Annotated in this window: 207 protein-coding genes and 1 pseudogene (2 of these 208 running past the window's edge); 113 read left to right on the plus strand and 95 right to left on the minus strand. The window is 67.5% G+C overall.

All coding sequences use genetic code 11. From position 1 onward, the window contains the following. Window positions 1-639, plus strand: the 3' portion of a protein-coding gene (locus AC07PZ_RS08995) for a hypothetical protein (RefSeq protein ID WP_495294710.1). 282 nt of this gene lie to the left of the window's left edge; the window shows 639 of its 921 coding nt (coding positions 283-921); the start codon falls outside the window, past its left edge; the stop codon is at window positions 637-639. An 18-nt stretch (window positions 640-657) separates the two neighbouring features. On the opposite strand, the gene AC07PZ_RS09000 is transcribed toward AC07PZ_RS08995, so the two are convergent. Beyond that, window positions 658-1,581 (minus strand): YihY/virulence factor BrkB family protein, encoded by a 924-nt coding sequence (locus tag AC07PZ_RS09000; RefSeq protein WP_495294711.1) that lies wholly within the window; start codon window positions 1,579-1,581, stop codon window positions 658-660. Window positions 1,582-1,667: 86 nt separating this feature from the next. Between AC07PZ_RS09000 and AC07PZ_RS09005 the strand changes: the two genes are divergently transcribed. The 4 genes from AC07PZ_RS09005 (at window position 1,668) to AC07PZ_RS09020 (ending at window position 4,167) form a co-directional block, all read left to right on the plus strand. Then, window positions 1,668-2,258: a chromate transporter gene (locus AC07PZ_RS09005; RefSeq protein ID WP_495294712.1), complete on the plus strand. Its 591-nt coding sequence runs from the start codon at window positions 1,668-1,670 to the stop codon at window positions 2,256-2,258. After that, window positions 2,255-2,854 carry a chromate transporter gene (locus AC07PZ_RS09010; RefSeq protein ID WP_495294713.1) on the plus strand — a complete coding sequence of 200 codons (600 nt, stop codon included), beginning with the start codon at window positions 2,255-2,257 and terminating at the stop codon, window positions 2,852-2,854. The genes AC07PZ_RS09005 and AC07PZ_RS09010 overlap by 4 nt, the downstream gene beginning before the upstream one ends. A gap of 28 nt (window positions 2,855-2,882) precedes the next feature. Beyond that, entirely contained in the window at window positions 2,883-3,851 is a 969-nt protein-coding gene (locus AC07PZ_RS09015; protein WP_495294714.1) for an aldo/keto reductase, read from the plus strand. 142 nt (window positions 3,852-3,993) lie between these two features. Next, window positions 3,994-4,167: a hypothetical protein gene (locus AC07PZ_RS09020; RefSeq protein ID WP_495294715.1), complete on the plus strand. Its 174-nt coding sequence runs from the start codon at window positions 3,994-3,996 to the stop codon at window positions 4,165-4,167. 31 nt (window positions 4,168-4,198) lie between these two features. On the opposite strand, the gene AC07PZ_RS09025 is transcribed toward AC07PZ_RS09020, so the two are convergent. Then, window positions 4,199-4,975 (minus strand): helix-turn-helix domain-containing protein, encoded by a 777-nt coding sequence (locus AC07PZ_RS09025; RefSeq protein ID WP_495294716.1) that lies wholly within the window; start codon window positions 4,973-4,975, stop codon window positions 4,199-4,201. 68 nt (window positions 4,976-5,043) lie between these two features. Between AC07PZ_RS09025 and AC07PZ_RS09030 the strand changes: the two genes are divergently transcribed. Next, entirely contained in the window at window positions 5,044-5,526 is a 483-nt protein-coding gene (locus AC07PZ_RS09030; protein WP_495294717.1) for a DUF3237 domain-containing protein, read from the plus strand. 58 nt (window positions 5,527-5,584) lie between these two features. Further along, window positions 5,585-6,580 (plus strand): Bug family tripartite tricarboxylate transporter substrate binding protein, encoded by a 996-nt coding sequence (locus tag AC07PZ_RS09035; RefSeq protein WP_495294718.1) that lies wholly within the window; start codon window positions 5,585-5,587, stop codon window positions 6,578-6,580. A gap of 36 nt (window positions 6,581-6,616) precedes the next feature. Here the strand turns inward: AC07PZ_RS09035 and AC07PZ_RS09040 are convergent, their stop codons facing one another. After that, entirely contained in the window at window positions 6,617-7,762 is a 1,146-nt protein-coding gene (locus tag AC07PZ_RS09040) for a JmjC domain-containing protein (protein ID WP_495294719.1), read from the minus strand. Window positions 7,763-7,776: 14 nt separating this feature from the next. Between AC07PZ_RS09040 and AC07PZ_RS09045 the strand changes: the two genes are divergently transcribed. After that, entirely contained in the window at window positions 7,777-8,301 is a 525-nt protein-coding gene (locus AC07PZ_RS09045) for an FKBP-type peptidyl-prolyl cis-trans isomerase (protein WP_495294720.1), read from the plus strand. Between the two features lie 121 nt (window positions 8,302-8,422). Here the strand turns inward: AC07PZ_RS09045 and AC07PZ_RS09050 are convergent, their stop codons facing one another. From AC07PZ_RS09050 to coaBC, 4 genes are all read right to left on the minus strand, one after another. Then, entirely contained in the window at window positions 8,423-8,914 is a 492-nt protein-coding gene (locus AC07PZ_RS09050; protein WP_495294721.1) for an outer membrane lipoprotein, read from the minus strand. A gap of 199 nt (window positions 8,915-9,113) precedes the next feature. Next, on the minus strand, window positions 9,114-9,560 hold the full coding sequence (gene dut, locus AC07PZ_RS09055; protein WP_495294722.1) for a dUTP diphosphatase: 447 nt from the start codon (window positions 9,558-9,560) through the stop codon (window positions 9,114-9,116). Next, window positions 9,557-9,898, minus strand: coding sequence for a hypothetical protein (locus AC07PZ_RS09060; RefSeq protein ID WP_495294723.1), 342 nt, complete (start codon window positions 9,896-9,898; stop codon window positions 9,557-9,559). The genes dut and AC07PZ_RS09060 overlap by 4 nt, the downstream gene beginning before the upstream one ends. Next, on the minus strand, window positions 9,895-11,121 hold the full coding sequence (coaBC, locus tag AC07PZ_RS09065; RefSeq protein ID WP_495294724.1) for a bifunctional phosphopantothenoylcysteine decarboxylase/phosphopantothenate--cysteine ligase CoaBC: 1,227 nt from the start codon (window positions 11,119-11,121) through the stop codon (window positions 9,895-9,897). The genes AC07PZ_RS09060 and coaBC overlap by 4 nt, the downstream gene beginning before the upstream one ends. 179 nt (window positions 11,122-11,300) lie before the next feature. On the opposite strand from coaBC, the gene pyrG reads away from it, so the two are divergent. The 8 genes from pyrG to AC07PZ_RS09105 all read left to right on the plus strand — a co-directional run bounded on the left by pyrG (window position 11,301) and on the right by AC07PZ_RS09105 (window position 18,238). Further along, window positions 11,301-12,971 carry a CTP synthase gene (gene pyrG / locus AC07PZ_RS09070; protein WP_495294725.1) on the plus strand — a complete coding sequence of 557 codons (1,671 nt, stop codon included), beginning with the start codon at window positions 11,301-11,303 and terminating at the stop codon, window positions 12,969-12,971. A 37-nt stretch (window positions 12,972-13,008) separates the two neighbouring features. Next, window positions 13,009-13,866: a 3-deoxy-8-phosphooctulonate synthase gene (gene kdsA, locus AC07PZ_RS09075; RefSeq protein ID WP_495294726.1), complete on the plus strand. Its 858-nt coding sequence runs from the start codon at window positions 13,009-13,011 to the stop codon at window positions 13,864-13,866. Then, window positions 13,860-14,150 carry a DUF1330 domain-containing protein gene (locus tag AC07PZ_RS09080; protein ID WP_495295155.1) on the plus strand — a complete coding sequence of 97 codons (291 nt, stop codon included), beginning with the start codon at window positions 13,860-13,862 and terminating at the stop codon, window positions 14,148-14,150. Before kdsA ends, AC07PZ_RS09080 begins: the two co-directional genes overlap by 7 nt. Before the next feature lie 29 nt (window positions 14,151-14,179). Next, entirely contained in the window at window positions 14,180-15,463 is a 1,284-nt protein-coding gene (gene eno / locus AC07PZ_RS09085) for a phosphopyruvate hydratase (protein ID WP_495294727.1), read from the plus strand. A 5-nt stretch (window positions 15,464-15,468) separates the two neighbouring features. Next, window positions 15,469-15,744, plus strand: a complete 276-nt coding sequence (ftsB, locus tag AC07PZ_RS09090; RefSeq protein ID WP_495294728.1) for a cell division protein FtsB — start codon at window positions 15,469-15,471, stop codon at window positions 15,742-15,744. 208 nt (window positions 15,745-15,952) lie between these two features. Next, window positions 15,953-16,570, plus strand: coding sequence for a nicotinamide riboside transporter PnuC (gene pnuC / locus AC07PZ_RS09095; RefSeq protein ID WP_495295156.1), 618 nt, complete (start codon window positions 15,953-15,955; stop codon window positions 16,568-16,570). Then, window positions 16,567-17,244, plus strand: a complete 678-nt coding sequence (locus AC07PZ_RS09100) for an AAA family ATPase (protein ID WP_495294729.1) — start codon at window positions 16,567-16,569, stop codon at window positions 17,242-17,244. Before pnuC ends, AC07PZ_RS09100 begins: the two co-directional genes overlap by 4 nt. A 16-nt stretch (window positions 17,245-17,260) precedes the next feature. After that, window positions 17,261-18,238, plus strand: a complete 978-nt coding sequence (locus AC07PZ_RS09105; RefSeq protein ID WP_495294730.1) for a hypothetical protein — start codon at window positions 17,261-17,263, stop codon at window positions 18,236-18,238. A gap of 22 nt (window positions 18,239-18,260) precedes the next feature. Here AC07PZ_RS09105 and hslO read toward each other — a convergent pair whose 3' ends face one another. Both hslO and AC07PZ_RS09115 read right to left on the minus strand, forming a co-directional pair. Beyond that, the gene (hslO, locus tag AC07PZ_RS09110; protein WP_495294731.1) at window positions 18,261-19,259 is read right to left on the minus strand and encodes an Hsp33 family molecular chaperone HslO; all 999 of its coding nucleotides are present in this window, start codon (window positions 19,257-19,259) and stop codon (window positions 18,261-18,263) included. Between the two features lie 79 nt (window positions 19,260-19,338). Next, the gene (locus tag AC07PZ_RS09115; protein ID WP_495294732.1) at window positions 19,339-19,860 is read right to left on the minus strand and encodes a gamma carbonic anhydrase family protein; all 522 of its coding nucleotides are present in this window, start codon (window positions 19,858-19,860) and stop codon (window positions 19,339-19,341) included. A 51-nt stretch (window positions 19,861-19,911) separates the two neighbouring features. On the opposite strand from AC07PZ_RS09115, the gene AC07PZ_RS09120 reads away from it, so the two are divergent. Then, window positions 19,912-20,715: a ferritin-like domain-containing protein gene (locus AC07PZ_RS09120; protein ID WP_495294733.1), complete on the plus strand. Its 804-nt coding sequence runs from the start codon at window positions 19,912-19,914 to the stop codon at window positions 20,713-20,715. Between the two features lie 30 nt (window positions 20,716-20,745). Here the strand turns inward: AC07PZ_RS09120 and AC07PZ_RS09125 are convergent, their stop codons facing one another. The 8 genes from AC07PZ_RS09125 to AC07PZ_RS09160 form a co-directional block, all read right to left on the minus strand. Beyond that, entirely contained in the window at window positions 20,746-21,216 is a 471-nt protein-coding gene (locus tag AC07PZ_RS09125) for a MaoC family dehydratase (protein WP_495294734.1), read from the minus strand. Between the two features lie 81 nt (window positions 21,217-21,297). Continuing rightward, window positions 21,298-22,428, minus strand: a complete 1,131-nt coding sequence (locus AC07PZ_RS09130) for a thiolase family protein (protein WP_495294735.1) — start codon at window positions 22,426-22,428, stop codon at window positions 21,298-21,300. Window positions 22,429-22,534: 106 nt separating this feature from the next. Further along, the gene (locus AC07PZ_RS09135) at window positions 22,535-23,128 is read right to left on the minus strand and encodes a TetR/AcrR family transcriptional regulator (RefSeq protein ID WP_495294736.1); all 594 of its coding nucleotides are present in this window, start codon (window positions 23,126-23,128) and stop codon (window positions 22,535-22,537) included. A gap of 68 nt (window positions 23,129-23,196) precedes the next feature. Further along, entirely contained in the window at window positions 23,197-24,180 is a 984-nt protein-coding gene (locus tag AC07PZ_RS09140; RefSeq protein WP_495294737.1) for a Bug family tripartite tricarboxylate transporter substrate binding protein, read from the minus strand. Between the two features lie 34 nt (window positions 24,181-24,214). After that, complete coding sequence (locus tag AC07PZ_RS09145) at window positions 24,215-24,988, minus strand: DUF72 domain-containing protein (protein WP_495294738.1); 774 nt, start codon at window positions 24,986-24,988, stop codon at window positions 24,215-24,217. Then, window positions 24,963-25,877, minus strand: a complete 915-nt coding sequence (gene xerD / locus AC07PZ_RS09150; protein WP_495294739.1) for a site-specific tyrosine recombinase XerD — start codon at window positions 25,875-25,877, stop codon at window positions 24,963-24,965. The genes AC07PZ_RS09145 and xerD overlap by 26 nt, the downstream gene beginning before the upstream one ends. A 107-nt stretch (window positions 25,878-25,984) precedes the next feature. Continuing rightward, window positions 25,985-26,959: a tripartite tricarboxylate transporter substrate binding protein BugE gene (locus AC07PZ_RS09155; protein ID WP_495294740.1), complete on the minus strand. Its 975-nt coding sequence runs from the start codon at window positions 26,957-26,959 to the stop codon at window positions 25,985-25,987. Window positions 26,960-27,014: 55 nt separating this feature from the next. Then, on the minus strand, window positions 27,015-27,560 hold the full coding sequence (locus tag AC07PZ_RS09160; protein WP_495294741.1) for a MarR family winged helix-turn-helix transcriptional regulator: 546 nt from the start codon (window positions 27,558-27,560) through the stop codon (window positions 27,015-27,017). A 212-nt stretch (window positions 27,561-27,772) separates the two neighbouring features. Between AC07PZ_RS09160 and AC07PZ_RS09165 the strand changes: the two genes are divergently transcribed. Both AC07PZ_RS09165 and AC07PZ_RS09170 read left to right on the plus strand, forming a co-directional pair. Next, window positions 27,773-27,985 (plus strand): hypothetical protein, encoded by a 213-nt coding sequence (locus AC07PZ_RS09165; RefSeq protein WP_495294742.1) that lies wholly within the window; start codon window positions 27,773-27,775, stop codon window positions 27,983-27,985. Window positions 27,986-28,062: 77 nt separating this feature from the next. Beyond that, window positions 28,063-28,425 (plus strand): hypothetical protein, encoded by a 363-nt coding sequence (locus AC07PZ_RS09170; RefSeq protein WP_495294743.1) that lies wholly within the window; start codon window positions 28,063-28,065, stop codon window positions 28,423-28,425. Between the two features lie 18 nt (window positions 28,426-28,443). On the opposite strand, the gene AC07PZ_RS09175 is transcribed toward AC07PZ_RS09170, so the two are convergent. After that, window positions 28,444-31,578, minus strand: a complete 3,135-nt coding sequence (locus AC07PZ_RS09175) for an EAL domain-containing protein (RefSeq protein ID WP_495294744.1) — start codon at window positions 31,576-31,578, stop codon at window positions 28,444-28,446. 241 nt (window positions 31,579-31,819) lie between these two features. Here AC07PZ_RS09175 and mutS point away from each other — a divergent pair, with 241 nt between their 5' ends. Genes mutS through AC07PZ_RS09190 form a run of 3 tightly spaced genes read left to right on the plus strand, consistent with a single transcriptional unit; the run spans window position 31,820 to window position 36,078 of the window. Beyond that, window positions 31,820-34,411, plus strand: a complete 2,592-nt coding sequence (mutS, locus tag AC07PZ_RS09180) for a DNA mismatch repair protein MutS (RefSeq protein ID WP_495295157.1) — start codon at window positions 31,820-31,822, stop codon at window positions 34,409-34,411. A gap of 9 nt (window positions 34,412-34,420) precedes the next feature. After that, window positions 34,421-35,260: a proteasome-type protease gene (locus AC07PZ_RS09185; RefSeq protein ID WP_495294745.1), complete on the plus strand. Its 840-nt coding sequence runs from the start codon at window positions 34,421-34,423 to the stop codon at window positions 35,258-35,260. An 11-nt stretch (window positions 35,261-35,271) separates the two neighbouring features. Next, window positions 35,272-36,078, plus strand: coding sequence for an alpha/beta fold hydrolase (locus tag AC07PZ_RS09190; RefSeq protein ID WP_495294746.1), 807 nt, complete (start codon window positions 35,272-35,274; stop codon window positions 36,076-36,078). 76 nt (window positions 36,079-36,154) lie between these two features. On the opposite strand, the gene AC07PZ_RS09195 is transcribed toward AC07PZ_RS09190, so the two are convergent. The 5 genes from AC07PZ_RS09195 to AC07PZ_RS09215 form a co-directional block, all read right to left on the minus strand. Next, window positions 36,155-36,979: an undecaprenyl-diphosphate phosphatase gene (locus tag AC07PZ_RS09195; RefSeq protein WP_495294747.1), complete on the minus strand. Its 825-nt coding sequence runs from the start codon at window positions 36,977-36,979 to the stop codon at window positions 36,155-36,157. Between the two features lie 113 nt (window positions 36,980-37,092). Continuing rightward, window positions 37,093-38,544, minus strand: coding sequence for an efflux transporter outer membrane subunit (locus tag AC07PZ_RS09200; protein WP_495294748.1), 1,452 nt, complete (start codon window positions 38,542-38,544; stop codon window positions 37,093-37,095). Between the two features lie 11 nt (window positions 38,545-38,555). Continuing rightward, on the minus strand, window positions 38,556-41,750 hold the full coding sequence (locus AC07PZ_RS09205; RefSeq protein WP_495294749.1) for an efflux RND transporter permease subunit: 3,195 nt from the start codon (window positions 41,748-41,750) through the stop codon (window positions 38,556-38,558). Then, on the minus strand, window positions 41,747-44,839 hold the full coding sequence (locus AC07PZ_RS09210; protein ID WP_495294750.1) for an efflux RND transporter permease subunit: 3,093 nt from the start codon (window positions 44,837-44,839) through the stop codon (window positions 41,747-41,749). The genes AC07PZ_RS09205 and AC07PZ_RS09210 overlap by 4 nt, the downstream gene beginning before the upstream one ends. Continuing rightward, window positions 44,836-46,614, minus strand: a complete 1,779-nt coding sequence (locus tag AC07PZ_RS09215; protein ID WP_495294751.1) for an efflux RND transporter periplasmic adaptor subunit — start codon at window positions 46,612-46,614, stop codon at window positions 44,836-44,838. The genes AC07PZ_RS09210 and AC07PZ_RS09215 overlap by 4 nt, the downstream gene beginning before the upstream one ends. A gap of 303 nt (window positions 46,615-46,917) precedes the next feature. Here AC07PZ_RS09215 and AC07PZ_RS09220 point away from each other — a divergent pair, with 303 nt between their 5' ends. The 6 genes from AC07PZ_RS09220 to AC07PZ_RS09245 are packed head-to-tail and all read left to right on the plus strand — an operon-like array spanning window position 46,918 to window position 51,743. After that, the gene (locus AC07PZ_RS09220; RefSeq protein ID WP_495294752.1) at window positions 46,918-47,439 is read left to right on the plus strand and encodes a DUF6622 family protein; all 522 of its coding nucleotides are present in this window, start codon (window positions 46,918-46,920) and stop codon (window positions 47,437-47,439) included. A 39-nt stretch (window positions 47,440-47,478) separates the two neighbouring features. Further along, window positions 47,479-47,766 (plus strand): 2TM domain-containing protein, encoded by a 288-nt coding sequence (locus AC07PZ_RS09225; protein ID WP_495294753.1) that lies wholly within the window; start codon window positions 47,479-47,481, stop codon window positions 47,764-47,766. Beyond that, complete coding sequence (locus AC07PZ_RS09230; RefSeq protein WP_495294754.1) at window positions 47,763-48,803, plus strand: alpha/beta hydrolase family protein; 1,041 nt, start codon at window positions 47,763-47,765, stop codon at window positions 48,801-48,803. Before AC07PZ_RS09225 ends, AC07PZ_RS09230 begins: the two co-directional genes overlap by 4 nt. Continuing rightward, a complete protein-coding gene (locus tag AC07PZ_RS09235) occupies window positions 48,800-49,759 on the plus strand; it encodes a sterol desaturase family protein (protein ID WP_495294755.1) in 960 nt (319 codons plus the stop codon). Before AC07PZ_RS09230 ends, AC07PZ_RS09235 begins: the two co-directional genes overlap by 4 nt. Beyond that, a complete protein-coding gene (locus tag AC07PZ_RS09240) occupies window positions 49,756-50,808 on the plus strand; it encodes a sensor histidine kinase (protein WP_495294756.1) in 1,053 nt (350 codons plus the stop codon). Before AC07PZ_RS09235 ends, AC07PZ_RS09240 begins: the two co-directional genes overlap by 4 nt. An 11-nt stretch (window positions 50,809-50,819) precedes the next feature. Further along, on the plus strand, window positions 50,820-51,743 hold the full coding sequence (locus AC07PZ_RS09245; protein WP_495294757.1) for a LytR/AlgR family response regulator transcription factor: 924 nt from the start codon (window positions 50,820-50,822) through the stop codon (window positions 51,741-51,743). A 127-nt stretch (window positions 51,744-51,870) separates the two neighbouring features. Here the strand turns inward: AC07PZ_RS09245 and AC07PZ_RS09250 are convergent, their stop codons facing one another. After that, window positions 51,871-52,221, minus strand: a complete 351-nt coding sequence (locus AC07PZ_RS09250) for a hypothetical protein (RefSeq protein WP_495294758.1) — start codon at window positions 52,219-52,221, stop codon at window positions 51,871-51,873. A 134-nt stretch (window positions 52,222-52,355) separates the two neighbouring features. On the opposite strand from AC07PZ_RS09250, the gene AC07PZ_RS09255 reads away from it, so the two are divergent. Genes AC07PZ_RS09255 through AC07PZ_RS09265 form a run of 3 tightly spaced genes read left to right on the plus strand, consistent with a single transcriptional unit; the run spans window position 52,356 to window position 55,959 of the window. Continuing rightward, entirely contained in the window at window positions 52,356-54,206 is a 1,851-nt protein-coding gene (locus tag AC07PZ_RS09255) for a glutamine--tRNA ligase/YqeY domain fusion protein (RefSeq protein ID WP_495294759.1), read from the plus strand. A 23-nt stretch (window positions 54,207-54,229) separates the two neighbouring features. Continuing rightward, on the plus strand, window positions 54,230-55,273 hold the full coding sequence (locus tag AC07PZ_RS09260; protein WP_495294760.1) for a GmrSD restriction endonuclease domain-containing protein: 1,044 nt from the start codon (window positions 54,230-54,232) through the stop codon (window positions 55,271-55,273). Beyond that, window positions 55,273-55,959 (plus strand): MAE_28990/MAE_18760 family HEPN-like nuclease, encoded by a 687-nt coding sequence (locus AC07PZ_RS09265; protein ID WP_495294761.1) that lies wholly within the window; start codon window positions 55,273-55,275, stop codon window positions 55,957-55,959. Before AC07PZ_RS09260 ends, AC07PZ_RS09265 begins: the two co-directional genes overlap by 1 nt. Window positions 55,960-56,204: 245 nt before the next feature. Here the strand turns inward: AC07PZ_RS09265 and AC07PZ_RS09270 are convergent, their stop codons facing one another. Then, window positions 56,205-56,876, minus strand: coding sequence for an SDR family NAD(P)-dependent oxidoreductase (locus tag AC07PZ_RS09270; protein WP_495294762.1), 672 nt, complete (start codon window positions 56,874-56,876; stop codon window positions 56,205-56,207). Window positions 56,877-56,939: 63 nt separating this feature from the next. On the opposite strand from AC07PZ_RS09270, the pseudogene AC07PZ_RS09275 reads away from it, so the two are divergent. The 4 genes and pseudogenes from AC07PZ_RS09275 to pdxR all read left to right on the plus strand — a co-directional run. Beyond that, window positions 56,940-57,274, plus strand: a pseudogene (locus AC07PZ_RS09275) (IS481-like element IS481 family transposase); the annotation flags it as partial. A 148-nt stretch (window positions 57,275-57,422) separates the two neighbouring features. Then, on the plus strand, window positions 57,423-63,185 hold the full coding sequence (locus AC07PZ_RS09280; protein ID WP_495294763.1) for an autotransporter-associated beta strand repeat-containing protein: 5,763 nt from the start codon (window positions 57,423-57,425) through the stop codon (window positions 63,183-63,185). Between the two features lie 219 nt (window positions 63,186-63,404). Continuing rightward, the gene (locus AC07PZ_RS09285) at window positions 63,405-63,773 is read left to right on the plus strand and encodes a hydroxyisourate hydrolase (RefSeq protein ID WP_495294764.1); all 369 of its coding nucleotides are present in this window, start codon (window positions 63,405-63,407) and stop codon (window positions 63,771-63,773) included. A 33-nt stretch (window positions 63,774-63,806) separates the two neighbouring features. Next, window positions 63,807-65,210 carry a MocR-like pyridoxine biosynthesis transcription factor PdxR gene (gene pdxR / locus AC07PZ_RS09290; RefSeq protein ID WP_495294765.1) on the plus strand — a complete coding sequence of 468 codons (1,404 nt, stop codon included), beginning with the start codon at window positions 63,807-63,809 and terminating at the stop codon, window positions 65,208-65,210. Between the two features lie 27 nt (window positions 65,211-65,237). On the opposite strand, the gene AC07PZ_RS09295 is transcribed toward pdxR, so the two are convergent. From AC07PZ_RS09295 to AC07PZ_RS09310, 4 genes are all read right to left on the minus strand, one after another. Beyond that, window positions 65,238-65,708, minus strand: coding sequence for a carboxymuconolactone decarboxylase family protein (locus tag AC07PZ_RS09295; RefSeq protein WP_495294766.1), 471 nt, complete (start codon window positions 65,706-65,708; stop codon window positions 65,238-65,240). 81 nt (window positions 65,709-65,789) lie between these two features. Further along, window positions 65,790-66,428, minus strand: coding sequence for an FMN-dependent NADH-azoreductase (locus AC07PZ_RS09300; RefSeq protein WP_495294767.1), 639 nt, complete (start codon window positions 66,426-66,428; stop codon window positions 65,790-65,792). Continuing rightward, the gene (locus AC07PZ_RS09305) at window positions 66,425-66,904 is read right to left on the minus strand and encodes a GNAT family N-acetyltransferase (protein ID WP_495294768.1); all 480 of its coding nucleotides are present in this window, start codon (window positions 66,902-66,904) and stop codon (window positions 66,425-66,427) included. The genes AC07PZ_RS09300 and AC07PZ_RS09305 overlap by 4 nt, the downstream gene beginning before the upstream one ends. 140 nt (window positions 66,905-67,044) lie before the next feature. Then, window positions 67,045-68,082, minus strand: a complete 1,038-nt coding sequence (locus AC07PZ_RS09310; RefSeq protein ID WP_495294769.1) for a GlxA family transcriptional regulator — start codon at window positions 68,080-68,082, stop codon at window positions 67,045-67,047. Window positions 68,083-68,156: 74 nt separating this feature from the next. Between AC07PZ_RS09310 and AC07PZ_RS09315 the strand changes: the two genes are divergently transcribed. Further along, the gene (locus AC07PZ_RS09315) at window positions 68,157-68,909 is read left to right on the plus strand and encodes an SDR family oxidoreductase (RefSeq protein ID WP_495294770.1); all 753 of its coding nucleotides are present in this window, start codon (window positions 68,157-68,159) and stop codon (window positions 68,907-68,909) included. Between the two features lie 181 nt (window positions 68,910-69,090). After that, window positions 69,091-70,233, plus strand: a complete 1,143-nt coding sequence (locus tag AC07PZ_RS09320) for an MFS transporter (RefSeq protein ID WP_495294771.1) — start codon at window positions 69,091-69,093, stop codon at window positions 70,231-70,233. Window positions 70,234-70,279: 46 nt separating this feature from the next. On the opposite strand, the gene AC07PZ_RS09325 is transcribed toward AC07PZ_RS09320, so the two are convergent. The 5 genes from AC07PZ_RS09325 to AC07PZ_RS09345 are packed head-to-tail and all read right to left on the minus strand — an operon-like array spanning window position 70,280 to window position 76,106. Beyond that, entirely contained in the window at window positions 70,280-72,019 is a 1,740-nt protein-coding gene (locus AC07PZ_RS09325; protein WP_495294772.1) for an acetyl/propionyl/methylcrotonyl-CoA carboxylase subunit alpha, read from the minus strand. Next, the gene (locus AC07PZ_RS09330; RefSeq protein WP_495294773.1) at window positions 72,019-73,614 is read right to left on the minus strand and encodes a 5-oxoprolinase subunit B/C family protein; all 1,596 of its coding nucleotides are present in this window, start codon (window positions 73,612-73,614) and stop codon (window positions 72,019-72,021) included. The genes AC07PZ_RS09325 and AC07PZ_RS09330 overlap by 1 nt, the downstream gene beginning before the upstream one ends. Then, on the minus strand, window positions 73,614-74,393 hold the full coding sequence (locus tag AC07PZ_RS09335) for a LamB/YcsF family protein (protein ID WP_495294774.1): 780 nt from the start codon (window positions 74,391-74,393) through the stop codon (window positions 73,614-73,616). The genes AC07PZ_RS09330 and AC07PZ_RS09335 overlap by 1 nt, the downstream gene beginning before the upstream one ends. 7 nt (window positions 74,394-74,400) lie before the next feature. Next, complete coding sequence (locus tag AC07PZ_RS09340; RefSeq protein WP_495294775.1) at window positions 74,401-75,357, minus strand: DUF979 domain-containing protein; 957 nt, start codon at window positions 75,355-75,357, stop codon at window positions 74,401-74,403. Window positions 75,358-75,359: 2 nt separating this feature from the next. Continuing rightward, the gene (locus AC07PZ_RS09345) at window positions 75,360-76,106 is read right to left on the minus strand and encodes a DUF969 domain-containing protein (RefSeq protein WP_495294776.1); all 747 of its coding nucleotides are present in this window, start codon (window positions 76,104-76,106) and stop codon (window positions 75,360-75,362) included. Window positions 76,107-76,322: 216 nt separating this feature from the next. Here AC07PZ_RS09345 and AC07PZ_RS09350 point away from each other — a divergent pair, with 216 nt between their 5' ends. After that, complete coding sequence (locus tag AC07PZ_RS09350; protein WP_495294777.1) at window positions 76,323-77,009, plus strand: GntR family transcriptional regulator; 687 nt, start codon at window positions 76,323-76,325, stop codon at window positions 77,007-77,009. A 5-nt stretch (window positions 77,010-77,014) separates the two neighbouring features. Further along, the gene (locus tag AC07PZ_RS09355; protein ID WP_495294778.1) at window positions 77,015-77,908 is read left to right on the plus strand and encodes a peptidoglycan DD-metalloendopeptidase family protein; all 894 of its coding nucleotides are present in this window, start codon (window positions 77,015-77,017) and stop codon (window positions 77,906-77,908) included. On the opposite strand, the gene AC07PZ_RS09360 is transcribed toward AC07PZ_RS09355, so the two are convergent. Both AC07PZ_RS09360 and AC07PZ_RS09365 read right to left on the minus strand, forming a co-directional pair. Continuing rightward, window positions 77,895-78,299 (minus strand): DoxX family protein, encoded by a 405-nt coding sequence (locus tag AC07PZ_RS09360; RefSeq protein ID WP_495294779.1) that lies wholly within the window; start codon window positions 78,297-78,299, stop codon window positions 77,895-77,897. The genes AC07PZ_RS09355 and AC07PZ_RS09360 overlap by 14 nt on opposite strands. 5 nt (window positions 78,300-78,304) lie before the next feature. Continuing rightward, entirely contained in the window at window positions 78,305-79,540 is a 1,236-nt protein-coding gene (locus AC07PZ_RS09365; RefSeq protein WP_495294780.1) for an MFS transporter, read from the minus strand. 101 nt (window positions 79,541-79,641) lie between these two features. On the opposite strand from AC07PZ_RS09365, the gene AC07PZ_RS09370 reads away from it, so the two are divergent. Further along, a complete protein-coding gene (locus tag AC07PZ_RS09370; protein ID WP_495294781.1) occupies window positions 79,642-80,595 on the plus strand; it encodes a LysR family transcriptional regulator in 954 nt (317 codons plus the stop codon). 18 nt (window positions 80,596-80,613) lie between these two features. Here AC07PZ_RS09370 and AC07PZ_RS09375 read toward each other — a convergent pair whose 3' ends face one another. The 8 genes from AC07PZ_RS09375 to AC07PZ_RS09410 all read right to left on the minus strand — a co-directional run bounded on the left by AC07PZ_RS09375 (window position 80,614) and on the right by AC07PZ_RS09410 (window position 92,818). Continuing rightward, the gene (locus tag AC07PZ_RS09375) at window positions 80,614-82,167 is read right to left on the minus strand and encodes a sugar ABC transporter ATP-binding protein (RefSeq protein WP_495294782.1); all 1,554 of its coding nucleotides are present in this window, start codon (window positions 82,165-82,167) and stop codon (window positions 80,614-80,616) included. Continuing rightward, the gene (locus AC07PZ_RS09380; RefSeq protein ID WP_495294783.1) at window positions 82,164-83,279 is read right to left on the minus strand and encodes a strictosidine synthase; all 1,116 of its coding nucleotides are present in this window, start codon (window positions 83,277-83,279) and stop codon (window positions 82,164-82,166) included. The genes AC07PZ_RS09375 and AC07PZ_RS09380 overlap by 4 nt, the downstream gene beginning before the upstream one ends. Continuing rightward, entirely contained in the window at window positions 83,279-85,393 is a 2,115-nt protein-coding gene (locus tag AC07PZ_RS09385) for an ABC transporter permease (RefSeq protein ID WP_495294784.1), read from the minus strand. The genes AC07PZ_RS09380 and AC07PZ_RS09385 overlap by 1 nt, the downstream gene beginning before the upstream one ends. Window positions 85,394-85,415: 22 nt before the next feature. Further along, window positions 85,416-86,429, minus strand: coding sequence for a sugar ABC transporter substrate-binding protein (locus AC07PZ_RS09390; protein WP_495294785.1), 1,014 nt, complete (start codon window positions 86,427-86,429; stop codon window positions 85,416-85,418). 69 nt (window positions 86,430-86,498) lie between these two features. Continuing rightward, on the minus strand, window positions 86,499-87,470 hold the full coding sequence (locus tag AC07PZ_RS09395; RefSeq protein WP_495294786.1) for an ABC transporter permease: 972 nt from the start codon (window positions 87,468-87,470) through the stop codon (window positions 86,499-86,501). Window positions 87,471-87,483: 13 nt separating this feature from the next. Continuing rightward, a complete protein-coding gene (locus tag AC07PZ_RS09400) occupies window positions 87,484-89,763 on the minus strand; it encodes an AMP-binding protein (RefSeq protein ID WP_495294787.1) in 2,280 nt (759 codons plus the stop codon). Window positions 89,764-90,027: 264 nt separating this feature from the next. After that, window positions 90,028-91,827, minus strand: coding sequence for an FUSC family protein (locus AC07PZ_RS09405; RefSeq protein ID WP_495294788.1), 1,800 nt, complete (start codon window positions 91,825-91,827; stop codon window positions 90,028-90,030). 55 nt (window positions 91,828-91,882) lie between these two features. Then, on the minus strand, window positions 91,883-92,818 hold the full coding sequence (locus tag AC07PZ_RS09410; RefSeq protein WP_495294789.1) for a M14 family metallopeptidase: 936 nt from the start codon (window positions 92,816-92,818) through the stop codon (window positions 91,883-91,885). Window positions 92,819-92,991: 173 nt separating this feature from the next. Here AC07PZ_RS09410 and AC07PZ_RS09415 point away from each other — a divergent pair, with 173 nt between their 5' ends. Next, window positions 92,992-93,201 carry a hypothetical protein gene (locus AC07PZ_RS09415; protein ID WP_495294790.1) on the plus strand — a complete coding sequence of 70 codons (210 nt, stop codon included), beginning with the start codon at window positions 92,992-92,994 and terminating at the stop codon, window positions 93,199-93,201. A gap of 39 nt (window positions 93,202-93,240) precedes the next feature. Here the strand turns inward: AC07PZ_RS09415 and AC07PZ_RS09420 are convergent, their stop codons facing one another. The 4 genes from AC07PZ_RS09420 to AC07PZ_RS09435 all read right to left on the minus strand — a co-directional run bounded on the left by AC07PZ_RS09420 (window position 93,241) and on the right by AC07PZ_RS09435 (window position 98,071). Continuing rightward, window positions 93,241-93,963 carry an ABC transporter ATP-binding protein gene (locus tag AC07PZ_RS09420; RefSeq protein WP_495294791.1) on the minus strand — a complete coding sequence of 241 codons (723 nt, stop codon included), beginning with the start codon at window positions 93,961-93,963 and terminating at the stop codon, window positions 93,241-93,243. Window positions 93,964-93,978: 15 nt separating this feature from the next. Further along, the gene (locus AC07PZ_RS09425; RefSeq protein ID WP_495294792.1) at window positions 93,979-95,931 is read right to left on the minus strand and encodes a branched-chain amino acid ABC transporter ATP-binding protein/permease; all 1,953 of its coding nucleotides are present in this window, start codon (window positions 95,929-95,931) and stop codon (window positions 93,979-93,981) included. Between the two features lie 25 nt (window positions 95,932-95,956). Further along, entirely contained in the window at window positions 95,957-96,832 is an 876-nt protein-coding gene (locus AC07PZ_RS09430) for a branched-chain amino acid ABC transporter permease (protein WP_495294793.1), read from the minus strand. Window positions 96,833-96,931: 99 nt separating this feature from the next. Next, a complete protein-coding gene (locus AC07PZ_RS09435; protein ID WP_495295158.1) occupies window positions 96,932-98,071 on the minus strand; it encodes an ABC transporter substrate-binding protein in 1,140 nt (379 codons plus the stop codon). Between the two features lie 254 nt (window positions 98,072-98,325). Here AC07PZ_RS09435 and AC07PZ_RS09440 point away from each other — a divergent pair, with 254 nt between their 5' ends. Both AC07PZ_RS09440 and AC07PZ_RS09445 read left to right on the plus strand, forming a co-directional pair. Next, a complete protein-coding gene (locus tag AC07PZ_RS09440) occupies window positions 98,326-99,681 on the plus strand; it encodes a cache domain-containing protein (protein WP_495294794.1) in 1,356 nt (451 codons plus the stop codon). A 14-nt stretch (window positions 99,682-99,695) separates the two neighbouring features. Continuing rightward, window positions 99,696-100,334 (plus strand): response regulator, encoded by a 639-nt coding sequence (locus AC07PZ_RS09445; RefSeq protein WP_495294795.1) that lies wholly within the window; start codon window positions 99,696-99,698, stop codon window positions 100,332-100,334. Between the two features lie 40 nt (window positions 100,335-100,374). On the opposite strand, the gene ylqF is transcribed toward AC07PZ_RS09445, so the two are convergent. Beyond that, on the minus strand, window positions 100,375-101,337 hold the full coding sequence (ylqF, locus tag AC07PZ_RS09450; RefSeq protein WP_495294796.1) for a ribosome biogenesis GTPase YlqF: 963 nt from the start codon (window positions 101,335-101,337) through the stop codon (window positions 100,375-100,377). Window positions 101,338-101,485: 148 nt separating this feature from the next. On the opposite strand from ylqF, the gene AC07PZ_RS09455 reads away from it, so the two are divergent. Beyond that, entirely contained in the window at window positions 101,486-101,914 is a 429-nt protein-coding gene (locus tag AC07PZ_RS09455; RefSeq protein WP_495294797.1) for a CBS domain-containing protein, read from the plus strand. Window positions 101,915-101,942: 28 nt separating this feature from the next. On the opposite strand, the gene AC07PZ_RS09460 is transcribed toward AC07PZ_RS09455, so the two are convergent. Next, window positions 101,943-102,806 (minus strand): D-amino acid aminotransferase, encoded by an 864-nt coding sequence (locus AC07PZ_RS09460; RefSeq protein WP_495294798.1) that lies wholly within the window; start codon window positions 102,804-102,806, stop codon window positions 101,943-101,945. Between the two features lie 42 nt (window positions 102,807-102,848). Between AC07PZ_RS09460 and AC07PZ_RS09465 the strand changes: the two genes are divergently transcribed. After that, window positions 102,849-103,307 carry an HPF/RaiA family ribosome-associated protein gene (locus AC07PZ_RS09465; RefSeq protein ID WP_495294799.1) on the plus strand — a complete coding sequence of 153 codons (459 nt, stop codon included), beginning with the start codon at window positions 102,849-102,851 and terminating at the stop codon, window positions 103,305-103,307. Between the two features lie 50 nt (window positions 103,308-103,357). Further along, window positions 103,358-105,676, plus strand: coding sequence for a hypothetical protein (locus tag AC07PZ_RS09470; protein ID WP_495294800.1), 2,319 nt, complete (start codon window positions 103,358-103,360; stop codon window positions 105,674-105,676). Between the two features lie 21 nt (window positions 105,677-105,697). Here the strand turns inward: AC07PZ_RS09470 and AC07PZ_RS09475 are convergent, their stop codons facing one another. The 4 genes from AC07PZ_RS09475 to AC07PZ_RS09490 form a co-directional block, all read right to left on the minus strand. Beyond that, window positions 105,698-106,624, minus strand: coding sequence for an SDR family NAD(P)-dependent oxidoreductase (locus AC07PZ_RS09475; RefSeq protein WP_495294801.1), 927 nt, complete (start codon window positions 106,622-106,624; stop codon window positions 105,698-105,700). Between the two features lie 82 nt (window positions 106,625-106,706). Then, a complete protein-coding gene (locus AC07PZ_RS09480) occupies window positions 106,707-107,084 on the minus strand; it encodes a response regulator (RefSeq protein WP_495295159.1) in 378 nt (125 codons plus the stop codon). A gap of 156 nt (window positions 107,085-107,240) precedes the next feature. Next, the gene (gene gshA, locus AC07PZ_RS09485) at window positions 107,241-108,800 is read right to left on the minus strand and encodes a glutamate--cysteine ligase (protein WP_495294802.1); all 1,560 of its coding nucleotides are present in this window, start codon (window positions 108,798-108,800) and stop codon (window positions 107,241-107,243) included. A gap of 109 nt (window positions 108,801-108,909) precedes the next feature. Next, window positions 108,910-109,572 (minus strand): alpha/beta hydrolase, encoded by a 663-nt coding sequence (locus AC07PZ_RS09490; protein WP_495294803.1) that lies wholly within the window; start codon window positions 109,570-109,572, stop codon window positions 108,910-108,912. Window positions 109,573-109,707: 135 nt separating this feature from the next. On the opposite strand from AC07PZ_RS09490, the gene AC07PZ_RS09495 reads away from it, so the two are divergent. Beyond that, on the plus strand, window positions 109,708-110,076 hold the full coding sequence (locus AC07PZ_RS09495) for a hypothetical protein (RefSeq protein ID WP_495294804.1): 369 nt from the start codon (window positions 109,708-109,710) through the stop codon (window positions 110,074-110,076). A gap of 40 nt (window positions 110,077-110,116) precedes the next feature. On the opposite strand, the gene AC07PZ_RS09500 is transcribed toward AC07PZ_RS09495, so the two are convergent. Further along, window positions 110,117-111,007, minus strand: a complete 891-nt coding sequence (locus tag AC07PZ_RS09500) for a LysR substrate-binding domain-containing protein (protein ID WP_495294805.1) — start codon at window positions 111,005-111,007, stop codon at window positions 110,117-110,119. Window positions 111,008-111,116: 109 nt separating this feature from the next. Here AC07PZ_RS09500 and AC07PZ_RS09505 point away from each other — a divergent pair, with 109 nt between their 5' ends. From AC07PZ_RS09505 to AC07PZ_RS09520, 4 genes are all read left to right on the plus strand, one after another. Beyond that, complete coding sequence (locus AC07PZ_RS09505) at window positions 111,117-112,427, plus strand: MFS transporter (RefSeq protein ID WP_495294806.1); 1,311 nt, start codon at window positions 111,117-111,119, stop codon at window positions 112,425-112,427. Window positions 112,428-112,455: 28 nt separating this feature from the next. Continuing rightward, window positions 112,456-113,550 carry a M14 family metallopeptidase gene (locus AC07PZ_RS09510; protein ID WP_495294807.1) on the plus strand — a complete coding sequence of 365 codons (1,095 nt, stop codon included), beginning with the start codon at window positions 112,456-112,458 and terminating at the stop codon, window positions 113,548-113,550. 37 nt (window positions 113,551-113,587) lie between these two features. After that, on the plus strand, window positions 113,588-113,806 hold the full coding sequence (locus AC07PZ_RS09515) for a hypothetical protein (RefSeq protein WP_495294808.1): 219 nt from the start codon (window positions 113,588-113,590) through the stop codon (window positions 113,804-113,806). 183 nt (window positions 113,807-113,989) lie between these two features. Beyond that, a complete protein-coding gene (locus AC07PZ_RS09520; protein ID WP_495294809.1) occupies window positions 113,990-116,179 on the plus strand; it encodes a bifunctional diguanylate cyclase/phosphodiesterase in 2,190 nt (729 codons plus the stop codon). On the opposite strand, the gene AC07PZ_RS09525 is transcribed toward AC07PZ_RS09520, so the two are convergent. Together AC07PZ_RS09525 and AC07PZ_RS09530 are read right to left on the minus strand one after the other, a co-directional pair. Then, entirely contained in the window at window positions 116,154-117,059 is a 906-nt protein-coding gene (locus AC07PZ_RS09525; protein WP_495294810.1) for a DUF808 domain-containing protein, read from the minus strand. The genes AC07PZ_RS09520 and AC07PZ_RS09525 overlap by 26 nt on opposite strands. Before the next feature lie 137 nt (window positions 117,060-117,196). After that, window positions 117,197-117,715, minus strand: coding sequence for a GNAT family N-acetyltransferase (locus AC07PZ_RS09530; protein ID WP_495294811.1), 519 nt, complete (start codon window positions 117,713-117,715; stop codon window positions 117,197-117,199). 88 nt (window positions 117,716-117,803) lie between these two features. Here AC07PZ_RS09530 and AC07PZ_RS09535 point away from each other — a divergent pair, with 88 nt between their 5' ends. The 4 genes from AC07PZ_RS09535 to AC07PZ_RS09550 all read left to right on the plus strand — a co-directional run bounded on the left by AC07PZ_RS09535 (window position 117,804) and on the right by AC07PZ_RS09550 (window position 119,351). Then, entirely contained in the window at window positions 117,804-117,950 is a 147-nt protein-coding gene (locus AC07PZ_RS09535; RefSeq protein ID WP_495294812.1) for a hypothetical protein, read from the plus strand. Continuing rightward, on the plus strand, window positions 117,950-118,216 hold the full coding sequence (locus tag AC07PZ_RS09540) for a VF530 family protein (RefSeq protein ID WP_495294813.1): 267 nt from the start codon (window positions 117,950-117,952) through the stop codon (window positions 118,214-118,216). Before AC07PZ_RS09535 ends, AC07PZ_RS09540 begins: the two co-directional genes overlap by 1 nt. Next, window positions 118,213-118,509 carry a 2Fe-2S iron-sulfur cluster-binding protein gene (locus tag AC07PZ_RS09545; RefSeq protein WP_495294814.1) on the plus strand — a complete coding sequence of 99 codons (297 nt, stop codon included), beginning with the start codon at window positions 118,213-118,215 and terminating at the stop codon, window positions 118,507-118,509. Before AC07PZ_RS09540 ends, AC07PZ_RS09545 begins: the two co-directional genes overlap by 4 nt. 170 nt (window positions 118,510-118,679) lie before the next feature. After that, complete coding sequence (locus tag AC07PZ_RS09550) at window positions 118,680-119,351, plus strand: hypothetical protein (RefSeq protein WP_495294815.1); 672 nt, start codon at window positions 118,680-118,682, stop codon at window positions 119,349-119,351. On the opposite strand, the gene AC07PZ_RS09555 is transcribed toward AC07PZ_RS09550, so the two are convergent. Further along, window positions 119,348-120,565 (minus strand): MFS transporter, encoded by a 1,218-nt coding sequence (locus AC07PZ_RS09555; protein ID WP_495295160.1) that lies wholly within the window; start codon window positions 120,563-120,565, stop codon window positions 119,348-119,350. The two genes, AC07PZ_RS09550 and AC07PZ_RS09555, sit on opposite strands and share 4 nt — an antisense overlap. Window positions 120,566-120,658: 93 nt before the next feature. Here AC07PZ_RS09555 and AC07PZ_RS09560 point away from each other — a divergent pair, with 93 nt between their 5' ends. Continuing rightward, on the plus strand, window positions 120,659-121,303 hold the full coding sequence (locus tag AC07PZ_RS09560) for an RluA family pseudouridine synthase (protein WP_495294816.1): 645 nt from the start codon (window positions 120,659-120,661) through the stop codon (window positions 121,301-121,303). Window positions 121,304-121,354: 51 nt separating this feature from the next. Here the strand turns inward: AC07PZ_RS09560 and AC07PZ_RS09565 are convergent, their stop codons facing one another. The 5 genes from AC07PZ_RS09565 to egtB form a co-directional block, all read right to left on the minus strand. Continuing rightward, window positions 121,355-121,795 (minus strand): universal stress protein, encoded by a 441-nt coding sequence (locus AC07PZ_RS09565; RefSeq protein ID WP_495294817.1) that lies wholly within the window; start codon window positions 121,793-121,795, stop codon window positions 121,355-121,357. A 108-nt stretch (window positions 121,796-121,903) separates the two neighbouring features. Next, window positions 121,904-122,650: a 2OG-Fe dioxygenase family protein gene (locus tag AC07PZ_RS09570; RefSeq protein WP_495294818.1), complete on the minus strand. Its 747-nt coding sequence runs from the start codon at window positions 122,648-122,650 to the stop codon at window positions 121,904-121,906. Beyond that, on the minus strand, window positions 122,647-122,928 hold the full coding sequence (locus tag AC07PZ_RS09575; RefSeq protein WP_495294819.1) for a DUF427 domain-containing protein: 282 nt from the start codon (window positions 122,926-122,928) through the stop codon (window positions 122,647-122,649). Before AC07PZ_RS09575 ends, AC07PZ_RS09570 begins: the two co-directional genes overlap by 4 nt. Window positions 122,929-122,969: 41 nt before the next feature. Next, window positions 122,970-123,956, minus strand: a complete 987-nt coding sequence (egtD, locus tag AC07PZ_RS09580) for an L-histidine N(alpha)-methyltransferase (protein WP_495294820.1) — start codon at window positions 123,954-123,956, stop codon at window positions 122,970-122,972. Next, window positions 123,956-125,206: an ergothioneine biosynthesis protein EgtB gene (gene egtB, locus AC07PZ_RS09585; protein WP_495294821.1), complete on the minus strand. Its 1,251-nt coding sequence runs from the start codon at window positions 125,204-125,206 to the stop codon at window positions 123,956-123,958. Before egtB ends, egtD begins: the two co-directional genes overlap by 1 nt. A gap of 140 nt (window positions 125,207-125,346) precedes the next feature. Between egtB and AC07PZ_RS09590 the strand changes: the two genes are divergently transcribed. Then, a complete protein-coding gene (locus tag AC07PZ_RS09590) occupies window positions 125,347-126,696 on the plus strand; it encodes an NAD(P)/FAD-dependent oxidoreductase (RefSeq protein ID WP_495294822.1) in 1,350 nt (449 codons plus the stop codon). A 134-nt stretch (window positions 126,697-126,830) separates the two neighbouring features. On the opposite strand, the gene AC07PZ_RS09595 is transcribed toward AC07PZ_RS09590, so the two are convergent. After that, entirely contained in the window at window positions 126,831-128,516 is a 1,686-nt protein-coding gene (locus AC07PZ_RS09595; protein ID WP_495294823.1) for a long-chain fatty acid--CoA ligase, read from the minus strand. A 188-nt stretch (window positions 128,517-128,704) separates the two neighbouring features. On the opposite strand from AC07PZ_RS09595, the gene AC07PZ_RS09600 reads away from it, so the two are divergent. From AC07PZ_RS09600 to AC07PZ_RS09675, 16 genes are all read left to right on the plus strand, one after another. Further along, on the plus strand, window positions 128,705-129,508 hold the full coding sequence (locus AC07PZ_RS09600) for a GntR family transcriptional regulator (protein ID WP_495294824.1): 804 nt from the start codon (window positions 128,705-128,707) through the stop codon (window positions 129,506-129,508). Next, a complete protein-coding gene (locus AC07PZ_RS09605) occupies window positions 129,505-130,296 on the plus strand; it encodes a transporter substrate-binding domain-containing protein (RefSeq protein WP_495294825.1) in 792 nt (263 codons plus the stop codon). The genes AC07PZ_RS09600 and AC07PZ_RS09605 overlap by 4 nt, the downstream gene beginning before the upstream one ends. Before the next feature lie 18 nt (window positions 130,297-130,314). Next, complete coding sequence (locus AC07PZ_RS09610) at window positions 130,315-130,971, plus strand: amino acid ABC transporter permease (RefSeq protein WP_495294826.1); 657 nt, start codon at window positions 130,315-130,317, stop codon at window positions 130,969-130,971. A 9-nt stretch (window positions 130,972-130,980) separates the two neighbouring features. Continuing rightward, window positions 130,981-131,634 (plus strand): amino acid ABC transporter permease, encoded by a 654-nt coding sequence (locus tag AC07PZ_RS09615; RefSeq protein WP_495294827.1) that lies wholly within the window; start codon window positions 130,981-130,983, stop codon window positions 131,632-131,634. After that, window positions 131,618-132,397, plus strand: coding sequence for an amino acid ABC transporter ATP-binding protein (locus AC07PZ_RS09620; protein WP_495294828.1), 780 nt, complete (start codon window positions 131,618-131,620; stop codon window positions 132,395-132,397). Before AC07PZ_RS09615 ends, AC07PZ_RS09620 begins: the two co-directional genes overlap by 17 nt. Window positions 132,398-132,605: 208 nt before the next feature. Beyond that, window positions 132,606-133,067, plus strand: coding sequence for a P-loop nucleotide/nucleoside kinase family protein (locus tag AC07PZ_RS09625; protein ID WP_495295161.1), 462 nt, complete (start codon window positions 132,606-132,608; stop codon window positions 133,065-133,067). Window positions 133,068-133,100: 33 nt separating this feature from the next. Further along, window positions 133,101-133,598 carry a GNAT family N-acetyltransferase gene (locus AC07PZ_RS09630; RefSeq protein WP_495294829.1) on the plus strand — a complete coding sequence of 166 codons (498 nt, stop codon included), beginning with the start codon at window positions 133,101-133,103 and terminating at the stop codon, window positions 133,596-133,598. A gap of 19 nt (window positions 133,599-133,617) precedes the next feature. After that, window positions 133,618-134,511 carry a LysR family transcriptional regulator gene (locus AC07PZ_RS09635; protein ID WP_495294830.1) on the plus strand — a complete coding sequence of 298 codons (894 nt, stop codon included), beginning with the start codon at window positions 133,618-133,620 and terminating at the stop codon, window positions 134,509-134,511. 115 nt (window positions 134,512-134,626) lie between these two features. Next, the gene (locus tag AC07PZ_RS09640; RefSeq protein WP_495294831.1) at window positions 134,627-135,595 is read left to right on the plus strand and encodes a Bug family tripartite tricarboxylate transporter substrate binding protein; all 969 of its coding nucleotides are present in this window, start codon (window positions 134,627-134,629) and stop codon (window positions 135,593-135,595) included. Window positions 135,596-135,597: 2 nt separating this feature from the next. Then, the gene (locus AC07PZ_RS09645; protein ID WP_495294832.1) at window positions 135,598-136,566 is read left to right on the plus strand and encodes a M14 family metallopeptidase; all 969 of its coding nucleotides are present in this window, start codon (window positions 135,598-135,600) and stop codon (window positions 136,564-136,566) included. 35 nt (window positions 136,567-136,601) lie between these two features. Further along, entirely contained in the window at window positions 136,602-137,183 is a 582-nt protein-coding gene (locus AC07PZ_RS09650) for a YceB family lipoprotein (RefSeq protein ID WP_495294833.1), read from the plus strand. Continuing rightward, the gene (locus AC07PZ_RS09655) at window positions 137,180-138,196 is read left to right on the plus strand and encodes a glycerophosphodiester phosphodiesterase (protein WP_495294834.1); all 1,017 of its coding nucleotides are present in this window, start codon (window positions 137,180-137,182) and stop codon (window positions 138,194-138,196) included. Before AC07PZ_RS09650 ends, AC07PZ_RS09655 begins: the two co-directional genes overlap by 4 nt. A 42-nt stretch (window positions 138,197-138,238) precedes the next feature. Beyond that, window positions 138,239-138,682 (plus strand): hypothetical protein, encoded by a 444-nt coding sequence (locus AC07PZ_RS09660; RefSeq protein WP_495294835.1) that lies wholly within the window; start codon window positions 138,239-138,241, stop codon window positions 138,680-138,682. A gap of 77 nt (window positions 138,683-138,759) precedes the next feature. Continuing rightward, window positions 138,760-140,247, plus strand: a complete 1,488-nt coding sequence (locus AC07PZ_RS09665; protein ID WP_495294836.1) for a TolC family protein — start codon at window positions 138,760-138,762, stop codon at window positions 140,245-140,247. Further along, window positions 140,247-141,653 carry a multicopper oxidase family protein gene (locus tag AC07PZ_RS09670; RefSeq protein WP_495294837.1) on the plus strand — a complete coding sequence of 469 codons (1,407 nt, stop codon included), beginning with the start codon at window positions 140,247-140,249 and terminating at the stop codon, window positions 141,651-141,653. Before AC07PZ_RS09665 ends, AC07PZ_RS09670 begins: the two co-directional genes overlap by 1 nt. Before the next feature lie 36 nt (window positions 141,654-141,689). Next, complete coding sequence (locus AC07PZ_RS09675) at window positions 141,690-141,986, plus strand: copper-binding protein (protein WP_495294838.1); 297 nt, start codon at window positions 141,690-141,692, stop codon at window positions 141,984-141,986. Between the two features lie 3 nt (window positions 141,987-141,989). Here the strand turns inward: AC07PZ_RS09675 and AC07PZ_RS09680 are convergent, their stop codons facing one another. Beyond that, complete coding sequence (locus tag AC07PZ_RS09680) at window positions 141,990-143,432, minus strand: NAD(P)/FAD-dependent oxidoreductase (RefSeq protein WP_495294839.1); 1,443 nt, start codon at window positions 143,430-143,432, stop codon at window positions 141,990-141,992. Here AC07PZ_RS09680 and AC07PZ_RS09685 point away from each other — a divergent pair. Then, window positions 143,353-144,405 (plus strand): P1 family peptidase, encoded by a 1,053-nt coding sequence (locus tag AC07PZ_RS09685; protein ID WP_495294840.1) that lies wholly within the window; start codon window positions 143,353-143,355, stop codon window positions 144,403-144,405. The two genes, AC07PZ_RS09680 and AC07PZ_RS09685, sit on opposite strands and share 80 nt — an antisense overlap. A gap of 16 nt (window positions 144,406-144,421) precedes the next feature. Beyond that, window positions 144,422-145,798, plus strand: coding sequence for a TAXI family TRAP transporter solute-binding subunit (locus tag AC07PZ_RS09690; RefSeq protein ID WP_495294841.1), 1,377 nt, complete (start codon window positions 144,422-144,424; stop codon window positions 145,796-145,798). Window positions 145,799-145,805: 7 nt separating this feature from the next. Here AC07PZ_RS09690 and ettA read toward each other — a convergent pair whose 3' ends face one another. Then, a complete protein-coding gene (ettA, locus tag AC07PZ_RS09695; RefSeq protein WP_495294842.1) occupies window positions 145,806-147,467 on the minus strand; it encodes an energy-dependent translational throttle protein EttA in 1,662 nt (553 codons plus the stop codon). A gap of 333 nt (window positions 147,468-147,800) precedes the next feature. Between ettA and AC07PZ_RS09700 the strand changes: the two genes are divergently transcribed. Beyond that, a complete protein-coding gene (locus AC07PZ_RS09700; RefSeq protein ID WP_495294843.1) occupies window positions 147,801-149,612 on the plus strand; it encodes a DEAD/DEAH box helicase in 1,812 nt (603 codons plus the stop codon). A 70-nt stretch (window positions 149,613-149,682) separates the two neighbouring features. Here AC07PZ_RS09700 and AC07PZ_RS09705 read toward each other — a convergent pair whose 3' ends face one another. From AC07PZ_RS09705 to AC07PZ_RS09720, 4 genes are all read right to left on the minus strand, one after another. Continuing rightward, the gene (locus AC07PZ_RS09705) at window positions 149,683-150,057 is read right to left on the minus strand and encodes a DUF2845 domain-containing protein (RefSeq protein ID WP_495294844.1); all 375 of its coding nucleotides are present in this window, start codon (window positions 150,055-150,057) and stop codon (window positions 149,683-149,685) included. Between the two features lie 64 nt (window positions 150,058-150,121). Further along, window positions 150,122-151,501 (minus strand): L-serine ammonia-lyase, encoded by a 1,380-nt coding sequence (locus AC07PZ_RS09710; RefSeq protein WP_495295162.1) that lies wholly within the window; start codon window positions 151,499-151,501, stop codon window positions 150,122-150,124. Window positions 151,502-151,509: 8 nt separating this feature from the next. Continuing rightward, complete coding sequence (locus AC07PZ_RS09715) at window positions 151,510-152,676, minus strand: M20 aminoacylase family protein (RefSeq protein WP_495294845.1); 1,167 nt, start codon at window positions 152,674-152,676, stop codon at window positions 151,510-151,512. Window positions 152,677-152,819: 143 nt separating this feature from the next. Beyond that, complete coding sequence (locus tag AC07PZ_RS09720; RefSeq protein WP_495294846.1) at window positions 152,820-154,163, minus strand: DUF3100 domain-containing protein; 1,344 nt, start codon at window positions 154,161-154,163, stop codon at window positions 152,820-152,822. A 127-nt stretch (window positions 154,164-154,290) separates the two neighbouring features. Between AC07PZ_RS09720 and AC07PZ_RS09725 the strand changes: the two genes are divergently transcribed. Further along, window positions 154,291-155,208 (plus strand): LysR family transcriptional regulator, encoded by a 918-nt coding sequence (locus AC07PZ_RS09725; RefSeq protein WP_495294847.1) that lies wholly within the window; start codon window positions 154,291-154,293, stop codon window positions 155,206-155,208. Between the two features lie 77 nt (window positions 155,209-155,285). Continuing rightward, complete coding sequence (locus tag AC07PZ_RS09730; protein ID WP_495294848.1) at window positions 155,286-156,026, plus strand: aldolase; 741 nt, start codon at window positions 155,286-155,288, stop codon at window positions 156,024-156,026. 36 nt (window positions 156,027-156,062) lie between these two features. Here AC07PZ_RS09730 and AC07PZ_RS09735 read toward each other — a convergent pair whose 3' ends face one another. The 4 genes from AC07PZ_RS09735 to AC07PZ_RS09750 all read right to left on the minus strand — a co-directional run bounded on the left by AC07PZ_RS09735 (window position 156,063) and on the right by AC07PZ_RS09750 (window position 160,130). Then, window positions 156,063-156,761 (minus strand): SDR family oxidoreductase, encoded by a 699-nt coding sequence (locus AC07PZ_RS09735; protein WP_495294849.1) that lies wholly within the window; start codon window positions 156,759-156,761, stop codon window positions 156,063-156,065. Window positions 156,762-156,801: 40 nt separating this feature from the next. Beyond that, the gene (locus AC07PZ_RS09740) at window positions 156,802-158,265 is read right to left on the minus strand and encodes an MATE family efflux transporter (RefSeq protein ID WP_495294850.1); all 1,464 of its coding nucleotides are present in this window, start codon (window positions 158,263-158,265) and stop codon (window positions 156,802-156,804) included. Between the two features lie 25 nt (window positions 158,266-158,290). Further along, window positions 158,291-159,607, minus strand: coding sequence for an MFS transporter (locus AC07PZ_RS09745; protein ID WP_495294851.1), 1,317 nt, complete (start codon window positions 159,605-159,607; stop codon window positions 158,291-158,293). Window positions 159,608-159,674: 67 nt separating this feature from the next. Then, window positions 159,675-160,130, minus strand: a complete 456-nt coding sequence (locus AC07PZ_RS09750; RefSeq protein WP_495294852.1) for a MarR family winged helix-turn-helix transcriptional regulator — start codon at window positions 160,128-160,130, stop codon at window positions 159,675-159,677. Between the two features lie 65 nt (window positions 160,131-160,195). On the opposite strand from AC07PZ_RS09750, the gene AC07PZ_RS09755 reads away from it, so the two are divergent. The 4 genes from AC07PZ_RS09755 to AC07PZ_RS09770 all read left to right on the plus strand — a co-directional run bounded on the left by AC07PZ_RS09755 (window position 160,196) and on the right by AC07PZ_RS09770 (window position 164,452). Next, a complete protein-coding gene (locus AC07PZ_RS09755) occupies window positions 160,196-160,741 on the plus strand; it encodes a PaaI family thioesterase (RefSeq protein WP_495294853.1) in 546 nt (181 codons plus the stop codon). A gap of 156 nt (window positions 160,742-160,897) precedes the next feature. Next, a complete protein-coding gene (locus AC07PZ_RS09760; protein WP_495294854.1) occupies window positions 160,898-161,959 on the plus strand; it encodes a Fe(3+) ABC transporter substrate-binding protein in 1,062 nt (353 codons plus the stop codon). Window positions 161,960-162,095: 136 nt separating this feature from the next. Further along, window positions 162,096-163,769: an ABC transporter permease gene (locus AC07PZ_RS09765; RefSeq protein ID WP_495294855.1), complete on the plus strand. Its 1,674-nt coding sequence runs from the start codon at window positions 162,096-162,098 to the stop codon at window positions 163,767-163,769. Next, entirely contained in the window at window positions 163,766-164,452 is a 687-nt protein-coding gene (locus AC07PZ_RS09770) for an ABC transporter ATP-binding protein (RefSeq protein ID WP_495294856.1), read from the plus strand. Before AC07PZ_RS09765 ends, AC07PZ_RS09770 begins: the two co-directional genes overlap by 4 nt. 48 nt (window positions 164,453-164,500) lie before the next feature. Here the strand turns inward: AC07PZ_RS09770 and AC07PZ_RS09775 are convergent, their stop codons facing one another. Beyond that, window positions 164,501-165,430 (minus strand): LysR family transcriptional regulator, encoded by a 930-nt coding sequence (locus AC07PZ_RS09775; protein ID WP_495294857.1) that lies wholly within the window; start codon window positions 165,428-165,430, stop codon window positions 164,501-164,503. Window positions 165,431-165,637: 207 nt separating this feature from the next. Here AC07PZ_RS09775 and AC07PZ_RS09780 point away from each other — a divergent pair, with 207 nt between their 5' ends. After that, window positions 165,638-166,804, plus strand: coding sequence for a mandelate racemase/muconate lactonizing enzyme family protein (locus tag AC07PZ_RS09780; protein ID WP_495294858.1), 1,167 nt, complete (start codon window positions 165,638-165,640; stop codon window positions 166,802-166,804). Between the two features lie 65 nt (window positions 166,805-166,869). Next, entirely contained in the window at window positions 166,870-167,283 is a 414-nt protein-coding gene (gene gloA / locus AC07PZ_RS09785) for a lactoylglutathione lyase (RefSeq protein WP_495294859.1), read from the plus strand. Between the two features lie 27 nt (window positions 167,284-167,310). Here gloA and AC07PZ_RS09790 read toward each other — a convergent pair whose 3' ends face one another. The 13 genes from AC07PZ_RS09790 to AC07PZ_RS09850 form a co-directional block, all read right to left on the minus strand. Beyond that, the gene (locus tag AC07PZ_RS09790) at window positions 167,311-169,464 is read right to left on the minus strand and encodes a hypothetical protein (protein ID WP_495294860.1); all 2,154 of its coding nucleotides are present in this window, start codon (window positions 169,462-169,464) and stop codon (window positions 167,311-167,313) included. 6 nt (window positions 169,465-169,470) lie between these two features. Then, a complete protein-coding gene (locus tag AC07PZ_RS09795) occupies window positions 169,471-170,154 on the minus strand; it encodes a hypothetical protein (RefSeq protein WP_495294861.1) in 684 nt (227 codons plus the stop codon). A 149-nt stretch (window positions 170,155-170,303) separates the two neighbouring features. Next, a complete protein-coding gene (locus AC07PZ_RS09800; protein WP_495294862.1) occupies window positions 170,304-171,059 on the minus strand; it encodes a hypothetical protein in 756 nt (251 codons plus the stop codon). A gap of 7 nt (window positions 171,060-171,066) precedes the next feature. Continuing rightward, complete coding sequence (locus AC07PZ_RS09805) at window positions 171,067-171,831, minus strand: hypothetical protein (protein ID WP_495294863.1); 765 nt, start codon at window positions 171,829-171,831, stop codon at window positions 171,067-171,069. 257 nt (window positions 171,832-172,088) lie between these two features. Next, a complete protein-coding gene (locus AC07PZ_RS09810) occupies window positions 172,089-172,901 on the minus strand; it encodes a hypothetical protein (protein WP_495294864.1) in 813 nt (270 codons plus the stop codon). 20 nt (window positions 172,902-172,921) lie between these two features. Further along, window positions 172,922-174,292: an HlyD family type I secretion periplasmic adaptor subunit gene (locus AC07PZ_RS09815; RefSeq protein WP_495294865.1), complete on the minus strand. Its 1,371-nt coding sequence runs from the start codon at window positions 174,290-174,292 to the stop codon at window positions 172,922-172,924. Then, a complete protein-coding gene (locus AC07PZ_RS09820) occupies window positions 174,289-175,557 on the minus strand; it encodes an ATP-binding cassette domain-containing protein (RefSeq protein WP_495294866.1) in 1,269 nt (422 codons plus the stop codon). The genes AC07PZ_RS09815 and AC07PZ_RS09820 overlap by 4 nt, the downstream gene beginning before the upstream one ends. After that, entirely contained in the window at window positions 175,554-176,087 is a 534-nt protein-coding gene (locus AC07PZ_RS09825) for a hypothetical protein (RefSeq protein WP_495294867.1), read from the minus strand. The genes AC07PZ_RS09820 and AC07PZ_RS09825 overlap by 4 nt, the downstream gene beginning before the upstream one ends. Before the next feature lie 186 nt (window positions 176,088-176,273). Beyond that, complete coding sequence (locus AC07PZ_RS09830; protein ID WP_495294868.1) at window positions 176,274-176,999, minus strand: haloacid dehalogenase type II; 726 nt, start codon at window positions 176,997-176,999, stop codon at window positions 176,274-176,276. A 2-nt stretch (window positions 177,000-177,001) separates the two neighbouring features. Beyond that, a complete protein-coding gene (locus AC07PZ_RS09835) occupies window positions 177,002-177,643 on the minus strand; it encodes a bifunctional 4-hydroxy-2-oxoglutarate aldolase/2-dehydro-3-deoxy-phosphogluconate aldolase (protein WP_495294869.1) in 642 nt (213 codons plus the stop codon). Continuing rightward, a complete protein-coding gene (edd, locus tag AC07PZ_RS09840; RefSeq protein WP_495294870.1) occupies window positions 177,634-179,463 on the minus strand; it encodes a phosphogluconate dehydratase in 1,830 nt (609 codons plus the stop codon). Before edd ends, AC07PZ_RS09835 begins: the two co-directional genes overlap by 10 nt. Before the next feature lie 96 nt (window positions 179,464-179,559). Continuing rightward, window positions 179,560-180,849 (minus strand): MFS transporter, encoded by a 1,290-nt coding sequence (locus AC07PZ_RS09845; RefSeq protein ID WP_495294871.1) that lies wholly within the window; start codon window positions 180,847-180,849, stop codon window positions 179,560-179,562. Between the two features lie 59 nt (window positions 180,850-180,908). Next, window positions 180,909-181,424 (minus strand): gluconokinase, encoded by a 516-nt coding sequence (locus tag AC07PZ_RS09850; protein WP_495294872.1) that lies wholly within the window; start codon window positions 181,422-181,424, stop codon window positions 180,909-180,911. Between the two features lie 175 nt (window positions 181,425-181,599). Here AC07PZ_RS09850 and gntR point away from each other — a divergent pair, with 175 nt between their 5' ends. Further along, window positions 181,600-182,628, plus strand: a complete 1,029-nt coding sequence (gene gntR, locus AC07PZ_RS09855) for an HTH-type transcriptional regulator GntR (RefSeq protein ID WP_495294873.1) — start codon at window positions 181,600-181,602, stop codon at window positions 182,626-182,628. Between the two features lie 24 nt (window positions 182,629-182,652). Here the strand turns inward: gntR and AC07PZ_RS09860 are convergent, their stop codons facing one another. After that, entirely contained in the window at window positions 182,653-183,243 is a 591-nt protein-coding gene (locus AC07PZ_RS09860) for an OmpA family protein (RefSeq protein WP_495294874.1), read from the minus strand. 62 nt (window positions 183,244-183,305) lie between these two features. On the opposite strand from AC07PZ_RS09860, the gene AC07PZ_RS09865 reads away from it, so the two are divergent. Together AC07PZ_RS09865 and AC07PZ_RS09870 are read left to right on the plus strand one after the other, a co-directional pair. After that, entirely contained in the window at window positions 183,306-183,992 is a 687-nt protein-coding gene (locus tag AC07PZ_RS09865; RefSeq protein WP_495294875.1) for a gamma-glutamylcyclotransferase, read from the plus strand. After that, on the plus strand, window positions 183,989-184,534 hold the full coding sequence (locus tag AC07PZ_RS09870; RefSeq protein ID WP_495294876.1) for a superoxide dismutase family protein: 546 nt from the start codon (window positions 183,989-183,991) through the stop codon (window positions 184,532-184,534). The genes AC07PZ_RS09865 and AC07PZ_RS09870 overlap by 4 nt, the downstream gene beginning before the upstream one ends. Here the strand turns inward: AC07PZ_RS09870 and AC07PZ_RS09875 are convergent. After that, the gene (locus AC07PZ_RS09875; RefSeq protein WP_495294877.1) at window positions 184,518-185,087 is read right to left on the minus strand and encodes a nucleotidyltransferase family protein; all 570 of its coding nucleotides are present in this window, start codon (window positions 185,085-185,087) and stop codon (window positions 184,518-184,520) included. The two genes, AC07PZ_RS09870 and AC07PZ_RS09875, sit on opposite strands and share 17 nt — an antisense overlap. Window positions 185,088-185,128: 41 nt before the next feature. Between AC07PZ_RS09875 and pdxH the strand changes: the two genes are divergently transcribed. The 10 genes from pdxH to AC07PZ_RS09925 all read left to right on the plus strand — a co-directional run bounded on the left by pdxH (window position 185,129) and on the right by AC07PZ_RS09925 (window position 196,890). Next, window positions 185,129-185,788 (plus strand): pyridoxamine 5'-phosphate oxidase, encoded by a 660-nt coding sequence (pdxH, locus tag AC07PZ_RS09880; RefSeq protein WP_495294878.1) that lies wholly within the window; start codon window positions 185,129-185,131, stop codon window positions 185,786-185,788. A gap of 53 nt (window positions 185,789-185,841) precedes the next feature. Next, window positions 185,842-186,693: an archaetidylserine decarboxylase gene (gene asd / locus AC07PZ_RS09885; protein ID WP_495294879.1), complete on the plus strand. Its 852-nt coding sequence runs from the start codon at window positions 185,842-185,844 to the stop codon at window positions 186,691-186,693. Window positions 186,694-186,806: 113 nt separating this feature from the next. After that, on the plus strand, window positions 186,807-187,196 hold the full coding sequence (locus AC07PZ_RS09890) for a winged helix-turn-helix transcriptional regulator (RefSeq protein ID WP_495294880.1): 390 nt from the start codon (window positions 186,807-186,809) through the stop codon (window positions 187,194-187,196). Between the two features lie 118 nt (window positions 187,197-187,314). Further along, entirely contained in the window at window positions 187,315-187,665 is a 351-nt protein-coding gene (locus tag AC07PZ_RS09895) for an FKBP-type peptidyl-prolyl cis-trans isomerase (RefSeq protein WP_495294881.1), read from the plus strand. 328 nt (window positions 187,666-187,993) lie between these two features. Next, window positions 187,994-188,545 (plus strand): nucleotide exchange factor GrpE, encoded by a 552-nt coding sequence (gene grpE, locus AC07PZ_RS09900; protein ID WP_495294882.1) that lies wholly within the window; start codon window positions 187,994-187,996, stop codon window positions 188,543-188,545. Between the two features lie 105 nt (window positions 188,546-188,650). Next, window positions 188,651-190,585, plus strand: a complete 1,935-nt coding sequence (gene dnaK, locus AC07PZ_RS09905; protein WP_495294883.1) for a molecular chaperone DnaK — start codon at window positions 188,651-188,653, stop codon at window positions 190,583-190,585. 96 nt (window positions 190,586-190,681) lie between these two features. Then, window positions 190,682-191,818: a molecular chaperone DnaJ gene (gene dnaJ / locus AC07PZ_RS09910; protein WP_495294884.1), complete on the plus strand. Its 1,137-nt coding sequence runs from the start codon at window positions 190,682-190,684 to the stop codon at window positions 191,816-191,818. Between the two features lie 271 nt (window positions 191,819-192,089). Further along, the gene (locus tag AC07PZ_RS09915; RefSeq protein ID WP_495294885.1) at window positions 192,090-194,012 is read left to right on the plus strand and encodes a PrkA family serine protein kinase; all 1,923 of its coding nucleotides are present in this window, start codon (window positions 192,090-192,092) and stop codon (window positions 194,010-194,012) included. A gap of 53 nt (window positions 194,013-194,065) precedes the next feature. Then, a complete protein-coding gene (locus tag AC07PZ_RS09920) occupies window positions 194,066-195,358 on the plus strand; it encodes a YeaH/YhbH family protein (RefSeq protein WP_495294886.1) in 1,293 nt (430 codons plus the stop codon). After that, window positions 195,355-196,890, plus strand: coding sequence for a SpoVR family protein (locus AC07PZ_RS09925; protein WP_495294887.1), 1,536 nt, complete (start codon window positions 195,355-195,357; stop codon window positions 196,888-196,890). The genes AC07PZ_RS09920 and AC07PZ_RS09925 overlap by 4 nt, the downstream gene beginning before the upstream one ends. A 27-nt stretch (window positions 196,891-196,917) precedes the next feature. Here AC07PZ_RS09925 and AC07PZ_RS09930 read toward each other — a convergent pair whose 3' ends face one another. Continuing rightward, window positions 196,918-197,568, minus strand: a complete 651-nt coding sequence (locus AC07PZ_RS09930; RefSeq protein WP_495294888.1) for a DNA-3-methyladenine glycosylase I — start codon at window positions 197,566-197,568, stop codon at window positions 196,918-196,920. A 10-nt stretch (window positions 197,569-197,578) separates the two neighbouring features. Next, window positions 197,579-198,037 carry a type II 3-dehydroquinate dehydratase gene (gene aroQ, locus AC07PZ_RS09935; protein WP_495294889.1) on the minus strand — a complete coding sequence of 153 codons (459 nt, stop codon included), beginning with the start codon at window positions 198,035-198,037 and terminating at the stop codon, window positions 197,579-197,581. 63 nt (window positions 198,038-198,100) lie between these two features. On the opposite strand from aroQ, the gene AC07PZ_RS09940 reads away from it, so the two are divergent. The 5 genes from AC07PZ_RS09940 to AC07PZ_RS09960 all read left to right on the plus strand — a co-directional run bounded on the left by AC07PZ_RS09940 (window position 198,101) and on the right by AC07PZ_RS09960 (window position 202,268). After that, window positions 198,101-199,219 carry an S-(hydroxymethyl)glutathione dehydrogenase/class III alcohol dehydrogenase gene (locus AC07PZ_RS09940; protein WP_495294890.1) on the plus strand — a complete coding sequence of 373 codons (1,119 nt, stop codon included), beginning with the start codon at window positions 198,101-198,103 and terminating at the stop codon, window positions 199,217-199,219. 164 nt (window positions 199,220-199,383) lie between these two features. Continuing rightward, window positions 199,384-200,292 (plus strand): alpha/beta fold hydrolase, encoded by a 909-nt coding sequence (locus AC07PZ_RS09945; protein WP_495294891.1) that lies wholly within the window; start codon window positions 199,384-199,386, stop codon window positions 200,290-200,292. A 21-nt stretch (window positions 200,293-200,313) separates the two neighbouring features. Continuing rightward, on the plus strand, window positions 200,314-201,189 hold the full coding sequence (fghA, locus tag AC07PZ_RS09950; protein ID WP_495294892.1) for an S-formylglutathione hydrolase: 876 nt from the start codon (window positions 200,314-200,316) through the stop codon (window positions 201,187-201,189). A 33-nt stretch (window positions 201,190-201,222) separates the two neighbouring features. After that, window positions 201,223-201,639 (plus strand): TfoX/Sxy family protein, encoded by a 417-nt coding sequence (locus tag AC07PZ_RS09955; RefSeq protein WP_495294893.1) that lies wholly within the window; start codon window positions 201,223-201,225, stop codon window positions 201,637-201,639. Then, window positions 201,636-202,268 (plus strand): 3'-5' exonuclease, encoded by a 633-nt coding sequence (locus AC07PZ_RS09960; RefSeq protein WP_495294894.1) that lies wholly within the window; start codon window positions 201,636-201,638, stop codon window positions 202,266-202,268. Before AC07PZ_RS09955 ends, AC07PZ_RS09960 begins: the two co-directional genes overlap by 4 nt. Before the next feature lie 21 nt (window positions 202,269-202,289). Here the strand turns inward: AC07PZ_RS09960 and AC07PZ_RS09965 are convergent, their stop codons facing one another. Next, on the minus strand, window positions 202,290-203,378 hold the full coding sequence (locus AC07PZ_RS09965) for a PA0069 family radical SAM protein (protein WP_495294895.1): 1,089 nt from the start codon (window positions 203,376-203,378) through the stop codon (window positions 202,290-202,292). A gap of 223 nt (window positions 203,379-203,601) precedes the next feature. Between AC07PZ_RS09965 and AC07PZ_RS09970 the strand changes: the two genes are divergently transcribed. Next, on the plus strand, window positions 203,602-203,925 hold the full coding sequence (locus AC07PZ_RS09970) for a cell envelope biogenesis protein TolA (protein WP_495294896.1): 324 nt from the start codon (window positions 203,602-203,604) through the stop codon (window positions 203,923-203,925). A 106-nt stretch (window positions 203,926-204,031) separates the two neighbouring features. Here the strand turns inward: AC07PZ_RS09970 and AC07PZ_RS09975 are convergent, their stop codons facing one another. Next, entirely contained in the window at window positions 204,032-204,688 is a 657-nt protein-coding gene (locus AC07PZ_RS09975) for a glutathione S-transferase (protein ID WP_495294897.1), read from the minus strand. Between the two features lie 126 nt (window positions 204,689-204,814). Here AC07PZ_RS09975 and AC07PZ_RS09980 point away from each other — a divergent pair, with 126 nt between their 5' ends. From AC07PZ_RS09980 to AC07PZ_RS10015, 8 genes are all read left to right on the plus strand, one after another. Beyond that, a complete protein-coding gene (locus AC07PZ_RS09980) occupies window positions 204,815-206,032 on the plus strand; it encodes a polyhydroxyalkanoate depolymerase (protein WP_495294898.1) in 1,218 nt (405 codons plus the stop codon). A 205-nt stretch (window positions 206,033-206,237) separates the two neighbouring features. Next, on the plus strand, window positions 206,238-208,148 hold the full coding sequence (gene glgB, locus AC07PZ_RS09985; protein WP_495294899.1) for a 1,4-alpha-glucan branching protein GlgB: 1,911 nt from the start codon (window positions 206,238-206,240) through the stop codon (window positions 208,146-208,148). 82 nt (window positions 208,149-208,230) lie between these two features. Then, window positions 208,231-210,324, plus strand: coding sequence for an alpha-1,4-glucan--maltose-1-phosphate maltosyltransferase (locus AC07PZ_RS09990; protein WP_495294900.1), 2,094 nt, complete (start codon window positions 208,231-208,233; stop codon window positions 210,322-210,324). Window positions 210,325-210,341: 17 nt separating this feature from the next. Next, window positions 210,342-213,683 carry a maltose alpha-D-glucosyltransferase gene (gene treS / locus AC07PZ_RS09995; protein ID WP_495294901.1) on the plus strand — a complete coding sequence of 1,114 codons (3,342 nt, stop codon included), beginning with the start codon at window positions 210,342-210,344 and terminating at the stop codon, window positions 213,681-213,683. A 39-nt stretch (window positions 213,684-213,722) separates the two neighbouring features. Continuing rightward, window positions 213,723-214,427 (plus strand): mechanosensitive ion channel family protein, encoded by a 705-nt coding sequence (locus AC07PZ_RS10000; RefSeq protein ID WP_495294902.1) that lies wholly within the window; start codon window positions 213,723-213,725, stop codon window positions 214,425-214,427. Window positions 214,428-214,451: 24 nt separating this feature from the next. Continuing rightward, window positions 214,452-216,614: a glycogen debranching protein GlgX gene (glgX, locus tag AC07PZ_RS10005; protein WP_495294903.1), complete on the plus strand. Its 2,163-nt coding sequence runs from the start codon at window positions 214,452-214,454 to the stop codon at window positions 216,612-216,614. Beyond that, window positions 216,611-218,464 (plus strand): malto-oligosyltrehalose trehalohydrolase, encoded by a 1,854-nt coding sequence (gene treZ, locus AC07PZ_RS10010; RefSeq protein WP_495294904.1) that lies wholly within the window; start codon window positions 216,611-216,613, stop codon window positions 218,462-218,464. Before glgX ends, treZ begins: the two co-directional genes overlap by 4 nt. After that, the gene (locus tag AC07PZ_RS10015) at window positions 218,457-223,598 is read left to right on the plus strand and encodes a malto-oligosyltrehalose synthase (RefSeq protein WP_495294905.1); all 5,142 of its coding nucleotides are present in this window, start codon (window positions 218,457-218,459) and stop codon (window positions 223,596-223,598) included. The genes treZ and AC07PZ_RS10015 overlap by 8 nt, the downstream gene beginning before the upstream one ends. Before the next feature lie 114 nt (window positions 223,599-223,712). On the opposite strand, the gene AC07PZ_RS10020 is transcribed toward AC07PZ_RS10015, so the two are convergent. Next, window positions 223,713-224,159, minus strand: a complete 447-nt coding sequence (locus tag AC07PZ_RS10020) for a CBS domain-containing protein (protein WP_495294906.1) — start codon at window positions 224,157-224,159, stop codon at window positions 223,713-223,715. A 148-nt stretch (window positions 224,160-224,307) separates the two neighbouring features. On the opposite strand from AC07PZ_RS10020, the gene AC07PZ_RS10025 reads away from it, so the two are divergent. Together AC07PZ_RS10025 and AC07PZ_RS10030 are read left to right on the plus strand one after the other, a co-directional pair. Continuing rightward, window positions 224,308-225,618 (plus strand): O-acetylhomoserine aminocarboxypropyltransferase, encoded by a 1,311-nt coding sequence (locus AC07PZ_RS10025; RefSeq protein ID WP_495294907.1) that lies wholly within the window; start codon window positions 224,308-224,310, stop codon window positions 225,616-225,618. Window position 225,619: 1 nt separating this feature from the next. Then, on the plus strand, window positions 225,620-226,137 hold the 5' portion of the coding sequence (locus AC07PZ_RS10030; protein ID WP_495294908.1) for an alpha/beta fold hydrolase. The gene runs 292 nt beyond the window's last position; 518 of the gene's 810 nt are visible here — the first part of the coding sequence; it begins with the start codon at window positions 225,620-225,622; its stop codon lies off the right edge, out of view.

Genomic DNA, 226,137 nt, shown 5'->3' on the forward strand with positions numbered 1-226,137 from the left:
GCGAACGCGCTCGCGCCTGGACTGCCCTTCGCGAAACCGCAGGCGGTGGCCGGCCTGCTGCAGCGGATCGATGCGCCCGCATCAGCCCCTAACCGCAACACGCAAGTGCAGACGCAGACACGCGCTGCGGAGCCAGCGCCGCAGGCGGACGCCTCCGGCGGCCTCGGCCTGCCGGGCAAGATCGGGCTGGTGGTTCTGATCGCCGCCGCCGCGGCATGGCTGTTCCGTCGCCGTCCGATGCCTGCGAGCCCGGCCATGAACTCAGCGCCCGCCTATCCCGCGGCGCCTCCCGGCGGGAACGGCTATGCGGCGCCCTCCTACGCCGGCATGCCAACCGGCTATGCGCCCGCCGCGCCCAGCTACGGCCCGGCACCCGCCGGCAGCGGACTCGGCGGCGCCCTGATGACGGGCGCGGCCATGGGGCTCGGCGCCGTGGCGGTCGAAGAAGCGGTGCGGCACTTCACCCATCGCGACGACAGGTCCGACAACGTGGTGGTGAATGATCGTGCGGCCCCTGCGGGCTTTGGCAACCAGCTCGGCCCGGACGCCAACGCCGACATGGGCGGCAACGATTTCGGCCTGCTGGATTCGGGGTCGTGGGACAGCGGCGGCGGCACCGACGACAGCAACGGCTGGTAGCCCCGTTCCGCGGGACGGCTAGCGTGAACGCCGGGGCACCGCCGGCGAGCCGTCACGCGTCGGGGACGCATCGGCCGCTCCCGGCTGCGGAGCCGATTTCAGCGAGCCGTAGGCATGTGCGTAGACCCAGGTGAATTCCGCACCGAGCAGGAAGATCTGGGCCGAGTAATACACCCACACCAGCACGACCACCAGCGAGCCGGCAGCACCATAGCCCGAGGCCACGCTGCTCTTGCCGATGTACAGGCCGATCAGGTGTTTGCCGATCGTGAAGAGCAACGCCGTCACGCCGGCGCCGACCCACACGTCGCGCCACTGCACGCGCACACGTGGCATCAGCTTGTAGATCATCGCGAACACCACCGTGACCATCGCGAAGCTGAAGATGAAGTTGACGGCCTGCGCCAGCGTGGCCCAGCCGCCGAACACCGGCGACCACCACTTGCCGAGCGCCGCCAGCGCCGCACTGGCGACCAGCGACACCATCAGCAGGAAGCCGATGCCCATGATCATGCTGAAGGACAGCAACCGAACCCTCAGGATGCCCATCACGCCGCCGCTCTTGTCGAGCGCGGGCGCGCGCCAGATGCGGTCCATCGCGTCCTGCAGCTCGCCGAACACGGTGGTCGCACCGACCACCAGCAGCACGATGCCGACCACGGTGGCGATCAGCCCCTCGGTCGGCTTGTTGACCGCTTCGAGCATGCCCTGGACCGCCAGCGCGCCCTGCGCCCCCATCAGGCCGGACAGCTGCGCGAAGATTTCGCCGCGTGCAGCCTCCTCGCCGAACACCAGGCCGGCCACCGAGATCACGATCAGCAGCAGCGGCGCCACCGAAAACACCGTGTAGTACGCCAGCGCCGCACCCATGCTGGGGGCGTAGTCGTTCTTCCAGGATGACAAGGCCTGCCGGGACAGGTCGAAGAGTTCGCGTGGCTTCATGTGCAGAGTGTGGCAGCGCCCGCCGAACCTCGACTGTCGGCGCAACGCCCGGCGAATTGCCGGGACGCCGCCGATAATCCGCAGCCATGCACACGGCCCCTTCCGCTGCGGCGGTTCCCACCGACCGCCCCCGCCCCGAATCCGTCCGTGATCTCTTCTTTTCCTTCACATGGCTGGCACTGCAGGGCTTCGGCGGCGTGCTGGCCATCGTGCAGCGCGAGATGGTGGAAAAGAAGCGCTGGCTGACGCCGGAAGAATTCCTCGAGGACTGGGCCGTCGCACAGGTGATGCCGGGCCCGAACGTGATCAACCTGTCGCTGATGATCGGCGACCGCCACTTCGGTCTGCGCGGCGCCCTGGCGGCGCTCTCCGGCATGCTCACGTTGCCGCTCTTCATCATCGTCACGCTGGCGCTCCTGTACGCGCATTTCGCCGGCAATCCGCAGGTCGCCGGCGCGCTGCGGGGCATGGGCGCGGTGGCCGGCGGACTCATTGCGGCAACGGGCGTCAAGCTGATTCCGCCACTGCGCAAACACCCGCTCGGCTTCGGCGTCTGCCTCGCGATCGTGGCCCTGGTGTTCGGCCTGATCGCGCTGGCACGGGTGCCGCTCGGCTGGGTGCTGATCGTGGTCGGCGGCTGCGCCTGCGGTGCCACCTGGCGAAGGATCCCCCGATGACCATCGTCATGCACTGGCACGACTGGCTTGCGCTCTTCGCGCAGTACACGATGCTGTCGCTGCTGTCGGTCAGCGGTGCCATCACCACCGTGCCGGACATGCACCGTTTCCTCGTCGACCGGCACGGCTGGCTGACCGACGCGCAGTTCAGCTCGTCGATCGCGATCGCGCAGGCGGCCCCCGGGCCGAACGTGCTGTTCGTCGCACTCATGGGCTGGAACGTCGGCCTCAACGCGGGGGGCGGCATCGGCGCCGGTCCGCAGGCCTGGATCCTCGGGCTGTTCGGACTGGTGGTCACGATGCTCGGGATCATGGTTCCCAGCACGACCCTGACGTACTTCGCGACGCGCTGGGGCCATCGCAACCGCACACGGCGCGAGGTGCGCGCCTTCAAGCAGGGCATGGCGCCCGTGGTGATCGGACTGCTGATTGCCACCGGCTGGGTGCTGGCCTCGGGTAACCATGTCGGCAACGCGCCTGTCTGGCACATCTGGCTGCTTACGGGCGTCGCCGCCTTTATCGTGTGGCGCACCCGCATCCACCTCTTGTGGCTGCTGGGCGCCGGTGCGCTGCTTGGCGCAGCCGGTTTCGTCTGATCCTTTTCCCTCCTGGACTTTGTCACCCATGCAACTCCGCCCGCTCGGCCGCTCCGGCCTCGATGTCTCCCCGCTCGCTTTCGGCGGCAACGTATTCGGCTGGACCGTCGACGAATCGACGTCGTTCCGCCTGCTCGACGCCTGGCTTGACGCCGGCTTCAACTTCGTCGACACGGCCGACGTCTACTCGGCCTGGGTGCCGGGCCATGTCGGCGGCGAATCCGAAACCATCATCGGCAAGTGGCTCAAGCAGACCGGCAAGCGCAACCGCGTGGTGCTGGCCACCAAGGTCGGCAAGCCGATGGGTGAAGGCAAGGTCGGCCTGTCGCCGGCGTACATCCGTGAAGCCGTCGATGCATCGCTCAAGCGCCTGAACACCGACCATATCGATCTCTACCAATCGCACGACGACGACGCCAACACACCGCTGGAAGATTCGCTGGGCACCTTCGCCGAGCTGATCAAGGCCGGCAAGGTGCGTGCCATCGGCGCGTCCAACTACACCGCGCCGCGACTGGCCGAAGCGCTCGACGTGTCGGAGCGGCTCGGCCTGCCGCGCTACGAAAGCCTGCAGCCGCTCTACAACCTGTACGACCGCGCCGTGTTCGAGGACGCGCTGGAACCGCTGTGCCTGTCGCGCGGCGTCGGCGTGATCAACTTCTATGCGCTGGCGGCAGGCTTCCTGACCGGCAAGTACCGCACGGCCGCCGATGCCCAGAAGAGCGCGCGCGGCGCCAACACCACGAAGAAGTACCTGAACGAGCGCGGGCTCGCCATCCTGGCGGCGCTCGACATCGTTGCCGCCAAGCACGGCGTGACGCCGGGCCAGGCTGCGATTGCCTGGCAGATCGCGCGGCCGGCCATCACGGCGCCGATCGCCAGCGCCAGCTCGATCGCGCAGCTGAATGAACTGACGACGGCAGCGACGCTGAAGCTGGACGCCGAATCGATCGCCGCGCTGGACAAGGCGAGCGCCGAGACCACTGCGACGGCTTGAACGAACTGAGCGAGCACAGGCGCAGGCGCCTCGCAGGCACGGCGCCGGTAGGCTCGCTCCCACAACGATTGGGCACGCCGGCCGCCCGGGCCGACGCACGAGGCATGCGACATCTCCAGCATTGAAATTTCCGGAGAAGTACATGTCCTTTGCGCTCTACATGGTCGGGTTCGTGATCTTCCTGGCGGGTTTGGTCTGGGGTGCTTCGGTCGCCGGAGTGCCCACGCTGTACATCGGCATCGGCGCGCTGATCCTGCTCGGGATCGGCATCTTCAGCGGCGTCGGCCGTACGCGGGGCAAGGACCCATCTCAGTAGTCGCAGTTCTGCATGGCGGGCGACCGGCCGTTCAGGCCGGCGGCCGCAGCATCAGTGCGAAGAGCTCGTTCTTGAAATGAATGCCGAGCTTCGTGAAGGCGCGGTTGCGGTAGGTCTTGACGGTCGGCAGGCCGAGGCCCATCTGGGCGGCGATGCCGTCGTGCGTCATGCCGTCGAGGATGAGCGCACAGACTTCGAGTTCGCGCGGCGTCAGGTCAGGCTGAAGCGCCTGCAGGCGATCCACCGGCTGCTTCGATGACTGACCCGGCGCGAGTGCGAGATGCTTGCGCGTCATCGCCATCAGCATCGCGCCCAGCTGCCCGAAATCCGCCAGCTCAGCATCGCGCAATGCGCGCTGGTGCGTGTGCCGATAGACGTTGAGCGCGAACAGCCCGCCATCGTCCTCACTGCTGACCACCGACACGCGCTCGGACACGCCGTGGGCGTCATACACCTTGGTGCGATGTTCCAGCGGTACTTCGGCTGCCGTGATGTGGCACACCCGCAAGCCGTCGACGCCGGCGCGTGGCGCCGCGCCGAAGCTGCGGTCGCTGCCGACCGGCCCCGACAGGTAGGCGCGCCAGCAGTCGCGGGTCGTGTCGGCCACGCCCAGGCTGGCGGAAACGAAGATGGCCGGCCGCGGGCCCGTGCGGTAGACCGAAAGCGATGCGGCCGGCAAGGTTCCGCGCAATGCACCCAACAGCGTGCGTCCGAAGGCCGGTTCCCCCAGCGACGGGATGACTTCGGTGACGCATGCAGCAAATGCGGCGTCACTCGAAGAGGCGGGCGAAGCGGACCAGGTTCTCATGGCATCGGGGATTTCCGTCATCTTCAGGGATGACAACGCGCATCCGACACCGGATTTACGCTAGCCAGATGCCTATATTTCATAACGATCCGCTCGCTGCGCCGGCGCTCTCGTACTTCGCCGATCTCGCGGTCGATGTCGGCACGCCGCAGGTACTGGGCCATGGTCCGCGCGGCACACGCCGGGTCGTGCCGATCCATGGTGGCACCGCGCGCGGCGAAGGCTGGACGGCCCGCGTGCTGCCCGGCGGCAGCGATTTCCAATGGATCGTCAGCGACACGCTGTCCGAACTGGATGCCCGCTACGGGCTGGAAACCGATGCCGGCGATCTGATCTACGTGCAGAACCGCGCCATGCGCGCCGCGCCGGCCGAGACGATGGCCCGGCTGCTGCGCGGCGAGCCGGTCGACCCGTCGCAGATCTACTTCCGCTGCCAACCCAGTTTCGAGACCCATTCGCCGACCCTGCGCTGGACGACCGAACGCATGTTCGTCGGCGCCGGCGTCCGGCATCCCGAGCAGGTGGTCATGCGCTTCTTTGCGCTGGCCTGACGCGTCCGGCGGCCGTCGGGCCGACGTTGTGATCCAGACAAGAAACGGAGACAGAACCATGAACCGAATTTCCCCTTCGCACCGCATGCTGCAGGTGACCTGCGTGGTCGCTCTGGCCTGCCTCGGCACCGCTGCGCTCGCCCAGAACGCGGCCTACCCGACGCGGCCGGTGCGCCTCATCGTGGGCTTCCCGGCAGGCACCGGGCCGGACATCGTCGCGCGGCTGCTCGCGCAGAAGCTGTCGGAGGGCTGGGGCAACGTGGGCGTGGTCGTCGACAACAAGCCCGGCGCGGGCGGCCTGATCGCCGCGAGCGAAGCCGCGCGCGCGACACCCGATGGCTATACGCTGATGCTCGGCGAGACCGGCCAGCTCAGCATCGCGCCAAGCAGCTACACCAAGCTGCCCTACGACCCGGCACAGGACTTCGTGGCCGTCAGCCAGGTCGTGACGTCGGACTTCATGCTGCTGGTCAATCCGCAGAAGGTCCAGGCGCGCACCGTGAAGGACTTCGTGAGCTGGACGCAGCAGCAGAAGGGCCTGTTCATGGGCACCTTCGGCGCCGGGACGCCAGGCCATTTCGGCGCCTACATGTTCGGCGACGCGGTCGGCCAGAAGCCCGAGCCGGTCCACTACAAGAGCACCGGCGACGCGCTGGGCGGCATCTTCAGCGGCGACGTCTCGGGCGTGTTCGCCAGCGTCGGGCTGGCAGCGCCGAACGTGAAGGCCGGCAAGCTGGTCGCACTGGCATCAAGCGGCGAAACGCGCAGCGCGTCGCTGCCGGACGTGCCGACCTTCAAGGAACAGGGCTATCCACAGCTCGTCTTCAACTCGTGGTTCGGCGTGGTGGCACCGGCGAAGACGCCACCAGCGATCGTCGCCAAACTGGGCGCCGACATCCAGAAGGCCGTCCGCTCGCCCGAAGGCAGGGCGAGGATGGAAGAAGCCGGCTTCGCCGTGACGGGTACCGACGGACCGGAATTCGCCCGCATCATCGCGGCCGACACCCGGACCTGGGGCAAGGCGGTGGCGGCGACCGGGTTCAAGGCCGACTGACCGGGCTCACCCGACGCAACGGACCGGCCGGCGCATTCAGCCCGCGTGCGCCCAGCCGGCTTCGCACCAGTCGGCCATCAAGGACAAGGCGTCGGCACTGGCGCCCTTCAGTTCGCGCGCATCGAGCGCACGCTGATCGGCCAGCCTGCGCATCAGCGTCGCGTCGCGGCCACCGGCACGAAAGCTCTCACCGTTGATGTAGATGTGGCGCGCGTCGTAGAGCATGCGCGTGCGACGGTCCAGCGCGACGCCCTGCCGCGGCATCGCGTCGAGCGGCTGCGCCGGCTCGAACCAGATGTTCGCCTTGGGTTCGGTCATCGACTCGCCCAGCGCGCGGTCGATCGCATCGACGTCGCGCAATGCGGCCTCGACGGCGCGCCGCGCGAAGGCTTGCAGGTCGGCCGGCATGGCCGCCGAAGCTTCGACTGCGGCCTGGCCCGCGTCGCGGTAGTGCACGGGCGGCCCGCCCTCGCCATCTTCCTGCGACTCGGCATGCGCCTCGGCGATGCGTGCCAGCAGATCGGCACCGAGCGCTGCCGATGCCGGCGAGCGCAGCCCGATCGAATAGGTCATGCAGTCGTCGCCGACGGCCACGCCGTCATGCGCATAGCGCGGCGGCAGATAGAGCATGTCGCCGGCTTCGAGCACGAAGGTCTGTTCGGGCTCGAACCGGCTGAGGATCTTCAAGGGAACATCCGGCTGCAGGCTCAGGTCGCGCTGCCGGCCGATCGACCAGCGCCGCGTGCCGTGCGCCTGCAGGAGAAACACGTCGTAGCTGTCGAAGTGCGGGCCGACGCCACCGGTGTCGCTCGCATAGCTGATCATCAGGTCGTCGAGCCGCGCATCGGGCAGGAAACGAAACTCGCGCAGCAACGCGTGGGCGCGTTCATCGTGCAGGTCGACACCTTGCACCAGCATCGTCCAGCCCGGCCGCTTCAGCGGCGGCAACGTGCGGCGCGCCAGCGGCCCGTGCTTCAGCGTCCAGCCTCGGGGGCCTCGACGGATCAGGCGGGACTCGACGTCCTCGCGGGCGGCAAGTTCGAACAACTCGCTTCGATCGATCGGTGGCGCCATGGCAGGAATGGCCTGCCGCACGAGCAGCGGCTTCTTCTGCCAGTGGCGCCGCATGAACTGCGCGGGGCTGAGCCCGCCGAGCAGTGTGAGCGGTTGGTGAATCTCCATGGGAGAATTCTGCAATGGAAATCTCTCAACAATGTGTGGTCGGCCTGACCTGGACCATGAAAGACACGCTCGGCGACGTGCTGGACGTGCTGGAAGAACCGGTGGAATTCCTGGTCGGCGGAAGCGATCTTTTCGACGCCATCGAAGCCGTCCTGCAAGGCCATGAGCCCGGCGCACGCGTGCAATTGCAGCTCGAGCCTGAGCAGGCCTTCGGCGATTTCAACGACCAGTTGCTGTTTCTCGAACCCCGATCGCTTTTCCCCGAAGGCATCGAGACCGGCATGACCTTCGAGGGCATTGCGCTGCCCGCAGGCGTCAACCCCGACATTCCGCGCGATGCGCTCTACACCGTCGCGGAAATCTATCCCGACCATCTCGTGCTGGATGGCAACCACCCGTTGGCGGGCATTGCGCTCCGCCTGGACCTCACCGTTCGCTCCGTCCGTGAAGCGACGGAAGAGGAAATCGGCCGCGGAACCGCCGGTACCGGCTTCTTCAAGCTGCCGACGGTCGCTCCGGGCAACGACCTGTTGCACTAGGACCTTTCTCGCCATGAAAAAGCCGAGCATTGCCCGGCTTTTTCATTTCCAGCGCCACCGGTCTTGCCCCGGCAGAACATTGGCGAAGGCGACACGATGTGCGTGGCGCCTGGACGTACGCTCAATACCTGGAGATCTGCCCGTTGTCCAAACGGACACGATCCCCGATGCGCAGGTCGCCAGGGCTCGCCACATCGAATGCGCGATAGCCGCCGTTCTCGGTTTGCACGGAGATGCGATAGCTCTCGGCCACGCGAGGACGGTTGTTGTTGGCCTCGATGTTGTTCCCCAGCAGCGCACCGCCCACCACGCCCAGCGCGGTTGCCGCGGCACGTCCGCCACCATGGCCGATCTGATTGCCGAGCACGCCACCGATGACGCCGCCTGCCACCGCGCCGCCGCCGCCCGGTGCATAGCCAGGCGTTTCGGTGCGGATCACCTCGATGTTGGCAACCCTGCCGTATTCGATGTAGGAGCTGCGAATGGGCTGTACCGGCGGCGCCTGATAGGGATAGCTCGTGGTATAGGCCGGAGGCGGCGCAACGCAGGCCGTGAGGCTCACCAGCGCGAGCGCGCCAGCGCCCAGGGAAAGATAGCGAAGCTGTGTCTTCATGTGTCGTGACTCCTCAAAGCAAGATCGGTGCACCCGATGCACCTGATGTCCATCCAACGCGTCATTCGCTGATGCGATGACCAGATGGACATGGTGCTTGTTTCGATATGTGGCGGCCGCTCCAGTTCCGGACTTTACCTGTGGGAAACCTGGCCGCATGTGCCGAGGTCGCGGACTACAGGGCGGCCTGCGTGGGGCCTCAGTGCTTGCCGGTCGAGCCGTAGCCGCCGGTGCCACGCTCGCTGGGCGCGAAATCCTGCACGACCTGGAACTGCGCCTGCACGACCGGCACGATCACCAGCTGCGCCAGCCGCTCCATCGGATTCAGCACGAACGCCGTCGTGCTGCGGTTCCAGGCGCTGACCTTGAGTTCGCCCTGATAGTCGCTGTCGATCAGCCCGACCAGGTTGCCCAGCACGATGCCATTCTTGTGACCGAGACCCGAGCGCGGAAGGATCAGTGCCGCATAGCCGGAGTCGCCCAGATGGATCGCGATGCCGGTGCCGATCAGCTGGCAGGCATTGGGTTCGAGCGTCAGCGGCGCGTCGAGGCAGGCGCGCAGATCGAGCCCCGCGCTGCCCGCCGTGGCATAGGCCGGCAATTGGTCCGCCATGCGCGGATCGAGGATACGGACGTCGACTTTCACTTCTTTTTCCCTGTCTGTTGTTTCTGTTGGGCCTGCTTGCGCGCCGCTTCATCGGCCCAGGTGCGCAGTCCCTGCGCGGCCACCGCCGCGAATCGGCGCACGATGTCCGCCACACCCAGTGCCGCCGGCGCGCCGTTGGACTGCATGCTGCGGCGCAAGGCAGACGCCGCCGCTGTCGCGGCCGCCGTTCCGGGAGAGTCGGACGACGGCGTCATGCCGACGTCGAGCGCATGCTCGCCCTGCTCCGCCGCACGCCGCGGGAGCGCAGCCTGGGCGGACAGGCGCTCGACATAACTCGCGAAGTCGCCGTTCGGCGGCGTGTTCCATTGCGGATTCATTCGAGCGTCCTTTCGGGCAAACGGGCGGCAATTTCGAGCATGAGCTCGCGCGCCAACTGCAACTTGGGCGCCCGCGGCAGCTCGCGCACACCGTGTGCGTCGACCAGCAGCAAGCTGTTGTCATCCTGCCCGAAGGTCAACGGACCGATGTTGCCGACCAGCAGCGGGATGCCCTTGCGCTGGCGCTTGGCCTTGGCGTGCTCGATCAGGTTTTCGCTTTCGGCCGCAAAGCCGACGCAGAACAGCCGGCCGCTCTGCGCCCGCTCGCCCTGCGCGACCGTGCGGAGGATGTCCGGGTTCTCGACGAAATGCAGCACCGGCGGATTGCCGCTGCCGTCCTTCTTGATCTTCTGCTCGCTGTGCGACGCGGGGCGCCAGTCGGCCACGGCGGCCGTGGCGACGAACACGGTCGCCGCCTGCGAGGCGGCCAGCGTCGCGGCGAGCATGTCGTCGGCCGACAGCACGTCGATCCGGCGCACACCGCGCGGTGTCGGCAGGTGCACGGGGCCCGCCACCAGCGTGACCTCGGCGCCCGCATCGCGCGCAGCACGCGCGATCGCAAAGCCCATCTTGCCGGACGAGTGGTTGGTGATGCCCCGGATCGGGTCGAGCGACTCGAATGTCGGGCCTGCCGTGACCAGCACATGCTGCCCCGCCAGCGACTTCGGCTGGAAGAAGGTCGTGATGTCCTCCAGCAATTCGGCGGCCTCCAGCATGCGGCCGTCACCGGTCTCGCCACAGGCCTGCAATCCGCTGCCGACGCCCAGCAGCACCGCGCCGTCGGCCTGGATCTGCGCCAGATTGCGCTGGGTGGCCGGATGCGCCCACATCTCGCGGTTCATGGCAGGAGCGACCAGCAGCGGCACGCGGCCGATCGGGCGTGCCAGGCACATCAGGCTCAGCAGCTCGTCGGTGCGCCCTTGCGCCAGCCGTGCCGCGAAATCGGCACTGCAGGGCGCGAGCACGATCGCATCGGCCTCGCGGCTCAGGTTGATGTGCGGCATGTTGTTGGGCTCGCGCACATCCCACTGCGAGGTATAGACGGGCCGCCCGGACAGCGCCTGCATGGTGACCGGTGTGATGAACTGCGCCGCGGCATCGGTCATCACCACCTGGACCGTTGCGCCCGCCTTGATCAGCAACCGGCACAGCTCCGCCGACTTGTAGCAGGCGATACCGCCGGTGAGGCCCAGAACGAGGTGTTTGCCTGCGAGATCTTGCATATGCGCCGAAGTGTAATGACCCACGCATGCCCATGCGCCGCACATCGTCCCCCGTTCGACAAGACGCCATTTGTCCCGCCACCGAGAAGGCGAAAGCACCACCGTGGACACGAAGCCGGGGGTCGACCCGCCTATAATCCCGATTTCCCACTGCCCGGACTTCTGCGTCCGGAACTGGCATGACCAAATTCGTCTTCGTCACCGGCGGTGTGGTGTCTTCCCTTGGCAAGGGAATCGCCTCCGCATCGCTCGCCGCGCTCCTTGAATCCCGCGGCCTCAATGTCACCCTCATCAAGCTGGACCCCTACATCAACGTCGACCCCGGCACGATGTCGCCGTTCCAGCACGGCGAGGTGTTCGTCACCGACGACGGGGCCGAAACCGACCTCGACCTCGGCCACTACGAGCGCTTCATCAACACGCGGATGCGCCGCGCCAACAACTTCACGACCGGCCAGATCTACAAGTCGGTGCTCGAGAAGGAACGCCGCGGCGACTACCTCGGCAAGACGGTGCAGGTGATCCCGCACATCACCAACGAGATCCAGGAATACGTCAAGCGCGGCGCCGGCATCGACACGCCGCATGAAGTCGACGTGGCGATCGTCGAGATCGGCGGCACGGTCGGCGACATCGAGTCGCTGCCCTTCCTCGAAGCCGTGCGCCAGATGAGCCTGCGCAACGGCCCGAACAACACGGCTTTCGTCCACCTGTCGTACGTGCCCTGGATCGCCGCCGCCGGCGAGCTCAAGACCAAGCCGACCCAGCACACCGCCAAGGAGCTGCGCGCCATCGGTATACAGGCCGACGTGCTGCTGTGCCGCGCCGACCGCCCGATCCCGGACGACGAACGCGCCAAGATCTCGCTGTTCTCGAACGTGCCCGAATGGGGCGTCATCAGCATGTGGGACGTCGACACCATCTACAAGGTGCCGCGCATGCTGCACGAGCAGGGCCTGGACGGCCTGATCTGCGACAAGCTGCGCATCAACACGCCGCCCGCCAAGCTCAAGCGCTGGGACGACCTGGTCTATGAGGTCGAGCATCCGCAGCGCGAAGTCACCATCGCGATGGTCGGCAAGTACGTCGAGCTGTCGGACAGCTACAAGTCGCTGAACGAAGCACTGCGCCACGCCGGCATGAAGAACCATGCGCGCGTGAAGATCGACTACATCGACTCGGAAACCATCACGCCGCAGGACGTGTCGCGGCTCGCCAAGTACGACGCGGTGCTGGTGCCGGGCGGCTTCGGCGCGCGTGGCGTCGAAGGCAAGATCACGGCGGCCAAGTTCGCCCGCGAGACCAAGGTGCCCTACCTCGGCATCTGCCTGGGCATGCAGGTCGCGACCATCGAGTACGCGCGCAACGTCGCCGGACTGAAGAACGCCAACAGCACCGAGTTCGACGCCACGACGCCCTATCCCGTGATCGCGCTGATCACCGAGTGGAAGGACAACGACGGCACGGTCAAGACGCGCGACGAGAAGTCCGACCTCGGCGGCACGATGCGACTGGGTGCGCAGAGCTCCGACGTGGCGCCCGGCACGCTGGCGCAGACCATCTACGGCGACGTGGTCACCGAACGCCATCGCCACCGCTACGAAGCCAACGTCAACTACCTCGACGACCTGCGCAACGCCGGCCTGGTGATCTCGGCACTCACGCAGCGCGAGCAACTGACCGAAATCGTCGAACTGCCGCAGGACGTGCACCCGTGGTTCATCGGCGTGCAGTTCCACCCGGAATTCAAGTCGACGCCGTGGAGCGGCCATCCGCTGTTCAATGCGTTCATCAAGGCCGCGCTGGACCACCAGGGCACGGACAAGAAGGCGCTGAAGGTCGTCGCTTGACGCGCACGGCACCGTCAGCAGCCCACAAGGAGACACCATGAAACTCTGCGGATTCGACGTCGGGCTGGACAAGCCCTTTTTCCTGATCGCCGGCCCCTGCGTGATCGAGTCCGAGCAACTGCAGATGGACACCGCCGGCACGCTGAAGGAAATCACTTCGGCGCTGGGCATCCCGTTCATCTTCAAGAGCAGTTTCGACAAGGCGAACCGCTCGTCGGGCACGACCTACCGCGGCCCGGGCCGCGAAAAGGGGTTGGAGATCCTGGCCAAGGTCAAGCGTGAGCTCGGCTTGCCGGTGCTGACCGACGTGCACACCGAAGACGACATCACCGAGGCCGCCAAGGTGGTCGACGTGCTGCAGACGCCCGCCTTCCTGTGCCGCCAGACCGATTTCATCCGTGCCGTGGCGCAATCGGGCAAGCCGGTGAACATCAAGAAGGGCCAGTTCCTCGCGCCGCACGACATGAAGAACGTGATCGACAAGGCGCGCGCTGCTGCCAGGGAAGCCGGGTTGCCGGAAGACAGCTTCATGGCCTGCGAACGCGGCGCGAGCTTCGGCTACAACAACCTGGTGTCGGACATGCGCTCGCTTGCGATCATGCGCGAGACCAAGGCGCCGGTGGTGTTCGACGCGACGCATTCGGTGCAACTGCCGGGCGGCCAGGGCACGAGCTCGGGTGGCCAGCGCGAGATGGTGCCCGTGCTGTCGCGCGCCGCCGTCGCGGTCGGCGTGGCGGGCCTCTTCATGGAAACGCATCCCGATCCCGCCAAGGCGCTGAGCGACGGCCCGAACGCCGTGCCGCTCAAGCACATGAAGGCGCTGCTCGAGACGCTGGTCGCGCTCGACGCCGTCACCAAGAAGAACGCTTTCCTGGAGGAGATCTTTCAATCATGAGCGGTTACGTCATTGCCCACGTCGAGGTCACGAACCCGACGCAGTACGAGGAATACAAGAAGTTCTCCAGCGCGGCCATGCAGGCCACGGGCGCCGAAGTGTGCATCCGTGGCGGCAAGGTCGAAGTGCTCGAAGGCGACTGGTCGCCCACGCGCGTGGTCTTGCTGAAATTCCCGACCTTCGAGCAGGCCAAGGCCTTCTACGATGCACCCGAATACCTGAAGGCACGCGAAGCGCGTGCCGGCGCCGCCGTCATGCGGATGATCGTGGTCGAAGGCTTGTAGTTTTTTTGTTTTAAAGGAAAGAAACGCAAATGAGTGCAATCGTAGACATCGTCGGGCGAGAGATCCTCGACAGCCGCGGCAACCCCACCGTCGAATGCGACGTGCTGCTGGAATCGGGCACGATGGGCCGCGCCGCCGTGCCTTCGGGCGCGTCGACCGGCTCGCGTGAGGCCATCGAGCTGCGCGACGGCGACAAGAGCCGCTACCTCGGCAAGGGCGTGCTCAAGGCCGTCGAGAACATCAACACCGAGATCTCGGAAGCCGTGCTCGGCCTGGACGCCAGCGAACAGGCCTTCCTCGACCGTACGCTGCTCGACCTGGACGGCACCGACAACAAGGCACGCCTGGGCGCCAACGCCACGCTGGCCGTGTCGATGGCCGTGGCACGTGCCGCAGCCGAGGAATCGGGCCTGCCGCTGTACCGGTACTTCGGCGGCATGGGCGGCATGCAGCTGCCGGTGCCGATGATGAACGTCATCAACGGCGGCGCCCACGCCAACAACAGCCTGGACCTCCAGGAATTCATGATCATCCCCGTGGGCGCCAAGAGCTTCCGCGAGGCCGTTCGCTATGGCGCCGAAGTGTTCCACGCACTGAAGAAGATCCTCGGCGACCGCGGCATCAGCACGGCCGTGGGCGACGAAGGCGGTTTCGCGCCCAGCGTCGAGAGCCATGAAGCGGCGATCCAGCTGATCCTCGAAGCGATCGACAAGGCCGGCTACACCGCCGGCGAGCAGATCGCCCTGGGCCTGGACTGCGCAGCCAGCGAGTTCTACAAGGACGGCAAGTACGTGCTGTCCGGCGAAAACCTCTCGCTGTCGGCCGAAAGCTGGACCGACATGCTGGCGACCTGGGTCGACAAGTACCCGATCATCAGCATCGAGGACGGCATGCACGAAGGCGACTGGGACGGCTGGAAGCACCTGACCGAACGCCTCGGCAAGCGCGTGCAGCTGGTGGGCGACGACCTGTTCGTCACCAACACCAAGATCCTGCAGGAAGGCATCGACAAGGGCATCGCCAACTCGATCCTGATCAAGATCAACCAGATCGGCACGCTGACCGAGACCTTCGCGGCCATCGAGATGGCCAAGCGCGCGGGCTACACGGCGGTCATTTCGCACCGTTCGGGCGAAACCGAAGACTCGACGATCGCCGACATCGCGGTGGGCACCAACGCCGGCCAGATCAAGACCGGCTCGCTGTCGCGCTCGGACCGCATCGCCAAGTACAACCAGCTGCTGCGCATCGAAGAAGACCTGGGCGACATCGCCGTGTACCCGGGCCGCAGCGCGTTCTACAACCTGCGCTGACCGCGTTGCGCCCCCGGATCGTTCCCGTCGTCCTGGTCCTCCTGCTGCTGTTTCTCCAATGGCAGCTGTGGACCGGTCGCGGGAGCGTGCCCGACGTGGCGCAGCTGCAGGACAAGCTGGCACGCCAGCAGGAGGCCAACGCGCATGCGGCGCTGGCCAACGAACGCCTGTCGTCCGAGGTCAGCGACCTCAAGGAAGGCCTCGAGATGGTCGAGGAACGTGCCCGGCAGGAACTGGGCATGGTCAAGCCGGACGAAGTGTTCGTCCAGATGACGAAGTAGGTTCTCCCCCAGGCTTCGGCGCACTTCGTGTCGCCTTTCGCCAACCCCCTTCCGGGGCAACACCGGCGGCCCGGCGGAGCCGGTTCCGCGGTGTTTCTGGTGGTCTGCGGCTCGCGCACTTCGTGCGCATTGCCTTGTGCGGATACCGCAACGGCGTTTCTTTTGGCGCTTGGGGCGCCTGGCACTTCATACCGAGGCGTGAGTGGCGATTTCGGATCTTCTTTCTGCAACGGCCTTCGTGCTGTGGGGCTCGCCGACCAGCTGGCTGGAAGTCGTCGCGGCCGCGCTCGCGATCGTCATGGTCGGATGCAACATGCGCGAACTGCACTGGGGCTGGCCGCTCGGCATCGTGAGTTCGCTGCTCTATTTCGGCGTGTTCGCCCAGGCCCGGATCTACGGTGACGCGTCGCTGCAGATCGTGTTCGCCGTCGTCGCATTCTGGGGCTGGTTCCAATGGCTGCGCGGACATCGTGCGGACGGTGCCGCGCTGCGCGTGGCGCGCCTGTCACGGCGCGGTGTGGGCATCACGCTCGCGGCCAGCGGGCTGGCCTGGCTCGCCGTCGCGCTGTTCCTGCGGCGCTTCACCAACACCGACGTTCCCTGGTGGGACGGTTTCGCGACGGGCGTGAGCCTGGTCGGTCAGTTCCTGCTGGGTCGCAAATACATCGAGAACTGGCTCGCGTGGATCGCGGTGAACGTGGTCAGCGTCGGGCTGTTCATCCACAAGGGGCTTTGGCTCACGGTCGGGCTCTACGCGCTCTTCGCCCTTCTGGCCGTGGCGGGCTACATGGCCTGGCAACGCCGGCTCGAAGGCCGCGCGGCATGACACCCGACCTCCCATTCGGCACGGTGATCGCCGTGCTGGGCGCCGAGTGCACAGGCAAGACCTCGCTCGCGCGGGCCGTCGCCGCCCGCCTCGCCCAGCGCGGCTTGGCCGTCCGGCTGGTGCCCGAATACCTGCGCGAATGGTGTGACCGCGAGCAGCGCACGCCGGCCGCGCACGAACAGGCCGCGATCGCCGCCGAGCAGACCCGGCGCATCGCGGTCGCCGCCGCCAAGGGCATCGCGGTGGCCGACACCACGGCGGTGATGACGGCCGTCTACAGCGACATGCTGTTCGACGACACATCGCTGTATGCCGAGGCCTTGGCAGCGCAGCGCGGCTATGCGATCACGCTGTTGACGGCGCTCGATCTGCCCTGGGTGCCGGACGGGCTCCAGCGCGACGGCGCGCACGTGCGCGAGCCGATCGATGCGCGGGTGCGCGACACCCTGCAGCGGGCGGCGGTGCCCTATGCAGTCGTTCATGGCAGCGGCCCGCAACGCCTGGCGAGCGCCTGGAACGCCATCTTCCGGACCGCCGAGGCATCGGATGGCGACGGCCATCCGGCCGGCAATCCGCAGGCGTCGGCATCCGGCTGGCGCTGGTCGTGCGACAAGTGCTCCGATCCTGTGTGCGAGCATCGGCTGTTCAGCGACCTCGTCGCTGGCCGACGCTAGCCGGCCAGGAGACCCGATGCATCCGTCCAGGATTTGCGCCGCCGCAATCTGGTTGGCAGCCTGGACGGTCTGCGGCGGCGCGATGGCTGTGCCGGCGCCTCTGGCGGTGCAGGTGGAGAACCGCACGCGCACCACGGTGTGTGCGGAAGAAGACAACGTGTCGCTCGTGCTGCGCGGTGCGCGAGTCGGGCGCTTCACGGTGGAAGCAACACAACCGGCCTACCTCGCGTCCATCGTCGAAGACATCACGGCACCCGATTTCTCCGGCTGCGACTTCAGCGGCAGCGGCCATCCCACGGATCCGGCATTCAGCTTCTCGCCACGGCGGGTCGTGCTGCATGACGGACCGCGGTGGAAGATCGTCGCGCTCACGCTCCCCAGCTTCTGGCGCCCGCACGAGGTGCCGGTGCAGGTCGGGCCGGTCAAGGACCGTGGCTTTCACCTGATCCAGGTTTTCGCCAAGGGCGCCAAGGGGAGCAAACCGAAGGAAGCCATCGTGCTCTATCCAGCCGACGGCTACTGGCGCCTCAAGCCGCTGCCATTGCCGCGTTTCGGCGACGGCGTCTACGGCTCATCCTTCATCATGGGGCCGATCGAGGAGCGCGGACGGCCGGCCGCCAACATCACGTCGATCGTGATCGTGCCGCAGCCCTTGTCGTTCCGGCTGACCTTCGGGAACGGCAGCGAGGCGCGCGTGCGGGTTGCCGAGATCAGCATGCGGCGCACTGCGCTGGAAGTCACGATGAAGCCTGCCACCAGCGATGTGCAGCCCTTTGCAGTGCTGCGCTCGATGTACATCGCCCACGACAACGCGGACATGAGCGAGGTGAGCTGGCGCAGCAGCCCGAAAGGCCCGCGGCAGACCCTGGCGCTGCCGGACCTGTCGACGCTGCAGGCGCCCGACCTGCGCTTCGGTCGCTCGGTGCCTTCACGCCACAACACGAGCGCACCGGACATCCGCTTCAGCGGTTTCGTCGCCAGCCAGCCGCACTGAAGCGGCACCCCGCTCGCAGTGCCTACTGCACCACGGAACTCGCAGGCAGCTGGTCGCCCGGCGGACGGAAGATCTGCGCGGCATCGACCACGTCGAAGCGGTACTGCTTGCCGCAGAAGTCGCAGCCGACCTCGATGTCGCCGCGCTCCGCGATGATCGACTCGGCCTCTTCCACACCCAGGCTGCGGATCATGCCGGTCACGCGTTCGCGGCTGCAGGTGCAGGCGAAGTGCGGCCCCAGCATGCCGGCCTGAGGTTCGAAACGCAGCACGCGCTCTTCCCAGAAAAGGCGGCGAAGAATGGTTTCGACGTCGAGCTGCAGCAGCTCGTCGCGCGTCAGGCTCGATGCCAGGATCGAAATCCGGTTGTAGTCCTCGTTGCGGCCGATCTGGTCTTCGTTGGCCGCATCGTGTGCGGCGCCGGCTGCGCCTTCGAGATTGCCTTCGCCCTTCACGGGCAGGCGCTGGATCAGCAGGCCGGCTGCCGTCTTGTCGTCCGCGGCCAGCACGAGCGTGGTGTCGAGCTGTTCGCTCTGCAGCATGTAGTGCTGCAGCACCTCGCTGACCTTGCCGAGCTTCTCGCCGCGGTCGCCGAACAAGGGCACCACGCCCTGGTAGGGCTGCTGGCCGGGCACTCGGTTCTTCGGGTCGAGCGTGATCGCGCAGCGGCCCTTGTTGTTGACGTTGACCATGTCCGGCAAGCGCGCGTCGTCGGCGACCTCGCCGGTGATCGTCGCGGTGGCGCGCAGGCTCAGGTCGGGCTTGACCTCGGCCACGGCGACCTTGACCGGGCCATCGCCGAAGATCTGCAGGATCAGCGCGCCATTGAACTTGATGTTCGACTGCATCAGCGTGGCCGCGGCCGTCATCTCGCCGAGCAGCTCGGCCACCGCCGGCGGATAGGCTCCCGTCGCCGTGTTGGACGCGCGCCGCGCGAGGATCTCCTGCCAGGCATCGGTCAGCCGCACGATCATGCCGCGCACCGGCAGGCCGTCGAACAGGAACTTGTGCAATTCGCTCAAAACATCATCCTTTCAAGTTCCCCCGCCCGATGGCCCGGTGATCCGGGGTTCGGCGCACTCGCGCGAATGCCTGGGGATGTCAGATCTTCTTCAGGCCCTTGGCGAAGCGCCGGGCGTTGGCCACATACCCTTCGGCGCTGGCCTTCAACTTGGCGGCGGCCGCGTCATCCAGCGTACGCACCACCTTGGCGGGCGCGCCGATGATCAGGGAATTGTCCGGAAACTCCTTGCCCTCGGTCACCACGCTGCCGGCGCCAACGATCGAATTGCGGCCGATCCTCGCCTTATTCAAGATCACCGCCTGGATACCGATCAGCGAGTTGTCGCCGATCGTGCAGCCGTGCAGCATGACCTGATGGCCGATGGTGACGTTGTCGCCGATCGTCAGCGGGGCGCCGTGGTCGGTGTGCAGCACCGACAGGTCCTGCACGTTGCTGTTGCGGCCGATGGCGATCAATTCGTTGTCGCCGCGCAGCACCGCGCCGAACCAGACGCTGGCGTTCTCGGCGAGCGCCACCTGGCCGATCACCTGCGCGCTGTCGGCGACCCATGCGCCTTCGCCCATCTGCGGCGCCTGGCCGTCGAGTTCATAGAGTGCCATCGTGGGGTCTCCAAATGTCGAAAGAAATGTCGGAAAACTAGAATTGTAGGGATGCATCTCCGTCTCGCCGCCCTCGACGCCCTGCGCCTGGACGCCCCCGAAAGCAAAGTCGACGCCACGCGCGCACTGGCTGCGCGATCGCTCGAACAACCGATGCCGCTCGAGCCTGTTCGCACGGACGGCGACGACATCGGCGTCCCCGGCCGACCGGCGCGGCCGGAGCATGTCTCGGCGATGGCCGTCGGGAAACGCTCGCCTTTCGTTCCGGACGGCCGCGCGGCGTTGATCCATTCGATCTGCCACATCGAGTTCAATGCCATCAACCTCGCCCTGGATGCCGTCTGGCGCTTCGACGGCATGCCGGAGGCCTACTACCGCGACTGGCTGCGCGTGGCCGACGAGGAGGCCCAGCACTTCGCCATGCTGCACACGCACCTGCAGACCATGGGTTTCCGCTACGGCGACTTCACCGCGCACGACGGGCTCTGGTCGATGTGCGAGAAGACGAAGCACGACGTGCTCGCGCGCATGGCGCTGGTGCCGCGCACGCTGGAGGCCCGCGGTCTCGACGCGACGCCGCTGATCCAGGCGCGGCTGCGGCGCGTGAACACGCCGGACGCGCTGCGGGCGGTCGAGATCCTCGACGTCATCCTTCGCGACGAGGTCGGTCACGTCGCGATCGGCAACCACTGGTACCGCTGGCTGTGCGACCGCGCAGGCCTCGACCCGATCGCCGAGTACCGCGTGCTGTACCGGCGCCACGAGGCGCCACGGCTGAAGGCGCCGTTCAACCTCGAGGCCCGCGCGCGCGCCGGCTTCAACGACGAAGAACTGCGCGATCTCCAGCAGACCTGAGGCTCGGGGTCCGGCTTTGCGCCGTCCAGTTCAGGCCGGCCGGCGCGACACCACCAGCTTCGGCGTGAAACGCTGCAGCACCTCGCCGCGCTGATTGAGGGTTTCGCAGCGCATCTGCACCATGCCGCGGTTCGGCTTGGACCGAGACGGAATCACCTCGACCACCTCGCCTTCCACATGCAGCACGTCGCCGGGTCGCGTGGGCTGCGGCCAGTGGATCTCGCCGCCCGAGCCGATGATGCCGTCGGCCAGCGGGATGCCGCCTTCGACCAGCAGCTTCATCGTGAGCGCGGCGGTATGCCAGCCGCTCGCCGCCAACCCCTGGAAGAACGTCGCTTGCGCGGCCTCCGGATCGGTGTGGAAAGGTTGCGGATCGAACTGGGCCGCGAAGGCCAGGATCTGCGCCGCATCGAGCACGTGCTCGCCGCTCGTGAAGCGATCGCCGGGCTTCAGGTCGTCCAGGTACAGCAGGGGTTGGGCAGCGGTGGCCGGGGTCGTCATGGATGTCTCCTCAATGGCTCGACGGGTATCGGGTTTGGACAGGTGGCTCGGCGTCGATCTTGTCACGCCATCGCCCGAACGTCAGACACGTTCGAGGATCGTCGCAATGCCCTGTCCGCCGCCGATGCACTGCGTCGCGAGCGCATAGCGCACGTTCTCGCGCACCAGCAGCGCGGCGGCCTTGCCCGTGATGCGCGCACCGGTCGCGCCCAGCGGATGGCCGATCGACAGCCCGCCACCGTCGAGGTTGACGGTCGCCGGATCGAGCCCCAGGTCGCGGATGCAGGCCAGCGCCTGCGACGAGAAAGCCTCGTTGATCTCGACCACGCCCAGGTCCTGCACCGTGAGCCCGGCGCGCGCCAGCGCCTTGCGGGTCGCCGGGATCGGACCGATGCCCATCACTGCCGGATCGACCCCGACCGTCGCGAACGAGCGGATGCGCGCGAGCGCCTTCAGCCCGTGCTTCTCGGCGAAGGCGTCGCTGGTGACCAGCACCGCGGCGGCGCCATCGGTCAATGGCGACGACGTGCCGGCCGTAACCACACCGTCGGGCCGGAACACCGGCTTCAGTGCGGCCAGCGCCTCCAGCGACGTCGCGGGGCGGATGCAGCCGTCGCTGTCGACCATGTCGCCCGAGGCGGTGCGGATCGCGACGATCTCGTCGCGCAGGCGGCCCTGCTCACGCGCAGCCGTGGCCTTGCGGTGCGACTCGACGGCCAGCGCCTCCTGGTCGGTGCGGCTCACGTTCCAGCGAGCAGCCACGTTCTCGGCGGTCTCGCCCATCGAGATGTAGGCGTCGGTGCCGGCCAGTTCGGGGCTGGTCGAAAAATTGAAGCCGCCCTGCGGCACCATCGTCATCGACTCGACACCCACGCACAGGAAGGCCTCGCCCATACCGGCCTCGATCTGTGCGGCGGCGATGTGCACGGCCTGCATCGACGAGCCGCAGAAGCGGTTGACGGTCATGCCGCCGACCTCCTGTGGCAAGCCGGCCAGCAGTCCGACGATGCGCGCCAGGTTGTTGCCCTGCGAGGCTTCCGGGTAGGCACAGCCGAGGATCACGTCCTCCAGCAATGCGGGGTCGAGGTCGGTGCGCTTCAACAGCCCGCCCACCACCTGGGCGGCCAGCGTGTCGGGGCGGGTACCGGCCAAGGCGCCCTTGCGCGCGAAATGGAACGGCGAACGGGCATAGGCGGAAATCACGGCTTTCATGGAACGGCTCCTTGGTCTTCGGTTTCAAACTACCGACCAATCGGTAGTCTTTGGGGTGAAAAATGAGGACACGCGGACGTGCCCTCGGCTCGCTTCGTTCAGTACGTCAGGTGATCGACAACGATTGCCTGAGTTGTGCCACGACGGCGTCGAAATCTTCCGTGCGGCCGGTCATGCGCGCCGACAGCAACGCGCCCTGGCAGATCGCAAACACGGTGCCGGCGACCGTGTCGACCGGCGCGCCCAGCTTCAGCTCGGGTGCCAGTGCGCCCAGCACGCCGGTGAGCCAGAGCACCTGCACGCTGCGCAACTCGCGCACCGCATCGCGCAGTTCGTCGTTGATGCAGTCCCAGCCTGGTGCCAGCGCACCGGCGGGGCAGACGGCGGAACCGGCCTTCAGCGTACGGCTGTACATCCGGAAATAGGCCTCGAGCCATTCCCGCGGCGTGCGCTGCTTCGCCACGGACCAATCCCGAAAGCCTTGCGTCGCCTCCCGCAGCACCTCGACGCCGAGCGCCTCCTTGGTCGGGAAGTGGTGGTACAGGCTCGCCTTGCGGATGCCGACCTGGTCGGCCACGTCCTGGAAACTGAAGCCGAGGTAGGAGCGCGTCTGGATCAGTTCGCGCGCCACACGCACGATCTGGTCGCGCGTGCTGCCTGCCGGAGGCGCTGTGGAACGGTTGGAGGATGCGACTGACATCTACCTACTATAAGGTAGGTTCGATTGGATTTCAACCCATCGACGCATCGTCGGCACTCCCCCGCTGCTCAGTCGGCCTTGATCCCGGCTGTCTTGATGATCCGGCCGTTCGACTCGTACTCGCTCGCAATCTCCTTCGCGAAGTCGGCCGCGGTGCCGCCGGTCGGCACGTTGTCGGTGGCAGTCAGCCGGGCACGCAGCTCCGGGCTGGCGAGTGCCTTGTTGATCTCGGCGTTGTAGCGCGCCAGCAAGGCGGGCGGCGTTGCCGCTGGCGCGAAGATGCCGAACAGCGACGACAGGTTGGCCGCGCCGTAGCCCAGCTCGCCCAGCGTCGGCACCTGCGGCAGCGATTCGAGCCGCGTTGGCGCGCCGACGGCGAGCGCACGCAACTTGCCGGCCTGCATGTGCGCCGACAGCACCGGCCCGGCGTTGGTCGACAGGATCTCGAACTGGCCGCTCAGCGCGTCGTTCATCTGCTGGCCGCCGCCCTTGTACGGCACGTGCGTGATGTCGACCTTCGCCGACGCGCGCAGTTGCTCCAGCATGATGTGGCCGAGCGAAGCCGGCCCGGACGTCGCCCAGCGCACCGCGCCGGGATTCGCCCTGGCCTCGGCGAGCAGGCCGGGGAAATCGCGGCTCTTGCTCGCCGAGGTCGCCAGCAGCAGCACCGGCGAATACATCACGCTGGCCACCGGTGCGATGTCCTTGAACGGGTCGTAGGGCACCTTGCCGAGATGCGGACTCAGCACGAGCGGGCTGATCGCCGCGAAGCCCAGCGTGGCACCGTCGGGCTGCGCCTTGGCAACGGCGTCCACGCCGATCGCGCCGCTGGCACCGGCCCGGTTGTCGATGATCACTGCGCTGCCGAGCTGCTGGGACAGCTTGTCGGCCAGCGCGCGCGCCACGACGTCGCTGACACCACCGGCCGGGTAGGCGACGATGATCCGGATCGTCTTGGGGACGGTCTGCGCACCGGCCGACATGCCCAGCATCGCCGCGGCGCAGAACGCGAGCACGGTGCGTCGCGAAGGAAGGAAGACAGGATTTTTCATGGCCGTCATTGTCGACTCGGCCGGCTGCATGCGCTCAAGCGGCCGGTGGGTCGCCATGGACGTCGCGTGCAAGCGCCAACGCATTGCCGATCGCCTCGCCACCCGCCGTGTTGTCGAAGATGCACCAGCAGGAAATCCCCTCTTCCTGCGCACGCCGCAGCCGCCGGCCCAATTGCGCCAGCACGTCGCTGTCGTACGGCGACCAGTAGGTCCGCGGCGCCCCATGCAGCCGCAGATAGACCAGGTGAGGCCAGCCGCCCGGCGCCATGCCGGCGGCGTGCAGCACCGGATCGGCGAGCACGCGAGTCACCTGGAAGCGCGCAAGAAGCGCATCGGCCGGCGCTTCGAACCAGCTCGCATGCCGCGGCTCCAGCGCCACCGGACCCGCATACCGCTTGCGAAGGGCGCGCAGAAAGGCACTCGCCACATGCGCATCGAACGCATGGCTCGGGGCCAGTTGCACGACCAGGCAACCCAGCTTCTCGCCGAGGCCACCCGCCTGCGACAGGAACGCATCGAGCGCCGGCATCGATCCAGCCAGTTTCTGCACGTGCGTGATGGTCTTCGGCAATTTCACCGCGAAGCGAAAGTGCCCGGGCGTGCTGGCGGCCCATCGCTCGTAGGTCTCACGCCGGTGAGGACGATAGAACGATGTGTCGATCTCGACGGTATCGAAGCGCGCGGCATAGCGTTCCAGGTGCGACCCCGCGGCCGGAAACTGCGGCCATTGCGCGCGCGGCAAGCTCCAACCCGCACAGCCGACACGCACGATCGGCACGCAGTCAACCTCTCGGATGGTGGTGCGCATGCAACTGCTTGAGCCGCTCGCGCGCCACGTGCGTGTAGATCGTGGTCGTCGAGATGTCGGCATGGCCCAGCAGCAGCTGGACCGCACGCAGGTCGGCGCCATGGTTGAGCAGGTGCGTGGCGAAAGCATGCCGCAAGGTGTGCGGCGACAGCGGCGAGTGGATGCCGGCCGCCTGCGCTTGCTTCTTCACGATGATCCAGAACATCACCCGCGTCATGCCCGCGCCGCGCGCCGTCACGAACAGGTCGGGCGTCTGCTGGCCGCCGAGGATCTCGGGCCGCGCGTCTTCCAGATAGCGCTCGATCCAGCGCCGAGCCTCGCCGCCGAACGGAACGAGCCGTTCCTTGTTGCCCTTGCCCAGCACGCGCACCACGCCGTCGTTCAGGCTCATGTCGAAGACCTTGAGCGACACCAGTTCGCTCACGCGCAGGCCACTCGCGTACATCAGTTCCAGCATCGCCCGGTCGCGCAGGCCGAGCGGCGAATCGACGTCGGGTGCATTCAGCAGGTCGTCGACCTGCTTTTCCGACATGGTCTTGATGGCGCGCGGCGCCTGCCTGGCGGGCGCGAGGCGCAGCGTGGGGTCGGCCACGACACGTTGCTCCCGCAGCGCCCACCGGAAATAGCGCTTGAACACCGTGAGGCGCCGGTTGGCCGACGTCGCCTTGCCCTTCTCGATCAGGCGCGCGCCCATGTAGGCCTGCAGATCGGCTTCCTGCGCCGCCATCAGCGCCTTGCCGCGCTGCGCCTGCAGCCAGTGCGCGAACATCGCGAGGTCGCGCCGGTATGCCGCCAGCGTGTTCTTCGACAACCCGTCCTCCAGCCACAGTGCATCGACGAATTCATCGATCTCGGGCGTATCGGGCGCGGGTGTCTCAACAGCAGGCATGGCGGCAAGATAACAGAGGCAGAAATGAAAAAGCCGCCCGGCAGGGGCGGCTGGAAGCTTCGGGAGCGCGGACGGCGAACGGGGCATGCCGCCGCGTTCGGCCGCACTCAGTCCAGTTGCAGCTTCTGCTTGGCGACGACCTGCTTGTAGATCTCGAACTCGGCCTTGATCTGTGCGGCGAACTGCTCGGGCGTATTGGCCACGATGATCGAATCGGTGTCCTCGATGCGTTTGCGCACCGCCGGGTCGGCCAGCGCCTTCTTCACGCCCTCGTTGACCTTGTCGACCACGTCCTTCGGCAGGCCCTTGGGGCCCAGGATGCCGTAGTAAGCCATGCGGTTGACCGGCTCCAGACCGACTTCCTTGAAGGTCGGCACGTTCGGCAATGCGGCCACGCGGGTGGGCGCGCTCACGACGATGGGAATCAGCTTGCCGGCCTTGATGAAGGGCAGCGCCGACGGCAGGTTGTCGAAGATCATCGGCACCTGGCCGGCCACGGTGTCGTTCAGCGCCGGGCCCGCACCGCGGTACGGGATGTGGGTCACGAAGGTGCCGGTCAGGCTCTTGTAGAGCTCCATCAGCAGATGCCCGATGCCGCCGGTGCCCGACGACGAATACGAGTACTTGCCCGGATTCTTCTTGAGCTCCGCGATGAACTCGGCGTAGTTCTTGGCCGGAAAGCTCGGATTCACCGCGATGATGTTCGGCGTCGCCGCGATGTTGATGATCGGCGTGAAGTCGTTCACCGGGTCGTACGGCGTCTTCGGGTTGATCGCGGGGTTGGCGGCCGTGCTAGACACGGTGGCGATGCCAAGCTTGTAGCCATCCGGCGCGGCACGCGCCGTTTCGGCCGCGCCGACGATGCCGCCGCCGCCCGCACGGTTCACGACGATCACCGGCTGTCCCAGCACCTTGCCCAACGGGTCGCCGACGACCCGCGCGACGATGTCGGTGGTGCCGCCGGGCGCGAACGGCACGCTCAGTTCGATCGGCTTGGTGGGATAAGCCTGCGCGAACACGGGGCCGGCCATCACGGCCAGCGCCGAAACAGCGGCGAGGGCGCTCCATTGACGTCGTTGCATCGACACACTCCTGTAGTTGAAGTCAGGTTGAGATCAGAAAATCCAGGCTTCGATGCTAGCGTTTTCCCCTCATTCCGCCGCCCTGGATAACCCATGGTCGCCGACGGTTTCCTCGAATCGGGGACTCGCGCGGCGGCTCGTCGGCGGCGGCCTCCTCCGGTGTGAGCATCAACCCGTCGCGCGCCTTGACCAACAGCGCCACGAGCTGCGCATGCTCGGCCTCGGTGAGCGCGGCCAGAGCCCGGGTCTGCAGCGCATCGCTGATGCCGAGGGCGGCGTCCAGTGCCAAGGCAGCGCTCGGCTGCAACAGGATCTGGTTCACGCGGCGATCGCCCGGATGCGGCCTGCGCCGCAACCAGCCGGCGGCTTCGAGGCGGTCGCACAAGGTGGCGATCGACATGGCACTGAGCGCGAGACGTTGGGCCAGTTCGGCCTGCGACAAGGGCTGCTCGTCCCCCTGCATCGCCAGCACGCCGAGCAATCGGCACTGGCCGCGCGACAGGCCCAGGCGCTGACGGGTCATCCGGTCGAACTGTTCGCCATAAAGCTTGGCGACATCGTTGACGAGAACACCGAAACGCCGGGTTAGATCCACATTCATACTGGCGGAATTGTAAGTAGCGTTGTTTGTCGTATGCGGACGAAACCCCGGCGCACGGGGGCGCATCCGTCATCGCCTACGCCATCGTCCGGCCTGGACCGACGGGCCATCCGCGTGCACCGATGCTCACTGAATCGAGCGCAAGTCGGGATTGCCACCATTCGATTCGATGAGCACGAGGCACTGCACGATGCGCATCGGAGCAACGAAACATGCGGCAAGCGACGGAGACCATTCAGCCTGGCTTCTCGCGGTGGCAGGCGCTCACCGACGAGATGGCCGAGCAACTCGAAGCCATGTGGCGAGGCGACGCTCGCGCGCGGACGCGTGTGGGCATGCTGTCGCGGGAGCTGCAGCGCCTGGCCCACCAGCAATCGAGCGATCCTGCACGGGCGATCCATCAAAGTGTCGACAGGCTGGCCTAATATATGCAAAGTCCATTGCAGAGTCCGTGCACGCCGCCCCACATCTCCGGGGGCGCACTCTCATGAGGAGATGAGTCATGAATCGCTTGATTGTCCTGCTGTCGGCCGCCGCCCTTGCGGGCTGTGCCGCAGTCCCTGGCGTGAAATCGTCCGCAGAAGATGTCGAGGCCTCGCAAGGCCTTCAGTTTGCGGCGACCGGCAAGCCCTGGGACGTCGCAGGCTGCGTCGATCGCAATGTGAAGAAGTCACTGGCGCCGATGTTCGTGTCTCGCACCGCGGAGGATGGCCGCGGCATGAAGCTGACGGTGAACTCCGACGTGGGCACCGCAGGCATCGTCAGCATCCAGCCCGCCGCAACCGGTTCGCGCGTGTTCGTCAAGCTGTCGCCGTATTACATCTTCAAGGGCTCGATCGCCGGCAAGATGGTCAACGACTGCTGACGGCACGCGTCCGCCGCATCAAGGCTTCTGCGCGATCCAGCTGGCGAGTGCTTCCGCCGGCATCGGCCGCGCGATGAGGTAGCCCTGCAGTTCGTCGCAGCGGGCGGCGCGCAGCGTCGCTGCTTCCTTTTCGTTTTCCACACCTTCGGCCACCACGCGCAAGCCGAGCGCATGGCCCAGCCCGATGATGGCCCGGGCGATCGCCATGTCGGTCGGATCGTCGAGCATCTGATGGACGAACGAGCGGTCGATCTTCAGCTTGTCGATCGGAAAGCGGTTCAGGTAGTTCAGGCTCGAATAACCGGTGCCGAAGTCGTCGATCGACAGCAGCACACCGAGCGACTTGAGCGCGCGCAGTTGCGCCAGGGTCTGTTCGCCGGCTTCCATCAAGGTCGATTCGGTCAGTTCGATCTCGATGTCCGATGGCTCCACGTCATGCTGCACCAGGGCGTCGCGCAGGACGCCGACGAGGCCCTCGTCGCGCAACTGGAGTGCGGAAACGTTGACCGACAGCGGCACGCAGCCCACGCCGTCGCGGCGCCAGGCCGCCTGCTGCTCGCACGCACGGGCGATCACCCAGCTGCCGATCGCAACGATCTGCCCCGACTCTTCGGCGATCGGAATGAACTGGGCCGGTGCGACCGGCCCAAGCTCCGCGTTGTGCCAGCGCAGCAGCACCTCGGCGCTGATGAGCTGGCCGCCATGGGCATCGACCCGCGGCTGGAAGCAGAGGCTCAGTTCGTTGCGTTCGATCGCATGGCGCAGGTTCGATTCGACGAGCAGCCGCCGCTGCGCGCGCTCGTTCATCTCCGGCGTGAAGAAGCGCGCCATGTCGCGCCCGCTCGCCTTGCTCTGGTACATCGCGACGTCGGCGTGGCGCATCAGCGTGTCGATGTCCTGGGCATCGTCCGGAAACACGGCGATGCCCACGCTGCAGGACACGTGCAGCTCAGCGCCGTCGATGTCGTGCGGGCGCCGGATCAACGGCACCAGCCGGCGCTCGACAATCGACAGGATCTCGTCGCTGTCGGCCACGCCGTTGAGCACGATCACGAATTCGTCACCGCCCAGGCGGCTGACGGTGTCGACGGCGCGGACGGCTTCGGTCATGCGTTTGGCCACGGAACGCAGCAGCCCGTCGCCGACGTGATGGCCCAGCGAATCGTTGATGTTCTTGAAGCGGTCCAGGTCGATGAACAGCACGCCCACGCGCTGCCCGGTGCGCTGCGCCTGCTGCATCGCCATGCGCAGCCGCTCGATGCACAGCGAGCGGTTGGGCAGTTCGGTCAGCACGTCGTGGTGTGCCAGGAAGCGGATGCGCTCCTCGCTGCGCTTGCGGTCGCTGATGTCGATCGACGTGAAGATGTAGTGCGAGATGCGCTCGGGGCCGTCGCGCACCACGCTCGCCACCAGCCAGGCCGGATAGCTGGTGCCGTTGCGCCGGCTGACCTGCACCTCGCCCTGCCAGGCGCTGCGCTTGTCGAGTGCCGGCCACAGCGCATCGAAATGCACGCTGTCGTCGGCGATCAGCCGTTCGGGCATCTCGCCGGCCAGCTCCCTGAATTCGTAGCCGGTCTGGCGGCACAGCGCACGGTTCACCGACAGGATGTGGTAGTTGGCGTCGATGATCATGATGCCCTCGGACGAGGCCTCGAACACCTTGGCCCAGAGCTCGAGGCGCTGCTCCATCAGCTTGAGATGGTTGACCGGGGTGAAGGCCGTGAGCACGGCATCCTGGCCCTGGTAGGTCAGCCGCCGTGCCGACAGGACCGCCCACGAAGGCTCGGCACCGCCACGCCAGCGCACCTCGAATTCGTCGACGCCCCGGCGATCCGCCAGCTGCTGGAAGAAGCGCGCGCGCACCGCCGAATCGAGGCCGTGCGCCCAGGGGTCCTCGGTCCGGCCGCCCAGCCATGCCTGAGCCGGAGAGTTGGCATTGAGCACTTCATGGCCCGGGATGGCCGTGACCATGAGCGGGATCGGAATGGCTTCGACCAGGTCGCGCTGCGCTTCGGCCGCGCGTGCGCTCGCCGCCAGTTCCTGCTGGATGCGGCGCTCGCGGTCGAGCTGCGCGAGCATGTCGTTGAAGCCCAGCACCAGACGCCCGATTTCGTCCCCGCTGTCCCAGTAGGCACGCAGGCTGTGGTCGCCCGTCTTGCGCACGGTGTCGACGACGTTGGACAGGCGACGCAGCGGCAGCGAGATCTGCCGCGCCACATAGAACACGGCCGAAAGAATCATGAGCAGCAGGAACAACGCGGTGCCCAGATGCAGCCACATGCGCGAGAAGAAGCCGTGTTCGCGCACGTGCAGCATGTCGTCGAGCTCGCGTCCGGCCAGCAGCCAGGCCTGATCGAGGTCCGCAAACAGCGATTGCTGGGCTTCGTCGAACACAGGCAGGCCGCGGCCGCCGCCCTCCAGAACGGCCCGGGACGCGCGGCGGAAGCGGTCGACGGCCGCCGCCAGCCGCAGCCGCGAAGCATCCAGGTTGGCGCGCAACGGGCCCTTGGCCGCGACGAACGCCTCGGAATAATCGCTCTCGATGCCCGCCGCGATCGCGTCGATCCGGCCTTCCAGGATGAAGTACTGCGTGCGCGCCTCGGTCGACGGCGACTCGCCCGTTCCCAGCGAACGCAGCCTGGCCTCCATGGCCGACCCGAGCTCCATCAGCTCCGGAAAGCGCAGCAGCACCAGCGACATCGTGTAGTAGCTGTCGAGATCGGGGTCGAGGATCAGGTTCGACTGGTTGCCCACGCGGGTGACCAATGCGCGGCCTTTTTCCACGGCGGCACGGGCCTGGGCTGGCCGGTCGGCCGCGGAGGCACCGACCGTGCGCTCGAAGGCGGTACGAAACGCATCGTTCAGTTCGCCGCTCTGCATGTCGGGGCCGAAATCCTGCTCGGCCTGCGCGATCGTGGAGGCCTGCGGCACGCCCGCACCGCGCCAGCCGGCCACGGCCATCAGCGCGGGCCGCAAGCGCTCGATGTACGCCATGCCGGCCATTTCCTTGCGCCCGAAGTCGATCGCGATGAACTTCTCGTTGATCAGGATGCCACTGATGAAGATCACCGCCGTGAGGTCCAGCAGGTAGATGACGAGCAGCTTGCGACCGACGCTGAGCCGGCCGAGCCGGCGGGAAAGAAATTGCAGCATGTGACTCCAGGATCGGCCCGTCCGCATGCAAGCTGCATGCCCCGGATGCATCGACACCCTCCACGATAATGCGCTGTTGCGCCTTCGAGCGAACCGGCCGCCAGACGGTCAAGGCCGATGCGGCGCAGACATGACACCTCAGTCCAACGGAATTCACGGCGTGCCAAAGACGAGCGACACCAGCGATATCAACGAACCAGGCCAGGGGCCATCCATCGGCGAGCTCCAGGGGCACACCCCGATGATGAGCCAGTACTTCCGCCTCAAGGTGGACCATCCCGACACGCTGCTGTTCTACCGGATGGGCGACTTCTACGAGCTGTTCTACGGCGATGCCGAAAAGGCCGCGCGCCTGCTCGACATCACGCTGACGCAGCGCGGCCAGTCGGCGGGCCAGCCGGTGGTGATGGCCGGCGTGCCCTTCCACGCGGTCGATGCCTACCTCGCGCGGCTCATCAAGCTCGGCGAATCGGTCGCGATCTGCGAGCAGGTCGGCGAAGTCGGCGCGTCCAAGGGGCCGGTCGAGCGCAAGGTGATGCGCGTCGTCACGCCCGGCACGCTGACAGACGCCGAGCTGCTGAACGACAAGAGCGAATCGCTGTTGCTCGCGGTCCACGCGGGCGCGCGCAACTTCTGCGGCCTGGCCTGGCTCAGCGTGACCGGCGCCGAACTGCACCTCGCCGAATGCCCGGCCGAAGCGCTCGAGGCCTGGATCGGCCGCATCGGACCGAGCGAACTGCTCTACAGCGCCGAGGTCACGCCCGCCTTCGAGAACAGGCTCAAGGCGCTGCGCGCCACGACGCCGTTCACGCTGTCCGTGCGGCCGGCCTGGCAGTTCGACGGCGGCCTGGGCGAGCGCAAGCTGTGCGAGCAACTGGCCAGCGCCAGCCTCGCGGCCTGGAACGCCGAGTCGCTGACCAACGCGCACGGCGCCGCGTCCGCCCTGCTCGGCTATGCCGAACACACGCAGGGCCGCGCGCTGTCGCACGTGCAGCGCCTGGTCGTCGAGCGCGACGGCGACCTGATCGAACTGCCGCCCGCCACGCGGCGCAACCTCGAACTCGTGCAGACCCTGCGCGGCGAGGATTCGCCGACGATGTTCTCGCTGCTCGATACCTGCATGACCGGCATGGGCAGCCGCCTGCTGAAGCGCTGGCTGCTCGCACCGCGGCGCGACCGCGGCGAGGCGCGGGCCCGGCTCGAGGCCATCGGCGCGCTCCAGGCCCATGCGCCGGGCACGACGGCCGCCCGGTGGCGCAGCCTGCGCGAACAGCTGAAGAACACCAGCGACGTCGAACGCATCGCCGCGCGCATCGCGCTGCGCCAGGTGCGCCCGCGCGAGCTGGTCGCACTGCGGCTCGCGCTGGCCAAGGCCGAGCAGCTCGGGCCTGCATTGCCCGGTGCCTCGGCGCTGCTCGCCCGCATGGCCGAGCGCTTCGTGCCGCCACCGGGCTGCGCCGAGCTGCTGGTCGCGGCGATCAAGCCCGACCCGTCGGCGCTGGTGCGCGACGGCGACGTGATCGCGACGGGCCACGATCCGGAACTCGACGAGCTGCGTGCCATCAGCGACAACTGCGACGACTTCCTGCTGCAGCTCGAGATCCAGGAGCGCGAACGCACCGGCATCTCGAACCTGCGCGTGCAGTTCAACCGCGTGCACGGTTTCTATATCGAGGTCACGCAAAGCGCGCTCACCAAGGTGCCGGACAACTACCGCCGCCGCCAGACGCTGAAGAATGCCGAGCGCTTCATCACGCCCGAACTCAAGGCCTTCGAGGACAAGGCGCTGAGCGCGCAGGACCGTGCGCTGGCCCGCGAGAAGTGGCTCTACGAGCAGTTGCTCGACGCGCTGCAGGTGCACGTCAATGCGCTCACGCAACTGGCCGGCGGCATCGCCTCGCTCGATGCGCTGTGCGCACTGGCCGAACGCTCGCACACGCTGCACTGGAAGGCACCGAGCTTCGTCACGCACCCGTGCATCGACATCGTGCAGGGTCGCCATCCGGTGGTCGAGGCGCGGCTGGCCGAGAAGTCCTCGGGCGGCTTCATCGCCAACGACACGCAGCTCGGCCCGCAGCAGCGCATGCAGGTGATCACCGGGCCGAACATGGGTGGCAAGTCCACCTACATGCGGCAGATCGCGATCATCGTGCTGCTCGCATCGATCGGGTCGCATGTGCCGGCCACGGCTTGCCGGCTCGGGCCGATCGACGCGATCCACACGCGCATCGGCGCGGCCGACGACCTGGCCAATGCGCAGTCGACCTTCATGCTGGAGATGACCGAGGCCGCGCAGATCCTGCACAGCGCCACCGCGCAGTCGCTGGTGCTGATGGACGAGATCGGCCGCGGCACGAGCACCTTCGACGGCCTGGCGCTCGCCGCCGGCATCGCCGCGCAGCTGCACGACCGCACCAAGGCCTTCACGCTGTTCGCGACCCACTATTTCGAGCTCACCGAATTCCCGGCCTCGCATCACGGCGCGGTCAACATGCACGTGAGCGCCACCGAGTCAGGCCGCGACATCGTCTTCCTGCACGAGATGCAGCCCGGCCCGGCCAGTAAGAGCTACGGCATCCAGGTCGCGCGGCTCGCCGGCATGCCGGCGGCGGTGGTCAACCACGCGCGCCACGCGCTCGAGGCACTCGAAGCGCAGCAGACGCAAACGCGCGCGCAGGTCGACCTGTTCGCCGATGCGCCGGAGGTCGAGTTGCCGGAGACCAGCGCCGTAGAATCGGCGCTGGCCACGCTCGACCCCGACGCGATGAGCCCGCGGGAGGCGCTGGAAGCGCTGTACACACTCAAAAAACTCAACAAGCGCGAACGCGGCTGAGACACCCCCATGACTTATTGCGTAGGCATCAAACTCAACGCCGGCCTGGTGTTCCTGTCGGACTCCCGGACCAACGCGGGTGTCGACCACATCAGCACCTTCCGCAAGATGATCGTCTATGAACAGCCGGGCGACCGCGTCATGACGCTGCTGTCGGCCGGCAACCTGAGCATCTCGCAATCGGTGCGCGAAATCCTGCAGATCGAGGAGCTTCGCGAGACCAACGCCGACGGCGAACCCGGTTCGCCGATCACCATCTGGAACGCCAGGAGCATGTTCGACGCCGCGCGCGTGCTGGGCTCGGCGGTGCGCCACGTGTACGACCGCGACGCCGAGGCGCTCAAGCACGCGGGGCTGGACTTCAACGTGTCCTTCATCTTCGGTGGCCAGGTCAAGGGCGAAGGCATGCGCCTGTTCCTGGTCTATTCCGCCGGCAATTTCATCGAGGCGACCAACGAGACGCCCTACTTCCAGATCGGCGAATCGAAGTACGGCAAGCCGGTGCTCGACCGCGTGCTCACGCCCGACACGCCGCTCGACGAAGCGGCCAAGTGCGCGCTCGTGTCGATGGATTCGACGATGAAGTCCAACCTCTCGGTCGGCCTGCCGCTCGACCTGGTGGTGTACGAGGCCGGCCGCCTGCAGACCGACAAGATCGTCTGCATGGACGCCAACAACCCCTACTACCAGATGATGCACAACAGCTGGGGCCAGAAGCTGCGCGAGGTGTTCGACAGCATCGACGACCCGGTCTGGGACGGCAGCGCCACGGCGCATCCGCTGATGATGCCGGCCGCGCGGCATGCGCCGCTGCGCAAGATCTCGACCCCCGAAGAAAAGCTCATCTAACCCGGCGCCCGATGCCACCGATCGCGCCCATCGTCTTCTCGCACGGCAACAGTTTCCCTGCGAGCACCTACCGCGTGATCCTCGACAGCCTGCGCAACCGCGGCTTCGAGGTCGATGCGATCGAGAAGTTCGGGCATGACCCGAAGTACCCCGTCACCGACAACTGGCCGCACCTGGTGCAGCAGCTCGCGGACTTCGCGCAGCAGCGCAGCGACGCGGCCGGCCGCCCCGTCTTTCTGGTCGGCCATTCGCTGGGCGGCTTCTTGAGCCTGATGTGCGCGGCGCTGCATCCGAAGCTCGCGGCGGGCGTGCTGCTGATCGATTCGCCCATCATCGGCGGCTGGCGCGCCAACACGCTGAACCTCGTCAAGCGCACGTCGCTGATGAAGAGCATGTCGCCCGGCATGGTGAGCCGCAGACGCCGCAACAGCTGGGAAGACCGCGAGGCGGTGTTCGCGCATTTCCGCAGCAAGAAGGCCTTCGCTCGCTGGGATGCGCAGGTGCTGCGCGACTACATCGAGCACGGCACCTTCGACAGCGACGACACGCGCGCGCTGAGCTTCGACCGCGACGTCGAGACCCAGATCTACGACACGCTGCCCCACAACCTCGCGGCACTGCTGCGCGCGCATCCCCTGCAATGCCGCGCCGCCTTCATCGGCGGACGCCAGTCGGTCGAGATGCGCCGCGTCGGCATGGCGATGACGCAACAGGTCACCAAGGGCCGCATCATGATGCTCGACGGGACCCATCTGTTCCCGATGGAAAAGCCGATCGCCACCGCAGCGGCCATCGAGGCATCGCTGCGGAACATGTAGCCCTCACCGCGAGCAACACCAGCGGCCCGGCAAAGCCGGTTTCCGCGGTGTCACTGGCACCGATGTGGGTTGCCGGTTATTCCGCCCAGACCACCAGCCCGCTCCACGCCGTCGCCAGCACCACGATGCCGAACGCGATGCGGTACCAGGCGAAGGGAATGAAGTTGTGGGTGCTGATGTACTTCAGCAACCAGCGCACGCACAGCCAGGCACTGACGAAGGAGAAGATCAGGCCGACAGCGAACAGCGGAATGTCGTGCATCGACAGCAGCGCACGCTCCTTGTAGAGGCTGTAGATGCCGGCACCGATCAGCGTCGGGATCGCCAGGAAGAACGAGAAGTCGGTCGCGGCCTGGCGGCTCAGGCCGAGCAGCATGCCGCCGATGATGGTCGAGCCGCTGCGGCTGGTGCCCGGCACCATCGCGAAGCACTGGACCAGGCCGACCTTGAGCGCGTCCCAGGGCGTCATGTCGTCCACGTTCTCGATGCGCACCGAGCCCGGCGGCCGACGCTCGGCCCACAGGATGATGAAGCCGCCGATGATGAAGGTGCTGGCGACCACGACCGGCGTGAACAGATGCTCCTTGATGACCTTGCCGAACAGCAGGCCCAGCACCACGGCCGGCAGGAAGCCGATGAGCACGTTGAGTGCCAGCCGCTGCGCCTTGCGCTGGCGCGGCAGCGCAACGACGGTCGAGCGGATCTTTTGCCAGTACACCAGGATCACCGCGAAGATCGCGCCGGTCTGGATCGCGATGTCGAAGACCTTTGCCTTGTCGTCGTCGAAGCCGAGCAACGAACCGGCCAGGATCAGGTGGCCGGTGGATGAAATGGGCAGGAACTCCGTCAGTCCCTCGACGATGCCCATGATGGCGGCCTTGACCAGCAAAACAATATCCACGCGCACTCCTTGTGAAAGAGCGCGAATTATCGCGATTCAATCTTTCAGATCACATTCAGTTAACAGAAGTTACGCGTCGTGATCCGCGCCATTGCGGCAAACACGCTTGCGCGTCAGCGGGAAACGGGTGTTGACGCCGACGGCGCAAGCCAGCTCGCCTCCCAGCCGCCACCGAGCGACTGGACCAGCGTCACGGCAGCCGTCTGCCGGCTCACCTGCAGCTGCAGCACGGTGCGGCGGGCGCTCAACGCGGACGCCTGTGCGGTCACGACGTCCGTGTAGCTGACCTGGCCGGCACGGTAGCGGTTCAGGATCTGCTGTTCGGTCTTGTCGGCGGCGGCCGAAGCCTCGCGGCGCAACTGCTCCTGTTGCGCGAGGCTGGCCGTGGCGGTGAGCTGGTCTTCCACGGTCTGGAAGGCCGTCAGCACCGTCTGCCGGTACCGCGCCACCGAGGCGTCGTAGGACGCACGCGCCGCATCGACACTGGCGTCGATCGCGCCGGCATCGAACAGCACCTGCGCAGCCGAGAGGCCGACCGACCACAGCGTGTTCGACGCGCTGAACAGGTCCGACACACGGCTCGATGAACGGCTGAGCGACGCGCTCAGGCCGAAGCTCGGGTAGTACGCCGCCCGCGCGATGCCGATCTGCGCATTGGCCGACGCGACCGCGCGCTCGGCCGCGGCGATGTCGGGCCGCCGCTGCAGCACCGTCGACGGCACGCCCAGCGGCACCGAGGGCACGGTCGGCGCCCAGGTGTTCGCGGCCGCCAGCTGGAAATCCGCCGGTGCGACACCGACCAGCACGGCGATCGCGTGTTCGTAGGCCGCGCGCGTGCGCTCCAGGGCCACGCGCTCGGCACGCGTGTTGATGAGCTGCGTCTGCGCCTGCAGCACGTCGCTCTGCGCGGCGATGCCGGCTTCATAGCGGTTGCGCGTGATGACCAGCGAGCGTTCGTAGCCTTCCAGCGTGCTGGTGAGGATCGCCAGTTCGGCGTCGGCCTCGCGCAGCGAGAAGTAGTTGGACGCCAGCTCGCCGACGGCCGACAGCCGGGCGGCGGCCAGGTCGGCTTCGCTCGCCTGCGCGCTGGCCTGGGCGCTGTTCACGGCCTGGCTCAGCCGGCCCCAGACGTCGGGCGTCCAGGAGGCGCTGACGCCGGCGCTCGCGCTGCCGGTGGCGGTGTTGGCCGACCGGTTGCCGCTGCGCGTGGCGCTGCCCGAGGCGGACACGGTCGGGAACAGGCTGGCCCGCTGCTCGCGCACGAGCGCCATCGCCTGCGCGTAGCTGGCCACCGCGGCGGCGATGTTCTGGTTGGAGATCTGCACGCGTGCAGCCAGCGCATCGAGATCGGCGTCGCCGAACAGGCGCCACCATTCGCCGCGGTCCATGGCATCGGCCGGAGCGGCCGGCACCCAGCCTTCGGCCGCCTTGGCCTCCCGCCAGGCCGCAGGCGACTGGACGGTCGGCTGCTGGTAGGCCGGCCCGACCGCACAGGCGGTGAGCGAACCCACCGTGGCCAGCGCCAGTGCCAGAACACGCAGCGAGGGCGCACAACTTCTCTTCATATCCATCTCCGTCACGTCGCGGCTCGCGCCAACGCCTGTTCGTTGGGCGCCTTGCGGCGCAGCTTGTCCATCAGCACGTAGACGACCGGTGTGGTCAGCAAGGTGAGCAGCTGGCTCGCGATGAGCCCGCCCACGATGGCCACGCCGAGCGGCTGCCGCAGTTCGGCGCCCTGGCCGAAACCGATCGCCAGCGGCAGTGCGCCGAGCGCGGCCGCCAGGGTCGTCATCAGGATCGGCCGGAAGCGCAGCAGGCAGGCCTCGCGGGCCGCCTCGGCCGCAGTCAGGCCGCGCGCGCGTTGCGCCTCCAGCGCAAAGTCGATGATCAGGATCGCGTTCTTCTTCACGATGCCGATCAGCAGGAACACGCCGATCAACGCGATGATGGAGAAGTCCATCCGGAACAGCAGCAGCGCGATCACCGCGCCCACGCCAGCCGACGGCAATGTCGTCAACACCGTGATCGGGTGCACCAGGCTCTCGTACAGCACGCCCAGCACGATGTAGATCACCACGATCGCCGCGATGATCAGGAAGGTCTGCTGACCCTGCGTCGACTGGAAGCCGGCGGCCGTCCCGCTGAACGCCCCGCGCACGTTGATCGGCATGGCGATGCCCGCAACGGCCTGGTCGAAGACGTCGCGCGCATCGCTGAGCGACACGCCTTCGGCGAGGCTGAACGAAATGGTGCTCGACAGTTCGCCGCCATCATGCGAGATCGAGCTCGGGATCGCGCGCTCGCTGATCTTCGAGACGGCCGACAGCGGCACCATCGGCGTCACGCTGGTGCTCAACGGAGCGCCGGTCGAAGCGCCGCGAAGGCCGGGATTGGCCGACGTGGTGTCCACCGTCGCGCCGGTGGCCGTTGCGGTCGAGCCCGGCAGGTACAGGTCCTTCAGCGCCACCGGCCCCTGCATGTAGCGGGGCGACCACTCCATGATCACCGCGTACTGGTTGAGCTCGTCGTAGATCGTCGCCACCGAACGCTGGCCGAAGGCGTTGTAGAGCGAGCTGTCGATCGAACTCGACGTGATGCCCATGCGCGACGCCGTCTCGCGGTCGACCGTGACATAGGTCTCGACGCCGTTGTCGGACTGGTCGCTGTCGATGTCCGTCAGCAGCGGCTCTTCGCGCAGGCGATCGGCGAGCTTGGTCGTCCACAGCCGCAGGTCCTTGATGTTGTCGGCCTTCAGCGTGTACTGGTAGGTCGAATTGCTCGACCGGCCACCCATGCGCAGGTCCTGCACCTGGCCCAGGAAAACGCGCAGCCCGGTGAGCTTGTCGAGTTGCGGACGCAGCCGCGCGATCACCGCGGCGCTGCTCACGTCACGGTCGCCCACCGGCTTGAGGTTGACGAACATGAAGCCGCCGCCGGCCCGGCTGCCGCCCGAGAAGCCGACCACGGTGTCCACGGCCGGATCGGCCCGCACGATGTCGACGGCCTGCTTGAGCTTCTGCCCGAGTGCATCGGACGAGATGCTCTGGTCCGCCCGCAGCCCGCCGTTGAGCTGGCCGTTGTCCTGCTGCGGGAAGTAGCCCTTGGGAATCTTCACGAACAGGTAGACGTTGAGGCCCACCACGGCCAGCAGCACCAGCATCACGATGGTCTTGCTGGCGAGTGCCCAATCCAGGCTGCGCTCGTAAGTGCGCAGCACGGCGTCGTAGCCCCGCTCCGCCCAGCGCACCGGCCAGGCCGGACGCCGCTTCGGCGCATCCGGGTCCGGCACGGGTTCGGCCCGCAACAGCCAGGCGCACATCATCGGTGTGGTGGTGAGCGAGATCACGAGCGAGATCAGCACCGACGCCGACAGCGTGACCGCGAACTCGCGGAACAGACGACCGACCTGCCCGTCCATGAACAGCAGCGGGATGAACACCGCCACCAGCGACAGGCTGATCGACAGCACCGTGAAGCCGACCTCGCGCGCGCCGCGCAACGCCGCCTCGAGCCGCCCCATGCCGGCCTCGATGTGCCGCATGGTGTTCTCGAGCACCACGATCGCGTCGTCCACCACGAAGCCGGTGGCGACCGTCAGCGCCATCAGGCTCAGGTTGTTCAGGCTGAAGCCCAGCAGGTACATCACGCCGAAGGTGCCGAGCAGCGACACCACCGTCGCGACCGCGGGCACGATGGTCGCGCGCACCTTGCGCAGGAACAGCCCGACCACCAGCACGACCAGCGCGATGGAGATCATCAGCGTGAACTCGATCTCCTTGAGCGATGCGCGGATGGAGTTGGTGCTGTCCGACGCCACCTGCACCTCGATGTCCGCGGGCAGTTGCGCACGCAGTTCGGGCAGCAGTGCGCGCACGCCGTCGACCGTCTCGATGATGTTGGCACTCGGGTCGCGCGTGATCAGCACGATGATGGCCGGCTGGCCGTTGAACAGGCCCAGCGTGCGGCGGTTCTCGACGCCGTCGACCACGTTGGCCACGTCCGACAGCCGGACCGCCGCGTTGTTGCGCCAGGCGACGATCAGCGACCTGTAGTCCGCCGCGCGCCGCCCCGGTGCCGGCGTGTAGATCTGCAGCCGGCGGCCTTCGCCCTCGATCGCGCCCTTGGGCCGGTTCGCGTTGCTGGCCTGGATGGCGGCGCGCACGTCCTCGGTGCTGATGCCGTACTTGTTGAGTGCGAACGGAAGCAGTTCGATGCGCACCGCCGGCAACGAGCCGCCGCCGATCTCGACGTCGCCGACGCCTTCGACCTGCGATATGCGCTGACTGACGATGTTCGACACCGCGTCGTAGATCTGGCCCGGCGTCTTCGTCTTCGACGTGAGCGCCAGGATGATGACCGGCGACGACGCCGGGTTGGCCTTGCGGTAGGTCGGATTGCTCTTGAGCGTGGACGGCAGGTCGGCGCGGGCCGCGTTGATGGCGGCCTGCACCTCGCGCGCGGCGCCATCGATGTTGCGGTTGAGGTCGAACTGCAGCGTGACGCGGGCCGAGCCCGTCGAGCTGCTCGACGTCATCTCGTTGACGCCCGCGATGGTGCCGAGCCGCCGCTCCAGCGGCGTGGCCACGCTGCTCGCCATCGTGTCGGGACTGGCGCCGGACAGGCTCGCGCTCACCGAGATCGTCGGGTAGTCGACCTTCGGCAGCGGCGACACCGGCAGCACGAAGAACGCCCCGATGCCGGCCAGCGCGATGCCGATGGTCAACAGCACCGTCGCGATCGGGCGCTCGACGAAGGGGCGGGACAGATTCACGCCGCCAGCTCCCGCTTGCGCCCGAAGCGCTGTCCCAGCCGGTCGAAGGCGAGGTAGATCACCGGCGTGGTGAACAGCGTCAGCACCTGGCTCAGGATCAGCCCGCCGAAGATCGCCAGGCCCAGCGGCCGGCGCAGCTCGGCGCCTTCGCCGAAGCCCAGCATGAGCGGCACGGCGGCGAACAATGCGGCCAGCGTCGTCATCAGGATCGGGCGGAAGCGCAGGAGCGCGGCTTGATGGATCGCTTCCAGCGGCGTCTTGCCCTGCGTGCGCTCGGCGTCGATCGCGAAGTCGATCATCATGATCGCGTTCTTCTTCACGATGCCGATCAGCAGGATGATGCCGATGATGCCGATCACGCCCAGGTCGTTGCCCGTGATCATCAGCGCCAGCAGCGCACCCACGCCGGCCGACGGCAAGGTCGACAGGATCGTGAGCGGATGGATGTAGCTCTCATACAGCACGCCGAGCACGATGTACACGCACACCACCGCCGCCAGGATCAGCCACAGCTGGTTCGACAGCGACTTCTCGTAGGCACCCGAGGCGCCGAGGAAGGTCATCGACACGCCGGCCGGCATGCCGATCTCCTTGGCGGCCTGGCGGATAGAGTCGACCGCGCGGCCCAGCGACACGCCGTGCGCCGTGTCGAAGCCCACCGTGGCGGCCGGGTACTGCGCCACGTGCGTGATCTGCAGCGGCGCGAGCTGCTCGCGGATCGTCGCGATGGCCGACAGCGGCGTCGGCGTGCCGGCGCCGGTCTTGAGGTTCAGCGTGCCGAGCTGCTGCGGCGTCTCGATCGAATCGGTCTTGGCCTCCAGGATCACGCGGTACTGGTTGGTCTCGGTGAAGATGGTCGACACGATGCGCTGGCCGAACGCGCTGTAGAGCACGTCGTCCACCGCGCTGGCCGTCACCGACAGCCGCGATGCGGTGTTGCGGTCGATGTCGATGTAGGCCGACAGGCCCTGCGCACCGGCGTCGCTCGTCACGTTGCGCACCTGCGGCACCGACTCCAGGCGCGCCATCAGCTTGCGCACCCATTCGGTCACGGTGGCCGAATCGACGCCTTCGATCGAGAAGCGGAATTCGGTCGGGCCGGTCTCGGCGTCGATCGTCAGGTCCTGCGTCGGCTGGAGGTACAGCTTGACGCCGGCGACCTGCGCCACGCGGTCGCGCAGCCGGTTCATCGTGTCTTCCTGCGAGCCGCGGTCGGCCTTCAGGTTGATCAGCATGCGGCCGGTGTTCAGCATCGTGTTGTTGGCCGCGTCGACGCCGGTGAACGAGCTCAGGCTCTGCACGTCGGGGTCGGCCAGCACGGCGCGCGCGGCGGCCTGCTGAAGCTCGGCCATGCGTGCATAGGACACGTCCTGCGCAGCCTCGATGCGCCCTTGCAGCTGGCCGGTGTCCTGCGTCGGAAACAGGCCCTTGGGAATCATCACGTAGAGCAGCACGGTCAGCGCCAGCGTCGCCAGTGCGACGAGCAGCGTCAGCCCCTGGCGGCGGAAGACCCATTGCAGCCAGATGTCGTAGCGCGCGATCACGCGGTCGAAGAAGGCCTGCACCTTGCCGGCCAGTCCGCGCGTGGCGTTGTGCGGCTCGCTGCGCAGCAACCGGGCGGACATCATCGGCACCAGCGTGAGCGACACCACGGCCGAGATCAGGATCGTGATCGCCAGCGTGACCGCGAACTCGCGGAACAACCGGCCGACCACGTCGCCCATGAACAGCAGCGGAATCAGCACCGCGATCAGCGACACCGTCAGCGAGATGATTGTGAAGCCGATCTGCGCCGCGCCCTTCAGCGCCGCGGCGAAGGGCGTCTCGCCCTCCTCCAGGTAGCGCGCGATGTTCTCGATCATCACGATCGCGTCGTCGACCACGAAGCCGGTCGCGATCGTCAGCGCCATCAGGCTCAGGTTGTTCAGGCTGTAGCCCAGCATGTACATCAGCCCGCAGGTGCCGATCAGCGAGATCGGCACCGCCAGGCTGGCGATGACGGTGGCGCGCCAGCTGTGCAGGAAGAAGAAGATCACCAGCACCACCAGCAGCACGGCGAGCACCAGTTCGATCTCCACGTGCTTGACCGAGGCGCGGATGCCGGTGGTCCGGTCGCTCAGCACCTTCACGTCGAGCGAGGTCGGCAGGCCGGCCTGCAGCTCGGGCAACTGCCGCTGGATGGCGTCGACCGTGGCGATGACGTTGGCGCCGGGCTGACGCTGCACGTTCAGGATGATCGCCGGCGTCAGTTCACCCGTCATGCCCGACCAGGCGCCCAGCCGCGTGTTCTCGGCGCTGTCGACCACCTGCGCCACGTCGGTCATGCGCACCGGCGCACTGTTGCGGTAGGCGACGACCAGGTTCTTGTAGTCGTCGGCCGTGACCAGCTGGTCATTGGCGTTGATGGAATACGAGCGCGACGGGCCGTCGAAACTGCCCTTGGCGCTGTTCGCATTGGCGGCCGAGATCGCGGTGCGCAGCGTGTCGAGGCCGATGCCGTACGAGGCAAGCGCCTTGGTGTCGGCCTGGATGCGCACGGCCGGCCGCTGACCGCCCGACAGCGTCACGAGGCCGACGCCCGACACCTGGCTGATTTTCTGCGCCAGGCGCGTGTTGACGATGTTCTGCACCTCGGTCAGCGGCATCGACTTCGAGCTGATCGCGAGCGTGAGCACCGGCGCGTCGGCCGGGTTCACCTTGGCGTACACCGGCGGCGCGGGCAGGTCGGCGGGCAACAGCGAATTGCTGGCGTTGATGGCGGCCTGCACCTCCTGCTCGGCGACGTCGAGCGTCTCGGTCAGGCCGAACTGCAGCGTGACGATCGACACGCCGGCGGCGCTGGTCGAACTCATGCGGCTCAGGCCAGACATCTGGCCGAACTGGCGCTCCAGCGGTGCCGTCACGGTGCGGCTCATGACCTCGGGACTGGCGCCCGGGTACAGCGTCTGCACCTGGATGGTCGGGTAGTCGACCTGCGGCAGCGCCGACAGCGGCAGGAAGCGAAAGCCCACGAAGCCCGCGAGCACGATCGCCACCATGAGCAGCGCGGTCGCGACCGGCCGCTCGATAAAGGGGCGTGACGGGCTCATTGGCCTCCGCCGCCGCCTTCGCGCCGCGGTCCCTGTCCGCCGCCCTGGCCCATGCGGTCGCCCATCTGTTGCCAGCGCGCCAGTGCAGCCGGGTCGCCCTTGTCGAGCGACTCGAGGAATTGCTTGCGACGCGCGAGCTGCTCGGGGTTGTCCTTGGCGCTGTCGAGCATGCGCTGACGCTGCTCGGCGGTCGGCAGCGGCTTGACCGCTTCGGGCGCGACCGCAGGCGCCGGCTGTGGCGCCGCGGTGCCGGAAGATTCTGCACGCGCGCCGGCTGGCACCGCGCCGCGGGGCGGCGCAGCCAGCGGGCCGGCCGGTGCGGTCGGCGTACCGGTCGCCGTGCCGGGTGCCGCTGCGGGCACGCTGCCTGGCGCTGCGGCCGGCGGTGTCGCTTCGGGAGCACGCCCAGCGGACGCACCCTGCCCGGGCGCGGAGGCCCCGCCCTGCGGACCCGATGCGCCCTGCCGCCGTCCGCCAGGACCGCCCGCCCCACCGGCGCCACGCTGGCGCGGCGCGTCGGTCGGCAATTGCACGCTGGAGCCGTCCTTCAGCCGGTCGCCGCCTTCGGTCACGACCCGTTCGCCGTCCTTCAGGCCGCTGGTGACGACCACCGACTCGACCGTCGACTCGCCGCGCTTCACGTCGCGCATCGACACCGTGCGGTCTTCGTTGATCACATAGACGTAGTTGCCGGTGCCGGAGGTCCGCAGCGCCGTGACCGGCACCGTCACCGCGCCGTCGATGGTGCGCAGCAGCAGCTGCACGTTGACAAACTGGCTCGGGAACAACCCGCTCTTCGCATTGCCGAAGCGCGCCTTGGCCTTGACCGTGCCGGTGGTGGTGTCGACCACGTTGTCCAGCGTCGAGAACGTGCCGATGTCGAGCGTGGTCGCCTTGGTGCGGTCGAGCGCGGTCACCGCCAGCGTGGCGCCGGAACGCACGCGCGCCTCGATGTCGGGCACGCGGTCCTGCGGCACCGAGAACTGCACGTCGATCGGCGTCATCTGGGTGATGGTCGCGATCCCGGTGGTGGCGCCCGCGGCCACGTAGTTGCCCGGGTCGACCGTGCGCAGGCCCACGCGGCCGCTCACCGGCGACGTCACGCGGGTGTAGTCGAGATTGAGCTTGGCGCTCGCCTCCGACGCCTTGTCGGTCGTGACGGTGCCCTGCAGCTGCTTGACCAGCGCGGCCTGGGTGTCGACGTCCTGGCGCGCGATGGAGTCCTGCCCCAGCAGCGTGCGGTAGCGCTCCAGCGTGACGCGCGCGGCCTCGAGCTGCGCCTCGTCGCGCTCGCGGGTGCCCTGCGCCTGCATCAGCGCCTGCTCGTAAGGACGCGGATCGATGCGGGCCAGCACCTCGCCCTTGCGCACCATCTGGCCTTCGGTGAAGAGCACGTCGGTCATCACGCCCGACACCTGCGGGCGCAGCGTGACGGTGGTCACCGGCGTGACGGTGCCCAGGGCATCGAGATAGACGGGAATGTCGGCCCGCTTGGCGACGGCCATGCCGACCGTGACCAGCGCACCGCCGCCGCCCGCACGGCGCGCACCGCCGGCGCCGCCAGGACCTCCCGGGCCGCCCGGCCCACCGGGGCCTCCGGCGCCAGGCCCGCCGTTGCCGGTGGCAGGCGGCCGGTTGACCAGGTAATAGGCGCCGCCGATCAGCGCGGCCGTCCCCAGTATGGCAATGACGGCGCCCAACCAACGGCGTTTGCGGGGCGGCGGCCCGCTGGTGATGGCAACGGGTGGCGGGGTCGTTGGGGGGCGAGGGTCCATGACAAATCCTGGGAAAACACGGGCGCGGATGGCGCTGACTGGCGCTTGGCTCCGGATCGTAGCGTGCGCTCCACGAGGGATTGCTACCGGCTCCCTGCCACGCCGTAAATGGCTTGTAAAGCGAGTTCGGAACGTGGGCGCGGCGCCACGCCACCCTCTAAAAAAGCCGCTTTTTGCACCGCCGGACTGCATTTCGCGCCGCCGGCATGCACTTCGTCGCATCGCGCTCGCCGGGCGCCGGCGGGCTCGGCACAGTTACGCCATCGCTTCCCACTCACCCCTTTCACTTCCGGAGAAATCGCCATGCTGATGCAAATCCTCGCCCACACCCCGACCTGGGTCTTCGCACTGTTCGGCATCCTCGTGCTGCTCGGCGCCAAGCAGCTGGTGCCCAACACCACCAGCCTGACGCGCGTCGCGGTCATGCCGATCGCGATGACGGGCCTTTCGATCTACGGCGTGCTGTCGGCCTTCGCTGCAAACCCGCTCGCCATGGTCGGCTGGGCCATCGCCGCCGCGGTGCTCGGCCTGGTCGTCTCGCGCATGCCGCTCCCGGCGTCGACCCGCTACGCGGCCGCGACCCGCACCTTCCACGCCGCAGGCAGCCCGATTCCGCTGGCGCTGATGATGGGCATCTTCTTCACCAAGTACATCGTCGGCGTGGCCGTGGCCATGCATCCCGAACTGCCGGCAAGCCTGGGTTTTGCCCTGTCGATCGGCACCCTGTACGGCGCTTTCAGCGGTATCTTCGCGGCCCGTGCCCTGCGCCTCTGGAAGCTGGCACTGCGCCAGAACGCCGGCCTGGGCAACGGCCAGGCCGCCTGAGCCGCCGCGCGCCCCGTCATGACGATCCAGGAGACATCCGTGCCCGCCACCGACCTGCAACTCGACCTGCTCGCCCGCCGCCGCGCCAAGGCCAAGATCGGCTGGCTGCTCCACGCGACCATCTACCTCGTGGTCAACCTCGGGCTGATCACCCTGTCTTTCGCAACCGGCCGCCACTGGGCGCTGTTCCCGCTGTTCGGCTGGGGCTTCGGCCTGCTGATGCACGGACTGTCGGTCTGGGTGTTCGCGCCCGGCAGCGGTGTGATGGAACGCCTGGTGCAGCGCGAGCGCGCCAAGCTGGCCGGCCACAAGGCGGACCGGTGGTGACCGTGCGACGCGTCCTCGCCGCGGTGGCGGCGACGGTGGCGGCGGCCCTGCTGACGCAAACCGCCACCGCAGCCACCGGCCTGACCGTGCTGGCAGCGCCGCCGGGAACCGGCCCCGTGACCGTGTTCTATCCGACAGCCGCGCCAGCGACACCGCTGAAGCGCGGCCCCTTCACGGTGGACGCCGCGCAGGACGCGGCGCCGCTGCGCGGCAACGGCCGGCTGATCGTGATGTCGCACGGCTCGGGCGGCGCGCCGTGGACGCAGACCGACCTGGCGCAGACGCTGGTCGACGCGGGCTTCACCGTCGCCATGCCCGAACACGTCGGCGACAACTGGCACGACATGAGCGACGTCGGCCCCATCACCTGGAAGCACCGGCCGCAGGAGGTGTCGCAGGCCATCGACGCCATGGCGGCCGACGCCCGCTTCGCGCCCCTGCTCGATTTCCAGCATGTCGGCGTCTACGGCATGTCGGCCGGCGGACTCACCGCGCTGACGCTGGCCGGCGCGCGCTGGTCGCCCGCCAGGCTGGCGCAGCATTGCGACGCCCATCTGGCCGAGGACTTCCCGACCTGCGTCGGGCTGAGCACCGAACTCGATGGCGGCCTGCTCGACCCGGTCAAGCTCGGCGCGGCGCGCTGGGTGATCCAGCGCAAGCTGGCCGGCGACACGGCCCCCCGGGAATGGAACGAGCCGCGCATCCGCGCCGCCGTCGCGGCCGTGCCGATGGCAGCGCCCATCGACATGGCGTCGCTGGCGCAACCGGGGATTCCGGTGGGCCTGGTGCGCGCCGGCCGAGACGCCTGGCTGGCGCCGCGCTGGCACATCGACGCGGTCCGCGATGCCTGCACGCGCTGCACGCTGCTGGCCGACATGCCGGGCGGCGGCCACGGCTCGATCCTGTCGCCGCAACCCACCGGACTGCCGGCCCGCGCCGCCCGGCTGCTGGACGACCCGCCGGGCTTCGACCGGGCGGCCGTGCCTCTCGCCAATGGCGCCATCACGCGCTTCTTCATCCAGAATCTGCTGCCATGAACACCCTGATCCTGCTGCTCAAGATATCGGTCGTCACCGTGCTGGCGGCGTCCTTGATCGAGGCCATCGTGCTGTCGTACCTGAAGGGCTGGCGCGGCTACGACTGGAAGGCCGCGGGCATCTCGGTAGTCGACTTCCTGGTGCGCGAATACCCGCTGCGCTTCCTGCTGCCGCTGGCCTTCTTCACCGGCGCCATGGACTGGGTCTACCAGCACCGGCTCTGGACGCTGCCGATGGACCACTGGTCGGGCTGGGTGGCCTGCTTCGTCGCCCAGGAGTTCTGCTATTACTGGTACCACCGGGCCGCACACCGGGTGCGCTGGTTCTGGTGCACGCATGCCATCCACCATTCGCCGAACCAGCTGAACCTGTCGGCCGCCTACCGCTTCGGCTGGACCGGCAAGCTCACCGGCACGCTGCTGTTCTTCACGCTCGCACCGCTGTTCGGCATGCCGCCGAAGGTGATCCTGCTGATGCTCACGCTGAACCTGCTCTACCAGTTCTGGGTGCACGCCACCTGGATCCCGAAGCTCGGCCCGCTCGAATGGGTGCTCAACACGCCGTCGGCGCACCGGGTGCACCACGCCTCGAACCTCGAGTATCTCGACGGCAACTACGGCGGCGTGCTGATCGTGTTCGACCGCCTGTTCGGCACCTACATCCCTGAACGCGAGGACCTGCCCTGCCGCTACGGGCTGGTCACGCCGATCGTCGGCCACAACCTGCTGGAGATCGAGTTCACGCACTGGCGCGCGCTGTGGCGCGACCTGCGCACCGCGCGGTCGCTGCGCGAGGTCGCGGGCTACCTGTTCAGGCCGCCCGGCTGGCGCGCCGAGGGGCCTGGCGACACGACGGAGGAACTGCGGGCACGGGCGCAGTTGAACGCGCCCCGCGCCGCGCCCTCGGCGGCCGAGCCAGGCTTTGCCGAACCGGCGCCCGGCACGCTCGCTTCATGAAGATCCGCTGGACCGACGTCGCGCGCCACTACCTGCAGGTGGTCGCGTTCTGCTCGGTGATCGCCGTGCTCACCACGCTGATCTGGCCGCGTCGGACCTACCTGGTGCAACTGGGCTATTCGCTCTCGGTCGGCACCATCACCTGGCTGATCATCGAATTCGGGCGCTACCTGGTCGACGCAAAGAACTGCCACGGCGACAGCTCGGGCGGCCACGGCTGGCCGAAGGGCTGGCGCGGCCTGGTGCTGACCGCCGTCGGCATCGGCTGCGGCTTTCTGTTCGGCAGTCGTTTCGCCGACCTGTTCCTGGCCGACGGCGTCGTCAACTCCGCGCGCGACGACAGGCTGAGCCTGTTCATCACCATCGTTGCCGGCGCCGGCGCCAGCTTCTACTTCCACGCGCGCGGCAAGGCGGCCGCGCTGGCCGCGCAGATCAGCGCGGCCGAGCGCGACGCGACCGAGGCCAAGCTCAAGCTGCTCGAAACCCAGCTCGAGCCGCACATGCTCTTCAACACGCTGGCCAACCTGCGCGTGCTGATCACGCTCGACCCGCCGCGCGCCGTCGAGATGCTCGACCACCTGAACCGCTACCTGCGCGTGACGCTCACCGGATCGCGCGCGCTCGCGCATCCGCTGTCGGCCGAATTCGAGCGGCTCGGCGACTATCTGCAACTGATGTCGGTGCGCATGGGCCCGCGGCTGCGCTACGCGCTCGACCTGCCCGACGACCTGCGCGATGTGCCGGTGCCGCCGCTGCTGCTGCAGCCGCTGGTGGAAAACAGCATCCGCCACGGACTGGAGCCGCAGGTGGAAGGCGGCGAGATCACCGTGCGGGCGCGGCGCGAGGGCACGCAGCTGCACATCGAAGTGACCGACACCGGCGTCGGCCTGTCCGACCACCCGCCGGCGCATGAGGGCACGGGCTTCGGCGTGGCGCAGATCCGCGAGCGCCTGGCCGGCGTGCACGGCGATCGCGCCTCGCTGCGGCTGCAGCGCCTGTCGCCAGCGGGTGGCACGCGCGCCGACCTGCTGTTTCCGATACCGGCCTGACGAAATCCACGATGACCACGACCACCACCGCCCTGATCGCCGAAGACGAACCGCTGCTCGCCCAGGCGTTGCGCGCCGAACTGGCCACGGTGTGGCCTGCGCTGCAGATCGTGGCCACGGTCGGCGACGGCCTGAGCGCGGTGCGCCAGGCCATCCAGCATCTGCCGCAGGTGCTGTTTCTCGACATCCGCATGCCGGGCATGGACGGCCTGGCCGCCGCGGCGGAGATCGCCGACCAGTGGCCGACCGACGAGGCGCCGCTGCCGCAACTGGTCTTCGTGACGGCTTATGACGAATACGCGGCGCGTGCCTTCGACGCCCAGGCGCTCGACTACGTGCTGAAACCCGTGCAGGGCGAGCGGCTTCGGCGCACCGTGGCGCGGCTGCAGCAGACGCTGGCGCAGCACGATGGCGGCGCCGCCGCGCCGGGGCCCGCATCGTCGCCGCCCGCCACGGCGACGCAAGCGGTCGCGCCGCTGGGCGAGCGGGGTGCATCGCCGGCCGGCGATGCGATCGCGGCCACGCTGGCTCAGTGGCGCCAGTTGCTCGCCGCCGCCGGCGAGCTGCCGCCGCCCACCGCGCCCAACGGCCAGAACGGCCCGCTGAAGTTCATCGCGGCCAGCGAGTCCGGGTCGTCCGGCGCCACCGTGCGCATGGTGCCGGTCGACGAGGTCGTGTACTTCGAGGCGGCCGACAAGTACGTGCGGGTGCTCACGGCCGGCCACGAATACCTGATCCGCACGCCGCTCAAGCAGCTGATTCCGCAGCTCGATGCCAACCGTTTCTGGCAGGTGCATCGGGCGATCGTCGTGCGCAGCGACGACATCGAGTCGGTGCACCGCGACGAGGCCGGCAAGCAGCACCTGACGCTGCGCGGCCGGAGCGAGCGGATTCCGGTCAGCCGGCTCTACGCGCACCTGTTTCGCGCGATGTAGGGGCCCCGGCGCCCGCCGCCGCCGTTACGAAAAGGCACGAAAAAAGCCGGCTTCGTGACAGAAAGCCGGCTTCGTTCGTCAGCCGATCAGGCCGCGCCGCCGTGCGGCGCGCCTGCCGGCCTGGGGGTCAGCGCCAGTCGCGGCGATGGTCGTGGCGGTAGTAGCCGTGGCCCGGGCCGTAGTACACGGGTGGCGGCGGTGCGTAGTACACCGGTGCCGGACGGTAGTACACCGGCGGCGGAGGCGGCTGATAGTAGACCGGTGCGGGCTGGTAGTAGCGCGGCGCAGGTGCGTAGTAGGTCGGCGCCGGGGCGTAATAGGGCTGGGGTGCAGCCACGCCGATCGCCACGCCGGGGACGTTGACGCCCACCGACCAGCTCACGCCGTTGGCGCTGGCGGACGCCGTGCCCAGCAGGGCCGCTGCCGCAACGGCGCCGGCAGCCGCCACCTTGAGGAGAGAAGAACGAGACATAGTCATATTTGGACTCCCAGAAAACCGGGCGGGGTTGCCCGATGTGCGTATTGAACGCGTCAGTTGTCATTGAGGTTCACGCAGCCACGTGAAGTTCGTGAACGAAAGTAACGCCCAAAGCCCCCGCCTAGAATGAAGAAATGACCTCTCCTGTTGACAAGAACGGCGCGAAAACCGCCGTGGCGCCGAGCAATTTCCTGCGCCACGTGATCGAAAACGACCTCGAAAACGGCACCTATTCCCAGCGGCAGTGGGGCGGCTCCCCCGGCGACGCGCAGCACCACGCGCAGGGCGCACCCGACCCGGCCAAGGTCCGCATGCGCTTCCCGCCCGAGCCCAACGGCTACCTGCACATCGGCCACGCCAAGAGCATCTGGCTGAACTTCGAGATGGCGAAGGAATACGGCGGCGTGTGCCACCTGCGCTTCGACGACACCAACCCCGAGAAGGAAGAACAGGAATACGTCGACGCCATCCGCGACGCCGTGAAGTGGCTGGGCTACGACAGCCTGCTGGCCGACAACCCCGCCCGGCCCGGTACACCGGAAGACCACATCTATTACGCAAGCAACTACTTCGACTTCATGTACCGCGCGGCGGAATACCTGATCGAAGCCGGCCTGGCCTACGTCGACGAGCAGACGCCCGACGAGATGCGCGTGAACCGCGGCGACTTCAACACGCCCGGCACCGACAGCCCCTTCCGCAGCCGCACGCCGGCCGAGAACCTCGCGCGCTTCCGCGAGATGCGCGACGGCCAACTCGACGACGGCGCCGCGATCCTGCGCGCCAAGATCGACATGGCGAGCCCGAACATCAACATGCGCGACCCGGCGCTCTACCGCATCCGCCGCGCCACGCACCACAACACCGGCGACACCTGGTGCATCTACCCGATGTACACCTTTGCGCACCCGATCGAGGACGCGCTGGAGCAGATCACCCACAGCATCTGCACGCTGGAGTTCGAAGACCAGCGCCCGTTCTACGACTGGCTGCTGGAAAGACTGGCCGAGACCGCCACGCTGCCCGATGGCCGCACCATCGGCGGCCTGCTGAGCGCGCCGCCGCCGCGGCAATATGAATTCGCGCGGCTCAACGTCACGCACGTGATCACCAGCAAGCGCAAGCTGCGCCAACTGGTGGAAGAAGGCCACGTCGACGGCTGGGACGACCCCCGCATGCCCACGCTGGCCGGCCTGCGCCGCCGCGGCTATACGCCCGAGGCGCTGAAGCTGTTCTGCGAACGCAGCGGCGTGACCAAGTCCGGCGGCTGGATCGACTACGCCAGCCTGGAAGCCGCGCTGCGCGACACGCTCGACCCGATCGCCCCGCGCGCCATGGCCGTGCTGGACCCGGTGAAGCTGGTGATCACCAACTGGGGCGAACTGATGGGCGGCGACGACGTGCTGGACGCCTGCACGGCGCCCGTGCATCCGCATCACCCGGACATGGGATTGCGCCACTTCAAGATCGGGCGTGAAGTGTGGGTCGAGCGCACCGACTACGAGGACGTGCAGCCCAAGGGCTTCTTCCGGCTGTTCCCCGGCAACAAGGTGCGCCTGAAGTACGGCCACACCATCGAATGCACCGGCGCCACGCGCGACGCGGACGGCAAGCTGCTGGAAGTGCAGGCGAAGCTGGTCGCGGACACGAAGAGCGGCACGCCGGGGGCGGACGCGGTGAAGGTGAAGGGGAACATCACCTGGGTGGCCGTCGCGGATGCGGTGGAGGCTGAGGTGCGGTTGTATGAGCGGCTGTTTGCTGCAGAGAAACCCGGAACCGCCGAATTAGCAATTGAGCTTAACAATGAAAGCCTGGTCCCCAAAAAGGCTCTTGTGGAACCCTCACTAGCGGTCAACCGCTCCAATCACTCATTTCAACTCGAAAGACACGGGTATTTCGCTATCGACCCAAAGAGTGAACTGTCGAAAATTCTTATAAACAGAACAACCACTCTCAAAGACTCGCGTATTTCAATAAAAAAATAATAAATCAATTTATATAAATAATTATGTCTACGCTCAACATTCCTCAATTACAGTCAGAACTACAAAAGGAACGACGTCTTGTTTCTTTTGACAACTACGACATCACAGTTCGACAGCTAATGGATATGAGAGAAGCGGGAGCCATTCACGTTCCACCAGAATATCAAAGGCAATTCGTGTGGGATGAAAAAAGGGAGTCACTCTTGATTGAGTCCGTGTTTTTAGGAATTCCCATACCGAATATATTTATGGCAACGAACGAGGATTCCACTTGGGAGTGTGTGGATGGCGTCCAGCGACTCGGATCGATTGCCCACTATATGGGGAGCGAGAGTTTACTCCAATTAATAGATAGAGCCGCCCCACTTCAAATCGACGGATTGGAAAAAATCCCCACCCTAAACACAACAAAATTCTCCGCCCTCCCAAAATCAATTCAATTAATGTTTGAGACAAGGCCAGTTCGAGTAACAGTTCTGAATGACAAAAGCGACTTAAGTGTGCGTTTCGATCTGTTCGAACGACTAAATACAGGCGGCGTTTCTCTTACCAACCAGGAAATCAGAAACTGTATTTTCCGTGGCCCGATGAATGAGCAACTGAAGCTACTAACAAATGGCGCCGCATTTTCATCAACCATTCGACTAAAGCCGGTGGATATGAAAAATGGATCTGCAGAGGAATTTGCTTTACGCTTCTTCGCCTTTCTTGAGCGATACGAAAAATTTGACCATAGCGTAAAAGATTTCCTGAATAATTTCATGAAAGACGGCGCCAAACGCCAATTAAACTCCACATCTGTGAAATTATTTGGAAGTACATTTGATTTACTGCACAAACACCTGCCAACTGGCATTATTAGAGGAAACCGAGCAATTACACCGGTAAACCTATTTGAAGCCATAACTGTTGGCACGGCCAAGGCATTAGAAGCAGGCAAAAAGCCAACGGCCGCAAAACTAAAGGCATTATTAAATGATGGCGAGTTGAAGTCACTGACGAGTGCAGGTACAAATAACCGCCGAATGGTAGTTGGGCGTATCAATTTAGTTAGGGACGCATTTTAATGCTTAGAGTCGAGCGCTCTTCGTTGGCAGACCGCTTATCGGAGGTCAGACTACTTCATCAACTTATCAGAGCAATGGAGGGCACCGACCCCCTACAACCCGATCCCGATCGAGCGATCTTGCTTCGCGGCTTATTCTTCGTTCAGCTTTATGCGTATTTTGAGAAATCCGTCAATCAACTTGTTAGCGGAACAATCACTCACATTAGTGCCGCCGGGGTTAGCGTCATACATTTGGAACGGGCGCTATACAGCCTAGCATTGGATCACCAGTTAACCGCCATCAAGGACATTGGACCAGACGGCAAATGGAAAAAACGCGTTACCCTCTTCAAAACACAAGAATCCGCATCCACCTGCCAATTAAATGATGCGGTTCTATACACATATCTCCAGAACATTTGGGTGCCTACATTAGAGCAACTATTTGAGTGCCTTGGCATCGATAGAGATGTTGTTCCAAATAAGCGCTATATTGGATATGTAAACGAATTAGTTGAGAAAAGAAACTCTGTTTCACATGGCAGAGAAAGCGCAATTTCCGTCGGAATGCGCTATCGCTCACCGGAACTATTAGAGCGTCTTAATGCCATTGACGCGGAAATTGATCACTTGCAATTATGCTTTGAGGAATATCTTCAGGCGAAGCAGTTTATTGCTGCATCCCATCGGGGGTTCTACCCTTAACGGGCCTTGACCCTCAATCTCTTGCATAAAAATCACTTCGATTATCAGTTTCTTCGCAAGAATTAGTCAATAAGGCGCAATCAAGCCATATGCTCTCTTCAATGTTTAAAGTATAAGCATGACATTGAAGTCAACAGCAATATCGCCACCTGATTGAGATGGACATAAGAATAAAAATTTAGCAATGTAGAGGAGCGCAAAGCGCTCTGCTTTAGTCGTTCCTTGTGCTCAACCTCCAAAGCCGCTCAGCCGCCTCCCCATCCGCCGCCCAAGCCCTGACCCCACGCGCCCCCCCGCACCACATCCACCCCCACCAGCGGCGCCACATCCACATCCTCGCAATACACCCCACCGCGCCCTTCCAACTGAAGGTTCGCCGCGCACCACACACTGGTCGCCGCTCCTTGCGCGATGGTCTTGTAATCCCCGCCTCCGCCGTCTCCCGCCGCCAGCCCGTCCGGCGCACTGCCCGGCGCCACGCCCATCGCACGCAGATCCTCGTCCGACAGGTGCCGCGCCAGGTCCGTGAGGATGCTGCCCGGATGCACCGAGAACGCCCGCGCGTTGTGCGGCGCGCCGCGCGCGTCCAGCGCCACGGCGAACAGCGCGTTGGCGGTTTTCGACTGACCGTAGGCCTGCCAGCGGTCGTATGGGCGGCGCAGGAAGTGCGGATCGTCGAAGTCGACAGGCGCGATGCGATGGCCACGTGACGACACCGACACCACGCGCGCGGAATGCCCGGTCGGGCTTGCGCCCGCTTGCAGCAGTGCGGGCCAGAGGCGCTGCGTGAGTTGGAAATGGCCCAGGTGGTTGGCCGCGCACTGCGACTCGAAGCTGCGTGCGTCGCGCACCAGCGGCGCGGCCTCGTCCGGCGTGCGCGCCGGCACGACGACGCGGGCATCTGCCGCAGCCAGCACGCGCGTGGTTTCCGGGCCCAGGCCCACGTAGCCACCGGCGCGACTGGGTCGGTGGTGCCGACTGTCCTGTTCCTGCGCAATGCGGTGGCCTATTACGCTGGCTTAGGCATCAGAGTGGAGCGCCTGCTGACGGACAACGCTCCGGCGTTGCGAGCGCTTGAGTTCAAGGCAACCTGCGCTGAGCTGGGCATCGAGCACAGCCTCACACGACCGTGCCGCACGCAGACCCATGGCAAGCCAGAGAGCTTCTTCCGGTCCGCGTTGCGCGAGTGCGCAGCAGCGGCATCGCGCCCATGTCCAGAATCGACTCGTCAAGAAACAAGCTCTTGACGCTCCACACCGAAACGCCCCCGCACGCGTCGTGGAGTACGCCGCGCGCGTCCAGCGCCCGCGAATAGCACATTCATAGATGCTTACACCAACGTGTCCAAAATAGATTAAAAGTTTCATTTTTTTCTACTTCGTTACATTTAGCATCGAATCACCATCCGATTGATGATGCCGCCGCAGGCTTCGCCTGCGCTTTCCCTTCAAGTCGCCAAGCTCATGAACAAAACTCACCGTACTGTTTGGAATGCTGCACTGGCCAGCTGGATTGCAGCGCCCGAACTGGCGCGCGGGCGTCACAAGGGCAATGGCAAACCCGGGCCTGCGCTTTGCGTTGCGTTGAGCCACACGCGGGACACCGGTGCGGATGTCGCGGCCTCCATCGGCCTGGTAAATACCCGTTCAGGGCGTGGAAGGGGCTCCATGGGCGGTCGATGCTCATCCGGATCGCAGGCTTTTGCCCTTGTTCTGCCGTCGCAGCTGGTTATCGCATGCTTGCTCTCCCTGCAAGCACCCACCGTCTTCGCTGCCGGATGTTCCGCGCCGAGCGACGCAACGCTGGCAAGCTGCATTGCCAACGCTGGCTCGGGGGACACCGTTACCGTCACCAACAGCAGCATCAGTGGCACGAGCGATCTGGGCACACTGAGCGCTGGCGCGACGTTGATCGTTGGCGGCAATAGCGCCGCTGACACCATCACAGCGGCCACTCTCTACATGAACGGTGGCACCATTCGGGCCGCTGGCGACACCACGTTCTCTTCTTCGTTCGACATGGCCGCCAACACGACGAACACGTTCGCAGCTGCCGCCGGCAAATCCCTCCTGTTGTCTGGCCCGGTCTATATCCATGGCAACACCACCCTCACCTACGGAAGCACGACCGACACCGGTACCGTGTCGCTGCTCCTCAACGGTGGCACGATCGCCCGCGGAGCGTTCGTGGTGGCGGGAGGAACACTTGTCGGCCTGAACAACAACTTCGCGGTGGTTCTCGGGTTTGTCAATTCCACGACCGTCGACGCAGGTGCCACCCTGCGCGACGCTTCGAACGCCCCCGCATTGACGATCAGAAATCTGCAAGGTTCGGGCACGGTGGACAGTTCAGGTAAGCCCTACGAGATCAACGCGGGGAACTTCAGCGGCATGCTCATCGGTACGGGCGGGCTGACAAAGAGAGGCGCAACCACTGATACGCTCATTCTCAGTGGCGCGAACACATATACCGGTGGCACCACCATCACGGCGGGTACGGTGCAGGTGGGCAATGGAGGTGCCAGCGGTACCTTGGGCACGGGCGCCGTGATCGACGATGCGATCCTGGCCTTCGACCGAAGCGATTTGGTGACGGTCGCCAATGCCATCAGCGGCACAGGCTCCGTGACGCAAGCCGGCAGCGGCACCACAGTGTTGACGGGCACCAATAATTACACCGGAGGCACCACCGTCAACGCAGGAGCCTTGGTGGCAGGCAGTGCCGACGCCTTTACGCAAAATTCCGCCTATACCGTCAACGGCGGCTCATTGGACCTGGGCAACTGGAGCCTCACGGCTTCCAGCCTTTCGGGCGCGGGCGGAACCATCGCCCTCAATGCCCAGACCCTCGGCGTCGACCAGAACAGCGACACCAGCTACGCCGGGAGCATCTCTGGCAGCGGCAGCCTGATCAAGAGCGGTACTGGCATGCTCACCCTCATCGGCACCAACACCTACAGCGGCGCTACGACCATCAGCGCCGGCACATTGCAAGTGGGCAATGGCGGCACCGCCGGTACGCTGGGCGCCGGCGTAGTGGTCGACAACGCCGCACTGGCCTTCAACCGAAGCGACTTCATGACTGTTGCCAACGCCATCAGCGGCTCCGGGAATCTGACGCAGGCCGGCAGCGGCACCACGGTGCTGACAGGAACAAACACGTACACCGGCGGCACCATCGTCGGCGCCGGCACGCTGCGAGCGGGCAGTTCCGGCGCGTTTGTCCAAAGCAGCGCTTACACCGTCAACGGCGGCTCGCTCGATCTCGGCAGTTGGGATCTCACCGCGTCCAGTCTTTCAGGTACCGGTGGCGCTGTGCAACTCGACGCGCAAAGCCTCGTCGTCAATCAAGCAAGTAACACCGGTTATGCGGGCACGATCACTGGCAGTGGCAGCCTTGTCAAAGGAGGCGCTGGCTCTCTCAGTCTGACAGGCCCGAATACCTACTCAGGCATCACCACGATCAATGCGGGCACGCTGCAGGTGGGGGATGGCGGTACCACTGGTACGCTGGGCACTGGCGCCGTGGTCGACAACGCCGCGCTGGTCTTCAACCGCAGCGACTTGATGACGGTCGCCAACGCCATCAGCGGCTCCGGGGATCTGATGCAGGCCGGCAGCGGCACGCTGAACCTCACGGGCGCCAATACTTACACAGGCGGCACGTCGATCAACGCCGGCACGCTCAAGGTCAACAACACTTCGGGCAGTGCCACGGGCACCGGCGCGGTGGCCGTGAACAGTGGCGGAACGCTCGGAGGCGCGGGCACTGTCTACGGTGCGGTCAGCATCAACGCGGGCGGCACGCTGGCAGCGGGCAACAGCCCCGGCACGCTGACCACCGGCGCGCTCACGCTGGCCACTGGCTCGACGCTTGCCTATGAACTCGGCCAGGCGGGCGTGCCCGGCGGCGCGTTCAACGACCTTGTGGTGGTCAACGGCGACCTCACGCTGGGCGGCACGCTCAACGTGACCGAATCGGCGGGCGGCAGCTTCGGCGCCGGCGTCTACCGCCTCATCAGCTACACCGGCGGCCTGACCGACAACGGCTTGGCCATCGGCAGCACGCCCGCGGCGGCTTCGGACCTGCAGGTGCAGACTTCTGTGGCGCAGCAGATCAACCTGATCAACCGTGCCGGTGTCAGTTTGAACTTCTGGGACGGCAGCAACGGCGCGCAGTACAACAACAACAACAACGTCACAGGCGGCTCGGGCAGCTGGCGCGTGGGCGTGCCCGGCGACGCGTGGACAGACTCCGACGGCCACATCAACGCAGCCTGGGTGCAAAACCAGTACGCGGTGTTCGGAGGTGCGGCCGGCACCGTCGCCGTGGACGACACCGGCGGCACCGTCCGCATCGGCGGCGCGCAGTTCATGGTCGATGGCTACCGCGTGACGGGCGATGCGCTGCACATCGACACGGTCGGCACCGCGATCCGCGTGGGCGACGGTACGGCAGGCGGCGCGGCCATGACGGCCACCATCGACTCGGCCATCACCGGCACCGGCGGCATCGTCAAGGACGACCTGGGTATGCTGGTGCTCAACGGGGCCAACACCTACAGCGGCGGCACCGTCGTGAGCTCGGGCGTACTGCAGGGCAATTCGACCAGCCTGCAGGGCAGCATCGTCAACAACGCGAACGTCACTTTCGAGCAGACGGTCAACGGCACTTACTCAGGCGTGATGGGCGGCAGCGGCCTGCTGCGCAAGACCGGTGGCGGCGAACTGACATTGAGTTCGGCCAACACCTATCAAGGCGGCACGAGGATCGACGCGGGCACCATCAAGGCGAATGTGTCGGGTGCACTGGGAACCGGCCCCGTGAATATCGCGGGCAACGCCTCGTTGTACTTCAGCGGTGGAGCCGACGCAGGCGCGTTGAACATTGCCATGGCCGCGGGCAACGGCGCTATCAATGGCGGCTTCACGCAGTTCAGCGACAACAGCTCAGCCGGCAGCGCAACGCTCGTTACGCAGGCGAACGCGAACCTCCGCTTCGCGGATACGTCGACGGCAGCCGATGCCACCATCGAAAACCATGGCGGCCAGATCACCTTCTGGAACAACGCCACGGGCGGACAAGCAAAGATCACCAACTTCGGCGGCGCGACCAACCTGATGGGCAGCAGCTCTGCAGCCCAGGCCACGATCACGAACGAAACAGGCGGAGCGCTCGACATCTACGACACGGCGAGCGCCAATAAGGCCACCGTCGTCAACAAGGCCGGTGGCGTCGTAAGCATTCGCAGCCTCACAGCGGTCGGCGTCAGCATCGGTTCGCTCGAAGGCGCGGGGCGCGTGCTGCTTGGGACGAAGGCGCTCACGGTCGGTGAGCTCAACACCAGCACGGAAATCTCGGGCGTGATTTCGGACGCGGGCGGCTCGATCATCAAGGAAGGCACAGGCACGCTGACGCTGTCGGGCGCAAACACCTACACGGGTGGGACTTCGCTCAAGCAGGGGCAACTGAACCTTGGGAACAACGCGGCGCTGGGCACGGGTGCCTTGGCGATGGATGACGGCACGGCGCTGGGCTTCAGCGCGGATGGGCTCACGGTGGCCAACGCGATCCAGCTCACGGGTTCGAACGATCCCATCATCGACACAGGCACGTTCTCCGAAACGTTGAGCGGTGCGATCACAGGCGGAGGCTTCATCACGAAGCATGGCACGGGCACGTTGACGCTTTCGGGCGCGAACACCTACACCGGCGCGACCAACGTGGCGCAGGGCACGTTGAAGGCGAGCGCCCCGAACACTTTCAGCGCTGCTTCGGCGCACGCGGTCGCATCGGGTGCGACGCTGGACCTCGCTGGCTTCAACCAGACCGTGGCATCGCTGTCGAATAGCGGCACCGTCTCGCTGTTCGGCGCCATGCCCGGCACGACGCTGACGGTCAATGGCAACTACGTCGGCAACGACGGCGTGCTCAAGCTTGGCACGATCTTGAGCGCCACGGGCCCATCGGACCGCCTCGTCATCGACGGCGGCGCGGCCAGTGGCAAGACCCGTGTTCAGATCACGAACCTCGGCGGCCTGGGTGCACGCACCACGGACAACGGCATCGAGGTCGTGACCGCGCAGAACGGCGCGACGACGACGGCGCAGACGACCAAGGACGCCTTCTCGCTCGCAGGCGGCAGCGTGACCGCAGGCGCGTTCGAGTACCGCCTCTATGCCGCTGATGCGAGCGGTGCGGGCCAGAACTGGTATCTGCGCACCGACGCAGCACCGGCGGCCGGCACTTCCGTGCCGGCTTATCGTCTCGAAGCAGCCATGTTCGCCGCGTTGCCGAGCCAACTGCGCCAGAGCAACCTCTCGATGCTCGGCAACCTGCGCCTGCGCGTCGGTGATGACGATGTGAAGGGCGCGACGCCCACCGCGACCGGCTCGGACCGCCGCGCATGGGGCCGCCTCATCACGACCGACCTCGATACGCAGCAAGGCGGCACCGTCTCGCCGACCAGCAAGGGCAATGTCTCGGGCTTCCAGGCCGGCACCGACCTGTTTGCGAACACGAACTGGCGCGCGGGCATCTACGTCGGCCAGCTCGACGGCGATGCGAAGGTCAACGGCTTTGCGAGCGGCATTCAGAATCTGCGCGTAGGCCACAATGACCTGCGCAACCAATACCTGGGCGCCTACGGCACTTACACGAACGACACCGGCTTCTATGCCGATGCCGTGGTACAGGCGGGCCGCCATCGCACGAACGTGACGCCGCTGCTGAGTTATAGCAGCGAGACCAAGGGCAACAGCTTGCTGGCTTCCATCGAAGTAGGTCAGGCCTTGCCCATAGGCAACAGTGGCTGGATCGTCGAGCCGCAACTGCAGTTGATCCATCAGCACATCGACCTCGACACGACGCAGATCACCGGCGCCATCGTGCAGCCCGAGGCCGACGGCGGCTGGATCGCACGTGCAGGCGTGCGCATCAAGGGCCAGATCGACACCAGCCTCGGCATGCTGCAGCCCTATGGCCGCGTGAATGTCTACGAGTCGTCGAACGGTACGGACGTCGCGCGCTTCGTCACCCCTGCAGCGATGACCGACATCACGGCACCCGTCGGCGGCACGAGCACCGAACTCGCCGGCGGCTTCACGCTGGCCCTGAGCCCGCGCACGACCGTCTACGGCGAAGTGGGCAAGCTCTGGTCATCGGGCGGCAGCGAGAAGGTTCGCAGCGCGATCGGCGGGTCGCTGGGTATGCGCGTGAAGTGGTGAACGCTCGCCGCATTGAAAGCCAGGCAGCACCACGGATGACGTGGTGACTGAGGCGAAATCGAGGACACGGCTGTCGCTGCGAGAGTCGATGGCAGTCGAAATCTGGTGCGCACGTGATGGGACAGTCGCCGGCGCACCATCGGCGGGAATGGCGGGCGCGGGCTGCAGCTTGACGGTGCCCTCGCTATCCTCGCTCCACCGCAACACCGAAACCCACCCATGCAAGCCGTCTCCATCCACATCGTCGACGTCGCCAACGGTGTCGTCGCCACCGGCATGCGCGTCGAGATCGCGCGCCTCGATGACGCGAAAGACGCCGGCAACTGGACGGACGTCGTCGCCGGCACGGTCGGGCGCAACGGCGTGGTGGATGGCATCGAGGGGCGCGAGCGGCTGTTCGACATCGGCGTGTACGAGCTTCGCCTGCATGTCGCCGACTACTACCGCGCCCGCGGCACCGCGCTGCCGCAGCCGGCCTTCATGGAGGTGCAGACCTTCCGCTTCGGCATTGCCGACCTGTCGCAGCACTACCACCTGCCGGTCAAGCTCACGCCGTGGGGGCTGTCCTGCTTTCGCGGTGCGGCCTGACGACAACCGATTGCACTCGACAGCGCGCGATCGATGACGCAGGACGCTTTGCCCCTCCAGCTCGGCGTCGACCGCCAGGCGCGCGAGCCGATGACCGAGCAGATCAGCGCAGGCCTGCGCGCCGCCATCGTCGACGGGCGCCTCGCGCCGGGCGCGCGGCTGCCGTCTTGGCGTGACCTCGCGTCGCAACTCGGCGTTGCGCGTGGCACGGTGCGCGCGGCCTATGAGTCGCTGATCGACGCGCAGCTCGTCGTGTCATCCGGTGCGGCCGGTACCCACGTGGCGCGCCATGCGCCGCTGCAGCCGCGCAGCGATGCAGCGGCCATCACGGCGGTGCGCGACCCGATCGCCGACTATCCGCACACGGGTGGCGTGTTCCAGATGGGCATACCCGCGCAGGACGCGTTCCCGGCCAAGGTGTGGTCGCGCATCCTCTTGCGGGCCGCGCGCACCGCCGCCAGCGCGGTACCGCGTTATCCGGATCCACGCGGCGAGCCCGCGCTGCGCACCGAGATCGCGGCCTATCTCGCGGTGGCGCGCGGCATGGCCTGCAACCCCGCGCAGATCTTCGTGACCGGCGGACATGCCGCAGCCATCGCCCTGGCCGCGCACACGCTCGGCATCGCAGGCACCGCCTGGGCCGAGGACCCCGGCTACCTGCCGACGCGCCGTGTGCTGGCCGCGCTGGGCATCGCGTCGGTGCCGGTACCGGTGGATGTCGAAGGGCTCGACGTCGCTGCCGGCATCGCGACCGCGCCGCATGCAGCGATGGCCATGGTCACGCCCGGCCAGCAGGCGCCGTTGGGCGTGGCACTGTCGCCCGCAAGGCGGCGTGCGCTGCTCGACTGGGCCGCGGCGGCAGGCGCCTGGGTGGTGGAAGACGACTACCTCGGCGAGCTTCAGCTGCAGGGCCGTGCCGCACCGTCGCTCGCCGCACGCGACACGGCCGGCCGTGTGCTGCACGTCGGCACCTTCAGCAAGACGATCAGTCCGACGCTGCGGCTCGGCTTCCTGGTGGTGCCGGAAGATCAGGTGGCGCGCTTCGACGAGACCACTGCGCTGCTCGGCTCCGCGCCCGCGCCGCTGCTGCAGCACGCGGTGGCCGAGTTCCTGCACGACGGCCATCAGCTGCGCCATCTGCGCCGCATGAAGCGGTTGTACGCGCAGCGCCGCGACGCGCTGGTCGACAGCCTGCGCGCGATGTCGATCGAGCACCGCGCGACCGGCCTGGCCGTGCTGCTGCGACTGCCGGCGGGCAGCGACGACGTCGCCATCGCACGCGAAGCACGTCTTCACGGTCTTGCGCCGGTGCCGCTGTCGCCCTGGTATGCCGCGCCGCAAGCGATGCACAGCGGGCTGCTGCTGAGCGTGACCAACGTGCGCGAGGACGAGGCCGCCGCCCACTGCGCGAGGCTGATGGCGCTGGTCGATCGATGACCGGTCGCCGCAGCTGGCGCCCGGCGGTCAGCCTGCGGCCGAGGCCACGGCCGCCACGGCCGCGGGCGTGAGCCGCATGCTCACACCGAGCCGGTTGAAGGCGCTCATCACGCTGATCGCCATCGTCAGGTCGACCACTTCGCGTTCGTTGAAAACCGCGGATACGGCGGCGAACTCGGCATCAGGCACGCCCGTCTGCGCCACCTGCGCCACGCTTTCGGCCCAGGCCAGCGCGGCGGACTCGCGCGCATCGAACAGCGCGGCGGCTTCGCGCCAGACCGGCACGAGCACCAGCTTGTCGACCGACAGGCCCTGCGCGAGCAGGTCGCGCGAATGCTTGTCGATGCAGTAGGCGCAGCCGTTGATCTGCGACACGCGCAGGTAGACGAGGTCGATCAGCGCGAGCGGCACGCTGCATTGCGACAGGTAGGCGCTGGCGGCGTACAGGCCCTTGCCGGCGTTGGGTGCGGCCTTGGTGAAGTCGAGACGTTGGGACATGAAAGCTCCTGATGAAAAGTGGTTGAACGGTGTTTGAAGTGATCGGGATCGCGCCGGCGTCCATCGCCGGCATGGCGCCTCTCAGGCGGCGACGCCGTGTCGCAGCACTGGCGACGCCGCAGGCGCCGGCAGTTGCGCATCGAGCAGCGCAGTGGCGTGCTGCCAGGCCGCAGCTGCAGCGAATTCGCCGCGCACCACGCCCTGCAGCGGAAAGAAATGCAGCGTATTCAGGCCGATGGTCCGGAACACGGCCTGCAGATAGGGCGTGAGGAAGTCGGGCTGGCGTGCCTCCGTGCCCAGGTAGATGCCGCCGGAGGCGACAGCGATGTACACCGGCCGGTCGCTCAGCAACCCGCGCTTGCCTTCGGGCGTGGGCACGAAGGTGCGCTGGATGCGCAGCACATGGTCGATCCACGCCTTCAGCGACGACGGCACGGTGTAGTTGTGCATCGGCGTGCCGATGACGACTGCATCGGCGCGTTCCAGTTCGGCGATGAGGTGCTCCGAGCGCACGCTGGCGCCCGTCACGCTCGGCCGTCCGCCTGCCAGTGCATGGGCATAGTCGCCATCGACGTGCGGCAACTGGGCCGCCGAAAGATCGCGCAGCACGACGTCGGCATGGGGGTCGCGCGCACGCAGCCGCTCGACGATGGCATTGGCGAAGCGCGTGCTGTGCGAGCCATCGGCGCGCGGACTGCAGAGGATGTGCAGGATGTTCATGCGGCCACGCCCCGCGCAATCGGCCGGGCGAAGCGCATGGCGCCGGCCAGCAGCCCCTGCCTGAAATAGAAGCGTTGCGCGAGCGCATTCGACAGCGCGGTGTCGAGCACAAAAGCATCGCAGCCGGCTTCTTCGGCGATGTGCGTCATCGCCTCGATCAACCGGGCGCCCCACTGCCGGCCGCGCGCCGAGTCGAGCGTGACGAGGTCGTCGACGTAGAGAAAGCGGTCGTGGATCAGGTTGTCCTGCAACCGGTAGCCGCCCAGCGCCACCGCAGCATCGTCCTGCCACGCGGCCAGCAGTCGATAGCCGCCGGGGCGCATGCGCGCGACGCGGGCGACGAGCTCGTCGGCGTCCTTCAGGCGCGGACGCAGCTGCCGCATCACCGGCCAGCAGGCGCGCACTTCGGCCTCCGTCTCGGCATGGCGCAGCGCGGTGCCGGCAGCCAGCGGCGGCACCCGTTCTTCGATGGTCATTGCGTTTCCTTCTTCATCGTCGCCATCGGAATCGATCGCGATGAGAGAACTTTATGCAGCGCAGGCCTTGACCGGTAGACCCAAGAAATGGCGCGATGACTGGACCATGTTGCGACCTCGGGCCGCGATTGCAGCGCCGTTCACGGCCCTGCTGCCGCTGCCGCCGGAGCCCGGCGTGCGAAGCGCCTGCGGTACTCGCGCGGCGCCACGCCGAGGTGACGCTGGAAGGTCACGCGCATGCGCTCTTCGTCGCCGAATCCGCACAAGCCGGCGATCTGGTCGATGTTGCGCGCCGAGTCTTCCAGCAGGCGGCGCGCCGCCTCCAGCCGAAACACCTCGACCGCCTTGGCCGGCGTGCGGCCCGTCTTCTGTTTGTAGACGCGGGCGAAGTTGCGCGGGCTCATGCGCGCACGCTCGGCCAGCGTCTCGACCGTGAGGTCGCCTTGCTCGAGGTTGCCCGCAATCCAGAGGTTCAGCTCGTCGAACGCGGCCGTGTTGTCGGCCTGCGCCTGCAGCAACTTGCTGAACTGCGATTGGCCGCCCGGGCGCTTCAGGAACACGACGAGCTCGCGCGCGACCTCCATCGCGACGTCGTGCCCGCAGTCCTCTTCGACCAGCGCCAGCGCGAGGTCGATGCCGGCACTGACGCCGGCCGATGTCCACACCGTGCCCTCACGCACGAAGATGGCGTCGCGGTCGATGCGCACCTGCGGAAAGCGCTGGCTCAGCATGTCGCACATCGCCCAGTGCGTGGCCGCGCGCTTGTCGTTCAGCAGGCCGGCCGCCGCCAGCAAGAAGGCGCCGCTGCAGACCGAGGCGGTGCGCGTGGCCGCACGCGACGCGCGCTTCAGCCAGTCGACCAACGGCCCCGAACGCTCGAGCACCGACGCGATGTGCGGCGACCCGGGAACGATCAGCGTGTCGACCGACGACGGCCGGATGCCGGCGAGCGGCGAGGTCTGCACTTCGAGGTTCTCGGCGCTGCGCATCAGGCCGCCATCGAGGCTGGCGGTGAGCCGCTCGTAACCCTTCAGCCCGCGCGCTTCCATCGCCTTGGTTGCGGCCCAGAACACGGTTTGCGCGCCGGTCAGGTCGAGCAGGCCGACGTCCGGATAAGCCACGAACAGCACGCGGCGGGCCCGGCGGCGCACCGGCAGTATTTCAGGGGTCTTTGTCATTTTCGCCAGATTGTTCCACGCCTACGATTCAGCGATCCACACAGCAGCGGGCGCAGGCCCCCGAAAGAGATCCCATGAAAATCGTCGTCATCGGTGGCACCGGCCTGATCGGCAGCCGGCTCGTGAAGCAGCTCATCCAGCGCGGGCACGAAGCGGTCGCGGCATCGCCCAACACGGGTGTCAACGCACTCACCGGCGAAGGCCTCGCCGGTGCGCTCGCAGGCGCGAAGGTCGTGGTCGACGTGGCCAATTCGCCGTCCTTCGAGGACAAGGCCGTGCTCGACTTCTTCGAGACCTCGGGCCGCAACCTGCTCTCCGCCGAAGCCGTGGCAGGCGTCAAGCATCACGTCGCGCTGTCGGTGGTCGGCACCGCGCGCCTGCAGGGCAGCGGCTATTTCCGCGCCAAGCAGGCACAGGAGACGTTGATCGAGGCCGCGGGCATTCCGTACACCATCGTCCATGCCACGCAGTTCTTCGAGTTCCTCGGTGCGATTGCCGGATCGGGCACGGACGGCCACGCCGTGCGACTGTCGTCCGCGATGGTGCAGCCGATCGCCGCGGACGATGTCGCCCGTGCGATGGCCGACTTCGCACTCGGCGAGCCGGTCAATGGCACGGTCGAGATCGCCGGGCCCGAACGCGTCGGCCTGGCCGCACTGGTGCAACGCTATCTGAGCGCGATCGGCGATCCGCGCACGGTGGCGGCGGACGCGCAGGCACCGTACTTCGGCGTGGTGCTGGACGACCGATCGCTCACGCCCGACGACGGCGCACGGCTCGGCGCGACCGGCTTCGACACGTGGCTGGCCGCGAGCCGCGCGGCCTGACGGACTGAATGCCCGAGCAGGGCATGCGGGTGGTGCAGGTCATCCGCCGCGAACCACATGGCAACGCAGGGCCGATATCGGCGCTCCGAGCAAGCCCGGGGAAAGCCCGATAAAGTCGCCCGGACATGTATTTTCTTTTGGCCTTGCCCGACAGGTGGCGTTCGTTCGCCGCATCCGCAGCATGAAGGAGGGACCCCTCCACAGTGCCAACAGGAACTCGGCGCTGTCGGCACTGGCCATGGCTGCGGCCTGCCCGAGCGACAGTCTGCTCTACCTGCTCCTTCCGCTGTATGCATCCGATTTCGGGCTCACGCTCGCGGAGGTCGGCATGCTGCTGGCGGCCAACCGGCTGGTCCGCATCGTGGGCTATGGGCGGGTCGCGAAGTTCTATGCGGAGCGCGGCGACCGCCCCACCCTGACCTGGGCCCTGATCGCGGCCACGTGCTGCTGCATCGTCTACGCCACGTTGTCGGGCTTCTGGCTGCTGATCGGCGCACGGCTGGTCTGGGGCCTGTGCTACGGCGCATTCAACCTGTCGAACCAGGCGCTCGCCGTGTCCGAGATCGAAGGCGCTGCGCGACGTGCGGGCATCTCGCGCGCACTGGCTGCACTCGGCCCGATGGTGGCGCTGCCGCTGGGCGCCTGGGCCACGCTCGAATGGGGACCGCGCGCGATCTTCGTCGTGGCGGCGCTGGGCGCCTTGGGTGGCTTGTTCGCCAGCCGCTCGCTGCCGATGCTGCCGCGGCGGATGGAGGTGCCGAAGATTCGGCGCTTCACGATGCCGACCGGCCTCGACGTCTGGGCCTTCATCGAAGGCACGGTGCTCGATGGCCTGTTCGTGATCGGGCTCACCTACCTGGCCAAGTCGTCGGGCATCGAGTCGCCGCTGTTTGCGGCCGCGATGCTGATGTCTTCGCGTTACCTGACGGAGATCTTGCTGAGCCCGGCCGGCGGCCACGCCGCCAGTCGCTGGGGCGCCGAACGCATGCTGCTGGTGCTCAGCCTGAGCACGGCCGCCGCCTTGGTGGCCTTCGGCACCGGGTGGTTGATGGTCGGCGCAACGGCGATCCTTGCTTTGCGCGCGCTCCAGTTGCCGCTGCTGCCGGTGATCGTGGCGCGGCGCTTTCCGGGGCCTGCCCGCGTGGAGGCGCTGGTCGCCAGGTCGCTGTGGCGCGACCTGGGCGGCGGCGTCGGTCCGCTGATCGCGGGCCTGGTGCTGCCGATCTGGTCGCCCACGCTGATCTACGCGCTCTCCGCGATGCTGCTGGCGATCTCGGCGGTGATGGCGGTGATGCCGGCACGGGCACGCGCCCCGGCGCAGTAGCGCGTCGGCGCTGCGCCAGCGCCCAGGCTCTGCCTCGCGCCTGGGGTCAGGCGATGGCGGCGATGCCTGCGCCGGCCGTCACGTACGCGCCCTGCGCAACCTGGAGCGAGATGCGCCCGGCGCGGTGCGCCGTGACCTGCATTTCCATCTTCATCGCCTCCATCGTGGCGACCGTGTCGCCGACGGCCACGGCGTCGCCCTCGGCCACCTTCCAGGCCTGCAGCGTGCCGGCAACGGGCGCGGCGACCGCCGCGGGGTCGGCCTCCGCATCGGCCGTGGCTTCGGCCGCCGGCGAAGGCGACGCCGCACCTGCGGTCGACCGCAGGCCTTGCAGAAGCGCGGCCGGCAGACCCAGCGCCATGCGCCGACCGTCGATCTCGATGGCCGTGCGCACCAATGCGGCATCCGCCAGCGGCTCGGCGCGCACCGACGCGGCCAGCGTGTTCGCGAAATCGGTCTCGATCCAGCGCGTGTGCACCTTGAAGCCGTCGTCGCCGACGAAGTCCGGCGCGTCCATCACCGCGCGATGGAAAGGCAGCACCGACGCCACCCCCTCGATACGAAACTCCTTCAGTGCGCGCCTCGCCCGTGCGACGGCCTGCGCGCGCGTCGCGCCCGTGACGATCAGCTTGGCCATCAGCGAGTCGAACGTGCCCGGTACCGTCGAGCCTGACACCACGCCCGTGTCCACCCGCACGCCGGGCCCCGATGGCGCCTCGAACAGATGGACGGGCCCGGACGTCGGCAGGAAGCCGCGGCCGACGTCTTCGGCGTTGATGCGGAATTCGATGGCGTGGCCGCGCGGGACGGGCGTCTCGGTGATCGACAGCGGCAGGCCGTCGGCCACGCGCAACTGCTCGACCACGAGATCGATGCCCGAGGTCTCTTCGGTCACCGGGTGCTCGACCTGCAGGCGCGTGTTGACCTCGAGGAACGAGATCGTGCCCGAGGGGCTGAGCAGGAATTCGACGGTGCCGGCACCGACGTAGCCGGCCTTGGCGCACACGTCGCGCGCCGATTGGTGGATGCGCGCGCGCTGCGCGTCGCTCAGAAAGGGCGCCGGCGCCTCTTCCACCAGCTTCTGGTTGCGCCGCTGCAGCGAGCAATCGCGCGTGCCGAGCACGACCACGCGGCCATGGCTGTCGGCGATGACCTGCGCCTCGACATGGCGCGGCCGGTCCAGGAACTGTTCGACGAAGCATTCGCCGCGACCGAAGGCGGTGACGGCTTCGCGCACGGCCGACTCGTACAGGTCGGCCACCTCGTCCATTCGCCATGCCACCTTGAGCCCGCGTCCGCCGCCACCGAAGGCCGCCTTGATGGCGATCGGCAGGCCGTGCTGCTCGGCGAAGGCGACGACCTCCTGCGCGTCGCGCACGGGCTCCGCCGTGCCCGCGACCAGCGGCGCACCGACCGACATCGCGATCTTGCGGGCCTGCACCTTGTCGCCGAGTGCTTCGATGGCGGCCGGCGGCGGGCCGACCCAGATGAGACCGGCCTCGATGACGGCCCGCGCAAAACCGGCGTTCTCCGACAGGAAGCCGTAGCCCGGATGCACCGCGTCGGCACCGCTGCGGACGGCGATGGCCAGCAGCTTGTCGACGTTCAGGTAGGTGTCGGCCGGACGCTGGCCATCGAGGCCATAGGCTTCGTCGGCCATGCGCGCATGCAGCGCATCGAGGTCGGCGTCGGCATACACGGCCACGGACTTCACGCCGTAGTCGGCACAGGCGCGTGCGATGCGCACGGCGATCTCGCCGCGGTTGGCGATGAGGACTTTTTTCATCATGGGAGCTCGTGGAAAGACTGAATCGGGTTGAAGCGCACGCGGGCGCCGATCGGGATCTGGCCGGCACGGTCGAGGTGGTAGGTGGCGACCGCGCCGATCACCGGGTAGCCACCCGTCAATGGGTGGTCCGCCAGGAACAGCACGGGTTGCCCGCTCGCGGGCACCTGGATGGCGCCGAGCGCCGTGCCTTCGCTCGGAAGCTCGGCTGCGTTGGCGCGCGTCAGTGGCTCGTCGCCGGCCAGGCGCAGGCCGACGCGGTTGGACTGCGGCGTGACCGTCCAGAGCTGGCTCGCGAGCCGTGCGATGGCGTCGATGGTGAACCAGTCGGTGCGCGGTCCCATCACGACGTCGAGCGTGACGATGCCGTCGATGGAAGGCAGGTCGTCGCGCGGCTGCTCGGGCAAGCCGACGATGGCCCCGTGCGCGACCGGCCGAACGGCCAGCACGTCGCCTGCAGAGATCGCCGATGGGCCGACATGCGCCAGCGTGTCCGTCGAACGGCTGCCCAGCACGGGCGCGACGTCGAAGCCACCGCGCACCGCGAGATAGCTGCGGATACCGGCGGCCGGCTCACCGAGGGCCAGGCTGTCGCCGTCGGACAACGCGATGGCCTGATGGCTCGCCACGGGCCATTGGGCACCGTCGGCGGCCGTGAGCCGGATGGGTGCATCGGCCCCCGTGAAGGCCACCACCGTGTCGCCGCGCGAGACCAGCGTGAAGCCGCCGTAGACGATCTCGAGGCAGGCTGCGTCGCTCGGGTTGCCGACCAGCCGGTTGGCCGCGCGCAAGGCGCCCTGGTCCATCGCGCCGGAGGCCGACACGCCCTGCCCGGCCTGGCCATGGCGGCCGGCGTCCTCGAACAAGGCCTGCATGCCGACGCTCCGGATGGCGAGCGCCGGCCCGTCGACCACGGGAACGGCAATGGGCGCATTCGCTGGCGCGGCCGATGGCGCAGTCGACACCGAAGAAGACCGTGCTCGCCCGGATGCATTCACGAAGCGGACCCGGAAGCCCGGCTGCAGCAGCGCCGGCACCGCACGGCCCAGGTCCCACATCGGGGTGGCGGTCACGCCGATGATCTGCCAGCCACCCGGGCTGGCCTGCGGATAGACGCCGCTGAACTGGCCCGCCAGGCCGACCGCGCCGGCCGGGATGCGTGTGCGCGGCGTCTTGCGGCGCGGCACGTCGAAGCTCGGGTGGCCGCCGCTCAGATAGGCGAAGCCCGGTGCGAAGCCGGTGAACGCAACGGTGTATTCGCTGCCGGTGTGCCGGCGGATCACCTCCTCGCTGGAGATGCCGAGCAGTGCCGCCACGTCGCCGATGTCCTCGCCGCTGTAGTCGACCGGAATCTCGATCAGCGTATGCGCCCGTTCGACCGGCGCCGCCAGGCTGCGCCGCCCGATCCGCTCGGCCAGCCCGGCCCGCGTCACGACCGTGGGCCGAAAGCGGATCAGCAAGGTGCGCGCGGCCGGCACGATGTCGTCGACACCGGCGATGGGTTCGGCCTGCAGCGACGCGAGCAACGCCAGCGTCTGCGGCAGATCGTCGAGTTCGACCAGCATCGCGTCGAGGTTCACGGGCAGGAAGCGCATCACCGTGACGCCTCCGCGCCCGCATCGACGAACGGCGCCACCTCGACGCCGGAGCGCTCGAGCATTTCGCGCACCTGCCGCGCCATCTCGACCGCGCCGGGGCTGTCGCCGTGGACGCAGATCGACTCGGCCTCGATGCGCACGGTGCTGCCGTCGATGGCCTTGACCACGCCGTCGGTTGCCAGCATCAGCATGCGTGCCGCGATCTCCTGAGGGTCGTGCAGCACGGCACCTTTTTCGCGCCGCGATACGAGGGAGCCGTCGGGCATGTAGGCGCGGTCGGCGAAGGCCTCGGCCACGGTGCGCAGGCCGCTTGCACGCGCCCAGCCGAGCAACGGCGCACCAGCCAGCCCGACCAGCACGAGCGACGGGTCGATCGCGCGGATGGCCGCGATCACGTCGCGCGCCTGGCGCTCGTCGTGGGCGATGGTGTTGTAGAGCGCGCCATGCGGCTTGACGTAGCGCACGGTGGTGCCCGCCGCAACGGCCAGGCCCTGGAGCGCACCGATCTGGTAGATCACGTCGGCCTGCAGGTCGGCGCTGGCCACGTCCATGTTGCGGCGGCCGAAGCCGGCGAGATCGGGGTACGCCACGTGCGCGCCGACCACCACGCCGTGCGCGGCCGCACGCCGCAGCGTCTGAAGGATGCCTGCGGCATCGCCCGCGTGGAAGCCGCAGGCCACGTTGGCGCTGCTCACGATGCCGAGCATGGCGTCGTCGTCGCCCATGCGCCAGGCGCCCAGGCTCTCGCCCAGGTCGCTGTTGAGGTCCATCTTCATCCGGGCCTCAGCGGAACATCAGGAAGTACAGCAGGAAGACATTGCAGGTCAGCAGCGCAAGAGCGGTCGGCACCTGGGCGCGGATCACGGCATTCTTGTCGGGCAGTTCGAGCAATGCGGCCGGCACGATGTTGAAGTTCGCGGCCATCGGCGTGAGCAGCGTGCCGCAGTAGCCCGACAGCATGCCGATCGCCGCCATCACCGCCGGATTGCCGTGGTACATGCCGACCAGCACCGGCACGCCGACACCGCCCGTCATCACCGGGAAGGCCGCGAAGCCGTTGCCCATGATGACCGTGAAGAGCGCCATGCCCACCACGTAGACGACCACCGCGAAGAAGCGCACGTCCATGTTGATGTAGCTCGTGGTGATGTGCGCGACCGCCTTGCCCACGCCGGCGTCCGAGAACACCAGCCCGAGCATGCCGAGCATCTGCGGCAGCACCAGCGCCCAGCCGAGCGCATCGGTCAGCCGGCGCGATTCGCGGATGCCCTGCACCGGCGTCTCCCGCGTCAGCACGCAGGCCAGTGCGAGCGCGAGGATGCAGCCGATGCCGAGGCTGACCAGCGTGGTGTTCTTCGGATCGAGCAACGGCGTGCCGCCGAACACGAGGTGGCTGGCGGCGAGCGTGCCGATCATCGTCACCACCGGGATCGCCAGCGCGGGTACGAAGAGCTTGTTGCCGAGGCGCTTGGCGCTTTCCGCGTATTGCGCCACGGAACGCGGCGCGTGATGACCGATGCCGACGCCGCCGAAGGCCGCGATCAGCGCCATCACCACGACGCCCACGCCGACCCACACGGGCGGCAGCAGGTCGCCGACGAGGAAGACCAGCGAATAGAGCCCCCAGAAGAAGGCGCTCGAGTAGCGCTTGGGATGCTGGCGATCGGCCAGCGTCATCACGGCCGTGATGGCGAGGATGGCGCCGACGAGGTAGTACAGGTGGACGATGGAGAGCGTCATGATCAGGCACCCTTCACGGAAGCGCCAATGGCGGCGGCATGTTCATCGACGGCTGGCGCGCTTCCGGCCAGTTCGCGATCGAGCCATCGGTCGAGCCGGCGCAGGCGCCAGCCATGGATCACGAATGCGCAGATGGCGGTCGGAATGCCCCAGAGCGCCACGTGGATCGGTTCGAGCTCGATGCCCGCTTCGCGCAGGAAAGTGGTCATCAGCACGATGGCGCCGAAGGCCACGAAGATGTCTTCGCCGAAGAACAGGCCCACGTTGTCGGTCGCTGCGGCATACGCGCGCAGCTTGTGGCGAATGCGGTCCGTGAGTGCACCGTAACGGGCCTCGGCAGCACCCTCCGCCATCGGCGCGAGCAGCGGACGCACCATTTGCGGGTGTCCGCCCAGGCTCGTCAGGCCGACCGCCGCGGTGAGCTGGCGTGCACCGAGATACACCAGCAGCAGGCGGCCGGACGTGGCCGACTTGATGCTGCTGATCCAGCGTTGTGCGTGCTGGCGCAGGCCATGCCGCTCCAGCAGGCCGATGACCGACAGCGGCAGCAGGATGATCAGCGGCAGGTTGCGTGTCTTGATGAAGCCGGTGCCGATGGCCGCCAGGATCTTCTCGACGGGGAAATGCGCGGCGAAGGCCGTGACGATGGCCGTCACGATCACGACCAGCATCGGGTTGAAGCGCAGGACGAAGCCCGCAATGATGACGGCGACCCCGAGCAGGGGCCATAGATTGATCTCGGTAGGCACGGCATTTACTCCAGATGTGATCGCGGCGCTTGGCTCAACGATCTTGGGTTATTGATGAATCATCTGCATCGAATTGTTCAACAATTCAGAATCGATTGTTAGCAAAATGCGTGCCCAGGCCTAGGTGAATTCCCGAGGTCGTTGAGCAAAAATGGGGCGTCTCGTGAAATCTGCTACAACTCCGCCCGCCTCCTTTCTGTTGCCTTCCAAGCCCCGATGACCATTGCCGCTCCATCGCCCGCCGAACCCCAAACCCTGAGCGAACGCACGGCGGAAACGTTGCGGCAGAAGATCACGCAGGGAGAATTCACACCCGGCCAGCGCCTGTCGGAGCAGGCACTCAGCGACAGCCTGGGCATTTCGCGCAACACGCTGCGGGAGGTGTTCCGGATGCTGACCCAGGAAGGGCTCGTGAAGCACGCGCCGAATCGCGGCGTGTTCGTGGCGATCCCGAGCATCGCGTCGATCATCGACATCTACCGCGTGCGGCGGCTGATCGAGTGCCAGGCGCTGGCGCAGGCCTATCCGCGGCATCCGGCCAAGAAGAAGATGCGCGAAGCCGTGGACACCTCGCTGCGCGCCCGCGCCTCGGGCGACTGGCTCGGCGTCGGCACCGCCAACATGGCGTTCCACATGGCCGTGGTCGAACTCGCGGACAGCGAGCGCTTGAACCTGCTGTTCAACTCGGTGCTGGCCGAGCTGCGCCTGGCCTTCGGGCTGTTGCGGGATCCGGAGTTCCTGCATGCACCCTACGTCGACATGAACCAGAACATCCTGCAGCTCGCCGAAGCCGGCGACTTTGCGCGCGCCGCCGCCGCGATGAACGACTACCTCGTGCACTCGGAGCGCATCGTGCTGGCCGTCTATGCGCGGCACATCAGCGACGCAGGCTGGGACATCTGACGGCCATGGACCTCTTTCCTTCCACCCACATCGATGCCGATCGTCGCGCCGTGCTGCTGGCCGGCATCGGCCTGCTGGCGATCGCCCCGGCCCGTGCCGCACGCCGTGCACCACCTGCAGACGCGGCACCGCCGGCCCCCGATCTGTGGCCGCGCGACTCGCGCGTGCCCGGCGGCGTCGCACGACTGTCGCTCGGGCCTGCTGCCCAACGTCCGGTGGCGCATGCGGGAGAAGCCTCGCTGCTGGTCGTCGGCGACCCGATCGACTGGACGGCGATCGTGGGCATTCCGCTGTCGGCCGCCGTGGGCGCGGCGAGCATCGAGCTCCAGACGGCCGACGGCGCGCGCCGCCACGTGCCCTACAGCGTGCAGCCCAAGCGCTACAGCGAACAGCGGTTGAAGGTCGCGCCGGGCACGGTCGACCTGTCGCCCGAAGACACCGCGCGCTACGAGCGCGAGCGCGTGCACCTCGCCGCGGTGATGGCCACCTTCAGCGCACCGCCGGCGCACGACCTGCGCATGGCGGTGCCGGTGCCGGGGCGGCGCTCCAGTTCCTTCGGCCTGCGCCGTGTGTTCAATGGCCAGGCCCGCAATCCACACAGCGGGATGGACATCGCCGCCGCCACCGGCACAGCGGTGACCGCACCGCTGCCAGGCCGGGTGATCGACACCGGCGACTACTTCTTCAACGGCGGCACCGTGTGGCTCGACCACGGCGGCGGGCTGCTCACGATGTACTGCCACCTGAGCGCCATCGACGTGAAGGCCGGCGACCGAGTGGGGACCGGCGACCGCTTCTGTGCCGTCGGCGCGACCGGCCGGGTGACGGGTCCGCACCTGCACTGGGGCGTGATGCTCAACCGCACGATGGTCGACCCGGCGCTCTTCATCGCGGCTTGATCGACGCGCCCTGCCTGCGCGGCCCGAAGACCGCCGCACTCCAGGCGATCAGCGCCAGCAGGCCGAGCTGCAAGGGCAGCCGCGCGACCAGTGCCCAGTACGGCACCGATGCGAACCGGTCCGCCTGCAGCAGCATCTGCACGTTGGCGGGCGTCACGGCCAGCGTCAGCAGCAGGAGCCCGATGCCGGCCATGCGCCGCGTGGCCGGCCAGAGCAGACCGGCGGCGCCCAGCAGCTCGGCAACGCCGCTGAGCAGCACGGCCGCACGCGGCCAGGGAATGAAGGACGGCACGATGCGCATCTCGGCCTCGGTGAAGGCGAAATGCGCCACGCCGCCGATGGCGAACCACAGGAACACGAAGACCAGGCCCGCAGTGCGCCAACGGCTCATGCCGATCAGCCCGCGGTCTGGCCGGCGGGCACCAGCCGCACGACCAGCGCGGCGATTGCCGAGGCCGTGGCAAGCGCGATGACCGCGATCCAGCCCCACTGCGCCAGCATCAGTGCACCGAGCGCCGAGCCGATCGCCATGCCGATGAACATGCCGACGAACAGGATCGCGTTGAGCCGGCTGCGCGCGCCCGGATCGATGCTGTAGACGATGGTCTGGTGCGCGATCAGCGTGGCCTGGATGCCGAGGTCGAAGCCGATCGCACCGACCACCAGCAGCACCAGTTGCGCATGCGGCTGCATCCAGGGCGCCAGCGCCATCAGCGCGAAGGATGCCACCACCAGCACCGCGCCGAGGCGGGTGACGAGCTCCGGACCGCGCTTGTCGGCGAGGCGTCCGGCGATCGGTGCGGCCAGCGCGCCGGCCGCGCCGGCCAGGCCGAAGGCACCGGCCGCCGCGCTGCCCAGGTGGAAGGGCGCGCCATGCAGCATCACCGCCAGCGTGGACCAGAACGCGCTGAAGCCGATCGACAGCAGCCCCTGCGCGATCGCCGCGCGACGCAGCGCACCGTGGCGCTTCCAGAGCTTGCCGAGCGAGCCCATGAGCGCGCCGTAGGCGAGCTGCGTGGTCGGGCGGAAACGCGGCAGGCCACGCCAGGCGGCTGCACCGATCAACGCGATGCTGGCGGCGGCGGCCACGAACATCGTGCGCCAGCCGAAGTGCTCGGCCACGAAACCGCTGACGACCCGCGACAGCAGGATGCCGAGCAGCAGGCCGGTCATGACGGTGCCGACGACCTTGCCGCGGTGCGCCTCGGGCGCCAGTGTGGCGGCGGCCGGCACGATGTCCTGTGCCATCGTCGCGGCCACGCCGATCGCGAGGCTGGCGGCCAGCAGCACGCCGATCGACGGCGCGGCCCCGCCCACCAGCAGCGCGGCGCACAGCACGGCCGCCTTGATCAGGATGATGCGGCGCCGGTCGTAGCGATCGCCGAGCGGTGCCAGCAGCAGGATGCCCAGCGCATAGCCGAGCTGGGTCAGCGTCGGGACGAAGCCGACCGCGCGGTTGGACGCGCCGATGTCGGCGCCGAGCACGCCCAGCATCGGCTGCGCGTAGTAGAGCGCTGCCACGGCCAGGCCGGCGCCGGACGCGAGCAGCAGGATGAGCGGCAACGGCAGGCCGCGCGCCGCCTCCGCGGCGTGGGGCGCCGGCTTTGCATGCGCGCTTTGAATGGAAGACATGGTGTTAACCCTTTGAATATGGTCCGAATGGCACGCAGTGTCTGGCGTTCTTCGCTTCAGCGGTAGTGCTGCGACACGCACAATTGATATACGCTGAACGCATGACGACCTCTTCCAGCACCTCCATCGGCGTCGACCGTATCGAACTGATGCAGACCTTCGTCCGCATTGTCGAGGCCGGCAGCCTGTCGGCAGCGGCGGCGCAACTTGGCGCAACCCAGCCCACGGTGAGCCGCCGGCTGCAGGCGCTGGAGCGCTCGCTCGGCCTGCGGCTGCTGCAGCGCTCGACCCACTCGATGAAGCTCACCGAAGACGGCGAACGCTGCTTCGAGCGCGCCAAGGAGCTGCTCGCCGGCTGGAACGCCTTCGACGCCGAACTGCGCGGCACCGGCGACGAACCCGAAGGCACCTTGCGCGTGGTCGCGCCGCACGCCTTCGGCCAGCAACTGCTGATCGATCCGCTGGCCGACTACCTGCGTCGCTATCCAAGGGTGACGGTCGAATGGCTGCTGCACGACCGTCGGCCGGAGTTCATCTCCGAAAGCATCGACTGCGCGATCCAGGTCGGCGAGCTGATCGACCCCGGCGTGGTCGCGATCAAGCTCGGAGAGATCCCGCGCATCGTGGTCGCCGCGCCGTCCGTTCTGGACGCGGCGGGCGGCGCCCGCCCCGAACACGCCGCCGACCTGGGCGCCCTGCCCTGGCTGGCCCTGCGAACCTTCTATCGCAACGAAATCACGTTGACGCACACGGAGACGGACGAAAGCTGCCGCCTGCCGATCCGCCCGCGCTTCAGCACCGACAGTCTCTACGCGTTGCGCAGCGCCGCGCTGCTGGGCACGGGCGCGTGCGTGGCGTCCGAATGGCTGTTGACCGACGACCTCGCGGAAGGCCGGCTCGTGCACCTGGTGCCCGGCTGGCGTGCGTCCCCGCTGCCCATCCACCTGATCTACCCCTACGCACGCTTCTATCCGGCCAAGCTGCGCCGGTTCATCGAGGCGATGCGGCATGCGATGGCGGCCGTGGTCACCGGCACGACGCAGCCGGCGCAGTGACCGCGCCGGCCGGCGCCCTCAGTGGATCGCCGCGTACATGATCCGCTCCTGAGTCGCCTCGGTCGCCGAGAACTCGGTCACCACCTTGCCCTGCTTGGCGACCAGGATGCGGTCCGACAGCGACAGCACTTCCGGCAGGTACGACGAGATCACCACCACGGCCTTGCCCGCATCCGCGAGCCGGTTGATCTCCGCATGGATCTCGGCGATGGCGCCGACGTCCACGCCGCGCGTCGGCTCGTCGAAGATGATGACGTCGGGGTCCTGCACCAGCGACTTGGCGATCACCACCTTCTGCTGGTTGCCGCCGGACAGCTCGATGACCTTCACGTCCTTGCTGATGGCGCGCACGTTGAGCAGCTTGATCCAGCGCTCGCCGACGGCCTTGGCCTTGGCACCCGACACGAGCCCGAACGCACTGCCCAGCTTGCCGAGCAGCCCCATGTAGATGTTCTGCGAGATCGACATGGTCTCGAAGAAGCCTTCGATCTTGCGGTCTTCCGTGATGTAGGCGATGCCGTCGCGCACCGCCGAGCGCGCCACCTTGTAGCGCACCGGCTTGCCACGCAACAGGACCTCCCCGCCGTGGAAGAAGTCGCGCTTGATCAACCCCGCCACGACCTTGAAGGTCTCGGTGCGCCCCGCGCCGACGAGCCCGAAGACGCCGGTGATCTGGCCCGCGAACACCGACAGCGAGTTGTTCTTGACCATCGACGACATGCGCAGGTTGCGCACCGACAACAGGCATTCGCCCTGCGGCCGCACCGTCGTCTTCTTCTGCCCGTAGAGCGACTGCGACAGATCGCGGCCGACCATCGCCTGCACGATGCGCCCGCGGTCGAAGTTGAGCTTGTCGTCGGTGACCACGTGCCGACCGTCGCGCAGCACGGTGATGCGGTCGGCCAGCAGCAGCGCCTCTTCCAGCGCATGGGAGATGAAGATGATCGAGACGCCGCGCGCCTTCAGGTTGAAGATGAGGTCGAAGAAGTACTTCTTCTCCTCCGGCGTCAGGCTGGCCGTCGGCTCGTCGAAGATGATGATGCGGGCGTTGTGCAGCACCGCCCGGGCAATTTCCACCATCTGCTTCTTGGCGGCGCCGAGCTGGCCGACCGTGGCGGTCGGGTCCACGTCGAAGTTCAGCGACTGGAGAAACTGCTGGGCGGCGATGTACACGCCGCGCAGGCGGTTGAAGAACGCCTCCTGGCCCAGGTACAGGTTCTGCGCCACGGTCATCGTCGGCACCAGGCTGGTTTCCTGGAACACCATCGCGATGCCGCGCTGGCGTGCGGCCAGCGGCGTGCGCAGTTCCACCACCTCGCCTTCGACCAGCATCTGCCCTTGCGACAGCGGGACCACGCCCGCCATCACCTTGGTCAGGGTCGACTTGCCGGCGCCGTTCTCGCCGAGTAGCGCGTGGATCTCGCCGCGGCGCAGCGTGAAGTCGACGTCCTCGATCGCCGGCACGCCGGCATAGCGCTTGGTGGCCGCGCGCAGTTCGAGAACGGTCTCGGCTGCGTCCGAGGCGGCCACCGTCCGCGCGACCGCTTCGGTGCCGCTGATCATGTCGGTCATGTCGCTCCTCCGGCCTGTGGCAATGCGATGCGAAGGAGCCGGCCGCTCCCCTTGGACGCGACGAACAGCGCATCGCCGCATTCGGCCACGGCGGTGATGCCGTGGTGCTGTCCGTCGACCTGGCTGTGCAGCGACTGCGTGACGCGCCCGCGCGCATCGACATGCAGAACGAGCCCGTAGGACCGCGGCGGCGCCCAGGGCTTCAGCACGCCCATCTGCTTGACGCCCGCGCCCTGCAGCGGCTCGAGGTAGCTGGTGCCGGACCGCAGCGCCGGCGCCACCCAGTAGCGCGGGTCCACGGTGGCCAGCATGCGCGTCCGGTAGGCGTCTTCCCGCAGCACGAACTCGACCAGCTGCGTCCGGCAGGCAAAGCAGGTCAGCCAGAAGCCGCCGGTCTGCGAGACGGCCATGCGCGACGGGTAGCCCGGCAGATCGGCCAGCAGCGGCGCCGCGCCGGCGACGCGGCCCACCCGGTGCCGCCAGCTCTCGCTGTAGAGCACCTGGCCTTCGAGCGACAGCACGCCCAGCGCGTGGTGCAGGTCCTGCGCGAGCAGCTCCGTTGCAGCGCCGTCCGCAGCGCCGCTCGCATCACCGATGCGCCAGCGCGAGACCCGCCCGGTCCGGCCTTTCTCCATGAGGTCGCGGCACCAGTCGACGGGGCCGTGGCGCACCGAGCCCTCGGTGTAGAGCAAGGCATCGGCCGTCTCGAAATGCAGCGCGTTGACGCCATGCAGCGCGATGCCGGCGGACGTGTGAAGGTTCGCCCGTTCGGTCCACACGCCGCCATGCACCGACGCGACCACGACCGACCGTCCGGCCACGGCCACCGAGAGCGATCCGCCCGCATGCGCGGCAACGGCCGTGATCTCCGCGCCGAAGCGCCGCAACTCGACGAGCCGTTCGCCGTCGAGCCGATACAGCACCGGGCCGGCGGTGACGAACAGCGACCGTCCGTCCGTGGCCAGATCGTCGATGTCCGGCAACTGCGCGATGCACTGCGCTTCGTCGAGCGCGCGGTTCGGCTTGAGCGGCCCGTCCATCACCGGCACGGTGATGGCGGCGCTGCCGCGCCCGAGGAGCCGGTCGCTGAAATGACGCAAGGCATCGAACATCAGGCGTTCCTCCATCGGCGTTCGTACTGGACAAAGTCCGGGTCGGCATCGGGCAGGCGGTAGCGCCCGATCCGGTTGTTGGAAATGCCGCCGAGATACAGGTGCCCGCGGTGCTCGCGCATCGACGTGATCATCGGATGGTTCTCGCCGCCCAGGTCCCACAGCGTCTCGAGCACTTCGCCCTTCTCGCTGAACTTCAGCACGCAGCCGGTGTTGATGTTCGGGAAGAGCCACTCGTCGATCGGCAACCGCGACGCCATCCGCTTGCGGAAGCCCGGCATGCGCATGGCCAGGTCGTAGGCCGGCGAACGCATGCCGACCAGCGCGAGCCAGTAGTTGCCGTCGGACGCCAGGTTGATGTTGTCGGGATAGCCCGGCAGATCGTCGATCACCATCTCGACCTGGCCGGCCTTCGGGCCGTCGAACCAGTAGCGCTTGACGCAGCATCCCCAGGTTTCCGCGAACAGGATCGACTGGCCGTCGCCGGCGATCGCGATGCCGTTCGGGAACTTCAGGTCGCGCAGCACCGTTCGCGTCGACTTGTCGCGCGGGTCGTAGCAGACGATGCGCCCGTTGCCGCGCGCCTCCAGCCCGTCGACCGCCCACTCGTCCATCTCGTAGCGCACGGTCGCCTCGCTGAAGAAGACGCGGCCGTCGTCGGTGATGTCGAGGTCGTCGGCCAGCCGCAGCCGGCTGTCGTCGTTGATCGAGCGCCAGCTGCGGTTGGTTTCGTCGGTGACGCGCTCGACCTGGCGTTGCGGCGTGACGCGGTACAGCCCCATGCCGCCGACGCAGACGTACAGGTTGTCCTCGCGATCGAATGCCATGCCGAGCGGCTGGCCGCCGATGTGGGCGAAGACCTCCATGCGCTCGTAGTCGGGCGCGAAGAAACGGATGATGTCGCCGTGCCGCGAACCGGCGTAGAGGTTGTCGTCACGGTCCAGGATGACGTCCTCGGGCGACTCGATGCGCCCCACGCCGATCAGGCTCACGTCCCGCAGCTTGTTGTTGAGCGCATAGACGCCGCCGGCCTCGGCGCTGCAATCGGGTGCCGGGTCGAGCTTCTGGTAGGTCGGGCTGACGTACACCTTGCTGATGATGCGTTGCCGGTTCTTGAGCCAGCGCACGTCGATCACCGCGGCGAGCACCAGGATCGCCGCCAGCACCATGCGGATGACGCCGCCCGGCGCCGACATCGACGTCAGCCCGTTGGTGATCAGCAGCACCAGCAGCGTGCCGACAAGCGCCTTGGTGACCGAACCGCGGCCACCGCCGAGGCTGATGCCGCCCAGCACCGCGGCCGTCAGCACCAGCACCTCCATGCCCACGCCGATGTCCGCGCCCGCAGTCGCGAGCCGCGAAGCGAAGAAGCAGCCGGCAGCGCCCGTGAGAACGCCGCAGCCCACATAGCAGAGCGCCACCGTGCGCCGCACCGCGATGCCGCCGTTGTAGGCCGAGCGCCGCGACCCGCCGATCGCCATGATGTGCCAGCCGAGCCGCAGCCGCGTCAGCAGCACATGCCCGCCGATCGCGGCGGCCGCATAGACCCACGCGACCGTCGGCAGGCCGAGGAAGGTTCCGTCGCCCAGGAAGGCCCACACGGCGGAGTCCGGCAGGCTGCCCGCGATCTCGGTCGAGTACTGCATGCTCAGGATCTCGTAGACCGACCGGAAGATGATCAGCGTGATGAGCGTCGTGAGGAACGCACGCAGCCGCAGGTAGCCGATCAGCAGCCCGTTGATGGCGCCGAGCAGCGCACCGCAGGCGAGCGTGCCCAGCATCGCGAGGCCGACCGGCCACTTCAGCACGTGCATCAGCAGCAGCGCGCAGAAGTTGGTCAGGGCGAACATCGACCCGACCGACAGGTCGATGCCGCCGACGATCATCACCAGCGCCATGCCGAGCACCACGAGGCCGATTTCGCCGGCCTGGCGCAGGGTGTCCGCCAGCACGCCCGGCGTGTAGAAGTTGCCGATCAGGCGGCCCGAGGCGAAGACCACCGCGATCAGCAGCAGCACCGGGATGGCGGTTTCGGTCCAGCGCTTGGACAGGATCTCGCCGACCCAGTGGTCCGGCCAGAAGCGGTAGCGCAGGCGCGTCAGTGTTTCGGTCATGGCGACAGCGAGGCCGGGCCCGTTACTTCGCCGCGGTCAGCTTCCAGCAGGTGCCCTCGGCCGACGCGTTCTCCTTGGTGATCGGGATCAGCGTGGTGTAGATGTTCTGCTTGGCGGCGCCGGGCTTCATGCCGTTCTGCACCAGCCACTTGATCATCGCGGCCATGTTGCTGGCCTGCGTCGGCACGTCGTAGCTGATGTCCGAATCGAAGGCACCGGCCTTGACCTGGTCGCACGCGCCCTTCTGCTCGCCGCCGCCGGAGGTCGCGAGGAACACCTTGCCCGTCAGGCCGGCTTCCTTCACCGCGGCGGCCGTGCCGATGTCCATGCCGTCCCAGAAGCCGACGATGCCGCACAGGTCGGGGTTCTGCTTGAGCACGGTCTGCGTCAGCGCCTTGGCCTTGGCCGCGTCCCAGTCCGCGGCCTGGTTCGACACCACCTTGATCTCCGGATGCTTGGCCAGCACGTTCTCGACGCCCTTGAGCGTGTAGGCGCTGGTGGCGGCGGTCGGCGCGCCCTGCACGATGGCGATCTTGTTCGACTTGCCCTTGCAGGCCTGCACCACGGACTCGGCATTGCGCTCGCCGACGTCGACCCAGTCCGCGCCCACGAACACGGTGGACGGCTGGACCGAACGCATGTTGATCTGCACCACGTAGATGCCTTCCGACTCGGCCTTCGCGATCAGCTTGGCATAGGTCGCCACGTCGGGGTTGTGGATCACGATCACCGCCGGCTTCTCGGCGATCAGCGCGGTGAAGGCCTGCGCGCCGGCGTTGGTGTTCCAGTTCGGGTCGCGCGCCACCACCTTCATGCCCGACGGCTCGAGCTCCTTCTTCAGCCCGTTGTACCAGCCCTGCGCCAGGTCGAAGCCCATCGCGACCGGGATGTAGCCGACGGTCTTCCCGGCCAGCGCCTTCTTGTAGGGCTCGCGGAAGGGTTCATCGAGGCCCTTGCCCTGCGCCAATGCGCTCTGGGCGGCCAACAGGCCGAGGCTCAGGCAGGCAGCGGTTGCGATGCGGTGTCCGATTTGCATGATGTGTCTCCTTCTTTTTGATAAGGCGCCATGGAAGCCTGGCGTCGGGCTCTGAACTCTGAGCGGTCTTCAGATGTCGCCCTGCTGGGCGGTCTCTTCGTTGCGTGGATTGAAGATGGAATCGACCAGGATCGCGACGAGCAGCACGACGCCCTTCACGATGTTCTGTACCGAGTAGGAAACGTCGAGGATGGTCATGCCGTTGAGCATGGTCCCGATCAGCAGCGTGCCGATGATCACGTTCAGCACGCCGCCCCGCCCGCCCGACAGGCCGATGCCGCCGAGCACCACGACCAGGACGACGTCGTAGATCATGGTGGAGTTGAAGATGCGCGTCGGCATGCTGTTCACCGAAGCGGCCATCACGATGCCGGCGAAGACGCCGATGAGCGCGGCCATCACGTACTGCAGCACCATGATCGGCCGCGTCGGCAGGCCGGTGGCACGCGCACCGAACGGGTTGTCGCCGATCGCATAGATGAAGGTGCCCGCACGCAGGCGCTTGAGGAAGAGCGCCAGGCCCGCGGCAGCCAGGCCGAACATCACGACCGGCATCGGCAGCCCCATGAAACTGCCGCGCCCGACCCAGGCCATCGAATCGAGCGAGGCCGGCCATTGCACGACCTCGAGCTGGAAGAAGTACGCCTGGCCCAGCCCCGCGAGAAACAGGCCGGAAGCCAGCGTCGTGAACAGCGAAGGCACCTCGGCATAGGCGATCAGCCATCCGTTGACGAGGCCGAACAGCAGCGACAGGCCGATGGCCAGCGCGCAGGCCGCGCCGAATCCCATGCCGTTCTGCATCAGCTGCAGCAGCAGGCCCGAAGGCACCGCCAGCGCCGCGATCATCGAGATGTCGATGCCGCGCCCGATGACCACGACCGACATGCCCAGCCCGAGGATGCCGAGGATCGCCACGTTCTGCAGCAGGGTGAGCAGGTTGTCGACCTGGGCAAAGCCCGGAAGCAGCAGCGCGAAGCCCGCGAACATCAGGACGAAGAGCACGAAGACGATGCTCTGCTGCGACACATGGATCTTTTTCATGCGGTGCTCCGGTTCAGGTCATCGCGACATGCAGCGACTGGCGCAGTTCGCGCTTCATCACCTTGCCGTTGAGGTTGCGCGGCAAGGGCTCGGTGCCGATGGTCCAGGTCTCCGGCACGGCGTAGTCGGACAGGCGCTCCCGCCCGAAGGCCATGAGCGCCGCGGCCTGCGTCGACGCGTCGAGCTGCTGCACGCAGACGAAGGCATGCACGCGCTCGCCGAGTACGGCGCAGGGAATGCCGATCAACGCGATCTCCTGCACGAGCGGATGCTCCATGAGCGCGTTCTCGGCCGCCGCGCAGAAGATCTTGTAGCCACCGCGGTTGATGACGTCCTTCTTGCGGTCGAGGATGCGCACGAAGCCTTCGGCGTCCATGCTGCCGATGTCGCCCGAACGCCAGTAACCGCCGCGGAATTCGCTGGCGGTCGCGGCGTCGTTGCGCCAATAGCCGGGTGACACCATCGGGCCGGAAATCCAGATCTCGCCGGCCTGGCCGCGCGGCACCTCGTTGCCGGACTCGTCCACGATGGCGATGTCGCCGCACGCCACCGTCAACCCGACGCTGTCGGCATGCGCCGTGTTTTCGCCGCGCGGCATGATCGTGGCCGGCGAGCAGGTCTCGGTCGAGCCGTAGGCGTTCATGAGCGTGAGACCGGGCAGCCGTTGCGCCAGTGCCTCGATGCTCGCCGACGGCATCGGCGCACCGCCGAACGCGCCGATGCGCCAGTGGCGCAGGTCGTAATCCTGCAGGTCGGGCAGCAGCAGGCACAGGTTGTACATGGCCGGGACCATGATGGTGTGCGTCATGCGCTCGGTGGACGCGAGCCGCACGAACTCCTGCGCCTTGAACGACGGCATCAGGACCGCGCAACCCTGCACATGCAGCATGAGATAGAGCTGCGCCACGAGCCCTGTCACGTGGGTCAACGGCACCGCCACCACGCTGCGGTCTTCCGGCGCGAGCCCCTGCGCCCGGGCGAAGTGCATGACCGAATGCGCGACGTTGATGTGGCACAGCATGGCGCCCTTCGGCTTGCCGGTCGTCCCCGATGTGTAGAGCAGCACGGCGACGTCTTCTTCCGCCGCGGCATGCGGCTCGGCCACCGGCTCGGCCTGCGTGAGCTGTGCAAAGGGCCGGCAGCCATCCGCGGCGTCGCCGGTGACGAAACGATGGCGCAGCGCGGGCACCGCGTCGGGCACCGGCAGGAAGCCCGCCAGCTCGTTGCCGCAGATCAACGCGACAGCCGCCGCGTCGTTGAGCGTGTATTCGAGCTCGGGCGTGCGTGCCCGTGCGCTGATCGGCACCGCGACCGCCCCCATCCAGGCGCATGCATAGGCGGCGATCACGAACTCCGCGCAGTTGCCCATGTAGAGCGCGACGCGGTCGCCGGGGCCGACGCCCTGCGCGCGCAGGCCGCCGGCGCACTTGCATACCGCGTGATGCAGCCCGCGCCAGGTGAGCCGCAAGCTGCCGACGACCAGCGCTTCGGCATCGGGGCGAGCGGCCAGCGCATCGACCAGCATCTGCGCGATGTGCGGAGGACGCGGTGTGAAGCAGCGCACCACGCGATGACCAAAATGAATCTCACGGCGAATCTCTGCCACGGTGACTCCAGGAGATGCGGCGGCCGGACTCGGCCGCGCGGATTCGTTGACTGCGGGCGGCGCACTCAGCACGCCGCGCATGAGCATTTCGATGCAGTGCGCGACCGCGTCGCCCAGGCCGTGCGTGCCCTGGGTTTCCGGCCGGTACCAGCGGCCGACGCCACTGAGCGCACCGACGACGGTGTACGCCGCCATGGCGGCATCGCCCGTTGCGATCCAGCCGTCGCGCATGCCTTCTTCGATCAATGCGCGGAACTCGGTATCGATGCCGCCCTTGAGCTCGCGCAGTTCGCGCCGGCGCGCCTCCGACAGCGGGTCCTCGCCCACGCGGATCACGCAGAGGCCGAAGTCGCTGGTCACGATGTCGGCGTAGTTGTGCATCGCCGCGCGCAGGCGCTCGCGCCCGGTCAGGCCGCGTTCGGCGGCTTCGCTGATGCACTGCTGCAATGCACCGAGCCCGCGGCGCACGCACTCGAAAAGGATCTCTTCCTTGTTGGAGACGTAGTGGTAGAGCGTCGGCTTCGTGACGCCGAGGCTCTGGGCAATGTCGTCCAGCGACGTGCCCTGGAACCCGCGCTGGGTGAACAGCCGCGCCGCCGCGACCAGCACCGCGTCACGCTTCGCGCTGCGCGGCTGCTGCTGTTCCCGATCGATCCGCCAGGGCGAATCCGCAAGCTGAGTACCCATTCGACTCCTCACCGAACTGAATGCCCGAACAACGTCCATCGCACCGCGCGGCCCCAGGGAGATGCGGGGGGTTACCGTGCGGTAGGCGACTTGACCGGTGCGAGTGTGGGCGCGCCTTCGGCGCCGTGCATGAGCGATTGCCCTAAGCTGCACCGCAGCATCGATGGCGTCGCGAAGAGGCGCCCGATCGGGCGGGGAAAGGTGGGCATGCAGGCGCCTTGGCGGCCGCGATGCGCGACGCCGGCGCCGAGGTCGGGGCCGCCGTCAGGCGAGCATGGCGCCCGCGCGCAAGGCGTCGGCAGCGTCCTGCTGAAGGTGCGTCAGTGCCGGCTCGCGCGCATCGGCGGACAGCCGTTCGAGCGCGTCGGCGGCAGCGAGCGGATCGGCATCGAAACCGCGCAAGGCCTGAAGTGTGGCGTCGATGGCCGCATGCCGGCCGGTGCCGGCTGGCAAGCCCGCCGCCATGGCCTGCAACGCCACGATCGCATGGCCGAGATTGGCGGCAGCCAGCAGGCCCGCGGGCGCCTCGCCGTGGCGGCCGGCACGTTGCAGGTCGAGCATCAGCCGCAGGATGCGGCGCGACGACCGCGCATGCCAGTCGCGCGTCGGACGGCCGTCGTCCAGCAGGCGCTGCAGATCGCGTCGAATGGCCTGGGCAAGGCCGCGCGATCGCTCGGCCGGACGGTCGGGTGCGAGCCAGAAGCCGAAGCCGACCAGCGCGGCCGCCAGCAGCAAAGCCGCCGCGCCGTTGAGGATCTCCGCCGCGCCGGCGGCCGGCATGCCGGCCTGGCTGCCCAGCATGAAGCACATGTTGGCGTCGAGCGCCGGCATCATCGTGCGGCGGCTGAATCGCGCGAAGGCACCCAGCAGGATGAAGGGCGCCACGCTCAGCACCAGCGCACCGGTACCGTCGACATGGGGCTGGACCACGAAGCGATAGAAGGTAGCGAAAAGCACGCCCGCCAACACGCCGGCGAGCAGCTTGGGCGCGACCACGCGCGGTGCCGCGAGCGAGCCGAGGACCATCGAGAAGATGCACACGCCCAGCGCGGCAAGCTCCCCTGCCGGCCAGCCGGAGGCGAAGCCGGCCGCGGCGGCCACGAAGGTGGCGCCGCCGGATACGAGACCGTGCGTGCAGGCGCGCTGCCAGTCGCGGTGCGGCATGAGCTGCGTCACCTTCGGCCCGAACGATCGCGCATCGGCGCTGCCGGGCTCGGCCATCAGCGCCTGCCGCGCGGCCACCAGTTGCGCATCGGCCTCGGCCAGCCGCTGCACCGCATCCACGTCGTCGGCGCCACGTGCGCGCCGGGCGCGCAGCGCACTGCCTGCGGCCATCACGGCGATCGATGCGGAGATCAGCGCATTGCAGTGCAGCAGCCGGCGATAGCCGTCGACCGAGCCGGCCGCGACCAGCCGCGCATTGGCATCGACGTCGCTCATGCCGGCCAGCGTGCGGCGCTCGAGTTCGGCGGTCTGCGCAGGACCCACGCCGCCGGCCGCCTGGGCCGCGAACGCCTGCGCATCGGCCGCAAGCGACTGCACGCGGCGATAGAAATCGTCACGGCGCGAGTGCGGCGTGAAGAAGCCGGTGACCAGCGTCACCACCACCACGCCGATCAGCGTGCATTCGACGCGCGCCGCCGCCAGCGCCAGCATGTGCTCCGGCGCGTTGACCGAGGGCAGCACCACGACCGCGGCCGTCATGCCGGCCATCATCGCGCCGTACGACAGCACGCCGCGGAAGATGTGCGTGAACGCCGCGTTCAGCGCCACCCAGATGCCGAGCAGCGCCAGCAATGCATACGGATTGCCGGCGACGTGCAGCATGCCGAAACCGGCCGCCGCGCCGAGCACGGTGCCGACGATGCGATAGAAGCCGCGCTCCAGCAGCAGCCCTCGCGCGGACTGCGCCACGACCCAGACCGGCATGGCGGCCCAGTAGGCGTTGTGGACGTGCAGCATCGCTGCGATCGAGAAGGCAAGCAGCGCGGCCAGCGCCATGCGCAGCGCCTGCTGGACGCCGCCGCGGTCGATCTGGAAGGTGGAAGCCAGGGAAGAAGTCATCGGTCGGAACACGGCGAACGGTCGCACGGCCGCCGCGTGGCGGCCGTTCTCAGCCTCAGAGCGGCTTGGTCAGATAGACGGCCTCGCGCCCGACGATCGGCGTGTGCGTGGGCATGAAGACCGTGCAGTCGTCGCAGGGCGAACGGATTTCCTCGGTGCCGTTCATCGCGATGAGTTCGCCCTTGGCGAAGGTCTCGAAGCCGATCAGCGGCCGGGTGAAGGCGAAGCTCGGGTCCTTGACCATGTGCGTCTGCAGCAGCTCGAAACGGCGTTGCGGCGCCGGGGCCGGTCGTGCCGGGTCGGCATCGATCAGGCCGAAATGCGCGAGGAAGTCGAGCGTCACGGCGGTCGCCAGGTCGGCGGCCGACTGCTTGAAATGCTGGCCGCACTCGACCACGACCGCGCCGCCCTTGCCTTCGGGGTCGGCATGGTGGCCGTACTGGATCAGCGGCGTGCCCGAACCCAGGCCGTTGGGCATCACCAGATGCACCGGCGGCCGGCCGACCGCCAGCGCGACCTGCGCGTTGCGCTCGTAGGCCGGATAGACCCAGAACGGCACCACGTCCTGGCTGGTCGAGTGGATGTCGAGGATGTAGTCGGCCGCGTCGATCACCGGGCGCAGCACGCGCGCACGGCGCAGTTCGGGGCTGTCTTCCGGACCGTCGAGCAGCTCGGTCGACCAGATGCGGTTCATGTTGTGCACGATCTGCCGGCTGTCGAAGGGCTTGGCCTTGTCGAAGGACTCGTAGGCCTCGACGTTCGAGAAGCTCACGGTCAGCGTGCCGATCTTCGGGCGCACGCCGGTGTCGAGCAGGTGCGTGGCCGCGACCATGCCGCAGATCTCGTTGCCGTGCGTCAGCGCGTTGATCAGCACGTGCGGGCCGGGCTTGCCGGATTCGAAGCGGTGCACGTAGTCGATGCCGATGTTGCCTTCGCGGTAGGCGGACAGGTCGCGCGGGAGGACTTCGAAGCTGGGAAGGATCTGTGTCATGGGAGGGGCGAAATCGGTCGGGGTGGGATGCGGAGTTTGCTACAGGCGCCGGGGAAAGGCGCGCAGTCGGACATCGCCGCGGAACACCGTACCCAAGCCGGCCGGTCTTCCGACACGCACCGACATGCCGCGCGCATTAAATGGCGGCTGTTCATAGAGAAGAGGAAATCGCCATGTCCCAATTCGCCACCATCGTCGGCCACGTCACCTACACGCCGGGTGACGGCCCACCGCTCGTCATTCCGAAGGGGCGCATAGAAGTCGATCTCGCCCCCGACAGCGCCACGCTGAGCTGGGAAGCCGAACCCGGCGTGCTCGGCCTGACGGCCATGCCGCGCACGCAGTTCGAGGAGTATGTGGAGGCGGGGAAGATCGCGCTGTAGGCGGCAGTGGCGACGTAGCGCACTGCGAGGCCGGCGGCCTCAGTGCCCGCCGCCCAGGTACGCAGCCTTCACCGCCGGATCGCTGCGCAGCTTGTCGGCCGGCCCGTGCAATGAAATGCGGCCGTTCTCCAGCACGTAGCCATAGTCCGCGACCCCGAGCGCCGCTGCGGCGAACTGCTCGACCAGCAGCATCGTCACGCCCTCGCCCTTGAGGCGCTCGATGATGCGGAAGACCTCGGCCACCAGGATCGGCGCCAGGCCCATCGACGGCTCGTCGAGCAGCACGACTTCGGGGTTCAGCATCACGGCGCGCGCCATCGCCAGCATCTGCTGCTCGCCGCCCGACAGCGTGCCGGCCAGCTGGGCGCGCCGTTCCTTGAGCCGCGGGAACAGTTCCATCGCCCGCTCCAGGTCGCCCGCCACGTCGCCGCGCGGGCGGCTGCCGGTCAGGCGCGGGAAGGCGCCGAGCGTGAGGTTGTCGGTGACCGTCATCGTCGCGAACACGCGCCGTCCCTCGGGCGAGTGCGCCAGCCCGAGCTTGGCGATGTGGAAGGACTCGAGGCCGTCGATGCGCTTGCCGTTGAGCGTGATCTCGCCGGCGGTGGGCGCGATCATTCCGGACACGGCGCGCATGGTCGTCGTCTTGCCCGCGCCGTTGGAGCCGATCAGCGTCACGACCTTGCCCTTGGGTACCTCGATCGAAATGCCGTGCAGCACCTGCACCTTGCCGTAGCCGGCGGAGAGATTCTGGATGGTCAGCATGGAGAAGTCCTCGCTTCAGGCCTGTGCGGGTTCGGTGGGTTCGGTTGTCTGGCCGCCCAGATACGCCTCGATGACTTTCTCGTCGGCCTGCACCGCGGCAGGTTCGCCCTCGGCAATCTTCTGGCCGAAGTCGAGCACCGAGACCGTGTCGCACATGCTCATCACGACGTCCATGTGGTGCTCGATCAGGATCACGGTCACGCCGTGTTCGCGGATCTTGCGGATGATCGCGATCAGCTCCTTGATGTCCGGCGCCGTCAACCCGGCCGCGGGCTCGTCGAGCAGCAGCAGTTGGGGGTCGAGTGCCAGGGCACGGGCGATCTCGAGCAGGCGCTGCTTGCCGTAAGGCAGGTTGCGCGCCTCCTCCGCCACGAACTCGCCGAGACCGACGAACTTCAGCAGGCCCAGCGCGCGATCGACCGCCGCGTCGCTCTCGCGCCGATAGCGCGGCGTGTGCAGGGCGACGTCGAGCAGGTTGCTACGGAAGGTGTGATGCAGCCCGACCTGCACGTTCTGCAGCGCCGTCATCTCGCCGAACAGCTGCACGTTCTGGAAGGTGCGCGCAATGCCCGACAGCGCGATGTCCGACGAGGTGCGCCCGACCAGCGACCGGCCGCCGAAACTGATGGCACCGGCCGTGGGCACGTAGATGCCGGTCAGCACGTTCATCATCGTGCTCTTGCCCGAGCCGTTCGGGCCGATCAGCCCGTGGATGGTGCCGCGCCGGATCGTCAGGTCGACGTTGTTCAGCGCCTTCAGGCCGCCGAACTGCATCAGCACGCCGGCCGCCTGCAGCACCTCGGCCGAGCCACCGGCCTGTGCGGCGGTCGAGACCGCGTTCGACGCCGACAGCCCGGTGCCGAGCACGTCCAGCGACGGCGCCGCGCGGCGGATGTTGAAGGCCTTGCGCACGAAGCCGACGATGCCGTCCTGCAGGTAGTACACGACGAACAGCATGATCACGCCGAAGATCGAGAGCCGCCAGTCGGTCATGGTCTCGAGCCAGAAGGCGAGCGCGGCCAGCGCGATGCTGCCAGCCACCGGAATGGCCATCTGCGCCGGCGTGGCGCGTCCGCGCCGCACCGCGACCACGGCCGACACCGCCACCAGCACCGCGAGCACCACCGCCACGTAGCGGAACAGCACGACGTCGTCCAGCAGCTTGGGCAGCAGCACGATGATGGCCGCGCCGATCAGCGAGCCGATACGGCTCTTGCGCCCGCCCATGATCACCGCCAGCAGGAACAGTACCGTGAGTTCGAAGTTGTACGAGTTGGGCGAGATGTATTGCTCGGAATACGCATACAGGCAGCCCGCCAGCCCGGCGAAGCCCGCGCTGATCACGAAGGCGTAGACCTTGTAGCGGTAGACCGACACGCCCATGCAGTCCGATGCGACCGGGCTGCCGCGCAGTGCCTCGAAGGCCCGGCCCAGGTGCGAGCGCAGGATGCGGTGCACCACCGCCAGCGCCAGCACCATCAGCACCGCCACGACCCAGTAGAACTCGCGCTCGTCGAGCTTGTGGCCGAACAACGTCGGCTTGTCGAGCTTGATGCCCATGGGGCCTTCGGTGAGGAAGCTCATCTCGTTGATGAGGATCTGGATGATCGTGCCGAAGGCCAGCGTGACCATCGCCAGGTAAGGCCCCGACACGCGCAGCGCCGGCAGCGCCAGCAGCGCGCCGAAGCCGGCGGTGAACAGGATCGCGACCGGCACGGTGATCCAGAACGGCGCCGCCAGCTTGAACACCAGCACGCCGGCCGCATAGGCGCCCAGGCCGAACAGCCCGGCATGGCCGAGCGACACCTGGCCGGTGTAGCCGACCACGATGTCGAGCCCGAACAGCACGATCGCATAGATCATGATGGTCTCGAGCAGGTGGATGTAGTACGGGTTGTCGATGCCGATCGGGAACAGCAGCAATGCGGCGACGCCCGCAATGGCCAGCAGCAGGTGGCTGGTCTTCATCTTTTCGGATTGCAGGGCCACGTCGTCACACCTTCTTGATGGCGGTCTTGCCGAACAGGCCCGCCGGCCGCACGGCCAGCACGATCAGCAGCAGCACGAGCCCGGGCACGTCCTTGTAGCCGGTACTCAGGTAGAAGCCGGTGGTGGTCTCGGCGATGCCGAGGATGATCCCGCCGACCACGATGCCCATGCCGCTGGTCAGCCCGCCGATGATCGCCACCGCGAAGGCCTTCAGGCCGAGCACGGCGCCCATCGTGGCGCCGGTGAGCGTGAGCGGCGCGATCAGCACGCCGGCGAAGGCCGCCGTCATCGACGACAGCGCGTACGAGAAGGTGATGACCAGCCCGGTGTTGATGCCCATCAGCTTGGCGGCGTCGCGGTCGTTGAAGGTCGCGACCACCGCCTTGCCGTAGATCGAGCGGCGGTTGAACAGCTCGACCGCCAGCATCATGAGCAGCGCGCCGACCACCACCAGGATTTCCATCGGCAGCACGTTGGCGTTGAGGAACTTGAGCGGCGACTCCGGCAGCGGCGACGGGAACTTCAGGTCGTCGCGGCCCCAGACGTTCTCGGCCACGTTCTTGAAGATGATGCCCAGCGCGATGGTCGACATGATCCAGCCGAACTCGCTCTTGATCTTGATCGCGGGCCGCACGCCGATGCGCTCGACCACCGCGCCCTGGAAGGCGCCGAACACGCAGACGATCGGGATCATCAGCCAGTAGTTGACCCCCAGCCCGACCAGCGTGAGGCCGACCAGCGCACCGAGCATCAGGGCGTCGCCCTGGCCGAAGTTGAGGGTGTCGGACGTGGCGAAGGTCAGCTGGTAGCCGAACGCGATCACCGCATAGATCATCCCCAGCGCGATGCCGCTGAAGATGAGTTGGGTCAGGATTTGCATGACGGTCTCGAAGGTCGCTGGAGGCGCGCCGGAGCGGCGATGGACATGCGAACGCGCCGGCTCGGGAAGGATTCCCGCACCGGCGCGCTGCAACGAGGCTTACTGTTTGACGCGGACCTTGCCGGCGCTCTTCTGGTCTTCGGCGTTCGCGAACGCCACGCGGCCGGCCTTCACTTCGCCGAACACCGGGATGTTCGCGGTGATGGCGTCATGGTCGGTGGCCGAGAAGGGCTTGTTGTAGGTCGTCACGACGCCCTCGACCGGCGTCTTCAGGTCTTCCAGCGCGGCCTTGACCTTCGGACCTTCGGTGCTGTTGGCCTGCTTGATGGCCGCGGCCAGCAGGTAGATCGAGTCGTAGCCCTGCGCTGCCGACACCGGCGAATCCATGCGGTTGTTCTTCGGCTTGAACTTGGCGACGAAGGCATCGATGAAGGCCTTGCGCTTGGGCGTGGTCGGCTCCTGGATGAAGGTCTGCGGCATGCGCGCGCCCTCGCCGCCCGGGCCGGCGTTGTCGATGAAGTTGGCCATCGCCAGCGTCCAGCTGCCGATCATCGGCACCTTCCAGCCCAGCTTGGTCATGCCGTTGGCGATCTGCGCCAGCTCGGGGCCGATGCCGTAGGTCAGCACGGCTTCGGCGCCGGCTTCCTTGGCCTTGAGCAGCTGGGCCGTCATGTCGACGTCCTTGATGTTGAACTTCTCGACGGCGACCGGCGTGATGCCCTTGGCCTTGAGCGCCTTCTCCAGGTCTTCGCGGCCGAGTTGGCCGTAGTTGGTGGAGTCCGCCAGGATCGCGACCTTCTTGTAGCCGCGGCGGGTGACGGCCTCTTCCACGATCATCGGCGCCTGGATGCTGTCGTGCGCCGCGTTGCGGAACACGTAGTTCTCGGGGTCCTTGTCGAACTGGTGCGTGATGACCGAGCCGGTCGCCACGTTGTTCAGCACCGGCACCTTCGCGTCCTGGAAGAAGCGCTGCGACGCGAGCGCCACGCCGGTGTTGATGTAGCCGACCACGGCCACGACCTTTTCCTTGTTGATGAACTCCTGCGCGATCTGCACGCCGCGCTCGTTCTTGGCCTCGTCGTCGCGTTCGACCAGCTGGATCTGCCGGCCCAGCACGCCGCCGGCCTTGTTGATCTCTTCGGCGGCCAGCCGCACGCCGTCGCGCATGCTCACGCCCATCGACGAGGACCCGCCGGTGAACGGGCCGTCGACGCCGATCTTGATCGGGTCGGCCGCCATGGACAGGGTGGTCAGTGCGGCCAGCGCGATGGCGGTCGCGATCTTCCGGGTGAAATGGGTCAAGGGATGTCTCCTTCGTTGTTGGACTTGCTGGACTTGGGCCGGCTGCGGCGCCTCGGAAATTATGGGGATCGCACTGCCGATGACCATGCGCATCACTGCGGAGGGGCTCTGCGTAGTAATGCATAAGGGAAAACGCGAGGCAGCCGCCACGGCGACGCTTTTGCACCGGTGCCGAGACCACAATCGCGGCCATGAAGCCGAAGGCCAAGATCCTGCTGCTGGCGGTCACGCCGCTGCTGCTGGCCGTGATCGCCATCGGCGCGTTGCTCACGGTCGAGATGCGTCGGCTCGATCAGCAGCAGGCGCAGGTGCTCGAAGACGTGCTGCTGAGCGCCAAACGGGAGGAGCTGCACAGCTACGTCGCACTCGCGCTGACCTCGATCGACCACCTCTACGGTGCCGGGCGCGACGACGAGGCCGCGAAGGAGCAGGCCAAGGCGATCCTCTCCAGCATGAATTTCGGCGACGACGGCTACTTCTACGTCTACGACAGCACCGGGCTGAGCCTGGTGCATCCGCGCCAGCCGGAGCTGATCGGCCAGAACCTCTGGGACCGCCGCGACACCGACGGCACCTACATGATCCGCGAGCTGATCGCACGCGCCCACGAGGGCGGCGGCTACCAGCGCTACCTCTGGCCCAAGCCCTCGACCGGCCGCATCGAGCGCAAGCTCGGCTACTCGGTCGAGCTGCCGCGCTGGGGCTGGATGCTGGGCACCGGCATCTACCTGGACGACGTCGATGCGGCCGCCGGCCGGCTGCGCGGCAACCTGCTCGCGAGCGTGCGCCAGACGCTGCTCGGCCTGGCGGCGGTCGCGCTCGTCGCGGTCCTGGCGGTGTTCGCGGGTGGCATGGCGCTCAACCTCAGCGAGCAGCGCCAGGCCGACCGCAAGCTCAAGGCGCTGGCGCACCGCATCGTGAGCTCACAGGAAGAAGAGCGCGCCCGCGTCTCGCGCGAGCTGCACGACCACATCTGCCAGTTGCTGGTGTCGATCAAGTACCAGTTCGAACTGGTCGGCCACCGGCTGACGCATCCGGGCGACCGGCCGGTGATGGCGATCGACCGCGAGTTGAACGCGCTCTCGCAGGCCATCGGCGAGGTCCGCCGCATCTCGCACGACCTGCGTCCGGCGATGCTCGACGACCTCGGGCTGCCCGCCGCGTTGCAGCACATCGCCGACGAGATCGCCGAGCGCAGCGGGCTGCAGGTCGCGGTGTCGCCGCACGTGCACGAGGAACGGCTGCCCGAGCTGCAGGCGGTCAGCCTGTTCCGCGTGGCGCAGGAGGCGCTGCGCAACGTGGAGCGCCATGCGCGCGCCACCCGGGTCGACATCCGGCTCGACGACGCCGACGACCGGCTCGCGCTGCGCATCACCGACGACGGCTGCGGCTTCGACGTGCAGACGGTCGAGTCGAGCAAGGACCGCGGCATCGGCCTGACCAACATGCGCGAACGGGTGGAGCGCAACGGCGGGAGCTTCCAGCTGCTGTCGCAGCCCGGGCGCACCGAGCTGATCGCGAGCTTTCCGCTGGCGGGCGCAGCCTGAACACGGGGAATGCCATGGACACCGACGCGCTGCCGCTGATCCGACTGGTGATCGTCGACGACCATCCGCTGGTGCGCGACGGCCTGCGTGCGCGGCTGGCGGTGGTGCCGCATCTGCAGGTCGCGGGCGAGGCCGCGAGCGGCGCCGAGGCGCTGCAGATCGCCGCGCTCGATCCGCCCGACCTGATGCTGGTCGACGTCGGCATGCGCGGCATGAACGGCATCGAGCTGGCGACGGCGCTGCGCGCGCGGCATCCGGCGATCAAGGTGCTGATGCTCAGCATGTACGACAACCGCGAGTACGTGCTGAGCGCGATCCAGGCCGGCGCCTGTGGCTATGTGCTGAAGGAGTCGCCGACCGAGGAGATCCTGAGTGCGATCAGCGTGGTGTGCACGGGCGGAACCTACTTCAGCGCGCGCGTCGCGAGCGCGGTGCTCCAGCCCGGCGCGGGGCTGCCGCAGCTGACGGCACGCGAGCGCGAGATCCTGGTGCTGCTCGCCCACGGACGCAGCAACAAGCTGGTCGCGCGCGAGCTCGACATCAGCGTGCGCACGGTCGAGACGCACCGCTTCAGCCTGCGCCGCAAGCTCGGCGTCGACTCGGCCAGCGAGCTGCTGAAGATCGCGCTGGGCAACGGCTGGACGTCGCTGTAGTTGCTCGCTGCCGGGCGCAGCGCCGGTCAGCGTCGTCGAGTCAGGCTTCGGTATCGCCGGTATCGCGCGGCTTCTTGCCCGAGCGCCGCGTCTTCGATTCGGCCTTGCGCATCTGTCGTTCGGCATCGAGTTGCTGGCCCTCGGCCAGCCATTGCGCGAATTCCTCGGGCGTCTCCAGCGTGATGCGGCCCATGCTGCCGTCGCGGAAGGTGTTCATCACGATCTCGGCCGCCTTCTGCAGGTTGATGCGGCCCTTGCCCAGCAGCGCACCGCGCTTGCGGCCGACGGCTTCGAGCAGTTCCTCGTCCTTCAGCTCGGCGACCCCGGCCGCGTCGAGGTCGAGCTTGAAGCGTGTCTCCACCAGGCCGGCGTAATGCGCCTTCAGGTAGTTCAGCAGTTCCAGCGCGACTTCCTCCTCGTCGAACGCGTTGCGGCCGACCGCGCCGCTGGCCGCGAGGTTGTAGCCGCTCTTCGCCACGATGATGCGCGGCCACAGCATGCCGGGCGTGTCCCACAGGTAGAAGTCGTCGGCCAGCGTGATGCGCTGCTCCAGCTTGGTGATGCCGGCCTCGTCGCCGGTCTTGGCCTTGCGGCTGCCGCTGAGCGTGTTGATCAGCGTCGACTTGCCGACGTTCGGAATGCCGCAGATCAGCACGCGCATCGGCTTGGCCAGGCCACCGCGGTTGGGCGACAGCTGGTGGCAGGCCGCGACCAGTTGCTGCGCCGGCGTCGTCAGGCTGGCGTCGAGGCCGAGCGCGCGCGTGTCGGGCTGCGCGTTGTAGTGCGCGAGCCATTGCGCGGTGACCGCGGGGTCGGCCAGGTCCTGCTTGTTGAGCACCTTCAGCCCGGGCTTGTGGCCCGTCAGCTGGGCCAGCATCGGGTTGGCGCTGGAGCCGGGCAGCCGGGCATCGAGCAGCTCGATGACCACGTCGATGTCCTTGATGCGCTCCGCAATCGCCTTCTGCGTGAGGTGCATGTGCCCGGGAAACCACTGAATCGCCATCGCGCGCCTTTGTCCTTGTGCTGATCGGTATGAGGGCCTGGATTGTGAAGGAGTGCGACAAGGGGTTGTTCGCGGCCACCTCCGCGGCCTATGATTTGTGCGACGCGGCCCATGCCGGGTTGACGCATCCACTCCTCAGGAGGTTCCGATGAAACCTGTCTCCGAACTGCTCAAGCGACGCGATTCCGCTGCCTGGCGCACCACACCCGAGGCAGCCGTGTTCGACGCCCTGCAGGTGCTGGCCCGCTACGAGGTCGGCGCGCTGATGGTGATGACCGGCGACCGGCTGGTCGGCATGTTCTCCGAACGCGACTACACCCGCAAGATCGCGCTGCAGGGGCTCAACTCGAAGGAAGTCGCGATTTCCGAGATCATGAGCCGCAACCTGTCGACGGTGCGTCCGTCCACCAGCACCCGCGAATGCATGACGCTGATGAGCCAGCGGCGCATCCGCCACCTGCCCGTGGTCGAAGGCGGCCGGGTGCTGGGCCTGCTGTCGATTCGAGACCTGATGGACGACATCATCTCGGAGCACGAGCAGACCATCGAACAGCTCACGACCTACATCCAGAGCTGAGCCCGCACCCGCGCCAGGCATCAGGGCGTCAGATGCACTGCGCCGCCTTGGCCTGCTGGTAGGCGGCATGCAGCCGGGCGAACACCGGCCCCGGCTTGCCCGAGCCCACCGATTCGCCGTCGAGACGCGTGATGGGCAGCACTTCCTTGCTTGCGGAACTCAGCAGCAGCTCGTCCGCGCCGCGTACCTCGGCCTCGGCGACCGGCCGCAGGCTGAACGGAATGCCCTCCGCCTCGCACAGTTCGCGGATCAGGTCGTAGCGGATGCCTTCCAGCACATGCTGGCTCTTCGGCGCGCCGAACACCGCACCGCCATGCACCACCCAGACGTTGGACGAGGACGCCTCGGTCAGCAGGCCGTCGCGGAACAGCACGGTTTCGGTCGCGCCGACGTCGGCCGACATCTGGCGCGCCAGCACGTTGCCGAGCAGCGAAGTGCTCTTGATGTCGGCACGCTCCCAGCGGAAGTCGCGCGCCGAGATGCAGGTCACGCCGTCGCGCAACTGCGCCTCGCCCGGCGGCTTCATCGGATTGGCCATCATGAACACCGTGGGCACGAGATCGGCCGGCATCACGTGGTCCCGCACCGCGACGCCGCGCGTCACCTGGATATAGACCATCTGGTGCGCGGCCGGCTGCTCGGCCACCAGCCGGCGGCAGCGCGCCAGCCACTCGTCCGGCGTGTGCGGATTGGGAATGCGCACGCTCGACAGGCTGCGTTCCAGGCGGGCCAGGTGCTGCGGCCACCGGAACAGCTTTCGGTCATAGACCGGCACCACGTCATAGATGCCGTCGCCGAAGATGAAGCCGCGGTCGAGAACGGAGACCTTGGCCTCGTGGACCGGCGTGTACTCGCCGTTGAGGTAGCACAGGGTGGTGGGCAGGGCTTGCATGCGGCGATTTTCGCCGCAACCCATCGGGCGTCGCCAGTGTGAGTGATCGCGCCTCAGCCGCGTGGCCCGACGGCCTACGCGGCGACGTTCCGCAAGGCGTCAGAGTGGCCATTCGTTCAATCCATGAAAGAGGCACATCGCATGCAGATCCAACTGAACACCAGCAACGGCATCGAGAACAAGGACACCCTGGACCGCTGGGCCGACACGGAGATCCGCCAGCTCTTTTCGCGTTTTGCCGCGGACGTCACCCGCATCGAAATCCACCTGAGCGACGAGAACCATGCGGCGGGCGGCGCGGGGGACAAACGCTGCGTCATGGAAGCGCGCCTGGTGCATCTGCAACCCATGGCCGTCACGCATGACGCCGACAACATCGACGACGCCTTCCGCGGCGCCGCAGACAAGCTCAAACGCGCCCTGGACAGCGCGATCGGCCGCATGAACAGCCATCGCGACCGTCAATCGATTCGCAAGGACGACGGCGCCGTGGTCGAGTGAGGCTTCCCGTGGTCGAATAGGGGCTTCCATCACGAGGGAACCCTGAACGCATGACCGGCAAGCACACCTGGCAATTCTTTCGCGCGGGCGGCGTCGACCAGCTCGTCTTTCGCAACGGCGCCGACATCGCCAACATCCGTCAACTCGACCAGAAGCTGTGGGTGGCGCTGGCATGCCCCACGCGCGGCGTCGAGTTCGACACGCGGACGCTCGACCTGATCGACACCGACCAGGACGGCCGCATCCGGCCACCGGAAATCATCGCGGCCTGCGAGTGGGTCTGCGCGCAGATGCGCAATCCCGACGAGTTGCTGCAGGGCGGCGACGCCATGGCGCTGTCCGCGATGGCCGACGGCGACGGCAAGAGCGCATCGCTCGCCGAAGAGGCCAGGCGCATCCTCCAGGTCAGGGGCAAGGCCGACGCCGACACGCTGACGCTGGCCGACGTGACCGACCGCAGCGCGTTGCTCGCGGCCATGCGTTTCAATGGCGACGGCGTGATCACGCCCGACACGGCCGAGGACGAGCCGACGCGCGAGTTGATCGGTCAGATCGCCAAGGCGAACGGCGCGGTGAAGGATCGCAGCGGCAAGGACGGCATCGATCGCGCACATGCAGAAGCCTTCTTCAAGTCGGCCCGGGCACTGCACGACTGGCAATCCGCTGCGGGTGCAGCCACCGACGACCCGTCGCTGCCGCTCGGCGAGAAGACGCTGGCCGCCGCCGAGGCCGTCAATGCCGTGCGGGACAAGGTCGACGACTTCTTCGCGCGCTGCCGCGTCGCTGCCTACGACCCGCGCGCGGTCGCTTCGCTCAATCCGTCGACCGAGGAATACGAGGCGCTGGCCGCGCAGGACCTGAGCCTGCGCGCAGCCAGCATCGCCAGGCTGCCGCTGGCTCCGATCGCGCCCGACCGGAGCCTGCCGTTGCTGCACGGCGTCAACCCGGCCTGGGCCGATGCGCTGCAGACGCTGCAACGCGATGCGGTGCGGCCTCTGGTCGCCGGTGCCGTCGACACGCTCACCGAGGCCGAATGGACCACGCTCAAGCAGACGCTCGCGCCCTGCCAGCGCTGGCTGGACGCCCGGCCCGACACGCCGCTTGGCAGCCTGGCGGTCGACAAGGTCCAGCTGGCGCTCGACGGCGAAGCCGCAGTGCTCGCGCTGATCGACCAGGACGAACAGGTCGAGCCGCACAACGCACGCATCGTCGACCTCGAGAAGCTGCTGCGGCTCAAGCGCGACCTGGTGCACCTGCTGCACAACTTCGTGTCCTTCAAGGAGTTCTACAGCCGCGAGGGCGCGATCTTCCAGGCCGGCACGCTGTACCTGGACGGCCGCAGCTGCGACCTGGCCGTTCAGGTGGCCGACGCGTCGAAGCACGCGCCGCTGGCCGGGCTGGCCAAGGCCTATCTGGCCTACTGCGCCTGCAAGCGCGGCGACAAGACGATGACCATCGTCGCGGCCTTCACCGCGGGCGACGTCGATTTCCTGTTCATCGGGCGCAACGGCGTGTTCTACGACCGGCAGGGCAACGACTGGGACGCGAGCATCATCAAGGTGATCGAGAACCCGACCAGCGTCGGCCAGGCCTTCTTCTCGCCCTACAAGAAGTTCCTGCGGATGATCGAGGAACAGGTGGCCAAGCGCGCGGCGGCCAGCGACACCGCCGCGCAGGGCTCGCTGAACAACCTGGCCACCACGCTGACCACCGCCGACAAGGCGGCGGCCGACGCCAAGGCCCCGCCACCGCCGGTCAAGCTGCCGGGCAAGGTGGACGTGGGCACCGTGGCGGCCATCGGCGTGGCGCTGGGAAGCATCAGCGCGGTGCTGGTCGGCATCTTCGGCAAGTTCGTCGACCTGGGCCAGTGGATCCCGATCGCGATCCTCGGCATCGTGCTGGCGATTTCCGGGCCGAGCATGCTGGTGGCCTGGCTCAAGCTGCGCCAGCGCAGCCTGGGCCCGATCCTGGATGCGAGCGGCTGGGCCATCAACGGCCGCATGCGGGTCAACGTGCAGCTGGGCGGCTCGCTGTCGCAGACGGCGCACATCCCGCCGCAATCGCGCCGGCTGCTGAACGACCCGTTCGCCGAGCGGCACGGGGCCTCGCGCACGCTGGCGGTGGTCGTCGTGGTCGTCCTGCTGCTGGTGGTCGCCTGGCGCATGGACTGGCTGGATTCGCACCTGCCGGTCTCGCTGCGCCATTCACCGCCGGTGGCGGCGCCTGCGCCGGTGGCTGCGCCTGCGCCGGTGGCACCGGTGGCGGCGCCCACTGCGGCAGCCACGGCCGCAGCACCCGCCACGCCAGCAGCCGCCACGTCGGCTGCACCGGCTGCGGCGCCGGCCGCCGCACCCGCCGCGACGCCCTGAGAACGCCGCAGCAGTCGAAATTCAGGCGCCGCGAGCGGCCTGTGCCGCGGCCATCGCCTTGCCGACTTCGTTGGTGCCCTGCGCGGCGCCGCTCTTCGGCACCTGGTCGCCCTCGCGGGACGTCACTTCGGCCAGGCGCGCCGCCAATTGCTCGGGCGCATCGGCGGCGATGCCGATGAAGGCGCCTTCGGTCATCGTGATGTGTGCGGCCTCGAAGGTGCCGGCACCGGCGCAGAGGATGGTGCGCGTGGGCGCATCCTGCGCCGCGAGCACCAGCATGGCGGGCACGACGGCTTCGGGCTTGAGCGCATCGAGCACCTCCTGCGGCATCAGCCCTTCGGTCATGCGGGTCGCGGCCGTCGGCGCAAGGCAGTTCACGCGGATGTCGTTCTTGGCGCCCTCGATGCTCAGGGTCTGCATGAGGCCGACCAGCGCCATCTTGGCGGCGCCGTAGTTGCTCTGGCCGAAGTTGCCGTAGAGGCCGGAAGACGAGGTCGTCATGACGATGCGGCCGTACTTCTGCTCGTTCATCAGTGCCCAGACCGCCTTGGTGCAGTTGACGGCGCCCATCAGGTGGACATCGACCACCAGCTGGAAGTCCGGCAGCTCCATCTTGGCGAAGCTCTTGTCCCGCAGGATGCCCGCGTTGTTGATCAGCACATCGACCCGGCCCCAGGCATCGACCGCCTGCTGGACCATCGCCTGCACCGCCGCGAAATCGGTGACCGACGCGCCATTGGCCAGCGCCTCGCCGCCCGCAGCGACGATTTCGTCGACCACGGCCTGCGCCGCACTGACCGAGCCGCCGGAGCCGTCGCGGGCGCCGCCCAGGTCATTGACGAGCACCTTGGCGCCGCGTGCCGCGAGCGCCAGCGCATGCTGCCGCCCCAGGCCACCGCCTGCGCCCGTAACGATGGCAACGCGGCCCTTGAAATCGATGCTGCTCATGACTCGAATACCTCTGAAGTGATTGACGCGTGGCGTTTTACCTCAGAAGCGCGGATCGGCTTGGCTCCCAGGTGACGCCGGCTCAATGGTCGTCGCGCACCGATTCGCAGTATTCGAGCAGTTGATCGATCTCGGCGGACTTGTCGAAGAAGGCGTCGGCGCCCAGCGCGCGGGACCGTTCGCGCATGTCTGCCGTGGCGTAGTTGCTGAGCACGACGACCTTCTGGTGCTTGGCGCGGTTTCGGCAGGCATCGACCACGCCGAAGCCGTTGCCCTGCTCCAGGAACAGGTCGACGATGGCCACGTCCCAGCCGTCGCGGTGGCTGCGCAACCAGGTCACGGCCTCGGCTTCCGTGCTGGCGTGGGCAACGACGGTGGCGTCCGCCACGTCTTCGAGGAACCCCACGAGGTTTTCCCGAATGACCGGGTTGTCTTCAACCAGGTACGTCTTGAAGGGCATGGGCAGGATGTTCACGGTGAGGCGGAGCAAGCAGGGGCTGGATCGATGTCGATGTCGCGTTGCAGCAATGATCGCTGCACACCACGCACGATGCAGGTGGGCGAGTCCGTCCAAACCGGGTAGGCCCACGCCTACCCGCTGCCTACGGGGATCGCCTCAGGTGGTCGCTGCCGCGCGCTCGCGCTTGCGGCCCACGCCGAGGCGCTCCGGCGACACGTACTGCTGGCGGTAGATCTCGAACGGCATCGTGTCGGCCGCCTCGATCTTCTTCTGCTCGTTGAGCGAATCGGCCGTCATGGCCTCGAAGTGCGACTGCAATTCGGCCGCAAAAGGCAGCCCCAGAAGTTCGACCCGCGTCTTTTCGGACTGGGCCCGCACGAAGCGGATGAAGGAGTTGTCGTGCGCCGACGCCATGGCCGCCAGCACGCGTGCCGATGGCAGGCTGTCAGGCGCGGCCAGCGCAGCCGAAGCGGCGCGCACGGCATCGCCGTAGAGCGAGCCGCCGTGCGCGGCGTCCATTTCGGCAGCGATCGGCGCGCACTGGGCCACCAGCTCGGCGCCCCAGTCGATCAGCGTCACCTCGCGGCCACCGCGCAGCAGTCGCAGGCCCGGCTCGCGTCCGCGCGCCGCCGTCAGGTGCTGGTTCTGCGCCAGCTCGTCGATTTCCTGCGGCGTGTCGTCCGGGCTGTCGTTCAGCAGGCAATGCAGCAGGAAGACGTCGATGAAACGCATGGTCTGGGCGTTGATGCCGACCGGCTCGAACGGGTCCAGGTCCATCAGCCGGACTTCGACGTATTCGACGCCGCGCTCGCGCAGCGCATGCAGCGGGCGCTCGCCGGGATAGATGACGCGCTTGGGCCGGATGGTGCCGTAGAACTCGTTCTCGATCTGCAGCAGCGTGTTGCCCAGCTGGTTGTAGTCGCCACCCGGGTTCTGGATGCCGATGGCCTCGTAAGCCGGCCAGGGACGCGTGAGCGCGTCCTGCAGCGACGCGCCGTAGCCTTCGAGGCTGTTGTAGCTGACCTTCAGCGACGCCTGCGCGTCGCTCTGGTAGCCAAGCCGGCCCATGCGCAGCGAGGTGCCGTGGGGCATGTGCATGCTGCCTTCGCCGACCGGCTGCAGCTCGTGCGGCCGCGTTGCCACGAAGCTCGAACAGAGGGCGGGCGATGCGCCGAACAGGTACAGCAGCAGGAAGGCGTGACGACGGAAATTGCGGATCAACCCGAAATACTGCTCGCTGGAAACGCCCGGCATCGACCAGTTGTAGTGGATGCCCGAAATGGTCTGCATGCGGCGGCCGTAGCGATGGCCGAGACCCATGCGGTAGACGCTTTTCGCACGGCCGACGTTCGACGAACCATAGCGGCCGATCGGAATGGTTTCGTCGGTCGGCAGCCCGCACGGCATGCTCGACACCCACAGGCGCTCGTCGCCCATGGCGTCCAGCACGCGGTAGGTGTACTGGTGCACCTGTACCAGTTCCCGCAGCGCGGACTCCGCATCGGCGTGCACGCCGGTGATCAGTTCAAGCTGCGATTCGCTGAAATCGGTGGTGATGTGGGGGTGCGTGAGCGCCGAACCGAGCGCCAGTGGGTGCGGCGTCAACGCCAGCTGACCGTCCGGCTGCGCGCGCAGGCTCTCCTTCTCGATCCCGCGCCGCATGCCCTTCAGCCGTTCGGGGCCCAACGCACCCAGCCGCTCCATCAATTTGTTCATTGTTCTGTGCCCCGTCAATCTTGGTGGGCGTGGAAGGTAGCACGGCGGCGCGGCGGCTGCTCGCGCCGGGCATCCTGCCCGGAATGCCCCTCCCGCTGAAGGCTTTTGTCTATTTGAGTACGCGCAGCAGGAACGCGTTCAGATCGGTGATTTCCTCCAGGCAGACCGAGTGCGCCATCGGGTATTCATGCCATTCGACGGCATAGCCGAGCCCGGTGAGCGTTTCGCGTGCGGCCAGCGCACGCGGCGGCGCCACCACGTTGTCGTAGGCGCCGTGCGCCAGGAACACGGGCGTCTCGTGGTTGGCGGCATGGCGTTCGGCCGCGGTGGTCGCCGCGAGCGGCAGGTAGCCCGACAGCCCGACGATGCCGGCCAGCCGTTCCGCATGGCGCAGGCCGGTCAGCAGCGACATCGCGCAGCCCTGGGAAAACCCCGCGACGACGATGCGATGCGCCGGAATGCCGCGCGACTTCTCGTTGGCGATGAGCGCCTCGATCGACGCAAGCGAACGGCGCAGGCCGGCCTCGTCCTCCTGGCGGGCGAGATCGGGCAGCAGGATGTCGTACCAGGCGGGCATCGGCATGCCGCGGTTGATGGTCACGGGGATGATCGGTGCATTCGGGAACACGAAACGCACCGGGCCGACTGCGGACAGGTCGAGCTCCTGCGCAATCGGCACGAAATCGTTGCCATCGGCGCCAAGGCCGTGCATCACGATCACGGAGGCGGTGGGGTTGGGGGCGGTTTCGATTTCGATCGGCGGGCGGGACATGGGAACGCAACCTCTGGAAGTAATGTGCAGGCGCCACCTTATCGCAGACGGCCGACACCCGCGCGTCGCAAACCGGTCTACCCTGCTTCATCGGCGCCCTTCCCGAGGCGCCCCCCGCATGAATCGACGAATGCCATGAAAACCACACCCACCGCCGACACGGCCCTGGCCGAACGCATCGCGCTGCCGCCCACCGAACTGCAACCGCCCTTCGTGAAGACCCGCTACAGCGGCGCCGTGATGATCTGCGGCGAATGCCAGAAGCGCGACAACGGCCCGTCGAAGCTCACCGCCAAGGATGTGCGCAAGGATCTCAAGCATGTGCTGGGCGAGGCACGGCACCATCTGCGGCTCGTTCAGTCGTCCTGCCTGGGCCTCTGCCCGAAGAAGGCCATTGCGGTGGCCGCGGTGGCCGTGGGCGGGCCGGCGCTGCTGGCGGAAATCCAGCACGAGGAAGACATCGCGGCAGTGGCCGCCCGGCTCACGGTGCCCGGCGAACGCTGACGCGCGACGCCGGAACTCGGCACCCGAACCGGTCGGGCCCTCAGGCCGCCGAAGCGCGCTGGATACATTCCGCGAAGTGCTGCGCGGCGGGTGTGAGCGGCAAGCCGGCGCGCCGGATGATGCACACGCGCATCGTGGGCAGCGGCTCGGTGACCTCGATCCGCCGGATGCCATGCTGCCTGAAGGCCAGCCGGACCAGCGGCTCGACGAACACCCCGATCAGATCCATGTGGCTGACGAGCCCCAGCGCCACCGTCACCGACTGGCCGTGGATGACGCGCGCGGGCGGACCGAGCCCCAGCGGTGCGAACAGCGGCGCCACCGAGTTGCGATCGATCTCGCCATCGCCGGGCAATACCCATTCCGCAGCGTGCAGTGCCAGCAGCGACCGGCTGTGGCGCAGGGGATGCCGGCTGCGTACGCCGATCACGAGTTGCACGGGAAAGAGCTCGGTCGCCTCGAACTGCGCATCGAGCGTGCCCGGCACCACGTGCGCGACCGCGAAATCGAGATTGCCATCGCGCAGCCGGGCCAGCATCGACGACAGGACCGTCTCGCTGAACCGCACGTCCACGGCCGGCAACCGCGCATGGAACTCCTTGAACGCCGCGGGCAGCACGGTCAGCGCGAAGGAGGTACTGACAGCGATGGCCACCGTGCCGGTGCTGCCGTCCCGGATCTGGGCGATCTCGTCGCGGGCCCGCCGCATGTCGGCCAGCAGCAGCCGGGCGCGCGGCGCAAAGGCCGCACCGAACTGCGTGAGGCGCACGCCCTTCACGCTGCGCTCGACCAGCGGGGCGCCCATTTCGCGCTCGAGTTCACGCACGATCTTGGTGACGGCGGGCTGCGACACGCCCAATGCGCGAGCGGCGCCGCGAATGCTCATCTGCTCGACGACGGCCACGAAAGCATGCAGTTGGTTGGGCTTCATGCCAAGGTCCTGGAGGTGAAAACCAACGGTTATCGAAGTGCCCGGATTATTGTCTTTTCATGAGCGCCAGGACTCTCTAGCATGCCGCGCACAACAACACGGATACGCCATGGCCTCTTCCTCCAAGTCCCGCACATCGCCCAGCCGGCGCACGACCATCGTCGCCACCACCATCGGCAACGCGCTGGAGTTCTTCGACTTCACGGTCTACGGCTTTCTCGCGCTGGTGATCGGCCGGCTCTTCTTTCCGACCTTCAATTCCTATGGCCAGCTTTTGCTGACGATCGCCAGCTTCGGCGTCGGCTTCGTCATGCGGCCGCTGGGCGGCATCGTGATCGGCGCCTATGCCGACCGCGCCGGCCGCAAGAAGGCGATGACGCTCACCATCTTCATGATGGCGCTGGGCTGCGCGATCATTGCGCTGGCACCGACCTACGCGCAGATCGGCGTCGCGGCGCCGGTGCTGATCGTGTTCGCGCGGCTGGTCCAGGGCTTCTCGGCGGGTGGCGAGGTCGGTGCGTCGACCACGCTGCTGGTCGAGCATGCGACCCCGGCCAACCGCGGCTACATGGCGAGCTGGCAGTTCGCCAGCCAGGGCCTGGGCATCCTGCTGGGCGCGCTGGTGGTCGGCATCCTGACCACCGTGCTGACGCCACAGGCCATGGAGAGCTGGGGCTGGCGCATTCCCTTCGTGCTGGGGCTGCTGATCGCGCCGGTCGGGATGTACATCCGCCGCCATCTCCACGAGTCGCTCGAAGTCGCACCCGCCAGCGCCGCGCCGCGCGAAAGCAGCCTGGCCGAGGTCTGCCGCGAACACGGCCGCACGGTGCTCGCCGCGATCCTGAGCCTGCTGGGCGGCACCGCCGCCGCCTATGTCGTGAGCTTCTACATGCCGACCTACGCGATCCGGGAGCTCGGCATGGCGCCGCCGGTGGCGCTGTTCGGCGCGGCGCTGGTCGGGCTGCTGTCCTTCGTTTGCGCGCCGCTGGTGGGCGTGTGGTCGGACCGTGTCGGCCGCAAGCCGCTGATCTTCTGGAGCCGCATCGCCCTGGCGCTGATGATCTATCCGGGCTTCCTCTGGCTCAATGCCTCGCCGACGCCGGCCGTGCTGTTCATCGTGGTCGGGGTGTTGAGCATCACGCTGGTGATCCAGAGCGTGCCGGGCATCACCATGCTGCCCGAGATGTTCCCGAAGCATGTGCGGGCCAGCGGCATGTCGCTGGTCTACAGCGTGGGCGTTGCGCTGTTCGGCGGTTTCTCGCCGCTGATCAGCACCTGGCTGCTCGGGGTCACTGGCAACAAGCTCGCACCGGCCTGGTACTTGCTCGCGATGACCGTGATCTCGTTGCTCGGCCTGCTGTGGCTGAAGGACCACACCGGCCGCGACATCGATGCCGCAGCCCCCGCCACCGCGCACTGACACCCAAGACAACCCCCACAGGAAACCCATGAACAGCACCCGCGCCGCCCGCTATTTTTCCGGCAGCTATGCCGAAGCCCGCCAGAAGTTCCTCGACGCCGCAGCCCTGCGCGGCGCTGCCGTCGAGTCCTTCGTCCATCCGCAGAAAGGCGCACAGGGGGAAACCCTCGCGACCGACGTGGTGCTCGTCGGCCCTGCCGATGCAGAGAAGATCCTGCTGGTCAGCTCGGCCACGCACGGCCCCGAAGGCTTCTGCGGCTCGGGCTGCCAGGTCGCGACGCTGAACGACGCCGACCTGCTGGCGCGCCTGGAAAAGGCCGGCGTCGCGCTGCTGCTGGTGCACGCCATCAACCCGCACGGGTTTTCCTACCTGCACCGCACCAACGAGGACAACATCGACCTCAACCGCAACTGCATCGACTGGAGCGCCCCGCCGCCCGTCAATGCGGCCTACGCGGACGTCGAGCCCTTCGTGCTGCCCGCCACCTGGCCGCCGACGCCGGCCGACGATGCGGCGATGGCCGAGTACATCCAGGTGCACGGCATGCGCGCCTACCGCGCGGCCGTCACGCTCGGCCAGTACACGACACCGGACGGCATCTTCTATGGCGGCAACGCGCCCTCGTGGAGCAACCGCACGGTCCGCGCGCTCCTGAAGAAGTACGCCGCCACGGCGAAGCACATCGCCTGGATCGACGTCCACACCGGCCTCGGCCCGTATGGCCACGGCGAGAAGATCTACCCGGGCCGCAACACGCCGACCGACGTGGCCCGCGCGCGCGCCTGGTGGGGCGCGGACGTTTTCGCGCCGTTCGATGGCGCATCCGCCTCGGCCGACGTCACCGGCCCGGTGATCTCGACCGCCTACGACGAGTGCCCGCAGGCCAGCATCACGCCCATGGGCCTGGAATTCGGCACGCTGCCCGATCAGGACGTGCTGGTCTGCCTGCGCGCCGACCACTGGCTGAAGCGCCATCCCGAAGCACCCGAAGCGCAGCGCCTGGCCATCCGCCAGCAGATGCGCGACGCTTTCTATTGCGACAACGAGGAATGGAAGGGCATGGTGCTCGGCCAGGCGCGCGTCGTGCTGCTGCAGACGGTGCAGGGCCTGCAGGCCGCCTGACGCCGGAGCGCGCTGCGGCGCCCCGTACACTCGGCGGATGGCTTCCAAACCTCCCCGCGCGCCGCGCATCCTCGAGCGAGGCGTGCTCTGCTTTCTCATCGGCATCGCGGTGCTCGTCGGGCCGCGATTCATGCAGTCGACCGGCTTTCGCGACATGGTCGCCGGCGCCTATCTGGTGGGCTGGTTTGCCGTCGCGCTGGGCTTGGCACTGATCGTGCTGGACCTCGTGCAGCGGGCGCGGCGCAAGAGCCGCTGAAGTCCGCGGGGTCGCGGCGGCTTCAGCGTTGCATATTGGCAGCGCCTAGTCTCAAAGAGCCTATTCAATAAAACTTTTGCATTACGATACGTTTGATCTGCGCGCGACGGGTCGTCGCGCATCAGCGCCTCGGCTCAAATGCAATAGGGCTTTCTCGGATGTCGCGCACCAACTCTTGATGCCTTGAACGCCGACACCCCTTTCCTCCCCTCCAGCCACGATCCATGGATCGTCGCCGCCTCGGTCCTGATCGCGACCATGGCGTCCTATGTCGCGCTCGATCTTTCGCGCCGGGTGCGCGATACGGCCGGCCAGCTCAGCCAACGCTGGTGGATTGCCGGCTCGGTCGTGATGGGCACGGGCATCTGGTCGATGCATTTCGTCGGCATGCTGGCCTTTTCTCTGCCGATCCGGCTCGGCTTCACCGGGCCGCTGACGCTGCTGTCGTGGGTCGCCGCCGTGGCGGCCTCGGCCATCGCGCTGTGGACGGCCAGCCGCACCGACTACACCTTGAAGCCGGTCGCGCTCGCCGCCCTGGCCATGGGTGCCGGGATTTGCGGCATGCATTACATCGGCATGGCCGCGCTCGATCTGGCACCCGGGATCGTCTGGAACTGGCCGACCGTCGTGCTGTCGGCAGTGATCGCGGTCGGTGCGTCCGCGGCGGCATTGCTCATCTTCCAGTTCCTGCTCAAGGTGCGCGAAGAAGGCCGTCCGTCGCAGATCCTGGCGGCCTGTGTCCTGGGTGCCGCCATCTGCGGCATGCATTACACCGGCATGGCCGCAGCCAACTTCCCGGAAGGCACGGTCTGCCTCAGCGCCGACCAGCTTGGCGGTGAAGGACTGACCGGCATCGTCGCGGTCGCGACCTTCATGCTGCTGTCGGGCGCCCTCTTCACCAGCGTCCTCGAAAGGCGGCTGCAGGTCGTGGCGCGGCGGCTGGCCGCCTCGCTGCAGGAATCCAACGCCCAGCTGAAGGCCGCCAACGACGAACTGCAGCAGCGTGCCTTCATGGATGCGCTGACCGGCCTGCCGAACCGCCTGCTGCTGGAAGACCGGCTGAACCGTGCACTCAAGCGCATCGGCCGGACCAACAAGATGCGCGTCGAAGAACGGGTTGCCGTGCTGTTCGTCGACCTCGACGGGTTCAAGCCGATCAACGACTCGTTCGGCCATGCGGCCGGCGACCAGATCCTGCGTGCCGCCGCCGAACGGCTGACGCGCGAAGTCCGCCAGGACGACACCGTGGCCCGCGTGGGCGGCGACGAATTCCTGCTGCTGCTCGAAAACGTGCGCGACACGGCCGAATGCGTGCAGGTCGCCAACAGCATCCTGCGGTCGCTGTCGCAGCCGTTCTCGGTGTCGGGCAAGGAGCTGCAGATCGCCTGCTCGATCGGCATCGTGATCCATCCCGACCAGGGCGAGCCCGACAAGCTCGTCGCCAACGCGGATGCGGCCATGTACGTCGCCAAGCGCGCGGGTGGCGGCAACTACGCGGTCTTCGAGTCGCACATGGGCAGCAACGCGGCCGACCAGCTGGAACTGCAGAGCGACCTGCGCAAGGCGATCGAGCGCGGCCAGTTCGAGCTCTACTACCAGCCGAAGATCGACGGCGCGAGCAACCAGATCAGCGGCGCGGAGGCGCTGGTGCGCTGGAACCATCCACAGCGCGGCATCGTCGGGCCGACCGAGTTCATCGGGCTGGCAGAGCGCTTCGGCCTGATCGTCCGGCTGGGCGACTGGATCATCGACGAAGCCTGCCGCCAGATGGCCGCCTGGAGCCGCGAAGGCCTGCAGATGCGGGTCGCCATCAACCTGTCGGTGCTGCAACTGCGCGAGAGCGGGCTGGCCGACCGGGTCGAGGAAGCGCTGCTGCGCCACGGCGTGCCGTCGTCGCAGCTGCTGTGCGAGATCACCGAGTCGGTGGCGATGGAAGACATCAAGGCCACCCAGCGCACTTTCGAAGGCCTCGCGCGCATCGGCGTCTACCTGTCGATCGACGATTTCGGCACCGGCTATTCCAGCCTGAGCCATCTGCGCCAGTTGCCGGCCCGGCAACTCAAGATCGACCGCAGCTTCGTCCATGAACTGGAAACCAAGGAAGACGCCCGCGCGGTGGTCGAAGCCGTGGTGCAGCTCGCGCACGCGCTGAGCCTGACCGTGGTGGCCGAAGGGGTCGAGACACTCTGCCAGCGCGACATCCTGCTGCACATCGGCTGCGATGAACTGCAGGGCTTCTTCTTCGCCCAGCCGATGCAGGCCAGCGCGCTGGTTCAGTGGTCGCGCCAGGTGCGCCCGTCGCCACCCGCACCGCCGATGCTGCCGCCGAGCGACGACGGCGGCCCGGTCAGCCCGGCTTTCGCAGCTTCCTGAACAGTTCGACCGCCGCGAGCACGAGCGCACCGGCCACGATCCCGACGATCGCATTGGCCGCCATCGTGCTGAGCGCGGCGCCGACGCCACCGAGCTGCTGCGCCCAGCGCTCCAGCGCATGCCCAACGGCCGGCACGCCGTGCACCAGGATGCCGCCGCCCACCAGGAACATGGCCGCCGTGCCGAGCACGGACAACGCCCGCATCAGCCAGGGCGCGCTGGCCAGGAGGCCGCGACCGATGGCGCGGGTCGCACCGCCCTGCTTCCGGCTCAGGTAGAGGCCGGCATCGTCCAGCTTCACGATACCGGCGACCAGGCCGTAGACGCCGATGGTCATCAACAGCGCCACGATGGCCAGCACGGCGAACTGCGTGCCGAAGGACTGGCCGGCGACGGTGCCGAGCGTGATCACGATGATCTCGGCCGACAGGATGAAGTCCGTGCGCACCGCGCCCTTGACCTTGTCCTTCTCGGCAGCGACCACGTCGATGGCAGCGTCGGCCACGGCCGTCTCGTGGCGCGCCGTGTCCGCCGCATGCTCTTCCTTGTGGAGGAAGCGGTGGGCCAGCTTCTCGACGCCTTCGAAGCACAGGAAGGCACCACCCAGCATCAACAGCGGGGTCACCGCCCACGGTGCGAAGCCGCCGATCAGCAGCGCGGCCGGCACGAGGATCGCCTTGTTGACGAAAGACCCCTTGCAGACGGCCCACACCACCGGCAGTTCGCGGTCGGCCTTCACGCCCGTCACCTGCTGTGCATTGAGCGCGAGGTCGTCGCCGAGCACCCCGGCCGTCTTCTTGGCGGCGACCTTGGTCAGGACGGACACGTCGTCGAGCACCGTGGCGATGTCGTCGAGCAGGAGCAGAAGGCTGGCGGCCATGGCGAAACCCGGAGTGTGGAAAGCGCCGCAGCATAGCCGCGGGCGATGGCCTCAAAAAAAGAACCCGCGCGTGTCCTACACGGCGGGCTCGATGCGGGCGCGGGGAGCGCAGCGCGGAGTGCGGTTCGGGGGGCGAATCAGCTGATGCTGCGCTTCAGCCGCATCTCCTCGATCTTGATGTCGCCGATCGCGGTCGTCTTGGCGGTCGTCATCTGGCGCTTGAAACCCGCCAGCTCATGGAAGCGCATGGCGCGCTCGTTGCGCAGCGGCACCCAGATGGTCACGCTGGTGCAGCCTTCTTCCTCGAGGCCGTCGCGCGCGGCATCCCACAGGGCGACGCCGACGCCCTTGTCCCAGTGCGCCGGCAGCACGTAGATGGCCCAGATCTCGCCCGCCGTCGACGGCGTCTTGGGATCGCGCGAACGGTCGTAGCCCACGAAGCCGACGACTTCATTGCCAAGCACAGCGACCTGCACCTGCGGCTCGCTGAACTCGATGGCTTCGCGCCACTTGGCCTCGCGCGTTGCGGGCGCCAGCGCGCGCAGTTGCTCGTCGGGCAGGATGCCCTCGTAGGCCGCACGGGCGGCAGCGGCATGGATTTCGGCGATGGCTTTGGCATCGCGCATCGTGGCGGGGCGGACTTCGTAATCGGACATGAATCAGAGATAACTTCGATGGAACCGGCTATTGTCGCCGCCCCGCTAAACTGCCTTCTCCCCTTCCCCATCCCAAGAAAGTTTCATCATGGCCAAAGGTCAACAGCGCACCAACAAGGAAGCCAAGAAGCCGAAGAAAGACGACTCCGCGCCGAAGGCACCGGTCGGCGGTATCGAGCCGGTACGAACGATGACGACAGCCGTGATCCCGCGCGGCAAGCTCAAGAACAAGTGATGGCTTCCGCCGGGCCGCCCGCTCAGCCACGCAACCCGCTGCATGGCCTCACGCTCGAAGCCATCGTGACGGCACTTGCGGACTTCTACGGCTGGGAAAAGCTCGGCCGGCTCATTCCGCTGCGCTGCTTCACGACGGATCCGAGCGTCTCGTCGAGCCTCAAATTCCTGCGCAAGACGCCCTGGGCGCGCGAGAAAGTCGAAAGCCTCTATCTGTTCATGCTGCGCGACCAGCGTCGACAACAGCAAGCCGGCCTGCAGCGATGAAAGCCCGCGTCGAGCCGCTCGGTGTCGAATTCGAGACGGATGCGGACTCGACGTTGCTGGAGTCCGCCGACGCGGCCGGCATCGAACTGCCGAGCTCGTGCCGCAACGGCACCTGCCGCGCCTGCATCTGCCTGCTGCGTTCGGGCCGGGTGCGCTACCGCGTCGAATGGCCGGGGCTGAGCATCGACGAGAAGGTGGAAGGCTGGACGCTCCCCTGCGTGGCGGAGCCCCTCGAGGACGTGACGCTGGACGTGCCCCACGCCCGCATCGTCTTCGAAGATGTATCTCTTTGAAACAATGTATTTGGCCGACACGACTCCTCCCCAGACTGGCTGTATTTGCTGCGGCAGTTTGAAACTTCGTCCGGGAAGATTTCGGTGGCTCCACATACAGATTCCGCGGTCGCTACGGCGACCCTGACCGTCCGCGCGTCCGCAGCATGGGGAGCCGCGTGATGGCGGCCGTGCCCTCCGCTTCCCCGCGCGTGCTGGCCCTGTCGGCCGCGATGCAGTACGAGACGCTCGACCCCTTCAGGGAATCGATCGATGCGCTCGTGGTCATCGTCTTCCCCAAGGCCGACTCTCCCCATCTGCCCTTCGTGCTGTCGATCGCCCAGCAAGCCAGCCGCTTTGCGCTGACCGACATCGGCGGCAAGGGCATGTACGTCGCCGCCTTCGCCAAGGAGCAGAGCGACGCGGGGCGTGCCCTGGCCGTGCTGCAGCGTGTCGCGGGCTGGAAGGGCGTGTCGGTGTTCGTGCGCGGCCGGATGCTCAAGCTCGACTACAACGTCGGCCTGATGCTCGACTGCTATCTCGGCTCCTGCGCCTGCCGCGACCCGCGCGCGCACTGCCAGCGCGTGATCGACGACCCGTCGCACGAGGCGCCCGGCGCCGCCAGCCACCGCCACGTCTCGCTGCGGCGCGAGAGCATGGGGCAACGCGAGATCCAGGTGAAGCGCTACATCTTTCCCTGCCAGAAGCTGTTGACGCAGATGCGTTTCGAGCCCGACCATCCGTCGAGCTACGTCGACCAGATCCAGGCAGCCGGCGTGACGCACATGTGCGGCCGTTGCCCGCGTTTCGACCCCGACGATTTCCAGGAAATCGGCGTCCGTTCGTATTTCGTCGAAGACTAGCGCGCCGGCTGCACCGGCTGCTGTGTGGCGGACTCGCTGCGCAGGGGCACGATCTGGTCGCGCTGCGCCAGCGATGGAAAGAGCCGGAACCACGCCGCCGCCACCAGGATGGTGCCGACGCCCCCCAGAACCACCGAGCCGACCGGCCCCAGCAGGGCCGCGGTCGCGCCCGACTCGAACTCGCCCAGCTGGTTGCTGGCGCCGATGAAGATCGAGTTCACGGCGCTCACGCGGCCGCGCATCTCGTCGGGTGTCTCGAGTTGCACCAGGGTCTGGCGTATCACGACGTTGACCATGTCCGCGCCGCCCGACACCGCCAGCGCAACCAACGACACGAGGAAGCTGCGCGAAAGGCCGAACACGACCATGCAGAGCCCGAAAGCCGCCACCGCAAGCAGCAACGTGCGACCGACACGCCGCTCGATCGGCCGGCGCGTCAGAACCACCGACATGACCAGCGCCCCCACGGCCGGCGCGCTGCGCAGCAGGCCCATGCCCCAGGCACCGGTATGGAGGATGTCCTTGGCATAGATCGGCAGCAGCGCCACTGCGCCGCCCAGCAGGACGGCGAACAGGTCGAGCGATACCGCGCCGAGCACCGGCTTGCGCCGCCAGATGAAATTGACGCCGGCGAACACCGTGGCCAGCGTGACCGGCTCGCGCGTGCGCGCAGGCTGCAGATAGCGCAGGCCGCCGATCAGCACGCCGCCGATCGCGAACAGCAGCAGGCTGGCGCCGTAGACCACGCCCGTCCCGGCTGCGAACAACAGCCCGCCGAGCGCCGGACCGCCGATGATCGCGCCCTGCATGCCGGCGGAACTGAAGGCCATCGCGCGCGGCAGCATCAGCGGCGGCACCAGCATCGGCGTGAGCGCCTGCTGGGCCGGCATCTGGAAGGCCCGCACCGAGCCCAGCACGATCGACAGGCCGAGCAGCAGCAGGCGCGAGTCATGGCCGGTCTGGTGCGCGAGCAGCAGCGTGAGGGCAACGACGCCCTGCACCAGGTAGCACATGGCGACGATCCGCCCGCGGTGATGGCGGTCGACGATATGCCCTGCATAGAGCGCCAGCACCAGCGCCGGCACGAACTGGTAGAGGCCGACTAGGCCAAGGTCCCACGCGCTCGCCGTCAGGTCGTACATGTGCCAGCCGATGGCCACCAGCAGCATCTGGCTGCCGGCGGTGCCGAACAGGCGCGCCATCCACATGCGCATGAAGGGACGCACACGCGTCAGGTCGGAGAAACGGAGGGCTGCGGCAGCGTCGGACATCCTTTCGAGGATAGCCGACGCCTACACTTCCCGCCGATGAGCCCGCCGCCCGATCTCCTGCCGATCCACGAAGACGCCCATCTGCTGGTGCTGGACAAGCCGGCCGGCCTGCTCTGCGTCCCGGGCCGCGGCGAGGACAAGCAGGACTGCCTGAGCGCGCGCGCACAGCGGCGCTGGCCCGATGCGCTGGTCGTGCATCGCCTGGACATGGCGACCAGCGGACTGGTGCTGATGGCGCGCAGTGCGGCCATGCAGCGCGCGCTGGGCGACGCCTTTGCCGCCGGAGAGATCTGGAAGCGCTACGAGGCCATCGTCGACGGACTCGCGCAGGCCAAGGAATGGGCGGTCATCGACGCGCCGATCGCCGCGGACTGGCCGAATCGGCCGCTGCAGAAGATCGATCCGGCGGGAAAGCCCAGCATCACCCGATGGCGCGCGCTGCACGCGCATCCCGAACGCAATGCGAGCCATCTGCTGCTGGAGCCACGCACCGGACGCACGCACCAGTTGCGGGTGCATCTGGCGTCGATCGGCCATCCGATCCTCGGCGATGCGCTGTACGGAGACGAACGCGTGAGCCGCCTGGCGCCACGGCTGCTGCTGCACGCAGGCGTGCTGCAGTTCAGGCATCCGGCCACCGGTGTCGCGGTGCGCTTCGAGAGTCCGACGCCGTTCGCCTGAAGGGGCCTGGACGCGGGCCCTGGTCGGGAGAAGGAAAGAGAAAGCCCCGCGTCAGCCGCCCTTGACGACGAGCACCGGCATCGGTGCGTCCTGCAGCACACGCTGGGTCACGCTGCCGAGCAGCAGCTTCTCGATACCCGCGCGGCCATGCGAACCCATCACGATCAGATCGGCGCCCACGCCCTTGGCCGTGTCGACGATGCCTTCATGCACCACATGGCCGTCGATCACGCGCTGGTCGCTGTGCAGGCCCTCGGCCGCGAGGGCGGCGACACCGCGGGCCAGCGCGGTGTTGGCGCTGCTGGTGGCGGCAGCCAGGTATTCGTTCTGTCCCAGTGCATAGTCCGCGCCCACGCCGATGAAGGGATAGTTGTCGATCACATGGATCAGCGTGATGCGGCTGCCGAAAGCCAGCGCGAGGCCGCTGGCCTTGGTGACCGCCAGCATCGAAGTCTCGGAACCGTCGATAGGAACCAGGATGTGATTGAACATGGCGTACCTCTTTTTGCTTGACGGGGCCCGAGCGGGCCCTGGGTCCTGAATTTACCCCTGCGGCGTGTCGAAGGGTGTAGGACGCGAAGCGCGGCCTTCCCGCGGAGTTCAGTCGCCCTGGAAGGCGCCTGCGCGGCAGGTCACGACCAGCGTGTCGCGGTAGCCCGGACGGCCCTCCACGATCGGCTGGATCGGCGTCGACTCGTGGATCACGCGGGCATCGTCGAGCAGCAACAGCGACCAGGGCTCGGTCATCGTGAAGCGCTCGCCACGGCGGCCTGCGGCCTCGAACACGCGGGTCTCGCCGCCCTTGATGTTCTGGCGTGCCACCAGCATCACAGCGACCAGGTCGACGCCGTCGCGGTGTGCGCCCTCGGGCGTGGGCCGGCCGATGCCCTCGGCGGTGTCGATGCGGAACTGGTGCGCCTCGACGAACCATCGCTGCGTGCCGTGCAGCGCGCTGGCGCAATCGGCCAGCTTGCGCATCAGCTGCTGCCAGCCGGCCTCGGCCACGGCGGCCGGCTGCATCGGCGCGAACCAGCGCTGCATGCCGCCGTGCAGGGCGTTGTATTCGACCGGTTGCCAATGCGCACGGTGCGGCACCTGCGCGAGCGCGTCGCCGTCGACGGTGAAGCAGGAATGCCGGCGCTGCCGGTAATGGCCGCCGTCCTTCAGGTACTCGTCGGGCGGCAGGTCGTTCCAGCCGTCCTTGAGCGGATCGAGCGCAGCCAATGGCAGGCCCAGCCACCGCACCACGCCCGCGGGCGACAGCACCGCATAGCCCTGCGTGCGGAGTGTTTCTGTGAGTTCGGCGGGGTCGGTGGCGGGCGGGGTGAAGGCCACGGCGGCGCTCACCCGGAAACCTTCACGCCCTTCCAGAAGGCGACGCGGTCCTTGACCTCTTCGGCTTCCGGCTTCGGATCGGCGTAATACCAGGCGGCATCGGCGTTCATTTCGCCGTTGACCAGCAGGGAGTAGTAGCTTGCCGAGCCCTTCCAGGGACAGGTGGTCTTGTGGTTGCTGAAGGTCACGTACTCGCGCTTGAGCGAACTCATCGGGAAGTAGTGGTTGCCTTCGACGACCACCGTGTCGTCGCTTTCGGCGATGGTGACGCCGTTCCAGGTTGCTTTCATGATCGTCCAGATGTCGGATGCCGCGAATGCGCGGCCGCCCGTTATTGTGCAGCGGGCGCGCGAAGCCAGTGCACGCTGAACAGCCGCGCCGGATCGGTCCACACGGCCGCGGGCGTGAAGCCGGCCTTCAACGCGAGCTCGCGCAGCCCGTCGATGGTGAACTTGTGCGAGTTCTCGGTGTGGATGGTCTCGCCCTCCTCGAATGCGAAGGACTCGCCGGCGAGCCGCACGGTCTGCGCGCGGCGGCTCACGAGGTGCATCTCGATGCGCTTCAAGGGAGCGTTGTAGAACGCGGCGTGCGCAAAGCCGTCGAGGTCGAAATCGGCATCGAGCTCCGCGTTGGCGCGGCGCAGCAGGTTCAGGTTGAACGCCGCCGTCACGCCCTGCGCATCGTTGTACGCCGCATGCAGCAACGCCGGGTCCTTGACCAGGTCGACGCCCAGCAGCAGGCCGCCGCCGCGCAGCAGGCGCGCGGCGAGCTGCAGGAAGGCGAGCGCCTCGGCCGGACTGAAGTTGCCGAGCGTGGAGCCGGGGAAGAAACCGACCCGCCGCCCGGTGTCGTCCGCCGGCGCAGGCAGCACCAGCGGCATCGTGTAGTCGGCCACGATGGGCTGCACCGACAGCGACGGGTAGTCGCGGCGCAGGCGATCGGCTGCGGCCTCGAGGTGCTCGCCGGAGATGTCGATCGGCAGATAGCGCCGCGGTGCGTCGAGCGCGTCGAGCAGCAGCCGCACCTTGGTCAGCGACCCGGCACCGAACTCGATGACCTCCGCGGCCGATCCGATGTGCGCCGCGATCTCGGGGGCGTAGTCGGTCAGCAACTGCAGTTCCGTGCGCGTCGGGTAGTACTCGGGCAGCTCGCAGATCTGGTCGAACAACCGGGAGCCCGCGGCGTCGTAGAAGAACTTGGGCGAGATGCTTCGCGGCGTGCGGGCGAGGCCGGCGCGCAGCTCGCGGCCGAACTCGGACAGGGCTGGCGCACGCGCAGCGGAAATCGGGGTTTCGAACGAGAAGACGGGATTGCGCATCAGAGGTCTTTCGCGAGCCGCAGCCCGGAGAACTGCCAGCGGGCGGCCGGCGGAAAGAAATTGCGGTAACTCGGCCGTGCATGGCCTGCGGGCGTGGCCACGCTGCTACCACGCAGCACGACCTGGCTCACCATGAACTTGCCGTTGTATTCGGCCGCGACACCGGGCATCGGCCGAAAGCCCGGATAGGGGTCGTAGGAGGAACGCGTCCATTGCCAGACGTGCCCCGTCATCTGCGAGATGGATGGATCGGCCACGGCCGCCTCCCACTCGAATTCGGTCGGCAGCCGCGCGCCGGCCCACTCGGCATAGGCCGCCGCCTCGTAGAAGCTCAGCTGCGACACAGGCGCCTCGCGTTCCAGCGGCCGGACACCGTGCAGGCCGAACACCTGCCAACCGCTCGCGGCGCCCGGCTGGTGTGCGAGCCGCGGATCGTCCGGCGCAAGCCAATAGGCGGGGCAGCGCCAGCCCTGCGCCTTGACCGCGGCCCAGCCGTCGGACAGCCAGAGGTCGGGCCGATCGTAGCCACCGTCGGCAATGAACTGCGCATAGTCGCCGCAACTCACGAGGCGGTCGGCGATCGCGTGCGGCTGCAAGAGCGCCTGGTGGCGCGGCGTCTCGTTGTCGAAGGAGAAACCCTCGCCCGGATGGCCGATCTCGACGAGTCCGCCGGCCTGCGGCAACCAGCGCATCGGCGGCTCGACCGCAGCCAGCCGCAGCGCCGGTGCGGCCGTCGGGCGATAGGCCGGCAGCAACGGATTGCACGAGAAGGCGTGAAGGATGTCGGTCAGCAGAAGCTCCTGGTGCTGCTGCTCGTGATGCAGCCCGAGCGTGACGATCGGCTCGACCGACGCCCACAGCGCGGTGTCCGACGCTTCGAGCAGGCGGTCGACCGCGGCATCGACGTGCGCCCGGTAAGCCAGCACTTCATCGGCGGATGGCCGGGTGAGCAGCCCGCGCTGCGGCCGCGGATGACGCGGACCGAGCGCCTCGTAATAGGAATTGAAGAGATAGTGAAAGCGCGGATCGAAGGGCTGGTAGCCGGTGGCGTGCGGCTGCAGCAGAACGGTTTCGAAAAACCACGTGGTGTGCGCCAGATGCCATTTGGTCGGGCTGGCGTCGGGCATCGACTGGATGCATTGATCCTCGGCCGACAACGGTGCCGCCAGGGCCAGGCTGTCGCCGCGGACTTCGCGGAAGCGCTCGCGCATCGCGCTGGCGGCCTGCGGATGGGGCCGGGAAAGCTTCATGGGGTCTCCAAATGTCGCAACTGGCGGTTGTAGTCGAGCCTGTGGGGCGCTGTCCGTAGGACAAGCCCTCGCCCACTGTGGCACAGGCCGGATGGCCTTGCACGACACACCGCCGACACACGCTGCCGATAATGAACCGCATGAGCATTGCCGCAGACAGCCGGGCCCAGCGCCCGCACATCCTGATCGTCGGCTGCGGTTTCGGTGGCCTCGAAGCCGCCCGCAAACTGCAGAACGCCGATGTCGACATCACGGTGGTCGACAAGACCAACCACCACCTGTTTCAACCCCTGCTCTATCAGGTCGCGACCGCCGGCCTGGCCGCACCGTCGATCGCCGCGCCCACGCGCGTGCTGTTTCGCGGCCAGCGCAACGTCACCACGCTGCTGGGCGAAGTGACCGACATCCGCCCCGCGAATCGCGAGGTCGCGCTGAAGGACGGCACCCTGCTGCACTACGACCACCTGATCGTCGCGGCAGGCGCCACGCACAGCTATTTCGGCCGCGACGACTGGGCCGCCGTCGCGCCCGGCCTGAAGACGCTGGCCGACGCCTTCGACATCCGCCGCCGCGTGCTGATGAGTTTCGAGGCCGCCGAACTCGAGGAAGACCCGGCACGGCGCGCCGCGCTGCTGACCTTCGCGGTCATCGGCGGCGGGCCGACCGGCGTGGAAATGGCCGGCACGCTGGCCGAGATCGCGCGCCACACGCTGTCGGGCGAATTCCGCCGCATCGACCCGGGCAGCGCCAAGGTGCTGCTGATCGAAGGCAGCCCGCGCGTCTTGCAGGCCATGCCCGAGAGCCTGAGCCTGAAGGCGCAGTGGCAACTGGAGAAGCTCGGCGTCGAAGTGCGGCTGAATGCACGCGTCACGTCGATCGACGCCGAGGGCCTGCAGGTCGACGTCGGTGCCACGGGCGCCGGCGCCTCCGGCAGCTACCGCATCCAGAGCCACTGCGTGGTCTGGGCCGCGGGCGTGGCCGCGTCTCCGCTCGGCCGCCTGCTGGCGGCGGCGACCGGCACCGAGACCGACCGTGCCGGCCGCATCCGCGTCGAACCCGACCTGAGCCTGGCCGGCCATCCGCAGATCAGCGTGGTCGGCGACCTCGCCGCCGCGCTGAGCCACGTGCCCGGCAAGGCACCGACGCCCGTGCCCGGCGTGTCACCCGGCGCGAAGCAGATGGGCCGTGCCGCCGCGACCAACGTGCTGAACCGCCTGGCCGGCCGCCCGACGATTCCGTTCCGCTATGCCGACTACGGCAACCTGGCCACCATCGGCCGCAACTCCGCCGTGGTCGACCTGGGCACGCCCTTCGGCGCGCTGCGCTTCAGCGGCAAGTCGGCGTGGCTGTTCTGGCTGTTCGCGCACGTCTACTTCCTGATCGGCTTCCGCAACCGGCTGGTCGTGCTGATGGACTGGGCCAGCGCGTACTGGAGCTTCCAGCGCTACGCCCGAGTCGTCGCGAGCGTCGAGCCCGGCAAGGAATCCTGAACGACCCACCGGTTACAAATCTCTTGGCCGAAGACACCGCGGAACCGGCTTCGCCGGGCCGCTGGTGTCGCCCCCGGAAGGGGTTGGCGAAGCGACACGCAGTGCGCGAAGCCTGGGGGAGAGCCTAGGGAGCCCTAGACCTCGGCTTCCTGCAGGAGCCGCCACATGACCTTGCCCGCGCCGCTCTTGGGCAGTGCATCGACGAACTGCACCTGCCGCGGCGCCTTGTAGACCGCCATGTTCTCGCGGCACCAGTCGATGATCTGCTGCGCGGTCGTGTCCTTGTGGGTCGGACGCAGCACGACCACGGCCTTGACCGACTCTCCACGGTACGCGTCTCGCGTGGCGATCACGCACGCCTCCTGGATGGCCGGGTTCTTGAACATCAGCAGTTCGACCTCCGCCGGCCAGACCTTGAAGCCGCTCGCGTTGATCATCCGCTTGAGCCGATCGGTGATGAAGAAGTAGCCGTCCTCATCGACCCGCCCCATGTCGCCGGTGCGGAAATAGCGCCTGCCCTCGAACTCCACGAAGGCCGCGGCCGTCGCATCGGGCCGCTTCCAGTAGCCCTGGAACACCTCGGGCCCGCAGGTGATGATCTCGCCCGATTCGCCCACCGGCATCTCCTTCAGGGTGTCGGGGTCGACCACGCGCGAGTCGCTGCTCATGTACGGAATGCCCAGGCACTGCTGCTTCGGGTTCTCCGGCGGATTGGCATGCGAGGGCGCCGCGGTTTCGGTCAGGCCGTAGCCTTCCTGGTAGCGCAGGCCGTACTGCTCGAACAGGCGCTGCGCCACGGCTTGCGGCATCGCCGCGCCACCGCCGCCGATGTAGACCAGACCGCTCAGGTCGAAGCTCGCATAGTTGGGGCTGCCCATCAGGTCGATCACCATCGTCGGGATGTTGGTCCAGCTCGTGACCTTCCAGCGGGAGATCAGCCGCCCCGCCACCTCGCGGTCCCAGCGCGGCATGATGACCAGCGTCGCCGCACAGAGGATCGCCGTGTGCATCATGCTGACGACGCCGGTGATGTGGAACATCGGCACCACGGCCAGCACCACGGTCTCCGACGAGCCGGTGCCCCAGAGCTGGCCGGCCACGGCGTTGTGCATCAGGCTCGAATGGTGGTGCACGCAGCCCTTCGGCAGGCCCGTCGTGCCGCTGGTGTAGGGAAGCAGCGCCATGTCGTTGGCGCCCACCACGTGCGGCGGCGCCACATGGCTCGCAGCGAGCGCGTCGCGCCAGTGCATCGCGGTGCCGCCGTCGAGTTCGGGCAGTGGATGGCGGGTGAGCAGCCAGTCGCGCCAGGCGGCGGCGGGCGCCTCGTCGCCGGTGACGTCGGCGTCGAACGCGTCGGTGAACTGCGTGACGATCATGTGCGCCAGCCGCTGGCCGGGTTCGAGCGCGTTGCTGGCCTTGGCGAGCTCCGGTGCCAGGTCACCGGTGGTGATGGCGACCTTCGCGTCGGGGTCGACGATGTAGTGCTTGAGCTCTTCGGCCCGGTTCATCGGATTGACCGGAACCACCACCGCATTGGCCCGCAGGATCGCGAAATGCGCGATCACGAGCTGCGGACAGTTCTGCATGTCGAGGATCACGCGGTCGCCGCGCTGCACGCCCAGCGCGTGCAGCGTGCCGGCCAGTTGCTCGACCTGCGCCGCGGCGTCGCGGTAGGTGACGACGCGGCCGAAGAACACCAGCGCCGCCTTGTCCGGATAGCGGGCCGCGGCCGTCGCCAGGTTGTGCCAGAGCGAAGTCGCAGGCACGGTGATCGAGTGGGGTAGCCGAGCGGGCCAGAACTTGTGATGCGGGCGATCCATGGAGCCTCCAATAAGCCAGCCGAGGCTACGCCCAGTGCACCCTGCACCGCATGAGGGAAGGCCCGCAGTGCGTCGCCTGCGCGACGCACCAGCAACCGGCGACCGAAACGCCGGCCGGCGTCCGGCAGCGTCTTTTGGTGCATCTTGCTTGCATACAAGCAGGCACGGAAACTGCTGATCTGGAGGCAATGTCCATCTCAGCGTCCGAAATCAGTGCGCGCATCGTCGAAGCGGTGATGGCGCGCAAACTGCCGCCCGGCTCGCGCCTGGGCGAACAGCAGCTCGCCATGCTGTTCGACTGCAGCCGCACCATCGTCCGCGAGGCGCTCACCCGCCTGGCGGCGCGCGGCATCGTCACCGTCACGGCGCGCCGCGGCTGGTTCGTCATCGAGCCCTCCGAGGACGAAGCGCGCGAGGCCTTCGGTGCGCGGCACGTGATCGAGCTCGGGCTGATCCGCAGCGCCGGCACCATCGACAAGGCGGCGCTGCGCAAGCTCAAGGCGCACCTGCAGCGCGAGAAGAATTCCCTCAAGGAAGACGACGTGGGCGCACGCAGCTTCCTGCTGGGCGACTTCCACGTCTGCCTGGCCGAATGCCTGGGCAACACGCTGCTGGCCGACACGCTGCGCGACTTCACGGCGCGCACCACGCTGATCGCGATGCTCTACCAGTCGCAGCACGACGCGGTGCAGTCCTGCGAGGACCACGTGCGCATCGTCGACGCCCTTGCGCGTGGCGACGCCGCCGCCGCCGAGGCCCTGATGGCCGAACACATCGGCACCGTGCGCTCGTCGCTGCGCATGCAGCTCCACAACGATCCGCTGGCGCAGTTGCGCGACGCGCTGGCGCCATTGCAGACCGCGGCGAGCGGCAGCGCCAAGACACCAGCCTTGCATACAAGCAAGGCCAAGCCGCGCGGCAAATCGAAGGCCGCGGCACCCGATCCCTCTTCACCCGACGACTCTTCCACTTATCTAGGAGCTTTGCTATGAGGTTTTCGAAACGCCAGTTCGCGCTGTGCCTGGCTTCGGTCGTCCTGTTCGCCGCTGGCGGCGCACAGGCACAGAGCGCCCTCGACGGCGTCATGAAGTCGAAGACGATCAAGATCGCCATCCCGACGGACTACCCACCCTACGGCTCGGTCGACAAGACCATGAAGCCGCAGGGCCTCGACGTCCAGATGGCCGAGCTGATCGCCGCCAAGATGGGCGTCAAGCTCGAACTGGTGCCGGTGACCAGTGCCAACCGCATTCCCTACCTGCAGACGAAGAAGGCCGACCTCGTGATTTCCACGCTCGGCAAGAACGCCGAGCGCGAGAAGGTGATCGACTTCAGCGCCGCCTATGCACCGTTCTTCCAGGGCGTGTTCGGCCCGAAGTCGATGAACATCAAGACCTTCGCCGACATGGCCGGCAAGTCGGTCGCCGTGACGCGCGGCGCGATGGAAGACCAGGAGCTCGCCAAGGTCGCGCCGTCGAACGTCGACTACAAGCGCTTCGAGGACAACAACGCGACCATCGCCGCCTTCGTCGCCGGGCAGACGCAGACGCTGGCCGCCAGCGGTGCCGTCGCGGCCGAGATGATCTCCAAGAACCCGCAGCTCAACGCCGAATACAAGCTGCTGCTCAAGGACAGCCCGTGCTTCGTCGGCATCGCCAAGGGCGAGGACGCCCTGAAGGCCAAGGTCAACGAGATCATCGCCACGGCCAAGAAGGACGGCACGCTCGACGCCATGTCGCAGAAGTGGCTCGGCAAGGCCGCCGGCGACCTGCCCCTCTGATCGCGGACCTCCATCATCATGGTCTTCGATTTTGGAGCCGTCCTGGTCGACTGGCCGCTGCTGGCCAAGGGTGTGGCGTGGACGATCGGCCTGACGGCCATCGCCACCGTCATCGGCATGGTCGTGGGCGTCGCCTGCGCCTGGTCGCGCACCAGCGGGCCGCTGTGGCTGCGCTGGATCGTGGGTGCGTATGTGGAGCTGATCCGCAACACGCCCTTCATCGTGCAGCTGTTCTTCATCTTCTTCGGCCTGCCGGCCGCCGGCTTCAAGCTGTCGCCCGAGACCGCCTCGGTCATCGCGATGGTCGCCAACCTCGGCGCCTATTCGACCGAGATCATCCGTGCCGGCATCGAGGCCACGCCCAAGGGGCAGATCGAAGCCGCGGTGAGCCTCGCGCTCAACCGGATGCAGGTGTTCATGCGCGTGGTGCTGCCGCCGGCGCTGAAGAAGGTGTGGCCGTCGATGGTCAGCCAGATCATCATCGTGATGCTGGGCTCGGCCGTCTGCGGTCAGATCTCGGTGGAAGAGCTGAGCTATGCCGCCAACCTGATCCAGAGCCGCAACTTCCGCGCGTTCGAGGCCTTCATCATCGCCACGCTGATCTACCTGGCGCTGTCGGTCGCACTGCGGCGGCTGCTCGACTGGGCCGGCCCCCGGTTCTTCTTCGGCCGCTGAGGACATCCCATGACCGAATTCACCTTGTGGGACATCCTGCGCAACCTGCTGCTGGCGCTGCGCTGGACGGTGGTGCTGTCGCTGATCGCCTTCGTCGGCGGCGGCGTGGTCGGCGGACTGCTGCTGTTCCTGCGCCTGCGCGCAGGCCGGGCGATGGAACGCCTCATCAAGTTCTACGTGCAGTTGTTCCAGGGCACGCCGTTGCTGATGCAGCTGTTCCTGGCCTACTTCGGCCTGGCGCTGATGGGGGTCGACGTGTCGGCATGGACGGCCGCCACGGTCGCCCTCACGGCCTACACCAGTGCCTTCCTCACGGAGATCTGGCGCGGCTGCGTCGCATCGATCCCGAAGGGGCAATGGGAAGCGTCGAGCAGCCTGGCACTGAGCTTCGGCGAGCAGTTGCGCCACGTCATCCTGCCGCAGGCCGTGAAGATCGCGACCGCACCGACCGTCGGCTTCCTGGTGCAGGTGGTCAAGGGCACGGCGCTGGCGTCGGTGATCGGTTTCGTCGAGGTCACCAAGGCCGGCAGCATGATCTCGAACGCGACCTTCCGCCCCTTCGTCGTGTTCAGCTGCGTCGCCCTGCTCTATTTCGCGCTGTGTTTCCCGATCAGCCTGTTTGCCAAGCACCTCGAAAGGAAAATCAATGTCAACCGTCGCTGAAGCGCCCAAGACCGCCGTGCATTCGGCCGCGCCCATCGTCCAGATCACCGCGCTGCGCAAGTCCTACGGCACCAACGAAGTGCTCAAGGGCATCGACCTCACCGTGAAGCGCGGCGAGGTGATCGCGATCATCGGCAAGAGCGGCTCCGGCAAGAGCACGCTGCTGCGCTGCATCAACGGGCTCGAGGTGTTCCAGGAAGGCTCGCTCACGGTCGACAGCAAGCCGCTGCTGCACGAGAGCGCGATGGCCATGCGCGAGCTGCGCCAGCACGTCGGGATGATCTTCCAGAACTTCAACCTGTTCCCGCACCTCACGGTCGGCAAGAACGTGATGCTCGCGCCGACGCTGGTGAAGAAGCGCGGCGGCATCGAAGCCGCGTCGCAGGCCCGCAAGCTGCTCGCGCGGGTCGGCCTGGCCGAGAAGTTCGACGCCATGCCCGACCAGTTGTCGGGCGGCCAGCAGCAGCGCGTGGCGATCGCGCGCGCACTGGCCATGGAGCCCGCCGTGCTGCTGTGCGACGAGATCACCTCGGCACTCGACCCCGAACTGGTGGGCGAAGTGCTGCGGGTGGTGGAGTCGCTGGCCGACGAAGGCATGACGCTGCTGATGGTCACGCACGAGATGAGCTTCGCGCGCAAGGTCAGCGACCGCGTGATCTTCATGCACCAGGGACGCGTGCACGAGATGGGTCCGCCGGCGGACCTGTTCGGCAATCCGCAGACGCCGGAGCTCAAGCAGTTCCTGTCGTCGCTGCACGACTGACGCGCAGCGGAACCGGGCTATCCTCGCACCATGGCCTGCCTGCAGATCGCATCGCGAATTCACACCATTCCGAACGGAGTGGTGGGTTAGCGCGCGGACCGATCGAGGCCATGCAACCCGCCCCAGGAGGCGGGTTTTTTCTGTCTCCCGGGGTCTTCCGCAAATCCCGAGGAGATTGAAATTGACGATATCCACGCCCGTCCTTCACATGGTCTGCGGCAAGATCGCCGCCGGCAAGTCCACGCTGACACGGCGACTGGCCAGTGCACCCGCCACCATGCTGATCAGCGAAGACGCGTGGCTCGACGCCCTGTATCCGGGCGAGATCCACGAACTGTCCGACTACGTGCGCGCCGCAGGCCGACTGAAGCAGGCCATGGCCGGCCATGTCGCAGCGCTGCTGTCGGCCGGCGTGTCGGTGGTGCTCGACTTTCCGGCCAACACGGTTGCCAACAGAACCTGGGCTCGCGGCATCTTCGAAAAGGCCGGGGCAACGCACCAGCTTCACTTCCTCGATGTGCCTGATGCCGTTTGCAAGGAACGCCTGCGCGCCCGCAATGCCGGCGGCGAACATCCGTTCGAGACGAGCGATGCCGAATTCGATCTGATCACCAGCCACTTCGTCGCGCCGTCGGCGCAGGAGGGCTTCGAGATCGTTCGCCACGCGTGAAGCCCGGGGCCGCCATCGCTATGCTCTGACGCGATGCAGATCGACCAAGCCCTCCCCGCCGAAGCCGCAACCGTCGCGGCCGTCCTCACCGAAGCCGCACAGTGGCTTGCCGCAGGCGGCCGGCCGCTGTGGTCGGCGACCGACATCGGCCTGGAGACGGTCCGGCGCGGCACCGACGCAGGCAGCTACTTCATCGCGCGGCAGGACGGTGAAGTGGCGGGCGTGATGCGGCTCGACCTGGAAGACCCGCATTTCTGGCCGGAGGTCGAAGCCGGCAGCTCGCTGTTCGTGCACAAGCTCGCCGTTCGTCGCGCCTATGCCGGGCACGGCGTGGCGGCCACGCTGCTCGCCTTTGCGCGCGACCACGCGCGGGGTATCGGCCGGCCCCACCTGCGGCTCGATTGCGTGGCCGATCGCGCGCCGCTGCGCACGTTGTACGAGCGCTTCGGCTTCTCGCTGCACAGCGAGATACGAAAGGGCGAGCGTTCCTTCGCACGCTACGTGCTGCCCGTGGCGCCGCTCGGCGCTTGACCAGGAAGCGGACGCCGCCATGCAGTTCAAGTGGATGGAAGACTTCATCGTGCTGGCGCAGACACGCAGCTTCACGCGTGCCGCGGAGCTGCGCCACGTCACGCATCCGGCCTTCGGCCGCCGCATTCGGGCGCTCGAGGCCTGGGCGGGCACGGCGCTGGTCGAGCGCGGCAGCTCGCCGGTCGCGCTCACGCCGGCCGGCGAGAGCTTCCTGGAAAACGCGAGCCAGATGGTGCGCGGCGTCGAAGGCTCGCGCCAGGAGATGCGCAGCGTGGCCGGCCGCCAGGCCCGCACGGTGACGGTGGCGACGGGCCGCACGCTGGCGCGCACGGTGATGGCCGACTGGCTCGTGCAGCTGCAGCCGGTGCTGCGCAACGGCGAGGTGCGCGTGCTGACCGGCGCGCTGTCGGAGACGGTGCGGATGCTGGAGCACAACGAGATCGATTTCTCGCTGCTCTTCCATCACCCGGCGCTGACGGTGCGGCTCGACGGACGGCAGTTCGCGCATCTCACGGTGGCGTCGGACAAGCTGGTGCCGGTGTCGCGCGCCGACGCGCAGGGGCGCCCCGTCCACAGCTTCGATGCGCCCGGCGACGTGCCCTTTCTGTCCTATGTCCGCACGCTCGCCATGGGCCGCCTGGTGGAAGACCTGCTGGCCCACAACCCGCATGCGCCGCACCTGCGGCAGCACGTCGAATGCGACTCCGCGGACGCCCTCTACGAATACGTGCTGCGCGGACTCGGCGTGGCGTGGCTGCCGTGGTCGATGGTCCAGGCGGACTGCAAGGCCGGACGGCTGGCGCCCACCGGCGGACGCCGCATGGAGGTGCGCTTCGAGGTCCGGCTGTACCGGCCGAAGCGCCGGCTCGGCGCGCTGGCCGAAGCCGTGTGGCAGGCCATGGCGGTGCGCTGAACGGCAGCGCCACCGGCCCGATCGGCCCAATCAGCACGAGGCCGTGCCGGCAAAGCACCACGGCGACGCATGCGGCTTCGCAGAATCCGGGCATCACCACCCACCCGAGGCCACGATGCGTTTTCAACCTGCTCTCTCCGCCTGTCTCGCCCTGGCCTTGTGCGGCATCGCCGCCCAGGCGTCCGCCGATACCTATCCCACCAAGCCGATCACCCTGGTCGTCGCCTATCCGCCAGGCGGTTCGACCGACCTGACGGGGCGTGCGCTCGGTGCCGAGCTGTCGCAGCGCCTCGGCGTGCCGGTGGTCATCGACAACGTGGGCGGCGCGGGCGGTGCCATCGGTGCGCAGAAGGTCGCCAACGCGGCACCCGACGGCTACACGCTGCTGGCCGGCGCCAGCAACGAACTGGCGATCGCCAAGCTGATCAGCACCAGCGTGCGCTACGAGCAGAAGGACTTCACTGCGATCGGCCTGATCGCGTCCCAGCCGCTGGTGCTGGTGGCGGCGCCGACGGCCAACGTGAAGAGCACCGACGAATTCCTGGCGCTGATCAAGAAGAATCCGGGCAAGTACAGCTATGGCAGCTCGGGCGTCGGCACCTCGCTGCACCTGGCCGGCGAGATGATCAAGCAGCAGGGCGGCATCGAGATGACGCACGTGCCCTACCGCGGCGTGGCGCCGCTCACCAGCGACCTGATGGGCGGCAACATCGACTTCGGCATGTTCGTGCTGTCGAGCGCGCTGCCCTACATCCGCAGCGGCAAGCTGGTGGCGCTAGGCACCACCGAGGCCAGGCGCTCGAGCATCACGCCCGACCTGCCCGCGCTCGGCGAAAGCGCCGCGCTGAAGAACATGGACATCGGCGTCTGGTTCGCGCTGGTGGGCCCGGCCAAGCTGCCCGAGCCGGTGGTCGCGCGCCTGAAGAAGGCCTTGGCCGAGACCCTGCAGTCGCCGGACTTCCGCAAGAAGATGGAAGCGTCCAGCTCGGTCGTCCCGACCGCGGCCGTGGACATCGACAAGTTCATCGGCACGGAGACGGCCAAATACAGGAACATCGTCCAATTCGCCAACATCAAGGAGTGAGCGTGTCCACTGCGTTCGAACTGCCCGCGCCCGACATCTCGGCCTGGCGCGCCGGCAACACCGGCACCGAAGGCGTCTGGCGCTTCGAGGCCGAGCGGCCCGGCCGCCACGTGATGATCTCGGCCCTCATTCACGGCAACGAGGTTTGCGGCGCCTGGGCGCTCAAGGGCCTGCTGGAGGCCGGTGTGCGCCCGCAGCAAGGCACGCTGACGCTCGCCTTCTGCAACCTCGATGCGTTCGACCGCTTCGACCCGGCAGACCACGATGCGTCGCGCTTCGTCGACGAAGATCTCAACCGCCAGTGGTCGCAGGACCGGTTGGACGCCGGCGGCACGCGCGAGCGGCGCCGTGCCGCGGCGCTGCAGCCGCATGTGGCGCAGGCCGACTGGCTGCTCGACCTGCATTCGATGCACGAGCCTTCGGCGCCGCTGAGCCTGACCGGCATCCAGCCGCGCAACCTGGCGCTGGCGCGGCAACTGCGCAGCCCCGAACACGTCGTGATCGACGCGGGCCACAAGGACGGCGTGCGGATGCGCGACTTCGGCCGCTTCGGCGCGCCCGACGCCGACCCCGCCACCGACGCGCTGGCCCTGCTGATCGAATGCGGCTTCCATGGCGACCCGGCCAGCCGCACGGTCGCGCAGGACCAGTGCGCGCGCCTGCTGCGGGCGGCAGGCACGCTCGGCGACGACGCCATCGCGCAGCAACTGCCCGGCTGGCTGCAGCCCGACGCACCGCGCCAGTGGGCACTGGACGTGACCGGGCCGGTGGTCGCGCGCAGCGAAGACTTCCGCTTCGCCAAGCCCTTCACCGGGCTCGAAGTGATCGCGCAGGCCGGCACCGTCATCGGCTGGAACGATGGCGAGCCGGTCACCACGCCCTACGACGACTGCGTGCTCGTGATGCCGTCGACGCGCCAGGCCAAGCCCGGCGTGACGGTGGTGCGCTACGCACGACGCAGGCTGCTCTGAAGAGAACTTTTCGGCTGTGGCAAGCTCTGCAGCGTATGGAACCCTGCGCCAAGCCCCTCACCTCCCGCCGCCGGCTGCTGCGCGCGCTGCTGGGCGCTGCGGCGCTGCAGGCGCCCTTCGCCGCGCTCGCCGGCTTCAACTTCTTCACCAGCGAATACACCGCGAGCCGCGCCGAACTGCAGGCGCAGATTGCCCGGCACTTTCCCGTCAACCAGCGCTATGCCGAGCTCTTCCTGATCGGCCTGCGCGACCCGCAGCTCGGCCTGGACGCGCCCAACAACCGCGCCGCCCTGACCGCGACGCTGACCATCGCCAGCCCGCTGCTCGGCCCGTCGCCGGTGCAGGGGCTGCTGTCGGTCAGCAGCGCGCTGCGCTACGACGCCGCCACGCGTTCGCTGCAGCTGGACCAGCCGAAGGCCGAGCGGCTCGAACTGCAGGGCCTGGAGGGCCGCGACGCGCAGCGGCTGCAGAAGATCGGGACGGTCGTGGCGCAGGAACTGCTGCAGGGCCAGGTGCTGCGCAGCTTCACGGCCGAAGAACTCACGGTCGGCCGCAAGACCTACGAGATCGGTGACATCACGGTGCTGGACGACGGCATCAAGGTCCAGTTGAAATGACCACTTTCCTGCTTTCACGGCGCGTTGCGGGCATCGCCGCCGCATGGCTGCTGGCCGGCTGCGCGGCCATCACGCCGCATGCCAGGCCGCACTTCGATCTCGAGGCCCATCGCGGCGGGCGTGGCCTGGCGCCCGAGAACACGCTGGCCGCGTTCTCGAACGCGATCGACCTCGGGGTGACCACGCTGGAGCTCGACATCGGCCTCACGGCCGACGGCGTGGTCGTGATCTCGCACGACACGGCGCTCAACCCCGACCACACGCGAGACGCCAACGGCCAGTGGCTCGCGCCGAACGGCGGCGCGACCATCCGCTCGCTCACGCTCGCGCAGCTGCAGACCTACGATGTCGGGCGCCTGAACCCGGCCAGCAACTACGGCAAGCAGTTCGCGTTGCAGCAGCCGCGCGATGGCGAGCGCATCCCGACGCTCGCCGCGCTGTTCGCACGGGTCAAGGCACGCGGCGACACGGCGGCCGGCGCCGTGCGATTCAACATCGAGACCAAGGTCGACCCGACCAGGCCGGACGAAACCGCTGCGCCGGAACCGATGGTGCGCGCGCTGCTCGCGGAAATCGACAAGGCCGGGCTGGCCGATCGCGTGACCATCCAGAGCTTCGACTGGCGCACCCTGGCGCTGGTCGGCCAGCTCGCGCCGCAGTTGCCGCGCGCCTACCTCACGACCCCGCGGACGCTGAAGGACAGCCGCTGGACCGCGGGCCTGGATGCATCGGGCTTCGGCTCGGTGCCGCAGATGGTCAAGGCGGCGGCAGGCACCACGCCGGGCCCGGTGATCTGGTCGCCGGCCTATGCCGACCTGACGCCAGCGGCCATCCAGGAGGCGCAGAAACTCGGCATGAAGGTGCTGCCCTGGACCGTGAACCAGCGCGCCGACATGCTGCGCCTCATGGACGCGGGCGCCGACGGAATCATCACCGACTACCCGGACGAGCTGCGCGACCTGATGCGCGAACGCGGACTGTCGCTGCCCTTCGCCGGCAAGTCGCAACCCTGAGCGCGCCGCTGCGCCGCTGCCATCGATTTATCATCCCGCCCCATGCGCACGCTGCTGCTCGCCCTCATGATCGTCCTGCTGCCCATTCGTGGCTGGCTCGGCGATGCCATGGCGGTGGAGATGGCGCGGCATGCGATGCCGGCCATCGCGGCGGCAGCGGCTTCGGACGCCGAGTCCGTCGCGGCCAGCGCGCATTGCCACGAAGCGATGGGCGCGGGCGACGACATGGCGAGCATGGCCGACATGGCCATGGACCACGCCACCGCACACGACGCCGGTGATGACCACGACGCGCAGCACGATGCAGGCGTCGGCCACCAGGGCTGCGGCACCTGCACCGTTTGCCAGGTCTGCCATACCGTGGCGCTGGGCGGCCTGCCGGCCGCCGCGATCGCCCATGACGCGCCCCAGGCGCCGCCCGCGTTTCGCACGGCACGCTTCGCCAGCGCAGAGCCCGTCCCGGGCCTGAAACCACCCATTTCCTGATCTCCCTGCCCGTAGTCCGTCCGCAGTGAGCCCGTCCCGGCTCGCGGCGTTCGTCGTATTGCTCATGGAGATCGAGCGTGAAACCTTTCGTTGGCCGGCCGTTGGCCGGCATGCCTCCGCCGTGCGCGCACAAGCACGGCCATTCATGGATCCCGTCGACCGTCGCCATCGCGGTCGCGCTGGCACTGGCGGGCTGTGCCAGCCTCTCGCCCGATGGCGGCAATGCGGACGTGCAGGCGCTGGTGTCCGGCAACCCGCTGGTGGCGGGTGCCGCGGCCGAACGCCGGCCCGATGCGGCCGCCCAAGGTCGCATCGACGCGCTGCTCGCCCAGCCGCTCGATGCCGAGGCCGCGGTGCGCATCGCGCTGATCAACAGTCCGCGCGTCCAGGAAGCCTTCGCCACGCTGCAGTTGAGCGATGCCGACCGCGTGCAGGCGGCATCGCTGCCCAACCCGCTGTTCGGCTTCAGTCGCCTGCGCGAAGGCCGCACGCTGGAGCTCGACCGCTCGCTGAGCTTCAACGTGCTGGGTCTGCTCACGCTGCCCTGGCAGGCGCGCTGGGCCGGCCAGCGGCATGAGGTCGCGAAGCTGCAGGCCGCGCAAAGCGTGCTGCAGCTCGCTGCCGACACGCGCCGTGCCTGGGTGCGCGCGGTGGCCGCGCAGCAGGCCGTGGTCTACCTGCGCGATGCGAACAGTGCCGCCGAAGCCGGCGCCGAGCTCGCGCAGCGCATGGCGAAGGCCGGCAACTGGAGCACGCTGCAGCGCAGCCGCGAAGAACTGCTGCTGGCCGACGCATCGACCGAACTCGCACGCGCCGAACAGGCTGCGCTGACAGGCCGCGAACAGCTCACGCGGCTGCTCGGGCTCACGGGCCCGCAGACCGGCTACCGGCTGCCCGACAGATTGCCCGCGCTGCCGGCGTCGTTGCCGACGCTGGCGGACGTGCAGGCCAGCGCCCTGCGCGACCGGCTCGACGTGCGCGCCGCCCAGGCACAGACCACAGCCACCGCCGACGGGCTCGGCCTGAGCCGCGCGACGCGTTTCGTCGATGCACTGGAGATCGGCGGCGTGCGCAACACGCGCTTCGACAACGACGCGGCAGGCGGCCGCAGCACGCAGCGCGGCGCCGAGCTGTCGTTGCCGATCCCGCTGTTCGACTGGGGCCAGGCACGCGACGCGCGCGCCGAGGCGCTGTACCTGCAGTCGGCCGCACGCGTGCGTGCCGCCGGCCTGCAGGCCGCGAGCGAAGCGCGCGAGGCCTATGGCGGCTGGCAGAGCACCTGGACCATCGCCCGTCGCCACCAGGCCGAATTGCTGCCGCTGCGGCGGCAGGTCAACGACGAAATGCTGCTGCGCTACAACGGCATGTTCGCCAGCGTCTGGGAACTGCTGTCCGAAACGCGCACCAGCATGCGCGCCGTCAACGCCGCCATGGACGCGCAACGCGATTTCTGGCTGGCCGATACCGACCTGCAGCTCGCGCTCACCGGCAGCTCGCCGGCCGGCGCGAGCGCCTTGCAGAACACGGGCGACCTGGTCGCCGCCACACCCGCAGGAGCCCACTGATGGACCGCCGCCACTTCTTCACCGGCGCGGCCACTGCCATTACCGCCGCTACCGCCGTCGGCGTGAACCGCATCGCGCTGGCCGCGCTGCCCGAAGCGCACACCCGCGATTCGACCGCCACCGCCGCGCCGCTGCTGCCGCCCGATGGCCGCCCCTACGACCCGGTCGTGACGCTGAACGGCTGGACGCTGCCCTGGCGCATGAACGCCGGCGTCAAGGAATTCCATCTGGTCGCCGAACCCGTGGTGCGCGAGATGGCGCCCGGCTTCAAGGTCAACATGTGGGGCTACAACGGCCAGTCGCCCGGCCCGACCATCGAGGTGGTCGAAGGCGACCGGGTCCGCATCTTCGTGACCAACCGGCTGCCCGAGCACACCACCGTGCACTGGCACGGGCAACGGCTGCCCAACGGCATGGACGGCGTCGGCGGCATCACGCAGCCGCAGATTCCGCCGGGCAAGACCTTCGTGTACGAGTTCACCGCACGCCGGCCCGGCACCTTCATGTACCACCCGCACGCCGACGAGATGGTGCAGATGGCGATGGGGATGATGGGCTTCTGGGTCACGCACCCGAAGGCGCGCCATCCGCTGATCGCGCCGGTGCAGCGCGACTTCTGCTTCCTGCTCGGCAGCTTCGACGTCGAGCCCGGCAGCGCCACACCCAAGGTCAACACCATGACCGACTTCAACACCTGGGCCTTCAACAGCCGCGTGTTCCCGGGCATCGACACGCTCAACGTGCGCCAGGGCGACCGGGTGCGCATCCGCGTCGGCAACCTCACGATGACGAACCATCCGATCCATCTGCACGGCCACGAGTTCGAGGTCACCGGCACCGACGGCGGCGCGGTGCCGCGCAGCGCGCGCTGGCCCGAGGTGACGACCGACGTCGCGGTCGGCCAGATGCGGCAGATCGAATTCGTCGCCGACGAGGAAGGCGACTGGGCGCTGCACTGCCACAAGAGCCACCACACCATGGGACCGATGGGACACGACGTGCCGACGATGATCGGCGTCGACCAGCGCGGCATCGCGGAAAAGATCCGCAAGCTCGTGCCCGACTACATGGTGATGGGCGACAAGGGCATGGCCGACATGGGCGCGATGGAGATGCCGCTGCCCGACAACACGCTCCCGATGATGGCCGGCAGCGGACCGTTCGGGCCGGCCGAGATGGGCGGCATGTTCACGTTGCTCAAGGTGCGGCGCGACCAGAAGCCCGGCGACTACACCGACCCCGGCTGGTTCCGCCACCCGGCCGGCAGCGTGGCACACGAGGTGCCTGGCGATGCCGCGCCACCCACGCAGCGCAGCACGCGACCAGACGGCGCGGCGACCGCGGCCGAAGGCCCTGCCGACGCCACCGTGCGCAAGCCCGCGGGCGGCGGCGCACACCACCACTGAACCTCCGATTCCTCATTCTTCCCAAGGACACGAACCATGAAAGCCTTCCGTCTTCTCGCCGCCTGCGCCGCCTTCGTTGCAGCGGCAGCCGCCCTTGCGCAATCCGCCCTGCCGACCATCGATGGCGAGGTGCGCAAGGTCGACGCCGCCGCCGGCAAGATCACGCTGCGCCACGGCGACATCACCAACCTCGACATGCCCGCGATGACCATGGTGTTCCGCGTCAAGGACCCGGCCCTGCTGGAGAAGGTCAAGCCCGGCGACAAGGTGCGCTTCACGGCGGACCAGCCGGGCGGCACGCTCACGGTGATGTCGCTGGAGCCCGCGAACTGAGCCTCAGCCGGCTGCGCGCCCGCGGCCGAAGCGCTGCGGATCGAAGGGCGCGAGCGACGTCTCCGGCGCCTGGCCGGCCAGCAGTTGCGCAACCAGCCGGCCGGTGCGGGCCGAACCACCGAGGCCGACATGGCCATGGCCGAAGGCCAGCACCACATCGGGCGTGGCACGCGCCGGCCCGATGCAGGGCAGACCGTCGGGCATGCTGGGCCTGTGGCCCAGCCAGTGGCGCACGCCAGCCGCATGCGGGTCGAGCGGCAAGGCGGGAAACATCGAACGCAGGTGCCGGTACAGGATGTCGGCGCGGCGCCAGTCGGGTGCGGCGTCGAGTCCGCCGATCTCGACCTGGCCCGCGGCGCGCAGGCCGCCGTCCATGCAATGCGCGATGAGCTTGCCGTCGGCCGCCATCATCGGCGTGCGCGGACCGACCTCGGGCGCGCCGACCACCACGTGGTAGCCGCGCTCCGATTCGAGCGGCACCGGCGAACCCGCCGCGCGCGCGAGCCCGGCGGAATGCGCGCCCGCGCAGATGGCCGCCGCGTCGCAGGCGATCTCTCCATGGCCGGTCAGCACGGCCCGCAGCCGTCCGTCTTCGATGCGGAAACCGGTCGCACGCGCCACCATGCGCTGCGCGCCCAGCCGTTCGGCATGGCGTGCGAGCGCCGCCACATAGGCACCCGGATCGCGGCAGTGACCGGCCTCCGCCACGAAGATGCCGAGCGTGTAGCGGCCGTCCAGGTCGGGCTCGTGCGCACGCAGTTGCTCGGCGTTCCAACGCTCCCAGCGCACACCGGCGCGCTGGCGCACGCGCCAGGCCAGCGCGTCGCCCATGAACTCGGCCTGCGAGCGATAGACGTGCAGCAGCCCGCGGCGTTCGATCAACCGCGGCACGCCGGCCTCGGTGGCCAGCTGGCGGTGCAATTGCGGCGCGTCGATCAGCAGCGTCCGCAGCGCATCGGCGGTGCGCTGCACGCGGGCCTCGGTCCAGCCCGAGAGCAGGTAGCGCAGCAACCACGGCATGGCGCGCGGCAGGTGGCGCCAGCGCACGGCCAGCGGGCCGAGCGGGTCGGCCAGCCAGCCGGGCACCTTGCGCCAGGCGCCGGGCAAGGCCGGCGGCACGACCGAATGGGACGACAGCCAGCCGGCATTCCCGTAGCTGGTGGCGTGCTCGCCGCCGGGCTCGCCGGGCTCGACCACGGTGACGCGCAATCCTGCGCGCAAGGCTTCGATGGCGGTTGCGCTGCCGATCGCGCCCGCGCCGATGACGACGACGTGGCGTGCCGCTTCGGCGGATCGAAGGCTCTCTGAATCTTCTCGTACCTTCATCCGTTCGATGGTACGTGGCGCAGTCCCATAATCGGCCGCCATGCCTGACGCGATACGCAATTTTTCCGCTTCCGATTCACCCGCCACCGACCCCGGCGCGATCACCCGCGTCGCCGGCATCGAGGTCGGCCACTTCAGCGACACGCGCCGCCCCACGGGCTGCACCGTGATCCTCGCCAAGGAGGGCGCGGTCGGCGGCGTCGATGTGCGCGGTGCCGCTCCCGGCACGCGCGAGACCGACCTGCTCGCGCCCGGCAATCTGGTCGAGCAGGTGCACGGCATCATGCTGGCCGGCGGCAGCGCCTGGGGCCTGGCCGCCACCGAGGGCGCGATGCGCTGGCTGGAAGAACGCCACATCGGCTTCGACGTGCGCTTCGGCACGCTGCCGATCGTGCCGTCCGCCGTGCTGTTCGACCTGCCGATGGGCGACGCGCGCTTTCGCCCCGACGCGGCCTCCGGCTATGCGGCCTGCGAAGCCGCGTCGAGCCAGCCACCGGCAGAGGGCAACGTCGGCGCCGGCAGCGGCGCGATGGTCGGCAAGCTGTTCGGCATCGATCGCGCGATGAAGGGCGGCATCGGCACGGCGTCGATCACCGTCGGCGGCGTCACGGTCGGCGCGCTGATCGCATGCAACGCGCTGGGCGACGTGATCGACCCGGACACCGCGCAGGTCGTCGCCGGCGCACGCACGGCCGACGGGCGCGCCCTGCTCGACACCCGCCGCGCGCTGATGCGCGGCGAGCTGCCGCAGCCGCTGCTGGCCGGCACCAACACCACGATCGGCGTGGTCGCGACCGACGCGGTGCTGACCAAGGTGCAGGCCAACCGGCTCGCGATGGTCGCGCACGACGGCCTGGCCCGCAGCATCAACCCCGTCCACACGATGAGCGACGGCGACACGCTGTTCGCGCTGGCCACCTGCCGCGTGCCGCTGACCAGCGGCCGGCCCGGCATGACGGTGCTGAGCGCCATGGCGGCCGAAGTCGTCGCCATCGCCACGCTGCGTGCGGTGCGCGCCGCACGCACGGTCACCGCCGGCGACCTGTACGTGCCGTGTGCGGCCGACCTGGCCGCGCAGCAGACCCCGACATAGCCACCGAGGTTTTCCGATGTCGATGCCCAAGACCCTGAAGCTGATCCTGCTGTCCATCCGCGACCTGATCGTCTCGCTCGGTCCGGTGGTGTTCCTGGTCGTGGGGCTGCTGGTCGCTGCCTACTGGTGGCTCGACCCGCAACCGCCGCGCCGCGTGACGCTCGCGACCGGCCCGGCCGGCAGCGCCTATGCGGAGTTCGGCAAGCGCTACGCGCAGGCGCTCGCGGCCAACGGCATCACGGTGGATCTCAAGCCGACCGACGGCTCGTCCGCCAACCTGCAGCTACTGCGCAGCGGCGGTGCCGATCTCGGCTTCGTGCGCGGCGGCAGCGCCGATGCGGTGGCCGACGAAGAGGCCGGCCTCACCTCGCTGGGCAGCCTGTTCTACGAGCCGCTGTGGGTGTTCTACCGCACCGACGCGGCACGCCAGGTCGATCGCAAGAGCGCCACGCTGACGTCGATCACGCAGCTCAAGGGCCTGCGCGTGAACGTCGACAAGCCCGGCAGCGGCGTGCCCGACATCGTCGACAAGCTGCTGCGCGCCAACCACATGAATGCGCTGTCGATGCATCTGTCGAACCTCGAGCCCGCACCCGCGACCGAGGCGCTGCGCGCGGGGCTGCTCGATGCCGTGATCCTCGCGTCGGCACCGCAGTCGCCGCTGGTGCAGCGGCTGTTGCGCAGCGACGGCATCCAGCTGATGGACTTCGGCCAGGGCGACGCCTATGCGCGCCGCTTCGCCTTCCTGTCCGCCGTGGCGCTGCCGCGTGGCGTGATCGATCTGGCGAAGGACCTGCCACCGCACGACGTGTCGATGCTCGCCGCCACGACCTCACTGCTGTCGCGCGACCAGACGCACCCGGCGCTGCGCCAGCTGTTCGCACAGAGCGCGCAGACCATCCACGGCGAGGCGGGCTGGTTCAACCGGGCGCGCGACTTTCCGAACACCCGTACCAGCGAACTGCCGGTGAGCCCCGAAGGCGACCGCGCCATCAACGGCACGCCGCCGTTCTGGCAGCGCTACCTGCCCTTCTGGGCCAGCAACCTGGTCGAGCGCATGTGGCTGGTGCTCGGCGGCCTGCTGGTGCTGATGCTGCCGCTCAGCCGTGTGGTGCCGCCGATCTACCAGTTCCGCGTGCGCAGCCGCGTGTTCCGCTGGTATGCACGGCTGCGCGAAGTCGAAGCCAAGGTCGACGCCGGCCAGGGCGAGCGCGATGCCTTGCTGAAGGAGCTCGACGACCTCGACCGCATGGTCAACAAGGTGGCCGTGCCGCTGTCGTACGCGGACGAGCTCTATGCGCTGCGCAACAACATCCATGCGGTGCGCAAGCGGATCCGCGCCACTGCCCCAGACGTAGAAAAACCGCCCGAAGGCGGTTTCAGCGAGGCATAGGCGGAGCTTATTTCAACGCCTTGTAGCGCATGCGCTGCGGCTTGGCGCCTTCTTCGCCCAGGCGCTTCTTCTTGTCGGCCTCGTACTCCTGGTAGTTGCCGTTGAAGAAGGTCCACTGGCTGTCGCCTTCGGCGGCCAGGATGTGCGTCGCGATGCGGTCGAGGAACCAGCGGTCATGGCTGATGACCATCACGGTGCCGGCGAATTCGAGCAGCGCATCTTCGAGTGCGCGCAGGGTTTCGACGTCCAGGTCGTTCGACGGTTCGTCCAGCATCAGCACGTTGCCGCCGGCGATCAGCGTCTTGGCCAGGTGGAGACGGCCACGTTCGCCGCCCGACAGCGTACCGACCTTCTTCTGCTGGTCGGCACCATTGAAGTTGAAGCGGCCCGCATAGGCACGGCTGGCCATCTGGAATTTGCCGACGTTGATGATGTCCAGGCCGTTCGAGATGTCTTCCCATACCGTCTTCTGATTCGCCAGCTCGTCGCGATGCTGGTCGACGAAGGCGGCACGGACGGTGGAGCCGATGACGACCTCGCCCGAATCCGGCTGCTCCCTGCCGGCGATCAGCTTGAACAGCGTCGACTTGCCGGCGCCGTTCGGGCCGATGATGCCGACGATCGCACCCGGTGGGATGGAGAAGCTCAGGTTGTCGATCAGCATCCGGTCGCCGAAGGACTTGCTGACGTTGTGGAACTCGAACACCTGCTGGCCCAGACGCTCCGCCACGGGAATGAAGATTTCCTGCGTTTCGTTGCGCTTCTGGTACTCCATGTCGCTCAGTTCTTCAAACCGCGCGAGACGCGATTTGCTCTTGGCCTGGCGCGCCTTGGGGTTCTGGCGCGACCATTCGAGTTCCTTCTTCAGTGCCTTGGCGTGCGCTTCTTCGCTCTTCTGCTCCTGTGCCAGGCGCTCGCCCTTCTGCTCCAGCCAGGTGCTGTAGTTGCCCTTCCATGGGATGCCGCGGCCGCGGTCCATTTCCAGAATCCATTCGGCCGCGTTGTCCAGGAAGTAGCGGTCATGGGTGATGGCGACCACGGTGCCCGTGAAGCGCTTGAGGAACACCTCCAGCCACTCGACGGATTCGGCGTCCAGGTGGTTGGTCGGTTCGTCGAGCAACAGCATGTCGGGCTTGCTCAGGAGCAGGCGGCACAGCGCCACGCGGCGCTTCTCGCCACCGGACAGCAGGCCGATCTTGGCGTCCCAGGGCGGCAGGCGCAGCGCGTCGGCCGCGATCTCGAGCTGGTGCTCGGAATCGGTGCCGGCGGTGGCGATGATGGCTTCGAGCTCGGCCTGCTCGGCGGCCAGCGCGTCGAAGTCGGCGTCTTCAGCGCCGTAGGCGACGTAGACCTCTTCGAGGCGGGCCTTGGCCGCAAACACGGCCCCCATGGATTCCTCGACCGACTCGCGGACCGTGTGATCGGGGTTGAGCTTGGGTTCCTGTTCGAGGTAGCCGATCGACAGGCCCGGCATGGGCAGCGCCTCGCCCTCGAATTCCTTGTCGACGCCGGCCATGATCTTGAGCAGCGTGGACTTGCCCGAGCCATTGAGGCCGAGCACGCCGATCTTGGCGCCAGGGAAAAACGAGAGCGAAATGTCCTTCAAGAGCTGCCGCTTGGGCGGCACGGTCTTGCTGACGCGGTTCATCGAATAGACGTATTGAGCCATCTGTGTGCGTATCGCTTTGCGTTGGGGTGGAGGTCTTGCGCGGACGACCCGGAACATTCCTGAGGGGTCGCGGCAAAACCCCGATTATCCGCCCAGTTCGATTTCTCGCCGATCGTGCGACAATGCAGCTTCGTTGTCGGGCTCAGTTACCCGCAGCATCGGCTCTTCTGCCGGGGACAAGAAGGCTTTCAGCATCCGCACTTCCACTGCGCCTGCACCGGGCTCTCGGCTCCCATCCTTGATTTCATCTGCCTTTACTGGCCTGGTCACCCCAGCAAACGGGTGCCACGGCGGGCCGATGCCAATGCGCCACGGAAGGCGCTTGATCCTCCAATGACCTTTGACGATTTGAAGTTGGCCCCGGCCATCCTGAAGGCTGTGCACGAGTACGGCTACGACACCCCGACGCCGATCCAGGCGCAGGCCATCCCCGTGGTGCTCGAGGGCCACGACCTGCTGGGCGGCGCACAGACCGGCACCGGCAAGACGGCCGCCTTCACGCTGCCGATGCTGCACAAGCTGAGCCAGAGCGGCGCAGCCACCAACAAGTTCGGCGGCACCGGCATCCGCGCCCTAGTGCTGACCCCCACGCGCGAACTCGCCGCGCAGGTCGAGGAATCGGTCCGCACCTACGGCAAGTACCTCGACCTCGAATCCACCGTGATCTTCGGCGGCGTCGGCATGAACCCGCAGATCAGCAAGCTCAAGAAGGGCGTCGACATCCTGGTGGCGACGCCGGGCCGCCTGCTCGACCTGCAGCAGCAAGGCATGCTGGACCTGTCGCAAGTGCAGATCCTGATCCTCGACGAAGCCGACCGCATGCTCGACATGGGCTTCATCCATGACGTGAAGAAGGTGCTGGCGCTGGTGCCGCGCGACAAGCAGAGCCTGCTGTTCTCGGCCACCTTCAGCGACGAGATCCGCGACCTGGCCGCCACGCTGCTCAAGAACCCGCAGAGCATCCAGGTGACGCCGCGCAACACCACCGTGCAGCGCATCACCCAGGTGATCCACCCGGTCGGCCGCGGCAAGAAGAAGGCGATCCTGGCGCACATCATCAACGAGCACAACTGGAGCCAGGTGCTGGTGTTCACGCGCACGAAGTTCGGTGCCAACAACGTCGCCGAATTCCTGACGAAGAACGGCATCGAGGCGATGGCGCTGCACGGCAACAAGAGCCAGAGCGCCCGCACGCAGGCACTGGCGGGCTTCAAGAGCGGCACGATCCGCGCCCTGGTCGCCACCGACATCGCCGCCCGCGGCATCGACATCGACGAGCTGCCGCACGTCGTGAACTACGAAATCCCGAACGTCAGCGAAGACTACGTCCACCGCATCGGCCGCACCGGCCGCGCTGGCAACAGCGGCGAGGCCGTGAGCCTGGTCTGCCTGGACGAAGAAGGCTTCATGCAGGAGATCGAGCGCTTCACCAAGCAGCAGATCCCGGTGAAGATCATCGACGGCTTCGGCCCTGAAGAAGGCGAACGCGCCGAGCCGATCGCGATGGGTCGCCAGACCATCTGGGGCGGCGCCGGACGTCCGCCGAGCCGCGAAGTGATGCAGGCAGCCGCCAAGGCCGCCCGCAGCGAAATGATGCAGCGCATCCGCGACAACAAGGCCGGCCAAGGCGAGCCACGTGCCGGTGGCAATGGCGGTGGCGGTGGTGGCGGACAAGGTCCGCGCCGTGGCCCGGGCGGCGCGCCGCAAGGCGCCCGCAACGGCGGCGGACAAGGTCAAGGCCAGGGTCCGCGCGGCCAGGGCGGCGGCCGTGGCCCGCAAGGTCCGGCACGCGCACCGCAAGGGCAAGGCCCGCGTCCGCAGCACCATGCACAGGGCGGCCTGCCGCATGAAGAGCGCCAACCGCGCCATCACGGCAACACCCACAGCCCGACGCAGGCGAACCAGGTCGCGCACCTGCGCGCCGAAGCGGTCGCCGGCGGTGACGGTCAACCCGATCCGCTGCGCACCAGCGTCGACGCGACCTTCGGCGCCGGCCGCGGTCGCCGTGGCGGCGGCGGTGGTGGTGGCGGCTACGGCGGCAACCGCTCGGGCGGCGGTGGCCGTTCGGGTGGCGGCGGCGGTTACGGCGGTGGTGGCGGTGGCGGCAATCGCTCGGGCGGCGGTGGCCGTTCGTTCGGCCGCTGAGTCGCTACCCGCTTCTCTCGCACGAAGGGCGCCCACGGGCGCCCTTTTTCATTTCCGAAGCCCTGAAAAGCTATCGCATCCTTTCCCCGTCGCGCACCGATTCGACCGCGCCGTTGTACAGCCGCACGATGCCCAGGAAGCTGCCCGGACCACGGTAGTAGGTCCAGTCTTCCATCGGCACGCATTGCGGCGTCAGGATGGCGGTCGGTCCGCCCCCACGGTTCGGCGACACGATCCAGCCCGGCTGCAGCCGCTGGACGCAGACCAACTCGCGGTCCAGCGGTTCGCCGCACTTCTGCAGCACCGACACCCGCGAATCGCCGATGCCGACGAGATAGCCGTTGCAGCCGAGCGACTGCGCAGCCGCCTGCCCGGCGGGCGCCATCAGCAGTGCCAAGGTCGCCGTGCAGGCGAGCACCCAGGATGTCGAAACGATGGAAAACATGCGCGGCATTCTGCTTCAGGCGGCATCGGCACCGGCCTGAGAAAGGGCTCTCGCCTGCGCGCCGTCAGCACTCCACCACGTTGACCGCGAGCCCGCCGAGCGAGGTCTCCTTGTACGTCGACTTCATGTCCGCGCCGGTCTGCTTCATCGTGCGGATCACGGCGTCGAGCGACACGTAATGGCTGCCGTCGCCACGCAGCGCCATGCGCGCCGCGTTGATGGCCTTCACCGCGCCCATCGCGTTGCGCTCCACGCACGGGATCTGCACCATGCCACCGACCGGGTCGCAGGTCAGGCCGAGGTTGTGCTCCATGCCGATCTCGGCCGCGTTCTCGACCTGTGCCGGCGTGGCGCCCAGCACGGCGGCCAGCGCACCGGCCGCCATCGAGCAGGCCACGCCGACCTCGCCCTGGCAACCGACCTCGGCACCGGAGATCGAGGCGTTGGCCTTGTAGAGCATGCCGATGGCGGCGGCGGTCAGCAGGAAGTCGACCACGCCGGCATCGTTCGCGCCCGGCACGAAGCGCGCGTAGTAATGCATCACCGCCGGCACCACGCCGGCCGCCCCATTGGTCGGTGCGGTGACGACGCGGCCGCCGGCGGCGTTCTCTTCATTGACCGCCATCGCGAATGCATTGACCCAGTCCATCGCCGCAAGCGGATCGGCTGCGCCGGCCTGGGCCGACAGCTCCCGCTGGAGTTCGGGCGCGCGCCGGCGCATGCGCAGCAGCCCCGGCAACGCCTGCGCGGCGAGCGGGTTGTCCACGCCGAAGCCGCGCTGCACGCACTGCTGCATGACGCCCCAGATGCGCAACAGGCCGGCACGCACCTCGGCCTCCGGGCGCCATGCGCATTCGTTGCGAAGCACGAGGCCTGCGACAGACAGGCCGGTGCTGCGGCACTGCGCCATCAGCTCGTCACCGGTCGTGAACGGATACGGCACCGGCGCCACCGCAGCCACGGCTTCGGCCGCGTTGCCACCTTCGACGACGAAGCCGCCGCCGATGGAAAAGTAGTTGGCCTGTGCCAGCAGGGCCCCACCCGCGTCGCGGGCGCTGAAGCGCATGGCGTTGGGATGCTCGGGCAGCGATTCCTCGCCAAGGAAGGCGATGTCGCGCACACGGTCGAAGTCGACGCCATGACGCCCCAGCAGCATCAGCCGGCCGCTGCGGCGCAGGTCATCGAGCCGGGGCTGGACGGCTTCCGGCAGCACGGTGTCGGGCGCGTCGCCGAGCAGTCCGAGGATCACGCCCTGGTCGCTCGCATGGCCGCGGCCGGTCGCGCCCAGCGAGCCATACAGGTCGACCTGCAGCCGCGCCACCGCGTCCAGCAGGCCGCGGGCATCGAGCGAGGCCGCGAACGCCAGCGCCGCGCGCATCGGCCCGACGGTGTGCGAGCTCGACGGCCCGATGCCGATCTTGAAGATGTCGAAGGCCGACAGCATCGCCTGCGTCACGCGGGCAGTTGCCGCTTGACCAGCGCGACCCAGTAGGCGGCGCCGAGCGGCAGGATCGCGTCGTTGAAGTCGTAGTACGGGTTGTGGATCGGCGGGTCGTTCGGGCCCTCACCGGCACCGATGCCGATGTAGGCGCCCGGGCGCTTCTGCAGCATGAAGGCGAAGTCCTCGGAGCCCATGGCCGGCGGCACGTCGGTGTGGACCTGGGCTTCGTCGACCAGGCTGGCCGCGGCGGCAACGGCGGCTGCCGTCTCGGCCGGCGTGTTGACCACGCCCGGATAGCCATGCCGGTAGTCGAGCGCCACGGTCGCGCCGTGGGTCTGCGCCACGCCGTCGCAGATCTGCTGCATCCCGGCCTTGGTGCGCTGCTGCACGGCGGCGTCGAGCGTGCGCACGGTGCCGCGCAGCACGACGTTCTCGGGGATCACGTTCCAGGTGTCGCCACCATGGATCTGCGTGACGCTCACCACCGCCGAATCGGTCGCGCCGGTGCGGCGGCTCACCACGGTCTGCAGCGCGTTGATCAGCTGCGCGGCCACCACCACCGAATCGATGCCGGTCTCGGGCATCGCGGCATGGCTGCCCTTGCCGGTGATGCGGATCTCGAAAGTGTCGAGGTACGCCGTCATCGTGCCGGTGCGGATCGCGAAGTGGCCGCGCGGCAATTGCGGGAAGTTGTGCATGCCGTAGACGGCGTCGGCCGGGAACTGCTCGAACAGGCCCTCCTCCACCATCACGCGGCCGCCGCCCTCGTTCTCCTCGGCCGGCTGGAACACGAAGTGCACCGTGCCCTTGAAGGGCTTGTGGCGCGACAGGTGCTCGGCCGCGCCCAGCAGCATCGCGGTATGGCCGTCATGGCCGCAGCCGTGCATCCGGCCGGCGCACTTCGACGCGTGCGGCGCATTGCCGAGTTCCTGCATCTCGAGCGCATCGAGATCGGCGCGCAGCGCGATGCTGGGGCCGTCGCCGTTCTTCAGCGTGGCGACCACGCCGGTACCGGCCAGGCCGCGATGCACGGGCAGGCCCATCAGCATCAGCGCATTGGCCACGACGTTCGACGTGCGGTGCTCCTGGAAGGCCGTCTCGGGATTGGCATGGATGTCTCGGCGCCAGCTCAGCATGCGGGCGCGGGTGTCTTCGGCAATCTCGGGGTCGCGGTACATGGGGATGGTCTCGGTGAGTTGATGTGAAATGGAGTTTGTCGGGAAACGCCGCGGAACCGGCTTTGCCGGGCCGCTGGTGTTGCCCCCTTGAGGGGGTTCGGGAAAGCGACACGCAGTGCGCGACGCCTGGGGTGGGCCTTGTTCTAGTGGAAGAATTCGGCGATCAGCGTAGCGCCCAGGAAGGTACCCGCGGTGGCGGTCAGCGACACCACCACGATGCGCCAGCCCAGTTGGCGGAACACCGGCAGGTCCTTGGCGACGGAGAAGCCGGCCAGCGCCAGCACCGGCGTCGTGAAGGCCATGAAGTTGAGCTTGGCGGTGAGCGCGATCACGGCGTCCGAGAACGGGAACAGGCCCGGCACGCCGACGACGGTCGCGATGATCGACAGCACCAGCACCATCGGGATGCGTGGCAGCAGGCGGCGGATGGCCTCGACCACGGCGGCGATCAGCACGACCACGGCCATGCCTTCGAGCGACACCCACACCGGGACCTTGAACGACAGTGCGTTGCCGATGACCACGCCGCCCGCCATCACGGCCCAGGCGATCAGCACGTCCGCTGCGGACAGCGGCGCGGCTTCCGGTGCGGCGGCCTCGGTACCGGCTGCTTCGCCGGCAGACATCGGCGCACGAGCCTTCGACGCGCGGCCCAGCACCGGTTCCAGCTTGCCGTAGAGCCACACGCAGATCGGCAGCGACAGGAAGAGCGTGAAGTAGAAGCCCACCACCGAGGTGAGCAAGTTCGATGCCGCGGCGATGGCGGTCAGCTGCGGCAGCATCTCGGCCGGTTGCTGCGCGCCGATCGCGCCGATGGCCGCGGCCATCAGGCTGCCGGAGCCGACGCCCGCGCCCATGGCGAGCGAGCGCGGATCGAAGATGTTCAGGCTGGTCACGAAGCCCGCGAGGATCGCGATGAACAGCGCACCGAGCACGGTGCCCGTGATGTATTCGGCCAGCACGCCGCGGCCTTCGGGCGACGCCATGCCGTACTTCTCTCCGATGATCACGAGGTTGCCCTCGCGGCCGACCGAGAAGGTCGCGCCGACCGCCTCGCGCTTGATGCCCAGCAGCAGCGCCAGCGGCAGGCCCAGCGCCAGCGTGCCGAGCGCATGGCCGAACTCCTGGAACACCAGCGCCCAGCCGGCCTGCTTCACCATCGGCAGCGCCGCACCGACCGTGAGGCCCATCTTCACGATGAACAGCAGCAGGCCCGCGTTCATCAGTGCGCCGGCATAGGACTGCAGCCCGGTCGACACGCTCGCCACCGCCGGCAGCCGGCGATGCGCCACGCCCCAGACCGCCGCCAGCAGCAGCGCCCAGAGCATCGGCAGCAGCACGACCTTGCCCGGGCCGACCTTGAACTGCGCGGGGCCGATGAGTTCGGCCAGTGCCACCACGACCAGCGTGATGAGCACGAGCTTGAATTTGCCGGAGCCCGTGGCGGGCCGCGCGGCGAGCGGAAGAGTGACGGTCGGGGAGTTCATGCGGGGTGCGGGTCGTGGGTCGTTTCGGTCGAAGTGCGGCGAGTCTCGGGCAACGAACACCTTGCATCAATGACCGCGAATTGGGATATTCGTTGCATCGAATGCAACACTCGCGGACAACGAAGACATGGATGACAAACTCGATGCGCGCCGCGTGCGCTACTTCATGCAGGTGCTCGACAGCGGCTCGGTGCGCGGCGCCGCCGAGGTGCTCGACATGGACCCGTCGGCCGTGAGCCGCGCGATCGGCACGCTCGAACAGGAATGCGGCGCGCGGTTGCTGGAACGCCGCGGCCGTGGCGTGGTGCCGACCGACGCGGGCCAGTTGCTGGCCGGCTACGTCCGCCGCCAGCACAGCCAGAAGCAGCACCTGTTCGCGCAGATGGACAGCATCCAGAAGATCGAACGCGGCCACATCGACATCGTGGCGGGCGAAGGCTACGTCGACTGGCTGATGCGCCACAGCCTGCGCGACTTCATGCACGCGCACCCGAAGATCACGGTCGACCTCGACGTCGGCAGCACCGACGAAATCGTGCGGCGCATCGTCGACGAACGCGCCCACATCGGCCTGCTGTTCCAGCCGCCGAAGGACGAGCGGCTGCGCTCGCACCATTCGCACCCGCAGCCGATCCTGGCGATGGTGCTGGCGTCGCATCCCCTCACGAAACTCGATCGTCCGTTGCGGCTCACCGACCTGCAGCCCTACGCCGGCGCCACGCTGCACCGCGATTTCGGCGTGCGCCAGCATATCGAGGCGGCCGAGGTCAGCGAGGGCGTGCGCCTGAACACGCTGCTCACGACCACCTCGTTCACGGCGCTCGGCCGCTTCGCGGCCGCGGGGCTGGGCTATGCGCTCGGCACGCGCGTGGCGCTCACGCCGCACACGGACAACACCACGCTGGTCGAACTGCCGATGAAGAACCCGCTGCTGTCGCAGGGTTGCAGCCACATCGTGTCGCGCCACGGCCGCATGCTGTCGCCGGCCGCCGCCGAGCTGCTGCGGCGGATCGTGCAGGACATGACGGCCTATATGGCGCAGTGAAGCGCTCGGAGACCGCCATCGAGGGAGAATCAAGGGTTTTCCCGACGAATCACGACGCCCTTTCTCCTTCCCTTCCCATGTCCTTCGAAACCGATTACGCCAGTCCCGCCGTGCGCACGCTGCGCGAAGACCTCGCGCTCGCACTCCGCGCCGCAGCCCATCACGGCCTGTCGGAAGGCGTGTGCAACCACTTCAGCGTGATGCTGCCCGGCGTGCAGGACCGCTACCTGATCAATCCGCGCGGCCTGCACTGGAGCGAGATCGGCCCCGACGACATCGTGCTGATCGACGTGCACGGCGAAGTCCTGGCCGGCCGGCACCGCGTCGAGCCGACCGCCCTCTTCATCCACGGTGCGATACACCGCCTGACCGGCCACGCGGTCGTGCTGCACGTGCATTCGCCCTACGCGACCGCGCTGACGCTGACCGCCGACCGCGCGCTCGACACCACGCTGAGCCAGAACGCGATGCGCTACATGGGCCGGCTCGCGATCGACGCCGACTACAACGGCCTGGCGCTCGACGACGCCGAAGGCGAACGCATCGCCCATGCGATGGCCGGCAAGGACGTCGCCTTTCTGGGCAACCACGGCGTGGTCGTCGCGGGCCCGACCATCGGCTGGGCCTACGACGATCTGTATTACCTCGAGCGCGCCTGCATGCACCAGGTGATCGCACAGTCGACCGGCCGGCCGCTGGCGCCCGTCCATGCCGAACTCGCAGCCCGCGTCGCAGCCCAGGTGCAGAGCGAGCGCGAACAGTCCGACCTGTTCTTCGAGGCGCTGCGCCGCATGCTGCCCGCACCGCGGGCCGCCTGAGGCAGCGCGCCCCGAGGCCCGGGCCGAGGCTTCTTCTCAGGCCGCGTAGGCCGGCGTCGCGAGCGACAGGCTCTTCTTGATCTGCCGGCTGACCTCGTCGGCCAGCACCTCGAACGCGCCGGCCTCGACGCCTTCGAGCGTGGTCCGCGCGACATCGGCGGGCGACGACTTGGGCGCATCGAGTCCACGCGTCATGTCGGTGTCCATGTAGCCGACGTGCAGCGCAACCACCTGCGTGCCCTGGCCGCGCAGTTCGTTGCGCAGGCCGTTGGTCAGCGACCAGGCGGCCGACTTCGACGCGCTGTAGGTCGCCACGCTCGGGAACGAGACCCAGCTCAGCGCCGACAGCACGTTCACGATGGCACCGCCGCCATTGGCCTTGAGCACCGGCGCGAAGGCGCTGGCCAGCGCCCACGGGCCGAAGAAGTTGACGTCGAACTCGGCACGCGCCGCCGCGATCGCGTCCGGCGACGCCAGCAGGCCGGAGCCCTTCGAAATGCCCGCGTTGTTGATCAGCAGCGTGACGTCGCCGCAGGCACGCACGGCGGCCGCGACCTCTTCGGCATTGCCCACGTCGAGCCGGACCGGCACCACGCCGGCAAGCGTGATGCCGGCCGGATCGCGCGCTGCCGCATAGACCTTGCGCGCACCGGCGGCCAGTGCCGCCTGCGCAAAGGCCAGGCCGAGGCCACGGTTGGCGCCGGTGATGAAAACGACGGAGTCCTTGATGTTCATGATGTGCTTTCGATGATCGAGAGAAATGGATCGGGAGAAATCAGGTGGAAGACAGCGTGCGGCCGCGTGCGGGCTCCAGCCGCTGCAGCAGCGCGCGCGTGCTGCGCGGCCAGCCGACCGGGCCGAACCAGGCGCCGCCTGCGATGGCCGACGAGATGACCACGCCATAGACGACGAGCGCGACGCCCTGCGCGACGAACACGTGCGTGAGCTCGCCGCCCCAGCGCAGCGCCAGCCAGCCGCCGATGCCGGCCACGGCCAGCCGCGCGAGGTTGCCCAGCACCGGCCACAGCAGCCGGCCCGCGCCCTGCGACGCGAAATACAGCACCAGCCCGACGCCGAAGAAACCATAGAGCGGGCCCACCGCGCGCAGGTAATGCGTGCCGGCTTCCAGCATTGCCGGATCGTTGCCGAACAGCAGCAGCCAGGGGCGCGGGAACAGGGCGGCGGCCAGGCCGATCGCCTCGGTCAGCGTGAAGGCGAGCAAGGCGCCGGTCCATGTCGCACGCAATGCGCGCTCGCGCTGGCCGGCACCGATGCAGGTACCGACCATCGCGACCAGCGGCGCACCGAGGCCGAACACCAGCGGCACCAGCAGGTACTCGAGCCGCGACGCGGTGCCGTAGCCCGCGATGGCGCCGGAGCCGAAATGACCGGCCAGGGCGGTCGTGATGCCGATCGCGAGGTTGGTCGCGACCGTCGACACCGCACCCACCAGGCCGACGCGCAGGATGTCGCTGAACATCGGCCACTGCAGCGTCCAGTTCGTGAGCGACAGCTTGAGCAGGCTGCGGCGCGAGCGCAGGTAGACGATCAGCGCGAGCGAACCGAGCAGGTAGTAGATGAGCAGCGCCATCGCACCGCCCGCGATGCCCATGCCGTGGATCGGGCCCCAGCCGAAGATCAGCAGCGGCGACAACGGGATCAGGAACACGACGCCGACCACCGTCACGTTCGCCGGCACCGCCATGTTGCCGGTGCCGCGGATCACGGCCGACAGCGAGTTGAAGAGCCACACCAGCACCGCCCCGGCAAAGACCCAGTTGGAATAGGTCATGGCCGCGTCGAGTGCCGCGCCGGTGCCGCCCATCAGGCTGTACAGCCAGCGCCCCGCGAACAGCAGCGCCAGCATGAAGGCGAGGCCGAAGCCGGCGGCGATGACGATCGCATGGCGCACCAGCGCGTCGGCGTCCTGGCGCCGGCCGGCGCCGAGCGCGCGCGCGATGGCCGAGGCGATGCCGCCGCCCATCGCGCCGGCCGAGGTCATCTGCATCAGCATCACGATCGGGAAGACCAGCGCCATGCCGGCCAGCGCGTCGGTACCGAGCTTGCCGACGAAGAAGGTCTCGATCAGCCCGACGGCCGCTTGCGCAACCATCACGAGCACGTTGGGCGCGGCAAGGCGCAGCAGCGTCGGCACGATCGGCGCTTCGAGCAGCCGGCGCGTGCGCGGGTCGATGGCAGCGGCAGGACGGCCTGGTGCCGATGCGGTGGTGGTGGTCATGGTGCGTGCTCCACAGGGCAGGTGATCAGGCGCGTGCCGCGGTCGCAGCGACCGGCGTCCCGGGCTTGGCCGCAGCGGGCCGGCGGATGATCAGCACCAGGCCCGCAGCGACCAGGCAGGCGGCGCCGGCCGCGTAGAGCGCGGGGGTGTAGGTCAGCAGCAGCGTGCGCACGAAGCCGGCGCCGTAGGCGGCCGTGGCCGCGCCCAGCTGGTGGGCCGCGAACACCCAGCCGAACACCAGACCGACCTTGGCCGGACCGAAGGCGGCGCCAGCGAGCTTGACGGTCGGCGGCACGGTGGCGATCCAGTCGAGGCCGTAGAACATCGCGAACAGGCCCAGGCCATAAATGGTGAATTCCGAATGCGGCAGCCAGAACAGCGACAGACCGCGCAGGCCGTAGTACCAGAACAGCAGCTTGCGGTTGTCGTAGCGGTCCGACAGCCAGCCCGACAGGATGGTGCCGACGAAGTCGAACGCGCCCATCATCGCCAGCACCGAAGCGGCCGGCACGGCGCTCATGCCGTTGTCGCCGCACAGCGAGATGAAGTGCGTCTGCACCAGTCCGTTGGTGCTCAGGCCGCAGATGAAGAAGGTGGCGGCGAGGATCAGGAAGGTGCGGTTGCCGATGACTTCCTTCAGCACGACGAAAGGCGTGCGGAAGTTCATCGCGATGGCGGGCGCCGCCGGTGCGGCAGGCTGTGCGCTCGGCACCTCGCCGAAAGGCAGCAGGCCGACGTCCGATGGCCGGTTGCGCATGAGGAGCAGCGCCAGCAGACCGATGACCACGCTGCCGATCACGATCGGCACCACCGCCGAGCGCCAGCCCCAGTGTTCGATCATCCAGGCCGCGAAGGGCAGGAAGGCGAGCTGGCCGGTGGCCGAGCTGGCGGTGAGCAGCCCCACGACCAGGCCGCGCCGCGCCACGAACCAGCGGTTGGCGACCACCGCGCCCAGCACGAGCGCCGTCATGCCGGTGCCCAGGCCGAGCATCAGGCTCCACAGCACGAACAGTTGCCACAGCTGCGAGGCCATGGTGACCAGCGCCATGCCGGCCCCGACCAGCGCCAGCCCCGCGCAGATGACGGCGCGCACGCCGTAACGCTCCATCAACACCGCGGCGAACGGGCCCATGAGCCCGAACAGCGCGAAGCGCAAGGCCAGCGACGAAGAGATCTCGCTGGTGCTCCAGCCGAATTCCTGGCCGAGCGGCTTGAGCATCGCGCCGGGCAATCCGAGCGCGGCCGACATGGTCAGCATCGTCAGGAAGGTGATGGCGGCGACGACCCAGCCGTAGTGGATGCCGCGGCGCTGCAGCCATGCGGAAACTTGATTGGCGAACATGGGAAGGCCCTGAGGTGAACGTGGGAGAAAAGAAGGAAGAAGGCGCGCGGTGGATTCGGGGACGACGTCAGTCGTCGTGCGACACCACCTCGGGACCCAGCAGGTCGAGGGATTCGTTGATCAGCGCATGCAGCGCCAGCACCCGCTCGACACCCAGCTGCGCATTGAGCTTCTGCTGTGCGGCCTTCCAGTGCTTCTGCGCCTCGCGACGCTTGGCTTCACCGGACTCGGTGATGCGCACCAGCCGGCTGCGCGCATCGGCACCGGCGCCAAGCTCCAGCCACCCGGCGGCAACCAGCGGCTGCAGGTTGCGGCTCAGCGTGGACGCCGTCATCTTCATCGCCGCGGCAAGGTCCACAGGCCGCAGCGGGCCGAGGTTCATCACGTGGGACAGCAGGGAATACTGCGTGGTCTTGAGCCCGCACTGCGACATCTCGGCGTCGTAGCTCTGGCCCACGCGGCGCATCAGCTGGCGCACCTTGAAATTGGTACAGCCCTGCGGCTTGCTGGTTTCGGAAGTCATGCAGATGATTGTAGCTACAATCGTTGCACATGCAACTATCCAGGAAATGGATGATGGAGAAGGCAATGGAGAAGACGTTGATGGACCGCTGGCTGGAAGAAGAACGCGCCGTGATCGCGCGGCTCGAAGCGGGCCCGGGCCCCGGCCTCGCGCGCCCCGAACAGATCGCGGGCAGGACGGGTCTCGAAGTGATGCAGATGATGCTGAACGGCGAGATTCCCTATGCAGCGATCGCCAAGACGCTCGACTTCACGATCGTCGAAGTCGCACCGGGTCGCGCCGTGTTCCAGGGCACGCCGCTGGCGCAGCACCTGAACCCGCTGGGCACGATCCACGGCGGCTGGATCGCCACGCTGCTCGACTCGGCGCTCGGCTGTTCGGTCCACACGATGATGCCGCCCGGCCGCGGCTACACCACGGCCGAACTCGGCGTGAACTACGTGAAGGGCGTGACGCCGAAAGTGCAGCGCGTGCGCGCCGAAGGCAAGGTCATCCACTGCGGCCGGCAACTCGCCACCGCGGAGGCACGGCTGGTCGGCGCCGACGGCACGCTGTACGCACACGCGACCACGACCTGCCTCGTGTTCGAGATGCCGCCGCCGCGCCCCTGAACCCATCGGCCGATACGCCAATAGGCCTGCGGTCCATGCGCGTATGGGGTGGTTTTCGATGAGTCGCGTTTGATAATTATTCGCGTCTGCGCACGACGGTGCACACGACGCGAACGACATCTCCCCTGCTCTCTCACCACCCATCGGAGGATCTTGATGACCGCTCCCCTGCGCGCGCCTGCGCGTGTCCAACGTGCGCTGATCGGCGCTGCCCTTGCCGCCACCGGCATCGCCTTTGCCGTGCCGGCTTCTGCCGCCGAATCGCTCACGCTCTACACCACGCGTGAACCAGGGCTGATCCAGCCGCTGATCGCCGCCTTCAGCGCCCAGAGCAAGATCCAGGTCAACACCGTGTTCGTGAAGGACGGCCTGCTGGAACGCGTGAAGGCCGAAGGCGCCCGCTCGCCGGCCGACGTGCTGATGACGGTCGACGTGGGCAACCTGCTCGACCTGGTCGACGGCGGCGTGACGCAGCCGGTGAAGTCCGCCGCGCTCGAGTCCGCAATCCCGGCCAACCTGCGTGGCGCCGACGGCCAGTGGTTCTCGCTGTCGATGCGGGCGCGCGTGCTGTACGCCGACAAGGCGCTGCCCTTGAACAGCTTCCGCTACGAAGACCTGGCCGATCCGAAGTGGAAGGGCAAGGTCTGCATTCGCGCCGGACAGCATCCGTACAACACCGCGCTGGTGGCATCGCTGATCGCGCACGACGGCGAAGCCAGGGCCGAGCAGTGGCTGCGCGGCGTGAAGGCGAACCTCGCGCGCAAGGCGACCGGCGGCGACCGCGACGTGGCGCGCGACATCCTCGGCGGCATCTGCGACATCGGCCTGGCCAACTCGTACTACGTCGGCCAGATGAAGGGCGCCAAGGAAGGCAGCGACGCGCGCAAGTGGGGCGACGCGATCAAGGTCATCAAGCCGACCTTCGCGAACGCGAAGAGCGGTGGCACGCACGTCAACGTGAGCGGCGCGTCGGTCGCGAAGCATGCGCCGAACAAGGCCAATGCGGTCAAGCTGCTCGAGTTCCTGGTGTCCGAGCCGGCGCAGGTGCTGTATGCGGAAGCCAACTACGAGTACCCGGTGCGAAAGGGTGTGGCACTCGACCCGATCGTCGCCAGCAGCATCGGTGAGCTGAAGGTCGACCCGCTGCCGCTGATCGAGATCGCGAAGTACCGCAAGCAAGCGAGCGCCCTCGTTGACAAGGTCGGCTTCGACCAGTAATCGGCTCCCCCCCAGGCTTCGCGCACTTCGTGTCGCTCTCGCCAACCCCCTTCCGGGGGCAACACGAGCAGCCCGGCAAAGCCGGTTCCGCCGTGTTTCTGGAACAGACAGCGGTGCGCCGGGTCTGTCACGCCGGATGAAGTTGTCCATTCGACCCACGGGCCCGCATGCAGTCGGGCCGGCCTGGCGCATCGCCTCCGTGGTGATTGCGCTGGGCGTGCTTGCGCCCGTGCTGACGCTGGGCTGGCTGGCGCTGGGCGCCGACCTCGGGCACTGGGCGAACCTGCTGCAGAACGTGCTGCCGCGGGCAGCGCTCAACACGGCGCTGCTGCTGGCCGGCGTCGGCGCGCTGGTGCTGGTGATCGGCACCGGCTGCGCCTGGCTGGTGACGGCCTGCGACTTTCCGGGCCGTGGCGTGCTGCACTGGGCGCTGCTGCTCCCGCTCGCGATGCCGACCTACATCGTCGCCTTCGCGTACCTCGACCTGCTGCATCCGCTCGGCCCGGTCCAGGGCGCGATCCGATGGGTGCTGGGCTTCGACAGCCCGCGGCAGTTCCGCCTGCCGGACCTGCGCTCGCTGCCGGGCGCGATCTTCGTGCTCGCGGCGGTGCTCTACCCCTACGTCTACATGACGGCGCGCGCGATGTTCATGACCCAGCCCGCCCACCTGATGGAAGCCGCCCGGACACTGGGCGAAGGCCGGGCGGGCGCGTTCTTCCGCGTGGCGCTGCCGCTCGCGCGGCCGGCCCTCGCGGTCGGGCTGAGCCTCGCGCTGCTCGAGACGCTCAACGACATCGGCGCCTCCGAATTCCTCGGCGTGAACACGCTCACGGTGGCCGTCTACACGACCTGGATCACGCGCTCCGACCTGGCCGGTGCCGCACAGATCGCCTGCGCGATGCTGGTGATGGTGGTTGCGCTGGTGGGGCTCGAACGGCACGGCCGCCGGCACCAGCGCTTCGGCTCCGCGCAGCGCATGCGTGCGATGCAGCCGCGCCGGCTGCACGGCGCCGCCGCCTGGCTCGCCACGGCCGCGGCGAGCCTGCCGGTCGCCATCGGCTTCGTGGCACCGGCGATGTACCTGGCATGGGAAACGGCCAAGCGCCTGCGGCTGGGCGGCGGCATCTCGCAAGGGCTGATCGACAGCCTGGCCAACACGCTCGCGCTGGCCGGCGGCGTGACCACGATGGCGGTCGTGGCCGGCCTGGTGGTGGCCTGGGCCGCGCGCCAGACCGGCAACGGCCACCGTCGCCCGCACTGGAGCTCTCGCGCGTCGACGTTGGCAACATGGGGTTATGCGCTGCCCGGCACGGTGCTCGCGATCGGTCTGCTGACACCCGCGCTGGCCGTCGACGCCACGCTTGCAGCCGCACTCGGACTGCCGGGGCTGCCGCTGATGGGCGCCGGCGTGGTGCTGGTCGTCGCCTGCACGATCCGCTTCCTCGCGATGCCGGTCGGCGGCATCGAGGCCGGGCTCGCGCGCATTCCGCCCGCGCTCGAACAGGCATCGCGCCTGCTCGGCGAAAGCCCGCTCGGCACATTGCGCCGCGTGCACCTGCCGCTGCTGCGCCCGGCCATCGCGACCGGCGCCTTGCTGGTCTTCGTCGATGCGATGAAGGAACTGCCCGCCACGCTGCTGCTGCGCCCGGCCAACTTCGACACGCTCGCGACCTGGCTCTACGCCGAGGCGGCGCGCGGCACCTATGAGGAAGGCGCGATCGCCGCGCTCGGCATCGTGCTCGCGGGCCTGCTGCCGGTGCTGCTGCTGGCGCGCAGCCAACTCGCCCACGATCCGGTGACGAACGCATGAACACTGCCCTGCACCTCGATGCCGTGCGCATCGCCTATGACGCCGCGGCGGGGCCGCACACCGTGGTCGACGGGTTCTCGCTCACGCTGGACGCGGGGCGCATCGCCTGCCTGCTCGGGCCGTCGGGCTGCGGCAAGACGACGGTGCTGCGCGCCATCGCCGGCTTCGAACCGGTGCGCGACGGCACGATCCGCCTGGGCGACGAGGTGCTGTCGTCGGCCCGCGTGCATCTGCCGCCGGAGCGCCGCCGCGTCGGCATGATGTTCCAGGAATACGCGCTGTTCCCGCACCTCACGGCGGCGCAGAACATCGCGTTCGGGCTGCGCCGCCTGCCGCGCGCCGCGCAAGAGGCGCGCACGGCCGAGCTGCTCGCGCTCGTCGGCCTGCCCGACGCGGGCGGGCGCCATCCGCACGCGCTGTCGGGCGGCCAGCAGCAGCGCGTCGCGCTGGCACGTGCGCTCGCACCGTCGCCGCGACTGCTGCTGCTCGACGAACCCTTCTCCAACCTCGACATCGGCACGCGCGAGCGGCTCACGGCAGAGGTACGCGACATCCTCCGTGCGGCCGGGCAGACCGCCCTGCTGGTGACGCACAACCACGCCGAAGCACAGGCCATGGCCGACCACGTCGGCGTGATGCACCAGGGCCGGCTGGCGCGCTGGGAAACGGTCGAACGCCGCTGAGCGCAAGACCGCGGAACAGGCCGCTCAACAGGCCGCTCAACAGGCCATTCAGGCGTCCGCGACCAGCCGCCAGAGTGCCTCGGCCGCCGCAGCCATTTCGGTCGGCTGGCGATACAGCCGGATGTCGATCGGCACCTGCCACGCGCCCGCGCCCGCGTCGACCAGCGCGCCGCTGCGCAGCTCGTCCGCCACCAGGCTCAGCGGCAACCAGGCGAGGCCACGCCCCTCGACGGCCATGGTGCGCAGCAGCACCGCGTGATGGGCGGTGAAGACCACCGACATCGGCGGCGCCGGCCTGCCGGCATCGCGATCGGCCGCGCGCATGTGGGCTCGCATGATCCGGCCGAGCCCCGAGGCCTCGCTGTAGGCGAGCACGGCGGGTGGCGTGTCGCCGCCGAGCCGGTGCAGCGGTGCGCCATCGGCAGCCGGTGCCGCGACCGGCATCAGCAGGTCGCCGCTCAGGCGCCGCATCGGGAAGGCGTTGTCGTCGAGGCGTCCCGGCACGTCGGCATGGCCATGGCACAGCACGAACTGCACGCGGCGCTGCAGCAGCAGGTCTTCGCAGGCCTGCGAGCTGTCCGACACGGTCTGGATCGGCCCGAGCGGCAGTTGCGCCTCGATGCCACCCAGCCAGCACGGGAAGAAGGTCAGCGACAGCACGTGCGTGGCCGCGAAGCTCAGGCTGGCCGCTGCGAGTTCGTGTGCGGCGCGGGCCTGCGTGCGGGCCGACTCGAGGCTGGCCAGCGTTTCCTGCAGCAGCGGATGGAAGCGCTTGCCGGCGGCCGTCAGCGCGGCCGGATGCGCACTGCGATCGAACAGTTCGACACCCATCCATTCCTCCAGCGCGCGGATGTGCCGGCTGAACGCGGGCTGCGCGATGGCACGCGCCTGCGCGGCGCGCGAGAAGTTGCCGGTCTCGGCCAGCGCCAGAAAGTCTTCGAGCCAGTCGAGGTCGAGAGGTCGGTTGCCGGGTCCCATGGCGCGGATGGATAGTTCTATGCGATTCGGGTATTGGACGGTCGATGCCGCGGCGGAAAAAGATGCAGGCCTTCCTTGCAGCCGGACCGCCATGCAGAAGCCGAGGCCTCCATCGCCACCACCATCGCGAATTATCGCGGGGCGCCTCGTGCAGCAGCGCGGCACGCGAGACAAGCCTTTCCATCCGCCAGCACGCGACACACGACCATGAAAATCGTCAACATCCTCGAATCCACGCGCCCGATCAAGTCGGACATCCGCAACGCCTACATCGACTTCTCGAAGATGACGCTGAGTCTCGTCGCGGTCGTCACCGACGTGATCCGCGATGGCCGCCCGGTGATCGGCTACGGCTTCAATTCGAACGGCCGTTATGGCCAGGGCGGACTGATCCGCGAGCGCTTCCTGCCGCGGCTGCTGGAGGCCGAGCCCGCGTCGCTGCTCGACGAGACCGGCGACAACCTCGACCCGCACAGGATCTGGGCCCGCATGATGATCAACGAGAAGCCCGGCGGCCACGGCGAGCGCTCGGTGGCGGTGGGCACCATCGACATGGCGGTATGGGACGCCGTCGCCAAGATCGAGGGCAAGCCGCTCTACCAGTTGCTGGCCGAACGCTACGGCAGCGGCACGCCGAACCCGCGTGTGTTCGTCTATGCCGCGGGCGGCTACTACTACCCGGGCAAGGGCGTCGAAGGCCTGCAGCGCGAGATGACCAGCTACCTCGAACGCGGCTATTCGGTGGTCAAGATGAAGATCGGCGGCGCCTCGCTGGCGGACGACTGCGAGCGCATCGAGTCGGTGCTGAAGATCCTCGGCCCGCGCCAGCAGCTGGCGGTGGATGCCAATGGCCGCTTCGACCTGAAGACCGCCGTCGACTACGGCCGCGCGCTGTCGCAGTACCCCCTGTTCTGGTACGAGGAGGCCGGCGACCCGCTCGACTACGAACTGCAGGCCAGGCTCGGCGAGGTCTACCAGGGCCCGATGGCGACCGGCGAGAACCTGTTCTCGATGCAGGACGCGCGCAACCTGATCCGCCACGGCGGCATGCACAAGGACCGCGACTGGCTGCAGTTCGACTGTGCGCTGAGCTATGGCCTGGTCGAGTACCTGCGCACGCTGGACATGCTCAAGGAATACGGCTGGTCGCCGAGCCGCTGCATTCCGCACGGCGGCCACCAGATGTCGCTGGCCATCGCGGCGGGCCTGGGCCTGGGCGGCAACGAGAGCTACCCCGACCTGTTCCAGCCCTACGGCGGTTTCCCGGACGGCGTGAAGGTGCAGAACGGCTACGTCACGCTGCCACCGCTGCCGGGCATCGGCTTCGAAGGCAAGGCCGATCTGATCGCGGAGATGCGCGCACTGGCGAGCTGAGGCGCACGGGATCACGGGAGCCGATCGGCGCACGAGGGGAATCGCCGCTGCGGATAATTCCGCCCATGCGACTACTCCACACGATGCTCCGCGTTGGCAACCTCCAGCGCTCGATTGATTTCTACACCCAGGTGCTCGGCATGCAGCTGCTGCGCACCTCCGAAAACCCCGAGTACAAGTACAGCCTGGCCTTCGTCGGCTACGAAGGCAACCCGGCCCAGGCCGAGATCGAGCTGACCTACAACTGGGGCATCGAGAGCTACGAGCTCGGCACCGCCTACGGCCACATCGCACTGGGCGTGCCCGACGCGTACGCGGCCTGCGAGAAGATCAAGGCGTCGGGCGGCAACGTCACCCGCGAAGCCGGCCCGGTGAAGGGCGGCACCACGGTCATCGCGTTCGTCACGGACCCGGACGGTTACAAGATCGAGTTGATCCAGCGTGCGGACGACGCGAGCGCTGGGGGCGGGCTGCGCTGAAGCTGGCCACAAGCCCGCCGCGACCGTCTACTGATATGGCGTCATGGGGCCGACTTCGACGTCAGCGTTGACGTAGGGCTCGTAGTGAGCAGGGATCGAAGATCCTTGTTGCGTCGACATACCGCTTCCGCTGGGCGCGACTCCCGTCACACCCAAGCCCTCGCCGAAGGCGGCATTCCATTGGCCGAATCCCGTGATCACCACACCTTTCACCTGCTCGCCAAAGTAGGTGACGTGCCCTGACGCGTCATATCCGATCAGTTGATTCTGGTCTGCCCCATAGAAGTCGAAGTCAACGAAGAAGCGAGAACCGTCATCGAAGACCCGGTTCGTGAAATCCTGATGCCCCGAGACGTCGAACCTCGATTCGACACGGCTCCAGCCCTGGACGCCATTCTGGTCAAAGTCCGTCCAGTCTCGGCTTCCTCCGTCCTGCACGACATTGCGCCAGTCCTCGCGCCCCTGCGCATCGAAGTGACTTGACCAGATGCTGTCGCCTCGGACATTGGACTGATCGAAGTCCGTCCAGTCCCGGCTGCCGTCGTCTTCGATCACGTTGCGCCAGTCTTCTCGCCCCTGCGCATCGAAGTGACTTGACCAGACGCTGTCGCCTCGAACGTTGGACTGGTCGAGGTCCGTCCAGTCCCGGCTGCCGTCGTCTTCGATCACGTTGCGCCAGTCTTCTCGCCCCTGCGCATCGAAGTGACTTGACCAGACGCTGTCGCCTCGAACGTTGGACTGGTCGAGGTCCGTCCAGTCCCGGCTGCCGTCGTCTTCGATCACGTTGCGCCAGTCTTCACGACCTTGCGCGTCGAAGTGGCTGGACCAGATGCTGTCGCCTCGAACGTTGGACTGGTCGAAGTCCGTCGAGTCACGGCTGCCGTCGTCCTGGATCACGATTCGCCAGTCCTCGCGCCCTTGCGTATCGAAATGGGTCGACCAGATGCTGTCACCTCGGACGTTGGACTGGTCGAAGTCTGTCGAGTCACGGCTGCCGTCGTCCTGGGTCACGATGCGCCAGTCCTCGCGCCCTTGCGCATCGAAATGGGTCGACCAGATGCTGTCGCCTCGCACGTTGGACTGGTCGAAGTCCGTCGAGTCGCGGCTGCCGTCGTCCTGGGTCACGACGCGCCAATCCTGGCGTCCCTGCGCGTCGAATGCCGTCGTCCACGACGCGTAATCCGCGTTGTCGTGCGCACCATCGGTTTCAGTGACCTGGACGACATTGCCGTGGGGGTCATAGCGCGTGGTGAGCTGATCGTGGCTCGCACCGGTTTCGGTCCTCTGGTACAGGCTGCCCGAGGCGTCGAACACGAGATCAGTTCGACGGCCATCTTCGTACACGACGCCGGCACTTGAAGAGCCATCGTCATACGTCACGACATCCGTCAGTTCGTACCCGATCGCGTTGTAGCTCTGCTGGACATGGCTCAGGTAGTCGGCGCCTTGCTGCGTGCCGTTCAAGTGCAGCACGTCGATCACGTACTGGCCAGCCTCCATCGGGTAAGAGTGGTTGTTGTACGCAGCCATCTGCTCGCGAGAGTTTTCGACGATGTAGGCGGCCCTGGCTGCACCAGCCAAACCCAGCCCATCCGCGACGCCTTCGAGTTGCGCGAAGCGCTGGTAGAGAGGGTCGGTCGCAAGAGAGGCGCGATTGGACGCTGTGTATTCCGTGTTCAGGCTGGCGAGCTGCGTGCGGAATTGATAGGACTCGTAGCGGGCGGCGGTTTCGTCGTCGAGGATGGCGTTGATGTAGTTGTCGCCACGGGTTGTAGCAGTTACGCCATCACCCGCCTGAAGCAGTTCACGACCAGCGGCCACGCGCAATGCAACACGCGCTTCCTCTCCATGTCCAGCGCCTTCATGCTTGATGTTCTCAACAAATCGAAGAACGCTGGTGTCACTACCTGATACGAGATCTTCAACTCGAAGAACGACCTGTCCGGGCTGAATTATCCGGTTTTGGTCGTCACTTTCAGGATTAATGAACATTGCAGGATTCCCGCGCATATTGTCTGAAGCCGTCGATGTGCGCACCGTCAAACTGCCGTCATTTAAATGATCCTTTAAAGTATCGAGCGAGGTCAAGCGCTGGTCATTGATAAGCGCCATAGCGCGTGCAATCAGAATTGGATTGACGCCAGCAAGACCCGAGAACACGCTTGCATTAATGACTGTCATAATTCTCTACTCCTGGTAACGACCAAGCACGGCAATTTCGCTCACGCAGCCAGTGCTAATGATTTTTCGAGTAACGGGATCGCGATTCTGCCCCAAAACCAAGTGAAATCCCTGCCCGTGATAATTCCCTGTATTGCTCCAACTGAACATTCCCCATACGTATGCTGGAGGCCAATAGCGGATGGCAGCATGTGGCGACGTGTCGGCATTCATGAACTTAGACCCGGTGTAGACGGCCAGTTCATACGGATTGAGGCAGAAGCCGCTTTGCTTGGGTGAGATGACGAGCGTCAAGGTTTGAGACGATTTTCCTGGTGGTCTGGCCCGCAATATGCTATAGCGGTCACCCAAACCGAACCTGTGCAACTCGGGATCTATGTAGCGTGTTCCGCTGATTACGAATTGCCTGCTATAGAAACTCATTTCCTGCGGTTTAAGCGGACGCTCTGTTAGCGTAATTTCCATCTTTTGCTCTACCTCCTTGACACTCGGCGGCCTCTCATCCGGAGTCTTCGGAAACAGCGCGAGCATGTTGTCGATCAACTGCTTGATCTCCGGAGGCCAGCTGTCGGCGACGCTCGGGTCACGTGGCGGCAACGGTGTGCCCTCGGGCTGCGGCACCAGGCGCAGCGGTTCTTTGCGAGTTGGCACAGCGGAATCTGCTGTTGACCCCTCCGCTCTCTTTTCCACGACTGGATCAGTCGTCGCGCACGCAGATATGAGTGCTGTGGTAGCCAATAGCGCTACTTTCAATCTTCTTAATCTATTCATTCTGATACTCCCTGGTTATGCGTCTGTGTGCGTTAGATGGCGCACACCAGTCGCAATATTTTTAACGCTTAATTCAAATAGATGACACCTCTCTGCATGCCGTTCAAGTGCAGCACATCGATCACGTACTGACCGGCCTCCATCGGGCAGGAGTGGTTGTTGTACGCAGCCATCTGCTCGCGAGAGTTTTCGACGATGTAGGCGGCCCTGGCTGCACCAGCCAAACCCAGCCCATCCGCGACGCCTTCGAGTTGCGCGAAGCGCTGGTAGAGAGGGTCGGTCGCAAGAGAGGCGCGATTGGACGCTGTGTATTCCGTGTTCAGGCTGGCGAGCTGCGTGCGGAATTGATAGGACTCGTAGCGGGCGGCGGTTTCGTCGTCGAGGATGGCGTTGATGTAGCGGTCGCCACGGGTTGTTGTAGAAGGGTCGCCGCCTGTCTCTAACAATCTTTGCTCTGCAGCTAAGCGCAAATCGATACGGCCATCGTCTCCGTGCCCACCACCTTCGTGAACAATGTTGTCAATCAATCTAAGAACGCTGGTGTCGCTACTTGATAGAAGATCTTCAACTCGAAGAACGATTTGTCCAGGTCGAGTGATTTGTCCTTTTTCATCAAATTTTGGATCGATAAAAACTGCGGGATTTCCTCGCATATCCTCTGACGCCGTCGCAACGCGAATCATCCAAGTTCTCGCCTCCAATTCCTGCCGCAATGGCTCAAGAAAATCCAGCCGCTGATCATTGATAAGCGCAACAGTACGTGCAATCAAATTTGAATTTGCACTTGCAATTCCCGAAAATGCGTTTGCATTGATTATTGTCATGATTTTTCTACTCCTGATAACGACCAAACACACCAATTTGACTTACACAGCCAGCAGAAATTATTTTTTCGGTCGTTATATCTCGATCCTGCCCTAGAATTACGTGAAATCCCTGTCCGTGGTAGTACCCCGTATTACTCCAACTAAACATTCCCCACACATAGGCGGGCGGCCAGCGGCGAATTACAGCATGCGGCGACATATCTGCATTCATGAACTTTGAACCGGTGTAGACAGCCAGTTCATACGGATTGAGGCAGAAGCCGCTTTGCTTGGGTGAGATGACGAGTGTCAATGCTTGAGACGATTCCCCTGGTGGACTGGTCCGCAATATGCTGTAGCGGTCACCCAAACCGAACCTGTGCAACTCGGGATTTATGTAACGTGTTCCGCTGATTACGAATTGCCTGCTATAGAAATTCATTTCCTGCGGTTTAAGCGGACGCTCTGTTAGCCTAATTCCCATTTTTTGCTCTACCTCCTTGACACTCGGCGGTCTCTCATCCGGAGTCTTCGGAAACAGCGTGAGCATGTTGTCGATCAACTGCTTGATCTCCGGAGGCCAGTTGTCGGCGACGCTCGGGTCACGTGGCGGCAGCGGCGTGCCCTCGGGCTGCGGCACTAGGCGCAGCGGTTCTTTGGGAATTGGCGCAGCGGAATCTGTTGTTGACCCCTCTGCTCTCTTTTCCGTGGCTGGATCAGCCGTCGTGCACGCAGATATGAGTACTGTGGTAGCCAATAACGCTATTTTCAATCTTTTTAATCTATTCATTTTGATACTCCCTGGTTATGCGTCTGTGCCCGTTAAATGATGCACACCGACCGTAGTACTTCTAACGTTCAGTTCAAATAGGCGACACTCGCTGCGTGCCGTTCAAGTGCAATACGTCGATCACGTACTGACCAGCCTCCATCGGGTAGGAGTGGTTGTTGTGCGCAGCCATCTATCATTGACAAGCGAAATAGCACGAGCAATAAGCTGCGAGCTCACCCCCGTTAGTTCAGGAAAAACACTTGGATCGATGGTTGTCATTGCTGCTCTTCTTTCTGATGAAGCCCGTACACACTGAGGGCATGAACACAGATAAAACCGGTTATCTCTTGCCCCGGCGAGTTTCGATTACTTCCGATCAAAATATCAAAACCTTGCCCCTCATAGCTACCTGTATTGCTCCAAGCAAACATGCCCCAAACATAAGCAGGAGGCCAGAAAATAACAGTTGCATGCGGTGATGTATCCCCGTTCTTGAATTTTGAACCCGTGTAGACAGCGAGCTCATAGGGGTTTAGGCAAAATCCACTTTGCTTTGGAGACAAGACCAGTTGTAGCGCTTGAATCATTTTTCCTGGGGATTTTTCCCGCGTGATGCCATAGAACTCACCTAAGCCAAATCCACCTTGATCCCTCAAACTTGGATCCATGTATCGCGTCCCACTAACCTCGTATCTTTTGCTCCAAATACGCATCTCATTTGCAAGGAGTTGTCTTTCAGTTAGGGTAATTCCTATTTTTTGTTCCACATCCCTCACACTCGGCGGTCTTTCATCTGGCGTCTTCGGAAACAGCGTGAGCATGTTGTCGACCAATTCTTTTATCTCCGGCGGCCAGCCGTCAGCAATGCTCGGATCGCGTGGCGGCAGCGGTGTGCCCTCGGGCTGCGGCACCAAGCGCAGCGACTCTTTGCGAATTGGCGCGACGACAGCCATTTGCGGTCCGTCGGCATTCCGGGGTTCCGCCGGATCAATTGCCGTGCATGCCGAGACACACACCAAAGCGCCGATCAGCGCCACCTCGAACCGTCGCAGTCGCTTCATTTCGCCCGCCTCTTTCAAGTTGTTCATCGCTGATGCAGCGAAGCCTGTTACCGCTCTCTCAAGCTGCGCCGCACGCCGTCAAGAATCGGGTCGGCGAGGTAACGCCATGCCGTGCGCTCCACGGTTGGAATGAACACCTCGGCCTGCATCCCCGGCGACAGACCGAGCGTCTGCCCGGCCAACTGGCTGGCTGTCAGGAGGGCGTCCGGACTCACGGTGATGTGGGCAACGTAGTACGGCGCATTCGGGTTGGGCCCGTGCGGATCGGTCAGGCGGTCGGCGCCGACGTAGATCAGCCGCCCTTCGACCTGTGGCGTGGCGCGTGCGCGATAGGCCGTCAACAAGACGTGCACGACACCGTCACGCGCCCGCACTTGCTGCACGTCACGAATATCGGACGGGGTGATGCGGGCCTCGATCACGACCTGCGCGCCGTCGGGCACGATGTCCAGAACGTGCTCGCGCGGGCCGATGGCCGCACCGGCCGTGTGGACCGACAGGTCGACCACTTCGCCGGCCACGGGCGCCACGATGTGCTGGCGTGCCTGAGCGTCCAGGGCCGGGCGCAGTTCCTGCGCCAACTGCGCGAGCAGGGCCGTCACGTCTTTCATGTCGTCGGCGGCCGAACGAGCGAATTCGGTTTTCTGGGCGGCGAGCTTCAAACGGATGTCGGCCTCTCGCTGACGTGCCTGCGACAACTGCGCCTGCGTACCTTGCATCCGAGCGCGATAGTCCGCCACGACACGCTGCAACTCAGTGAGCCGCGCCTCGCTCACGAAGCCGTCGGCCCTGAGCTTTTCATTGGAAGCCAGATCACGCTGCGCGAGTTGCAAGGCCGAGCCGGTGGTGTCGATCAACTCTTGCTGCGTCGCGATTTCACGGCGCGTCTGCGCCAGTTGTTCGGCCAGCCAATGCGCTTGTTCGGCCTGCTGGCGCGCTCGCGCAGCGAATAAGTCCTTCTCGCGCTCAGCGAGCCTCTGGGCATGCGCATCGTCGTCGTTTGCAGCGAATTCGTGCAACGCGCCCAGATCGGGCGCAAACGGCATGCCGCTTGTTTCTGCCTGCAAACGCTGCGCCTTGAGCACACTGGCCACGCGCTGCTCGCGCAGTGCCTGCGCCGTGGCGGACACGCGTTCATCAGCCAGCGTGACGAGCGTCTGGCCCGCGGCCACATGGTCGCCATCCTTGACGTGGATCATCGATACGATGCCGCCTTCTGCATGCAGCACGGTCTTGCGATTGCCTGAGGATTTGACTGTGCCTTCCGCAACGACTGCTGCGGACAATGGGGCCAAGGCAGCCCATGCGCTCAGCGCCAATGCACCGAGCAAGGCCCCGGCGATCCCCAGACGCAAGGCGCGCCGCTGCTCCGTTTGCCACAAGGAGGATCCGGGCACAGCCCTTTCGTTCGCGCTCATGCATTCACCGCCTGATGCTGCTCGCCCTGATCGGCGCTCCGTGTCTTCGGCACCGACTGATTGCGCTGCACCATCCACTGGTGGACTTCCTCGCGTTGTCCGAATTTTTCGAGCGTGCCTTGCCGCAGCAGTAGCACATGGCTGGCCAAGGCGATCAGGTTCGGCCGATGCGTGACGAGAACGACGGTCGAACCTTGTCGGCGCAGGGCATGCAGGCAGCGCTCCAGTGCGGCGTCACCTTCGGCATCGAGCTGGCTGTTGGGCTCGTCGAGCACGATCAAGCAAGGCACGTCGATGCCCGCGCCCGGCGTAACGTAGAGCGCACGCGCCAGGGCGATGCGTTGCCGTTGACCTCCGGAGAGGCGCATCGCGCCGGCTTCATGGCCAAGGCGCGTGTCATAGCCTTTGGGCAGCGCGGTGATCAACTCGTGGGCATCGGCTCGACGCGCGGCCTTGACGACCGCCTGACTCTGCTCCTCGCTGAGTGGCTCGGTGGATTGCCAGAGTCTCGCGATGTTGTGCGCGATGCTGCCGCTGTGCAGCAACACCTCTTGCGGCAGATAGCCGGTACTGCGACCACGCGCGCGAGCGCCGTACTGTTGCAATGCGGCACCGTCGAGAGCAATACCACCTTGCGTGGGCATCTGTATGCCGGCCAGGACACGGGCCAGCGTGCTCTTGCCACTTCCGCTCTTTCCCAGCACGGCCAGCATGGCGCCCGCGGGTAGTTGGAAATTCACGTTATGCAGAACAGCTGGCTCGCTGGCCGCAGGCCTGACGCCGAGGTTCGTTGCATCGACTTTCCCCCTGCAGGCGGGCAGGACCGCCTCGGGGTCCGAATCTTGCGCCTGGCGCTGTACCAGAAGAAGCTGTGACAGCCTGCTGACGGCCTTGCGTGCTTCCAGCACTTGCTTCCACCCGCCGATGAGGATTTCCAGGGGCATGAGCGCCTTGCCCAGCAGGATGCTGCCGGCGATCATGACGCCGCCGGTCGCCTGTCCCTGGAGCACGAGCCAGGCGCCGGCAGCCAGCATGGTGAACTGGAGAATCTGGCGCATGAGCTTGCCGGCGAGCTTGAGGTTGTGGCCTGGAAGTTCGGCGTCGAGCCGGGCGCATGCCGCCTCCGACATCATGGCTTGCAATGCGCCACCGACCTGGTCTTGTTGACCATGGGCCTGCAACACCTCGTGAAAGACTGCAATCTCGCTCGCATTGCGCTGGACATTGATCTGCGCCTGTTCGGCCAGGCCGGCAGGCGCACTCAAACGCCAATCGGTGAACCATGCAGCGCGACGAGCGCGACGATGCCGCCCAAAGCAATGGCACCGAGCAACGGATGGAACGCCGTGATCACCAGCAGATAAACCAGTGTCCAGGGGAGGTCGGCGATCGCAATCAGTGCGGGGCTGCCGAGATGGCCGCGCCACACGGCCAGATCACGCCAGATTTGCGGAAACAGGACGCTCGACATTGAGGTCGGCGCGCCGAGGACGAGCGGCATCAATTCCTGCACGACCTGCTGCTCCAGGCTGGTGGCACGTGCGGCGTACCAGCGGGACCTTGCTGCCTCGACCAACCACCAGGCTGCCAGCGAAAGTACGACGGCAGCCAGAAGCATCAGAAGTGTTTCGCCACGCCGGCTGCTCAGCACCCGGTCGTATATCTGCAGCGTGACCAGTGTGGGAACAAGCAGAAGCACATGGACAGCGGAGCTCGCAAAAAAAGCAAGGCCGACGTGCCCCGACGACGCCCACGGCAGAAGCCGTCTGGCGTTGAACCCTTCCTTGGCTGACATGCGGATATCCCTCCCCGTTGTTCTCTCGCAGGGCGCGTTCAGCGCGCATGCGGAGTCAGCATCTATGCTGACCGGGCGGGATTTTCCAAGTGCATCGATGACCGCAATCTCGTGAATCCTCACGACACTGCAGGTGGGCATTCATGGGGGCATTGATCGCCCCGTCAGACACCCCGGTAGCTGGCCTCAGCAGCCCAGCAGATCCGCCAGCGCGCCGATGTCGCGCGCATGCAGCGTATTGCCGGCCTGCGGCGACACGTCCTTCGGCCGGTCGGCGCCGAACTCATGGGGACGCTCGATGTACCCGGTCTTGAGCCCGCAGCCACGGGCGGCCGCGAGGTCGTCGTGGTGCGCGGCAGCCAGCATCACCTGGCCCGGCGTCACGTCGAACACACCGGCCACGCCGAGGTAGGTGCGCGGGTCCGGCTTGTAGGCCTTGAACACTTCGGCCGACAGCACGCAATCCCAGGGCAGTCCGGCGCGCTTGGCCATGTCCGCCAGCAAACCGATGTTGCCGTTCGACAGCGTGCAGATCGTGAACTTCGCCTTCAGCCGCGTCAGCCCCTGGACCGCATCCGGCCACGCCGGCAGGCGATGCCATGCGCGGTTGAGTTCGCGCTTCTTCGCCGCATCGAGCCCGGTCACGCCGAAGTCGCGCAGCACGCCTTCGAGGATGCTCGCGTGCAATTCGTCCAGCAGCGTGAAGCCGCCCTCGCCCGCTGCCATGCGTTCCATCACGCTGCGCATGGCCGGCTGGTAACCGGCACGCCAGGCGAGCGCGAAGGCGCTGCCGTCGATGCCGGGCAGTGCAGCTTCGGCCTCGGCCGCGATGCCGCCGTGCCAGTCGACCACGGTGCCGAAGATGTCGAAGGCGATGACCCGCAGGTCGTCGACGTCGAATGCCTCTGCCATGTTCAACGCGGCAGCGCGGTGGCCTCGCGGGCCAGGCGTTCGATGCGTGCCCAGTCGCCGTCGCGGATCGCGTCGGTCGGCACGATCCACGAGCCGCCGACGCAGGCGACGTTCGACAGCGCGAGGAACTCCGTGGCATTGCCCGCGTGAATGCCACCGGTCGGGCAGAAGGTGACGTCGCCGAACGGGCCTTGCCATGCCTTGAGCATCGGCAGGCCACCGGCCTGCAGCGCCGGGAAGAACTTGAGCTGGGTGTAGCCGTCTTCCTGCGCCATCATGATTTCGCTGCCGGTGGCCACGCCGGGCAGCAGCGGCAGGCCGAGATCGCGGCAGGCCTTGCCGACCGCTGGCGTGTAGCCCGGGCTCACGCCGAACTTCGCGCCTGCCAGCACGGACGCCTGCGCGTCGGCCGCGCTGCGGATGGTGCCGGCACCGGCGACGGCTTCGGGCACTTCCCTGGCGATGGCTTCGATGCATTGCAGCGCCTGCGGCGTGCGCAGCGTGACCTCGAGCATGCGGATGCCGCCGGCCACCAGCGCGCGCGCCAGCGGCACGGCATGGGCCACGTCGTGCAGCACGATCACCGGGATCACCGGCGCGTCGCGCATCACGTCGAGGGCGGTCAATTTGTCGTTCACAGCCATGAACAGGCTCCTTCTTCAGCAGTCAATGCGTTGCGGCGCATGCCGGCGAACAGTTCGCGACCGAGGCCGCGGCCATCGGCAGCGCGTTGTTCTTCGGGAATGGTTGCGGCTTCGCGAGCGGCCCATTCGTCTTCCGGCAGCAGCACGGTGAGCGTGCCGTCGACGCCGTCGAGCCGGATCAGGTCGCCGTCGCGCACCTTGGCCAACGGACCGCCCGCGGCCGCTTCGGGCGACACGTGGATGGCAGCCGGAATCTTGCCAGATGCGCCGCTCATGCGGCCGTCGGTGACCAGCGCAACGCGGAAACCCTTGCCCTGCAGCACCGACAGCGGCGGCGTGAGCTTGTGCAGCTCGGGCATGCCGTTGGCCTGCGGCCCTTGCCAGCGCACCACGCAGACCACGTCACGGTCGAGCTCGCCGGCCGAGAAGGCTTTCTGCAGTGCGGCCTGCGAATCGAACACCCGCGCGGGCGCCTCGATCACATGGCGGTCTTCGGGCACCGACGAGATCTTGATCACGCTGCGACCCAGATTGCCTTGCAGCAGCTTGAGCCCGCCGGTCGCGCTGAACGGCGACGACACCGGCCGCGCCACCGCGTCGTTCTTCGACGGCGCGGCCGGGCTCCAACTCAGCGTGCCGCTCGTGGCCAACGTCGGAACGTTGGCGAACTCGCGGATGCCGCCAGCGCGCACCGTGAGCACGTCGCCATGCATCAGCCCGGCATCGACCAGTTCGCCGATCACGTAGCCCGGACCGCCGGCATTCTGGAATTCGTTGACGTCGGCGCTGCCGTTCGGATAGACCCGCGTGAGCAGCGGGATCACGTCGGACAGCGCGGAGAAGTCGTTCCAGTCGATCACGATGCCGGCCGCCCGTGCCACGGCAACCCAGTGGATCAGGTGGTTGGTCGAGCCGCCGGTGGCCAGCAACGCCGCCATGGCGTTGACGATGGCACGCTCGTCGACCATCTCGCCGATCGGCGGGCACTGGAACGGCTGCGCCGAGGCACGGCCGAGCACCGTGCGCACGGCCTCGCGCGTGAGCGTCTCGCGCATCACGTCGCCAGGCTGGATGAAGGCCGTGCCGGGCACGTGCAGGCCCATCGCCTCGAGCAGCATCTGGTTGCTGTTGGCCGTGCCGTAGAAAGTGCAGGTGCCGAGCGTGTGATAGGCCGCCATCTCGGCGTCCATCAGGCCCTGGCGGCCGACCAGGCCTTGCGCGGCCTGCTCGCGCACCTTCGACTTCGCGGTGTTCGACAGGCCCGACGGCATCGGCCCTGCCGGCACGAACACGGTCGGCAGGTGGCCGAAGTGCAGCGCACCGATCAGCAGGCCGGGGACGATCTTGTCGCACACGCCGAGCATCAATGCGGCGTCGAACATGTCGTGCGTGAGCGCGATGGCCGTGCTCATGGCGATCACGTCGCGGCTGAACAGGCTGAGCTCCATGCCGGGCGTGCCCTGCGTCACGCCGTCGCACATCGCAGGCACGCCGCCCGCCACCTGCGCGGTGGCGCCGAGGCCGCGCGCCTCGTGCTTGATGATGTCCGGGTAGCCCTGGTAGGGGGCATGGGCCGAGAGCATGTCGTTGTACGCGGTGACGATGCCGATGTTCGGCGCGCGCTCGGCCACGATGCGCAGCTTGTCGTTCGTCGGCACGCCGGCCACCGCATGCGCCACGTTGGCGCAGCCCATGCGGTCGGAGCCGCGGTCGCGGGCGCGGATCTCGGCCAGCTGCTTCAGGTAGCGTTCCCGCGTGGCACGGCTGCGCTCGCGGATGCGCTCGGTGACACGTTCGACTGTCGCGTGTGTGTTCGTCATCTTGGGTGTGGGGGACCTGCGCGAGCAGCACGGGCTCTGCGCTTAAATGTTACTCCGCGACGGTGTCGGCGCGTGTGTCGACACGCGCTGTTTCCGTCATTCGGGATCGGGGATCGGCTCGATGCGCCCGAGCAGGAACACGAAGGCCAGGATGCCGATCAGCAGGATGCCGCCGGCCAGCAGGAACGCATTGCCGAACGAGCCGGTCGCGCCGACGATCACGCCGGTGGCGATCGGTGCGGCGGCACCCATCAGGTTGTTGCCGAAATTCATCAGCCCGCCGACCGTGCCGACGCCGCCCTTGGGTGCGATCAGCGAAGGCAGCGACCAGCCGACCGGCGCCGCCGCGGCCAGGCCGCCGAGCGCGATGGAGATCCAGACGATGGCCCACACCGGATCGGTCGTCTGCGTCGCGCCGAACACCGCCAGGCCCATCACCATGCCGCAGACCAGCACGGTCTTGCGAACCTTCGACTCTTCGTGGCCCTTGGCGATCAGGCGGTCGATCAGCCAGCCGCCGACGAACAGGTCGGTCAGCGTGGCGACCATCCAGGGAATGGCCGCGAAGCCGGCCGACTTCAGGATGCTCATGTGCATCGTCTGCACCAGGTAGCCCGGCAGCCAGGTGAGGAACAGATAGAAGGAATAGCCGTAGGCCGCGAAGCCGAGGATCAGGCCCCAGACCTTGGGCTGGCGCAGCAGGTAGCCGAGCATGCCGCTCGAGCCGCCGGGCGGCGCGCCTTCAGGCGCGGCACCGCCTTCGACGATGTAGCGGCGTTCGATGGCCGACAGGCCCTTGTCCTGGCTCGGATCGCGGTAGATCAGGAGGAAGGCGAAGAAGTACGCCAGGCTCATGCAGGCGCAGATCGCGAAGCCCCAGCGCCAGCCGAAGCCGACCACGACGAACGCGACCAGCGGCACGCCGATCACGTTCGAGAACTTGGCCGCGGCGTCGAACAGCGCGGTGGCGAAGGCGCGCTCGCCGCGCGGGAACCAGTAGCCGGTGGCCTTGGAGCTCACCATGAAGCCCGGCGCCTCGGCCACGCCCAGCAGCATGCGCGCAGCGAAGATGCCGGCCCAGCCGCCGGCCAGCGCCGTCACGCTGGACGCGATCGCCCAGCAGAACGCGCCCCATCGGCCGATCCGCGTCGGGCCGTAGCGGTCGAGCAGCATGCCGCCCGGCACCTGCAGCAGCGCATAGGTCCAGAAGAAAGCCGACAGGAACAAGCCGATCTGCTCGGGTGAGAGGCCGAACTCGGCCTGGATCTGCGGTGCCGCCACCGACAGGCTGATGCGGTCCAGGTAATTGACCAGGACACCGATGCCGAGCAGTCCGCCGATGCGCCAGCGGCGGTTGGGTACGGCTTGTCCATCGAGTTGAGCCATGCGAGTCTCCGGAAAAGGATGTGAGGGATGAAACGGGGGTCGGCTGCGCGGTACCGGCGTCAGGCCGCTGTCGAGGGAGCTTCCGCCAGCCAATCGTGCACGGTGGCTGCGAGCACGGTCAACGGCTCGACGGCCGGCACGGCCAGCACACCGGCCTCGCCGATCGGCGACTCGAGCGTCGCGAACTGGTTGTCGACCAGGGTGGTCGAGAAGAAATGCTCGCCCGCGCGCGCCTCGACGCGCGCCTGCGCTTCAGCGCGCGAGATGTCCATGAACACGAAGCGCAGCGTCGGCACGGCGGCGCGCAGCCTGTCGCGATAGACACGCTTGAGCGATGAGCAGGTCAGGACCGCGCCGCCGGGACGCTTCACCAGCTCATCGCCCAGTGTGGCGAGCCAGCCGGCACGGGCCGCGTCGTCGAGCGGTATGCCGTTGCTCATCTTGGCGATATTGGCCGGCGGATGAAAGTCGTCGCCTTCGATCAGCGGCAACCCGAGATCGATGGACAACGCCTGCCCCAGGCTCGACTTGCCGCAACCGGACACACCCATCACCACCAACCAGATCGCCTGCATGTTCTTTCCTTTGGATCGATTGGATAACGCTGTCTTTTGTCAATTCTCGGCATACATCAAGAGAATTTCCTATACAAAAACGCGATCCATCAATCCAATTTCTATTGGATAGCGCTATCCTAAACGATGATGGAAAATCGGCCGTCTAGGGTTTGCCCTTAAAACAATTCTTCAAATGCCCTCCAGAGACAACCCGGTTCCGCGCCGCAGCAGTGGCCGTGTGACCCTGCAGCACGTGGCTGAAGCCGCCGGTGTCAGCCCCATCACCGTATCGCGCGCATTGCGCGGCGAACGCGGCGTGGCGCCCGAACTGGTCGAACGCGCCCGCGAAGCCGCGGCGCGCCTGGGCTATGTGCCCGACCCCGCCGCCCGAGCGCTCGCCTCGCACCGGAGCTCGCACGTGGCCGTGCTGATCCCGCTGCTGTCCAACACGCTGTTCGTGGAGCTGCTCGAAGCGCTGCAGCGCACGCTGCGGCCGGCGGGCTACCAGACGCTGATCGGCATCACGCACTACGATCCGCGCGAAGAGGAGCAGTTGCTGCGCGAACAGCTGGCACACCGCCCCGCCGGCCTGCTCGTCACCGGTTTCGAGCGCACCGAGGAAACGCGGGCGCTGATTGCCGCGAGTGGCGTGCCGTGCGTCCACATCATGGAAACCAGCCGTGCGCCGGGCGTGCACTGCGTCGGTTTTTCGCAGCATGCGGCCGGCCGTGCGATGGCGCAGCACCTGCTGTCGCGTGGCGCGCGGCGCATCGCCTTCGCCGGCGCCCAGCTCGATGCGCGGGTGCTGCAGCGCGCAGAGGGCTACCGGAGCGCCCTGCGCGAGGCAGGCTGCTACGACCCGTCGCTCGAATGGCTGCGCCCCGAACCGTCGTCGATCGCCCTGGGCAGCGAGATGTTCCGCAGGATCATGGCGGCCGACGCGCCCGAAGCCCTGTTCTGCTGCAACGACGACCTGGCGCAGGGCGCACTCCTGGCCGCGTTGCGGATGGGCGTCGACGTGCCGGGCCGGATCGCGATCGCTGGCTTCAACGATCTGCCAGGCAGTGCGCAGATGCTGCCGGCGCTGACCAGCGTCGGCACGCCGCGCACCGAGATCGGCGAGGCCGCGGCACACATGCTTCTGCAACTGATGCGCGGCGAAGCGGTGTCGCCCGCCAGCATCGAATTGCCGTGGCGGCTGGTGCTGCGCGACAGCGCCTGAGCACCGGCCATGCGCCGCCGGTCGTCAGTCGACCAGCTTCACTTCGACGCGACGCGCCTCGGCAGCGCTGCCTGAACCGGTGGTCGCGGCCGGCTTTTGCAGGCTGACCTTGGCCGCCGGCACGCCGAGCCCGACCAGCACATCCTGCACCGTCTGCGCACGCAGCTTGGCGAGCGCCTCGTTGGCCGCGGCGTCGCCGGTCATGTCGTGGAAGCCCGAGATGACCGCCTTGCGGCCGTCCTCCACGCCCTTGATCACCGTGGCGAGCGCCTCGGCGGCGCCGGGCGCGAGATCGGCACTGCCGGTCGCGAAGTAGAAGCTCACCACGCCGTTGGCGGTGCTGATGCTCGCGCCTTCGGGAATGACGACGGTGACGGTCTCGGTCGTGACCTGCACTTGCGTGGTCTCGGGCGGCGGCGTGTCACCGGTCGGCACCACCTCGACAACCGGTGCGGCGGGCATGCCGTAGCGATAGGCCGCAAAACCGACCACCGACAACACCACCAGCGCGACGATGGCGAAGAGAAATCCCAGGGCGAAACGCTGATCGGCATCGTGCCCGTCGTCGGCGGCCAGGCTGCGATGTCCAAAGGAAAGAGGGCGGTAAATAATCATGATTGAACGATGCCCGCAAAATTGCAGCCATGACTGTAGGCGCTCCGCCTGAATCCCGTCCGGTGCCCGCGCCCTTGCGCGACCCGGCACCGATGCTCGATCGCACCATCGCCGAATGGGGCGGCCACGACGACCTGTGGTTGTTCGGCTATGGCTCGCTGATCTGGCGGCCCGATTTCGACTTCGCGGAGCGGCGCCCGGCGCGCGTCCACGGCTGGCACCGGGCGCTCAAGATGTGGAGCCGCGTGAACCGCGGCTCGGTACAGACGCCCGGGCTGGTCTTCGGACTGTTCACCGGCGGCAGTTGCCAGGGCATGGTCTTTCGCATTCCTGCAGCCAACGGCCTGGAAACGCTCGGCCGCCTCTGGTTGCGCGAGATGCCGACCGGCGTCTACGACCCGCGCTGGCTCGACTGCGTGACGCCCGGCGGCCGTGTGCGTGCGCTGGCGTTCACGCTGTCCCGGCAAAGCCCGAACTTCACCGGGGAACTGAGCGAGGCCCACTACCGCCACATCTTCGCGAATGCGGTCGGGCGCTACGGAACCTCGCTCGACTACGCCCGCCAGACCCTGCAGGAATTGCAGCGCCACGGCATCCGGGACCGCGCCCTGGCCCGGCTGATGCAGTTTGCGCAGGCGGGTTCGTCGGAAACGGCCGATTGCGACGGCATGCCGGCCCCGCTATACAGAGGATCATCCGACGTGCCTACAGGCGCATCCCATTCATCGTCCCAGGAGAAAAAACCATGAATCAGCACATCCATCGCCCGGCCATCGTGGCCGCCGCCCTCGCGCTCGCACTGCTGGGCGGCTGCGCCGGCATGGGCGGATCGAGGCCGGGTGCCATCGCAGAACTGGCACCGACCGGCGCCATCTCGCCCAATCCGACGACGGGCGCGGTGAGCTTCACGGCGCTCGAACACGGCGTGCGCGTGGCGGGTGAAGTGCGTGGCCTCGCGCCCGGCAGCGAGCATGGCTTCCACATCCACGAAAAAGGCAATTGCGCCAACAACGGCGATGCCTCGGGCGGCCACTTCAACCCGGCGGGCGCGGTGCACGGCAAGTTCGCCGCACCGGGCAGCCATGCGGGCGAACTGCCGAGCCTGGTCGCGGATGCCTCCGGCGTCGCCCGTTTCAGCGTCGACGTGCATTCGATCTCGCTGAACGACGCAGCGGCCAACAACGTGGTCGGCCGCGCCATCGTCGTTCACCGCGATCCGGACGACTACACCACCCAGCCGTCCGGCAATTCGGGCCCGCGCATCGCCTGCGCGGTCATTGCCAGGAACTGAGCAGGCGTTCCGCCCGGGCCAGGTCGTCGAGCGTGTCGATGTCGGCGAGCACGCCGGCATCGTCGACCGGCAGATCGATGGCCAGCCCCCGCTGCCGCAAGGCCTGAAGAACGGGCGCCGCGCCGCGCGGGCCGCCGAGTGCGAGCAGATCGTCACGGCACGCCGCGGCGAATCCGACGGGATGCCCGCGTTCGCCCAGGCAGGTCGGCTGGACGGCCAGAGCCGTTCCATGCGCCGCGTCCATCAACGCCTCGGCCACGCACCGCAACGTGGCCGGGCGCACCAACGGCAGATCCGCCGGCAGCACGAGCCAGCCGCCGGCATCGGCCGTGGCGCGGACCGCGGCGGCGATCGAATCGCCCATTCCAGGATGGCCGACGTCCTCCAGGTGCCAGCGCAGGCCGCTGGCGCGCACCGCGTCCAGCGTGTGTTCGAGCACCGGTTTGCCGCCGAGCAGGGCCTGCAGCTTGTGCACCGTGCCGCCCGATGCACGAAAACGCTCGCCTCGACCGGAGGCAAGCACGATGACGGTGGGCGGTGCGAGGGTGTCCATGCATCAAAGTATCTCCTGGCGGTTGCGCGGACAATTCGCACATGACCTCTCCCAACGAATCCCTGGCCGCGCTGCGCAAGAGCTACGAGCGGGCCGAACTCGACGAGACCCGCAGCGCCGCCGACCCGCTGCAGCAGTTCGAACGCTGGCTCGGTGAAGCGATCAGCGCGCAGGTGCCCGAACCGAACGCGATGACGCTGGCGACGGTCGGCAGCGACCTGCGGCCGTCGACGCGCATCGTGCTGATCAAGGGCTACGACGCCCGCGGCATCGTCTGGTACACCAACTACGACAGCCGCAAGGGCCATGAACTGGCCGGCAATCCGCATGCGGCGCTGCAGTTCCACTGGGTCGAACTCGAGCGCGTGGTGCGCATCGAGGGCCGGGTCGAGCAGGTCGAGGCGGCCGACAGCGATGCCTATTTCGCGAGCCGACCGCTCGACTCGCGGCTCGGCGCCTGGGCCAGCCCGCAGAGCCAGGTGATCGAAGGCCGCGACGTGCTCGTGAAGAACGCCGCGCTGGCCGCGGCGAAGTTCCTGCTGGCGCCGCCGCGCCCACCGCACTGGGGCGGCTATCGGCTGGTGCCCGACCGCTGGGAGTTCTGGCAAGGGCGAAAGAGCCGGCTGCACGACCGGTTGCGCTACCGCCGCGAGGACAGCGCAGCGGCCGACGCCTGGGTGCGCGAACGGCTGGCGCCCTGAGCGGCCCGCCGGGTTCCTAGAATGGCGCCCATTCCACGAAATTCACCCACGCCGTGTCCGACCGCCTTCCCGTCCTGCCGCAATACATCATTCCCAAGCAGGCGCTGACGTCCTTTGCCGGCTGGGTCGCCGGCAAGGAGCGCGGCGACGTCACGACCTGGATCATCCGGCGCTTCGTCGCGAAGTACGGCGTCGACATGAACGAGGCGCTCGAAAGCGACATCGCGCGCTACGCCAGCTTCAACGACTTCTTCACGCGCGCGCTGAAACCCGGCGCCCGGCCGCTCGCCGCGGCCGACCTGATCTCGCCGGTCGACGGCGCCATCAGCCAGTTCGGCGCCATCGACGGCGACCAGATCTTCCAGGCCAAAGGCCATGCCTACACCACGACCGCACTGGTCGGCGGCGACCCGGCGCTGGCAGCGCGTTTCGCGCACGGCAGCTTTGCCACGCTGTACCTGAGCCCGCGCGACTACCACCGCATCCACATGCCTTGTGACGGCCGGCTGCGCCGCATGATCTATGTGCCGGGCGATCTCTTCTCGGTGAATCCGACGACGGCGCGCGGCGTGCCGGGGCTGTTTGCCCGCAACGAGCGCACCGTGTGCGTGTTCGATTCGGCGCGCGGCCCGTTCGTCCTGGTACTGGTCGGTGCGACCATCGTCGGCAGCATGGCGACCGTCTGGCACGGCGTCGTCAACCCACCGCGCGGCGGCGAGATCAAGGAATGGCGCTACGACGATCGCACCATCGCGCTGAAGCAAGGCGAGGAAATGGGACGTTTCCTGCTCGGCTCGACCGTGGTGATGCTGTTCCCCCCGCCACGGGTCACCTTCAATCCGCAGTGGGCACCCGGTGGGCCCATCCGGCTCGGCGACGCCATGGCGGCCTTCACCGCCGATTGACGCCAGCGCCCGGCAAGCCACGGCCAGTCGAACGCGGCAGCTATGAAACTTGTAGCATCCCGGCTTCTGGGCTATAGTCGCCCGCCGCCTGAGAAGAAGACCAGAGGAGCCCGATGAGTACCAAGGAAAACGCAGCCATCAGCCAGTTGCTTGCACTGCTGGAGGCTCGTTACGCATTGCGCGTGCTCTGGGCATTGCGCGACGGCCACGCACAGACCTTTCGGCTGCTGCAGGACAGCGTGGGCGGCATCACGCCGAATACGCTCAACACCCGGCTGAAGGAATTGCGCGAAGCCGGCGTCGTCGGCCACGGCGGCGAAGGCTACAGCCTCACGTTGAGCGGGCAGGACCTGCTGAAGCGCCTGTCCGACCTGCAGGCCTTCGCCGGCAAATGGCAGATCGCCCAGGCGCGCAAGATCGGCTCGCCGACCCATGCGCCGGACGATCCGGCACTTTCCTCCGCCGCCTCCTCGCCTGCCGTGCGCACGGCGCCGGTGCGCTGAAGCGCCGCGCGGCGACCGCTCCGGCGGCGCGGCGTGCCGTCCTGCGACGAAGCTTCACGGCGCCTCGTTAAACTTCGCGCCTCCAATTCCGACCAACATTCCCAGAAGGAGCATGTCCATGCCCACCACATCCACCGGCCTGCAATACGAAGACACCGAAGTCGGCACCGGCGCCGAAGCCAAGGCCGGCCAGCACGTCCACGTGCATTACACCGGCTGGCTCTTCAACGACGGCGTCCAGGGCGCGAAGTTCGACTCAAGCCGCGACCGCAACGACCCGTTCGCTTTCTCGCTGGGCGCGGGTCAAGTGATCAAGGGCTGGGACGAAGGCGTTGCCGGCATGAAGATCGGCGGCAAGCGCACGCTGATCATCCCGGCCGCACTGGGCTACGGCGCCCGCGGCGCTGGCGGCGTGATTCCGCCGAACGCGACCCTGAAGTTCGACGTCGAGCTGCTCGACGCGCACTGAATTTGGCTCGCCCCCAGGCTGCGCGCACTTCGTGTCGCTACGCCAACCCCCTACCGGGGGCGACACCAGCGGCCTGGCCCTTGGCTCTCCCCCAGGCTTCGGCGCACTCCGTGTCGCCTTTCGCCAACTCCCTTCCGGGGGCAACACCAGCGGCCCGGCATAGCCGGTTCCGCGGTGTTTCTGGCAACTCCCCTTTGTACGGCTGTAGGTAGATAGCGGCCACATTTTTTTCTTGAAAACCCTGTTGCGAGCCCCAGATGGCCTGCAATCGTTTCTTTTCCTGCCGATCCACCGGTTTTTGAGCATGTCAGACCCAAAAAATCCCGAAATGAACCCGCAGACGCTCCAGGGCGAACCGAGCCCGGAAGAACTCGAAGCAGCGCAGGCCGCGAATGAAGCGGACGCACTGACCGAGCTGGCTGCCGCACAGGAAGAACTGGCCGCGCTGAAGGCAAAGAATTCCGAGCTGGCCGACCAGTATCTGCGCGCGCAGGCCGACGTGCAGAACGCCCGCCGCCGCGCCGACGACGACGTCGCCAAGGCCCGCAAGTTCGCCCTCGAGTCCTTTGCCGAGAGCCTGCTGCCCGTGACGGACAGCCTCGAAGCCGGCCTGGCCATCAAGGACGCCACGCCGGAGCAGATCCGCGAAGGCGCCGAAGCCACGCTGCGCCAGCTCAAGAGCGCGCTCGAACGCAACAAGATCATCGAGATCGCGCCGGCTGCCGGCAGCAAGTTCGATCCGCATCAGCACCAGGCGATCTCGGTCGTGCCGGCACCCGGACAGCCCGCCAACACCGTCGTCGGCGTGCTGCAGAAGGGCTACACCATCGCCGAGCGCGTGCTCCGCCCCGCGCTGGTCACCGTCAGCGCCCCGAGCTGACACACAACAAACACACAGGAAATCCCCGCTTCATCCCTTGAATCGCGCGGAGTTATCCACAAGTTCATCACAACCTAATTTTTTGCATTCAGGAGAACATTCATCATGGGAAGAATCATCGGCATCGACCTGGGCACCACGAACTCGTGCGTCTCGGTCATGGAAGGCAACACCACGCGTGTGATCGAGAACTCGGAAGGTGCCCGCACCACGCCGTCGATCGTCGCGTACCAGGAAGACGGTGAGGTGCTGGCCGGCGCTTCGGCGAAGCGTCAGGCGGTGACCAATCCCAAGAACACGATCTACGCGGTCAAGCGCCTGATCGGCCGCAAGTTCGGTGAAAAGGAAGTGCAGAAGGACATCGACCTTATGCCCTACACGATCACCAAGGCCGACAACGGCGACGCCTGGGTCGAAGTGCGCGGCAAGAAGCTCGCACCGCAGCAGGTCAGCGCCGAAATCCTGCGCAAGATGAAGAAGACCGCCGAAGACTATCTCGGCGAAGCTGTGACCGAAGCCGTCATCACCGTGCCGGCCTACTTCAACGACAGCCAGCGCCAGGCCACCAAGGACGCCGGCCGCATCGCGGGCCTGGACGTCAAGCGCATCATCAACGAGCCGACCGCGGCTGCCCTGGCCTTCGGCCTGGACAAGCAGGACAAGGCCGACCGCAAGATCGCCGTGTATGACCTCGGCGGCGGCACCTTCGACGTGTCGATCATCGAGATCGCGGACGTCGATGGCGAGAAGCAGTTCGAAGTGCTGTCGACCAACGGCGACACCTTCCTGGGCGGCGAAGACTTCGACCAGCGCATCATCGAATACATCATTTCCGAGTTCAAGAAGGACCAGGGCGTCGACCTGAGCAAGGACGTGCTCGCCCTGCAGCGCCTGAAGGAAGCCGCGGAAAAGGCAAAGATCGAGCTGTCGAACAGCGCCCAGACCGACATCAACCTGCCCTACATCACGGCGGACGCGAACGGCCCGAAGCACATGAACGTGAAGCTCACGCGCGCCAAGCTGGAAAGCCTGGTCGACGAGCTGATCGAACGCACCATCGCGCCCTGCCGCCTGGCCATCAAGGACGCCGGCGTGAGCGTGTCGGACATCAACGACGTGATCCTGGTCGGCGGCATGACCCGCATGCCCAAGGTGCAGGAAAAGGTGAAGGAATTCTTCGGCAAGGAACCGCGCAAGGACGTGAACCCTGACGAAGCCGTGGCCGTCGGCGCCGCGATCCAGGGCCAGGTGCTGTCGGGCGACCGCAAGGACGTGCTGCTGCTGGACGTGACCCCGCTGTCGCTCGGTATCGAGACGATGGGCGGCGTGATGACCAAGATGATCACGAAGAACACGACGATCCCGACCAAGTTCGCGCAGACTTTCTCGACCGCCGAGGACAACCAGCCGGCCGTGACCATCAAGGTGTTCCAGGGCGAACGCGAGATCGCCTCGGGCAACAAGGCGCTGGGCGAGTTCAACCTCGAAGGCATCCCGCCGGCATCGCGCGGCACGCCGCAGATCGAGGTGTCCTTCGACATCGACGCCAACGGCATCCTGCACGTCGGCGCCAAGGACAAGGGCACCGGCAAGGAAAACAAGATCACGATCAAGGCCAACTCCGGCCTGAGCGAATCCGAAATCCAGGCCATGGTGAAAGACGCCGAACTGAACGCGGCCGAGGACAAGAAGAAGGTCGAGATCGTGCAGGCCCGCAACCAGGGCGAAGCCATGGTTCACAGCGTGAAGAAGTCGCTGGGCGAACATGGCGCCAGCCTGGAAGCCGGCGAGAAGGACGCGATCGAAGCCGCGATCAAGGACGTCGAGGAAGCCCTGAAGGGCGAGGACAAGGCGCTGATCGAGGAAAAGACCACCGCCCTGATGACCGTGAGCCAGAAACTCGGCGAAAAGATGTACGCCGATGCACAGGCAGCGGGCGGCACGGCCGCCGGCGGCCCGGGTGCTGGCCCGGAAGCTGCGAGCGCTCCGGCGGACGACAACGTGGTCGACGCCGAAGTGAAGGAAGTCAAGAAGGGCTGATGTCCCTGTCCTGACCCAAGGCTGGACCACCTCCAAGGTGTTCCAGCCTTTTCCGTTTCCAGACCCGCCCTGCCCCGCACGACCCGACCACCGACCATGGCCACCAAACGCGACTATTACGAAACCCTCGGCGTTCCCAAGAACGCGAGCGAGGATGAAATCAAGAAGGCTTATCGCAAACTCGCGATGAAGCACCACCCCGACCGCAACAGCGGCGACGGCGCCAAGGCGGCCGAGGAAAAGTTCAAGGAGTGCAAGGAAGCCTACGAGATGCTGTCGGACCCGCAGAAGCGCGCGGCCTACGACCAGCATGGCCATGCCGGCGTCGACCCGAACATGCGCGGCGGCCCGGGCGCGGAGGGCTTCGGCGGCTTCGCCGAGGCCTTCGGCGACATCTTCGGCGACGTGTTCGGCGGCCGCGGCGGGCGCCAGAGCGGCGGGCGCCAGGTGTTCCGCGGCAGCGACCTCAGCTACGCGATGGAGATCACGCTGGAAGAAGCGGCCGAGGGCAAGGAAGCGCAGATCCGGATCCCGAGCTGGGACGAATGCGGCACCTGCCACGGCTCCGGCGCCAAGCCCGGCACCAAGCCCATCACCTGCACGACCTGCCATGGCCAGGGTGCGGTCCAGATGCGCCAAGGGTTCTTCAGCGTGCAGCAGACCTGCCCGCAGTGCCACGGCAGCGGCAAGATCATTCCCGAGCCCTGCACGACCTGCCATGGTCAAGGCAAGCTGAAGAACAACAAGACGCTCGAAGTCAAGATCCCCGCGGGCATCGACGACGGCATGCGCATCCGCAGCACCGGCAATGGCGAGCCGGGTACCAACGGCGGCCCGCCGGGCGACCTGTACATCGAGATCCGGCTCAAGAAGCACGACCTGTTCGAACGCGACGGCGATGACCTGCACTGCGTGGTGCCGGTCAGCATGACGACCGCGGCGCTGGGCGGCGAGATCAACGTGCCGACGCTCAAGGGCGCCGCCGCGATCGACATCCCCGAAGGCACGCAGAGCGGCAAGCAGTTCCGCCTGCGCGGCAAGGGCATCAAGGGCGTGCGGGCGAGCTACCCGGGCGATCTCTATTGCCATGTGCGCGTCGAGACGCCGGTCAAGCTCAGCGAACATCAACGCAAGCTGGTCAAGGAGCTCGACGAGTCGCTCAAGAAGGGTGGCAACAAGCACAGCCCGACCGACAAGGGTTGGTTCGACAAGGCCAAGGAGTTTTTCAGCTGACATGCTTCAGCGGGTTTCTCCTGCGCAAAGGGCGGCCGGATGGCCGCCCTTTTTCTTTGGCATGTCGATATAACTCGTACAGGTTGGTCCGTGATCCGTTCAAGACCCGGTGTGGTTTTTTGTTAAGGAACTTCGAAAGAACTCAGGGGTTCCTATCAACCAGATGGGTCATGGGCGCGTTCTTTGCTTTATGCTGAACCAGAGGTTGGTAGCGAGGGAGTTTCTGCAATATGCGGGACCCAGTCCCGTTTGACTCGAGAGAGGTGTCTCTATGGATGTCATGAGCAACTTTGCGGCGCGCTATGAACGCACGCGGGAAGAAGTCCTGTCCCTTTCGGACTATCTGGATATCTGCAAGCGCGACCCGATCGCGTACGCCACGTCTGCGGAGCGAATGCTCAAGGCGATCGGCGAGCCGGAACTGGTCGACACGCGCAACGACTCGCGCCTGTCGCGCATCTTCTCCAACAAGGTCATCAAGCTGTACCCGGCCTTCAAGGAGTTCTACGGCATGGAGGACGCCATCGAACAGGTGGTTTCCTACTTCCGCCATGCCGCACAAGGCCTGGAAGAAAAGAAACAGATCCTCTACCTGCTGGGCCCGGTGGGCGGCGGCAAGAGTTCCATCGCGGAGCGGCTCAAGCAGCTGATGGAACAGGTCCCGTTCTATGCCATCAAGGGCTCGCCGGTCAACGAGTCGCCGCTGGGACTGTTCGACGCACGCGAAGACGGCGAGATCCTCGAGAAGGAATACGGCATTCCGCGGCGCTACCTGCAACGCATCCTGTCGCCCTGGGCGGTGAAGCGGCTCGAGGAGTTCGGCGGCGACATCCGCAAGTTCCAGGTGGTCAAGCGCTACCCGTCGGTGCTTCGGCAGATCGGCGTGGCCAAGACGGAGCCCGGCGACGAGAACAACCAGGACATCTCCTCGCTGGTCGGCAAGATCGACATCCGCAAGCTCGAGACCTATGCGCAGGACGACCCTGACGCGTATTCCTATTCAGGCGGCCTGTGCCTCGCGAACCAGGGACTGCTGGAGTTCGTGGAAATGTTCAAGGCGCCGATCAAGGTGCTGCATCCGCTGCTGACGGCCACGCAGGAAGGCAACTTCAAGGGCACCGAAGGCTTCGGCGCCATCCCCTTCGACGGCGTCGTGCTGGCGCACAGCAACGAGAGCGAGTGGAAGGCATTCCGCAACAACAAGAACAACGAGGCCTTCCTCGACCGGATCTACATCGTCAAGGTGCCCTACTGCCTGCGGGTCTCCGAAGAGATCAAGATCTACGAGAAGCTGGTGCGCACCTCGTCGCTGGCGCAGGCGCCCTGCGCCCCCGGCACGCTGCGGATGATGGCGCAGTTCTCGGTGCTCACCCGCCTGAAGGAGCCCGAGAACTCGAGCATCTTCAGCAAGATGCAGGTCTACGACGGCGAGAGCCTGAAGGACACCGACCCCAAGGCCAAGTCGCTGCAGGAATACCGCGACTATGCGGGCGTCGACGAGGGCATGAGCGGCGTGTCGACGCGCTTCGCATTCAAGATCATCTCGAAGGTCTTCAACTTCGACAGCAGTGAAGTCGCAGCCAATCCGGTGCATCTGATGTATGTGCTCGAACAGCAGATCGAGCGCGAGCAGTTCCCGGCTGAAACCGAACAGAAGTATCTTGCGTACATCAAGGAGCAGCTTGCGGCGCGCTATGCCGAATTCATCGGCAAGGAAATCCAGACTGCGTATCTCGAGAGTTACAGCGAATATGGGCAGAACATCTTCGATCGTTACGTAACGTATGCGGACTACTGGATCCAGGACCAGGAATATCGCGACGTCGACACGGGCGAGGTGTTCGACCGGGTGTCGCTCAACGGCGAGCTCGAGAAGATCGAGAAGCCCGCGGGCATCTCCAACCCGAAGGACTTCCGCAACGAGATCGTCAATTTCGTGCTGCGGGCGCGCGCCGGCAATGCAGGCCGCAACCCGGCCTGGACGAGCTACGAAAAGCTGCGCACCGTCATCGAGAAGAAGATGTTCTCGAACACCGAGGAGCTGCTGCCCGTCATCAGCTTCAACACCAAGAGCAGCGCCGAGGAGCAGAAGAAGCACCAGGACTTCGTCGCGCGCATGGTCGAGAAGGGCTACACGCCCAAGCAGGTCCGCCTGCTCTGCGAGTGGTATCTGCGCGTTCGCAAGAGCTCATGATGGGTCCACGCCTGCCCCAGGGGCAGGCGTATTAGCACTGAGGATTGAGTACCTTGGCCATGCTGCAACAGATCATTGATCGACGGTTATCTGGCAAGAACAAATCGATCGGCAACCGCGAGCGCTTCCTGCGGCGCTATCGCGGTCAGATCAGGGATGCGGTGCGGCGAGCGATCAGCGGGCGGGGCATCCAGGACCTGGAACAGGGTGAAGACATCACCCTGCCCCGCCGTGACGTGTCCGAGCCGGTGTTCGGCCATGCGCAGGGCGGCAACCGCGAGTACGTGCACCCGGGCAACCAGGAATACCTGAAGGGCGACCGTGTGGCACGGCCACCTGCCGGCGGCGGGGGCGGCCAGGGCAATGGCGAAGCGGGTGACGGCGGCGAGGGCGAAGACGACTTCGTCTTCAGGCTCACCCGCGAGGAGTTCATGCAGGCCTTCTTCGAAGATCTCGCATTGCCCCACCTGATCCGCACGCAGCTCGCCGAGGTGCCCGAATGGAAGAGCCATCGCGCCGGCTTCAAGAGTGACGGCAACCCGAGCAGCCTGCATGTGGTGCGCTCCATGCGCGGTGCCCTCGCCCGGCGCATCGCTTTGGGCGGCGACGACCGCACCGAATTGCGCCGGCTGCAGGAGCGCCTGACGGCCTTGCGCATGCAGCCCGATTCGGCTGAGGCTGACGTGCTGGCGGAGATCGAGATCGTCGAGGCGGCGATCGCCGAGCTGCGCCGCACTGCACGCCACGTGCCTTACATCGACCCGATCGATCTGCGCTACCGCAACCGGGTGCGCGTGCCGGTGCCGAGCGCCAAGGCCGTGATGTTCTGCCTGATGGACGTGTCGGGCTCCATGGACGAGGCGCGCAAGGACATGTCCAAGCGCTTCTTCATGCTGCTCTACCTGTTCCTCACGCGGCACTACGAGAAGATCGAACTGGTCTTCCTGCGGCATCACACGCAGGCCCAGGAAGTGAACGAGCAGGACTTCTTCCACGCCAAGGAAACCGGTGGCACGGTGGTGTCGAGCGCACTGGTCTTGATGGACGAGATCGTGCGTGCGCGCTACCCCAGCGGCGACTGGAACATCTACGGCGCCCAGGCGAGCGACGGCGACAACTGGCACCAGGACAGCGGCCGTTGCCGGCAGATCCTCGAAGAGTCGATCCTGCCGATGGTGCGCTACTACGCCTACGTCCAGGTGGCCGATGCAGAACAGAACCTGTGGCACGAATACGCCCAGCTGCAGGGTGTGAAGCCGAACTTCGCGATGCGCAAGGTGGCCGGCGCGCACGACATCTACCCCGTCTTCCGCGACCTGTTCAAGAAGGAAGGAGCCACGACATGAGCGAACTTCTGCTCGGCGGCGACCGCGCCCTGGCACGCCTGCCCAGCCCCTCGGACTGGACCTTCGACCTGATCGAGACCTACCACACGGAAATCGCGCGCACGGCGGCGTCCTTCAAGCTCGACACCTACCCGAACCAGCTCGAGATCATCTCGGCCGAGCAGATGATGGACGCCTACGCCAGCGTCGGCATGCCCGTCATCTACCGCCACTGGTCGTACGGCAAGCAGTTCATCTCCACCGAGAAGAACTACCGCCGCGGCCACATGGGGCTGGCCTACGAGATCGTGATCAACTCCGACCCGTGCATTGCCTATCTCATGGAAGAGAACACCATGGCGATGCAGGCGCTGGTGATCGCGCATGCGGCCTACGGGCACAACAGCTTCTTCAAGGGCAACTACCTGTTCCGCATGTGGACCGATGCGTCGTCGATCATCGACTACCTCGTCTACGCGCGGCACTACGTGAGCGAGTGCGAGGAACGGCACGGCGTCGACGCGGTCGAGGAACTGATCGACTCCTGCCACGCGCTGATGAACTACGGCGTCGACCGCTATCGGCGTCCGCAGAAGCGCTCGCTTGCGCAGGAGATCAACCAGCGCGCGGAACGCGAGCACCATCTGCAGCAGCAGGTCAACGACCTCTGGCGCACGCTGCCGCGCCGCAGCGAAGCCGCGGCCGGCCCCGATGCGGCGCGCCGCTTTCCGCTGGAACCGCAGGAGAACCTGCTCTATTTCATCGAGAAGAACGCCGCGCTGCTCGAACCCTGGCAACGCGAGATCGTGCGCATCGTGCGCAAGGTCGCGCAATATTTCTATCCGCAGCGCCAGACCCAGGTGATGAACGAAGGCTGGGCCACCTTCTGGCACTACACGCTGCTCAACACCATGTACGACCGCGGCCAGCTGGCTGACGGCTTCATGATGGAATGGCTGAGTTCACACACCAGCGTGATCTACCAGCCGCCGGTCGGCCATCGCGGCTACAGCGGCATCAATCCCTACGCACTGGGCTTTGCGATGTTCACCGACCTGCGGCGCATCTGCGAGAAGCCGACCGAGGAAGACCGCCGCTGGTTCCCCGACTTCGCGGGCAGCGACTGGGTCACGACGCTCGATCACGCGATGCGCAACTTCAAGGACGAGAGCTTCATCGGCCAGTTCCTGAGCCCCAAGACGATGCGCGACTTCCGCCTGTTTGCGGTGCGCGACCATGCGAACGAGCCCGAACTCGAGATCTCGGCCATCCACGACGACAGTGGCTACCAGATGCTGCGCGAAGCGCTGTCGAAGCAGTACGACATCAGCGCACGTGAACCCGACATCCAGGTCTGGAACGTCGACCTGCGCGGCGACCGCGCGCTCACGCTGCGGCACACGCAGCGCAACAACCTGTCGTTGCGCGAAGACTCCCAGGAAGTGCTGAAGCATGTCGCGCGCCTCTGGGGCTTCGACGTGCACCTGGAGAGCATCGACAGCCAGGGTCGCGTCGCGATGCGCAAGACCGCCAGCGCCAAGACGGGCCGCTGAGTCGGCCGGTCAGCCTTCGCCGTCTGCTCAGGCCGTCGGCACCTTCAGCGCAGCGCGCGCCGCCAGCGCGCGTTCACGCGCCTCGCAGCCTTCCACATGGTCGTTGACCAGGCCCATCGCCTGCATGAAGGCATACAGCGTGGTCGGCCCGACGAAACTCCAGCCGCGCTTCTTCAGGTCCTTCGACATCGCGACCGACGCTTCGGACGTGGTCATGGTCTGCAGCGCGGCATGGCTGATGCGCTCGGGCCGCGTGCCATGCGCGGGCTCGTAGCGCCAGGCGTACGCGGCCAGTGAGCCGAACTCCTTGCGCAGTTCCAGCACCCGGCGCGCGTTGTTGATGGTCGACGCTATCTTGCCGCGATGCCGCACGATGCCCGCATCGGCCAGCAGGCGGGCAACGTCGGCGTCGTCGAAATCGGCGACCTGTTCGGCCTCGAAATTGGCGAAGCCGGCGCGGAAGTTCTCGCGCTTGTTGAGGATCGTCAGCCAGCTCAGTCCCGACTGGAAGCCTTCGAGGCAGATCTTCTCGAACAGCCGGCGCTCGTCGGTGACCGGAAAGCCCCATTCGTTGTCGTGGTAGTGCCGGTAGGCCGTCGTGGCCTGGCACCAGCGGCAGCGTGGTACGCCCGCGTCGTCGATGAACAGGCCCGGAGGCGCCTCGGCTTGCGTGGTCATGGCCGCGTGCTCAGTTCTTCGCGTCGCTCACGCGCACCAGCGCCTCGATCGCCAGCGGATAACCCTTCACGCCCAGCCCGACGATGATGCCGCGCGCGGCCGGCGAGATGTACGAGTGGTGCCGGAATTCCTCGCGCGCATGCACGTTGGAGATGTGCAGTTCGATCAGCGGCAGGTTCGCGCCCTTGATGGCGTCGTGCAGCGCGATCGACGTGTGGGTGTAGGCGCCGGGATTCATCACCACGCCGAGCATGCGGCCCGCGGCGACCTCGCGGCCGGCCTCCTGGACCCAGTCGACCAGGAAGCCTTCGTGGTTCGATTGCCGGCATTCGATCTCGACGCCGAGCCGGTCGCCGGCTTCGCGGCACATGCGCTCGACGTCGGCGAGCGTTTCATAGCCGTACTGCGCGGGTTCGCGCGTGCCGAGCAGATTGAGATTGGGTCCGTTGAGTACGAGTATTTTCTTCATGACAGTTCTCCGGGGAACCGAGCATCTTATAGTGGCCCTTTTTCCGCTAGCAACTCCCGCCTCATGAAAACCAAAGCCGCCGTCGCCTGGCAATCCGGCCAGCCCCTGACCATCGAAACCGTCGATCTCGACGGCCCGAAGTTCGGTGAAGTGCTGGTCGAGATCAAGGCCACCGGCATCTGCCATACCGACTACTACACGCTCTCCGGCGCAGACCCGGAAGGCATCTTCCCCGCGATCCTCGGCCATGAAGGCGCGGGCATCGTGGTGGACGTCGGCCCCGGCGTGACCACGCTCAAGAAGGGCGACCACGTCATTCCGCTCTACACGCCCGAATGCCGCCAGTGCAAGTTCTGCCTGAGCCGCAAGACCAACCTGTGCCAGCTGATCCGCGGCACGCAGGGCAAGGGCCTGATGCCCGACGCCACCAGCCGTTTCAGCCTCGACGGCAAGCCCATCTTCCACTACATGGGCACCTCGACCTTCAGCAACTACACGGTCGCACCGGAAATCTCGCTGGCCAAGATCCGCGAGGATGCACCGTTCGACAAGGTCTGCTACATCGGCTGCGGCGTGACCACCGGCATCGGCGCGGTGATCTTCACGGCCAAGGTCGAGGCGGGCGCCAACGTGGTGGTGTTCGGCCTTGGCGGCATCGGCCTGAACGTGATCCAGGGCGCCAAGATGGTGGGCGCCGACAAGATCATCGGCGTCGACCTGAACCCCGCGCGCGAAGCCATGGCGCGCAAGTTCGGCATGACGCACTTCCTGAACCCGAAGGACATCGAGGCGGCCGGCGGCAACATCGTCGAAGCGATCCAGCAACTGACCGACGGCGGCGCCGACTACAGCTTCGAGTGCATCGGCAACACCAAGGTGATGCGCCAGGCGCTCGAATGCACGCACAAGGGCTGGGGACGCAGCATCATCATCGGCGTGGCCGAAGCCGGCGCCGAGATCTCGACCCGCCCGTTCCAGCTGGTGACCGGCCGCCACTGGGAAGGCTCGGCCTTCGGTGGTGCCCGCGGCCGCACCGACGTGCCGAAGATCGTCGACTGGTACATGGAGAACAAGATCAACATCGACGACCTGATCACGCACACGATGCCGCTGGAGGACATCAACAAGGGCTTCGATCTGATGAAGCGCGGCGAGTCGATCCGCGGCGTGGTTCTGTACTGACCCCCAGGCTTCGGCGCACTTCGTGTCGCCTTTCGCCAACCCCCTTCCAGGGGGCGACACCGGCGGCCCGGCGAAGCCGGTTCCGCGGTGTCTCTGGAAAGAGAAGCAGGAAGTGCAGAAGAATGGGGCGAGAGAGGCAATACACGGCGAATGAAGGAGTTGTGATGGAGACGATGGGACCGTTGCAGCGAATCGAGGCGGGCGTGCTCGATGTCGCGTACTTCGAAACCGGCCCGGCGGACGGGCCGCCCGTGCTGCTCATGCACGGCTTCCCGTACGACATCCATACCTACGCCGAAGTCGCGCCCATGCTGGCTGCGGCGGGCTGCCGCGTGGTCGTGCCCTATCTGCGCGGCTATGGCGCGACGCGCTTCCTGAGCGATGCGACGCCACGCTCCGGCGAGCAGGCCGCGCTGGGCGCGGACCTGCTGGCGCTGCTCGATGCGCTCGCCATTCCACGCGCCGTGCTGGCGGGCTACGACTGGGGCGGCCGCGCGGCCTGCGTGGTCGCGGCGCTCTGGCCGGAGCGCTGCGCCGGACTGGTGTCCTTCAACAGCTACAACATCCAGAACATCGCACGCGCGATGGAGCCCGACACGCCGGCCAACGAGCACAGCCTCTGGTACCAGTACTACTTCCACAGCGAACGCGGGCGTGCCGGACTCGAGAAGGACCGCAAGGGTTTCATCCGGCTGCTGTGGAAGCTCTGGTCGCCGACCTGGAAGTTCGACGACGCCACCTTCGCGCGCAGCGCCCCGGCCTTCGACCACCCCGATTTCGTGGATGTCGTGATCCAGTCGTACCGGCATCGCTTCGGCCTCGTCGATGGCGACCCGGCCTATGCCGACATCGAACGCCGCCTGGCCGCGCAACCCGCGATCACCGTACCCACCATCACCTTCGACGGCATCGACGACGGCGTGCGTCCGCCCTCGCCGCCCTCCGCACACGCGCACCGCTTCACCGGCCCGCGCACGCACCGGCTGGTGCCGGGCGTCGGCCACAACATGCCGCAGGAGGCGCCGCGCGTGTTCGCCGATGCAGTCCTCGAACTCGTCGCACCGCTGCGCTGAACTTGCGCTGAACCTCACCGAATGACAGACCTCCTGAAGACCCTTTCCGAACACCGCTGCTTCGGCGGCGTCCAACGTTTCCACGAACATGCCTCGCGCGAGATCGGCCTGCCGATGCGCTTTTCGGTGTTCCTGCCGCCGCAGGCCGCGCAAGGCCCGGTGCCGGCGCTGATCTACCTCGCGGGCCTCACCTGCAACGAAGAGACCTTCATGGTGAAGGCCGGCGCACAGCGGCTCGCGGCCGAACTCGGCATCGCACTGGTCGCACCCGACACCAGCCCGCGCGGCCCGGCCGCCGAAGGCATCGAGGGTGCCACCGCGAGCTGGGACTTCGGCATCGGCGCCGGCTTCTATCTCGACGCGACGCAGGCGCCATGGGCCACGCACTGGCGCATGGAAAGCTACCTGATCGGCGAACTGCTGCCGCTGCTGGCCACCGCGTTGCCGATCGACACCGCACGCCTCGGCCTGTTCGGCCATTCGATGGGCGGGCACGGCGCGCTCACGCTGGCGCTGCGGCATCCGGGCCTGTTCAAGTCGCTGTCGGCCTTCGCGCCGATCTGCGCCCCGACGCAGTGCGCATGGGGCCACAAGGCTTTCAGCGCCTACCTCGGCACCGACCGCACGGCCTGGCAGGAACACGACGCCACGGTGCTGATGCAGAACCAGCCGATCGCGCCCTTCCCGTCCGGCATCCTGATCGACCAGGGCCTGGCCGACAAATTCCTCGCCGACCAGTTGCACCCCGCGTTGTTCGAGGCCGCCTGCAAGTCCCTCGGCCAGCCGCTCGAACTGCGCCGGCATGCGGGCTACGACCATGGCTACTACTTCATCCAGAGCTTCATCGGCGACCACCTCGCGCACCACGCCAAGGTGCTGCTCGCCCACGCGGCCTGAGACACAGCGACGCGAACAGCGGCCCGAACGCCCATGAGCAGCTTCGTCGACACCCTGCCCGAAGTCTTCGAACGCTTCGGCCGCGTCGTCGCGCGCCGCATGTTCGGCGGGCACGGCATCTATCACGACGGCCGGATGTTCGCGCTGGTGCTCGGCGACACGCTCTACCTCAAGGCCGACGCCGAGAGCGCGCCGCACTTCGACAGGCTGCAACTGCCCGCCTTCAGCTACGAGCGCCAGGGCAAGCTGACGCAGATGTCCTATCGCGAGGCGCCGGCCGAGATCTTCGAGGACCGCGACGAGGCCGCGCTGTGGGCGCGCCGCGCCTGGGAAGCCGCCCTGCGTTCGGGTCATCCGCCGAAATCCGCCAGGCCGCACCGGCCGGCTGCGAAGAAGAAATCCACGGCCAGCAAGACGCCAGCCCGGCGCACCAGCGGACGCAAGCCATGAACACACGACCACCACCGTTGCCGACCAAGGAAGAGATCGCGCTGCTCGAGGTCTTCGACGGCCTCGGCCTGCGGGACATCGACGTGGTGTCGACATCGCAGCAGGCCGCCGCGGCGCTCGATGCCATCGGCCGCCTCGACACGGTGGGTTTCGACACCGAATCGAAACCGACCTTCCTGAAGAACGAGGTGTCGAGCGGACCGCACACGGTGCAGTTCGCGTCGCTCCAGCGTGCCTGGGTGTTCCAGCTGCACGACGCCGATTGCCGCGCCGCCGCGGCGAGCCTGCTCGCATCGAGCGCGCTGACCAAGATCGGCTTCGGCCTGGCCGGCGATCGCACGCAGATCCGGCACACGCTCGGCGTGGAGCCGCAGGCGGTGGTCGATCTCGACACGGTCTTCAAGCGTCGCGGCTACCGCAATTCGGTCGGCGTGAAGACGGCGGTGGCGCTGGTGTTCAACCGCCGCTTCGTGAAGTCGCGCAAGCAGACGACGTCGAACTGGGCGCAACGGAATCTCTCCGACGGCCAGGTGAGCTACGCGGCCAACGACGCCTATGCCGCGATGTGCGTGGCCGATGCGCTCGGGCTGGACGCGGCGACGCTCACGCCGATGCCACTGTCGAGCTGAACGCGGCGTTGGCGGCAATCCCTAGAACAGGCTGCCCTGCCCCACGGCACCCGGCGGCCGGAACGCCGTCATGTCGAGCGTGAAGCGCTGGCGGTTGAAGCCGATGCGCTGTGTCGCCTTCTCGAAGCGCTGGCGGATCAGGTCGGCCCAGAGCCCGCTGCCCTTCATGCGGGTCGCGAAGTCGGCGTCGTAGTCCTTGCCGCCACGCATCTCGCGGATGCGCGCCATGATGCGGTCGGCGCGCTGCGGGTAGTGCAGCTCGAGCCACTCCTTGAACAGCGGCGCCACTTCCCAGGGCAGCCGGATCACCGTGTAGAAGGCGTTGCGCGCGCCGGCTTCCCAGGCGGCTTCGAGCACGTGTTCCATGTCCTCGGTGACGAACGGGATCTGCGGCGCCACGCTGACGCCCACCGGCACGCCGGCTTCGGCCAGGGTGCGGATGGTCCGCAGCCGACGGTGCGGCGCGGCGGCGCGTGGCTCCAGCTTGCGGGCCAGCGCGGCATCGAGCGTGGTCATCGTCACGTACACCGCGGCCAGATGCTCGGCCGCCATCGGTGCGATCAGGTCGAGGTCGAGCTCGACTGCGCTGGACTTGGTCACGAGCCCGAAGGGATGGCGCGCTTCGCGCAGCACCTCGATCACGGATCGGGTGAGCCGCAACTCGCGCTCGATCGGCTGGTAGCAGTCGGTCGCGGTGCCGATGGCGAGCTGTGCCGGCCGGTAGTTCCTGCGTCCGATCTCGGTGCGCAGCACCTCGGCGACGTTGCGCTTGGCGATCAGCTTGGTCTCGAAGTCGAGCCCCGGCGACAGGTTCAGGTAGCTGTGGGTCGGCCGCGCGAAACAGTAGATGCAGCCATGTTCGCAGCCGCGGTACGGGTTGAGCGACTGTTCGAAGTAGATGTCGGGCGACTCGTTGCCGCTGATGGCGGACTTCACGTCCTCGAAGCGCACTTCCGTCTGCAGCGGTGCCAGCGGCTCCGAAGCGCCTTCCTCCAGCGTGCCCCAGCCGTCGTCGAAGGCATTGCGCTGGTCGCGTTCGAAGCGATGGGCGATCCGGCTGGCGGCGCCGCGGCCCTTGAGGGCGTGCAGGGGGATGAATGCGTCGGCCATGATTGAACTGTATTTTTATACAGTATCCCGCAGGCCATGGCATTTTGCAAAGCGGGATTTAGCGCGGCGCGCCGTGACGATTTCTTCCTACATCCAGGAACCTCCGGATTGAGTGACCCTGCGGACTCGCCGCTGTGCACCGACGGGCTCCTGCGCTTCAGCAGTTCACCTTTGTCCGCACGCGGCGCATCCATCTTTCAACTACTTCGTCAGGGACAACTCGATGAACAAAGCTTTCGCCGTTCTGATCGCCGGCACGTTCGCCGCCGCAGGCGCCGCATACGCCCAATCCAACCCGCCAGGCGCACCGGTGCCGCCGAACACCCCCGGCATCGCGACCGGCAAGGCCGAACGCGCAGGCGAGGCCAGGAAGGACATGAAGCCGGCCGGCAAGGTTCGTGCGCCGGGTGGCGACGAGCCGAAGACGCCCGAAGGCGGCGCCATCGGCACCGACCGCGCTGCGGTGGCCGGCGAGGCGCGCGCCGAAACGCGTGACGAGCGCCGTCCCGGGAAGCCGCGGACCACCCAAGGCCCCACGCCGAAGTAACTCGGCTCTGCAAACAGGCGGCGCGATCTATGCGTCGTTCCGCAAGCAGCAATGACAACGCCGCCGGTCCGGACGCCACAGTCCGGACCGGCGGCGTTCCGCATTGTCAGAACTCCGCGTCGAGTTCGTCGATCTCGTCGGGCTCCTGCCGTGCGGCCTCGACCCACTCCTGCATCGCGGGCAGTTCCATGATGCGTTTGCAGTACGCCGCGCACTCCTTGTCGAGGCTCACGTCGTAGCTCAGGAATCGCGTCACCACAGGCGCATACATCGCGTCGGCGATGCAGGGTTGCTTGCCGAACAGGAACGGGCCGCCATAGGTCTTCAGGCACTCGTGCCAGATCGCGATCACGCGATCGATGTCGGCCTGCGCGCGCGACCAGATCTTGAAGTTGGCGAAGTGGGCCTTGATGTTCATCGGCAGCGCGCCGCGCATCGCACTGAAGCCCGAATGCATTTCGCCGCTGATCGCGCGGCAATGCGCACGGGCCTTGGCGTCCGACGGCAACAGGCCCGCCTTCGGCTTGATCTCGTTGAGGTATTCGCCGATCGCGAGCGTGTCCCATACCTTGAGCCCGCCGTTCTCCAACGAGGGCACGAGCATCGACGACGACAGCAGCAGCATCTCGGCCTTCATCGCCGGATCGTCCGGCGGGATCACCTTCTCGGTGAAGTCCAGCCCGGCCAGCTTGCACATGAGCCAGCCACGCAGCGCCCACGCGCCGTAGTTCTTGCTGCTGATGGTGAGGACGGCTTTGGCCATGTGCGTGTGCTCCTTGGGTACCCGATCGTGGTGCGGCAGTGCAAGGCCCATGCCACGCGCGCCGGGACGGTGCGCCCGGGCGACAGCGGCACCGCCCCTTGGCCCGCAACTTGCCTGTGATCCGGCATGCTGTACCGGGCCTACCAAAACCAATCGGACCTGTTCTCGCCCCTGCGGCTCGCTGCGCAGCACATGAGCGAATTCATGTGGGTGAACGACCAACCCCACAGTGCCACGCGCAAGATGGCAGCGGCCTTCGAGGTCTTCTCGCGGATGCGGTTGACCCACAGCCGTCCGGCCTACGGCATCGACAAGGTCATGTCCGAAGGCCAGGAAGTCGCGGTGACCGAAGAGGTCACGATGACGGCGCCGTTCGGCACGCTGCTGCACTTCCGCAAGGACACCAAGTCCGTGCATCCGCCCGTTCTGCTGGCTGCACCACTGTCGGGCCATTTCGCGACGCTGCTGCGCGAAACCGTGCGCACGCTGCTGCGCGACCACGACGTGTACCTGACCGACTGGCACAACGCACGCGACGTGCCGCTGTCCAAGGGCGCCTTCGGCCTGGACGACTACACGCTGCAGCTCATCCAGTTCCTCGAGAAGATCGGTCCCGGCGTGCACATGGTCGCGGTCTGCCAGCCCTGCGTCGCCGCGCTCGCCGCGACGGCGCTGATGGCCGAGGACGACAGCCCCTCCACGCCGCGCAGCCTGACGCTGATGGCCGGCCCGGTCGACTGCCGCATCAACCCGACGGGCGTGAACACGCTCGCAACCAGCAAGCCGATCGACTGGTTCCGCAAGAATCTGATCAGCCATGTGCCATGGCCGCACGCCGGCATGATGCGGCGCGTGTACCCGGGCTTCCTGCAGCTGACCGCGTTCATGAGCATGAACCCGGAACGGCACAAGGAACAGTTCAAGAAGATGTACGAGCACCTCGCAGCCGGCGATACCGAGAAGGCCGACCCGATCCGCACCTTCTACGACGAATACCTGGCCGTCAACGACCTGCCCGCCGAGTTCTACCTGGAGACGGTGGAGAAGGTCTTCCAGACCTACGAGCTGCCGCGCGGCGAGCTCATGGTCGGCACACGCAAGGTGAATCCGGCCGCCATCCGCCGCACCGCGCTGCTGACGGTCGAAGGCGAGCGTGACGACATCTGCGCCGTCGGGCAGACCGTGGCGGCGCAGGACCTCTGCCCGAACATCCGCCCGTACCTGAAGAGCCACCACCTGCAGGCGGGCGTCGGGCACTACGGCGTGTTCAGCGGCAGCAAGTGGAACGCGCAGATCTACCCGCGCGTGCGCGAAACGATCCACGCGGCAGCCGAGCTGCACTGAAGGCGATGCGCCGGCCGGGCGCGCGCCATGCGGCGGTCACGGTGATCGCGGCCGCCTCGCGCGCGGGCTCCGGGCAGCCTCGACCGCAGTCATAGCCAATGTCCGACACGCCAAAGCGCGCTCGGCGGCTGCGGCGGCGCAACATCTGCGCTTCAATGATTTCCTCGCAAGCTCGCGGATGGTCCGGAGCAGGAGGACATCACCCGTGCACATCGATACCCCCAGCCTGAGCGAGCAGGACGTCTGGCTTTTTCGCGAAGGCTCGCATGCCGAGCTCTACCGCACCATGGGCTGCCAGTTGCGGCCCGACGGCCAGGGCGCCAGCTTTGCGGTGTGGGCGCCCAACGCGTGGGCCGTGTCCGTCATCGCCGACTGGAACGGCTGGAACGACCAGGCACTGCGGCTGCAGGCACGCAACGACGGCAGCGGCATCTGGGAAGGCTTCGCGCCCGAGGCCACCCGCGGGCAGGTCTACAAGTACCGCATCTTTTCACGTGAGGCGGGCTACGTGGTCGACAAGGCCGACCCCTTCGCGTTCTTCTCCGAGGCGGCGCCGGCCACCGGCTCGCGCGTCTGGTCGCTCGAACACACGTGGAGCGACGACAGCTGGATGAAGCAGCGCGGCGCGAAGAATGCGCTCGACGCGCCGATGTCGATCTACGAGCTTCATCCCGGCTCCTGGCAGCGCCAGGACGGCCAGATGCTCGGCTGGCGCGAGCTGGCGACACGGCTGGCCGACTATGTGAACGGGATGGGCTTCACGCACGTCGAACTGATGCCGGTCACCGAGCATCCGTTCTACGGCTCCTGGGGCTACCAGACCACCGGCTACTTCGCGCCCACCTCGCGCTACGGCACGCCGCAGGACTTCATGGCCTTCGTCGACCACCTGCACCAGCGCGGCATCGGCGTGCTGCTCGACTGGGTTCCGTCGCACTTCCCGACCGATCAGCACGGCCTCGGCTTCTTCGACGGCACGCATCTGTTCGAACATGCGGACCCGCGCCAAGGCTTCCACCCCGAGTGGAATTCGAGCATCTTCAACTATGGCCGCAACGAGGTCCGCAGCTTCCTGATTTCGTCGGCGCTGTTCTGGCTCGACCACTATCACCTCGACGGCCTGCGCGTGGACGCGGTGGCCTCGATGCTCTACCTCGACTACGCACGCAAGCAGGGCGAATGGATTCCCAACATCCACGGCGGACGTGAGAACCTCGAAGCGGTCGGCTTCCTGCGCGACCTCAACCGCGCGATCTACCGCGAGCACCCGGACACGGTCTCGGTCGCGGAGGAATCGACCGCCTGGCCGATGGTCTCGCGCCCGACCGAGATGGGCGGCCTCGGCTTCGGCATGAAGTGGAACATGGGCTGGATGCACGACAACCTGGCCTACTTCAAGCAGGACCCGGTGTACCGCAAGTACCACCAGGGCCAGCTGACCTTCTCGACCGTCTATGCCTTCAACGAGAACTTCGTGCTGCCGCTGTCGCACGACGAGGTGGTGCACGGCAAGGGCTCGCTGATCGGCAAGATGCCCGGCGACGAATGGCAGCAGTTCGCCAACCTGCGCGCGCTGTTCGGCCTGATGTGGACGCACCCCGGCAAGAAGCTGCTCTTCATGGGCTGCGAATTCGGCCAGCGGCGCGAATGGACGCACGACGGCGAGCTCGAATGGTGGGCCACCGGCAACCCGCTGAACGCCGGCGTGCAGCGCCTGGTGCGCGACCTGAACCGCGTGTACCGCGCCGAGCCTGCGCTCTACCAAGTCGACTTCTCGCCGGAAGGCTTCGAGTGGATCAGCGCCGACGACGCGGAACGCAGCGTGATCGTGTTCTTGCGCAAGCCACGCGGCGGCGGTGCGCCGGTGCTGGTGGCCTGCAACCTCACGCCGATGCCGCGCACCAACTACGTGGTCGGCGTGCCGCTGGCCGGACGTTGGCGCGAACTGCTCAACAGCGACGCGGCCGAGTACGGCGGTGCCAACTGGGGCAACCTGGGCAGCCTCACGGCCTCGCCGTTGCCATCGCACGGCCAGCCGTATTCGCTGAGCCTCACCTTGCCGCCGCTGTCGACCGTGATCCTGTCGCTCGACGATGCCGCCTTGCCGAGCCCATGACACCTGCAGCGCCATGAAGAAGACAACCGCCACGAAGCCATCCGCGCCACCCCTATCGACTGCACAGACTGCACAGACCGCCATGCCGCCCATCCGCCCTCCTTCCACGCCCGCGCTCCCGAAGACCGAGGCCCCGACACCCGCGCTGCTCGCCACGCCGTCGCCCTTCGCCAGCCTGCCGCCGGACGGCCAGGTGCGTGCGGTGATCGACGCGGTGCTGCCGGTGGTCGACGGCGGGCGCTTCGCGATCAAGCGCACCGCCGGTGAGCCGATCGAGGTCAAGGCGCATTGCTTCACCGATGGCCACGACGTGCTGCGCGTGATGCTGCAGTGGCGCGCGGACGGCGCCGAACACCCCCATGAAGTGCCGATGGTGCTGCTCAACAACGATGTCTGGGAAGCCTCTTTCGCGCCGTCGGCGCCCGGCCGCTACAGCTACACCGTGGTCGCCTGGGTCGACGCGTTTTCGTCGTGGCGCAGCGAGCTCGCGCGGCGCGTCGACGACGAGGACATCCGCATCGCGGCGCAGGTCGGTGCGATCGAGATCGCCGCCGCCGCCGGCCGCGCAACCGGCCGGCATGCGACCGAACTGCACCGCTTCGCGCAGGCGCTCGACCTGGGCGCCGCCGACCGCAAGATCGACGGCACGAGCCTCAAGGCGCTGGCACTCGACACCGAGCTCGCGCGCCTCGCATCGCTCTACCCCGACCGCCGCCACGAGGCGCGCTTCAGCACCGACCTGCCGCTGATCGTCGACCGCGAGCGCGCGCGCTTCAGCAGCTGGTACGAGCTGTTCCCCCGCTCGGCCGGCACCGAGCCCGGCGTGCACGGCACCTTCCGCGACGTCGAGGCACGGCTGCCCGCGATCGCGGACATGGGCTTCGACGTGCTGTACTTCCCGCCGATCCATCCGGTCGGGCGCGTGCAGCGCAAGGGCCGCAACAACGCGCTCACGACCGAGCCCGGCGACGTCGGCAGCCCCTGGGCGATCGGCTCGACCGAAGGCGGCCACAAGTCGATCCTGCCCGAGCTGGGCACGCCGGAGGACTTCCGCCACCTGGTGAACGCGGCGCGCCAGCGCGGCATCGACATCGCGATGGACATCGCATTCCAGTGCGCGCCCGACCACCCGTATGTGAAGGAGCATCCGGGCTGGTTCCGCTGGCGGCCCGACGGCAGCGTGCAGTACGCGGAGAACCCGCCCAAGAAGTACCAGGACATCTATCCGTTCAACTTCGAATGCGACGACTGGCAGGGCCTGTGGCTGGAACTCAAGAGCGTGTTCGATCACTGGATCGCGCAGGGCGTGACCATCTTTCGCGTCGACAACCCGCACACCAAGGCCTTCCCGTTCTGGGAATGGGTGATCACCGCCATCAAGCGCGAGCACCCGACGGTGATCTTCCTGGCCGAGGCCTTCACCCGGCCGAAGGTGATGCACCGGCTCGCGAAGCTCGGCTTCTCGCAGTCGTACACCTACTACACCTGGCGCAACACGAAGCAGGAGCTGACCGCCTACTTCACCGAGCTGTCGAAGGGCCCCGGCTACGACTACTTCCGGCCCAACGTGTGGCCGAACACGCCGGACATCCTGCACGAGCAACTGCAGAGCGGGAACCCGGCCATGTTCCGCCTGCGCCTGGTGCTGGCCGCCACGCTGGCCGCGAGCTACGGCATCTACGGCCCGGCCTATGAGCTGATCGAGCACCTGCCGCGTCACGAAGGCAGCGAGGAATATCTCGACTCCGAGAAGTACCAGCTGCGCACCTGGGACCACACGCAGCCGAAGAGCATCGCGCCGCTCATCGCGCGCATCAACCGCATCCGGCACGACAACCCGGCGCTTCAGGCCAACGGCAGCCTGCGCTTCCTGCCGGTCGAGAACGACCGGCTGCTGGCCTATGCCAAGGCATCCGCGGACGGCCGGAACGTGGTGGTGACCGTGGTCAACCTCGACCCCGACAACGCGCAGTACGGCTGGATCAACCTCACGCCGGCGTCGATCGGCGTGCCGCTGGGCCACTCCTTCCAGGTGCACGACCTGCTGAGCGACCAGCACTTCCTGTGGGAAGGCGACTACCACTACGTTCGCCTCGACCCGCACTACACGCCCGCCCACGTCTTCGTGGTGCGGCGCCGCGTGCGCAACGAAAACGACTTCGACTATTTCGAGTGAGCGAGAGGACTTCCCGCATGAACGCACCGCTACCTTCCCTGGCACTGGAAACGCCGGCCATCGACAGCACCGACGACGCGCAGTGGTACCGCGACGCGGTGATCTACCAGCTCAACGTCAAGGCCTTCTTCGACACCAACAACGACGGCGTCGGCGACTTCAAGGGCGTGACCGCCAAGCTCGACTACGTTAAGGACCTGGGCGTCAACACGATCTGGCTGATGCCGTTCTACCCATCGCCGCTGCGCGACGACGGCTACGACATCTCCGAGTACGAGAACGTGAACCCGCAGTACGGCACGCTCGACGACTTCCGCGAGATGCTCGACGAGGCGCACAAGCGCGGCCTGCGCGTGATCACCGAGCTGGTCATCAACCACACGTCCGACCAGCACCCGTGGTTCAAGGCCGCGCGCCTGGCACCACCCGGATCGCCCGAGCGCAACTTCTACGTGTGGAGCGACACCGACCAGATCTACCAGGGCACGCGGATCATCTTCACCGATACCGAGACCTCGAACTGGACCTGGGACCCGGTCGCCAAGCAGTACTTCTGGCATCGCTTCTTCAGCCATCAGCCCGACCTGAACTTCGACAACCCGGCGGTGATGGAAGCGATCCTGAAGACCATGCGCTTCTGGCTCGACATGGGCGTCGACGGCTTCCGGCTGGACGCGATTCCCTACCTGGTGGAACGCGACGGCACCAGCAACGAGAACCTGCCCGAGACGCATGCGGTCATCAAGCAGCTGCGCGCCGCGATCGACGCGCAGTACAAGAACCGCTTCCTGCTGGCCGAGGCCAACATGTGGCCGGAGGACGTGCGCGAGTACTTCGGCGACGGCGACGAATGCCACATGGCGTACCACTTCCCGCTGATGCCGCGCATGTACATGGCGATCGCGCAGGAAGACCGCGACCCGATCGTCGAAATCATGCAGCAGACGCCCGACATCCCGGACGGCTGCCAGTGGGCGATCTTCCTGCGCAACCATGACGAGCTCACGCTCGAGATGGTGACCAGCAAGGAGCGCGACTACATGTACCGCATGTATGCGGCCGATCCGCGCGCGCGCATCAACCTCGGCATCCGCCGGCGGCTCGCGCCGCTGATGGAGAACGACGGCGACCGCATCAAGCTGATGAACAGCATGCTGCTGTCGATGCCGGGCTCGCCGATCATCTATTACGGCGACGAGATCGGCATGGGCGACAACGTGTTCGTCGGCGACCGCAACGGCGTTCGCACGCCGATGCAATGGAGCCCCGACCGCAATGCGGGCTTCTCGCGCGCCGACCCGCAAAGCCTGTACCTTCAACCCATCATGGACGCGATGTACGGGTACGAGGCGCTCAACGTCGAGACGCAGGCGCGCGAGGCGGGTTCGCTGCTGAACTGGACCAAGCGCATGCTGGCGGTGCGCAAGACCAGCCGCGCCTTCGGCCGCGGCCGGCGCAACTTCCTGAAGCCGGGCAACCGCAAGATCCTCGCGTACCTGAGCGAGTACGAGGACGAGGCGATCCTGTCGGTCTTCAACCTGTCTTCGGCGGCGCAGCCGGTCGAGCTCGACCTGTCGGCTTTCAAGGGCCGGGTGCCGGTCGAGATGCTGGGCCGCGTGGCCTTTCCGCCCGTCGGCGAACTGCCCTATCTGCTCACGCTGCCTTCGCACGGCTTCTACTGGTTCCGGCTCGCGGCCGACGTCGCCACGCCGAGCTGGCACCAGGAAGGCGTGCCGCTGCAGGACCGGCCCGTGCTGGTGCTGTTCGACGGCTGGACCAGCTTCTTCCGCGACCGCGTGATGCCCTGGCGCATCGGGATGTCGGAGCGCATGCGGCTGCAGTTCGAGACCGACACGCTGCCGCGCTACGTCGAGACGCAGCGCTGGTACGCATCGAAGGGCACGCCGGTCCAGCGCGCGCGGCTGGTCGATCACGCGGTGTGGGACCAGGGCGACTTCAGCTGGATGCTGCCGCTGCTCGAACTCGACGGCCCGACCGACACCGCCACCTATTTCGCGCCGCTCGCACTGGCCTGGGAAGACCGCGAAGAAGAGCGCCTGAAGACCTTGAGCCAGGGCGCGATCGCCAAGGTGCGCCAGCAGGCCAACGTCGGCGTGATGGGCGACGCCTTCTTCGACGACGCCTTCTGCCGCGCACTGATCGAGGCCATCGGCGCGCGCAAGGAAATCCCGACCGCGCACGGCCGCCTGCAGTTCCGCCCGACCGAGGTGTTCGCGGCACTGGCGGGCGACGGCGTGGCGGCACTGCCCGTCACGCCGCCCAGCGCGGCCAGCAGCAACACGGTGGTCACGCTCGGCGAAAGGCTCTTCGTGAAGGGCTATCGCCGGCTGCGTGCCGGCCTGAATCCGGAACTCGAAGTCGGCCGTTTCCTGACCGAAGTCGCGCACTACCCGCACTGCGTGCCGGTGGCCGGCGCGCTCGAATACCACGGCGACGATGGCAGCACCATGACGCTCGCGCTGGTGCAGGCCTTCGTGCCCAACTCGGGCGACGGCTGGGCCTACACGCTCGGCTACCTGGAGCGCTACCTCGAAGCCATGCGCACGCTGGAAACCGTGCAGCCCGACGACGTGCACGGCGGCTTCCTGGCGCTGATGCACACGCTGGGCGAGCGCACCGCGGAACTGCACCTCGCGCTGTCGATGCGCACCGGCGACCCGGCCTTCGATCCGCAGCCGATGACCGAGGCCGACGTGACGGCCTGGCGCGAACGCGCAGCCAGCGAGGCCAAGGTGTCGCTCGACCTGCTGGCCGCCCGCCTGCCCGCGCTGCCGCCGGAAACGCAGGAGGAGGCCAGGCGCCTGCTGGCCAAGGCGTCGCAGGTACCGCAACGCATCCAGTCCTGCGGCTCGGAAGTGCAGACCGGCCTGAAGACCCGCTACCACGGCGACTACCACCTGGGCCAGGTGCTGGTCTCGCGCAACGACTTCCTGATCATCGACTTCGAAGGCGAGCCGGCGCGCACCTTCGAGGAACGCCGCGTGCTGAGTTCGCCGCTGCGCGACGTGGCGGGCATGGTGCGGTCGTTCAACTACGCGCGGTGGACGGCGTTGCGCCGCATCGCGCAGAGCGCCAGCGAACTCGCCAAGCTGGAACCGCTGGCGCGCGACTGGGAAGCCAAGACGCGCGAAGCCTTCCTGGGTGCCTACACCGAGCGCCTGGCGGCCGACGGCATCACGCAACCGCTCGATTCGGACTGCGGCCTGTTCGCGCTGTTCGAACTCGAGAAGTCGATGTACGAGCTGCGCTACGAGCTCAACAACCGTGCCGACTGGGTGCAGGTGCCGTTGCAGGGCATCCTGTCGCTGATCGACGCGGGCCAACCGCGCGCTGCATGACGGGTGCGCGCCGCACCCACTGAATTGGAGAAAGTCACCATGGAAGATTTCGGCATTCACCTGGAGCCCGTCCGGGCCATCCTGTACCAGATCGGGGCCTTCGTGCCGCGGCTGCTGATCGCGATCGTCGTGGTGATCGGCGGCTGGCTGCTGGCCAAGGTCGCGCGCTTCGCGCTGGTCAAGGCGCTGCGCGCCATCAACTTTCCCGTGCTGACCGAGCGCTCCGGCCTGGACAACTTCCTGCGCCAGGGCGGAATGGCCGGCGACACCACCACGATCTTCGGCGCGCTCGCCTACTGGCTCGTGATCCTGGCCGCGCTGCTGATCGCCTTCAACGGCCTGGGCCTGACCTACATCACCGACCTGCTCGGCCGCGTGGTGTGGTTCGTGCCGAACGTGTTCGTGGCGCTGCTGGTGCTGGCCTTCGGTGCGTACTTCGCGCGCTTCATCCGCGACATGGTGCAGGGCTATTGCCGAAGCGTGCAGTTGCAGGACGCGGCCTTGCTCGGCCGGCTGGCGCAATACGCGGTGCTGGCCTTCGTGGTGCTGATCGCGCTGGACCAGATCAAGGTCGGCGGCGACATCGTGCGCGAGAGCTTCCTGGTGATCCTCGGCGGCGTGGTGTTCGCCATCGCGCTGGCCTTCGGACTGGGCGGCAAGGACTGGGCGCAGGAGCGCATCGAGCAGTGGTGGCCGCGGCGCTCGCGCGGCCCGAAGGACCCGACGGACGACAAGCGGCTCTGATCGAGAAAAGGACAACAGCCCGACATGCGCAATGAGAACCCGATCACCGTCGTCTGGCCCGGCCAACCGTATCCACGCGGCGCCAACTGGGACGGTGAAGGCGTCAACTTCGCGATCTTCTCGCAGCATGCGGAGCGCATCGAGCTCTGCGTGTTCGACGACGGCGGACGCCACGAGCTGCAGCGCATCGAACTGCGCGAGCGCACCGACGACGTGTGGCACTGCTACCTGCCCGAGGCGCGGCCGGGCATGGCCTACGGCTACCGCGTGCACGGGCCCTACAAGCCCGAGGACGGGCATCGCTTCAACCCGAACAAGCTGCTGATCGACCCCTACGCGAAGGACCTGGTCGGCAAGCTGCGCTGGGGCGACGCGCTCTACGGCTACACCATCGGCAGCAAGCGCGAGGACCTGTCCTTCGACCGGCGCGACAGCGCCGCGCTGATGCCGAAGGGCCGCGTGCTCGAAACCGCCTTCACCTGGGGCGACGACCGCCGGCCGCGGATCGCGCGGCAGGACATGGTCATCTACGAGATGCACGTGCGCGGCTTCACGATGCAGCACCCGGAGGTGCCGGCCGAACTGCGCGGCACCTACGCCGCGCTGGCCACCGCGCCGGTCATCGACTACCTGAAGCGCCTGGGCATCACCACGGTCGAACTGCTGCCGGTGCACAGCTACCTGAACGACCGCCACCTCGCCGAGAAGGGCCTGCAGAACTACTGGGGCTACAACACGCTGGGCTTCTTCGCACCCGAGATGCGCTACAGCGCATCGCGCAAGGTGAAGGAGTTCAAGACCATGGTGAAGACGCTGCATTCGGCAGGCATCGAGGTCATCCTGGACGTGGTCTACAACCACACCTGCGAAGGCAACCAGCTCGGACCGACGCTGTCGCTGCGCGGCGTGGACAACGCGTCCTACTACATCCTCAACGCCGAGCACCGGCGCTACTACGACGACTTCACCGGCTGCGGCAACACCGTCAACCTCGCGCATCCGCGCGCACTGCAGCTGGTGATGGATTCGCTGCGCTACTGGGTCGAGGAGATGCACGTCGACGGCTTCCGCTTCGACCTGGCGTCGGCGCTCGCACGCGAAGCCGGCAAGGTCGAGAACCTGGGCGGCTTCTTCGACGCGATCCAGCAGGACCCGGTGCTCAACCGCGTCAAGCTGATCGCCGAACCCTGGGACCTCGGCTATGGCGGCTACCAGGTGGGCAATTTCCCGCTGGGCTGGGCCGAATGGAACGACCGCTACCGCGACGCGATGCGCGGCTACTGGAAGGGCGACAGCGGCCTGCTCGGCGAGCTGGCCAGCCGCGTCACCGGCTCGCAGGACATCTACGGCTGGTCGGGCAAGCATCCGCACGCGAGCATCAACTTCGTGACCGCGCACGACGGCTTCACGCTGCACGACCTGGTCTCGTACAACCAGAAGCACAACGAAGCGAACGGCGAGGACAACCGCGACGGCAGCAGCAACAACCTGTCGTGGAACTGCGGCACCGAAGGCCCGACCGACGACCCCGAGGTGCTGGGCCTGCGCGAGCGCCAGAAGCGCAACCTGCTGGCCACGCTGCTGCTGTCGCAGGGCACGCCGATGCTGCTGGCCGGCGACGAGTCCGGCCACACGCAGCAGGGCAACAACAACGTCTATTGCCAGGACAACAAGCTCGGCTGGATCGACTGGTCGCTGGACGCCGACCGCAGCGCGCTGCTGGCCTTCGTGCAGCACCTGGTGCAGCTGCGCCGGGCGCACCCGTCGATCGGCCGGCGGGCCTTCTTCCGTGGCGCGCCGCTGCCGGGCCGCACCGTCAAGGACGTCGGCTGGTTCCGACCGGACGGCCTGGAGATGAAGCCCGAGGACTGGGGCGACGGCAACGCGCGCTGCATCGGCATGTTCATGTCGGGGCAGGGCATCGCCGATGTCGGGCCGCGCAGCGAGGCACGGGTCGACGACGACTTCTTCCTGCTGTTCAACGCCCACCACGAGGACATCGACTTCCAGTTGCCGACCGACGGCGTCGGCAGCGGCGACGCCTGGCAGGTGCAGATCGACACGGCCAGCGCCGCCCTGCCCGACCCGGCGTCACCGACGGCGGCCGGACCCGTCTGCCGGCTGCGTTGCCGGTCCCTCATGCTGCTCAGCCGGCCCGCGGCCGGCGCCTCCATCGCCATCCCATGAAACACACCCACGCCATGCCCTTCGGCGCCGCGGTCCTCGACGAGGGCGGCGTGCGCTTCCAGTTCTGGTCGCCCGGCCTCGAACGCGTCGAGCTCGTGCGCAACGGCGGCACGCCGGTCGCCATGCGCACGGAACCCGGCGGCTGGCACCGGCTCGACGTGGCCGACGCGCATGCCGGCGACCGCTACCGCTTCCGGTTGCCCGACGGCCTGCTGGTGCCCGACCCGGCCTCGCGCCGCAATCCGGACGACGTGCACGAGGCCAGCGAAGTGGTCGCGCCCGGCGCCTTCGACTGGCATGACGCGGGCTGGGCCGGCCGCCCCTGGTCGGAAGCCGTGATCTACGAACTGCACATCGGCACCTTCACGCCCGAAGGCAGTTTCGCGGCCGCGCAGCAGCGGCTGCCCGAGCTGGTGGCGCTGGGCATCACCGTGGTCGAGCTGATGCCGGTGGCGGATTTTCCCGGCCAGCGGGGCTGGGGCTACGACGGCGTGCTGCTGTTCGCGCCCGATGCCGCCTACGGCCCGCCGGAAGCGCTGAAGGCCTTCGTCGACGCGGCGCATGCGCTCGGGCTGATGGTGCTGCTCGACGTGGTTTACAACCACTTCGGCCCGGAGGGCAACTACCTGCACGCGGGCAGCCCGGCCTTCTTCAACGCGGCGCACCAGACGCCGTGGGGCGCGGCCATCAACTACGACGGGGAGTTGGCGCGCACCGTGCGCGACTTCTTCGTGCACAACGCGCTCTACTGGGTCGAGGAGTTCCGCTTCGACGGCCTGCGCATGGACGCGGTGCACGCGATCCGCGACGACTCCACGCCGGACATCGTGCAGGAGATCTGCGCCGCGCTGCGCGACGGTCCGGGCCGCGATCGCCAGATCCATGTCGTGCTGGAGAACGATGCCAACGGCGCGCACTACCTCGAGCGCGATGCCGATGGCCGGCCGCTCGGCGCGACGGCGCAATGGAACGACGACCTGCACCATGCGGCGCACGTGCTCGTCACCGGCGACACCGACGGCTACTACGCCGACTATGCGGACGACGCCGTGTCGCAGTTCGGCCGCGCGCTGGCACAGGGCTTCGTCTACCAGGGCCAGCCTTCGCCGTTCCGCGACGGCGAGGCGCGCGGCGAGCCGAGCGCGCACCTGCCGCTCGGCGCCTTCGTGTCCTTCCTGCAGACGCACGACCAGGTCGGCAACCGCGCTTTCGGCGACCGCATCGCCGCGCTGGCCGACCCCGGACTGCTCCAGGCCGCGTATGCCTGCCTGCTGCTGTCGCCGCACGTGCCGATGCTGTTCATGGGGGAGGAATACGCCGCGTCGACGCCCTTTCTGTACTTCTGCGACTTCGGCCCCGAACTCGCGGCCGCGGTGTCGAACGGCCGGCGCGCCGAGTTCGGCAAGTTCGCGGCCTTCGCCGACGAGGCGGCGCGCGCCCGCATTCCGGACCCGAACGCGGCGTCGACCTTCGTCGCGTCCCGGTTGCGCTGGGACGAGCGGCTGAGCACACCGCACCGCGAGTTCATGGCGCACATCCATGCGCTGCTCGGCATCCGGCGGCGTGCCGTCGTGCCGCGGCTCGAAGGCCAGCGCAGCGGCGGACGCTTCTGGCGCGACGGCGAGGCGCTGCGCGTCGAATGGCCGGTCGGCGGCGCCGACGGCCAGCCGGGCGGCGCGCGCCTGCAGCTGGTGGCGCACTTCGGCAAGGAACCCATCGCCGGCGTCGCGGCGCCCGATGGCGACACGCTGTACGCCTACGGCGCAGAGCCTGAATCCGATTCCAACGACACGCTGCGGCTCGCGCCGGGCGGCGTCTGCATCACCCTGGCGGAGAACCACTTTGCATGACGCTTCCCCCGCGCAGCAGGACGCACTGCTGCGCCTGTGCGCCCACTTCGGCATCGCGCCCGAATACAACGACATCTTCGGCAACCGCCACGTCGCCACGCCGGCGCACCTGAGCGCACTGCTCGCGAGCTTCGGCATCGACCCGGCCGTGCCGGCGCAACGCAGCCTGGAGCAGGCGCAGGCCGCGGCCTGGCGCGAGGGCGCGCCGCCGGCGGCGGCGATCGCGGCCGACACGCCGAACTGGCAACTGACGCTGCGCGTGCCGGCAGCCCAGTCCGACCTGCACTGGACGCTGCATGCCGAGGACGGCACCCGGCATGCCGACCGGCTGTCGCTGCACGCGCTGGCCGAGCTGTCGCGCACCGAGATCGACGGCGTGCCGTACTGCGAGCGGCGCATCACGCTGCCGATGGCGCTGCCGGCCGGCTACCACCGCGTCGCGTTCGACGGACTGCCGGGCGAGACGCTGGTGATCGCCGCACCGGCGCACTGCTACCGGCCACCGGCGCTCGGCGACGACGGCCGGGTCTGGGGCCCCGCCGTGCAGCTCTATGCGTTGCGCTCGCAGCGCAACTGGGGCGTCGGCGACTTCACCGACCTGGCACAGCTCGCCCAGCAGGCCGCACGGCGCGGCGCGGGCATCGTCGGCATCAATCCGCTGCATGCGCTGTTTCCGCACAACCCGGCACACATCAGCCCGTACAGCCCGTCGTCGCGCATGGCGCTCAACGTGATCTACATCGACGTCGAGGCGGTCGATGAATTCCGCGACTGCGAGCCGGCACAGCGGCTGGTGCAGTCGCCCGACTTCCAGGCACGGCTGGCCGCGCTGCGCGACACGCCGCTGGTCGACTATGTGGGCGTCGCCGCAGCCAAGTTCGAAGTCCTCGCGCTGCTCTATGCGCAGTTCCGCGCGACGCACCTGAAGGCGGGCGAGCGCAGCGACAGCGCCGATGCGTTCGAGGCCTTCCGCGTGTCGCGCGGCGCGGCCCTGCGCCAGCATGCGCTGTTCGAGGCGCTGCAGGCGCACTTCCATGACACCGACCCGGCGGTCTGGGGCTGGCCGGTCTGGCCCGAGGCCTACCGCGATCCGGCCGCGCCGGAGGTGCAGCGCTTTGCAGAGACGCATGCCGAACGCATCGGCTACTACGAGTACCTGCAGTGGCAGGCGGTGCGGCAGCTCGACCGCGCGAGCGCGCAGTGCGACGCCGAGGGCATGGCGGTCGGCCTGTACCTCGACCTGGCGGTGTCGGTCGACCGCGCGGGCTCCGACGCCTGGAGCGAGCAACAAACCTTCGTGCACGGCGCGAGCGTCGGCGCGCCGCCGGACGAGTTCAACCCGAACGGCCAGGGCTGGGGACTGCCGCCGCTGCGGCCCGACCGGCTGCGCACCAGCGGCTACCGCTTCTTCATCGACACGCTGCGCGCCAACATGCAGGGCGGCGCCTTGCGCATCGACCACGTGATGGGCCTGATGCGTCTGTTCTGGATTCCGCCGGGCGGCACGCCGCACGAGGGCGCCTACGTGCACTACGCGCTGGACGAGATGCTCGGCATCGTCGCCATCGAGAGCCAGCGTCAGCGCTGCATGGTGATCGGCGAGGACCTCGGCACGGTCGCCGACGAGATGCGCGCGGCGCTGGCGCGCTTCCAGGTGCTGTCGTACCGGCTGCTGTATTTCGAGCGTGGCCATGACGGCGAATTCAAGTCGCCGGCCGACTATCCGCGCCATGCACTGGTCGCGATCAGCACGCACGACCTGGCCACGCTCAACGGCTGGTGGACCGGCCACGACCTGCGGCTGCGCCTGTCGCTCGGGCTGTTCCCGAACCAGGAGATGTTCGAGCGGCAGCTGTTCGACCGCGCGCAGGAGCGCATCCGGCTGCTGCTCGCGGTGCAGCGCGCGGGCCTGCTGTCGGCCGACGCGGTGGCGGAAGCGACCGGCGCGCAGGCGCTGTCGGCGGACGTGGTGTCGGCGATCCATGCCTTCGTCGCGAGCACGCCGTCGCAGGTGATGATGGTGCAGCTGGAAGACGCGATCGGCATGCCCGAGCAGGCCAACATGCCGGGCACGACCGACGCGCATCCGAACTGGCAGCGCAAGCTGACGCTCGACCTGCAGCAGCTCGCGGTCGACCCGCAGACGCTGCAGCTCTGCGAAACGCTGGCCGCCATCCGGCCGCATCCGGCATCGCAGGCCGCCGTCGGGCGCAGCATCGACACGCGGATTCCACGCGCCACCTATCGGCTGCAGTTCCACAAGGACTTCCGCTTCGACGACGCGGTCGCGATCCTGCCCTACCTCGCGCGACTGGGCGTGAGCCACGTCTATTGCTCGCCGATCCAGCGCGCGCGGCCGGGCAGCATGCACGGCTACGACGTGGTGGCGCACGACGAGATCAACCCCGAGCTGGGCGGCCCCGAAGGCTTCGAGCGTTTCAGCGCCGCGCTGCGTGCGCACGGCATGGGCCAGCTGCTCGACCTGGTGCCCAACCACATGGGCGTGCTGGGCGCGGACAACGCCTGGTGGACGGATGTGCTGGAAAACGGCCCCGCATCGCTCTACGCGCAGCACTTCGACATCGACTGGCAGCCGCTCAACCTGGAGCTGCAGGGCAAGGTCCTGCTGCCGGTGCTGGGCGACCATTACGGCGACGTGCTCGGCCGTGGCGAACTCGTGCTGGCCTTCGACGCGGCCGGCGGCAGCCTCCGGGTCGACTATCACGAGCATCACTTTCCGCTGGCGCCCGAGAGCTATGCGCAGGTGCTGCAACGTGCCGAACCGCGCGTGACCGACCCCGAGGTCGCCGCCAGCCTGGCGAGCATCGCCGCCGCCTTCGGCCACCTGCCGGAACGCCAGGCGCCCGAGCCCGACGCCGTGGCCGAGCGCGCACGCGACAAGGAGATGCTGAAGAGCCGTCTCGCACGGCTGGTGTCGCGCCAGCTCGGCGTGGCGCAGGCGATCGCTGCGGCGGTGGCCGAGTTCAACGCGCCGGCCGAGCGCGACACGCTGCACGCGCTGCTCGAACTGCAGGCCTACCGGCTCGCCTACTGGCGCGTGGCGGCGGACGAGATCAACTACCGGCGCTTCTTCGACATCAACGAACTCGCGGCGCTGCGCATCGAGCGCGAGCCGGTGTTCGAGGCAACGCACGGCATGGCGCTCGACCTGGCGGCGCGCGGCGTGGTCGACGGCCTGCGCATCGACCATCCGGACGGCCTCTACGATCCGGCCCAGTACTTTCAGCGCCTGCAGGAAGGCTATGCGCGGCGCGCCGGCCTGGTGCTGCCCGGCCCCGATGCCGAGGGCCGTCCGGCACGGCCGCTGTATGTGGTGGCCGAGAAGATCGCGGCCTCGCATGAGGAGGTGCCGGTCGAATGGCACGTGCACGGCACCACCGGCTACCGCTTCGCGACGGTGGTCAACGGCGTGCTGCTGGACATGCGCACCGCCGAGCGCTTTGCGCGCATCTGGCGCAGCTTCACGGGCGTGCAGGACGCGTTCGAGGAGCTCGCCTACCAGGGCAAGCGCTCGATCATGCGCAACGCGCTGGCGTCGGAACTCACGGTGCTGTCGACCGAGCTGCTGCGCATCGCGCGGGCCGACCGGCGCACCCGCGACTACACGCTCAACACGCTGCGGCGCGCGCTGTCGGAAGTGGCGGCATCGATGCCGGTGTACCGCAGCTACATCATCGATGCGCCCTCCGCGCAGGACCTGAAGTTCATCGACTGGGCGGTCGACCATGCGCGCGAGCGAAGCCTGGACGCCGACACGACGGTGTTCGACTTCGTGCGCCGTGCGCTGCTCGGCCAGACCGTCTCGCAGGCCTCGGAAGCGCTGCAGGCGCGCACCCGGCGCTTCGCGATCCGCTTCCAGCAGTTCAGCGCGCCGGTGGCCGCCAAGGGTGTGGAAGACACGGCCTTCTACCGCTACTTTCCGCTGAGTTCGCTCAACGAGGTCGGCGGCGAGCCGGCGCTGTTCGGCATGTCGGTGGCGCAGTTCCATGAAGCGAGCGCCGACCGCGCGCTGCGCTGGCCGCACACCATGCTGGCCACGTCGACGCACGACAACAAGCGTTCGGAAGACGTGCGCAACCGGATCGACGTGCTGTCCGAACTGCCCGCGACCTGGCGGCTGGCGCTGCGGCGCTGGCGCGCGATGAACCGGCCCGTCGACGACCCGGCCCCGCAGATGCCGTCGGCCGCCGACGAATACCTGCTCTACCAGACGCTGCTGGGCGCGCTGCCCGCGGGCGGGCTCGACGAGTCCACGCGCGCGGACTTTGCGGAGCGCATCGAACGCTATGCGCTGAAGGCGGCGCGCGAGTCGAAGGCGCACACCAGCTGGGTGATCGCCAACGAGCCCTACGAGAACGCGCTGAAGGGCTTCGTGCAGAAGCTGCTCGGCCGCATCGACGACAACGCGTTCCTGGCGGACCTGCAGGCGCTCGGCGCGACGGTGGCCTGGTTCGGCATGCTGAACAGCCTGTCGATGACGCTCATCAAGTACGCATCGGCCGGCGTGCCCGACATGTACCAGGGCAACGAGCTGGCGGACCTGAGCCTGGTCGACCCGGACAACCGCCGCCCGGTGGACTACGCCGCGCGCGCGGGCTGGCTCGACCGGATGGACGCCGTGCTGCAGGCGCCCGGCATGGCCGGGGTGGCCGAGGCCGCACGCGGCTTCGCGGCGGAACCGCACGAGGGTGCGGCCAAGCTATGGGCGACCTGGCGCCTGCTGGCGCTGCGCGAGGCCGAGCCCGCGCTGTTCCGAGAAGGCAGCTACACCGCGCTGCACGCGGCCGGCGCCAAGGCATCGCACGTGATCGCCTTCACGCGTGCGCACGAAGGCAAGGCGATGGTGCTGATCGCCGCGCGGCTGTTCGTCGGCCTCGCGACCGATGCCGAAGCGCAGGCGGCGCAGGCCGCGGCCGACGGCTGGCTGCCGCTCGGCGACAAGGTGTGGACCGACACCGTCGTGCACCTGCCCGGCTGGCCCGAAGGCGCGCGCTTCGAGAACGTGCTGACGGGAGAACAGGTGACGGTGAAGAACGGCGCGGTGCGCCTGGCGGACGCCTTCGGGAGCTTCCCCGGCGCCGCCCTCAAGGCGCTGAACGCGCGCTCACCCTGACAATCCATCATCTGTTCGTGAAACACCGCGGAACCGGCTTTGCCGGGCCGCTGGTGTTGCCCCCGGAAGGGGGTTGGCGAAGCGACACGAAGTGCGCGAAGCCTGGGGGAGAGCCTATTGCGTGCCTTCTTCGGGCCAGTCGCGGATGTAGGCTTTCAACATCTTGTTCTCGAAATTCTGGCTGTCGACGACGGCCTTCGCGACGTCGTAGAAGCTGATCACGCCCATCAGCATCCGCTTGTCCATCACGGGCATGTAGCGCGCGTGGCGCTGCAGCATGATGCGGCGGATCTCGTCGAGATCGGTCTCGCCGGTGCAGGTGACGGGCGCGTCGTCCATCGCCTTGCGCACCAGCGTCGTGCCGACGGTGCCGCCGTTGTTGACGATCGCCACGATGACTTCGCGGAAGGTCAGCATGCCGACCAGGTCGCCGTGCTCCATGACGACGAGGGAACCGATGTCCTTCTCGGCCATCACGGTCACGGCGGCGGCCAAGGGTTCGTCGGGCGTGACCGTATAGAGCGTGTTGCCCTTGACGCGCAGGATGTCGCTGACTTTCATCGTAAATACCTCGGAGGTCGTCTTCTGTGACTGACGGGCGGAGTCCCTTTTTGAATATAGCCCATGTCGCTCACAATAGGCGCCCTGCCCCGTCACGAGGGTGCGACTGTGGGGTCGCACACGTGACGGAGCGTTACGAAAGTGAGACATGCCAGGCTATTCCGACCCCGGATTCGACACCCTCGCGCTGCACGCCGGCGCCGCACCCGACCCCGCCACCGGCGCACGCGCCGTGCCGATCCACCTCACGACCTCGTTCGTGTTCGAGTCCAGCGACCATGCGGCCGCACTGTTCAACCTGGAGCGCGCGGGCCACGTCTACAGCCGCATCAGCAACCCGACCAACGCGGTGCTCGAGCAACGCGTGTCCGCACTCGAAGGCGGCATCGGCGCCATCGCCACCGCCAGCGGCCAGGCCGCGCTGCACCTGAGCGTCGCGACGCTGATGGGCGCGGGCTCGCACATCGTGGCCAGCACCGCGCTGTACGGCGGATCGCAGAACCTGCTGAACTACACGATGCGCCGCTTCGGCATCGAGACCACCTTCGTGAAGCCCGGCGACTTCGATGGCTGGCGCGCCGCGATCCGGCCGAACACCAAGCTGCTGTTCGGCGAGACGGTCGGCAATCCGGGCCTGGACGTGCTCGACATCCCGACCGTCAGCGACATCGCGCATGCGGCCGGCGTGCCGCTGCTGGTCGACTCGACGCTGACCTCGCCCTACCTGATCAAGCCCTTCGACCACGGCGCCGACCTGGTCTATCACTCGGCGACCAAGTTCCTGTCGGGCCACGGCACGGTGATCGGCGGCGTGGTGGTCGACGGCGGCAGTTTCGACTGGGAGAAGTCGGGCAAGTTCGCCGAGCTGAGCCAGGCCTACGACGGCTTCCACAACATGGTGTTCAGCGAGGAGAGCACGGTCGGTGCCTTCCTGCTGCGCGCGCGCCGCGAAGGCCTGCGCGACTTCGGCGCATCGATGAGCCCGCACACCGCGTGGCTGATCCTGCAAGGCATCGAGACGCTGCCGCTGCGCATGGAGCGCCACATCGACAACACGCAGAAGGTCGTGGAATTCCTGGCCGCGCACCCCTTCGTCTCGCGCGTCGGGCACCCGCTGATGGAATCGCACCCGAGCCACAAGCTCGCCGAAAAGCTGCTGCGCCACGGCGCGCGCGGCGCGGGCGCGGTGTTCAGCTTCGACATCAAGGGCAGCCGCGAGCAGGGCAAGAAGTTCATCGAGACGCTGAAGCTCTTCAGCCACCTGGCCAACGTGGGCGACTGCCGCAGCCTGGTGATCCACCCGGCCAGCACCACGCATTTCCGCATGACGGACGAGGCGCTCGCCGGTGCGGGCATCGGCCAGGGCACGATCCGCCTGTCGATCGGCCTGGAGGATCCGGCGGACCTGATCGACGACCTGAAGCGCGCGCTGAAGGCCGCCGAGAAGGCGGGAGCCTGACATGCAGCTAGTCGTCAACGGACACACCACCTACGCCTACACCGGCGGCAAGGCCTTCGACGCGGCGCGGCCGACGGTCGTCTTCATCCACGGCGTGCTGAACGACCACAGCGTGTGGATCCTGCAGAGCCGCTGGTTCGCCAACCACGGCTGGAACGTGCTGGCGATCGACCTGCCCGGCCACTGCAAGAGCGCCGGCCCGGCGCCGGCCTCGGTCGAGGACGCGGCGGACTTCATCGTCGCGCTGCTCGACGCAGCCGGCGTGCAGAAGGCGGCGCTGGTCGGCCACAGCTTCGGCTCGCTGATCGCGCTGGAAACCGCGGCGCGTGCGCCGTCACGCGTGTCGCACTTGGCGCTGGTCGGCACGGCCTACCCGATGGTGGTGTCGCCAGCGCTGCTCGACAGCGCGCTGAATGCGCCGATGAAGGCCATCGACATGGTCAACAGCTTTTCGCACTCGATGCTGGCGCCGCCGCCATCGTCGCTCGGGCCGGGCACCTGGCTCTACGGCGGTTCACG

It is taken from the genome of Variovorax sp. GW821-FHT10B04 (genome assembly GCF_059415645.1).

Excerpts from the sequence above, each read along its gene's own strand:
- AC07PZ_RS09735 (WP_495294849.1), bottom strand. The coding sequence starts at position 156,761 with ATGAACATCAAGGACTCCGTCGTTTTCATCACCGGCGCCAACCGTGGC.
- AC07PZ_RS09185 (WP_495294745.1), top strand. The coding sequence starts at position 34,421 with ATGACTTATTGCGTAGGCATCAAACTCAACGCCGGCCTGGTGTTCCTG.
- AC07PZ_RS09240 (WP_495294756.1), top strand. The coding sequence starts at position 49,756 with ATGAAGATCCGCTGGACCGACGTCGCGCGCCACTACCTGCAGGTGGTC.
- AC07PZ_RS09595 (WP_495294823.1), bottom strand. The coding sequence starts at position 128,516 with ATGGATCGCCCGCATCACAAGTTCTGGCCCGCTCGGCTACCCCACTCG.
- AC07PZ_RS09510 (WP_495294807.1), top strand. The coding sequence starts at position 112,456 with ATGAACAGCACCCGCGCCGCCCGCTATTTTTCCGGCAGCTATGCCGAA.
- AC07PZ_RS09765 (WP_495294855.1), top strand. The coding sequence starts at position 162,096 with ATGAAGTTGTCCATTCGACCCACGGGCCCGCATGCAGTCGGGCCGGCC.
- AC07PZ_RS09360 (WP_495294779.1), bottom strand. The coding sequence starts at position 78,299 with ATGAGCCGTTGGCGCACTGCGGGCCTGGTCTTCGTGTTCCTGTGGTTC.
- AC07PZ_RS09405 (WP_495294788.1), bottom strand. The coding sequence starts at position 91,827 with ATGACTTCTTCCCTGGCTTCCACCTTCCAGATCGACCGCGGCGGCGTC.
- AC07PZ_RS09415 (WP_495294790.1), top strand. The coding sequence starts at position 92,992 with ATGTCCCAATTCGCCACCATCGTCGGCCACGTCACCTACACGCCGGGT.
- AC07PZ_RS09455 (WP_495294797.1), top strand. The coding sequence starts at position 101,486 with ATGAAACCTGTCTCCGAACTGCTCAAGCGACGCGATTCCGCTGCCTGG.
- AC07PZ_RS09505 (WP_495294806.1), top strand. The coding sequence starts at position 111,117 with ATGGCCTCTTCCTCCAAGTCCCGCACATCGCCCAGCCGGCGCACGACC.
- treZ (WP_495294904.1), top strand. The coding sequence starts at position 216,611 with ATGAAACACACCCACGCCATGCCCTTCGGCGCCGCGGTCCTCGACGAG.
- AC07PZ_RS09810 (WP_495294864.1), bottom strand. The coding sequence starts at position 172,901 with ATGAACAACTTGAAAGAGGCGGGCGAAATGAAGCGACTGCGACGGTTC.
- AC07PZ_RS09470 (WP_495294800.1), top strand. The coding sequence starts at position 103,358 with ATGACCGGCAAGCACACCTGGCAATTCTTTCGCGCGGGCGGCGTCGAC.
- AC07PZ_RS09780 (WP_495294858.1), top strand. The coding sequence starts at position 165,638 with ATGAAAATCGTCAACATCCTCGAATCCACGCGCCCGATCAAGTCGGAC.
- AC07PZ_RS09460 (WP_495294798.1), bottom strand. The coding sequence starts at position 102,806 with ATGCAAGCCCTGCCCACCACCCTGTGCTACCTCAACGGCGAGTACACG.
- AC07PZ_RS09495 (WP_495294804.1), top strand. The coding sequence starts at position 109,708 with ATGAAAACCACACCCACCGCCGACACGGCCCTGGCCGAACGCATCGCG.
- AC07PZ_RS09335 (WP_495294774.1), bottom strand. The coding sequence starts at position 74,393 with ATGAAGATGGACCTCAACAGCGACCTGGGCGAGAGCCTGGGCGCCTGG.
- AC07PZ_RS09260 (WP_495294760.1), top strand. The coding sequence starts at position 54,230 with ATGTCTACGCTCAACATTCCTCAATTACAGTCAGAACTACAAAAGGAA.
- AC07PZ_RS09435 (WP_495295158.1), bottom strand. The coding sequence starts at position 98,071 with ATGGCGGCCGACCCGATCAAGATCGGCGTCGACGGCCCGTTCACCGGC.
- AC07PZ_RS09515 (WP_495294808.1), top strand. The coding sequence starts at position 113,588 with ATGGCTTCCAAACCTCCCCGCGCGCCGCGCATCCTCGAGCGAGGCGTG.
- AC07PZ_RS09955 (WP_495294893.1), top strand. The coding sequence starts at position 201,223 with ATGAGCAGCTTCGTCGACACCCTGCCCGAAGTCTTCGAACGCTTCGGC.
- treS (WP_495294901.1), top strand. The coding sequence starts at position 210,342 with ATGAACGCACCGCTACCTTCCCTGGCACTGGAAACGCCGGCCATCGAC.
- AC07PZ_RS09960 (WP_495294894.1), top strand. The coding sequence starts at position 201,636 with ATGAACACACGACCACCACCGTTGCCGACCAAGGAAGAGATCGCGCTG.
- AC07PZ_RS09105 (WP_495294730.1), top strand. The coding sequence starts at position 17,261 with ATGCATCCGTCCAGGATTTGCGCCGCCGCAATCTGGTTGGCAGCCTGG.
- AC07PZ_RS09980 (WP_495294898.1), top strand. The coding sequence starts at position 204,815 with ATGCTGTACCGGGCCTACCAAAACCAATCGGACCTGTTCTCGCCCCTG.
- AC07PZ_RS09490 (WP_495294803.1), bottom strand. The coding sequence starts at position 109,572 with ATGTCCCGCCCGCCGATCGAAATCGAAACCGCCCCCAACCCCACCGCC.
- AC07PZ_RS09190 (WP_495294746.1), top strand. The coding sequence starts at position 35,272 with ATGCCACCGATCGCGCCCATCGTCTTCTCGCACGGCAACAGTTTCCCT.
- AC07PZ_RS09805 (WP_495294863.1), bottom strand. The coding sequence starts at position 171,831 with ATGAATAGATTAAAAAGATTGAAAATAGCGTTATTGGCTACCACAGTA.
- AC07PZ_RS09850 (WP_495294872.1), bottom strand. The coding sequence starts at position 181,424 with ATGCAGGCGATCTGGTTGGTGGTGATGGGTGTGTCCGGTTGCGGCAAG.
- AC07PZ_RS09560 (WP_495294816.1), top strand. The coding sequence starts at position 120,659 with ATGAGCCCGCCGCCCGATCTCCTGCCGATCCACGAAGACGCCCATCTG.
- AC07PZ_RS09120 (WP_495294733.1), top strand. The coding sequence starts at position 19,912 with ATGCATCTCCGTCTCGCCGCCCTCGACGCCCTGCGCCTGGACGCCCCC.
- AC07PZ_RS09815 (WP_495294865.1), bottom strand. The coding sequence starts at position 174,292 with ATGAGCGCGAACGAAAGGGCTGTGCCCGGATCCTCCTTGTGGCAAACG.
- xerD (WP_495294739.1), bottom strand. The coding sequence starts at position 25,877 with ATGCCTGCTGTTGAGACACCCGCGCCCGATACGCCCGAGATCGATGAA.
- AC07PZ_RS09390 (WP_495294785.1), bottom strand. The coding sequence starts at position 86,429 with ATGCAAATCGGACACCGCATCGCAACCGCTGCCTGCCTGAGCCTCGGC.
- AC07PZ_RS09800 (WP_495294862.1), bottom strand. The coding sequence starts at position 171,059 with ATGACAATAATCAATGCAAACGCATTTTCGGGAATTGCAAGTGCAAAT.
- gshA (WP_495294802.1), bottom strand. The coding sequence starts at position 108,800 with ATGAACAAATTGATGGAGCGGCTGGGTGCGTTGGGCCCCGAACGGCTG.
- AC07PZ_RS09750 (WP_495294852.1), bottom strand. The coding sequence starts at position 160,130 with ATGACTTCCGAAACCAGCAAGCCGCAGGGCTGTACCAATTTCAAGGTG.
- AC07PZ_RS09870 (WP_495294876.1), top strand. The coding sequence starts at position 183,989 with ATGAATCAGCACATCCATCGCCCGGCCATCGTGGCCGCCGCCCTCGCG.
- AC07PZ_RS09720 (WP_495294846.1), bottom strand. The coding sequence starts at position 154,163 with ATGAACTCCCCGACCGTCACTCTTCCGCTCGCCGCGCGGCCCGCCACG.
- AC07PZ_RS09670 (WP_495294837.1), top strand. The coding sequence starts at position 140,247 with ATGGACCGCCGCCACTTCTTCACCGGCGCGGCCACTGCCATTACCGCC.
- AC07PZ_RS09215 (WP_495294751.1), bottom strand. The coding sequence starts at position 46,614 with ATGGACCCTCGCCCCCCAACGACCCCGCCACCCGTTGCCATCACCAGC.
- AC07PZ_RS09000 (WP_495294711.1), bottom strand. The coding sequence starts at position 1,581 with ATGAAGCCACGCGAACTCTTCGACCTGTCCCGGCAGGCCTTGTCATCC.
- AC07PZ_RS09010 (WP_495294713.1), top strand. The coding sequence starts at position 2,255 with ATGACCATCGTCATGCACTGGCACGACTGGCTTGCGCTCTTCGCGCAG.
- AC07PZ_RS09480 (WP_495295159.1), bottom strand. The coding sequence starts at position 107,084 with ATGCCCTTCAAGACGTACCTGGTTGAAGACAACCCGGTCATTCGGGAA.
- AC07PZ_RS09440 (WP_495294794.1), top strand. The coding sequence starts at position 98,326 with ATGAAGCCGAAGGCCAAGATCCTGCTGCTGGCGGTCACGCCGCTGCTG.
- grpE (WP_495294882.1), top strand. The coding sequence starts at position 187,994 with ATGAACCCGCAGACGCTCCAGGGCGAACCGAGCCCGGAAGAACTCGAA.
- AC07PZ_RS09835 (WP_495294869.1), bottom strand. The coding sequence starts at position 177,643 with ATGGCTGTGAACGACAAATTGACCGCCCTCGACGTGATGCGCGACGCG.
- AC07PZ_RS09420 (WP_495294791.1), bottom strand. The coding sequence starts at position 93,963 with ATGCTGACCATCCAGAATCTCTCCGCCGGCTACGGCAAGGTGCAGGTG.
- AC07PZ_RS09320 (WP_495294771.1), top strand. The coding sequence starts at position 69,091 with ATGAAGGAGGGACCCCTCCACAGTGCCAACAGGAACTCGGCGCTGTCG.
- AC07PZ_RS09050 (WP_495294721.1), bottom strand. The coding sequence starts at position 8,914 with ATGAAGACACAGCTTCGCTATCTTTCCCTGGGCGCTGGCGCGCTCGCG.
- AC07PZ_RS09565 (WP_495294817.1), bottom strand. The coding sequence starts at position 121,795 with ATGTTCAATCACATCCTGGTTCCTATCGACGGTTCCGAGACTTCGATG.
- AC07PZ_RS09380 (WP_495294783.1), bottom strand. The coding sequence starts at position 83,279 with ATGTTCGATGCCTTGCGTCATTTCAGCGACCGGCTCCTCGGGCGCGGC.
- AC07PZ_RS09385 (WP_495294784.1), bottom strand. The coding sequence starts at position 85,393 with ATGACCGAAACACTGACGCGCCTGCGCTACCGCTTCTGGCCGGACCAC.
- AC07PZ_RS09255 (WP_495294759.1), top strand. The coding sequence starts at position 52,356 with ATGACCTCTCCTGTTGACAAGAACGGCGCGAAAACCGCCGTGGCGCCG.
- AC07PZ_RS09410 (WP_495294789.1), bottom strand. The coding sequence starts at position 92,818 with ATGACACAGATCCTTCCCAGCTTCGAAGTCCTCCCGCGCGACCTGTCC.
- coaBC (WP_495294724.1), bottom strand. The coding sequence starts at position 11,121 with ATGCAAGATCTCGCAGGCAAACACCTCGTTCTGGGCCTCACCGGCGGT.
- AC07PZ_RS09860 (WP_495294874.1), bottom strand. The coding sequence starts at position 183,243 with ATGATTATTTACCGCCCTCTTTCCTTTGGACATCGCAGCCTGGCCGCC.
- AC07PZ_RS09245 (WP_495294757.1), top strand. The coding sequence starts at position 50,820 with ATGACCACGACCACCACCGCCCTGATCGCCGAAGACGAACCGCTGCTC.
- AC07PZ_RS09280 (WP_495294763.1), top strand. The coding sequence starts at position 57,423 with ATGAACAAAACTCACCGTACTGTTTGGAATGCTGCACTGGCCAGCTGG.
- AC07PZ_RS09060 (WP_495294723.1), bottom strand. The coding sequence starts at position 9,898 with ATGAATCCGCAATGGAACACGCCGCCGAACGGCGACTTCGCGAGTTAT.
- AC07PZ_RS09155 (WP_495294740.1), bottom strand. The coding sequence starts at position 26,959 with ATGCAACGACGTCAATGGAGCGCCCTCGCCGCTGTTTCGGCGCTGGCC.
- AC07PZ_RS09130 (WP_495294735.1), bottom strand. The coding sequence starts at position 22,428 with ATGAAAGCCGTGATTTCCGCCTATGCCCGTTCGCCGTTCCATTTCGCG.
- AC07PZ_RS09285 (WP_495294764.1), top strand. The coding sequence starts at position 63,405 with ATGCAAGCCGTCTCCATCCACATCGTCGACGTCGCCAACGGTGTCGTC.
- AC07PZ_RS09310 (WP_495294769.1), bottom strand. The coding sequence starts at position 68,082 with ATGACAAAGACCCCTGAAATACTGCCGGTGCGCCGCCGGGCCCGCCGC.
- AC07PZ_RS09175 (WP_495294744.1), bottom strand. The coding sequence starts at position 31,578 with ATGCTGCAATTTCTTTCCCGCCGGCTCGGCCGGCTCAGCGTCGGTCGC.
- AC07PZ_RS09760 (WP_495294854.1), top strand. The coding sequence starts at position 160,898 with ATGACCGCTCCCCTGCGCGCGCCTGCGCGTGTCCAACGTGCGCTGATC.
- AC07PZ_RS09875 (WP_495294877.1), bottom strand. The coding sequence starts at position 185,087 with ATGGACACCCTCGCACCGCCCACCGTCATCGTGCTTGCCTCCGGTCGA.
- AC07PZ_RS09030 (WP_495294717.1), top strand. The coding sequence starts at position 5,044 with ATGCCTATATTTCATAACGATCCGCTCGCTGCGCCGGCGCTCTCGTAC.
- AC07PZ_RS09005 (WP_495294712.1), top strand. The coding sequence starts at position 1,668 with ATGCACACGGCCCCTTCCGCTGCGGCGGTTCCCACCGACCGCCCCCGC.
- AC07PZ_RS09330 (WP_495294773.1), bottom strand. The coding sequence starts at position 73,614 with ATGCGCTTCCTGCCCGTGAACCTCGACGCGATGCTGGTCGAACTCGAC.
- AC07PZ_RS09770 (WP_495294856.1), top strand. The coding sequence starts at position 163,766 with ATGAACACTGCCCTGCACCTCGATGCCGTGCGCATCGCCTATGACGCC.
- AC07PZ_RS09895 (WP_495294881.1), top strand. The coding sequence starts at position 187,315 with ATGCCCACCACATCCACCGGCCTGCAATACGAAGACACCGAAGTCGGC.
- AC07PZ_RS09925 (WP_495294887.1), top strand. The coding sequence starts at position 195,355 with ATGAGCGAACTTCTGCTCGGCGGCGACCGCGCCCTGGCACGCCTGCCC.
- ettA (WP_495294842.1), bottom strand. The coding sequence starts at position 147,467 with ATGGCTCAATACGTCTATTCGATGAACCGCGTCAGCAAGACCGTGCCG.
- AC07PZ_RS09540 (WP_495294813.1), top strand. The coding sequence starts at position 117,950 with ATGGCTTCCGCCGGGCCGCCCGCTCAGCCACGCAACCCGCTGCATGGC.
- AC07PZ_RS09340 (WP_495294775.1), bottom strand. The coding sequence starts at position 75,357 with ATGACGCTCTCCATCGTCCACCTGTACTACCTCGTCGGCGCCATCCTC.
- AC07PZ_RS09745 (WP_495294851.1), bottom strand. The coding sequence starts at position 159,607 with ATGTTCGCCAATCAAGTTTCCGCATGGCTGCAGCGCCGCGGCATCCAC.
- ylqF (WP_495294796.1), bottom strand. The coding sequence starts at position 101,337 with ATGGCGATTCAGTGGTTTCCCGGGCACATGCACCTCACGCAGAAGGCG.
- AC07PZ_RS09400 (WP_495294787.1), bottom strand. The coding sequence starts at position 89,763 with ATGGGTACTCAGCTTGCGGATTCGCCCTGGCGGATCGATCGGGAACAG.
- AC07PZ_RS09200 (WP_495294748.1), bottom strand. The coding sequence starts at position 38,544 with ATGAAGAGAAGTTGTGCGCCCTCGCTGCGTGTTCTGGCACTGGCGCTG.
- AC07PZ_RS09640 (WP_495294831.1), top strand. The coding sequence starts at position 134,627 with ATGCGTTTTCAACCTGCTCTCTCCGCCTGTCTCGCCCTGGCCTTGTGC.
- AC07PZ_RS09035 (WP_495294718.1), top strand. The coding sequence starts at position 5,585 with ATGAACCGAATTTCCCCTTCGCACCGCATGCTGCAGGTGACCTGCGTG.
- AC07PZ_RS09370 (WP_495294781.1), top strand. The coding sequence starts at position 79,642 with ATGACGACCTCTTCCAGCACCTCCATCGGCGTCGACCGTATCGAACTG.
- AC07PZ_RS09315 (WP_495294770.1), top strand. The coding sequence starts at position 68,157 with ATGAAAATCGTCGTCATCGGTGGCACCGGCCTGATCGGCAGCCGGCTC.
- AC07PZ_RS09365 (WP_495294780.1), bottom strand. The coding sequence starts at position 79,540 with ATGTCTTCCATTCAAAGCGCGCATGCAAAGCCGGCGCCCCACGCCGCG.
- dnaK (WP_495294883.1), top strand. The coding sequence starts at position 188,651 with ATGGGAAGAATCATCGGCATCGACCTGGGCACCACGAACTCGTGCGTC.
- AC07PZ_RS10000 (WP_495294902.1), top strand. The coding sequence starts at position 213,723 with ATGGAAGATTTCGGCATTCACCTGGAGCCCGTCCGGGCCATCCTGTAC.
- mutS (WP_495295157.1), top strand. The coding sequence starts at position 31,820 with ATGATGAGCCAGTACTTCCGCCTCAAGGTGGACCATCCCGACACGCTG.
- AC07PZ_RS09040 (WP_495294719.1), bottom strand. The coding sequence starts at position 7,762 with ATGGAGATTCACCAACCGCTCACACTGCTCGGCGGGCTCAGCCCCGCG.
- AC07PZ_RS09430 (WP_495294793.1), bottom strand. The coding sequence starts at position 96,832 with ATGCAAATCCTGACCCAACTCATCTTCAGCGGCATCGCGCTGGGGATG.
- AC07PZ_RS09165 (WP_495294742.1), top strand. The coding sequence starts at position 27,773 with ATGCGGCAAGCGACGGAGACCATTCAGCCTGGCTTCTCGCGGTGGCAG.
- AC07PZ_RS09015 (WP_495294714.1), top strand. The coding sequence starts at position 2,883 with ATGCAACTCCGCCCGCTCGGCCGCTCCGGCCTCGATGTCTCCCCGCTC.
- AC07PZ_RS09790 (WP_495294860.1), bottom strand. The coding sequence starts at position 169,464 with ATGACAGTCATTAATGCAAGCGTGTTCTCGGGTCTTGCTGGCGTCAAT.
- gloA (WP_495294859.1), top strand. The coding sequence starts at position 166,870 with ATGCGACTACTCCACACGATGCTCCGCGTTGGCAACCTCCAGCGCTCG.
- AC07PZ_RS09135 (WP_495294736.1), bottom strand. The coding sequence starts at position 23,128 with ATGTCAGTCGCATCCTCCAACCGTTCCACAGCGCCTCCGGCAGGCAGC.
- AC07PZ_RS09305 (WP_495294768.1), bottom strand. The coding sequence starts at position 66,904 with ATGACCATCGAAGAACGGGTGCCGCCGCTGGCTGCCGGCACCGCGCTG.
- AC07PZ_RS09710 (WP_495295162.1), bottom strand. The coding sequence starts at position 151,501 with ATGCTGTCGGCCTTCGACATCTTCAAGATCGGCATCGGGCCGTCGAGC.
- fghA (WP_495294892.1), top strand. The coding sequence starts at position 200,314 with ATGACAGACCTCCTGAAGACCCTTTCCGAACACCGCTGCTTCGGCGGC.
- AC07PZ_RS09730 (WP_495294848.1), top strand. The coding sequence starts at position 155,286 with ATGTCCTTCGAAACCGATTACGCCAGTCCCGCCGTGCGCACGCTGCGC.
- AC07PZ_RS09530 (WP_495294811.1), bottom strand. The coding sequence starts at position 117,715 with ATGTCCGATTACGAAGTCCGCCCCGCCACGATGCGCGATGCCAAAGCC.
- AC07PZ_RS09650 (WP_495294833.1), top strand. The coding sequence starts at position 136,602 with ATGGAACCCTGCGCCAAGCCCCTCACCTCCCGCCGCCGGCTGCTGCGC.
- AC07PZ_RS09115 (WP_495294732.1), bottom strand. The coding sequence starts at position 19,860 with ATGGCACTCTATGAACTCGACGGCCAGGCGCCGCAGATGGGCGAAGGC.
- AC07PZ_RS09100 (WP_495294729.1), top strand. The coding sequence starts at position 16,567 with ATGACACCCGACCTCCCATTCGGCACGGTGATCGCCGTGCTGGGCGCC.
- AC07PZ_RS09660 (WP_495294835.1), top strand. The coding sequence starts at position 138,239 with ATGCGCACGCTGCTGCTCGCCCTCATGATCGTCCTGCTGCCCATTCGT.
- AC07PZ_RS09025 (WP_495294716.1), bottom strand. The coding sequence starts at position 4,975 with ATGAGAACCTGGTCCGCTTCGCCCGCCTCTTCGAGTGACGCCGCATTT.
- AC07PZ_RS09475 (WP_495294801.1), bottom strand. The coding sequence starts at position 106,624 with ATGAGCAGCATCGATTTCAAGGGCCGCGTTGCCATCGTTACGGGCGCA.
- AC07PZ_RS09425 (WP_495294792.1), bottom strand. The coding sequence starts at position 95,931 with ATGAAGACCAGCCACCTGCTGCTGGCCATTGCGGGCGTCGCCGCATTG.
- AC07PZ_RS09830 (WP_495294868.1), bottom strand. The coding sequence starts at position 176,999 with ATGGCAGAGGCATTCGACGTCGACGACCTGCGGGTCATCGCCTTCGAC.
- AC07PZ_RS09990 (WP_495294900.1), top strand. The coding sequence starts at position 208,231 with ATGCCGCCCATCCGCCCTCCTTCCACGCCCGCGCTCCCGAAGACCGAG.
- AC07PZ_RS09350 (WP_495294777.1), top strand. The coding sequence starts at position 76,323 with ATGACCATTGCCGCTCCATCGCCCGCCGAACCCCAAACCCTGAGCGAA.
- AC07PZ_RS09325 (WP_495294772.1), bottom strand. The coding sequence starts at position 72,019 with ATGAAAAAAGTCCTCATCGCCAACCGCGGCGAGATCGCCGTGCGCATC.
- eno (WP_495294727.1), top strand. The coding sequence starts at position 14,180 with ATGAGTGCAATCGTAGACATCGTCGGGCGAGAGATCCTCGACAGCCGC.
- AC07PZ_RS09610 (WP_495294826.1), top strand. The coding sequence starts at position 130,315 with ATGGTCTTCGATTTTGGAGCCGTCCTGGTCGACTGGCCGCTGCTGGCC.
- AC07PZ_RS09890 (WP_495294880.1), top strand. The coding sequence starts at position 186,807 with ATGAGTACCAAGGAAAACGCAGCCATCAGCCAGTTGCTTGCACTGCTG.
- AC07PZ_RS09655 (WP_495294834.1), top strand. The coding sequence starts at position 137,180 with ATGACCACTTTCCTGCTTTCACGGCGCGTTGCGGGCATCGCCGCCGCA.
- AC07PZ_RS09975 (WP_495294897.1), bottom strand. The coding sequence starts at position 204,688 with ATGGCCAAAGCCGTCCTCACCATCAGCAGCAAGAACTACGGCGCGTGG.
- AC07PZ_RS09375 (WP_495294782.1), bottom strand. The coding sequence starts at position 82,167 with ATGACCGACATGATCAGCGGCACCGAAGCGGTCGCGCGGACGGTGGCC.
- AC07PZ_RS09355 (WP_495294778.1), top strand. The coding sequence starts at position 77,015 with ATGGACCTCTTTCCTTCCACCCACATCGATGCCGATCGTCGCGCCGTG.
- AC07PZ_RS09620 (WP_495294828.1), top strand. The coding sequence starts at position 131,618 with ATGTCAACCGTCGCTGAAGCGCCCAAGACCGCCGTGCATTCGGCCGCG.
- AC07PZ_RS09625 (WP_495295161.1), top strand. The coding sequence starts at position 132,606 with ATGGTCTGCGGCAAGATCGCCGCCGGCAAGTCCACGCTGACACGGCGA.
- AC07PZ_RS09500 (WP_495294805.1), bottom strand. The coding sequence starts at position 111,007 with ATGAAGCCCAACCAACTGCATGCTTTCGTGGCCGTCGTCGAGCAGATG.
- AC07PZ_RS09605 (WP_495294825.1), top strand. The coding sequence starts at position 129,505 with ATGAGGTTTTCGAAACGCCAGTTCGCGCTGTGCCTGGCTTCGGTCGTC.
- AC07PZ_RS09775 (WP_495294857.1), bottom strand. The coding sequence starts at position 165,430 with ATGGGACCCGGCAACCGACCTCTCGACCTCGACTGGCTCGAAGACTTT.
- AC07PZ_RS09160 (WP_495294741.1), bottom strand. The coding sequence starts at position 27,560 with ATGAATGTGGATCTAACCCGGCGTTTCGGTGTTCTCGTCAACGATGTC.
- AC07PZ_RS10025 (WP_495294907.1), top strand. The coding sequence starts at position 224,308 with ATGCCAGGCTATTCCGACCCCGGATTCGACACCCTCGCGCTGCACGCC.
- AC07PZ_RS09295 (WP_495294766.1), bottom strand. The coding sequence starts at position 65,708 with ATGTCCCAACGTCTCGACTTCACCAAGGCCGCACCCAACGCCGGCAAG.
- AC07PZ_RS09940 (WP_495294890.1), top strand. The coding sequence starts at position 198,101 with ATGAAAACCAAAGCCGCCGTCGCCTGGCAATCCGGCCAGCCCCTGACC.
- AC07PZ_RS09915 (WP_495294885.1), top strand. The coding sequence starts at position 192,090 with ATGGATGTCATGAGCAACTTTGCGGCGCGCTATGAACGCACGCGGGAA.
- AC07PZ_RS09590 (WP_495294822.1), top strand. The coding sequence starts at position 125,347 with ATGAGCATTGCCGCAGACAGCCGGGCCCAGCGCCCGCACATCCTGATC.
- AC07PZ_RS09930 (WP_495294888.1), bottom strand. The coding sequence starts at position 197,568 with ATGACCACGCAAGCCGAGGCGCCTCCGGGCCTGTTCATCGACGACGCG.
- glgX (WP_495294903.1), top strand. The coding sequence starts at position 214,452 with ATGCGCAATGAGAACCCGATCACCGTCGTCTGGCCCGGCCAACCGTAT.
- AC07PZ_RS09020 (WP_495294715.1), top strand. The coding sequence starts at position 3,994 with ATGTCCTTTGCGCTCTACATGGTCGGGTTCGTGATCTTCCTGGCGGGT.
- AC07PZ_RS09300 (WP_495294767.1), bottom strand. The coding sequence starts at position 66,428 with ATGAACATCCTGCACATCCTCTGCAGTCCGCGCGCCGATGGCTCGCAC.
- AC07PZ_RS09575 (WP_495294819.1), bottom strand. The coding sequence starts at position 122,928 with ATGAAAGCAACCTGGAACGGCGTCACCATCGCCGAAAGCGACGACACG.
- AC07PZ_RS09210 (WP_495294750.1), bottom strand. The coding sequence starts at position 44,839 with ATGAGCCCGTCACGCCCCTTTATCGAGCGGCCGGTCGCGACCGCGCTG.
- edd (WP_495294870.1), bottom strand. The coding sequence starts at position 179,463 with ATGACGAACACACACGCGACAGTCGAACGTGTCACCGAGCGCATCCGC.
- pdxR (WP_495294765.1), top strand. The coding sequence starts at position 63,807 with ATGACGCAGGACGCTTTGCCCCTCCAGCTCGGCGTCGACCGCCAGGCG.
- AC07PZ_RS09265 (WP_495294761.1), top strand. The coding sequence starts at position 55,273 with ATGCTTAGAGTCGAGCGCTCTTCGTTGGCAGACCGCTTATCGGAGGTC.
- AC07PZ_RS10020 (WP_495294906.1), bottom strand. The coding sequence starts at position 224,159 with ATGAAAGTCAGCGACATCCTGCGCGTCAAGGGCAACACGCTCTATACG.
- AC07PZ_RS09715 (WP_495294845.1), bottom strand. The coding sequence starts at position 152,676 with ATGTACCGCGACCCCGAGATTGCCGAAGACACCCGCGCCCGCATGCTG.
- AC07PZ_RS09170 (WP_495294743.1), top strand. The coding sequence starts at position 28,063 with ATGAATCGCTTGATTGTCCTGCTGTCGGCCGCCGCCCTTGCGGGCTGT.
- gntR (WP_495294873.1), top strand. The coding sequence starts at position 181,600 with ATGCCCTCCAGAGACAACCCGGTTCCGCGCCGCAGCAGTGGCCGTGTG.
- AC07PZ_RS09700 (WP_495294843.1), top strand. The coding sequence starts at position 147,801 with ATGACCTTTGACGATTTGAAGTTGGCCCCGGCCATCCTGAAGGCTGTG.
- egtD (WP_495294820.1), bottom strand. The coding sequence starts at position 123,956 with ATGCGCAATCCCGTCTTCTCGTTCGAAACCCCGATTTCCGCTGCGCGT.
- AC07PZ_RS09235 (WP_495294755.1), top strand. The coding sequence starts at position 48,800 with ATGAACACCCTGATCCTGCTGCTCAAGATATCGGTCGTCACCGTGCTG.
- kdsA (WP_495294726.1), top strand. The coding sequence starts at position 13,009 with ATGAAACTCTGCGGATTCGACGTCGGGCTGGACAAGCCCTTTTTCCTG.
- AC07PZ_RS09845 (WP_495294871.1), bottom strand. The coding sequence starts at position 180,849 with ATGGCTCAACTCGATGGACAAGCCGTACCCAACCGCCGCTGGCGCATC.
- AC07PZ_RS09555 (WP_495295160.1), bottom strand. The coding sequence starts at position 120,565 with ATGCGCATGTGGATGGCGCGCCTGTTCGGCACCGCCGGCAGCCAGATG.
- AC07PZ_RS09965 (WP_495294895.1), bottom strand. The coding sequence starts at position 203,378 with ATGGCCGACGCATTCATCCCCCTGCACGCCCTCAAGGGCCGCGGCGCC.
- AC07PZ_RS09545 (WP_495294814.1), top strand. The coding sequence starts at position 118,213 with ATGAAAGCCCGCGTCGAGCCGCTCGGTGTCGAATTCGAGACGGATGCG.
- AC07PZ_RS09395 (WP_495294786.1), bottom strand. The coding sequence starts at position 87,470 with ATGAAAAAGATCCATGTGTCGCAGCAGAGCATCGTCTTCGTGCTCTTC.
- AC07PZ_RS09680 (WP_495294839.1), bottom strand. The coding sequence starts at position 143,432 with ATGCCGGCGACGCGGGTGATCGCGCCGGGGTCGGTGGCGGGTGAATCG.
- aroQ (WP_495294889.1), bottom strand. The coding sequence starts at position 198,037 with ATGAAGAAAATACTCGTACTCAACGGACCCAATCTCAATCTGCTCGGC.
- AC07PZ_RS09615 (WP_495294827.1), top strand. The coding sequence starts at position 130,981 with ATGACCGAATTCACCTTGTGGGACATCCTGCGCAACCTGCTGCTGGCG.
- AC07PZ_RS09685 (WP_495294840.1), top strand. The coding sequence starts at position 143,353 with ATGCCTGACGCGATACGCAATTTTTCCGCTTCCGATTCACCCGCCACC.
- dnaJ (WP_495294884.1), top strand. The coding sequence starts at position 190,682 with ATGGCCACCAAACGCGACTATTACGAAACCCTCGGCGTTCCCAAGAAC.
- AC07PZ_RS09725 (WP_495294847.1), top strand. The coding sequence starts at position 154,291 with ATGGATGACAAACTCGATGCGCGCCGCGTGCGCTACTTCATGCAGGTG.
- AC07PZ_RS09740 (WP_495294850.1), bottom strand. The coding sequence starts at position 158,265 with ATGACCACCACCACCGCATCGGCACCAGGCCGTCCTGCCGCTGCCATC.
- AC07PZ_RS09045 (WP_495294720.1), top strand. The coding sequence starts at position 7,777 with ATGGAAATCTCTCAACAATGTGTGGTCGGCCTGACCTGGACCATGAAA.
- AC07PZ_RS09825 (WP_495294867.1), bottom strand. The coding sequence starts at position 176,087 with ATGTCAGCCAAGGAAGGGTTCAACGCCAGACGGCTTCTGCCGTGGGCG.
- AC07PZ_RS09525 (WP_495294810.1), bottom strand. The coding sequence starts at position 117,059 with ATGGCCGCCAGCCTTCTGCTCCTGCTCGACGACATCGCCACGGTGCTC.
- AC07PZ_RS09705 (WP_495294844.1), bottom strand. The coding sequence starts at position 150,057 with ATGTTTTCCATCGTTTCGACATCCTGGGTGCTCGCCTGCACGGCGACC.
- egtB (WP_495294821.1), bottom strand. The coding sequence starts at position 125,206 with ATGAAGCTTTCCCGGCCCCATCCGCAGGCCGCCAGCGCGATGCGCGAG.
- AC07PZ_RS09600 (WP_495294824.1), top strand. The coding sequence starts at position 128,705 with ATGTCCATCTCAGCGTCCGAAATCAGTGCGCGCATCGTCGAAGCGGTG.
- AC07PZ_RS09970 (WP_495294896.1), top strand. The coding sequence starts at position 203,602 with ATGAACAAAGCTTTCGCCGTTCTGATCGCCGGCACGTTCGCCGCCGCA.
- AC07PZ_RS09535 (WP_495294812.1), top strand. The coding sequence starts at position 117,804 with ATGGCCAAAGGTCAACAGCGCACCAACAAGGAAGCCAAGAAGCCGAAG.
- AC07PZ_RS09755 (WP_495294853.1), top strand. The coding sequence starts at position 160,196 with ATGGAGAAGACGTTGATGGACCGCTGGCTGGAAGAAGAACGCGCCGTG.
- AC07PZ_RS09635 (WP_495294830.1), top strand. The coding sequence starts at position 133,618 with ATGCAGTTCAAGTGGATGGAAGACTTCATCGTGCTGGCGCAGACACGC.
- AC07PZ_RS09675 (WP_495294838.1), top strand. The coding sequence starts at position 141,690 with ATGAAAGCCTTCCGTCTTCTCGCCGCCTGCGCCGCCTTCGTTGCAGCG.
- AC07PZ_RS09690 (WP_495294841.1), top strand. The coding sequence starts at position 144,422 with ATGTCGATGCCCAAGACCCTGAAGCTGATCCTGCTGTCCATCCGCGAC.
- AC07PZ_RS09125 (WP_495294734.1), bottom strand. The coding sequence starts at position 21,216 with ATGACGACCCCGGCCACCGCTGCCCAACCCCTGCTGTACCTGGACGAC.
- pdxH (WP_495294878.1), top strand. The coding sequence starts at position 185,129 with ATGACCTCTCCCAACGAATCCCTGGCCGCGCTGCGCAAGAGCTACGAG.
- AC07PZ_RS09145 (WP_495294738.1), bottom strand. The coding sequence starts at position 24,988 with ATGCGCACCACCATCCGAGAGGTTGACTGCGTGCCGATCGTGCGTGTC.
- AC07PZ_RS09140 (WP_495294737.1), bottom strand. The coding sequence starts at position 24,180 with ATGAAAAATCCTGTCTTCCTTCCTTCGCGACGCACCGTGCTCGCGTTC.
- AC07PZ_RS09250 (WP_495294758.1), bottom strand. The coding sequence starts at position 52,221 with ATGACTATGTCTCGTTCTTCTCTCCTCAAGGTGGCGGCTGCCGGCGCC.
- pyrG (WP_495294725.1), top strand. The coding sequence starts at position 11,301 with ATGACCAAATTCGTCTTCGTCACCGGCGGTGTGGTGTCTTCCCTTGGC.
- AC07PZ_RS09630 (WP_495294829.1), top strand. The coding sequence starts at position 133,101 with ATGCAGATCGACCAAGCCCTCCCCGCCGAAGCCGCAACCGTCGCGGCC.
- AC07PZ_RS09220 (WP_495294752.1), top strand. The coding sequence starts at position 46,918 with ATGCTGATGCAAATCCTCGCCCACACCCCGACCTGGGTCTTCGCACTG.
- AC07PZ_RS09445 (WP_495294795.1), top strand. The coding sequence starts at position 99,696 with ATGGACACCGACGCGCTGCCGCTGATCCGACTGGTGATCGTCGACGAC.
- AC07PZ_RS09945 (WP_495294891.1), top strand. The coding sequence starts at position 199,384 with ATGGAGACGATGGGACCGTTGCAGCGAATCGAGGCGGGCGTGCTCGAT.